Origin of the sequence: Rhizobium sp. AN5 (assembly GCF_900215255.1) — a bacterium.
GTDB classification, from domain to species: Bacteria; Pseudomonadota; Alphaproteobacteria; order Rhizobiales; family Rhizobiaceae; genus Agrobacterium; species Agrobacterium tumefaciens.
Map to the genome: position 1 here is coordinate 575,441 of NZ_OCMJ01000003.1, position 228,650 is coordinate 804,090.

Sequence of the window (228,650 nt, forward strand, 5' to 3'; positions counted from 1 at the left end):
CAACTCGCCCGCCATGTCGTAGCGCTTGTCATGGTCGATCCGCTGCCAGCCGAACATTTCATGCTCGATGGCGCGATGGCCGGTGACGATGTTGATGCCCCATCGTCCCCTGGCGATATGATCCAGCGTCGCGCCATATTTGGCGAGATGAAGCGGATGCAGTGGACCGTAAAGCACATGAATGGTGGAGATCAGAAGAATACTCTTCGTGACCGCCACCATGGCACCGAGTGCGATGAAACTGTCGAGCGAGGATTCGCCGTCATAACCGCCCTTGGGCAGCCATTGCGTGCGGCTGAAGGCGATTTCGAAACCAAGCTCCTCCGCGCGCTTCACCAGCTCCGCATTGTAGTCGAAGGTCCAGCTATTGCTGGTTGGCAGGGTGGAGAAGTTGATGTCCTGCAGATTGAGGAACAGCCCCAGCATCAGTGGCTGTTTCGCTGCGCGGCTGAGCGGGCTGTCTTCGAAATCAGTGGGGCTTTTCAGTTCGGGACCTTCAGGCAGTGAAACAGTCAGCGCCATGTCTTTTCTCCCTCGGAATGATTACCCTGCGGGGTGGTCGCTGCCAGCCGGGCGCGCAAATAGGCCTCCACACTGCGGGGCAGCCGACCGGTAATCTGCTCGATGTTGTCGTTGACGGAGGCCGCGAGGCCCTCGCGGATAAGTTGGCCGAATTCACCAATCGCTTTCTGTTCGAACGCTCCGATATGCGGCGGAAAAACGGAAGCGGAATGATGCGATATCCCCACGGGGCGATGCAGGATACGGGCCGCGATGCGGGCGATTTCCAGCGCCGTCAAGGCTTCACCGCCGGTTAGTACAAAGGCGCCGGAAACAGACGTGCTCGCAGTCAAGGCGTGAACCGCCACATCGGCTATATCGTCGGCATCAATGAAGGAAACGGCCGCATCGCCGAAACGGGCGGGCACATCCTCCCCCTTGCGTAGTGCTGCGACGACGAGTTCCAGCGCCACCTGCATCCAGGCATTCGGCCTTAGCACCGTATGCGCAATGCCGCTCCCGGACAGATGTTTTTCGACCTCGGCATGGGCAGCACCCGAGATGGAGCGTGCGGCATTGGCGATGGTCCAGTCGGAGCCGGATATTTTCGCGATCCGCGATACGCTGGCGGAGAGAGCGGCATCAATGACCGCCTTCTGGTCCGCCGCCAGCGTTTCACCGATTGGGGAAAGCAGGAACACCGTGTCTATTGCGCGTGAGGCCTCTTTCAGGCTGGCCGGATCGGAGAAATTACCCTCCGAAATATCCACCCTGTCGCCCCAGAGCTTGTGCGCGTCCTCACCCCGGCGGGTCAGCACCCTAACCTTCGCCTCTTTTTGCAAAAGGCGGCTGACGACGCGTTGGCCGAGCTTGCCGGTTGCACCCGTTACAAGAATGGTTGCTGTCATGACGCCCTCACTTCGCCGCAGCCGGTTGCAGTAAAGAAGGGGCGCGCGGATCGGCCCAGTCGCTCACATCGAAATCGTCAGGGATGAATTTCCATTCCAGCAGGAAATCCTTGAAGTGGCTGAGCGCATCCAGCTCCGCCGGATCGAGATCGAGCCTCAGGTTTCGGTACACATCCGCTCCGTTGGCGGCGAAAACCGCTTCCTCGCTGACGCCGATCTCGCGGGCGATGAAACGCACCGCTTCCGCCGGATTGTCATTCGCCCAGCCGGCAACCCGCTGTACCGTGGCCACGAGGTCGGCGACGAGATCGGGCCTTTCATCGGCAAAGGTGGCATCCACGGTCAAAGGACGTGGCGTGCCGTTATTGATGCGGATTTTCGGATCGGGGTGAAAGCCGGTCGACACGACGACCTGCGCGCCAATGAGATTGGCGACGGTGACGCCCTCCGCCCCTTTGACAAAAAACGCATCGATCTTTCCGCGATGCAGTGCCGCGATCTCCTCCCCATAGGGCAGCCGTCGGCGCAGGCCATGGAACCTGTCATCAGCCGGACCGAGCAGCACCGGCTCGGTTGCGGTGAGATCGACCAGCTCGACCTCCGCCACGGAAAGGCCGGAAACGGTCAGTGCCGACACGATGCCCTTGAGCGATGTCGCGCGCTGGAAGTCGATGGTTTCGTTCGGTCGTTTCGGCAGCCCGATGCGCCGGCCCTTCAGCTCGCCGCCCTTTGTTATCCCGCTGGCTGGCAGGGCTATGACCGCCTGAAACTCGTCGGTCCTGGTCAACCCGACAAGACGCGTCTGGCGTCCACCAGATTTTGCCCAGATAGGCGGAATATTGCCGCCCTGACGGAAGGACCAGTCCAGACGGTGATCGAAATGGCTCTGGCGAATGGCCGGATCCGCCGCATCGCGAATGGAGGAAACAGTAATGCCGTGGCCGGCGAAACTCTCCTCGATCCAGCCAAGCTGCACCGCGATGGAAAGCGGCGTTGGCGCCGGGCAGCGCGTGTACCAGACGGTTTCAGGGTGGGTTACCTTGCGAAGGGCCGCATCAGCCATGGCGTTCGTCCTCTCAATTGCGATCTCTACGACACGCTACACGCCATAAAATATTTTCTATAGATAAAGTGTACTATTTGAGAGGCCATTGAGGAAATTCGTTTCCATATCAGCATGGCTTCGTGCTTCCGGTAAAATATCTTTTCGGAAACGGCGTCACTCTCGAGCGATACTTCGGCGGAGAGTGGCACTCGATGTGAGCGTCTCCTTAAGAGCGTCGGCCATGGCTCGGAAGTTTTTCTTCTCCTGACAGCAAGGATTTTTAACTCGCGACCGGAACACCGGCTGTTACGCTTCCCCGCAATTGCGCCGGACCCGCAAGCCGGCAATCCAACAGACCTGAAAGAAAAAGTGGCAGCATGAGCACGAACAAACGCCGGCTCAATCTCAATGTCGGCATCAATACCACCGGATACCTCGCCAATGCCTGGAAATACAGGAGCGGAGACCGGCACGATATCAACGATATCGGCTATTACCGGCGACTGACGGAACTGGCTCACAAAGGCCGGTTCGACGCCGTTTTCCTTTCGGATCACCCGGCATTGCTGACCGACCCGACAAGCCGGCCGTTTCACACCATCGATCCGCTCATCCTTTCCACATCGCTTGCCGCACAGGTGCCGGACATCGGGTTCGTGGCGACGGTGTCCTCCACCTATAACTCGCCCTATAATTTTGCGAGACGAACGCAATCCATCGATATCGTCACGGGCGGTCGGTTGATCGTCAACATCGTCTCCTCCTTCAATCCGAACGTCGCCGCCAATTTCGGCAACGACCCGTTGCCGCCGCGCAATGAGCGATACGCCAAGGCCACGGAATTTCTCGATGTCGCGAAAAAGCTCTGGTCGAGCTGGGATCCGCGCCGCGAAGGCGAGGTGCCGGAAGGCCGCTTCTGGGATGCGGCGACGGCCGAGACCATCGATCACGAGGGGCAATATTTCCATGTCAAAGGCCCGCTCAACGTCCCTCGTGGACCGCAGGGGCACCCCGTCATCGCTCAGGCGGGCGCTTCCGAGGGCGGCATCGATCTGGCGGCACGTCATGGCGAGATTATCTATTGCAACATATTGTCCCGTCCCGCCGGCCAGGCCTTTGGCAAAAAGGTCCGTGACCGCGCAGTGTCTTTCGGCCGCGATCCCTCGGGCATCCGCATCGTTCCCGGCCTCGTCGTCATTCTCGGCGAGACGCGCGAGGAAGCGCTGCGCAAACACGAACTCTACAGCGGAACCGGCTCGGAAGACGGTCTTCTGGCACGCTTCGCTAAGGAAAACGGTATCGATCCCCGCGATTTCGATCCCGACGCGAAACTGGATGGCGAGCACTTCATTCCCGACCAGAACCGCCAATGGGCAGTAGGCATGGGGCTTGGCCTTTCCGAACTGCTGACCCATGAAAAGCTCACCGCCCGCGAGGCCGTGCGGCGCTCGGAGGGGCATCACCGGCTGCTGCTCGGCACAGCGGAAGAGGTGGCGGACGGTATCATCGATCTCTGGCAGGACGGAACGGTTGACGGCTACACGTTGCAGCCGCCCCGTGCCCCTGACGATATCGCCGAATTCGTCGAACAAGTCGTGCCGGTGCTGCAAGACCGCGGCGTTTATCCGCGCGAATACGAAGGCACGACCATACGCGAGAGATACGGCCTGCCTCAACCGGACTGACGCTGTTCCTCTCGTTCGCCATTCCCACGCTCGGCGCAGGAATGGCGACGTTGTGAACGCGCTATTGAGCTGTCGCCACTTTCAGAACCGGCCGCCCGCCGGAAAGCTGCGGCACGACGGACGCGAAATCCGTCACGATCTGGCGATAGTCTTCCGGCTGGAATTCATAGGGCAGTTCCAGACGGAATTCCAAGACATGCGGCAGAACGGGATCGCGCAACAGCTTCTCCAGAATTTCATCCGTCGTCCCTACAATATCAGGCAGAAAAAGCGTGCGGCGCGCACCATGCGGCGCATGCGTGCGCTTGTCGCGCTCGGCCGCAAACTCCGCATAACGGCGGCGTGTCGCCGGGCTGGCACTGTCTGTCGGTAAAATCACGCGGCCAAGGGCGACGCGCGGCTGGCGCTCATGCGCCCATTCCTGCCGAAAGCGGCTGACGAGGGCCGCCTGCGCCGTCAGAAAATCATCGGTATTTTCACCGCTGACGATATTGCCGGTCAGCAGATTGAATCCCGCCTTCCCCGCCCAGCGTGCGGAATTCTGCGATCCGCCGCCATACCACAGCCGGTCGGTCAACCCCTTGGCGAAGGGCCGAAGGCGCGGCACCTGCGCGCCCGCTGCATTGCCCGCCTCCGTTTCGCTGGACAGCGGTTCTGATCTCAAGGCCCTGGCGAGCTTCTCGGCACGGGCATGGCTGTAATCCGCATCGGGTGCCGTATCGACATAATCCGAAATCAGATGGGCGAAGGGCGGCGCACCGACGGAAACGCCGACATTCAACCGTCCGTGTGACAGCACATCCACGGTGGCGAGATCTTCCGCCAGCCTGAAAGGGTTTTCATAACCCAGTTGAATGACGGCGGTGCCGAGGCCAATCCGCTTGGTGCGCTGCGACGCCGCCGCGAGAAAGGTAGCGGCCGAGGACACGCCGCGTTCCAGATGGCGCTGGCGGACCCAGGCGCTATCATAACCCAGCGCCTCGCCGGCTTCGAAAAGCTGCAGAGTTTCCTCCAGCCCCTGCGCAGGATCATCATCGTGATAGTTGCCGGGAACCAGAAAAGCAAAATGCGAGATATGGGAAAGAGGCATGGTGTGCATCCGGGAATGTTTGTTGAGGCATGATGAAGCTCAGACAGCGCAGGTGCGGCCATCATCCAGTACCGCGCATACCCAAGCAGAATGCACGATGACCGGCATCGCTGGCGCGGCATGGTCTTTTATAGTCCCGGCGATTTTTGAAAGATCGTTGCGCGATTCAGTAGTCTACTAAAATTATAGATTAATCCTCGAGGGGCGGTCGCTTTATCTCCTCTCCATCCTTGTAAATACGCCGACATATCGAGCGCCGCGCGAATGTCCTTGATTTTCCTTCCCAACATGTAATACAGATTATCATATATGTTGACAAATAACGCATACATGTATGACATTGCAGCCACCACGAACGCTGCGATACCTGCATGAGGGAGGAATTATGATCATCACCGACGTCGAGGTCCGTGTTTTCCGCACGACGACCCGTCGGCACTCGGACAGTGCCGGTCACGCACATCCGGGTCCGGCGCATCAGGTGGAACAGGCCATGCTGACCATCCGCACGGAAGACGGACAGGAAGGCCATTCCTTCACAGCGCCGGAAATCGTTCGCCCGCATGTCATCGAAAAATTCGTCAAGAAGGTGCTGATCGGCGAGGATCATCGCGACCGGGAACGCCTTTGGCAGGACCTTGCTCACTGGCAACGCGGCTCGGCGGCGCAGCTGACGGACCGCACGCTGGCGGTGGTGGACTGCGCGCTCTGGGACCTTGCCGGCCGCAGCCTCGGACAACCTGTATACAAGTTGATCGGCGGTTATCGCGACAAGGTGCTCGCCTATGGCTCGATCATGTGCGGCGACGAGCTGGAAGGCGGCCTTGCAACGCCTGAAGACTATGGCCGGTTCGCCGAAACGCTGGTGAAGCGCGGTTACAAGGGCATCAAGCTTCACACCTGGATGCCGCCCGTCAGCTGGGCGCCGGATGTGAAGATGGACCTCAAAGCCTGCGCGGCCGTGCGCGAGGCGGTCGGGCCCGATATCCGCCTGATGATCGACGCCTTTCACTGGTATTCCCGCACCGATGCGCTGGCATTGGGACGTGGCCTTGAAAAGCTCGGCTTCGACTGGATCGAAGAGCCGATGGATGAGCAGTCGCTCTCCTCCTACAAGTGGCTCGCCGACAATCTCGATATTCCCGTCGTCGGCCCGGAAAGTGCTGCTGGCAAGCACTGGCACCGCGCAGAATGGATCAAGGCCGGCGCCTGCGATATTCTTCGCACCGGCGTCAACGATGTCGGCGGCATCACGCCGGCGCTCAAGACCATGCATCTGGCCGAAGCCTTCGGCATGGAATGCGAGGTGCATGGCAATACGGCCATGAACCTGCATGTGGTCGCCGCCACCAAGAATTGCCGCTGGTACGAGCGCGGCCTCCTGCATCCCTTCCTCGAATATGATGACGGCCACGACTATCTGAAGTCTTTGTCCGACCCGATGGACCGCGATGGCTTCGTTCACGTTCCCGACCGGCCGGGCCTTGGCGAGGATATCGATTTCGATTTCATCGACAACAACCGGGTGAGATAAGGCTATGAAAACCGTGCTCGCCTTTGGAGACAGCCTCACCTGGGGCGCAGACCCGGCAACGGGTCTCCGCCACCGGCCTGAGCATCGTTGGCCGGAGGTGCTGGAGGCCGAGCTTTCCGGAAAGGCGAAGGTTCATGCCGAAGGACTTGGCGGACGCACCACCTGTTATGACGACCATGCCGGCCCGGCCTGCCGCAATGGCGCGCGGGCGCTTGAAGTCGCGCTTTCGTGCCACATGCCGCTTGATCTCGTCATCGTCATGCTCGGCACCAACGACATCAAGCCGGTGCATGGCGGTCGCGCGGAAGCCGCTGTTTCGGGCATGCGGCGGCTGGCGCAAATCGTCGAGACCTTCATCTACAAGCCGCGAGATGCAGTGCCTAAGCTTCTGATCGTCGCGCCACCGCCCTGCGTCGCAGGCCCCGCTGGAGAACCGGCGGGCGGCCGCGATATCGGACAATCACTACGGCTTGCGCCGCTCTACCACAAACTCGCCGCCGAACTTGGACATCACTTCTTTGATGCCGGATCGGTCGCCAGCGCCTCGCCAGTGGATGGCGTGCATCTGGAAGCGCCGGCAACGGCCGCAATCGGCCGGGCGCTCGCCGCTCCGGTCAGAGACATTCTTGGCTGATCACACGAAGCCTGTGGAGGAACAGGCGCGCGGATCGAAACGTGGAAGGCCGTATGAACCGGCCGTATGGGAGGAAAAATGAGACATTTTCTTGCAACCGCAGCCCTCGGTGCACTGCTGATCGGCGCCATGCCGCTCAGCGTCTTTGCCGAAACGCCGAAGGACCAGCTCATCGTCGCCACGACCATGAGCAATATCCTGACCCTTGATCCAGCCGCCATTACCGGCCGCGAGACGGTGCAGGTTCTGAATAATATCTACGACACGCTGGTCGTGCTTTCGCCCAAAGATCGCAGCGTCCAGCCCCGCCTTGCCGAACGTTGGGAAATCGGCGAGGACCGGAAATCGATCCGCTTCCACCTGCGCGCCGACGCCAAGTTCGCGTCCGGTAACGCCGTGACGGCAAAGGACGTGGCATGGAGCCTGAAACGTTTGCTCGCCCGCAATCTGGCGCAATCGTCTTTCCTCAAAACGCGCGGTTTCAAGCTGGAGGATGCCGACAAGCTTTTCGTCGCTGAAAACGACCAGACCTTCGTGCTTAATATTCCGAAGCCTGATGATCCCAACCTGCTGCTGATGATCCTTGCACAGAATGGGCCCGGCTCGATCATCGACAGCCAGACGGCGCTTGCCAACGAAAAGGACGGCGATCTCGGTGGCGCGTGGCTGACGCTCAATTCGGCGGGCTCCGGCCCGTTCAAGCTGACCCAGTGGAAATCCAACGAATATATCATCCTCACCCGCAACGACGATTACTGGGGTGAAAAAGCCAAGATGAAGCGCGTCCTGATGCGCCATCTGCCGGAATCGCAATCGCAGCGGCTGATGCTGGAAAAGGGCGATATCGATGTCGCCTATTCCCTGCAGGCGCCGGACCTGAAGTCGCTCGAAGCCGACAAGACCATCGCCATCGAATCCACACCCGGCTCCGGTTTTTATTACCTCAGCGTTTCGATGAAGGACGAGCGCTTCGCGAACAAGAAAGTGCGCGAAGCCCTGCGTTACCTGATCGACTACGACGGTCTCGACAAGGCGGTCATGCCCTATTACGGCAAGCTGCATCAGCGCTCTCTCAGCACCGGTGTGATGGGCGCGCTGCCGGATCAGGGTTACAAGCTCGATATTGCAAAAGCCAAAGCGCTTCTGGCTGAAGCCGGTTATCCAAACGGTTTCAAGACGACGCTGCGCGTGCTTTCGGAAGACCCCTTCATGAAAGCGGCAACGGCCATCCAGAACACGCTGGCCCAGGCCGGCATCCAGGCCGAACTTATCAGCGGTTCCGGCGACCAGATTTACGGCGCCATGCGCGAGCGCAACTTCGAACTGCTTCTCGGCCGCGGCGGCGGCGGCCAGCAGCCGCATCCGGACAATAACCTGCGCTCCATCGCCTATAATCCGAACAATGCGGACGACGCCAAGCTCACCAACTATCAGAGCTGGCGCACGAGCTTCTTCGATGAAAAGCTGAACAAGATGATCGAAGAAGCCCTTGTCGAGCGCGACGTGGCGAAACAGACGAAGCTCTACGAGGACCTTCAGGCCTATATGGACGAGATTGTCATGTCCATTCAGCCATTCTCCGAAGTCGTCGACACCGCCGCTTTCCGCAGCGACATCAAGGGTATGATCGTTAGCCCCTGGCTCTCGCGCTTTGAAGAGGTTAGCAAGGAGCGGTGAGCGGCTGCCATATCTGCGAGTAGGAAAAGGCGCGGCTAACCCCGCGCCTTTTTGCTGGCAACAAGGCCCCATTCACCCAATGTGTTAGGCGCAATGTGAGCAGCCTAGGCGGAGTTGTCCAAAAAAATTGCCCGGCACTGAAGGCCGGGCAAGGAAGGAGGATTTTATTATTCGTGACGCCCCGGAGGAGGACGATCACGCGTTGGGAGGTGTCATGCGCCTTCATATTCCAGCGAGGCGCCGATCAGTTCGCGCGCATAGGGATGTGTCGCGCCATTGCCGGCGATGGCCTCACGCGGCAGGATTTCGGTGATTTCGCCGCGCAGCATCACGGCGAAGCGGTCGCACATGTGGTCGACCACGGCGAGATCGTGCGTCACCATGATATAGGTGAAGCCGCGCTCTTCGCGCAGGCGCTGCAACAGGTTGAGGATTTCGGCCTGCACCGAAACATCGAGCGCGGAGGTCGGCTCGTCGAGCAGAAGCAGCGACGGTTCAAGGATCAGCGCACGCGCAATCGCCACGCGTTGCCGCTGGCCGCCGGAAAGCTGATGCGGGAAGCGGTCCAGGAACGACACGGGAAGACCGACATCCGTAATCACCTTGCGCATGCGCTCTTCACGATCGCCCAGTTTATGGATGGCAAGCGATTCTCCGAGAACGGTGCGCACCGACTGGCGCGGATGCAGCGAACCATAGGGATCCTGAAACACCATCTGCAACGTGCGGCATCGCTCGATCAGCGGCATGTCGCGAACCGACTTTCCATTGATGAGGATTTCGCCGCTCCAGAAATCATTCAGCATCGACACGCAGCGCAACACTGTGGATTTGCCCGAACCGCTTTCACCGACCAGACCGAAACACTCGCCCGGCTCGACGCGAAAGGACACCGAAGGCAGCACTTTCAGCGCCGTGTGGCCGCTGCCGAAGGTGATGGAGAGATCGCGGGTTTCAACGGAAACGGCCATTATACTTTCTCCTCCAGCCATTCGGGGCGGCGATCCAGCACCGCAAGTGGCGCACGCGTGCCGCCGATCCGCGGCTGCGCCGCGAGCAGGCCGCGCGTGTAGGGGTGCTGCGCTTGATCGAGGTCGCGCGCGGCAAGCGTTTCCACCACCCGGCCGGCATACATGATGAGTACCCGGTCGCAGAAATTGCGCACGAGATTGAGGTCGTGGCTGATCATGATGAGACCGATGCCTCTATCCCGAACGAGGCCATCGAGAATATTCAGAACCTGCAGCCGTACCGTCACATCCAGCGCAGAGGTCGGCTCGTCGGCAATGACCAGATGGGGATCGGCAAGCAGCATCATCGCAATCATGACGCGCTGGCCCATGCCACCGGAAATCTCGTGCGGATATTGCTCGTAGACGCGCGCGGCGTCACGGATTTTCACCGCATCGAGCATGGCGAGCGCCTTTTCCCGGGCTTCCGATTTCGACGCCTTGAAATGGCGCAGATAGGTCTCCGTCACCTGATCGCCGACACGGCGGATGGGATTAAGGGAGAATTTTGGATCCTGAAGGATCATCGACATACGCCGTCCGCGAACCTTCAGCATATCCTTCTCACTGAGCGACAGAAGATCGAGACCATCAAAATCAAGCTTGTCGGCCGTTATGGTCGCCGATGGAAGGAGGCGCAGCAAAGCCCGGCCGACAGTGGACTTGCCCGAGCCGCTTTCGCCGACAATGCCGAGACGCTCCCGGCCAAGGGTGAAGGAGATGCCGCGCACGGCCTCGGTGGGCGAACCGCCATAACGGATGCGAAGATTTTCGACGTCGAGGATTGGTTTTTCCATGGCCCTATTTCCGGTTCATCTGCTTCGGATCGAGCGCATCCCGCAGGCCGTCACCCAGAAGGTTGAAGGCGAGGCTGACGGAAAGGATCGCAACGCCGGGGAAAGTGACGAGCCACCAGCTGTCGAGCATGTAACGACGTCCGGTCGCGATCATCGCTCCCCATTCAGGCAGCGGCGGCTGCGCGCCAAGGCCTAGGAAGCCGAGGCCGGCGGCGGTCAGAATGACGGTCGCCATATTCAGCGTCAGACGGATCAGGACCGAAGGCAGGCACATGGGCATGATCGATTTTATGATGATACGCAGCGGCGAAGCACCCTGAAGCCTTGCGGCGGCAATGTAGTCCGCCTTGCGGAATGTCATCGCTTCGGCGCGTGCGAGCCGCGCGATCGGCGGCCATGAGGTGAGCGCGATCGCGATGATCGCATTGTTGAGGCTGGGTCCGAGCGCGGCCACGAAGGCGAGCGACAGGATGAGGCTCGGGAACGACAGGAAAATATCCGTGATGCGCATCATCACCGTATCGAACTTGCCGCCGAGATAACCGGAGGCCGTGCCGACCAGAAGACCGACCGGACCAACGATGATCGACACCAGCGAAATGATGGTGAGAGTGATGCGCGCGCCCCACAGAAGGCGACTGTAAATATCGCGTCCAAGCTCGTCCGTGCCGAAGAAATGGCCGTTACCGGGCGGCTGCAACGTCTTGGCGAGATCCTGCACGTAAGGGTCATGTGTCGCAAGCCAGGGCGCGAAAATCGCCGCGATGACGAGAAGTAGCAATATCACCAGGCCGAAGGCCGATGTCGGGCTTTTCAGCAGGAAGACGATGATGTTCTTCAGCGCGTTCAACGGCACGGGAAGACGGAAGGAAGTTTCTGCACGAGCCGTCATCAGCGGGTCCTCGGATCGAAAAAGCGGTAGAGAATGTCGGACAGGAGATTGAGCCCGATGAAAATGACGCCGACGATGAGCACGCAGGTCATCACGGCATTCATGTCGCCGATGATGAGATTGCTGGTGAGATATTGGCCGAAGCCCGGCCAGGCGAAGACGGTCTCGATAAGGACAGCGCCTTCCAGCAGTGATCCGTAAGCAAGCGCAATGATGGTGACGAGCTGCACACGAATATTGCCGAAAGCATGCAGCCACACCGTCTGGCGTTGCGACAGGCCTTTGACGCGCGCGGTCGTCACATATTCCTGGCCCAGCTGGTCGAGCATGAAGCTTCGCGTCATACGGGTGATATAGGCCGACGACGAATAACCGAGCAGAGCGGCGGGCAGAATGAGGTGATTGATGGCCGACCAGAAGACTTCCATATCGCCCGCCAGCAGGCTGTCGATGAGCAGGAAGCCCGTTCGTTCCTCCACGAGACCGATATAGAACTGGTCCATGCGGCCACCGGCGCCGACAAGCCCGAGATGGGCGTAAAAAACGATCAGGGCAATCATACCGGTCCAGAAAATCGGCATGGAATGGCCGAACAGGCTGAGCACCCGCACCAGATGGTCCTGCCAGCGGTCTTTCTTGACGGCGGCATAGACCCCCATGGGAATCCCGAGGCCGGCACCGATCAGGATCGCGAAGGTCGCAAGCTCCATCGTCGCCGGCATGACGCGTATGATATCCTGGATGACGGGCTGGCCCGTGCGGATCGAGGTTCCGAAATCGCCGGTGAACACATCGCCGAGATAATAGATGAATTGTTGCCAGAGCGGACGGTCGAAACCGAGCGCATGGTAAACCTGCTCATAGGTTTCGCGGGTCGCGTCCTCGCCGACGATGGCCCGCACCGGATCAGCGGGCATCAGGCGGCCGATGAAAAAGGTCAGCAGCAGCAATCCGAGCAGCGTGACCGCAATACTTCCGATCTGGCCGGACAGGCCATACAGCGAAAGGCGTCTTTTTGGCATGGTTCCTCCCTTGCCAGAAGTCGATTGCACAAAATAACATAGGCGCAATCCTGTCTGACAACTATTCGCAAGTTGTCACAGGTGTGGAGAGCTGTCAAGCATATGCCGATAAAATTGGTCTTGCGGCAGGCGTGGAAGATGACTGAAGCAGGCAACAACGCTGCCTTTCAAGACCGAGATTTAATCCTAAATCCAACGGTTCTTTGCTTTGCCGGAAAAGGAATCGCACATATTGCCGCGATGACAAAAGCCTGTATTCTTCGCTTCGAACTGCCTTTGGAGATGCCGGTCCGGCGCCGGCACATCTCCTACTTCAAGGGGGAGGAAGAGATGGCGGAAATGACACTTCTGGCATTTGCGATAGTCGCCTTTATCGGTATTGCCACACCTGGGCCGACGGTTTTGCTCGCGCTTGCGAATGGCTCGCGTTTCGGGGTCCGCCGTGCCTTGACCGGCATGGCCGGCGCGGTCCTCTCCGATTTCGTTCTGATCGGCGCGGTCGCACTGGGATTGGGAGCATTGCTCGCCGCCTCAGAGTTCTGGTTCGGCGTCGTCAAATGGGTCGGCGTTTGTTATCTTGCCTTCCTCGGCGTCGTGCTTTTGCGCTCCAGAGGCTGGCTCGATGGCGCTCTTCAATCGGCAGATACTTCCGGGGCCACTTCCGCCCGCTCGATTTTCCTCAAAAGCTTTTTTGTGGCCGTGACCAACCCCAAGGGATATCTGTTCTTTTCGGCTTTCCTGCCGCAATTCATCGATCCGGCAGCACCGCAGATCCAGCAATATGCGGTGCTTGCGCTGGTTTTTGCCGGCATCGATTTCATCGTCATGTTCGGATATGCCCTGCTGGGCTCGCAGGCCGTCAGACTGTTGCGGAAGTCAGGGGCACTATGGCTCGACCGCATTTGCGGAGGCGCGCTTTTGACGCTTGCCGCCTCTCTGGCCTTCTACCGACGGGCGAGCGCTTAACCTGCTGAGAAAGCTGAAATTTCCGAGTTATTCGGCGGCTGTGCGGGAGCGCAAAAGCACCTTGTAGCGCTCAAGACTGCCGCGCAGATGCGCCGCCATATATTGGCGGGCAGCATCGGCATCGCCTTCGATGATGGCGTCAACGATCTTCGCATGCTCCTCCTGGAGATGAAGATTGTAGTCCTTCGGACGGGAACCGGGCGCCGCCCCCTGTAATTCGCCACGCGGAATGATGCCGGAGCGGATGAGTTGAAGAAACTCGGGGAATCGCCTGTTCTGTGTCGCCTGTGCAATGGCCAGATGGAACTCGAAATCGGCATCCCGCGTCGGCAACCCGGCGGCGAGACAGTCGCCGACGCGCCGATGCGCATCGACAATCGACTCCACCTGCACCGCGGAACGACGCGATGCCGCAAGCCCGGCGGACTCAACTTCGAAGACGGTGCGCAATTCCAGCAGTTCGATTACCGAGGAGATCCGCCCCACGGCGAGATCATTGAAAGGCACTTCCTTGCCCGGCTTCACCTCAATGGCAAAAACGCCCGCTCCCTTGCGGGCCTCAACGAGACCATCCGCGCGCAGAATGGCGATGGCCTCCCGCACCACGGTGCGACTGACGGAATATTCGCGTGTCAGCGCGCTCTCACTCGGGAGCCGGTCGCCGGGACGGAACACGCCTTCAGACAAATCCCGCCGCAATGCGGAGCTGATTTTCGCCGCGAGCGATATTCCCGGCTTCGTGCTGCTCTCAACGTCCATTCCGGCCCACCTGTTTTAAACTTGTCTGGCATGTTAGCAAACACCCGCCACATTGCAAGGGCCGCGCTTCTCGCACCAACCTCGTTGCAAATCGGCAATGTCGCAACAGCGGGATTTGCCCTCAGGCGGCCACCATGGCCGAACCGCTGGAAAAGCGGTTTCTGTACTCGCCCGGCGAGAGGCCGAGAATACGGTGAAAAACGCGACGGAAGGCAGCGGCATCCTCGTATCCCACCGACCAGGCAATCTGGTCTACCGAACGACGGGTGAATTCCAGCAGTTCCCGCGCCTTGCCGACACGAAGATGCTGGACATATTCGATCGGCTTCATACCGGTGGCGGCCTTGAAGCGGCGCAGGAAGGTTCGCTCCTCCAGCCCGGCATGGCCGGCCATATCGGTAACGCTCGTCGCCCGCCCGGCGCGGGCCTGCAGCCAGTGCTGCACCTTCAGGATCGGCTCATCGCCATGCGTCAGCCGCGGTGCGAAACTGCTGTAATGTCGCTGCTCCCGCCCCGAAGGGTCGATCAGCAGGAACTTTCCGGTCTCGATCATCACCGAAGGTCCGAGCAGCCGATCAACGATGCGCAAGCCAAGATCGGTCCATGCCATCAACCCACCAGCCGTGATGATATCGCCGTCCTCAATGACGATCTTGTCTATCTCCAGACGGATATCGGGAAAGCGCTCGCGAAACCGTTCGGCAAACAGCCAGTGGGTAGTGGCCGGGCGGCCGGCCAAAAGACCTGTCGCAGCGATGATGAAGGAACCGCCGCAACTGGCTGCCAGCGTCGCGCCCTGCGCATGCCGGTCCAGCAGCCAGCGGGCATAGGGCCCGGCCTCATCGATTTCGGCTGGCCCGGTCAGCCGGCCGGGTACGACGAAGATATCGGGATGCCCCGGCCTGCCCGGCTCGGTGTCATGACAACGGGAAAACTCACCGCCCTCACCCATGCTCCAGTGGCTGACGCGCAGTTTCGGCCCACCACGATCCTCTGAGAAGACCGAGGCGATGGCAAAAAGATCGGTGATGCCGTGCACCATGGCGACCTGACAGTCCCGGTAAAGAACCAGACCGACTTCCAGCGCACTTCCCGCAACACCCGCCATGCCTCACATCCCCGTTTTGTCAGTTTCGGCTCGTTTTCTGTCAGAAGCGCCAATCCAGCCCCGGCTGTCTCCAGAGTATCTCTATTCTCACAGGACGCAAGCAAACCACCCGCAACAGGAGAGAGAGCCATGACAACGATAGTCACCAGAGACGGAACGCACATCTTCTACAAGGACTGGGGTTCGAAAGACGGCCAGACCATCATCTTTTCCCACGGCTGGCCGCTCAGTGCCGATGCATGGGACGCGCAGATGGTATTCTTTGCCAATAACGGTTTCCGCACCATCGCCCATGATCGCCGCAGCCACGGCCGCTCCGACCAGGTCTGGCACAACAACACCATGGATCAATATGCTGACGATCTGGCCGAGCTGATCGAACAGCTCGATCTTCACGACATCATTCTCGTCGGCCATTCCACCGGCGGCGGCGAGGTGACGCGCTATATCGGCCGTCATGGTACGGCCCGCGTCGCCAGGATCGCCCTCATCGGTGCAGTACCGCCGCTGATGCTGAAGACGGAAAGCAATGCCATCGGCCTGCCGATCGATGTTTTCGACGGCATCCGCAAGCGTACCTACGACAATCGCAGCCAGTTCTTCAGGGATCTGACCATGCCTTTCTACGGCTACAACCGTGAAGGTGCTGCGATTTCTGAAGGTATTCGCGACGAGTTCTGGCGGCAGGGCATGATGGGCGGCCTCAAGGGCCAGCTCGACAGCATCCGCGCCTTTTCGGAAAGCGATTTCCATCAGGACCTGAAGGCTTTCGACAAGCCAACGCTCGTACTGCACGGCGACGACGACCAGATCGTGCCGATCGGCGCTTCGGCGCTCTCCACGGCCAAGATCGTCAAACATGCGACCCTCAAGGTCTATGAGGGCGCCGACCATGGACTGACACAGACCCATCAGGACCGGTTCAACGCCGACCTTCTTGCTTTCATCAACGCCTGAACCATCAGACAAAGGAAACATGGGACATGACACAGAATACGTTTCTCATCACCGGCGCGTCTGATGGCATTGGCGCTGTTTATGCCGAGCGCCTCGCAAAACGCGGCCATGATCTCATCCTCGTGGCGCGACGCGCCGAAAAGCTGAAGGCGCTAGCCGAGCGGTTGGAAAAGGATCACCAGATCGCTGTCGAGGTTCTGGCAGCAGACCTTTCACGGGCGGAAGACCTCGAAAGGGTTGAGGCACGGCTGCGCGAGGACCGGCGGATCACCGGTCTCGTCAACAATGCCGGTATTGCCGGAGACGGCGCTATCACGGAACTGGACCCGGCCCATGTCACGACGATGATCAATCTCAATATCCTTGCCGTCACCCGGCTTGCAGCGGCGATCGCACCGCGTCTTGCAGCAGATGGAAAGGGCACGATCATCAATATCACCTCGGTCACGGCCTTGATGCCGGCGGCATTTACCGCCGTTTATCCGGCGACCAAAGCCTTTGTGCTTGCCTTCACCGAAGCGCTGCACGCGCAGCTTTCCCCTTACGGCGTGCGGGTTCAGGGTGTCCTGCCGGGCATCACCCGCACGGCCATCTGGGCAGAGGAACGTCTCGAAGCCATTCCCGCCGCCATGGTCATGGATGCTCACGAGATGGTGGATGCGGCCCTGGCCGGTCTTGATCTGGGCGAGACGCTGACCATTCCTTCCCTGCCGGATACGGCAGACCTTGAAAATTTCCTTGCGGCGCGCTCTGCATTGAGGCCCAATCTATCGCATGCACATGCCGCCAGCCGGTATGGTGCAACCCAAACTGAATAGAGGGAGACGCATCATGATCCTCGGACTGACCATTCCCCAATTCACGACATTGCACGTTGCCTTGAGCCTCATAGGCATCGTAACCGGATTGATCGCCCTGCCCGCTTATGCGGCAGGGCGATGGATGCCGCGCATGATGGCGCTGTTTCTCGTCACCACGCTCGCCACAACGCTCACCGGCTTCCTGTTTCCAATCGGCAACTTCACACCGGCACTCGGCGTCGGCATCATCTCGACCATCATTCTGGCGGTCGCGCTGGTCGCGCTTTACGGATACGGTCTCAATGGCAGGGCGCGAACTGTTTATTCGATCACCGCCACGATGGGCCTTTATCTGAATATGTTCGTACTGATCGTTCAGTCCTTTCTCAAGGTCGAGGCACTGAACGCACTGGCGCCGAATGGCAACGAACCACCATTCCTTGTCGCTCAACTCGCCCTGCTTGTCGCGGCAATCTGTCTTGGCTGGAAAGCGACGCGCCGCAAGCTTTTCGCCTGAAGCCAGCCCCCGCCCACACTGCCCCCTGCGGGCTTCCCGGAAAAGCACACTTGCTCGATTCCCTTCGGGCAAGTTTGTGATTTCGTCGCGAACACAGGAAATCGCCGCCTCTGAAATTTTCTCTTCCGTCTGTTGCCGCCGAACAATATACATTATATGATAACGTATATTAATTTAGAACAACAGGAGAAACCGATGAGTGCCGTGAGGATCAACGAACGTCTGACGGTCGCAGGCCAGCCGGAGATCTCCGACTTTTCATCGCTTTCCGATCAGGGCTACAAAAGCATCATCAATGCCCGGCCGGATGGCGAAGAGCCCGGCCAGCCGGGCAATGAACATGAAAAAAGCGCCGCCAATGCTGCGGGTCTGGCCTACAGTTTCATTCCGGTCAACGGCCCGACAATCACCGAAGCCGATATTCGTGCCTTTCAGCAGACGATGACCGAGGCAAAAGGCCCCGTATTCGCCCATTGCAAGGGTGGAGCGCGAGCGCTGACCCTCTATGTGCTTGGCGAAGCGCTGGACGGGCGCATGAAACAAAGCGAGATCGCGACTTTCGGCCAACAGCATGGTTTCGATCTTTCCGGCGCCGTCCGCTGGCTGGAGCGGCAGGCTGCGGCAAAGCCGCACGTCAAGGCTTTCTTCGATCCGAGCACATCGAGCGTGCAATATGTCGTTTCCGACCCCGCAACCCGGCGCTGCGCCATCATCGATCCGGTCTACGATTTCGACGAGAAATCCGGGGCGACCGGCACGGTGAATGCCGATGCCATTCTGGCCTATGTCAAGGAGCAAGGCCTGTCGGTGGAATGGGTTCTAGACACGCATCCGCATGCCGACCATTTTTCCGCCGCCCACTATCTCAGCCAAAGAACCGGCGCGAAAACGGCAATCGGCGCCAAGGTCACCGGTGTGCAGCGGCTGTGGCAGGAGAAATATAACTGGCCCGATCTTGAAACAGACGGCTCGCAATGGGACCGGCTGTTTGAAGCGGGAGACCGGTTCAACATCGGCTCGCTGGAAGCTCGCGTGCTGTTTTCACCCGGACATACGCTCGCCTCCGTGACCTACGTGGTGGGCGACGCCGCATTCGTGCATGACACTCTCTTCATGCCCGATTCCGGCACGGCGCGCGCCGATTTTCCAGGCGGCAGCGCCAGAGAACTCTGGGAATCCATTCAGGACATCCTCGCCCTTCCCGACGAAACGCGGCTTTTCACCGGCCATGACTATCAACCCGGTGGCCGCGCGCCCAAATGGGAAAGCACTGTTGGAGAACAGAAACGCGGCAATCCGCATCTGGCTGGCATGACAGAGGAAAGTTTCATCCAGCTGCGCGAGGCGCGGGATCGCACCTTGCCGATGCCGAAGCTAATTCTGCACGCCTTGCAGGTCAATATCCGTGGCGGCCGCCTGCCGGAGCCGGAGGCCAATGGCAAACGTTATCTGAAATTCCCGCTCGACGTGCTGGAGGGCAGCACATGGTGAAGGAAAACATGCGGAAACAGATACCTGATATCACCGAAATCCCGCTTGCCGAAATGGAGGAACGCGCAGTCGAGGTCGCCATACTCTTGAAGACGCTTGCCCATCCCGCGCGGCTGATGCTCGCCTGCACGCTGGCGCAGGGCGAGTTTTCCGTTGGCGAGCTGGAAGCCAAGCTGGATATCCGCCAGCCCACACTTTCCCAGCAACTTGGGGTTTTGCGTGAGGCGGGCGTTGTTGAAACGCGGCGCGAGGCCAAACAGATCTTCTACCGGTTAACCGAGGAAAAAGCGGCGCAGCTGATCGAGGCTCTCTATACCATCTTCTGTGCGCCGGAGGAAAACCCGTGACGGCCTATTGGCCCTCTCTATTCGGCGGTATGCTGCTTGGCCTCGCGAGTATTCTTCTGTTTCTCTTTAACGGCCGCATCGCCGGCATCAGCGGCATCCTGGGCAATGTGCTCGGCAAAGAACGGCGCTTGACGGATGTGGCCTTCGTCGCAGGTTTGCTGACAGGCCCCTATCTTTACGCCACTGCATTCGGCCGCTTTCCCGCGCTCACCATATCTGCACCCTGGCCGCTGATCGTCATTGCTGGCCTGCTGGTGGGGTTTGGTACGCGCATGGGATCCGGCTGCACATCCGGCCATGGCATCATGGGGCTTGCGCGATTTTCCCGGCGCTCCATCACCGCCACTGCCATCTTCCTGATCACCGGTATCCTCGCCGCGACGATAACTGGAGCGCTGTCATGAAAAATCCCGTCATAGCGCGTTTCGTGGTGGCACTTGTGGCCGGGGCACTGTTCGGATTCGGCCTTTCCCTGTCCGGCATGATCGATCCTGCACGCGTTTCAGGTTTTCTCGACGTGGCGAGCGGCCATTGGGACCCGGGCCTGATGTTCGTTCTCGGCGGTGCGGTCTTGGTCGCCGTTCCGGGCGTTCTGTTGTCCCGTTTTCTAGCCAAACCGGTTCTCGGTGCGGAATTTCACCTTCCCGCCAAAACTCGGGTCGACGCGCCGTTGGTTGTGGGCTCGGCTATTTTCGGCGCAGGCTGGGGGTTTGCCGGTTTCTGCCCTGGCCCGGCGATATCGGCACTTGCTCTCGGCCTAATGCCGGTCATTCTCTTCGTTTGTGCCATGATCGCCGGCATGCTCGTTCACGACCGAATCTACGCCAAACGGTAAGCATTTCCGCCTCGCCTGGACATGCGCGAGAGCAGCAGGCTCTCGCGCATCGTCGCTGGATTACAGGTCGATCAGGCTTTTGCCCGTCATTTCCGCAGGCAGCGGCACATTCATCAATTGCAGCAGCGTGGGAGCGACATCGGCAAGGATACCGTCATGCAGCTTCGCGCCTTCAGGTCCGCCGAACAGGATCACCGGCACCGGATTGGTGGTGTGCGCGGTGTGCGGGCCACCGGTTACCGGGTCGACCATGGTTTCGCAATTACCGTGATCCGCAATCACCAGCATGGCGCCGCCAACCTTTTCCAGAGCGGCAACGACTGCGGCGAGCCCCCGGTCCACGGCTTCGCAAGCCTTGATCGCGGCTTGCAGATCGCCGGTATGGCCCACCATGTCGGGATTGGCGTAATTGGTGACGATGAGATCGTAACCCTTGCCGATCGCCTCGACGAATTTCTCCGTCACTTCCGGCGCGCTCATTTCCGGCTGCAAATCGTAGGTCGCAACCTTGGGAGACTTCGGCATGAAGCGGTCTTCGCCCACTTCAGGTTCTTCCTTGCCACCATTCAGGAAGAAGGTGACATGCGGATATTTTTCCGTCTCGGCCAGACGGAACTGCCGCAGACCCTGCTTGGCAACCCAGGAACCCAGCGTATTTTCGATATCACGCTTAGGGTAAGCCGTCGTCATGAAGGTCGCATGTTTGGTCGAATATTCCACCATGCCAAGCAGCGCCGAAAGCACAGGCTTTTCACGGACAAACCCGTCGAAATCGTCCGCACCGATGGCAAGCAAGATTTCACGGGCACGGTCGGCACGGAAATTCAGGCAGAAGAGACCGTCACCGGATTTGAAGCCTTCGTAACCACCGATGACCGTTGGCAGGATGAATTCGTCCGTAACATCATTTTTGTAGCTCGCGGCAACGGCGCTCACCGCATCCGGCGCATGTTCGCCCCGGCCGAGAACCATGGAGTCATAGGCCTTTTCAACACGCTCCCAGCGATTATCGCGGTCCATCGCATAATAACGGCCGATCACCGTGCCAATGCTGGCGCCTTGCGGCAGACTTGCCGCAAATGCGGCGACGAAGCCTTCCGCAGACTGCGGCGCGACATCGCGACCATCGGTGATGGCGTGCACGACGACCTTCAAACCCAGATCGGTCAGCAGCTTCACCGCCGCCCGACCGTGGACGATGTGGCCGTGAACGCCGCCATCGGAGACGACGCACATCACATGCGCCACGCCGCCCGCAGCCTTCACCTTGGCGGCGAAATCGAGCATCGCAGCATTCCTGAAAAAGCTGCCGTCTTCGATAGCCAGATCGATCTGGCCAAGATCCATGGCAACGATGCGACCGGCGCCGATGTTGGTGTGTCCAACTTCCGAATTGCCCATTTGCCCGGTGGGCAGGCCGACATTCGGGCCGAAGGTGGTCAGCCGCGCATTCGGGCAGGTGGCGAAAAGCCGATCCATGGTGGGCGTGTTTGCCAGTACCGGCGCATTGCTGGACGTGTCCTCGCTCAGTCCCCAGCCATCGAGAATAGTCAGGACAACGGGTTTGGGAGTGCTCATGAAAGGACCTTCTTCTTCATTCGGTTGCCGACGAACAGCGAAGCGCTGGGCACCGGAGCGCCCCCGTCCGCCACTATGATCATGATGAGAAAACACGCTTCTCGTTCTTTCTCTTCTATACCCGAAGATCGCGAACGCAAGCCTATACCGACACCGAAACAGTTCCGTGAAGCTGAAGTGCTTCACGGAAGAAAATCCTTTTCAAACGAAGCTCAGCCGTCGATGAAGATCAGCGCCGGCTTTTCCAGGAGCGCCTTGATGGCCTGAATGAAGACGGCGGCATCCCAGCCGTCGACGACCCGGTGATCGAAGCTGGAGGAGAGGTTCATCATCTTGCGCGGCACGAAACCGCTGCCATCCCAGACCGGTCGCGTCACGATCTTGTTCACGCCGATGATCGCCACCTCCGGGTGATTGATGATGGGCGTCGAAACGATACCGCCAAGGGGGCCAAGCGAGCTGATGGTGATGGTGGACCCCGTCAACTCGTCCCGTTGCGCGGCGCCGGTACGCGCCGCCTCGGCCACGCGCACGACTTCAGCAGCACACTCCCAAAGGCCGAGCGCTTCCGTGTGGCGAACGACCGGGACCATCAGCCCCGCAGGTGTCTGCGTGGCTATGCCGATATGCACCGCTTCGTAGTGGCTGACGACCCCTTTTTCGTCATCGAAGGTGGCATTCATGCCGGGATGATCGGCGACCGTTTTCACAAGTGCGCGCATCAGGAACGGCAGGATCGTCAGTTTCGGCTTCCCTGACCGGCGGTTGCCATTCATGGTCGTGCGCAAATCCTCCAGATCGGTCACGTCGATTTCCTCGACATAGGTGATGTGGGGAATGCGGGAGACGGACAGCGTCATTTTCTCGGCGATCTTGCGCCTCAGCCCCGTCACCTTCACCTCTTCGACAGCGCTATCGCGGGAAGCTATCGGCGCAGCGGGCCTCTCAGATTGCGACCGCGCGGTCAGAAATGTATCGAGATCGGCGTGGGTGATATGCCCGTCCGGCCCTGTTCCCCTCACTTGTCCGAGATCGATATCGAGATCGTCGGCGCGCTGGCGAACGGCTGGCGACGCCAGAGGTTTATGGTGTTCCACCTCAGGGGAAGGCGGCGCATCCTGTATTTCGCGGGCGGGCTGGATTTCAGCCGCTGGCGGCTCTTCCGTCATGTCGGATGGCGCTTCCGGCTCAGTCATGTCGGATGGCGCTTCCGGCTCAGTCACATCCGCGGGCGCAGCAGCGGCAGCGGAGGCATTGGTTTCGATGCGCACCAGCGGTGCCTTAACCGCCACAGTGTCCCCCACCTCCGCTGCCAACCATGTGACGACGCCCGCAACCGGCGAGGGGATTTCAACCGTCGCCTTGTCGGTCATCACAGCGGCCAGCACCATATCCTCATGCACGGGATCGCCGGGTTTGACGTTCCATTCCACCAGTTCGGCTTCCGCCACACCTTCGCCGACATCAGGCATAGTGATAACAAATTCCGCCATCTTCAGGCCTCCATGACTTCGACGAGGGCGCGCCCGACGCGGGCCGGCCCCGGAAAATAATCCCACTCCTGCGCGTGGGGATAAGGCGTATCCCAACCAGCCACACGGACGACGGGTGCTTCCAGATGATAAAAGCAGTGTTCCTGCACCAGCGACACGACCTCCGCGCCGAAGCCTGACGTGAGCGTTGCCTCATGCACCATGACGCAGCGGCCGGTCTTGGAGACGGACTTGACGATGGTGTCCAGGTCGAGTGGCAAAAGGCTGCGCAGATCGATGATCTCGGCATCCACGCCCGTTTCTTCCGCTGCGGCGAGCGCCACATGCACCATGGTGCCGTAAGCGATGACAGTGACATCCTGCCCGGCGCGGCGGATTTCGGCCTTGCCGATCGGAATGGTGTAATGCCCTTCCGGCACCTCACCCATCTCGTGCTTCGACCATGGCGTTACCGGCCGGTCGTGATGGCCGTCAAAGGGGCCGTTATAAAGCCGCTTCGGCTCCAGAAACATCACCGGATCCGGGTCTTCGATCGAGGCGATCAGCAACCCCTTGGCGTCGTAAGGGTTGGAGGGAACCACCACCTTCAGCCCGCAGACATGGGTAAAAAGCGCCTCCGGGCTCTGACTATGCGTCTGCCCGCCAAAAATGCCGCCGCCGGTCGGCATGCGCAGGACTATGGGGCAGGTGAAATCGCCATTGGAGCGATAACGAATGCGCGCCGCTTCCTGGGTGATCTGGTCATAGGCCGGATACATGTAATCCGCGAACTGGATTTCCACACAGGGGCGCAGGCCATAAGCGGCCATACCGATGGCCGTGCCGACAATGCCGGATTCGCTGATCGGTGCGTCGAAACAGCGGGTCTTGCCATATTTGCCCTGCAACCCCTGCGTCGCACGAAACACGCCGCCGAAATAGCCAACATCCTCGCCGAACACCACCACATCGCCGCTGCGCTCCATGGACACATCCATGGCGCTGCGGACGGCTTCGACCATCGTCATTCTTGTCATGATGTCACCACCCTGCCTTCTGGCGCTGGCGGGCGAGATGCGGCGGCATCTCGGCGTAAACGCCCTCGAAAATATCCTTCTTTGGCGGCTTGCGGCCCTCATGCAGCGTACCGTGGCTTTCCGCTTCACGCTGCGCCTCAAGCACCTCGTCGGCAATTTCCGCTTCCGCCTGCCTGTGCCGCTCATCCGACCAGACGCCGCGCAGGATGAGATGTTTCTTCAACCGCAGAACCGGGTCACCAAGTGGCCATGCCTCGGACTCGGTCTTCGGGCGATAAGCGCTCGGATCGTCGGAAGTGGAATGCGCGCCGACACGGTAGGTCACATATTCGATTAGCGTCGGCCCGAGATTGCGCCGCGCCCGCTCCACCGCCCAGCGTGCCACGGCATAAACGGCGAGATAGTCGTTGCCGTCGACCCGAAGTGCCGGAATGCCGAAGCCCAGGCCTCTGGCCGCAAAGGTGCCGGAACCGCCGCGCGCGATACCCTGAAAGGTGGAAATGGCCCATTGGTTGTTGACGATGTTGAGGATGACCGGCGCCTTGTAGGTGGAGGCGAAGACCAGCGCCGAGTGGAAATCCGATTCCGCCGTCGAGCCGTCACCAATCCATGCTGCCGCGATCTTCGTATCGCCCTTGATGGCAGATGCCATCGCCCAGCCGACCGCCTGTACATATTGCGTGGCAAGATTGCCGGACACGGTGAAGAAGCCATGCTCCTTCGAGGAGTAAAGAACCGGCAATTGCCGCCCATGCAACGGGTCGAGCTCGTTGGAATAAATCTGGTTCATCATGGTGACGAGCGGGTAATCGTCGGCGATCAGCAGACCCGCCTGCCGGTAGGTCGGGAAATTCATGTCGCCTTTGGAAAGCGCCTTGCGGAAGGCGCAACTGACCGCTTCCTCGCCCAGATGCTGCATGTAAAAGGAGGTCTTACCCTGCCGCTGTGCCATCAGCATGCGGGCATCGAAAGCCCGCAGCCGCATCATGTTCTTTAGGCCGACGAGCAAGTCCTCATCCGAAAGCAGCCCGGCCCACGGGCCGACAGCCTCACCCTGATGATTGAGGACGCGGATGATGGAATAGGCCAGATCGCGCATGTCTTCAGGTGCTGCGCCCACCTCCGGGCGTGGCACGGAGCCGGCCTTGGGTATTTTCACATTGGAGAAATCCGGCTGGTCGCCTGGCCGCACCGCTGGTTCGGGAACATGCAGGCTGAGATGCGTGGTTTCGGTAATATCCATTCTACTCCTCCCATCGCCATCTCCTCCAGACGACGAAACAATTTTCAGAGGTTTCGCGCGATGACCATGCGCTGGACATCGCTGGTTCCCTCGTAAATCTGGCAGATGCGTACATCGCGATAGATCCGCTCCACCGGATAATCCGCCATGTAGCCATAACCGCCGTGAATCTGGATGGCGTCCGAGCAGACACGCTCCGCCATTTCCGAGGCAAAGAGCTTGGCCATCGAGGCCTCCGAAAGGCAGGGCTCACCCGCTTCCTTCAGCGCCGCCGCATGCAGCACCAGTTGCCGCGCCGCCGTTATGCGGGTTGCCATATCCGCAAGCCGGAACGCCACGGCCTGATGCTCGATGATTGCCTGCCCGAAGGTCTTGCGCTCGCGGGCATAATCCCGCGCCGCCTCGAAAGCCGCCTGCGCCATGCCAACCGCCTGTGCGGCAATGCCGATGCGGCCGCCTTCCAGATTGGCGAGCGCGATGCGATACCCCTGCCCCTCTTCACCGAGCCGTAATTCGGCTGGAACCGCCATGTCGGTAAACGCAATCTGGCAGGTATCCGAAGAATGCAGGCCGAGTTTTTCCTCGACCCTGATTACCTCGTAACCGGGCGTATCTGTCGGCACGATGAAGGCAGTTATGCCTTTTTTGCCGGCAGCAGGATCGGTGACGGCAAAAACGATGATGACATCGCCGTTCTTGCCCGATGTGATGAACTGTTTTGCGCCGTCGATGATATAACGGTCGCCATCGCGCCGCGCTTTTGTCTTCAGATTCGAGGCGTCGGAACCGGCCTGCGGTTCGGTCAGCGCAAAACCGCCGATCCATTCGCCGGAGGCGAGCTTGGGGAGGAAACGCTGTTTCTGCTCTTCCGTGCCAAATTTCAGGATCGGCACGCAGCCAACCGAATTGTGGACGCTCATGATGGTGGAACAGGCGCCGTCACCGGCAGCGATTTCCTCCAGCGCCAGGGCGTAGGCGACCGCACCGGTTTCCGACCCGCCATAGTCCTCAGAGACCAGCATGCCGAGAAAGCCGAGTTCACCCATTTCTTTCAGCTCGTCTTTCGGGAACCGGCTTTCCCGGTCGCGCGCGGCAGCGCCGGGGGCGAGCCGCTCGCGGGCGAAATCGCGGGCCATGTCCCTGATCTGTTGCTGGGCTTCGTTCAGGATCATCTCCGCCTCCCTTCAGTGCCGCTCGACCGCAAGCGCAGTCGCCTCGCCGCCGCCGATACAGACGGCGGCCACGCCGCGCTTCAGCCCACGACGCTGCAAAGCGGCCAGCAACGTGACGACGATGCGTGCACCGGAGGCCCCGATGGGATGGCCGAGCGCGCAGGCGCCGCCATGCACATTCACCTTCTCATGTGGCAGATCGAGATCACGCATGGCCGCCATCACCACAACCGCGAAAGCCTCGTTGATTTCGAACAGATCGACATCCTTCGCCGACCAGCCGGTTTTTTCGAACAGCTTTTTCATCACGCCGATGGGAGCCGTTGGATATCTGGCGGGTTCATCCGCATAGGAGGCCTGACCGATAATGGTCGCCAGCGGTGAAAGGCCTCGCCTTTCCGCTTCGGAGCGACGCATGAGAACGAGAGCGGCTGCACCATCCGAGATAGAACTGGAATTCGCCGCCGTCACCGTTCCGTCGTCGCGAAAGGCAGGCTTCAGCTGCGGTATTTTTTCCGGCTTTGCCTTCCCCGGCAACTCGTCCACGCCATCATCGCCAACAGGCGCGATTTCCGCTTCAAACGCACCCTCCGCTATGGCGCGTCGCGCCCGTTCCAGTGAGGCGAGCGCAAAATCATCCTGCATCGCGCGAGTGAATTGATACTCTCGCGCGCAATCTTCAGCAAAAGTCCCCATTAGCCTGCCCTTGTCATAGGCGTCTTCGAGACCGTCGAGAAACATGTGGTCGGTGAGCTTGCCGTGGCCAAGACGATAGCCGTTGCGGGCGCGGTCCAGCAGATAGGGGGCGTTGCTCATGCTCTCCATGCCACCTGCAAGCACGATGGAAGAGCTTCCCGCCGCAAGCTGGTCATGTGCCAGCATGATCGCTTTCATGCCTGAGCCGCACATCTTGTTGATTGTTGTTGCGCCAACCGAGTTGGGAATGCCGGCGGCAATCGCTGCCTGTCTGGCGGGAGCCTGTCCCTGCCCGGCCGAGAGCACGCAGCCCATCAGCACATCGTCAATATCAGCGGAAGAAATTGCGGCCCGTTCGACGGCCACGCGGATCGCCGCCGCCCCTAGATCGGGCGCCGCCACCGATTTGAATTCGCCCTGGAACCCACCCATAGCAGTACGGGCGGCCCCGACGATAACGACAGGGTCATGCACAGCCAAACTCACCTCCCTTGGCCATCCTCCCACCGAGAGAACGACCGTCATCGCAATCTCCTCCGGACCGCGACTGACGTGAACGCTATCACTATCTCGAATTCATTTCAAAGCTATTTTGATTGACAGTTTTTTGATTGGCGATATCTTTGATCCAACAATTAGTCATATCATAGAGCAAATGATCCATGATTGAGCTCGACAGTTTCGACCAGAAGATTCTCCATGTGCTTGGCGATGACGGGCGTGTGAGCTGGCGCGATCTGGCGGCCCGGATCGGGCTTTCCTTCACGCCGACACTGCGCCGCGTGCGCAAGCTGGAAGAAGAAGGCATCATTCGCGGTTATACCGCCGTGTTCGATGAGAACCGGCTGCTCGGCAATATGGGCGTCTTCATTTCCGTCACGCTGGAACGACAGATCAAGGAAGCGCTGACGACGTTCGAGCACCATGTCGCTTCCATTCCGGAAGTGGTGGGCGGCTATCAGACGAGCGGCAGTTCCGACTATCTCATTCATGCCATGGTGCGGGATCTACCGCATTATCAGCAGCTTCTGGATTTCCTGACCACGGTTCCCGGTGTGTCGCGCATCCAGTCCAATTTCGCCATCAAGACATTCGTGCGCCGTTCCGCCGCCTTCACCGGAGGTGACGCGCCGTAAATGAGAGTTGCCAGCACGGAGGAGGTGCTGGCCGCTGACGAGAGGGACGGAGATAAACGGCCGTCCGGAGGAGGAGAAGCGATGAGTTTGAACCTCGCCGCCATTTTCGATGCCGATCTCGGCCCGGAAATCGCAGCATTGCGCGACAGCGCAAGAGCATTCGCCGACGATGAAATAGCGCCGCTTGCCGCAGAAATCGATCGCAACGATCAGTTTCCGCGCCAGCTCTGGCCGCAGATGGGTGAACTCGGTCTGCACGGCATTACCGTTTCGGAGGAATTCGGCGGTGCTGACATGGGCTATCTCGCCCATTGTGTGGCGATGGAGGAGATAAGCCGCGCTTCCGCGTCCATCGGCCTGTCCTATGGCGCCCATTCCAACCTCTGCATCAACCAGATTCATCGCTGGGGAACGGAAGAGCAGAAGCGGCGATATCTGCCGAAGCTGGTGTCAGGCGAGCATGTCGGTTCGCTCGCCATGAGCGAGACGGAGGCCGGATCGGATGTCGTCTCGATGCGGCTGAAGGCGGAACGTAAGGGCGACGTCTATGTGCTGAACGGCACAAAGATGTGGATCACCAACGGCCACGAGGCAGACACGCTGGTTGTATACGCCAAGACGGACATGTCCGCCGGTGCGCGTGGCATCACGGCCTTTCTGATCGAAAAAGGCTTCAAGGGTTTTCGCCCCGCACAAAAACTCGACAAGCTTGGCATGCGCGGCTCACCCACCTCCGAACTGGTGTTTACGGATTGCGAGGTGCCGGAGGAAAACATCCTCGGGCGTTTGAACGACGGCGTGACGGTACTGATGAGCGGGCTTGATTACGAGCGCGCGGTGCTGGCTGCCGGCCCTGTTGGCATCATGCAGGCGGCTATCGATCTGGTGCTGCCCTATGCGCGTGAGCGCAAGCAATTCGGCAAGCCGATCGGCGAATTCCAGCTGGTGCAGGGAAAGCTTGCCGATATCTATTCGGCCATGAACGCCTCCCGCGCCTATGTCTATGCCGTGGCGCGCGCTTGCGACAATGGCCGCATCACAAGGCAGGATGCGGCAGGTGCGATCCTGTTTGCCGCCGAGCGGGCGACGCGAGTTGCACTGGATGCGATCCAGCTTCTCGGCGGTTCCGGCTATGTCAATGAAAGCCCGGCGGGTCGCTTGCTTCGGGACGCCAAGCTTTATGAAATCGGCGCGGGCACCAGCGAAATCCGCCGGATGCTGATCGGCCGCGAACTGGTCAAAGGCAACGGGTGAGGAATGCGATGAAGCTTACATCCAGTCTGAACCGCGACCCCACCTTTTCCGCCAACGTCACCTTCATGTCGGACCTGGTGGATGACCTGCGGCAGCATGTCGAAAAAATCTCGAAGGGCGGCGGCGACAAGGCGCGCGAACGGCATCTGTCACGCGGCAAATTGCTGGCGCGCGACCGGATAGAGGCGCTGCTCGATCCAGGCAGTCCGTTTCTCGAATTCTCGCAATTCGCAGCATACGAGGTCTATGACGAACCCGTTCCCGCCGCCGGCATCGTCACCGGCATCGGTCGGGTCGCAGGCCGTGAATGCGTCATCGTGGCCAATGACGCGACGGTGAAAGGCGGCACCTATTATCCGCTGACGGTCAAGAAACATCTGCGCGCGCAGGAGATCGCTGCCGAAAACCACCTGCCCTGCATATATCTCGTGGATTCAGGCGGTGCGAACCTTCCCAACCAGGACGAGGTTTTTCCCGACCGCGATCACTTCGGCCGCATCTTTTACAATCAGGCCAATATGTCGGCGGCAGGCATCGCCCAGATCGCCGTGGTGATGGGAAGCTGTACGGCTGGCGGGGCCTATGTGCCTGCTATGAGCGACCAGTCCGTGATCGTCAAAAATCAGGGCACGATCTTTCTCGGCGGCCCGCCGCTGGTGAAGGCCGCAACGGGCGAAGTGGTGAGTGCGGAAGAACTGGGCGGCGCCGATGTGCATTCGCGGCAATCCGGCGTGACTGATCACTACGCCCGCGACGACCGTCACGCGCTTTCGCTGACCCGGCGGATCGTCTCCACCCTCAACCGCCGCAAACGGGTGGAGCTGGATATTCGCGAACCCGTAGAGCCGCTTTATTCCTCGGAGGAGCTTTACGGCATTGTGCCCACCGATACACGCAAGCCTTTCGAGGTGCGCGAAATCATCGCGCGTCTGGTGGATGGCTCCGAATTCGACGAGTTCAAGGCGCTTTATGGCACGACGCTGGTCTGCGGTTTCGCCCATATCCACGGTTATCCCGTCGGCATCGTCGCCAATAACGGCATTCTCTTTTCTGAATCGGCGCTGAAGGGCGCGCATTTCATCGAACTCTGCTGCCAGCGCGGCATTCCCCTGGTTTTCCTGCAGAACATCACCGGCTTCATGGTCGGCAAGGCCTATGAGGCTGATGGTATCGCCAAGGATGGCGCCAAGCTCGTTACGGCCGTTGCATCGGCTAAAGTGCCGAAATTCACCGTCATCATCGGCGGCTCCTTCGGTGCCGGCAATTACGGCATGTGCGGGCGCGCCTATTCGCCGCGCTTTTTGTGGATGTGGCCGAATGCACGCATTTCCGTCATGGGCGGCGAGCAGGCGGCATCCGTTCTGGCGCAAATCCGGCGCGACGGTATCGAGACGGATGGCCGCCACTGGTCCAAGGAGGGCGAGGAGGCGTTCAAACAGCCGATCCGGGACAAATACGAGCGGGAAGGTCACCCCTATTATGCCAGTGCAAGGCTGTGGGACGATGGCATCATCGACCCGAAGGACACCCGCCTCGTGCTTGGCCTTGGCCTGTCGGCCGCGCTGAACGCGCCGATTGAACCCACCCGTTTCGGCATATTCAGGATGTGAGGCGACGATGTTCTCAAAAATACTGATCGCCAACCGCGGCGAAATCGCCTGCCGGATCATCCGCACCGCCCGCAAGATGGGCATCCGCACCGTCGCGGTCTATTCGGATGCCGACCGCGACGCCATGCACGTGGCGCTGGCCGACGAGGCCATCGCCATCGGCCCGGCACCCGCTCGTTCGTCGTATCTCGATGCTGAAAAGATCATTGCCGCCGCACAGGCAAGCGGCGCGCAAGCCATTCATCCGGGTTATGGTTTTCTCTCGGAGAATGCCGGTTTCGCCGACGCCTGCGCCTCTGCCGGCATCATTTTCATCGGCCCGACACCCGATGCTATCCGCGCCATGGGCGGAAAAAGCGAGGCGAAGGCGCTCATGGCGCAAGCGGGCGTTCCCGTGGTGCCCGGCTATCACGGCGAGGATCAGGCCGTCAAAAAGCTTGCAGGCGAGGCAGAAGACATCGGCTATCCGGTTTTACTCAAGGCTTCAGCCGGCGGCGGCGGCAAGGGCATGCGCGTTGTCCGTCAAAAACGTGAGTTTTCGGCAGAGCTTGCGGGCGCAAAACGCGAAGCGCTTGCCGCCTTCGGCAATGACCGTATGCTGATCGAGAAATATCTGGAACGACCGCGCCATGTGGAAGTGCAGGTCTTTGCCGATGGCCATGGCAATTGTTTTTCGCTTTTCGAGCGCGACTGTTCGATCCAGCGCCGGCACCAGAAAGTCATAGAGGAGGCCCCTGCCCCCGGCCTGCCCGATACGCTCAGGCAACGCATGTACGACGCGGCGGTCGCCGCCGCCCGCGCCATCGACTATCGCGGTGCGGGAACGGTGGAGTTCCTGCTCGACCCGTCCGGCGAGTTCTATTTCATGGAAATGAACACAAGGCTTCAGGTCGAGCATCCGGTCACGGAATATATTACCGGGCTCGATCTGGTCGAATGGCAGATCCGTGTTGCGAATGGAGAGGCGCTGCCGGACGACTGGGGCAATCTGCGCATCAACGGCCATGCCATCGAGGCACGGATTTACGCCGAAGACCCGGCGCATGATTTTCTGCCGTCAATCGGCACGGTCAGCCACCTCGCCTTTCCGGAAGAAGGACCTCACCTTAGGATAGATAGCGGCATACGCACCGGCGACGCCATCAGCGTGCACTATGATCCGATGATCGCCAAGCTTATCGTCTGGGACTACGACCGTCCGTCTGCCGTGCGGCGTCTGCGGCTTGCACTCGAAAAACTGGCAATTTGCGGCGTCACCAGCAATGCCGCCTTTCTGACACGGCTTGCGGGGCTGGATGCTTTCGCCGCCGCCGAACTCGATACCGGCTTCATAGCCCGTAACGAGGCGGCGCTTTTTGCCCCCGGAGCCACAAGCGAGAACGAAATAGCTTTGGCCACGCTCGGCCTGCTTCTCTCACGCCGGAACGGGGCCAAGCCGCAGGCCGATCCTTATAGCCCTTGGAACAATACGAACTCTTTCCGCCTCAATGCGCCAGCGAGGGAAACCCTGCGTTTCGTCCTGGATCAACAGCCGGTCGATGTCGCCGTTACACATAAGCCAGATGGTTTTTCACTGGAGATCGGCACGCGGGCCATCCGCGCTCATGGCAGCATCTCACAAGACGGCACACTGCGGGCGACCGTCGATGGCAGGCAAAGGCAGTGCCGTTTCTTTGCCTGCGATAACGGCCACGCGCTTTTTCTGGATGGCGAGCACTATCGCATCAGCCAGCCCGACCCCGTCGATGTAGCAGATACCTCCACCCATACCGGCGGTCTGGAAGCCCCGATGCCCGGCGTCATCCGCGCCATTCTAAGCCAGCAGGGCGCAGCGGTTGAGGCCGGTGCCGCGCTTGTGGTGATGGAGGCGATGAAAATGGAGCACACGATCCGTGCGCCAGCGAAAGGTACCGTCACCGCCATCAACTGCGCCGAAGGCAATATGGTCGAAGCCGGCGCGATGCTGGTGGATTTCGAACCGGAGGGCGCATGAGATGGCCTTGCCCAAAACCGTCAAAATCGTCGAGGTCGGCGCACGTGATGGCCTGCAAAACGAAAGTGCTGAGGTTCCCACCGCCATCAAGATCGGGTTGATCGAGCGGCTGGCTGCGGCCGGATTGGCGGCGGTGGAGGCGGGAGCCTTCGTTTCGCCAAAAAAAGTTCCGCAAATGGCAGGGTCGAAGGAGGTGCTTCTAGGCCTCAAACGACATCCCAATACCGCCTATCCGGCGCTCGTTCCCAACATCAAGGGTTTCGAGGCCGCCGTTGAAGCCGGTGTGACGGAGATAGCCGTTTTCGTGTCCGCATCCGAAGGCTTCAGCCAGCACAATATCGCCTGTTCGCGCGCCGAAAGCCTCGAGCGCCTGCGCGATGTTTCGGAGGCAGCGGCCAGCCGGAACATCCGCATGCGCGGCTATGTCTCCTGCATCGCCGGTTGCCCCTATGACGGCGCGGTCGCGCCAGATGATGTGGCGGCGATGGCTGAAGCGCTTGTCGCCATGGGATGCTACGAAATCTCGCTCGGCGATACGATTGGCGTCGGCACGGCTGGGCAAATCCGCAAGCTCATCCAACATGTATCGACCCGCATCCCGTGCGAAAAACTCGCCATGCATTTCCACGACACCTATGGGCAGGGCGTCGCCAATGTGCTGGCTTCGCTTGAGGAAGGTATTTGCGTGTTCGACAGTTCCGTGGCCGGGCTCGGCGGTTGCCCCTTTGCGCCGGGCGCAAGCGGCAATGTCGCCACCGAAGACGTTGTTTATCTGCTGCACGGGCTTGGCATCAAAACCGGCATCGACCTGATGGCGGTGGCGAGAACGGGAGACTGGATAAGTCGCCATCTCGGCAGGGCAAATGCGGCACGCGCCGGTAAGGCACTGCTTGCCGTAAAGATGGAGGATAATGCACATGGTGGATGAGCTGTTGAGCGAGAAGCGCAAGGACGTTCTGTGGCTGACGCTTAACCGGCCGGACGTCCACAACGCCATGAACGCCGCGATGACGGACGCCTTGACGCATGCGATCCGGACGGCCTCCAGCGACGACGACCTGCGTGCCGTGGTGATAACGGCAGCGGGCGACCGTAGCTTCTGCTCAGGGGCCGATCTGAAGGAAAGCGCTGGCGGCATGTTCCTCTCGCGAGACGGAACAAATCCCATCGCCGATGTGATACGCGCCATCGAAATGTGCGAAAAGATCGTCATAGCCCGCGTCAATGGCCGGGTGCTGGCGGGTGGGCTCGGCCTTATCGCGGCCTGCGATCTCGCTTATGCCGCCGATCATGCTGAGTTCGGCCTGCCGGAAGTTTGCGTCGGGCTTTTCCCGGCCATGGTGGCGGCGAAACTTCTGGCCAAAATACCGCTGAGCCGCCTTCACGAAATGGCCTATCTGGGGCAACCGGTCACCGCCGCAGAAGCCGAAGGGATCGGCCTTATCAACCGCACGGCGCCACGTGCCGAACTCGATGGCGTAATCGAGGGGGTACTCGCCCGCTTGCGGCAGAACGCGCCGGGCGCAGTCGCCGCCGGAAAGGCAGCGCTGCTGACGATGCGCAACATGCCGGCCAGTGAACGGCTCGCCTTTGCCGAAAGCGTCATCGCGAAAATAAGCAGCAGCGAGGAGGCACGCGAAGGCAGAGACGCCTTTGCTGGAAAACGCCCGCCGATCTGGGCTGGCGGGTCCTGAACCACCGCTCAAGGTCTTAATCGATATAATGCCCGCAGCCGCGTTGACCCCGTTCGGCAAATCGAGTTCTATCCACCACCTTTCGCCGGAGGGCGATCGGGGAGCCGGAGGAGAACCTATGCGCCTTGTAAAAACCGTCGCTGAATTGCGCGGTCTGACCGCCACGTTTCGCCGCGATGGCAAGACCGTCGGCTTCGTGCCGACCATGGGTTTTTTGCATATCGGCCATCTGACGCTGGTTGCCAAAGCAAAGGCGGAGAACGACGTGACGGTGGTCTCGATCTTCGTCAATCCGCTGCAATTCGGAGCCAATGAGGATCTTGCCCGTTACCCCCGCGATCTCGCCCGCGATAGCGCGCTGCTGGAAGAGGCAGGCGTCGACATTCTTTTCGCACCCGAGGTGACGGAGATGTATCCGCGCCCGATGCAGACCGTGGTGGATGCGCCGGAACTGGGAAGCCAGTTGGAAGGTGCGGTACGGCCGGGGCATTTTGCCGGGGTTACGACTGTTGTCACCAAGCTTTTTAATCTCGTGCAGCCGGATGTCGCCTATTTCGGAGAAAAGGACTACCAGCAGGTAACGCTGATCCGGCGCATGGTGGAAGATCTCGCCCAGCCAGTCCGCGTCGTTCCCGTCGCCACCGTACGTGAGTTGGATGGGCTTGCCTGCTCCTCGCGCAATGTCTATCTGAGCCTTGAAGAGCGTGCCGCCGCCGTGATTGTGCCGCGCGCGCTTGATGAGGCCGAGCGGCTGTATAATGAGGGCTGCGACGACCCGTCCGCGTTCGAAGCAGCAATAGAAAAATTCATCGCCACCGAGAAGCTGGCATTGCCCGAAGTCGTGGCGGTGCGCGATCCGGACACGCTGGCCCCCGTGGCTTCGCTGCAGGCGCGGCCTGTGCTGGTGGCGCTGTTCGTGCGGGTCGGCAGCACCCGCCTTCTCGACAACCGCGTCATCGGGCGTGATAAAACCGGCAAACAGGAGGCTGCACGATGAGCGCGCACGCGAAACAGAAGCGGCTGACGACAGCCTCCATCCGGCAAATGAAGGGCGGTGCGCGCATCGTCTGCCTCACCGCCTATACGACGCCGATTGCCCGCCTGCTCGATCCGCATTGCGACCTGCTGCTGGTTGGCGATTCAGTCGGCATGGTGCTTTATGGCATGGACACGACGGTCGGCGTCACGCTGGATATGATGATCGCCCATGGCCGCGCCGTCATGCGTGGTGTGGAACACGCCTGCGTCATCGTCGATCTCCCCTTCGGGACCTATCAGGAATCAAAGGAACAGGCGTTCCGCAACGCCGTGCGGCTGATGCAGGAGACCGGCTGTGATGGCGTGAAGCTGGAAGGCGGCGAAGAAATGGCCGAAACCATCGCCTTTCTCGTGGCGCGCGGCATTCCGGTGTTTGGCCATGTCGGGCTGATGCCGCAGCTGGTCCACACCGCCGGAGGTTTCCGCTCGCTCGGACATTCGGATGCAGAAACGCAGAAAATCTGGCGCGATGCGATTGCGGTCGATCAGGCCGGTGCTTTCGCCATTGTCGTCGAAGGCACCGTCGAGCCGCTTGCGCGCGAATTGACCGAAAAACTCTCCGTCCCGACTGTCGGCATCGGCGCATCACCGGCCTGCGATGGGCAGGTGCTGGTTTCCGACGACATGTTCGGTCTCTTCACCGATTTCAAACCGAAATTCGTCAAACGTTTCGCCGATCTGGGTGCGACCGTTTCGCAGGCAGCGGCAGGTTATGCCGAAGAGGTGCGCTCCGGTGCGTTTCCGGGGCCGGAGCATACGTTTCAGGTCCGCAGGCAATCGCCTTCGGGGGAGTGAGGAAACGGCGCAGAGGAGGTGGTGAGGTGGTGACGGACACCTTCACCTTCGTCATGCTCGGGCTTGTCCCGAGCATCTGCTACCTATCTATTTTGTGAAATGTCGGCAGATCCTCGGCACAAGGCCGAGGATGACGTCGCGTTTGAGGCAAGGTTTGTAAGCAGGCTCGGCTTCTCCGCCTATCCCCTCACCCCCCCCCTAAACAATCCCGCCGCTGCCACCGACCGAAGCCGGGCGTTCCGCCGCAACCCGTTTGCGATAACCACTCGCCCGGTAGGTGGCGACAGGATCGATCGCGCCGCCCGCCAGTTGCCTTGCCTTGGCGAGAACCGGTTCGACATCGGTGCGATAGGCCCGTTTCAGCGTATCGGAGGCCATCAACGCATCGTTGTCCTGCTGGTAACCGTCGAGAGCCGCGCGATCCACCAGCAGCGCCTGCGCATAGGCGCGACGGATTTCGTTGGCACTGGAAATCAGGCTTTCGATTGGGTCGGTCACATTGTGCGACTGGTCGATCATGTGGGCGGGATCGAAGCCCTTCACGCCACGATGTTCGGCATCTACCAGCTCGTTGAAGACGAGGAACAGGCGGTAAGGCTCGATGGAGCCGGCATCCAGATCGTCATCGCCATATTTCGAATCGTTGAAGTGGAAACCACCGAGCTTGCCGAACTGGATGAGCCGGGAGACGATCATCTCGATATTGGTGTTCGGCGCATGGTGGCCGAGATCGACGAGGCAGAAAGCCTTTTCACCGAGCGTATTGGCGATGAGGTAGTTGGTGCCCCAATCCTGCACGACGGTGGAATAGAAGGCCGGCTCGAACATCTTGTGTTCGGAAAAGATGCGCCAGTCATCCGGCAGCGCCTTGTAGATATCGGCCATGGCGGCGAGATAGCGCTCGAAACTTCTGGTGAAATTGCTCTGGCCGGGGAAGTTGGAACCATCGCCCACCCACACCGTCAGCGCCTTGGAACCAATGGCTTTACCGATCTCGATACATTCGATGTTGTGCTCCACGGCTTGGCCCCGCGTTGCGGCATCGGTGTGGCTGAGCGAACCGTATTTGTAGGAATGGCTCTGATCCGGTGCATCCGAGAAGGTATTGGAATTCATGGCGTCGAAGCCGAGACCCAGCGTGTCGGCATGGTCCTTCAAACGCTTCGGGTCCTGCTTGTCCCACGGAATATGCAGGGAGACATTCGGGGTCGCCCGTGTCAGCTGGTTGATGACGGCGCAATCATCCAACTTGTCAAAAATACCGCGGGGCTCACCTTCGCCAGGAAAGCGCGCGAAACGGGTGCCGCCGGTGCCGACGCCCCAGGATGGAACAGCGACGAAGAATTCCGCGACCTTGGCGGTGACAGCATCGATATCGATGTTGCGGCGCGCAAGCTGGTTGCCCAGCGCGTCATAGTCATCCTTCAGCGCGGCGGCGCGCTTGTCGTTTTCGGCCGCGATCACATCGGCGGCGATTTTGGTGTCGGTCATCTCTTCCTCCCCGGAATCGGTCCAGTGCATGCTCGATCATCGCCACCTCCGTCATTTCGGCCTTAAGCCGGAAGGACGGAGGTGAGACGTGCCGAAATTCCTACCGCGTAAAGCTCTGCGCATTGCCGGCATCGACATTGATGATATTGCCGGTTGATTTGGCCGACGCGTCGGACGCGAGGAAGTAGATCGCTTCGGCGATGTCTTCCGGGAACACGTTGAGCTTCAGCATCGAGCGCTTGCGGTAATGTTCCTCCAGATCGGTGACCTCGATCTTGGACGAGGCCGCGCGCTGCTCGCGCCACTCGCCGTTCCATATCTTCGAACCGCGCAGAACGGCATCGGGATTGACGGTGTTGACGCGAATGCCGGCTTCCGCCCCTTCCAGAGCAAGGCAACGGGCAAGATGGATTTCCGCCGCCTTAGCCGTGCAATAGGCAGAAGCATTGGGCGAAGAGGCAAGACCGTTTTTCGAGGCGACGAACACCACGTTGCCGCCGAGATTCTGCCGCCGCAGCAGCCGGAATGCTTCCCGCGACACGAGGAAATAACCCGTCGCGAGAATATCGATATTCTTGTTCCACATGGCAAGCGTCGTGTCTTCCACCGGTGCAGACGAGGCGATGCCGGCATTGGAGACGAGAATATCCACGCCGCCAAATTCCACGCTCGCTTCCGCAAAGGCGGAAATGACAGCGTCTTCCTGCGTCACATCCAGCTTGACGCTGCGCACCGCATCAGCACTGTAGCGCTTCGCGAAATCGCCCTTGGCCGCTTCCAGCGCCGCCTCGTCAATATCGGCGAGAACAATGCAGGCGCCCTCCGCTGCCAGCCTTTCCGCCGTCGCCCGGCCGATGCCGCCGGCGCCGCCGGTGACAAAGGCTACGCGTCCTGCAAGACTTTTCGGCTTCGGCATGCGCTGGAGCTTTGCCTCTTCCAGCAGCCAATATTCGATGTCGAAGGCTTCTTGTTCGGGAAGACCCTGATATTCGGACACGGTGGAAGCGCCGCGCATGACGTTGATGGCGTTGACGTAAAATTCACCGGCGATACGGGCGGTCGCCTTGTCCTTGGCGAAGGACAGCATGCCGACGCCGGGGATCAGGAAAATTACCGGGTTCGGATCGCGCATATCAGGCGAATTGTTGTGGCGGCACGCTTCATAATATCTGACGTAGTCGGCGCGGTAGGCCTCTAGCGCCTTGTCGAGACCGGCTGTCAGCGCATCCACATCGGGATTTGCCGTATCGAGATCGAGGATCAGCGGGCGGATCTTCGTGCGCAGGAAATGATCCGGGCAGGAGGTGCCGAGATTTCCGAGCGGCTTCAGATCCTTCGAATTGACGAATTCCAGAACCGCGTCCTGATCATCGAAATGGCCGAGTTTGCGCTCCTTGCGGCCGATCCGACCACGGATTTCCGGCATCAACCGCGCAGCAATCGCGCGGCGTTCGGCAAGGGGCAGGCTCCTGGCAACGGCACCGCCGAAAATCGTCTTGCATTCGGTCTTGGCCGCAAACCATTCGATCGCCTTGTTGATGATGGCGAGCGTCAGTTCGTAACATGTCTTGGCGTCGTTATCCCAGGTGAACAGACCGTGGCTTTCCAGCACAACGCCCTTGGCCTCGGGGTTGGCTTTTACGAAAGCCTCGAGATCGAGACCAAGCTGGAAACCGGGACGGCGCCAGGGAAGCCAGCCGATGTCAGCGCCAAAGATCTGCTGCGTCAGTTCTTTCGAATTTTTGGAGGCGGCAATCGCGATGATCGCATCCGGATGCATATGATCGACATGATCAAAAGGCACGAAACCGTGCAGCGGCGTATCGATGGAGGCGGCGCGTGGGTTGAGGTTGAAGGTGCAATGCGGCAGGAAGCCGACCATGCGGTCCTCGTCCTCGACACCCTTGTAAATGCCCTTTAGCGCTTCCAGCTTGTCGAGATAAAGCGTCGCAAAGCCATCGAGCTTGATGGTGCCGACATCGCCGCCGGACCCTTTCACCCACATGACGCGGACTTCCTCGCCCGTCAGCGGATCGGTTTCGAGCACCTTCGCGGATGTGTTTCCGCCGCCGTAATTGGTGATGCGCTTGTCGGCGCCAAGCAGATTGGAGCGATAAAGCAGCTTGCCAGGCTCATCGAGCGTTTTGGCATAGGCATCGTCCCAACGGCTTTCGAGAAGGCGGGATTTTCCCGTCATGTCTTCCTCCCAAGTCAAGTCTGCATTCGCGGTGCCGATATCGGCCCGCCTCCGTTGACGGCAGATATCGCGCATACAAAAGCATAATGTCAATCAAAAACGATCATAAATTTTCATGTTGCAGCGCGATATTGATTAATTTGATCGTTCTTGATTGACAACGTAAAGAGATTGCGAATAATCACAATCAGGAGGACCACATGCACGAACGCGAACGCCATCGCATCATCTTGAGCGCCACACAGGAAAAAGCTGTCGTGACGGTGCAGGATATTGCCGAACTGACGGATGCGTCGGAAGCAACGATCCGCCGGGATATTGCGTCCCTGCATGTTCAGGGAAAGTTGCGGCGCGTGCGTGGCGGTGCCGAAGCGGTGCATCCACCGCAGTTGGGCAATCTGGCCGCGCGGCCGTTCCGCGTGTCCGAATCGGTCAACATCGACAAGAAACGCGCAATTGCGCGCAAAGCGGTCGATCTTTGTAATGATGGTGATGCGATCATCCTGAATGGTGGCACGACCACATTCCAGATGGTGCACTACATGGCGGCGCGACGGTTGCAGGTGATGACCAATTCCTTCGCGATTGCGGAGCATCTGGTCAAACATTCCAAATGCAATGTCAGCGTGCCTGGTGGCGCGATCTATCGCGATCAAAGCCTCATCCTGTCGCCCTTCGAGAACGATGCCATCCGGAATTTTTACGCAAGGCGAATTTTTCTCGGCGCGCAGGGTGTCGGCGCACTCGGCATCATGGAATCGGACGCTTTGGTCATCCAGAGCGAGCAGAAGCTGATGCGGCAGGCGGAAGAGCTGATCGTGATGGTCGATTCCTCGAAATTCAAAAAACGATCCAGCCTGATTTTATGCCCACTCGAAAACGTCTCGACCATCATCACCGATGACGGGATTTCGGATGAGGCGGCGCGGATGGTTGAAAATGCCGGCGTCGAATTGCTGATCACCGGCGCAGCGGGGGATGGCAAGATAGCCAACCCGCCGGATGAGGAGGATTCCTCTTCGGTCGCTTGAGGAAGCACCGAAGGGAGGAACAGGTTCAAAAACGGGAGGAAAAGGAACATGAAACTTACACGCAGAACATTGACGAGCGTCCTGGCACTTAGCGCGGCGCTCTCCGTCGCGGGCCTTGGCGGCGTTGCCCAGGCAGCCGATGTGAAGATCGCGCTGGTGGTCAAATCACTTGGCAACGGCTTTTTCGAAGCCGCCAACAAGGGCGCGCAGGAGGCTGCAAAAGACCTCGGCGGTGTCGAGATCATCTATACGGGCCCGACCAGCACAACGGCGGAAGGCCAGATCGAGGTCATCAATTCGCTGATCGCGCAGGGTGTGGATGCCATCGCCATTTCCGCCAATGACCCGGACGCCGTGGTTCCGGCGCTGAAAAAGGCGGCGCAGCGCGGCATCAAGGTCATCTCCTGGGATTCCGGCGTGGCACCTGAAGGCCGCATTCTGCAGCTCAACCCCTCGTCCAACGCGCTGATCGGCAAGATGTGCCTGCAGCTTGCCGCATCGCACCTGGAAGGCGGCAAGGGCGATTTCGCCATCCTTTCGGCCACCACCACCTCCACGAACCAGAATATCTGGATCGATGAGATGAAGAAGCAGCTGAAGGACTTCCCCGGCCTCAACCTCGTTACCACCGTTTACGGTGACGACCTTGCCGACAAGAGTTACCGCGAAGCACAGGGACTGCTTTCCTCCCATCCTGATGTGAAGGTCATCGTCGCACCGACGACGGTTGGCGTTCTTGCGGCTTCTCAGGCCGTGAAGGATGCGGGCAAGATCGGCAAGGTCTTTGTGACGGGCCTTGGCTTGCCCTCGGAGATGGCTGGCGCCATCAAATCAGGCGCAACCAAGGAATTCGCCATCTGGAACCCGATCGACCTCGGCTATTCCGCCACCCAGATTGCCTACCGCCTTGTGAAGGGCGAAGCCGACGGCAAGCCGGGCTCGGAAATCGAAGCCGGCCGCATGGGCAAGATCAAGGTCGGCGAAAATAGCGAAGCGGCCATGGCCGATCCCTTCATTTACGACGCCAAGAACATCGATCAGTTCTCGAAGATTTTCTGATCTGAATAATTTCCGGCAGTGCGGAGGCTAACACCCCTCTGCCCTGCCGGGCATCTCCCCCACAAGGGGGGAGATCGATATGCCGCACCCGCTCGTTCCATAGGCAGGGTGTTATCCGCTTGCCGATCTCCCCCCTTGTGGGGGAGATGCCCGGCAGGGCAGAGGGGGGTGCCTCTCGCCGCTTCACTCAAAACCAACCGGTAAGACGGAATGATGCGTGCTGAAACCAAAATCTTAGACGTTACCGAGACTTCCAGCGCGACGCCCATTCTGGAAATGCGCGGCATCAGCCAGATATTCCCCGGCGTGAAGGCGCTGGATGGCGTCGATATCGCGCTTTATCCCGGCAAGGTCACGGCGCTGATCGGCGAGAACGGTGCTGGAAAATCCACGCTCGTCAAAATTCTCACCGGCATCTACCGCCCGAATGAAGGGGAAATCCTTCTCGATGGCCGGCCTGTCACCTTTCACGGCGCACAGGATGCCATCGATGCCGGCGTGACAGCCATTCACCAGGAGACCGTGCTTTTCGATGAGCTTTCCGTGGGCGAAAACATCTTCCTCGGTCATGCGCCCAAAGGCCGTTTCGGCCTCATTGACTGGAAGACCATCAATGCGCGCGCCGGGGTCCTGCTTGAACAGCTCGAAAGCACCATCGATCCGTCCATTCGGCTGAAGGACCTTTCCATCGCGCAGCGCCACCTCGTGGCAATCGCCAGAGCGCTTTCCGTCGAGGCACGGATCGTCATCATGGACGAACCGACAGCCGCCCTTTCCCGCAAGGAAATCGATGATCTGTTCCGCATCGTTGAAAACCTGAAGCGGCAGGGCAAGGCCATCCTCTTCATTAGCCACAAGTTCGACGAAGTCTATGAAATCGCTGAAAATTACGCCGTATTCCGGGACGGCAAGATGGTCGGCGCGGGTAATCTTGCGGCTACACCGCAGGACGAGATCGTGCGCCTGATGGTTGGCCGCGACGTCACGAACGCCTTTCCGAAACAGGCGGTCACACTCGGCCCGACGGTTCTGTCAGTCCGCAATTATTCACACCAGACAGAATTTCGCGATATTTCTCTCGATCTGCGCAGAGGCGAAATTCTTGGTCTTTACGGGCTGATCGGTGCCGGGCGGTCGGAACTGTGCCAGTCGCTTTTCGGCATCACCCGCCCGGCCTCAGGACAGATTACGCTCAACGGCGAACCGCTCGTTATCCGTTCGCCGGAGGATGCGATCCGCGCCGGTATCGTTTATGTTCCGGAAGAGCGCGGACGGCATGGGCTGGCGCTGGACATGCCGATCTACCAGAACATGTCGCTGCCCTCTCTTGCCCGCACCTCTCGCAAGGGCTTTCTCGCCGCCGCAAACGAATTTGCTCTGGCGCGCAAATATGCCTCCCGCCTCGACCTGCGCGCCGCCGCCCTGTCCGTGCCTGTCGGCACGCTTTCCGGCGGCAACCAGCAGAAGGTGGTGATCGGCAAATGGCTCGCCACGCAGCCGAAAGTCATTATTCTCGATGAACCCACCAAGGGCATCGATATCGGCTCGAAGGCCGCCGTGCACGGCTTCATCAGCGAGCTTGCAGCCGAAGGTCTCTCCATCATCATGATTTCATCTGAACTTCCCGAAATTCTCGGCATGTCCGACCGCGCCATCGTCATGCGCGAAGGCCTGATGGCAGGTCTGTTCGAACGCGCCGATTTTTCTCCGGAAAAGCTGGTGCGCGCCGCCACCGGCAACGCCTGAGAGGGGCAAAACCATGCAACGTTTTCTCAAAAATCGCGAATGGCTGCTGGCGGGCATCATCGTCATCATGATCGCAGGCTTTGCGCTGCGCGCGCCCGGTTTCGGTAAGCCGGCCAATCTCGTCAATATCTTCAACGATACCTCCATCCTCATCATCCTGGCGCTTGGCCAGATGGCGGTCATTCTGACCAAATCCATCGATCTTTCGGTTGCCGCTAACCTTGCCTTCACCGGCATGGCGGTGGCGATGACCAATGCCGCCTTTCCGGGAATTCCACTGCCGCTTCTCATCGCCATGGCGGTCGGCATCGGCGCGTTTCTGGGATCGATCAACGGCGTGCTGGTCTGGTGGCTCGGCATTCCGCCCATCGTCGTCACGCTCGGCACGCTCACCATCTATCGCGGCATGGCCTTCGTGCTTTCGGGCGGCGGCTGGGTGAATGCGCACCAGCTTTCGCCGACTTTTCTCAACGTGCCGCGCACCATGATCCTCGGCATGCCGGTTTTATCCTGGGTCGCCATCCTTATCATCGCCGGCGCCTGGCTCGTGCTCAGCCGCACCTCTTTCGGCCGCTCCGCCTACGCTTCCGGCGGTAATCCGGGCGCTGCGGTCTATGCCGGCATCGATGTCGGCCGCACACGCTTTCTGGCTTTCGTTCTGTCGGGTGCACTGGCAGGACTTGCGAGCTATCTCTGGGTATCGCGTTATGCCGTCGCCTATGTGGATATCGCCGCCGGTTTCGAACTCGATAGTGTGGCGGCAAATGTGATTGGCGGCATCTCCATTGCCGGCGGCATCGGCTCGGTGGCAGGCGCTGTGCTCGGCGCACTGTTTCTCGGCGTCATCAAGAACGCCCTGCCCGTCATCGGCATTTCTCCCTTCGCGCAAATGGCGATTTCCGGCGTGGTTATCGTGCTCGCCGTCGTCTTCAACGCCCGCGCCGAAGCTCGAAAAGGGCGCATCATCCTGCGCGACCGGGCGGCAAGCGATCAGGCCAAGGAGGCCGCAGCATGAGTACGAATTCTCAACCGGCGCAGAAGCCGCGCATCATTCCAGACAAGCTCGGCACGCCGTTGCGCCGTCTCCTGGCGAGCTGGGAAGTGCTGCTGCTCGGCGTCGCGATCCTCATCTTCATCGCCAATTCGTTTGCCTCGCCCTATTTCCTCAATGCCTGGAACCTGTCCGACGCGACGTTCAACTTCACCGAAAAGGCGATCATCGCCTTTGCGATGGCGCTTCTGATCATCGCTGGCGAGATTGATCTCTCAGTCGCCGCCATCATCGCTCTCGCCTCCACCGCAATGGGTGCGGCGGTGCAGATGGGTGTCGGCACGCCGGGGCTCGTCGCCATCGGCATCGGTACCGGGCTACTCTGCGGGGCGTTCAACGGCTTTCTCGTCGCTGGCCTGAAACTGCCATCCATCGTCGTCACCATCGGAACGATGAGCCTGTTTCGCGGTATTTCCTATATGGTGCTGGGTGATCAGGCCTATGGCAAATATCCGGCGGATTTCGCCTATTTCGGTCAGGGTTACGTGTACTCGGTCATCTCCTTCGAATTCGTACTGTTCCTCGCCATGGCCGTCATCTTCGCCATTCTGCTGCACGCCACAAATTTCGGCCGGCAGGTCTATGTCATCGGCAACAATCCGTTTGCCGCCCGTTTTTCCGGTATTCCCGTCGAACGGGTGAAATTCATCCTCTTCCTTTTGACCGGCCTGATGAGCGGCATCGCCGCCGTCTGCCTCACCTCGCGGCTCGGTTCCACCCGCCCCTCGATTGCTCAAGGCTGGGAGCTTGAAGTCGTGACCATGGTGGTGCTCGGCGGGGTGTCCATTCTCGGCGGCTCCGGCACCATTGCAGGCGTCGTCATCGCTGCCTTCGTCATGGGCCTCGTCACCTTCGGCCTCGGTCTTCTGAACGTGCCTGGCATCGTCATGTCGATCTTCGTCGGCCTGCTTTTGATCATCACCATCGCCATACCCATCGTTGTGCGCCGCCTTCGCGCCATCAGAGGCTAAACCATGCCGGAATTAGAGAAACACGCTTTCAAGATGAAACTCTTCGCCGGCAAGCAAGCCGAATATAGGCGGCGCCATGACGAGATATGGCCGGAACTGGTTGCTCTCCTGCACGAAGCGGGTGTGAGCGACTATTCCATCCACCTCGACCCGGAAACCGACATCCTGTTCGGCGTGCTGACCCGCCCGAAGAACCACGGCATGGCAGCATTGCCCGAGCATCCAGTGATGAAGAAATGGTGGGCGCATATGGCTGACATCATGGAAAGCAATCCCGATAATTCGCCTGTCGCGACTGACCTTGTGACTGTGTTCCACCTGCCATGAATGACATGACAAAGCCACGCCGCGTCGCGGTCATCGATATAGGCAAGACCAATGCCAAGGTCGTTGTCATCGACACCGGAAGTGGCGAAGAGATAACCGGTGACAGACGTTCCAACCCCGTCCTTCGCGACGGCATCTATCCGCATTACGATGTGGAGATGCTCTGGAGCTTCATTCTTACCTCTCTGCGGCGGTTCGCGGAAGAGCCGGGTTTCGACGCTATTTCCATCACGACCCATGGCGCGTCTGCCGCACTTCTTGACGAAAACGGCGATCTTGCCATGCCTGTGCTGGATTACGAGCACAGCTACCCCGCAAGCGTTGCGGAAGCCTATCTCCGCATCAGGCCAGATTTTGCTGAAACCGGCTCGCCCTCGCTTCCAGCCGGATTGAACCTTGGCGCACAAATCCATTTCCAGAAAACCGCCTTTCCGCAGGAATTCGCTGGGGTGCGCAGCATCGTCACCTATGCGCAATATTGGGCGGGGCGGCTGACCGGCGTTCAGGCCACCGAGACGACTTCGCTCGGTTGCCATACGGACTTGTGGAATCCGCGGCTGAAGGCGTTTTCATCGCTGGTCGAGCGCTTGGGCATTGCGCAATTGATGGCGCCGGTGCGCTCCGCCTTCGATGTACTCGGGCCAGTCCGCGAATCGGTGGCGCTGGAAACCGGGCTTTCGGCGGATATATCGGTCTATTGCGGCATCCATGATTCCAACGCCTCGCTCCTGCCGCATCTGCTGCGGCGGCAGGGTGATTTTTCGGTCGTCTCCACCGGCACCTGGGTGGTGAATTTCGCCATCGGCGGTACGGCGGAGGCGCTGGATCCCGCCCGTGATACACTTTTGAATGTCGATGCCCTCGGGCGTCCCGTTCCTTCCTCCCGCTTCATGGGCGGCAGGGAATATGAAATGCTGACGCAACAATTCGGACCTGCTCCGGACGAAGAAACCGAAGCCGCTCTCGGCGGCGTGCTCACCAGAGGCATGATGCTGTTGCCCAGCGTCGTCAGCGGTTCCGGCCCCTTCCCCGGCAAAACAGCGCGCTGGATGGCCGACGATAATGCCACGGTTGCTGAACGGCACGCGGCAGCGGCGCTTTATCTCGCCCTGATGACGGAGTTCAGTCTATCGCTCATCGGGCGGAAAGGCCCGATACTGGTCGAAGGGCCATTCGCCAGCAATGCGCTTTATCTCAAGGCGCTGGCAGGTTTTGCCGAAATTGAGGTCATCGCCGTCAGCGGTTCCACAGGCACCAGTGCCGGGGCAGCACTCCTCACCGGTATCAAACCACTTGCCGGCCGCGAGCGTCATTTCGCTCCCGATGCCATTGCAGGGCTTCCCGCCTATCGCAGCGAATGGCAGGCCCGCCTGGCTTGACGCAAGACGACAAAATGCGGCCGGGTATCCAGCCGCATTCCGTTTTGTAAAAGGATCAAGCCTTGATGAAGGCCAAGAGATCGGCGTTGAGCACATCGGCATTGATGGTCAGCATGCCGTGCGAGAAGCCGGGATAGGTCTTCAGCGTACCGTTTTTCAGGAGCTTCACCGATTTCAGCGCAGAGTCCGCAATCGGCACGATCTGGTCATCTTCACCGTGCAGCACGAGTGTAGGCACGCTGATGGCCTTCAGGTCTTCGGTCTGGTCGGTTTCCGAAAATGCCTTGATGCCATCGTAATGCGCCTTGGCACTGCCCATCATACCCTGCCGCCACCAGTTCTGGATCACGCCTTCCTGAACGGTCGCTCCATCGCGGTTGAAGCCGTAGAACGGGCCGGAGGGCACATCGCGGAAGAACTGCGCGCGGTTTGCGGCAAGTGCTGAACGGAAGCCGTCAAAAACCTCCATCGGCAGGCCCTCGGGGTTGGCCTCGGTCTTGAGCATTAGCGGCGGCACGGCGGAAACCAGAACGGCCTTGGCGACGCGGCCTGCGGGTTCACCGTGTTTGGCAACATAACGTGCCACTTCGCCACCGCCGGTGGAATGGCCGATATGCACGGCATTTTTCAGGTCCAGCGCTTCTGCAACGGCAAAGGCGTCTGCGGCATAATGGTCCATGTCGTGACCTTCGGAAACCTGCGCGGAGCGGCCGTGACCACGGCGATCATGGGCGACGACACGATACCCTTTCGAGAGGAAAAACAGCATCTGTCCATCCCAGTCGTCGGAGCTGAGTGGCCAGCCGTGGTGAAACACGATGGGCTGAGCATCCTTCGGGCCCCAATCCTTGTAGAAGATGTCTGTTCCATCTGTCGTCTTAACAAAGCCCATGATCGTTTCTCCTTCGGTTGCGTTGGCATCTTCCGGTGCGATCTATGTTGTGCGCCGGTTTGATGGAGGGATGATGACGCAGGAAAACAGCCGCAACAATTGCAACAATAATTCTGAATGAATTGCTGATCTGGCAATAATGGCCGTGCCGCCCGCTGTCTTACGCCCCGGTACCGGCGCTAAACGGCACCACGACCGAAAAGTTGCGACAGAAGACGCAAACGGATTGAAATAACCAACCGGATAAGTTGCGTTTTAAATTGTAATCAACGGCGTGAGGGCGCGGCCGCGCCTGCATACCGCCGGAAACGAAACTCGCTAAGTTGCTCGAACTCTCAATCCACGTCGGGATCGTATTCCCTCGGGCTGTCGTCCTTGGAAAACAATACGCAAGGGCCGCGTGAACCGCGCGGATCATACGCGTAACCCTTGGCGGTCAGTGCCTGCATGATGTCGCGAACACCTTCGAGGCCATAAAGGTGATCGTGCAGCTCGACGAATATCCGTTCCACGCCAGCAAGCTCGGCATTGCCGAGCAGATCGCGTTCCGCGCCCTCGATATCCATCACGAGCGCAGTGATGCCCCGGCTGGCGACAAACGCATCGATATTCTCGGACGAGATTTCGATGCGCTTTTCATAAGGACCCTGATTTTCGTCCATGGACGACATCCAGAGATCCTTGCGGACATAGAAGGGATAGGTACGCGGCTCGTCAGCCGTGAGAAGCCCTTGGGAAAACACGACATTGCCACGGCAATTTGCCTTGATCACCCGTTCCGCCAGTGCCGCTGTGGACGGATTGGCCTCGAATGCCCAAACGGAAACATCCTTAATACCGGCAATGATCGAGGTTATGATGCCGATGCCGGACCCCAGTTCCAATACGCGGTCGCCGGGCTTGATGGCTTTCAGGACGCTGCGGGCCTCTTTCGCCTCATAGCTGCCGTCGGTCAGCGCCTGCCATATGACGGGCGATACCTCATCGGAAGAAAGAGGCAGGGCTACTCCATGCACGTCCAGAATTTCCATGTTTTCCAAGCCCTTTCTCAAAACACGGTCTCGTCAACAGAACGATCCCGCATAGACCGCGAATGCTCTACAGTATCGGTGCGACAACCGGTATTGGTTTTCGCTGGCAGCGATGTATCCCCTGAAATTTAACATGGCTTGCCCTGTTCGAAAGCAAACCCGTTCAAACGGAACTCCAGGCCACCAGTTCCTTGGCCGGCAACGGCCTGCTGATCAGATAGCCCTGTACCAGATCGCATCCCAGACGTTTGACCAGCTCATATTGCTCCTCCGTCTCGATGCCTTCGGCGATGGTGGTCATTCGGAGGCTGCGCCCAACGCCGACCACGAATTCGACGATCGCCAGCGCGTCGCGGTCGCTGGTAATATCGCGCAGGAATGACCGGTCGATCTTGATCTTGTCGAACGGCACGCCGCGCAAATTCGCAAGCGAGGAGTAACCGGTGCCGAAATCGTCCATGGCGATCTGGATGCCGACGGCCTTCAGCCGCGTCAGCGTGTTGATCGTCTGGTCGCTCTTGTTCAGCAGGATCGATTCGGTGATCTCAAGCTCGAGCCGGCTCGGCTCCAGCCCGCTTTTATCAAGCGCACCCATCACGTTCTGAATGAGGTTGGTACTGTGGAACTGAACCGGCGAGAGATTGACCGCCACCTTCATGTCCTCATCCCATCGCATCGCCTCGCGGCAGGCGGTCTCCATCACCCATTTTCCGAGCGAATGGATAAGGCCGGTTCTTTCCGCAACGGGGATGAACACGCTGGGCGGAACATCGCCGCGCACCGGATGTTTCCAGCGCAAAAGTGCCTCGAAGCCACAAAGCTTGCGGGTCTGCGTCGCCACCTGCGGCTGGTAATAGACCTCCATCTCGTCGTTCTGCAGCGCCGTCTGCAGATCGGCCTCGAAGGATTTCTTTTCGGTCAGCTGCTTCTGCATGCGGACCTTGAAAACACTCGCCCGGCCAGGGCCGATGGCCTTGGCTTCATAAAGCGCCAGATCCGCGCGCTTGAACAATTCATCCGCATCGACGGTACCATGCGATATGGCAATGCCGATGCAGGTGCCGATTTTCACCTCCTGCTCGCCGAGCTGGTAGGTCCGGCTGATCTGCTCGATAAGCTTGGAGGCGAGTCGGCGCGCCGTGTCCTCATTGAGATCATCGGACACGACAGCGAATTCATCGCCGCCAAGGCGGCAAACCATGTCGTAATCACCGCCGATCCCCGAAAGGCGCTGTGCCACGGCCTGAAGCAGGGCGTCGCCCGAATCGTGGCCAAGCGTGTCGTTGACGTCCTTGAACCCGTCGAGATCAAGTAGAAGAATGGCCGTGGTTCCATTACCGCCGAAGGAGCGGCGCAACCGCTCGATCAGTTCCTGCCGGAACAGCGATCGGTTCGGCAGGCCCGTCAGCGCATCATGATAGGCATCATGCTCCAGCCGGACATTCTTGGCCTGCAATTCAAGCGTGGCGGCGCGCAGGTCGTCCGTCAGCCCGCGCATGCTTTTCTGCGCGCGGTTCAACAGATCGTTCTGGCGAAGCAGCAATATCACCAGCGCGATGCCGCACAGGATCAATCCGCCCGCAAGCGCGGTGTAGACGATATGCAGCTTGCGCACGTCCTCATGGGCCGTATCGATCAGATTGACGTCATAGGCGACCGACGACGAAGCCAGCGTCGTCATCGGCGCATCGAGCGAGCTCATCTCGGAGAGCAGATCCGGAACATCCCTTGGCTCCAGGGTGTTCATCTGCTGTTCCAGGCGGGCCAGAACCGCGTCAAGGCGGGTTACGAGATCCCGCCATTGCTGTTTTTCATTGATGAAAGCGCCGAGGTTACCCTGCTTCAACAGCTCCAGGCGGCTTAGCATGATGTCCATGCGCAGCTGCAATTCGTCCCGGTCTATGACACCGGGACTGAGCGCAAAAACGGCCAATTTGTTCTGAAGGCGGAGATATTCCGCCACGGTCTGACTGACCGCCCACGAATCGTTATAGCGGGCAAATTTCTGCAGAGCGGTCTGACGCTCGGCAATGACGAAAGCGATATAGCCCGTTGCCAGGACGAAGCAACAGATGATCACCGCCACAAGTTTTCGCAAACGGCACCTTTATTCCACTATCAATTTGGCAACTTGCCATGCGGACCGCGAATAATAGGTCTGCTTCTGCAATTCCGGGTCGCTATCATAGGGATAGATGACAAACAGCGGACCCTTTTCGCGGACTGTCATGTAGTTGCCATCCAGCTTGATCGCGAGGATAACGTTAAATTTCTTAAAATCCTCAACCGGTATGGTGCTCACATAATCGTTGAGTGCAACTGCCGTTACGCTGGTGCCTTTTGCGCCGACGAGATCCATCAACTTTGCCAGTGACACGCCGTCAAAACGAACACGGCCATCGTGCCAGGGCGTCGTGGTCTCCACCGTCACCATGCCCAATCCCTCCAGCATGTCGCGGTCGAATACCGCAGCGCCATCGGCATTGGTGTTGGTGATGTTTCCGGAGATGGTCAATATCGGCTTGCCTTGCGGCTTGGCGATCGTCCCGGCCTCGGCACAGGAAAGCCACATGAGCGACAGAAACGCACTGAGAAGTACCCGGGCGAAACTCATACTCTTTCTCCATCTAGCGTTCAGGTCGAGGGGTTTTCGCCAACCTCTGAGGGTCAAGGGAACCGACGCTCGCAATATATATCAGGAATGAATGTTATATCCTTAGTGAGATTTTATCCGTATTTTCTCTAGGTTTTGAGTAAACCATTTGGATAATTTTTCCGTCTTATTGTACTTTTTTACACTTCACGCCCTGTTATGACGCAAGCAACACTACAAGCTATGTCTTCCTATCAATCCGTCTGGTGCGACAAAGGCCGAATTGTGGCATATGCGTACTTGCTCACAAACAGCAACACATGATTCGCGCGCGCCGGACAAGACCAACGCGCGTTCTGCATCCGCCTGCCTGTCAGACAGGAAAGCCGAGAGACAAGTTCCGCATCACAGAAAAATCATGGCGAGTGCCAGAGCGAACGGTTGAAACATACCGTACGCAACTTAATATAAGAGCTGTCATTTCCGTTTCCGGCGTTTCAGCTCCCTCTTGCCGGAAATGCCCAGACGCCCGTTCCGCGCAGCGAAAGCGGCGATACCGGACATAGTCCGGTCAGGAAAATTCTGTTCACGTCTCCGGGCTGGACGGCACCCTGCCGTATCGGCCGCATCATGAAGGTAGTCCCTATGCACACCTATCCCGACATCAAACTTCTCATTGATGGCGAATGGCGAGACGCCGTTTCCGGCAAGACGATCGCCGTATCCGACCCTGCGACCGACGAAATCATCGGCGCGATCGCCCATGCCGAAAAGGCGGACCTCGATCTGGCGCTTGCCGCTGCCGAGCGTGGCTTCAAGGTCTGGCGCGACACCTCGCCTTTCGAGCGTTCCAAGATCATGCGCAGGGCAGCCGACATACTGCGTGAGCGCAAGGACAAGATCGCATATATAATGACCCGCGAGCAGGGCAAGCCGCTGTCGCAATCAGCAACCGAAATCATGGGCGCCGCCGATACCATCGACTGGTTCGCCGAAGAAGCACGTCGCACCTACGGCCAGGTCATTCCGGCGCGTGCAACCGGCGTTTCCCAGCTTGCCATCAAGCTGCCGGTTGGTCCCGTCGCGGCGTTTACGCCATGGAACTTCCCGATCAACCAGATCGTCCGCAAGCTGTCGGCTGCCCTTGCCACGGGCTGCTCCATCATCGTCAAGGCCCCGGAAGAAACACCGGCATCGCCGGCGGAACTGATCCGAGCGTTCGTGGATGCGGGCGTGCCGGCAGGTGTCATCGGTCTCGTTTACGGCGTGCCATCCGAGATTTCGGAATATCTGATCCCGCATCCGGTCATCCGCAAGATTTCCTTCACCGGCTCCACGCCGATCGGCAAACATCTGGCAGCCCTTGCCGGCAAGCACATGAAGCGCGCCACGATGGAACTCGGTGGTCATGCGCCAGTGATGATCTTTGACGATGCCGATATCGAAAAAGCGATCGAGGTGACCTCGCTTGCCAAGTTCCGCAATGCCGGTCAGGTCTGCGTCGCTCCCACCCGCTTCCTCGTGCAGGACGGTGTGGCGGATCGCTTCCTTGAAGGTTTCGTGGAAGCCACGAAGGCGATCAAGGTCGGCAACGGCCTGGAAGAAGGTGTCGTCATGGGGCCGCTCGCCAATGAGCGCCGCATCCCAGCGCTGGAAGGTCTGATCAACGACGCCGTTTCCCATGGCGCGGAACTGAAGACCGGTGGCCGCCGAATCGGCAACAAGGGCAACTTCTTCGAGCCCACGGTGCTCGCCAACGTGCCCGTGACAGCCAAGATCATGAACGACGAACCCTTCGGTCCAGTCGCCATCATCAACCGCTTCTCGACATTCGACGACGCCATCAACGAAGCGAACCGCCTGCCTTTCGGCCTTGCATCCTACGCCTTTACCAGCTCGGTCAAGACTGCGCATGCGCTCGGCCACCAGGTCGAGGCGGGCATGCTGACCATTAACCACAACGGCCTTGCGCTTCCCGAAGTCCCCTTCGGCGGCGTCAAGGATTCCGGTTATGGCACGGAAGGCGGTTCGGAGGCGGTTCAGGCCTATCTGGAAACGAAATTCGTCAGCCAGATGAGCTGAAGCTCTGGATGCAAACTCGGGGCGGGTGACAATATCCGCCCTGAACTTGAATTTGGCGAACCCGGAATCTCCACGCATCGTCACCCCGGACTAGATCCGGGGTCCAGCACGATCAAGTCATTGACCGCAAAAGACTATTCACCGCGCAGGCGCGCAGTGGCCGGATGCCGGATCAAGCCCGGAATGACGGAGTGAAAGGCCTTCGTCAATCTGTGAAGAAGCAAGATTTGCTATGTCTTTTCTTCGGTAGAACCACCTTCCCTTGCCTCCATCCTCATCATGCCCTAAAAGAACAAAAAGTGAACTTTGAGAGGCCATATGAGCGAGACAGCGGCACCTGCGTTGAAGGAAATCTTCAACCACGAAAAACTGCGACACATCGCCGATCAGACTAAAGCCGTTCATGCGCCTTTCGATGTTCCCGCCTTCATGGCGCTTGCCACGACAAATCTCGAAGCGCTGGGCATCATGCAGCGCATGCGGCAGGTGGCGACCAGCCTGCACGCCACGCTTCCCGGCGACTATGCCCGCAACATCGAAATTCTGACAGCCGCAGCACCCGGGATAGGCAACGGTTTCGCATCCATTTCGCTGCCGGAATATGTGGCGCTTTACGGTCTCGACGATTTCGATCTTTCCATGCAGGCGCTGCAATATTTCACCCGTTTCGGCTCCGCGGAATTTGCCATCCGCCATTTCCTGCAAAGGGATCTGGCCCGAACACTTGCCGTGATGGAAACATGGTCGCGACAAGACAACGAGCATGTGCGAAGGCTGGCGAGCGAGGGTTGCCGGCCGCGCCTGCCATGGTCGTTCCAGCTCAAAGCCCTGATCGATGATCCCTCGCCGGTCACAGCAATCCTCGATGCCATGAAAGCCGACGAGGCACTTTACGTGCGCAAATCCGTCGCCAATCATCTGAACGACATCACCAAGGACAATCCCGCTTTCGTGCTGGCGCTCATCGACACATGGCCGAGGGAAAACCCGCATACACGCTGGATCGTGCGGCAGGCCTTGCGCACTCTGGTCAAGAAAGGCGACGCTGCCGCACTCGCCCATTTCGGTGCGCATGAGGAAGCGCAGATTGCGCTTTCGGCGTTTCAGGTTTCTCCTGAAAAGGTCGCTCTTGGTAATCCGGTGCGGATTTCAGCTTCTTTCACCTCGACGGCAGAAAGCCCGCAGAAGCTTGTGATCGATTATGCCGTGCATTACGTGAAAAAAAACAGTGACGCCTCCGCGAAAGTATTCAAGTGGAAAGAAATCGAGTTGCAGCCGGGCGAAACATGCGCGCTCTCGATAAGCCGCGCCATGCGTGATTTCACCACCCGCAAGCACTATGCGGGTGTTCACAAGGTTGACCTGATGGTCAATGGCAGGCTGGCGGCCGAGGCCTCTTTCGAACTGCTGATATGAGGCTGGTGAGAGTGTCCCTCAAGCCGCCGGGAAAATCTTCGCACGGCGGATGATGACGGAACCGCGATCGCCTGCCGCGACATCATTTTCCGGCGGCACGTCGAATTCCAGGAGATCGCCGCCATCGGTACTGGCGATCACCCGCCGCTCGCCTGCCCGGTCGAGAACCCGCGAAACCGAGGCTGGAATGCCCTCGTGCAGATCTTCCCATTCCAGATCGGAGGGACGGGCATAGATCTCGACGGCGCCATCCGCCTGACCGTAGGAGAAGGGCAGTTCGTTGTCACCGACATAGACCTTGCCGCCGCGCGCCACGCCGGACACACGGTTGGCGTCGCCGAGAAAGCGCATGACGAAGGCGCTGTTCGGCTGGCGGCAGACTTCCTTCGGTGTGCCCTGCTGCACGATCTCGCCCTGATTGAGGATGACGACGCGGTCAGCGAGATCAAGTGCCTCTTCCTGATCATGCGTCACGAAAATCGTGGTAATGCCCAGTGCACCGTGAATTTCACGCAGCCAGCGGCGCAGGTCGCGGCGCACATTGGCATCCAGCGCACCGAAGGGCTCATCCAGTAGAAGCACTTTGGGATCGACCGAAAGCGCACGGGCCAGCGCCACACGCTGCCGCTGCCCACCGGAAATCTGCGCCGGGAAACGGTCGCCCAGACCGTCGAGCTTGACCAGGTTCAACAGTTCCTTGACCCGCGCATCGATCGCCGCTTTGTCGCGCTTCACCTTCGACACCTTCATGCCGAACGCGATGTTTTCATGCAGCGTCATATGCGGAAAAAGTGCGTAGTGCTGGAACACGAAACCGACGCCGCGATCGCGCACCGGAATATTGGTGGCGTCTTCGTCTCCAAAAAAGATGCGGCCGCCATCGCTATATTCGAGACCCGCGACCATGCGCAAAATCGTGGTTTTTCCGGAGCCGGAAGGGCCGAGCAGCGCCAGAAGCTCGCCACTTTCAATATCGAGCGAAACATCGCGCACCGCGCGGAACGTGTCGAAGGTCTTCACCACATTTTCGAGGCGGATTTTCATGGGAATCAGGTCTCCGTGGCGATGGCGGCACCGCCGCTGGTCTTCTTGGCCCCGCGCCCCGCACCACGCCCTTCCAGCGCTACCTTGGCGATGATGGTGACGACGGCGAGCAAAGCGAGGATGGAGGCGGACGCGAAGGCGCCGGCCGTCTGGTAATCATGGTAGAGCAGCTCGATATGCAGCGGCAGCGTGTTGGTCTGGCCGCGAATATTGCCTGATACGACCGAAACCGCGCCGAATTCGCCCATGACGCGGGCGTTGCACAGAACGACGCCGTAGAGCAGCGCCCATTTGATATTCGGTAGCGTCACCGAAAAGAAGGTGCGCCAGCCGGATGCGCCAAGCGAGGTCGCTGCCTCCTCGAGATCACGGCCCTGCGCCTGCATCAATGGGATCAGCTCGCGCGCCACAAAGGGTGCCGTGACGAACATCGACGCGATGACGATGCCGGGTAGTGCAAAGAGTATCTTGATATTGTGCGCATCGAGGAACGGCCCAAACAGCCCCTGCAGCCCGTAAACGAAGAGATAGGCGACACCGGCGACGATCGGCGAGATGGAGAAGGGTATCTCGATCAGCACCAGCAGGAAGCGCCGGCCGGGAAAATCGAATTTGGTGATCGCCCATGCGGCCGCGACGCCGAAGGCCGTGTTGATCGGCACGGCAATCAGCGCCGTCAGCACCGTCAGCATGATGGCGTGGCGCGTATCGGGGTGGGTGATGGTGGCTGAGTAAACCTTCCACCCCTGCGAAAAAGCCTCGACCCCGATGATGGTCAGGGGAGCGACAACCAGGAACGCGCCGATGACGAGCACAAAAGCGATCAGGCTGCGGCGAACCCAGGGCGCGTCACCGACGCGCGGTGGCTTGCGATGCGAGGAAATGGCGCTCATGTCTCAGCTCCTCACCGTATAACGAAGCGCACGCGCCTGCAGGTAATTGGTCACCGCCAGCATTACGAAGGCCGCGATGAGCAGCACGGAGGCGATGGCGGCGGCGGCCTGATAATCATATTCCTCCAGCCGGATGAATATCAGCAGTGCCGTAATTTCGGTTGAAAACGGCTGGTTGCCGGCAATGAAGATGATGGCGCCGAACTCACCGAGGCTGCGCGCGAAAGAGAGCGAGAGACCGGCCAGTAGAGCCGGCGTCAGAAGCGGCAGGATGACCTTGCGGAAGATTTCGAGATCGGAACCGCCGAGCGACTGCGCCGCCTCCTCCAATGCCGGATCGAGGTCTTCGAGCACCGGCTGCACGGTGCGCACGATGAATGGTAGACTGGTAAAGGCCATCGCGACCATGATGCCGAGCGGCGTATAGGCAACCTTGATGCCGAATTGCGCAAGCACCGAGCCGAACCAGCCGTTACCCGCAAACAGCGTCGTCAGCGCAATGCCGGCAACGGCGGTGGGAAGCGCAAAAGGGAGATCGACAATTGCATCGACAAGGCGCCAGCCGGGGAAACGGTAACGCGTCAGCACCCAGGCAAGTGCCAGTCCGAAAACGACGTTGAACAAGGTGGCGGCCAGCGCGCAGAGCACCGTGACGCGGTAGCTCGCAACAGCACGCGGCGACGAGATAATAGCCCAGTATTCGGCAGGCCCGAGGCTCGCCGCCTTGAACACCAGCGCCGAGAGCGGCAGAAGCACGATGATGGCGACGTAAGTGAGGGTAACGCCGAGGGACAATTTAAGCCCCGGCAGAACATTCCGCTTCAAACCCCGCCCCCATTTCATCATAAAGCGACCCGGCAGTTTCCCGCCGGGTCTTTTACTTGTTGCATATCGTCGTGATTAACGGCTGCCGTAGAGCGTATCAAGCGTTGCGCCGGACGCAAAATGCTCTTTCTGGATTTTATTCCAGCCGCCGAAGACGTCATTGACGTTGACGAGGCGAATGGCCGGGAACTTGTCCTTGAATTCGCCGACAACCTTTTCGTTGTGAACGCGATGGCCGAATTCGGCAGCAATGCGCTGGCCCTCTTCGGTGTAGAGGAAATCGAGGTAGCTCTTCGCAAGATCGCGCGAGCCGCGCTTGTCGACCACCTTGTCCACCACGGCGACCGGGAATTCGGCGAGCAGGCTGACGGAAGGCACCACGCCTTCAACCTTGTCGGCGCCATATTGCTTGGCAATGCCGCGGGTCTCGGCTTCGAAGGTGATCAGCACGTCGCCGATTTCACGTTCCACGAAGGTGGTGGTGGCGGCGCGGCCTCCGGTGTCGAAAACAGGGGTGTTGTCGAAGATTTTCTTGACGAATTCCTGAACCTTCTTCTCGTCGCCGTTGAACTTCTCCTTGGCGTAGGCCGTGGCGGCGAGATAGGTGTAACGGGCGTTACCCGAGGTCTTCGGATTGGGGAAAACCACCTTCACGTCGTCACGGGCAAGATCGTCCCAGTCCTTGATGTGCTTGGGATTGCCGGCACGCACAAGGAAGGACGGGAAGGAATAGAACGGCGAGGCGTCGTTCGCGAAATCCTTCTGCCAGTCGGCGGAAACGAAACCCTGCTTCACCAGAAAATCGACATCCGTTACCTGGTTGAAGGTGACGACATCAGCTTCCAGACCCTCAACGATGGCACGCGCCTGCTTGGAGGTGCCGGCGTGCGACTGATCAACCGTGATACCCGGATGCAGCTTGATGAAAGCCTCGTTCTCGGCTGCGAAAACCTCACGGGCAACATCGTAGGAGGCGTTGAGAATGGTGGTCGGAGACTGCGCCTGCGCCGCACCTGCAAAAAGAGCGGCAATGGCAGTGCCGATAATGAGAAGACGTTTCATGAATACCCCCGGAAAATCGAATGGTCGTCAACATAACGGGGGGCGACAACGCCCGCGAGCAACAGCCGTGCGTTAAGCCGCAGGAGGTTAGAAATTTCACCCAAGCAACAGCAATTCAAAAGGCGATGATTTCATATATGTCCGCAAGCCGGATTTCTTTTGCGCTGCGCAATCTAAAGGCGGTGCTCCGGAAAGAGATTACCGGAATGTTTGGTAAAATATGGCAGAAGGTCTTCTTCACGCACCTCTTCCAGCTGTGCCGGTCGCCAGCGCGGATTGCGGTCCTTGTCGACCAGGGCCGCACGCACGCCCTCATAAAAATCATGACCCCGCAATATCTCTGTGCCAGCGGCAAATTCCCGTTCAAGGCATTCGATGAGGCTGGCGCTTTCCCGCCCCAGACGCAGCAGTTTCAGGGTTAGTTTGAGACTGGTAGGGGAGCGTTTTTTGAGAATTTCCAGAGTCTCGCGCGAAAACGTATCGTCACGCTCCGAAAGTGCTGCGAAAATCTCCTCGACCGTGTCGAAACGGAATGCCGCGTCGATGATCTCACGGTGTGCAGAGAGGACGCCCTCACCAGCTTCGACGGCATAAGTTCCGATTACCGCCTCGACACCATCAGGATCGAGCGCTTGTGATAGATTCTCCACCAAATCTGTAAGGCGCGCAGAAGGGACGAAACAATCGGCAAAACCGGCATAGATCGCGTCGGCAGCAGTGACCGCATTGCCTGTCAGCCCCAGCCAGGCGCCGCATTCGCCCGGTGCTCTGGGCAAAAGCCAGGAACCGCCGACGTCAGGGAAATAGCCGATACCGGTTTCCGGCATGGCAAGCTTCGTCCGCTCGGTGACGATGCGGTGGCTGCCATGGGCGGAAATGCCGACGCCGCCACCCATGACGATGCCGTCCATCAACACGACGTAAGGTTTACCAAAGCGGGCAATGCGATAATTCAGCGGAAACTCTTCGCGCCAGAAATCCAGCACCTGCGGATCGCCCGCTTTGCCGAGATCGTGGATGATGCGGACATCACCCCCGGCACAGAGCCCCCTGTCGCCTTCTCCTGTCAGCACCACGCAGGAAACGTCAGGGTCATCCTCGAAACGGTGAAGCGCCTGAAGCATGGCACGAACCATCGGCAGCGTCAGGCTGTTGATGGCTTTCGGACGGTTCAGGTGGATGATGCCGGCCCCTCCCCGTCTCTCGATGACGACCTGCGTCTCCGCTTCCGTTGCAACTTCCAAGGTCGCCTCCTCCGCTACCGTTCACCAGCCCATCTTGGCGGCCCGGGCGCGATCACGCAACGTTGATCTTGTGTTTCAGGAACGTCTTTCGCTCAAACCGCTTTCACCCGCGTAAAATGCCTGAAATCCGCTTTCGCAATGCAGCATGTTTGCTTGACGCCCGGAAAATCATGGCATGTAATGGAGTTTGAAATGCCGGCATTGATTCCTGTCGAGCGTGTGCCGGACCAAGCGGAATGTCGCCTTGTCAAAGGCGTTGTCAACAGCAACGGGAGACGAGCATGCAGGTTTCGGAACAAGAGTGGATCAGCAAACGGGCCTATACACTTTGGGAAAAGGAAGGCCATCCCCATGGCCGTGACGCGGACCATTGGGAACAGGCAAAGCATGAATTTTCGCTGCTGAAGACATCGGAAGCGACCAAGCCTGCCCAGCGCAAGAAAGCAGCGCCGAAGACCGCTGCTGCGGAGCCGGAGGCAGAAGCCCCGGCAAAGCCCAAGGCCCGTACACGCAAGGCAGCTACCGCGAAATAAAAGTACTCTCGTGATAATCTGAACCGGCAAATGAAAAGCCCGACGAAATCTCGCCGGGCTTTGTCTGTTTATCGCGGATCGCAACCGGGATCACCGACCCGGCAACCGCCCTGAAAGTTTTCCGAGGCGGGCGCGCGGCGTGGATCATCCCACTGGCGGCGCTCTGGACGACGCTGTCCTTCGTCCTGATTTGGCTGGCGATCGCGATTGCGGTCACGGTTTTCTTCCTCAAACCGCGGACGGTCACCATCTCGACGTGGCCTGTCCTGGTTTCCGTCGCCCCGGTTTCTGTCACCCTGGTTCCAGTCGCCGTAACGGCGCTCCCAGCGGCCGTCATTCGGTCCACCGCCCTGACGCGGATCGCGCCATTCATCCCGGCGGCCATCACGCCATTCGTCGCGTGGACGCGGGCGTTCCCAGTCACCGCGCGGCGGCGGAGGCGCAGCATTCCAGTAACCGCCGGATGGCGGCGGACGACGCCAGCGGTCACGCTCGCGGTAGAAGTCGCGGTCACGATAATAACGGTCCCAGTAACGACCGGCTTCGAAGGTGATCACAGGAACGCCGAGATCGCGGTAATAACGCGGCTCAACGTAGACCCGGTTCTGCCTGAACGTCGTCTGGATGTAACGACCGGCGACCCAACCACGACCGCTGACGAAAGAGACGTCGCACCACGGCGTATCGGACAGGCAGCCATGTACCGTCAATGGTGCGCCGACCGGGATCACGACGACGGCCGGATAGGCTGTGCTCGGACCGGAGCGCATATTCACATTCGCGGTGGCAAAGCCGCGAGTCGCAGCTTCGGCAAGTGCCGGCGCGGCGAGCATGGCCACCAGCGCAATTGCGCCAAACAGTTTTTTCTTCACTTACTTCTCCTCAAGCAAAAGCCCGCTTTGCCCTTGTCGGCGTCCATCGATTTCGATGCACGAGCATGCGTTCCACATACTGCCATGACTGGAAAATACGCCGTGTTCCATGAACGCAGCATGAAACAAATCGCAGCCCGTTTCAGTTCCACCTGCGGCAATGAAGCACCCGGGAATTTGCCGATGGAATGTGCCGCCGGTCTTGACTTCGGGGGTCAATCATCCGACTTCAATGCAACAGCAATATGGAGCAGAACCATGAGCGAAACCGCACAGACGACCGTCGACCAGAGCGAGGTGGATCGCTTCTCCGCGATGGCTGCGGAATGGTGGAGCCCGACGGGCAAGTTCCGGCCGCTGCACAAATTCAACCCGGTGCGGCTTGAATATATCCGCAACCGCATCTGCGATAATTTCGGCCGCGACCCGAAGGCGCACCGCCCGCTTGAAGGGCTGCGTGTGCTGGATATCGGCTGCGGCGGCGGCCTGCTTTCCGAACCCGTGGCGCGCATGGGCGCGGACGTGGTAGGCGCCGACCCTTCAGAAAAGAATATCGGCATTGCCTCCACCCACGCCCGTGAAAGCGGTGTCAGCGTCGACTACCGCGCCCTGACCGCCGAACAGTTGCTGGAGGCGGGCGAAACCTTCGACGTCGTCCTCAACATGGAAGTGGTCGAGCATGTGGCCAATGTCGATCTCTTCGTCACCACCTGCGCGAAAATGGTGCGCCCCGGCGGGTTGATGTTCGCCGCCACCATCAACCGCACGCTGAAAGCCCGCGCGCTCGCGATCTTTGCCGCCGAAAACGTATTGCGCTGGCTGCCGCGCGGCACCCACCAATATGAGAAGCTGGTTCGCCCGGAAGAGCTTGAACGGCCGCTGGTGGCCAGCGGCATGGATATCGTCCACCGTACCGGCGTCTTCTACAACGTATTGCAGGACCGCTGGAACCTCTCGCCGGACATGGAAGTCAACTACATGATGCTGGCGAAAAGACCCGCGTGAAGCCAGCGCACCCAACTCTCCTGTCATGAACGACGGATGACGTCGCCCTAAGTGGTGGACGTCATCAAAATCGTAAGCAAACTCAATTCACATCATCGGGCAGCACCGGCAACGGCGCAATCTCGATGCCCTCGTCAATCAAGGCCTTGACGTCCTGGGCAGAGGCGTGGCCGATGATGCCGCGTTCGTCGGCCTCGCCATAGTGGATCTTGCGGGCTTCTTCGGGAAATTTATCGCCGACATCTTCCGCATTCGCGCGAATATTGGCAACCGCTTCGCGGATTTTTGCGAGCGCCTCTTTTCTGGCCGCGTCCATGGCGAGCGTCTGGCGGTCGTCTTTTTTGCGGGCGGTGGAGACCGAAGGCGCCATCAGAACTTTGGAAACCTGCGGGGAATTGCACATCGGGCAGGACAGGAAGCCGCGCTGCAACTGATTGTCGAAATCGTCGCTCCCGGAAAACCAGCCTTCGAACTCATGGCCCTTTTCACAGGCCAGCGCATAACGGATCACGCCGCCTCACCTCCAGCAGGAATAACCGTGTCCAGTCCGAACTCACGGGCATTGCGCAGATTGGGGATTTTCCCACGCGCTGCAGCCACGAGAGACGTGTCGATCTCTGCGAAAATGATCTCTTCCCCGGCGCCACCGGCCATTGCCAGTACCTTGCCCCAGGGGTCGATGATGATGGAATGGCCGAACGTGACCCGCCCGTCCTCATGCAGGCCGGCCTGTGCGGCGGCAATGACGAAAGCGCCGTTTTCAATGGCGCGGGCACGCAGCAGAATTTCCCAGTGGGCTTCACCCGTCTGACGGGTGAAGGCGGCCGGAACCGTCAGAACCTCGGCGCCGGCGAGTGCCTCCGCCCGGAAAAGCTGCGGGAAGCGCACATCGTAGCAGATCGCAAAGCCGAATTTCCCCAGTGGCAGTTCAGCAACGCAAGCGACAGCGCCGGGTTCATAAGCCGCACTTTCGCGCCAGCTTTCGCCATTGTCTAGATCGACATCGAACATATGGATCTTGTCATAGCTGCAGATGCGCGAACCGTCAGGCGCAAACAGAAAACCGCGATTGGCAATCTTGCCATCCGGGCGGGCAATCGCTGTCGAGCCGACATGGACATGGATGCCGAGTTCGCGTGCCAGCCGGGCGGCAGTCGCAACGATGATATCGCCATCGTCGTCACGCAGCTGGGCGCGAAGCGCCTGCCTGTCCTTCTGGAGAGCGCCGGTCATTTCCGGCGTCTGAACATAGACAGCGCCCGCAGCCGCAGCAACACGTACAAGGCGCTCCATATCGGCGGCGTTTTTCACCGTATCGACACCCGAGCGCATCTGAATGGCGGCAGCCTTGAAAATCATCACGTCCTCCGTATCGAAAATCGAGCCGATTAAGCGGCAAGCATAACGTCGAGTTTGCCAGCACGCTCCAGTGCATGCAGATCGTCGCAACCGCCGATATGCTGGCCGTTGATGAAGATTTGCGGGAAGGTGGTTCCGCCGGATTTCTCGATCATTTCCTGCCGGTATTCCGGCGTCGTCGTCGCGTTATATTCGGCATAATCGACGCCCTTGCTGTCCAGCAACGCCTTGGCGCGCGCGCAATAACCACAAAAATCCCGTGTATAGATCGTTACCGGTGCCATGTATTTCGAAGCCTCGCAAACGTGTGCTGAAACGCACAATATCCTCGTTTCATTCAGGCTTCATATAGGGCCGGAAATGGCCATTGCAAAGGTCAAAACGGTCACATCCGTGGCACCCGCCTTCCGCAAGACGCGACTTGCCGCGCCCACCGTCGCACCAGTGGTATAAACATCATCCACCAGCACCACTCGCTTGCCGTAAACATCGGTTTTTCGGCCGGGCGCTATTGCAAAAGCACCCCGCACATTGTCCTGCCGGGCAAGCGCGGAAAGCCCCACCTGCCGCTCGGTCGGCTTCACGCGCAACAGCGTGCCGGCAAGCAGCGGTTTGCCGGCGGCCTTGGCCAGATGCCGGGCGAGCTCAGCGGACTGGTTGAAACGGCGACGCCAGAAGCGGTGGCGATGCAGCGGAACCGGCACGATACAGTCGCAGCTATCAACCGTTCCGTCGCTTGCCCGCAGCATCCACAGCGCCATGAAACGCGCAAGATCGGTCCGGTCCTGATATTTCAACCGGTGCACGAGTTTACGCGCGGTTCCCTCATGACTGGCAACAGCACGAAGACGGTTGAAAGGCGGTGGGTCGGCGATGGCTTGTGCGCTCACCACGCCGGGGCCGTGATCGCGGGAGAAGGGAATACCCAGAACCTCGCAAAAAGGCCGATCGATAAAGGTCACATCCCGCCAGCAATCCGCACACAGGGCACCCTCGCCGCCGGTCATGCGAGAACAGCCTGCGCAAGTGGGCGGATAGACCATGCGGAAGGCCGAGTGCAACACGCCGCGTGCAGCCATCGACACCGTCGCGGACTTCGACAGCAATCCCGAAAACAGATCTTCACCAGTGCCCATGAGGTTGACTTTAGCGCCGAACGGGTGCCTTTGCGAGAGAGATATGTTTCGGCCTCTGACCGGAAAAACAATGCCCGAAGCGGCATGACAGCAACGATGCGGCCCGCCGATCCCAAAGGCGCTACAAGCCGAGCAGGCACGACGATGGATATTCTCTTTGACCAGGCCCTGATCGAACAAAATCGCCGCCGGGCGTGGAACCGGCGTGACGACAAGGCCCTGTTTCTTCTCGACATGGCCGCCGACGAGTTTGCCGACAGGCTCGCCATCGTCGAGCGCCGTTTCGAAACCGCAATCGAACTGTACGGCGGGACGGGCATCACCGCCCGGCGCTTGACCGAGACGGGCAAGGTGGATGCTATCCGCCGTATCGAGACGGATACCTCCTTTGCGACGGATGGGAATGTGCCGCAGGTGGCCTCCATGGAGCATCTGCCGCTCGAAGAAGCCTCCGCCAACCTCATTGTTTCCCCGCTTGCCCTCCACCTCACCAACGACACCCCCGGTGCGTTGATCCAGATAAGGCGGGCGCTAAAGCCGGACGGGCTGTTTCTCGGAGCCATTCCCGGCAGCGGCACATTGCAGGAACTGCGCGACGTGCTGTTGACGGCAGAAGCGGAGTTGACCGGCGGCGCCAGCCCGCGCGTCATTCCCTTTGCCGATGTGCGCGATGTTGGCGCACTGTTGCAGCGTGCCGGTTTTGCGCTTCCCGTCACCGACGCGGAAACTTATACGGTGCGTTACGACTCGATTTTTCCGCTGATGCGCGATCTGCGCGCCATGGGCATGGCCAATCCGCTGGCAAGCCGCAGCAGAAAACCGCTCAACCGCGCTTTTTTCCTGCGGGCAGCGGAGCTTTACGCCGAACGTTATTCCGATCCGGACGGGCGGATCAGAGCCACATTTTCCATCATCTATGTCTCAGGCTGGGCACCGCACGAGAGCCAGCAGAAACCGCTGAAACCTGGTTCCGCCAAAATGCGCCTTGCCGATGCCTTGAAGACGACCGAAGTCAAGCTTTCCTGATAGGCGTAGCGCAGGCCTCAGATGTTGGCAAAAGTATCGGCGAGGAACTGGAATACTGCATTGATGTTGCTGCCGATGGTGGTTCCGCTACCGATGATGGCGGCGGAAATAATGCCGACGATCAGGCCGTATTCGACTGCGGTCGCGCCGTTTTCGTCTTTAAAGAAACGAATAAAACAATGCAGCACGGGATATTCTCCATCCGCCATCCGGTGCTTACGCTAACCGGCACTATATCTTACTAAAATCGAATTTATACTATGCCACGGGCGTGAGGAATCCGTTACCGATGATGGTAAACGATCAGCAACCGCTCTCGTTGCTATAGCCCGTCACGACACAGGGCATCTCCGGCATCGGCTGGGTTATGCTGCGGCGGATGGAATAGGTCTTGCCAGCATCGGTCTTCTTGATGGAGCCGGTGCTTATCATGTCGTAATTGTCGGAGAACTGCGCGACGCGCGTTGATGATTTTCCGGCAAGCATGGGGGTGACGATCAGGGAAAGGGCAATCACAGCCGTCCCGAAAAGCAACGCGACATTAAGAACGCCGGTGCGACGGGATTTGTTGGAGTAAGACTGACGACCTTCCACCGTCTTCCAGAAATCCTCGTTCATAGCCAACCTCATACGCGCAGTTTACCGCTTCTTTAGCTTAACAATCTGCCAGAGGGTGCTGAACGATCTGTTAACACAGCCTCGTTTTGGCACGGCAAAGGGGAGTTGCGGGATGTTTTCAACAGGCTGCGCGAGGGGATGGAACCCGCCAGGTAGTTCGCTTTAAAGCAAATCCTGAAGGAAGGGGATGAGCGGCTCGTCGGCCGGCGGCATCGGATAATCACGCAGAGCCTGCGGCTTCACCCATTTAATTGCCTGTCCTTCGCGCCCATGGGCCATGCCTTCATAACGACGGCACACATAGAGCGGCATCAGCAGGTGAAAAGTCTCGTAGGTATGGCTGGCGAACGTCAGCGGCGCGAGGCAGGCTATCTTGGTCCTGATACCCAACTCCTCGTCCAGCTCGCGGACAAGGGTCTCCTCCGGTGTTTCGCCTTGTTCCACCTTGCCGCCTGGAAATTCCCACAGGCCGGCAAGCGACTTGCCCTCAGGTCGTTGCGCCAGAAGAATACGGCCGTCCTGATCGAGAAGGGCGCAGGCGGCAACCAGCAGGATTTTTTTGCCCGCTTCGCTCATTCTTCACCAGCCTTGCGCCAGTAGCGATAGGAATAGGCCTCGGTGAAGCCGAATTTTTCATAAAGTGCAATCGCGGGCGCATTTGTGGAAACGACCTGCAACCAAGCACTTTTGGCACCGCTGATGCGGGCCCAGCGCAGTGCTGACGCCAGCAGCTGCGTGCCGAGGCCCTTTTTCCGCTGCGACTTCTCGACATCAAGGGAAAGAATGCCGGCAAGATCGTTATCCTGCACGCAGATAACGGTGGCGAGTGCGCTGCCCCCTGCTTCTTCGTTGATGAACAGGCCAAGGGTCGGCTTGATCGAACTGAGGATTTCAGCGATCGCCGGGCGCAGGGTCGGGTCGCCATCGCTGACCTTGATGCTCGCCTCGACAAAACGGCCAATATCGTGGCTCGGCAGGCTGACCAGCGTTTCCGGCAGTTCCATGCCAGTTAGATCGGCCGTCATGACCTTGACCTCCTCAACCATGGACCAGCCGTCCTTTACCAGAAAATCCTTGAGCTGCGGCGGCATCAGCGTCGTTTCGCGCACCACCAGCGGACGGCCGAAATCCTCGAAGCGCTTGCGCGCCTTTTCCAGCCGCACCGCGCAGTTTCCATAATCGGAAGGATCGAGCGGCACCACGCAATTGATGCGTTTTGATGGATGCGACCCCGTCAGGCGGATTTGCCAGCTACCGTCATAAATCACCGACGAGGCCGGCCAAGCCCGAAAGCTGACTGCTTCCAGACGGCGAACCAGCGGCAGATTGACGATTTTATTGTCCTGCATTCTCTTCGGCTCCAACGGTCAGCTCCGGTAGTCGCCGTTGATCGCAACATATTCCTTGGTCAGGTCGCAGGTCCATACGGTGGCCGTGCCCTCACCGAGACCGATGTCAACCTTCACCGGAATGTCTTCCAGCCGCATCACGGCGGTGGTCTCCGCTTCCGAATAATCCGGATCGCGTTCGCCATTAACGGCAACGCGCACGCCGCCGAACCAGATGGCAAGGCGATCACGGTCGGCCATTTCACCGGATTTGCCCACAGCCATGACGACGCGACCCCAATTGGCATCTTCGCCGGCAACCGCGGTCTTCACCAGCGGTGAGTTGGCAATCGAAAGGGCGATCTTCTTGGCAGCGACATCGTTTTCCGCGCCGGTAACGGTAACTTCGACCATCTTGCGTGCGCCTTCGCCATCGCGAACCACCTGCAGGGCCAGATCTTTCAGGAGATCGTTCAAGGCGGCGCGGAAGGAGGAAAGCCGCTGGTCATCGGCGCGCGTCACCTTGACCTGACCGTCCTCAGCCGCCGCACCCGTCGCGAACAACATCAGCGTATCGGAAGTGGAGGTGTCGCTGTCAACAGTCACGGAATTGAAGGTCGGGCCGACACCGGCGGAAAGCAGCGATTGCAGCGCGGCCGGATCAATATCGGCATCCGTCACCACGAAGGAAAGCATCGTCGCCATATCGGGAGCGATCATGCCGGCACCCTTGGCGATACCGTTGATGGTGACCACGACACCGCCGATTTCGGCCGTGCGGGTCGCGACCTTGGGATAAGTGTCGGTCGTCATGATTGCCTTGGCGGCTTCCTGCCAGAAATCGGCTTCGGCCATGCCCTGCATGTCGCCCAGAACCCCGGCGAACTTGTTGGCATCAAGCGGTTCGCCGATTACGCCGGTCGATGCCAGAAACACTTCGTTTTCAGAGCAGCCGACGGCAGCGGCTGCGGATTTCGCCGTCAACTCGGTCGCTGCCTTGCCTTTGACGCCGGTAAAGGCATTTGCGTTACCGGAATTGACCACCACGGCACGCGCCACGCCGCCGCCGAGATTGGCGCGGCAGAAATCAACGGGGGCCGAGGGGCATTTCGATTTTGTGAAAACGCCGGCCACGCTTGCCGGCTTGTCGAACACCATCAACAGAACATCGGTCCGGTTCTTGTACTTGATGCCGGCCGCAGCCGTCGCCATGCGAACACCACGCAGCGCGGGCATGTCGGGATAGGATTTCGGAGCGAGCGGGGAAACGGCAACGGACATGGGAAAGCGCCTGAGATTCTGGAAACGGGGAAGGTTTGAAAGTGCCTGAGATGAAGCGGGGCGGCCTGTGGCCGCCCCGTAACATGGTTTTATTACTGCTGCGGCTGTGCCTGCTGTTCCTTCGTGGCTTCGTCGTAGCCCTTCTTCAGCGTCTCATCCATGATTTCGATCTTCTGGTCAGCCTTTGCCTTCTCGATGAGGGCAACGTACTTGTCACGCATGACAAGCTGACGAACCTGCGGCTCGACCTGCTCGAAAGCCGGCGGCGGTGCGATGCGCTTGTCTTCCAGCTTGATGACGTGGAAGCCGAACTGCGTCTTGACAGGCGTCTTGGTGTAGGCGCCCTTTTCGAGACCGAAAGCGGCCTCTTCGAATTCCGGAACCATGCGGCCCTTGCCGAACCAGCCGAGATCGCCGCCATCATCCTTGTTGGAGTCGGTCGACTTTTCCTTGGCAAGTGCTGCGAAATCCTTGCCCGCATCAAGCTGCTTGATGACGTCCTTGGCTTCGTCTTCGCTTGCAACCAGAATATGGGCTGCCTTGATTTCTTCTTCCTTCGGCAAGGCTGCGACTTCCTTGTCGTAGCGCGCCTTCACCTCTTCATTGGTGACAGCGTCAACCACATGCTTGCGGAAATAGGCGTTGTGCAGCTCACGGTCCTGAATGAATTCCATGCGCTTCTTGAAGTCTTCGGTCTTTTCCAGACCTTCGGCGCTAGCATTCTTCACGAGGAGCTTGACGTCGATCGCGCCGGAAAGGGCTGCGACCTTTTTCTGCTCGTCGGGAAGCTGCGCGAGCTGCGGATCGAGATTACCCATGGCGAGGTCGAGTTCGGACTGGTGGATTTCCAGATCGCCGACCTTGGCGACAACCTTGTCTTCCTGTGCAAAGGCAGGGAACTGGAGGCCGAGCGTGGCCACAATCACCGCAGCCGCAATTTTATTATAGCGCAACATTTTGAACCTTTCGGGGACAATGCCGGCTCCAGACATGGTTTCCGGCTCTGAAAAAACTTCCAAACACCGGATTGTGGCCATTCTGTAACGGGCAGAACCGTTGACATCATTTGCCCCCCCTCTTATCTGTCACGCAACCTCGCGTCCAGATACGTTGAAGGGCGAAGTCCGTCATTTGTTGCCGAAATCGGCGTGATGGAAAAAACCGCCTGCGAAAACGGAATTTCAGAAAGGGCCAGTAAGATGGTCAGCCTCGGCGGAATAGCCCGCAAATTATTCGGTTCGGCAAATGAACGCCGCGTCCGCTCCTATAAAAGCAAGATCGCAGCCATCAATGCGCTGGAGGAAGCCACCAAGGCTCTTTCCGACGACGCGCTGGCGGCAAAGACGGCGGAGTTCCGCCAGCAGCTTGCGGACGGCAAATCGCTGGACGATCTGCTGATCCCGGCTTTTGCCGTCGCCCGCGAGGCGTCGCGCCGTGTTCTGCACATGCGACCCTTTGATGTGCAGCTGACCGGTGCCATGATCCTGCACCAGGGCGCCATCGCTGAAATGAAGACCGGTGAAGGCAAGACGCTGGTGGCGACCCTTGCGGTCTACCTCAATGCGCTGGCCGGCAAGGGCGTGCATGTCGTTACCGTCAACGACTACCTCGCCCAGCGCGACGCGGCCACGATGAGCAAGCTCTACCGTTTCCTCGGTCTGACGACCGGTGTGATCGTGCACGGGCTCGATGACGACCAGCGCCGCGAGGCCTATGGCTGCGACATCACCTATGCCACGAATAACGAGCTTGGCTTCGATTATCTGCGCGACAACATGAAATATGATCGCGCCCAGATGGTGCAGCGCGGCCACAACTACGCGATCGTCGACGAAGTGGACAGCATTCTGGTCGATGAGGCGCGCACGCCGCTGATCATCTCCGGCCCGCTGGACGACCGCTCCGATCTCTACAACACCATCGACGCCTTCATTCCGCTTCTGTCGCCGGAAGATTACGAAATCGATGAAAAGCAGCGTTCGGCCAACTTCTCCGAAGACGGCACCGAGAAGCTCGAAAACCTGCTGCGGCAGGCGGGTCTGCTCAAGGGCGAATCGCTTTACGACATCGAAAACGTCGCCATCGTTCACCACATCAACAATGCGCTGAAGGCCCACAAGCTCTTCACCCGCGACAAGGACTACATCGTCCGCAACGACGAGATCGTCATCATCGACGAATTCACCGGCCGCATGATGCCGGGCCGTCGTTATTCCGAAGGCCAGCACCAGGCGCTGGAAGCCAAGGAAAAGGTGCAGATCCAGCCGGAAAACCAGACACTGTCTTCCGTCACCTTCCAGAACTACTTCCGCATGTATGCAAAGCTTGCAGGCATGACCGGTACGGCATCGACGGAAGCTGAAGAGTTCGGCAACATCTACGGCCTCGACGTCATCGAGGTGCCGACCAACCTGCCGATCCAGCGCATCGACGAGGACGACGAGGTTTATCGTACCGGCGAAGAGAAGTTCCTCGCCATCATCGCCGAGATCAAGGCGGCGCATGATCGTGGCCAGCCGGTTCTCGTCGGCACGACCTCCATCGAGAAGTCCGAGCTTCTGGCCCACATGCTGCGCCAGTCCGGCTTTACCGATTTCCAGGTTCTGAACGCCCGTTACCACGAGCAGGAAGCCTATATCGTTTCGCAGGCCGGTGTTCCCGGTGCGGTCACCATCGCCACCAACATGGCCGGTCGTGGTACGGACATCCAGCTCGGCGGCAACGTCGAGATGCGTCTGGAGCGCGAGCTGGAAGGCATGGAGCCGGGTCCCGAGCGTGATGCGAAGGAAGCGGCCATCCGCGCCGAGATCAAGGTTCTCAAGGAAAAGGCGCTTGCCGCCGGCGGTCTCTACGTCATCGCGACCGAGCGCCACGAAAGCCGCCGTATCGACAACCAGCTGCGTGGCCGTTCCGGACGCCAGGGCGACCCCGGCCGCTCCAAGTTCTATCTGTCGCTTCAGGACGACCTGATGCGCATCTTCGGTTCCGAGCGCATGGACAGCATGCTGCAGAAGCTCGGCCTGAAGGACGGCGAGGCCATCGTCCATCCGTGGATCAACAAGGCGCTGGAACGCGCCCAGAAGAAGGTCGAAGCTCGTAACTTCGAGACCCGTAAGAACCTGCTGAAATATGACGACGTGCTGAACGATCAGCGCAAGGTCATCTTCGAGCAGCGCCTCGAGCTGATGGAATCCGACAATATCGGTGAAACAGCAGCCGACATGCGCCACGAAGTGATCGAAGCGCTCGTCACCAAGCATATTCCTGAAAATGCCTATGCGGAACAGTGGGATATCGCCGGTCTCAAGGCCGGTATCGCCCAGTTCCTGAACCTCGACCTGCCGGTGGAGGAATGGGCGAAGGAAGAGGGCATCGCCGAGGACGACATTCTTCAGCGCGTTACCGAGGCCGCGGACAAATACGCTGCTGAACGTGCGGAACGTTTCGGCCCGGAGATCATGACCTATGTCGAGCGCTCGGTCGTGCTTCAGACAATCGACCATCTGTGGCGCGAACACATCGTCAACCTCGATCACCTTCGTTCCGTAGTCGGTTTCCGCGGTTACGCCCAGCGCGATCCGTTACAGGAGTACAAGGCGGAAGCCTTCGAGCTGTTCCAGTCGCTGCTTACCAACCTGCGTGAAGCCGTCACTGCCCAGCTGATGCGCGTGGAACTGGTGCAGCAGGAACCGCAGCAGCCGGAGCTGCCGGAAATGACTGCGCATCACCTCGACCCCCTCACCGGCGAAGACGAGATGGCGCAGGGCGTGCCGGTCGCTTTCGTACCGGCTGAGGACCGCGACCCGAACAACCCCGCCACCTGGGGCCGTATCGGCCGCAACGAAATGTGCCCCTGCGGCTCGGGCAAGAAATACAAGCACTGCCACGGCGTTTACGAACAGGCGTAAAAGCCAGGCTTTATGCCAGAAATCGATCGCCCGTAACCTGCGTTACGGGCGATTTTGTTTGTGCAGGATCATTGCTGCTGGTCGGGGTGTTGACTGGTATCGGCACTTTCCATATGGGAGCCGGATCATCTTGCGGAAACTGCTTTCATGGCCCCTCGCGATCTTGCCGCCTATATTTTTCTCGCGATTACGTGGGGCGTGTCTTTCCTGCTGCTTCTACATGTCGTCGCAGCCTTTGGCTGGATTGGCGCAGTCACGCTTCGCTCGCTCATAACCGCTGTAGCCCTCTTTCTCATTGCGCGGGCGGCACGCCGGAAGCTGGCATTCTCCGCAAGCTGGCGCGCTTTCGCAATCGTCGGCGCAACGACGGTCGCCGGGCAACTGATCGGCCTGTCCTATGCGACGCCTCAGATCGGCACTGCGATGGCAGCCATATTGGTGGCGACCATTCCGCTTTTTTCAATGCTCATCTCGCAGATTTGGGGTCTGGAACGCCTGACGCGGCAGGGTATTGCCGGTCTCGTCATCGGCTTTGCCGGCATCGTCCTGCTCGTTGGTTTTCCGGCTGTTCCCGTCACATCCGGCTTTATCATTGGCTGTGCTGCCGCTGTCGCCGCCTGCATCTGTGCCGCCTATGGCAGCAATTTTGCGAGCCTGCATCTCAAAGGGGTTGGATCCTGGGAAATCACCATCGGTTCCTTCCTGACAGGCGGCCTGATGACCCTGCCACTTCTTTTCGCGGTGCCCTTGCCCGGAACGCCCCATCTCGTCGATTACGGTTATCTTCTGATACAGGCGGTCGTCATGAGCGGCCTGACCTACATCACCTATTTCAAGCTGGTCTCCTCGATCGGCGCAACGAAGGCGATCAGCGTGGAATTTGCCGTCACCGTTGTGGCGGTGCTTGTTGGCGCCCTGGTGCTCGACGAACCCCTGTCGCTTCCCCAGCTGTTCGGTGCCGGCATCATCATTCTGGGCTGCGCACTGGTGCTTGATCTCATGCCCAAGAAAAAGGCCCCGCCCACGCCTTCGGGTGCATGAAGGGTTTGTTAGCGTTTTCCACCAATAGTCGTGTCGATCGTTACGGATCAGGCGGGATCGCGTTTGTCACGCGAGGGGAAAATGCAACCGGGCAAGTCAGACTATGAGCATTATTGGGACCCGTTGCGGGCACTCCTCATGCTGCTCGGCATTCCCTATCACGCCTCCCTGCTCTACAGCTACGCTTTGCCCTGGGACATCAAGGATTTCGAGACCAGCCCAGTCCTGACCGCGCTTGGGGCAGCGCTCGTCACCTTCCGCATGCCTTCGTTTTTTCTGGTGGCCGGCTATTTTTCCACCATGGTCATCGGTAGGAAGGGCAAGATGCCATGGCTCAAGCAGCGTTTCCTTCGCCTTGGCGTCCCCTTCATCGTGGCCGTGCTTTTGCTTGGGCCATCGCAGCTTTTCCTGCTGAAACTGGCAGGTATCGCCAAAGGTGATATTCCCGCCGACCGACTGCTCGCGAACCTGCCGGATTTGCTGCTTCCGGGTGAGCAATGGATCATGCATCTATGGTTCCTACCGGCCCTCATCGCCTATTCGGTTCTGCTTGCCGGCCTGCTGTTTCTGGCGGGGCGCCCGCCCCTCACCTATGCAAGAGAATGGTTCGGCAGGATGCGGGGTCAATATCCAGCCGCGTTTTTCGCAACGCTCTGCGCCTTCCCTGTTTTATGGGAGCTGACGGTTTACGGTTCGGGCCTGCTTGCGGGCAAAAATGGGAACAGCCTTCTCGTTCTCTATGAACGGGCCTCCGACCCTTACGCGCGTTACGTACCGTTTTTCCTTATCGGGGCTTTGCTTCATCGCGACCGAGCTCTTTTTCACCGCTTCCGCCAGACGGGCATCCTCACGGGCGTCATCGCGTTTGCCGCGATCGCGGCAGCGGTTACGCTGCGGCTGGAATATCCTTTTTCGAACTCGGCCCTGCTGGTACTCGTCTCCACAATCGCCGCCGTGGCGGCAAGTCGGCTGCTGATCGACATCGCCTGCCGCTTTTTCGACCGGCCAAGCCGGCTTGCCAGGAGAATGACCGACGCTTCCTTCACCATCTACCTGGTTCACCACCCGCTGATTTATGCCTTCGGCACCCTCTTCATCCTGATCTCGCTGCCGCCGATCGTAGAATTCGCCATCATCGTCGTTGCCACCACGATAACGGCCTATCTGCTGCATCAGGCGATACGCAGTAATCCGCTTGCCCTTTTTCTCTTCAACGGGATCCGCAAACCGAGGCCGGTGGCCAATATCGGCACACAGGTGCCTGTCTCCCAAACCCTTCGTTAATGATAAGGTGCTTATAATCCAGTTGCCTACTCAACTGGAAATGATGGCGTGTGGATTATGGCTATCCTCAACACGGCGGAAAAAGCCTTACCCGCAGGCCTGCGCGCTAAACTGGCGCCGCTGGGGGCAAAAATCGCCGTCGTCGTTTCCGGTAGAGACGATGTCTCCCGGGCCCAGCGCATGGCGCTCGTCGCCTTTGCAGTGCGCATCATCAGCGCCGGTATCGCTTTCATCTCACAGATCATCCTTGCCCGCCTGATGGGCGAATTCGAATATGGCCTGTTCGCTTTTGTCTGGGTTCTGGTCATCCTGTTCGGCAACCTCTCCTGTCTCGGCTTTCACACCACCGTCATCCGCTTTTTGCCCGGCTACCGCCTGGAGGATGCCCATGACAAGATCATGGGTCTGACCTCTACGGCGCGCCTCTTCGCCATGCTTTCGGCAAGCACGCTTGCATTTTTCGGTTTCGTCTTCCTGTATTTCTTCGGCGAGCGCATCTCCGCCTACTACCTCATTCCGGTTTCGCTGGCGCTTTTCACCCTGCCGATGGTGGCGCTTGGCGATGTGCTGAACGGAACCGCGCGTGCCAACGGCTGGGCGGTTTCAGCCCTCAGCCCCACCTATATCATCCGCCCGGTGCTGATCCTGCTGTTCATGCTGGTGGCGATCCGTCTCGGCGCGGAAAAAACCGCGACGACAGCGATGCTTGCGGCCCTTTTGGCCACCTATGTCACCACGCTTTTCCACTTCGTGTTCATGAACCGCCGGCTCAACCGGCATTTCCGCAGTGTTGCCCGCAGGGTGCATTTCCGTCCGTGGATACGGTTTGCCTTTCCGATGTTCCTGATCGACGGCATCGGTTTTTTGATGACCAATTCAGATGTGGTAATCGTCGGTCTATATTTGCCGCCGGATCAGGTCGGCATCTATTTTGCCGCGGCAAAAACGATCGTGCTGATGCAATTCGTGTTTTTCTCCGTGCAGGCGGCTGCGGCCCCGCGTTTAGCCGCGCTCATTGCGGCCAATGACAGGCAGGGGCTGGCCGGGTTCGCCAGCCAGGCGGCGCGCTGGGCCTTCTGGCCATCGCTTGCCGTTGGCTGTCTGGTGCTTCTGGCAGGGCCTTTCCTGCTGTCGCTGTTCGGTCCCGGCTTCGTACAGGGTTACGGGCTGATGTTCTTCCTCTTTGCCGGCTTCCTCGCAAAAGCGCTGATCGGCCCGGGAGAAACGCTGCTGAATATGGCCGGCAAACAAAAATTGTGCGTAGCTCTTTATATTATTATCTTCGGTTGTAACATTATGCTCAACATGGTGTTGATTCCGGTCTATGGTCTGACAGGCGCTGCGGCAGCTGTCGCGATAGCAATGTGCATAGAAGCTGTGCTATTGCATATTGCCATTCGCCGCACACTCGGGATCGTCCTTTTTGCCTTCAACGATCCCCGGGCGGGTCAAGACACTGGGAAGGCGGTGTAACGATAAGCATGTCCAGCGACCCAAAGAATCCGGATTTTCAGGACCCGCGCATCGCTGCGCTGATGGCGTCTACGGAGCGTGACCGCCCCGTGGCCGACAGCAGCCGGCGCGTGGGACGCGACGGCCGCGAATTCTGCATCTATCCTGGCCGGCTCGGTTACGACATGCAGGAAGAACTCGACTTCCTGTCTAACCGCGTCATGGAGGCAAATGTCTTCTTCACAGGGCGGCTTCTTGCGCCCGCCATGCCGCGTATCGATGACAAGTCCGTGCGCTTCGCCCTTATTCGCGACGAGAACGGCGCTAGAAGCCGCATGCGCTTTCTGATGCCCTTCACCGTGGAAAAGCCGGGTTTTTCCATCGGTCCCTCCATCATCCGTGGCTGGGCCAACCCCTTCGGCCCTCTCGGCACGCCGCTGGTCGATACCGAAGGTGCCGCAGAGACGCTCGACAATCTTTTCGATGCGCTTTCCGACCGGGAAATGCGCCTGCCGAATGTTCTGGTACTGCCGGATGTACGGCTTGAAGGGCCTTTTGCCCGGATGTTCAAGGCCATAGCAATCAGCCGCAACCTGCCGGTGACGACGACTGGTAACTATCAGCGGCCGATGCTGGAGAGTCTTCTGGACGGCGAAGCCTATCTGCGCAATTCACTTGCGCCGCATCATTTGCGGGAAATGCGCAGGCAGTGGCGACAGCTCGAAAAACTCGGGGCCCTTTCCTACACCGTTACCCGGCAACCGAAGGACATACGCTACCGCATGGAGGAATTCCTGGCGCTGGAAGCAAGTGGCTGGAAAGGCCGCAAACGCAGCGCGCTGGTGAACGACCGCTATCGCGCCGCCTTCGCCCGCGAGGCAATCACAAATCTGGCCGAAGCGGATGCGGTGCGCATTCACACCATCGATCTCAATGGCAGCGCCATCGCCTCCATGATCGTCTTTATGACGGCTGGCGAGGCCTATACGTGGAAGACCGCCTTTGACGAATCCTATTCGCGGTTTTCACCCGGCAAACTTTTGGTGCAGAAACTGACCGACTGGCAGCTGGACGACGCCAATATTCTGCGCAGCGACAGCTGCGCAGTGCCCGATCATCCAATCATGAGCCGCTTCTGGCAGGAACGGCAGGAAATGGGCACTCTTGTCGTCGGGCTTGCGCAGAACAGCGACCGTGACGTGCGACAGGTTTCCACGCAGGTGGACATGTATCGCAACACCCGCAACCTCGCCCGCAGCCTGCGCCAGAAAATCCTCTCCTTCGGGCGCAAGAACAGTTAATCCCGAAGGATGCCGCAGCATCCTTCGGTTTGGTATCGGACTATCCACGGGGCTGACGCTACGTCAGCGCGAGGCCGTCCGGATCATCTTGCACAATTGCGTCAGTGCCGCGTCATATCCGCCACCGAGAATATCGACACAACGACGGGCAAGCTTGATCTGCTCGTTTCGCGACATGTCGTTATAGGCCTGTATGGCATTGCGCATGCCACCGGGCGATACCGGCCCCGTGTTCCCGGGGTTTCCAGGATTGCCCGGATTACCGGGGTTCCCCGGATTGCCTGGCGAGCTGGAGCCGCCGATGCCAAGCCCGACACCAAGGCCAAGACCGCTCGATCCGCCCACATTCGCACCAACATTGGCATTGATGCCGCTGGAGCCGCCAACCGAAGCATTGGCGCCCGCACTGACACCGCTCGAGCCGCCGACGGATGCGTTGACGTCCGCATTGACCCCGCTGCTGCCACCCACCGACGCGTTGACATCCGCGCCCAGTCCGCCACTGCTTCTGCCGCCCACATCAGCGCTGGCATTGACGCCATTGCTGCCACCAACGGAAGCATCGACACCGAGCCCACCGCTGCCATTGCCGCCCACACTGGCATTCACCCCGTTCTCACCACCAATCCCGATATCCAGCGCATGGGCGTTGACCGGTAAAATCAGACAGGCAGACAGTAACAAATTGCGAGAAAGCGCCCTCATAATTTCCTCCTATGAGTTCTGGCTTCTCCCGCCCCGCGTGGAAACTCCACGCAAACATCATAATTCAATTAGCAATTGTGTATATTCTAATTTATTAGTGGTATCTAATATTGCTTTAACGCCACAACCGTCGGTGTACCGATACGGGACGGACAAACATCACTCCCCCCCTTTATTTCCGGCCCGCCCAAAGCTTTGAAATGACGCCTGCAAACGCACGTCATTGGACAGGAAAAATCAGCTTTGGGGTTGCACGCATGGCATTGACCGTGATAGACGCCGTGGCATTACCACCGTTGCCCCAATGGCGGAATTGGTAGACGCGCCGCACTCAAAATGCGGTTCCGCAAGGAGTGCTGGTTCGATCCCGGCTTGGGGTACCATTTCCAAAACCGCATTGATTTTCTTCGTTTTATTCCGGTCTTCCAAAAAGACCGGTCGATTGCGTCACGGCCATCAAGACACTCACGAAACTTTGCTCATTCGCCCCCCGAATATTACCGGGCTTTCATTTGCCAGAAGCAAAGGACTGGATTAGACGAATCCGGGAATACACCGTTGAACCGGCGACTTAATTTCGCCATCACGCCCGCCTTTTTGAAAGCCCGTTCGGGATATCTGCTTCTTCGTGAAGTTTGGGGAAAACATTATGTCCACTGCAACAACCGCCGACAACAGCCGCACGCTCGCCGCTCTTGGCGTAACGGCGGGAATGATCTTTACTGTCGGCTCCGCCCTCGGTTTCCAGCATATTGGCGGTTATACGCCGTGCGCATTGTGCCTTTTGCAGCGCGATCCCTATTATTACGCCATTCCGTTGGGTATTCTGGCCATAGCGACCAGCATCTTCAAGCTGCCGGTTCAGATCACGCGGCTGCTTCTCGCCCTCATTGGCGTGGCGATGCTGATCGGCGCCGGGCTTGGTGTTTATCACGCTGGTGTGGAATGGGGCTTCTGGGCAGGGCCTATCACCTGCGCCACGGGTGCGCCATCCATCACTACCAATGCCGGTGACCTGCTTGGCAATCTGAATGCCATCAAGGCACCCTCCTGCAACGACGCTGCACTTCGGGTGCTCGGCCTTTCGTTCGCCGGTTGGAATGTCATTGCAAGCGTTGCGCTTGCGGCCGTTGCCTTTTTTGGCGCGAGCCGGAAAAGCCGTTAAACGGAAAAGCCGCGTTGCAGTCCTCAAAGCATCAGGGCTGCAGCTCGGTATCCCAGTAAAGATAGTCCATCCAGCTTTCGTGCAGGTAGTTGGGCGGGAACAGCCGCCCGTTATTGTGCAAGTCCTGAACCGTTGGCTGGAAGGGCTTCTGCGCCGGGAACATGCCCGCCTGCTTGGGAAGCTTGCTGCCTTTTCTAAGATTGCAGGGAGAGCACGCCGCCACGACATTGTGCCACGTGGTTTCGCCGCCATGGGCGCGGGGAATCACGTGATCGAAGGTCAGGTCGTCCCGGGTGCCGCAATACTGGCATTCGAACTTGTCCCGAAGGAACACGTTGAAGCGTGTGAAGGCGGGGTTGCGGGTGGGCTGCACATAGGTCTTGAGGCTGACGACGCTCGGCAACCGCATGGAAAAGCTGGGTGACGACACCGCGTGATCATATTCTGCAATGATGTTCACACGGTCTAGAAAGACGGCCTTGATCGCGTCCTGCCAGGACCATAGCGATAAGGGATAATAACTCAGTGGCCTGTAGTCTGCGTTCAGAACGAGCGCCGGCAGGGCCTGTGGTGAAACTGCAATCGTCAAGGGCTTCTCCTGATCGATTCGGCATCTGCACTTGTATATTAGGTCCGTTGTTACAGGATTGTGAAGCCCATAAATGCAGCGGAGAAGAGCTTAATTTTTCAGCTCTAAAAACGTCTTTTTTGCGTTCCGGACAATCGGGCGGCGAGATAGTCGCCTGGCCAATATCTAGTGATGCGCCGCAGCGGCACCGAAGCGATTCGCCTGCCGAAGAACGCTATATTCGTTCTCACCCTCAATGCGAGATCAGTGATATAGTCAACGCGACGAACGATTGGGAAAGCAGAATGCGTATCTGTCGTTCAGTCGAGGGAAGGAAACGGCCATGATCTTGCGCAGGCACCAAACGGCAACGTTATGGAAGGGCCTGGCGGCTGGCGCCTTTGCCGTGCTGATGGGCCTGCCCGCTTCCGCTTCTGCCCAGCAATATCAGAATTTCGAAGTCACGCCGGATGGCCGTGGCGGTGCGCAGGGAACGATCGGCGGGCGCAATTTCGAGGTCTACCGCAATTACGACCGGCCGCCGGCAAGTCGCAGCAACTCAACCGATACGCGGCGTGAGTACCGAAACGCTGTGCCACAGCAGACATGCATCATAGATGCCGAGGGCCGCACCCGCTGCAAGTAAGCGCAAACGCACCCGTTTCCCCGCTGTTCTATCTCGCTTTAATAAAATTCGATTTCGCTAAAAAGCAATCTATCGACTTAAACGGCCCGCAACGAAGGGTCGCTATGTTGCCATGCACAAGAGACAACAACCGGGCAGAGGCAGAGACATGGCGAAGAGACAAATCCGTCTGGCAAAGACTTTGGCAGTTGCCGTCAGCGTGGCGGCAAGCATCGCGACAATGGCATCGGCCGCCCCGCTTGCCGGCCTGGCGCAGAACCCGACCGCATCGCGCCCCGGCCTGTTCATGACGACAAGCCGCCCGACAATTGCACCCATCGCCTTCGCAAAATTTTGCGACGACGCCGCCGACCAATGTGTCCGGATTGGCGATCGCGACAAGGTCGAACTGACCAAGCAGAAGCGCACGGAACTCCAGCGCATCAACGCCGAGATCAACACATCGATAATCTATACAAGCGAAGCGGACGGACAGGACGAATGGAATCTGAACCCCGCAAGCGGTGACTGTGACGACTACGCAGTGACCAAGCGGCAACGCCTTCTGCGCGCCGGCTGGCCCTCGGGCGCTCTGCGCATTGCCACCGCCCGCACCCCCACTGGCATAGGCCACGCCGTTCTGGTCGTCAGCACCAGCCAGGGCGATCTGGTGCTGGACAACCGCACCAACGTCGTCAAACCTTGGAAAGCGGTTGACCTGAAATGGATCAAGATCCAGTCACACGACAACCCGCGTGTCTGGCTGAAACTCTAGGTCTATCGCGCACAGGATAGTCATTTTCGAACACGAAGGGGGCGCTCCGTTCCTCTTCAATTGCCGCGGAACGCCTTGCGAAAATCGATAACGGCTTTCGCCATTCCCTGCTCCGGATAGCTTTGTCCGACAGGGCTTTGGCGGATGCCGCAGCCGTTGCATCGACCCAGGATTTACGGGCCTTGTGGCATTGGCTTTCAACGCTCTTGACCTCGTGCAAGAGAGACAGTATCGGCATCTATGCCTAAAGTGCTCAACTGGATTCGCGGTCGTAAACAGCCAGCCCCCCGCGACGACCGGAGGCGGCGCAGAATAGACCTCGGCGACAAATCTCCGTCTTTTCCGATCTATGCCATTGGCGACGTCCATGGCAGCCTCGATCTGCTTTTGCAGGCGGAACAGAAAATCCTTGCCGATCTCGCAAGCAATCCATCCCCCGCTCTGGTTATTCTTCTGGGCGACTATGTCGATCGTGGCCGGGATTCCTGCGGTGTTCTCCAGCATCTGCTGCAACCCCCGCCAGCGCCCCTGCGCCGCATCTCGCTTTGCGGCAATCACGAGCAGCTCTTCAGCGATTTTCTTGAAAACCCGCAGGACAACATGCATTGGCTGGATTTTGGCGGCCGCCAGACGCTTCTGTCCTACGGGGTCGATATCAGCTACTTCATGGACAACGGCCGTCTGCGGCTTCAGCCGTTCAGGGATGCGCTGATTGGCGCGATCCCGCAGGCCCATCGGCAACTTCTAGTCAGCCTGCCGATCTGCGTCCGCATGGGACCCTATTTTTTCGTTCATGCCGGCCTGAAACCCGGAGTGCCGCTTGAGGCGCAGACCGATGAGGACATGTTGTGGATCAGGGAACCCTTCCTGTCGGAAGGGGCGGGACTGGACCTTCTCATCATCCACGGCCATACGCCGGCGCCGGAACCACAGACAGGTCCGCAACGGATTGGCATCGACACTGGCGCTTTCACGACGGGTAGGCTTACCATTTTAAAGCTCACGGATGCGGGGCCGCGACTTATTGCCTGATGGCTTGCCATCGTTGGATCAGGTTGCACCAGCCAGAAGCATCGCAATCGCGATTTATTTGCCCTTCAGAATATTGCCGAGCACCGTCATTTGCCCGCGGTTCCATTCGACAGCGTCAAGAAACGCATTGTTTCCCAATTCCTGCCGCTGCTCCCGGCTGGAAGAGAGCCGCACAATGGCATTGGCAAAGGCCTGATGATCTCCGTCTTCAACCACAATCACGCCACCGCGATATCGTTCTGAAAGCCCCCTCACACCCGTCTGGGTGCTGATCGTCGGGACACCCGCAGCCAGAGCATCAAGCAGTTTTATATTGATGCCCGTGCCAAGCGTGATGGGATTGATGGAAAGTGGCGCGCGCGTGAACGCATCCTTCAAGTTCTCCACCCGGCCAAGCTTGAGAACCCCCTCCATGTCCTCGACCTTGCCACATATGCTGCCTGCCAGCACCAGGCGGATGTCTGGACGGGCCGCCCTGACCAAAGGCAGGACATTGTGAAGGAAACTATTGAGAGAAATGACGTTTGCGTCGTTCCCTGAACCGAGAAACAGAAAATCATCAGAGGCAAAGTCTTCCACTCTCTGGTCGAGATCCAGAATATGGCTCACCGTTTCAACCACCGGCGGCTCTCCTGCCAGCCGCTGCTTGAACGAACGTTCCTCTTCCTCCTGTATGGCGACAACGACATCGGCGCGGCGGAATGCCTTGCATTCCACATCCGGCGGCACCGAGAACCAGTACCCAAATCTGTTGGCCGTGTTCACGAACGCCTTGTGACGATCGGCGAAGGAATCGTGCGTGTCGAGAATGCGAAGCACATCATCCGGCAGCCCAAGAAAAGCTCTCGAATGAAAAGCATATTCGACGATAACGGCGTTAATCCCGAGTCGACGCTGAAGATCCAGGACCTGCCGGCCTATTTCCGGATAATAGAACTCGTCGAGGTAATTGTAGAAACCGCTGTCGCGGCCAAGGAGCCGTTGAATTTTCCGACGGGTTCGAAATGCGGTCAACCCAATCTCGAACCTGAAGTCGTCGATGAGCCGTGCTGCAAACCCGCATGTTTCCCTGGACACGACGTGCATATGTCCGGCCCCAAACTCGACCTCATGGGCCGCAGGATCGAAATCAGCTATCATCGGAGTATCGACATAGACGAAATGCACTTCATGTCCGAGGCTACGCACGGCGCGTGTCAGCTGGAGAATCCTGTTCCGCGCACCCTCGTTGGCGGGAACGGCAGGGAATACGGAAACAAAAGCGACTCTCATGAAAATGACTCAAGGCTGCTTGGCGAAGGTCTCGAACACCTGAAAATTCCTTTTGGAAAGGTCCAGAATTTCAGGCAGCTTTTTCCCGACTTTTTCGCGAATCTCATCGGCCTGATCCACGAAATTGATCAAGGCATTCTTGATGCCATCATCCGTATGGAACTTGGCGGGCGAAAGCAGTTCGGCCGCGGAGAGACCGAAATGCTGGTACAGCCCTTCGAACTTGCCCTGATACGCAATGCATATGACAGGAACGCCCTTGCCCAGCGCAGCAATCGCAAGATGCATGCGTCCGCTGACGAGACCATCGAGTTTACCGGCAACGCCCTTTAGAACCGGGGCTGGCCATCTACCATCCAGATATCGAACCCTGTCCGTCTGTGAAGATGGGGCAAGCTCGGTAATGGCCTTGAGGCAGGCCTGATCGCCCACGTCTTTCCGGTAGTCATGCGGAATGACCAGCCAGCAGACCGGTCTTGCATCGGCAACGAACTCCAGTGCTTCGGCCCCGCGCCTGATGATCGCCGCGATCTGCGCGCTATCCGCATTCTTGAACAGCATGGGATGTAGGTTGAAGCCCATGACCCTGTATCCCTCGGCGCGCTTTCGCGCGATCCACGAGATCGTATCTTCATCGGGTTCCGATGGGACAAGACTAAATGCAGAATCGGAAACCAGTGCCGCCTTCGCCGTGGCAAAGGCGTTCAGACGCTCGAGGGAAACAACGTCACGCACATTGAGCGACACCCCCGGATGAAGGGAGCTGTAGAACTTCGCCAAAGCGGGGTGCGGCGTTTCATTAAAACTGAAACCGAGGATAACGTTTTTGATCCCGGCGGCGGCGGCCAGATCAGCGCTTGCCAGAAGTTTTGCGCTGACCAGCGGATGATAATAGCCATCCATCACGTCGGCGCCGACAACGACGATGCAATCGTACTTCCGCACCGAAAATTGCTGGGCAAGGGCCTGGATAAAGTCAGGCTTTCCAAAGATATCGACGGTAACAAAGCCTCTCTGCAAAGCAGAGTCGCCAAAATTCGTTCCGTCAACGAGGATGTCTATCTCGACATCGGGATTGCTCGCACGGGCATTCTGCACGGTCGCCGTGATCATCGCGTCATCGCCGGCGGAACCGAACAGGGTGATGGGATCACCAGCCACGATCAAAAGCCGGTTCAGCCGATCTCCGACATTGATAGGCTTGATGCTGCGCTTCAGCTCTTGCAGATCGTTGAAGAGTTGCTGGACCGCATTATCCAGATTGCGCCGCTCGTTATATTGCACCAGCTTCCGACGCAGTGGTGCAGGGAGTATTTTTTTCACGAGCTTGCGCATTTTCTTTCCTTTCGAGAACCGATTTTGCTCATGATGAGGGCGATGGCGGACCGGGCCTCGCTTCTCGCGGTCAGAGCCAAAAGCAACAGATATGCGACGCCGAACATACCACCGAGCAGGATGCCGGATACGAGGTCGCCCGCACCCAGCATTTTAACTTCAGGTCGCATCCACTGAACGAGCAGGAAGCAGAGACCGCTGGAACCGAAGCTTGGCAAAAGCAGGAGGAAAATTCTCCACAGCTTGATGCCGAGTTCCCGGGCGACAAAATAAAATGTGAAAGGCGTCGAAGTGAGCTGCCCGAAGACAAACACGATGACAATTTCCCGAATGTTTTCCGTCGGGACAAGCAATATCAACAGGATGGTAGAGATTGCCTTGACCGTCCCGGCAATCAGCACCTTGTCCGGCCTGCCGCGTGCGGACAGAAACGGGCCGTTTTGAAACTGGACGCATTGCAATGCACCCAGTAGCAGCAGCGGCCGCGCAACCGCGTCGGCACCCTGCCATTGCGCGCCGAACAGGACGTTGCAGATCTCTGGCGCCAACGCAGCCGAGAGCACGAAGATCGGTGTCGAAAAGATCGACGATATGGTGATGGATTGCTTGTAGAGTTCCGCCATGCGCTCCCGTTCGTGCGATATGCGGGACAGCACCGTCAACGAAACATCATATAGCGCCGCCTGAAGCAGTTGCATGAGAAGCTGATATAGCCTGCTGCCGACTGTGTAGAGCCCAAAGAGGGCAACCCCGTAACGCCCCAGGATCATGACGTCGATCAGCCGCGTGGCTCCGAAATCCACGATGCGCAGACCGAGAGCCGACGAGCCGAAGCGAAGCAATTCGAAAAAAGTGTCGGGCTTGAGCGTGGTGCCCGGAAGCCAGTGCGGTTTGCGCCAGAGCCAGATCAGCGTCACAATTGTTGCAACATAAGTCTGAACGACGAGGCTCCAGACGCCCAGGCCCATGATGGCGAAAGCAATCGCAACGCCACCGCCGATAATATTCGAAATGAAGGTTCTTATTGCCAGCGGCTTGAACGCAAGCGCACGCCGATAATTGACTTCCTGAAAAAGCGAGGCGGTGTTCAGCGGCAGCAATATGCAGATTGCCACGATGATCGGTGCCAGCCCTTCCACCTCGAACCAGCTTTCCAGTCTGGGCGACAGCAGACAAACAACGATGACAAACACCGTTGCCAGCGCAACCGACACATAAAATGGCAGATTGACGTCGCTTGGCTCCAGATTGCGCTTCTGCACGATCGCATCTGCGAAACCGAACTCGGACAGCATCTGGATGAGCATCAGAACCAGGCCCGCCGTGGCGACCATGCCGTAGTCGGTGGGGCTGAGGAACCGAGCAAGAACGATGAAAAGAATGGAGGTAAAAAGCTTTCCACCCCAGTTCTGGACGATGGACCAGAAAACGCCTGTTATCGCGGCGCTGCCTATCGAACTTGGCTCCGCCATCAACCTGCCGCCTGCAAAGCCGGTCGTGACAGCCCGACCACCGCAGCGGCCAGAAAACGATCGAAGTCCAGCTTGGGGAAACGGACTTTGCCGATATTGCTTTCTACCATGTGCTCTTTCCTTGGAAGAAACGCTTGCAACGGACCCGGTCCGTTGCCGGTCTAAGATGCGCGTAAGGTTCGGCTTTCCCTGCTTTTCGCCAGCACGTCCTCGTAGAGCTTCACATAGTTCTCACCCACCCGGCGCGAGGTGGATTCCTCGACGATATTTCCGAAATCGGCCTCCGTCGGCAATTGCTCGCGCGAAAGCGTCAACACCCGGCGAATGCGTGCGGCAAGGTCCGTGGCGTTGCCCGGTTCGAACAGCCAGTCGTGGTTGGTCTCGCCGATCAGTTCCGGAATGCCGCCCGAGGCCGCGCCGATGACCGGCACCCCCATCGCGTAGGCCTCGTAGATGGTGCGCGGCGAAGGTTCAGCCCAGAAGGAGGGAACGATGAGCACATCGATCTCTTCGAAGAATTCCTTCGGCTTTGCCCAGCCGACGAACTCGATCGGCAGGTCGCCGGCCTGGGCCTTGAAGCGTTCGATGGAATCGTCCATCGCTTGGCCGGCAACCAGACAGCGCCAGTTACCGTGGCCGATTTCCCTGAAGGCATCGACCATGTTGCCGACACCCTTTTCCGTGTTGATGCGGCCGATATAGCCGAAGGTCATCGGCTTGCCGGTTCGGTCGATCTGCCTGCGTGCGACCGGGTCGCCGTCCGGAACCGTGCAGGAATAAAAGATCACACGGCGCATGCTTTCCGGCAGGTGATGGAAAAGCCCGTGATCGACATGGGTTTTAAGGATTTCCGTGCCAACGCTTGCCACCGCGCCGATGTAGCGCTGCGTGAATTTCTTGGTGATATTCACCACCTGACAGCCGAGATGGATGTGTTCGCAGGGCTTGCCGCCCTTGAACATGGCGGCGTTACCGCACAGAAGATCATATTCGCAGATCGTGTGGACGATTGGAATGTTGCGCTTGTGCGCCGCCCGCCACACCAGCGTCGTCACATCCAGCAGCGAGTGCGTATTGAGAACATCCGGCTTGAAATCGTCAAGAACGGCTTCGAACTGCTTCTCGACGTTGAAATTCCATTGCTGCTTGATCTTCTGCATACGCCTTTGCTGCGGCGTATATTGCGGCCAGTCCTCGAGCCAGAAATCGTTATTGTGGAACATGCGGTAGACGCTGACGCCATTGCGCACCGTTTTGGGTTCGGCCTGCCGCTCTATGCAGGCGGCACCGACCTCATGTCCCATGGAGACGAGTTCCTCGGCAAGATGTTCGACCGAGCGTTCGCACCCGCCAACGATATGCGGCGGATAAAGGCTGCTGAGATGGAGAATTCGCATACGGATACGCTCTATTTCCTTATCGAAAATTTATGACTTCCGCTTGGCCTCGCCCATGTTCCCGGATACTCCGGGACCAATGAGACATGCGCAAAAAGCACAGAAGGCAGAGCAGATTTAACGCTTGAAAATATGAATAACCAAAAATCCACTTTCAAAAAGCACGGGAACTGACGGCATTTCAAGTGCTTTTTTTCGCGGCGCGACAAAAGTCATGCCGTGTTGCGAAAAGAACCTGTCCCGTGTTAGGCTCATTCTCATATGAAAAAACGTACGGGCGGAAGCGGTGAATTCTGTTTCGTCCGCGTATAATATCATTAATTTATATATTTATTTCATTTCAGAAACATGGATTTGATGGCGAATGAAGATGCCAAAAACTTCCAGGACAATCTGACATAATGAGAGGCGCCGCCGATATGATCGCGGCTGCTTTTATATCTCGCCGGAATGACCAGGAGACGCAGATGAACGGAAAACAGCCGATCACCATGGGCCACCTGACACGGCGCGGCTTGCTTTCAGCTGCACCTTTCGCACTGGCTGCCGCCACGGGCCTGCGCCCCGCTTTCGCGCAGACTCAATCCGTTTTTTCCGCCGGAACAGAAGCCTTTGTGGACAGCGTGGGCGTGTGTGGCCATTTCGCCCGCACGAACGGCATTTATCCGGAAAGCTTCGAGCGCATCCTGCCTGAACTGGAAGCCCTTGGTGTGGGCCACCTGCGTGACGAGGGACTGATTACCGCAAGGGACAGCCGCAACAGCCCGGCTTTCCAGCGCCTGCGCAGGATTGTGGCGGCCAACGTTCGCCTCACGATCATCTGTTACGACAATCTCAACCCCTACGTCTCAACGCCACTGAACAGGATTGCCGATTTCTACGACTGGTGCGACGGCGGCATCGAAGTTTTCGAAGGCAGCAATGAACCGACGCTGACGAAAGACCCGGCCAATGCGCCGCGCATTTCGGCAGAGCATCAGGCTGCACTTTTTGCAACGATCCGCTCAACTCCTGCCGTGAGCAACGTGCCGCTTGTCGCGCCAAGCTATATCCAGGCGAATACGGAGCTGGCGCTAAACCTGCAGAACGTATGCGACTTCGGCAATATTCACCCCTACGCTGGAATGGAACATCCCGAAACGACCGGGCCGGGGGCGCTCTCCAAATCCGTCGCCGCCTCGGCGCATATAGCAGCCGGCCGGCCGGTGCTCGCCACCGAGATCGGGTACCACACCTCGCTGCAACCGAAAACCTTCCATTTTCCCGTCACCGAAGGCATCAAGGCGCGCTACATGCCGCGCACACTCCTGTGGTCCTTCATCAACGGCATCCGCCGGGCTTACATCTATGAAATGGTCTCCAGCTTTGCCGAAGACCAGACAAACCCGGAATCGTCCTTCGGCCTGCTGCGCCACGATCTGAGCCGCACCCCTGCTTACGGGGCCGTTCGCGCCCTTCTTGCGCTTTGCAAGGCAAGTCGGCAAACAGGGCCAGCGGAACGCAGCATCGCTTTCCTCAACGATGATTCCGAAAGGCTTTCCCTGCGCCTGACAAGACCAGACGGCGCGCTGCTCGCCCCGGTGTGGCTTGGCATACGCGGCTGGCAATGGCCGGCACGGATCGAAAATCCGCCAGCCGAACGTGCAACGGCCTTTTCGGTAACCGGCCCGCACAGCCAAGTCATCGCGCACCGGTTCGGCGATGACGGTTCCGTAAGCCAGCGGGTGATGGCAAAGGAAGGTGGGCAATACCGGCTTTCCGTCAGCGACCAGCTTACGGTGCTGGAGGTTTTCTGAACGGCGTGCGGGCGAAAATTTCCGGCCGACAAATTTTGTATATCGTGTCAGCCTATTGCGTGATAGCCTTCTGAAATAGACCACTTTTGCTCGCTGCTGCGAGCGCAAAATATTACTGTATAAATTTTTTCTTTTTATAGATGATGACGATGCAAAAAATTGAAAAAGCGCCTGTTTCCGGGGCGCAGCGTCTCGATATTCTTCAAATGATGCGTGCCCTGGCGGCAATCATGATTGTCGCGCTGCATGCGCAGGTGAACTGGGAGTTTTCGCTCGTCAACCTCCATCTCCTGAGGCTGGGTGCGGGCGTCGATCTGTTTTTCGTCATTTCCGGCTTTGTCATCGTTTATGCCTCCCGGCCGTATTTCGCAGCAGAGGGAGGGCGCTCGGCCTTTCTTGTGCGCCGGCTTCTCCGCATCCTTCCTCTTTACTGGTTCGTATTGACCATGCGGCTCGCCATGGCCGCGGTCGCCGTTCTTCTCAGCGCCAAGGCCTTCCCGTCCTTGCAGGCCGTCCTCACCTCCTACCTCTTCATTCCCTATGACAGCATGGGTTATGGTGACGCCTATCCGTTTCCAATCATCGATTTGGGCTGGACGCTGAATTACGAGATGTTTTTTTATGTCGTATTCGCGGTTTTTATCTTCCTGCCGCTGGAACGCGCCGTGCTGACAACAGCGGCTGTGCTGCTCGCCGCAGTGCTCATCGGCTCCAACTTCAATCTCGCCTTGCCGTTTAGTTTCTGGTTTCAGCCCATCATTCTGGAGTTCGTGGCGGGAATGTTGCTTGCCGTGCTTTTCCTGCGCGGCGTGCGCCTGCCGCCCTTGCTGGGGATTGCGGTGGCCCTTTGCGGCGTGGCGATCTGGACGCTTATCGATCTGAAAAGGTTCGAATTCCAATGCAATCCGGGCTGTTATTCCTATACCCGGCTGCTCGTTTTTGGTGGCGGCGCGATTTTCCTGATGGCCGCGGCAACCCTGACAAGGGGCATCTCCCTGCCCCGTTTTGCGCAGCCGCTGGCGAAACTGGGCGATTCCTCCTACGCGCTTTACCTGCTGCACCCGTTCATCTTTCGGGCATTCCTGGTTGCTTCCGGCGGCATCACCTGGCCGCAGGAGTGGAAAAATGTCGTCTATCTCGTCGTCGTCGCCAGCACCATCGCCATCGCCCACGCATTTCACGTCCTTGTCGAAACGCCCGCAAATATCTGGCTTCGTGACCGGCTGATAACACCCCGGCGAAAAGTCGCCGTGTCCTGACGACAAGGGAAAAGTCCTCGTGTCTGCTGTTAAGTATACCCCGAAGTTCCGTTCACAAGTTTATTTTAGCACTTGATCGTTAGCTAGGGCTGTGCGATTTAAAAAGAAAATTTTAGATGTTGGATAACCATATCCAGCATTTCAGCTTACTTAAAATCGTATTTTTTAAAAATTTGGAGAGTTGTGATGTCCCGCCTTCGTAATGGCTCGACGCTCACTGGTGCGGTATTGATCACCAGCCTCGGTCTTTTTTCCGCAGTCGCCAACGCCCAAAACGTGGAACCAGCACCGCCAGCTGCCGGGCAGCAGACGCCGCCGGTACAGACTGCGACAACCGCACCCGTGAAGGCCGCTGACGAAACCAATGCCGCATTTCTGGCCCGCGTTAACAGCGCCAATCCGGACACGGTTGCCCTTGCTGCCGCGGAACTGTTCAAGCAATCTCCGACGCAGGCAACGGTCAAGGATCTGGCCGGCATCGCTTCCAGCACCGATGCGGCAAACGCCGACATGACGGGAAAGGTGACGAACGGCTTTCCGATCATCGCCGTTTCCACCAGCGCGGCGCAGTTCTCCGAACAGGTTTCTGGCCTGATCCTGAGCGACTCCAGCCAGTTGCCCACCATCGTCGCACTGGCCCAGAAGGTCGGCAACAAGGACTTCTCCGAAGTTGTCGGCGAAGGTCTGGCGCTTGCCTATTCCACGGCGATGCAGAGGGGCAACACGATACTTGCCGCCGCAATCCAGTTGCAGACCAAGGGTGCCGGCGTGCCCTCCGATCTTCTGATCGCCTTTAGCGAAAATATTCAGGGAACGGCGGCCGGTCCGGCAGCGCCTGCGGCAGCTGCAGCTGCTGCCTCACCGATCGGTGGCGCCGGCTCTTCACCTGCAAGCGGCAACAGCATCGGCGGTTCGGGAACAGCGGGCTCACCAGCCGGCACGGCACAGGCCGGCGGCGGAGCCGCACCGGTTGGCGGTGGCGGCAGCGGTGGCACCACCGGCAGCGGCGGAACCACCACAACCAACAACTTCTTTGCCGCGCCCCTTTCAACCGGCAGCACCAGCACGCCAGTCAGCACAAGTCCCGTTTGAACCCGGTTTTGCCGCCCTTCCTGCGGGAATGGCGGCCGCCTGTCCTATCATGCAACCGAGACTTGGCGGGTGCCGCGCCCGCCAAAAAAAGCGAGGCTGACAGTTGTTGCAAAGGCACGATCCCCTGACTATGGCCGATATCGACAAAAGCGGATTTACAGCCGACTTTATCGATATAGACGCCGTTCTTGCCACGGTCCGCCGACAGTGGCGCGTCGTCCTCGCCGCAGTAGCCATTGCCGGGACAATCGGTCTCGCTTATGCCGCGACGGCCGTTCCGATCTATTCAGCTTCGGCTACCCTTTTGATCGACCGCAACAACAGCCAGGTCGTCGAGCAGCTTTCGACGATCGGCGGCGTCGTGGAGGACGAGGCTTCGATTCTCAGCCAGGTCGAGGTCCTGCAATCGGAAACCATCGGGATTGCTGTCGTCGAAAGTTTGAACCTGACGGAAAATCAGGAATTCAGGGCAAACCGTGCCTCGCTTCTGAGTTCGATATTCGGCACCATCCGTTCGCTCGTCAACGTTTCGCAGTGGTTCTCGCCGGCAAAAGAGGCCGTCATCGACGACGGCACGCTGAAGCGGGCGCTGTCGGACCGGCTGCTGGACGGTCTCAGCGTCAAGCGTATCGGCCGTACCTACGCGCTGGAACTGACTTACAACTCGACATCACCGGTTCTCGCCGCGCAGATCGTCAACGCCGTGGCGTCGGCCTATCTCGTGGACAAGCTGAACTCCAAATACGAGGCGACGAAGCGGGCCAGTGACTGGCTGTCCGACCGCATTGCCGAGTTGCGCCAGAGGGCACTCGACACCGACCTTGCCGTACAGAAATTTCGCGCCGAACACGGTTTGATCGAGACTGGCAATAACGGCCTGCTTTCCGATCAGCAACTGGCCGAATCCAACAGCGCGCTTATTCTGGCGCAGTCGGAAACAGCCAGGTCGCGAGCGCGGGTACAACGCATCGAACATATCCTTGCCACGGACGATGTCGACGCCGTCGTCACCGACATTCTCGAGAGCTCGGTCGCAAACGATCTGCGCAAGAAATATCTCGAATCCTCGAAGATCGAAACGGAAATCACCCGCAGGCTTGGTAGCAACCATGTTCAGGCGGTGCGTCTGCGCAACGAAATGCAGGAATACCGCCGGCTGATGTTCCAGGAAATCAGCCGTATTGCGCAAAGTTACAAGAGCGATCTGGAGGTTTCGGAAGCAAGAGAGAAATCACTTGCGGAGAGCGTTGCCAAGGCCACCAGCGTCAGCAACTCGGCCAGCCAGACCCAGGTTCAGCTCCGCGAATTGCAGCGTGAGGCGGAAACTTACAAGAACATGTATCAGACCTTCCTGCAGCGTTATCAGGAAGCGATGCAGCAGCAATCGTTCCCCGTAACGGAAGCACGCGTGATTTCGAGGGCAGTTCCGCCCAACATTCCAAGCAAACCGAACAAACCGCTACTTTTGGCGCTGTTCATGATCATGGGCGCCGCGGCTGGCGGCGGCATCGCCATGTTTCGCGAGTTCCGCGACCGTTTCTTCCGCACCGGAGAACAGGTTCGCGACGTTCTCGGGCTGGAATTTCTGGGCAACACCCCGCTTGTCCAGAACAAGCCGGGAACGGATGTGTTGCCAAAGGGACAGGAGGGGCCGCCTACCGCGACACGCCCGTCCAGCGTTGCCCGCTACACTGTCGATCACCCGCTATCGTCCTTCGCCGAAACGCTGCGCAGCACACGGCTTGCGATAGATCTCGGCATTCCCCCGAAAACCGGCGCGCGGGTGGTGGGTGTCGTATCGGCGTTGCCGAGCGAGGGCAAATCGACGATCTCCATCAATCTGGCTCAGCTTCTGGCCGGACAGGGAGCAAGGGTTCTCCTGCTGGATGCGGATATTCGCAACCCGGGCGCCACGCGCGCTTTGGGGCGTCATGCTGCAGAAGGCCTGCTCGAAGTGCTGCTGGAAGGCCGCAATGTGCGCGATGTGCTGCTGCACGACGAAAAGACGCGGCTCGCTTTCCTGCCAACGGTCGTCAAGCAGCGCGTACCGCACTCCTCCGAGCTGCTGACATCGGCGCAAATGTACAAATTGCTGGCCGAAGCGAGTAGCCTCTTCGACTACATCATCGTCGACCTGCCGCCTCTCGGGCCGGTGGTGGATGCCCGCGCGATGGCTGGCCGGATCGACGGTTTCGTCTTCGTCACCGAATGGGGCAAAACCGCCCGCAGGGCGGTACGCAATACGATTGAAAACGAAGTCCAGATCCGCAAGAAGTGTCTCGGTGTCATCCTCAACAAGGTGGACACGGAAAAGCTGAAGCTGTACCGGGCTTACGGTTCAAGCGAATATTATCATGCGCGCTACACGCGATATTACCATGACTAGGCGGGACGGAATGGCGGGCCTGCGTAAATTCTTCGCGGTCGTGCCCGTTCTCATCCTTTCCGTGTTTGTTTTATCCGTCGCCGCACAGGCGTTTTCCGAAACCCGGCGGTTTTCCGATGTCGTTGCCTTGGCAAGAATTGCCGACGACAAAAGCGGCCTGGCGCACGATCTTCTGGTGAAGACGGTCGATGGACTGCACCCCGTCGTTGCGGAGAAAATCTGCCGCTCGGATATCGTCAAGGCCGGGTTACGGCTCGTTCTCGCAGATCTCGATGCAAATGGCCAAGATGCTACGTCGGAGGCCGGTGCGGCGCGTCTCGGCTTTGCCGAGACCTATATTCGTCACGCGCTCTCCTGTTTGCCTGCAAATGGCGATGTGTGGCTGCGTCTTGCCATGGTTCGTTCGCTGCGTAACGCCTCGCCAATGGAAATCGCCGTTCTGATGAATTTTTCCCAACTTTACGGGCCTGCAGACGCCAACCTGATACGCGGGCGCTTCGTGATGTGGCAGCAATTTCCAAAAGACACGCTGCCTCAGGCCGATGCGGCCCGCAATGCGGACACGGCAATCGTCTGCGGCAAGGAGGGGGAAATTCTGCGCTGGACCCTGCGGAAGATCTGTCCGCAGCAGCCGCAGGCCGGCATGAAACGCACCGTGCCGCTTCCGTGACATAGCGACCCATCTCGTCCTTCTACCTTAGACATCGTCGCAGCAACAGTTATTTCAAAGCCGAAAGCCAATGTCGTCCATCGAAGCCCAATCAGAACCGCTATCCTCATCGCCACCGCGACCGGTTGCGTTTCCAGACTATTTCCGGACGGCCGCCATGGTCATCTTCTGGGCTATCTTCCTGCTTGCGCTTCTCAATCGCGGCGCAACTGAAATCGAGAGCCGTATCGTCGTCACCGTTGCAATTTATTTGTTGCTCGTGCCCGCCATCCTGCTGTTTGGGCCGCCCCGGGCTGGTGCAAGCGTGGCGCTTGTGGCGACATGCCTTTTGCTGGGGGCACTCATCATCCAGATGTGGCTGCAATCATCTGTGCCGGGTATTGCTCCACCCAATCCCGCCTGGTCGACCGCCGCCATGTTTATGCAGTTAGCGCCCGACGCCACGGTTTCGCTCACCCCGGCGGATGATCGGGTCGGCCTGTTAAGCGCCGCCGTGCCCTTCGGCGCCTTCATGGCCGGCCTCGTCATTTTCGATACCGACGAGCGCGCGGCAAAAGCGCTGCGATGGTTCGCAATTGCCGGCGGATGGCTGGCACTGTTGTCAATCGTGCAGTTTCTGCTTTTTCCAGAAACACTCGGCTTCATTCAGAAGCGCTTCTATCTCGGCAGCCTGACCGGCCTTTTCGTCAACCGCAATACCGCCGCCACCTTTTTCGGTCTCATCCTCCTGACCCTCGTCGTAATGCTGCACAAACGGCTGACGGCTCCAGATTGGGGAATGGTCAGGGCACTTGTGGCAAATCGACTGACGGTGCCGGTCGGCCAGAAACGCCTTATCCGCAAGGCCGCCTTCATCGGCGTGCTCATTGCCTTTTGCTTCATCGCCTTGATGCTGACCGGATCGCGCGCGGGCATAGCATCGAGCTTTGCGGCACTGAGTTTCCTCATTCTTCTGACCGTCTTCAACTCACCCATCAAAACAGGCCGCAACGCGGCTGCCCTGCGTCGCAAGCGGCGCGGCACGAAGCGCCGGGCGGCGATCGTGCTCGCGGTTACGCTTGGCCTGTTCCTGCTCTTCGCCAATCGCGTGGCGCTTCGCATGGAAACACGGTTGGAAGACGACATGCGCTTCTGCTACATGCCGGGCATCGCGCGTGCCATTTCTGACAGCTGGCCTTGGGGAACCGGCCTTGCAAGTTTTACGGAAACCTATGCGCCCTATCATGCGGCGCAATGTGGGGTGGACGCCATCGTCACCCACGCCCATAATGTCTATGCCGAGGGACTGCTGACGCTCGGCCTCGCATTTCCATTCTATGCGGCTTTTTTCGTGCTCGTCCAACTCGCCATTTTTATTCGCGGGGCGCGCAAACGCAAAAACTACCGTTACGCCTCCCATCTCGGCCTTGCCGGGCTGCTGCTCGTCGCATTGCATTCGACGCTCGATTTTTCGCTGCAGATCCCCGGCTTCGCAATGGCTTACGCCGTATTCCTTGCGCCCGTCGTCACGCTTTGTCTCAACCCACCAGGGGTTGGACGGGACCGGTCGCGGCGGCGCGGACTATCTTCAACCGATCCCGCAATGTCGGCCTAGATCAGTCCGGATGGGCAGCAGCCTTCATTTCGCTGATGCGCAATAGTTGTAACGATTATAACCACACAAAGACGCGAGAATTTGGGCATGCGGATATTGCAAATAACGTCGCTGTTTTCTCCGGACCGGGTCGGCGGCGCGGAGATATTCGTGGAAGACCTGGCGCGCGGGCTGGCGGAGAAGGGACACACGGTAGCTGTGGCGGCCATCTCCCGCAAACAACAGGCCGTGGAGCTGCGCGACGATTTCGCCGTTTACCGCCTCGGACATACCACGCCGTTTTTTATCGGGGACTGGGAACAGCAACCCGGATGGAAGCGAAAATACTACAAGATCGCCGTGCAGCTGGATCCGGGTCTCGTGCGCCGGCTTGCCCGCGTCATTGATGATTTCCGGCCTGATGTCGTCAACACCCATTCGCTGTCGGAGCTGACACCACTGATCTGGCCGATGATCCGCAAGCGCGGCATTCCGCTCGTCCATTCCCTGCACGATTTTACCAGCATGTGCACCAACGGCTCCCTGTTTCACGACGGGCACATCTGCGACGGCACCAGCAAAAAATGCCGCGCCTTCTCCTACCTGCACCGGCGTTGCCAATGCGCCGTCGATGCTGTCGCCGGTGTCGGCCACGATATTGTCGAGCGCCATGTGCAGGCCGGCTTTTTCACCCATGTACCGGAAAACCGCCGCACGGTCATCTGGAACGCCATCGCGCCGCCAGCTTCACAGACACAGCGCATTCCACGCGCGCCTGGGGACCCGCTTGTTTTCGGCTATCTGGGCCGCATCGAGGCGCCCAAGGGCGCAGATCTCCTGATCGAGTCGCTGCCGCTCCTGCCGCCGCAGGGCTGGCGACTGGTCATGGCGGGCCGCGCGCCGGGCGGCATGGAAGCCTACGAGCAAAAAACCGCCAACCTTCCGGTCGAATTTCCCGGCTACGTGGACGCCGATAGTTTCTTCGCCGGTATAGATTGTCTGATCGTTCCACCACTCTGGCCAGAGGCTTTCGGGCGCACGGTCGCTGAAGCTATTTTACGCGGTGTGCCGGTTCTCGGCGCCAATCTCGCCGGTGTCGCCGAACAGATCGGTCGGGACCGGCCGGAACGCCTTTTCACGCCGGGCAACGCCACTGAGCTTGCCGCCCGCATGACTGACGCGATGCGCAACCCCGCCATTCTCGCGGAAACACCGGAAACCAAAGCGCGCATTTCGCAGGGCGTCGCGCCCGAACGGGTAATTGGGGCATACGAAGCTCTCTATTCGGAGCTGCGCAGCGGTATCAGGGCATGAGCCGCAAGATTTCACCCCGGGGACATGACTTCTAGACGTCAGGTCTGTTCATGGAAAACCTGCGCATAGCTTTCCGCCGCCTTCTGCCATGAATACAACTTGCGGTTTTCATAACCTGCCTGGCGAAGATCGCCTGCCAGATCTGGCTCCCGAAAAAGCCGCTCAAGTGCCGCGACAAGGCTGTCAGAGTCCGCGGGATCGAATGTGAGCGCGCCCTTTCCGGCGATCTCCGGCGTTGCAGAACGGTTGGAGCAGACGACCGGACACCCCAGTTGCTGCGCCTCCAGCACCGGCAGGCAGAACCCTTCATATGTGGAAGGCACGCAAAGGCAGGTGGCGTGGCGGTAAAGGTCTGCCAGTTGATGGTCGTCTATGCCGGAAAGCCGGATCAACCGCGCCTTCAGCTCCGGATCATCTAGCACGCTGCCGATTTCCTCGGCATCGTCGCGACCAACATGCACGACGTGCAAATCCGGCCTAACCTTGCCAATCACGGCAAAAGCCTTGCCCAGAAGCGCAAAGTTTTTATTCGACGTCGCGTTTCCGACCGCCAGTATGTAGGGCGCAGCAACCGGCGGCGGGCCGTTCAAACTCGCTGGATCGACATTTAGGGTGCTGTCAGAATGGATAGTCAGACTTTTTCCGGCAGCCGATGGATAAAACTGCGCCAGATCCTTTCGCGTCGCTTCCGATACGCAGGTGATCCGGTTCGAGCCAGCCATCATCAGTCGAAAGATCAAATCCGTCGTCAACGTCGCCCGCCAGCCGATCTGTTCGGGGATGGTCTTGAAATAAAGATCGTGAACCAGTGTGACGCGCCGTTTGCCGCCCCTGGGACTTCCGAAAGGATCTGCATTGAACAGCACATCGATGCCGAGCTTGCGGCAAAGTGCCGGCAACGTCATGGCCTGACGCAGCACATCAAACACCATGATACGCGGCCGCGGCGTCTCAATCAGCTGAAGGCGGCTTTCGCGCAGGTTTTCGGGCAGCTGTGCCCGCGTCCAGGGAGAACGCAGGATGTAGTCGTCCCGCGTCTGATCCAACAGCCGCTCCAGCAGGCTGAAGGTCACGCGGGCGACGCCGGAAGGTTTGCCGCCATACTGGCTCGGCATGTTTACGAGAATACGCATCCTGACCCTTCCGCTTGCCTGCACTTTCTGCCCGAATTGATCGCCAAGAGGCCCCTCACACTGCTTCCGACAGCAAAGCGGAAACGGACCGGCAGGTCTCCTCCAGCGAAAAACGCCGGCTCACATCCTCACGGCCATGCTGCGCCAGCCTTTCCGCCAGAGCCGGCTGCGACAGGATGCAGCCAAGTGCTGCCGCAAGCGCCGATGCGTCGCCCGGCGGCACCAGAAGACCCGTTTCGCCGTCCCGAATGATTTCGGTAACCCCACCACCGCGTGTGGCGACAACCGGCCGCCCGCACATCATGGCCTCGACCACCACCCGCCCGAACGGTTCGGCGACAACAGAGGTGTGAGCAACGGCATCCATCGATGCCATCAGCTCCGGCACATCCGACCGGAAACCGAGGAAGCGGACACGACCATCCAGACCGAGACGGGATGCCTGCTCGCGGATGCGCGTCTCATAGGCGTCCTGCCCGAATAGCGCTCCGCCAACGATGACGGCCTGAACGCCATCCATCGCCGCGATCGCGTCCAGAAAGACGTGCTGCCCCTTCCATTCGCTCAGCCGGCCGAACAATCCGACAAGCGGTTCAGGACCAAGGCCCAATTCCGCACGCAACCGCGCAGCTCTGTCGGGATCGTTCGCCACAGCCTTTGCGGGGTCGAAGCCGTTATAAACGATGCGGACCTTTTCTGCTTGCCCGCCGGCTTCAACGAAAGCCCGGCCGGTTTCCTGCGAATTAACGGCCACCAGCCTTGCGAAAAGGCGTGCGAATGCCAGCGATGCATGGCGATTGGCGGAGCTGAAGGCGGGATCGGTGACTATATCGTGCAAAACCCAGACAAGCGGACGACGGCTGAGTTTCGCGGCAAGCGCACAGACGAACAGCGCCTTCTGCGAATTGGCGCAGATCACGTCGTAATGTCTCGCCTGCTGGCTCAATTGCCAGGCAACGGCGACGACATCGGCCGCGCCACGCAGCATTGCGCCAAACGATGAATCACGGCGGATCGACAGCATTTTTTCGCCAGCTGATAACATGACCGGAGGCCGCCCGGCCGTTGCCAGATCATCAGCAGCACCACCGCCACTGAGAAAACACGCCCGCCAGGAATGCGGTCCGGCCTTGACGAGGTCCGTCAGAAACAGCTCGGCGCCACCCTTCTCTCCTGTGTGACTGACAAACAGAGCGGATGTCATGACATCACCTGTGAAGGACCAGAGCACCCAAGTTGCCGTTGCCCTAAATTGCGGGCATGGACGGACAGCCCGTGAAAATGACAAGTGCACTCGCTAACGGCAGGGATAGCTTGACCGGCAATTTCAGTATAAGAACAACAACGCTTGATTGTGGTTAGAAAAAATAACATTCAAACCTTTATGCGGATAAAAATCCGATATACGTAAATTAAAAGAAAAATATTCTATCTATATATTTTAAAAGAAATCGAAGAAAAATTCGTGACGTATAATTTTACTGCTTTTCGCCGTCCCGTTTCCTGCGTTTTGTCCCCCTGCCTTTCGGCAGAGTTATCCTAGGGCCAGACCAGGAGAACGAACGATGACACCGCTCAAACGTAACATATGCATATATATGACCGGAACGGAAGAGGTGCCGGCATGATCGGCGTATCGCTCGGCATCACCTCCAGAAACATCCCCACCATGGTCCCTTCCCTGAACGCGCTCTCACCCTTGCGCGCGCGTTTGACTGTGGGTCAGAATGCCACGATCTTCGTGAATGGTGACAGCACCGCCTATGCCGATGCGGGACCATTCCAGCAGTTCGCCATGATGCTTGGCGATCTGCACGACACAAGGGTTGTGCTGCACCGCTGGGCAGAATGGCAGACAAACGCCCCCACCGGGCCAAAGGCCTATGCGGATCCGGTTACGCTACGTGCAGGCATGGGGCCAACGCTCACGGTCTATCTTGCGGCACTGCCCGGCGGCATGGCCGGTTACATGCTCGCGGACCAGCGCGCGGCGGCGCTGAAGATTCCACGTCCAGACCTGTGCATCACGCATCATGGGCATAATATGCAGAGTTTCGAGACGCCGGGCGGTATCCTAAGCTCCGGACGAGCCGCCCTGCTCGGACCGCTTGGCATGATCGAATGGCAATGGCCGGGTGCCCCCCAACTCATCACCACCCAGAACCCCTGGCGCGATAGCACCGGTTACGACAAGGTCTATAATGCGATCCTTGACCTTGCCCGAGCGCACCCGGGCCTCACGCTGGTGGATACACACGCGGCATTTGTAGCGAGAGGCAAGGACCATGCGCTTTACCGCGACAACGTCCATCCGAACGATGCCGGATCTCATCTCGTCGCCCGAACCTTGTTCGGTTGTTATCTGGCATCGGCGCCCGATAACGTCTTTCAGACACCTTGTTGGCCGAAACTTCCCGCTGCCAATCTTATCGTCAACGGCGATTTCACCGATTGGACCGGGTCCGCTCCAGCGGGCTGGAGCCCGGCGGCGTCGGGTTCCGCCATAAAAGCCGCAGAAGTCACCTTTTCTCCGGCTTTCGCTCACAGCCTCGGTTTGCGTGCGAATGGCAACCAGTCGGCTGCACTGGTTCGTTATTTTCGCAATACGGAGGCCGCCGCGATGATCGGCAAAACAGTTTCATTTGCAGTGCTTTATAAAAATATCGAGGGGCAGCGTGCGCCCTATGTCACACTGGTTGCAAAAAGCGGCGGCGCAGTCCGGACGATAAGCTGCTCCGCCCTGCAATTCGGTGGTGCGAATGCCCTCGACAATAGCGGCTGGATGTGGGCCACAGCCAACGAGATCGCTATCGACCCGGATATCAGCCCCAGCGGATACGGTTTCTATGTGAGGATCATGCCGGCATTCGGCATGAGCGCGCCGGTTTCCAACGAACCGCTCTACATCCAGCGGGTAATCGCCGTCGAAGGAGCTTTGCCAAAAGGTAATCTGAGCGACTGAAAACCTTAGAAAATTGTCTTGCACGGCAACGTCATCAAGACCACTATTCATCGTCATCACCCTCTCGCCTCATGGTGATGACGCCCTCTCCCACAGGGCCGAACTAGGGTCCGCCAGTGAAGGATACAGGCCGGGAATGACCAGAAGCACAAATATGGCGGCATCGCATCAATCCCCGTTGCCGGGTTTCGTTTTGGCGATGCCTCTTTATCCTTCAAAAACCATACAGGTGCCCGGTCTCTTTCTGGCGATCTTCGTTTTTTCCATTGGCTTTTTCATTCAATGCAATGTGCTGACCAGCAATCTGGGCCTGCGCTTCCTCAACATCACCGACATGCTTGTCCTGATGACGCTACCCGTTATTGCCCTGCTTTACATTCGCTGTCTGACGCCCTCGATCATCCTGCTTTATCTCGTTCCGCTAACCATTTTTTTTGCACTTTCGGCTGTTTTTGCCGACGAACGTGGCGAAGGCGAATTTTACACCACCGCGATGGCATATTTTTACGCGGTCTATTTTCTGTTTTTTGCCTATATGCTGTTTAAGGAGAACCTTCTCGAGCTGTTCTGCTGGGGCATCTTCGCCGGCTTCATCGCTGTGACGATCCTGCTTTTTCTGGATATCGTCATTCACGACCAGCTCGCCTCCCTTGGCCTCTCTTTCATGTTCGATGAAACCGCCGTGCTGGCAGCTGCGGCAAAAGGCGAATTGAGCCCCTTGCTTTTGCGTGTCGAAAAAGCGGGTGGAATCTGGCCGGTGGGCAACACAGCCGGACCTGCCTTTGCGTTGGCGGGTGCGGCAGTCGCTTATCTTGCCGAAAGGCAAAAACGCCCCGCGCTGTTTGCCGTATTTCTGCTGGTCTATCTGGCGAGCTTCACACTCACTCTCAACCGGTCCGGAGTATTTGCGGTTCTTGCCATCGGGGTCTATTTCTACATCAGAAATTTTTCCATCAAAATGCTGCTCAGCACCTATTTTGGTTTTGCCTTGTCCGCCCTTGTCATCGCAGCTTTTTTGCCATTGGGCGCTTTTGATTTTGCGGAACAGATCTTTTCGAAACGGTTTCTCGAGGACAGCAACAGCAGCAACAATGCGCAGGAGCGCTGGGATACGCTCACTGGCGGCTTTCAGGTGATGCTCCATCATCCTTTCGGCATCGGTTTTACCGCCCGATATGAAGAACTGTCGCGAATATCGAGGATCGGAACGCCGCATAGTGGCTTTCTCGCCACGGCCTATGCATCCGGCATAGGATTTGGCCTTCTCAGCGCCTTTGCGCTTGTTTACGCGATCCTCCGGAAACGAAAAGTCGGTTTCTTCGCCTATTCGGCGATCGCAATCGTCATCGTCTATCAATTTGAAGAGCTGAATTTCAATCCCGTTTTCATGGCCTATATGGGGCTCGTACTCGCCTATACTTTCATTGATCTGGATTTCAGGTTCTTTCTGAAAAATACGATGATGCGGATGGCAGGAATGGCAGAAGAGGACGCTTTGGTGACGGCACGGCCGGCCTAAATTACGGCGAGGTTCTCTCGCTCCAAACCGCACATCCTTGCTGCTAAAATTTATTCCGTTTTCAAGTGGGCGCTTTAGGTCACTTCGATGATTTCAATCTCTTTGCCACCCAGGCTGACAACATCACCGGCAGATTTTCCCATCAGCACTCCTGCGACCGGGGAGACATAAGACATCGATCCAGTGGCCGGATCGGCTTCATCCTCGCCTACGATCCGAAAGCGTTGTGTCCTCCCGTCATCACGGCTGAATGTTACCACGCTGCCGAAGGCAACGGTGCCATCTGCAGGCGGGCTTGGCATCAGCTGGGCGGTGCGAACGCGCTCCGCGAAATACCGAATGTCCCGCAGAGGATTGGCCGAAAGCCGACGTCTTTCATTGACGTCTTCGACGGCATTGGCCGTTTCGCAGGCTTCGCGCGCCAATTGCAGCTGCTGCTCCAGCGCTTTCAGCCCAGCCTCCGTCACCAGATTGGGATGAGGCGAAATCACCCGGTCCGGCAGAACCGTTTCGGCTGCGGTTTCGGCACTATCTTCCTTGGTAAAGGCTACACTCAATTCTGGCACTCCATTCCCGTGAGATGCCGCTTTGAGCATCTCCCTTGCCGTCCAATCCTGCCACCGCCCATTGCAATGCTGCAATAGCGTGCACCACAGAAACCGGCCATGTACCCCTCATTTCTGGCTCTAACAGGAGGCTTTTCGCCCTGTTAGGGTATCGCCCAAGAGGAGTGAGAAAGCCAACGCTAACGGACAGGAGACGGTCAATGGCCCGGACAGTATTGAATGCGCTTGGAGAGACACTCTATTACAGCGACACTTCCACCGGATTTTTTTCCGCCACGGGTTCCGGACCGCTGCTGACAGGCACTGCCGGCAATGATTCTATGTGGGGCGACAGTTCCGTCAATGTGACAATGGCGGGCGGCACGGGCGACGATATTTATTACCTCTATTCCAGCATCAACCGCGCCGTCGAAAATGCCGGAGAGGGTATCGACACCATAGACACCTGGATGAGTTATACCCTGCCCGACAATTTCGAAAACCTGCGGGTAACCGGTGACGGCCGTTATGCCTTCGGAAATGAGCTGGACAACATCATAACCGGCGGATCGGGCAGCCAGACCATTGATGGCGGGGCCGGCAACGACGTGCTGATCGGCGGTGGCGGTGCGGATACATTCGTTTTTACGAGCGGCAACGGCACCGATCTCATTATGGATTTCAGCGCCAACGACACGATCCGGCTTAACGGTTACGGCATCACATCCTTCGAGCAACTCGTCAGCAATGCCACCCAACAGGGCGATAATCTCTGGCTGAACTTCGCCAACGGCGAGGCCGTCGTTCTTGCCGGAACGACCATCGACGATCTTCAGGCCGACCAGTTCGAGCTCAGCCTCGACCGGTCGTCCCTCACCCAGACCTTTGCCGACGAATTCGATGCACTTTCACTTCGCAGCGGCGATCAGGGGACCTGGGATGCTAAATATTGGTGGGCACCGGAAAAGGGAAGCTCGCTGACGGCGAATGGCGAGGCGCAATGGTACATCAACCCCGCTTATGCCGGCACATCAGAGGTCAATCCCTTCAGCATCAACAACGGTGTCCTGACTATCACCGCCGCGGAAACCCCGCAATCGATCGCCAACGAGGTTGAGGGCTATGATTATACCTCGGGTATGCTGAACACCTATTCGTCGTTCAGCCAGACCTATGGTTATTTCGAAATGCGCGCCGACATGCCGACCGACCGGGGCGCCTGGCCGGCCTTCTGGCTTTTGCCTGAGGACGGCTCCTGGCCACCGGAACTCGATGTCGTGGAGATGCGTGGGCAAAACCCCAATACGCTGATCATGTCCACCCACTCCAATGCAACGGGAGAACAGACATCAGTCATAAACAATGTCAGCGTGCCGAGCACGGAAGGTTTCCACACATATGGCGTGTTGTGGGATGCGGAATATATTACCTGGTATTTCGACGACGTCGCCGTGGCGCAGACGGATACGCCTGATGACATGCACGACCCCATGTATATGGTCGTCAATCTTGCTGTCGGCGGCATGGCAGGAACGCCGTCGGCGGTTGATTTCAGCGACGGGTCGCAGATGATGATCGATTACATCAAAGCCTATTCGCTTTCCGACTGGGCCGCGTAACGAAAAACGCCGGCAGTTGCGTTCAGAACTGCCGGCGCTTCAAACCTCAGCCTGTCGGCTGGGCCTTGTTCAGTTCAGTCATTCAGCCGCGATCTGCATCCGCTCAGTGTAGAGCGACATGAGATGACGCGCCATTTCAAGGCTCGCGGGCTGTTCGGCACGGTAGCGGCGGCCGATTTCCATCATCAGCACGGTATCCGGCAGGAAGGTCAGCTCCGAGAAGATGCCCTGCCAGTCGATATCGCCCCAGCCGAGCGGCATATGCAGATCGCCGATGCCGAGAGCGGTATTTTCCTGGTCGAAATACGGCTGATAAAAGCCCTGCGGCCGGCCGAAGGAATCGTGGACATGCAGATGGCCGGCGACCGGCGCCATGGCACGAAGCTGTTCGCGAAAATCGAGCCCGCGATAGGTGGATTCGAGATAGGCGTGGCTGAAGTCGATCAGCGCCACGACGTTATCATGGCCGATGGCCTTAACGGTCTGGGCCACCTCGGCAGGCGTCTGGCGATATTGGCCGGGCTCGGTGGAGAAGATATTCTCAAGCGCGACCCGCACGCCATAGGGCTTGCAGAATTCCGCCAGCTCGAAAAGCGCTTCCCGCTCGCGGCTGTCGGCATCGGCCCGCTCGGCGATCTGATCGGCACGCAGGGCGCCACTGTGTTGAACGAGGATGCCCGCGCCGATGCGATCACACAGGACGGCCAGCGCCTTGGCTGCATCTATCTGGTAGCGGCACGTTACCGGGTCCATGAAATTGGACGAAACAAGACCGTGCACCGTATAGCGGAAGTCGAATTCTTTGGCGAGTGCCACGAACCGTTGAGCGCGCTCCTCGATGATGCGTCCGCCTGCGATCAGATCAAGGCTCGTTGCGGCAATTTCAACGGTGTCGCAGCCAATTTCGGCAAGCGCACGCAGATCGCTTTCGAGTGTGGCCAGTTCACCGTCGTCCGAGCTGGCGTTGAAGCCGGTTCCAATAAGATTGCTCATGTCATCATCTCCAGGGGGTAAGAAAGGTCATGCGAGTTCAGGCTGCCGTACGGCGCGGCGCGCCGTATCGAACAGGTCCGGGCGGTCGATATTGACGTAGTCTACCCCGGCCAATGCGATCTCATTATGAAGGTTGGCATCATCGCCGCCATAATAAACCATGATTTCCAGACCCGCCTTGCGGCATGCCGCGACAAGGCCGGGCTTGCGCATCTGCGCAGGTGTGATCTCGATGATCGAGGCATGGTGAACAGCCGCAGCCAGCGAAGGCGACTTGGCGATATCGAGCGTCATCATCTTGCGGAATTCCGGCGCGGCGGCGGCCAGGCCCCGGCGCATTTCTTCGGAGAAAGAGAAAAAGAAGGTATCGCGCACCATGCCGAGGCTCCGTACCAGTGTCGCCACCTTGACGGGATCGCAATATTTCAGCTCGACATAGACGCCGCAGCGGCCGCGCAAATGGCTGAGATAGGCATCGAGCCGCGGTACAGCCGCACCCTTGAAGTTTTCGCCGAACCAGCTGCCGGCATCCAACGCATCGATCTCGCTCGACAGCATGTGGCCGATGGGACCCGTACCATTGGTGGTACGATCCAGCGTTTCGTCGTGAAAGACATAAAGCACGCCGTCCGCGCTCTCGCGCACGTCAAGCTCGACGTAATCCGCTCCCTGCTGCAAGGCGAGGTCGGCGGCGGCGAAGGTGTTTTCGGGCGCAAAATGGTTGGCACCGCGATGGGAGACGATTTTGGGCATGGAAATTCCTGTCAGTTTACTGCTTCCGGTTCACGCGCCGGAATAGTCGAATGGTGTGAGAGATCGGCATGCAGCCCGGCGATGCGGTTGCCGGCGGCGTCGAACACGAGCGTCAGCGCGGATTTGCAGCTGATCCCGACACGATCTCCCGGCGCGTGGCGTATCGTCTCGCCATATTCCAGCGCGTGGATCATGCCTGCGGGCGTATCGATCGTGTAGAATACCTCGCGCCCCATGGGCTCGACGGTGGTAACCTGCCCCGCAAGGCGTGCCTCAGACGATGTGACGAGGGCGATATCTTCCGGGCGCAGGCCAAAGGTGACTTCGCCGTCACAGCGGGCATTGAGGTCGAGCAGGGCATCGCCAATCTGCAACTGCCCGCCCTGCGCCCATCCTTTCAAGAGATTCATTGGCGGCGTGCCGATGAAACCGGCCACGAACAGATTGTCGGGCCGGCGATAAAGATCATCGGGCGTGCCGATCTGGGCAATGGCGCCGTTGTTCATGCAAATGATCCTGTCCGCCATGGTGATCGCCTCGATCTGGTCATGGGTGACGATCAGCGTGGTGATCTTCAGGCGCTTCTGCAGGCTTTTCAGCTCGGCGCGCATGGTGATGCGCAGGGTCGCATCGAGATTGGAAAGCGGCTCGTCCAGAAGCAGGATGTTCGGTTCCTTGACCAGCGCGCGGGCAAGCGCCACACGCTGCTGCTGGCCGCCGGAAAGCTGCGAGGGCCGTCGGTCGAGCAACGCGCTGATCTGCACGAGGCTCGCCGCCTCCTCCACCCGTCGCGTTGCTTCCTCACGCGGAACATTCTTGAAACGCAACGGAAAGGCGATGTTCTGCCGCACCGTCAGGTTGGGATAAAGCGCATAGGACTGGAAGACGATGCCGACATTGCGGTCGCGCGCATCGATGCGATTGACGTTGTGGCCGTCGAAAGAAATCTGACCGGCGGTCGGCGCGTAAAGCCCGGCGAGCAGGAAAAGCGTGGTCGACTTTCCACATCCGGACGGCCCGAGAACGGCGACGAATTCGCCGTCTTCGATGGAGAGGGTCATCGGTTGCAGAACGCGGGTGTCGCCCCAGCTTTTGGTGACATTGTCGAGGGTGATCCTGGCCATGGCGATTATCCTTTGATCCCGCCGAAACTCATCTGGGTGATGTATTTCTGCGTGAAGATGTAAATGATCAGCACAGGCAGCAGATAGATGATGCCTACGGCAGCGATCATGCCGTAATTCACGCCGGCGCTGTCCTGTGCCACGAAGAAGAGATAGAGGCTCATCGTCATCTGGCTTTTTTCGATGAGCAGCGTCTGGACGAAGACATATTCTTCCCAGCCACGCAGAAAGGTGAAGGTGGCAACCGCAATCAGCCCGCTTCTTACCTGCGGCAGAACCACCATGCGAAAGGCTTGGAAGCGGCTCGCGCCATCGGTGACGGCACTCATTTCGATGTCCCAGGGAACGTTGTCGAAAAAGCCCTTGAGAACAAAGATTGCAAACGGCAGCTCAAGCGCACTCATGACCAGCACGACGCCGAAGAGATTGTTGAGCAGGCCCATGTAATGCAGCTGCACGAAGATCGCGACGGTGAGCGCGAGCGCCGGAAAGGCATGCAGCAGCAAAAGCCCGCGCAGCACGTTTTCACGCCCGGCGAAGGTGAAACGCGACAGCGCATAGGCGGCCGGCGTGGCGACCAGCGCGACGATCAGCGTCTGGGAAGCGGCAAACAGCAGTGAACTGCGCATGGCGGTCCAGACGGACGGCATCAGCGCCATGCGCGTGGTGCCGGTCTTTTCGATATCGCGGCTCCAGAGGAAACTGTAGTTGTCGATGGTCAGATGCGGCAGTACCAGTATGAAGACGAGCGCCGCAACCACGGCACCAAATGCCAGCCACAGCAGCGCGGGATTGCGCAGGCGCGTGGAAAGAAACGCAACCGCTATCGTCCCGCCGTAGGCAAAAGCGGCGATTGCGCCGCTGCGCCACAGCACAAGTCGGCTGAGATTGTCGTCGGAAGTCGTGAGCGACCTCACCAGCAGCCACAGGTAGGGCAGGAGAACCGGAACCGAAACCACCGTCAGGAACACAAGAATGACGGGAACGAAACCGGCGCGATGGGCAAGGCTGCGCCTTTCAAGACGCGTCCAGTCCGGCTTCAGATCAAGGGTATGACTGCTGTGGGCAGGCGCATGGGTGTGGGCGAGCGTCATCACAGCACCTCGATTTTGGCGGGAGCAAAAGTCGAGCGCATATTGCTGATGCGCCATTGAATGAGGGTGATGGCAACGCCTATCGCCATAAGGCCGAGCGCAAGTGCGGCACCATAGGCATAGGCGCCGTTTTCGAAGGCGCGACGGTAGATATAAAGCGGATAGGTCGTGGAATCGTAGACAGGCCCACCGCCGGTGATCAGCAGGATATATTCATAGGTCGTCATCAGTGAGAGCGCCTGATAGAGCGTGATGAAACGGATCGGTGCCGAGAGCGCGGGTGCGACGACATGGCGAAGCACACCCCATTCGCTGGCACCATCGACGCGCGCGGCATTGGCCAGATGCGACGGTATGGAGCGGATGGCCGATGTGAGGATGACCATGGCGAAAGACGCGCCGACGACACCGTTCGCCACCACCACCAGAAACAGCGGAAAGTCGTTGCGCAGGTTGAGAGCGGGTGCGCCGAGCGCGCCAAGAAACTGGTTGAGCAGGCCGGAAGACGTCGGATCGGCGATCCATATCCACAGCACGCCATAAAGCACGGCCGGGCTCATGCGCGGCAGCAGCCAGAGGCCGCGAAAGAAGTTGCCTAGCCGGTCCGGTATCGCCGTGGTCGTAACGGCCAGAAGCGCGCCAAGCCCGATATTGAAGATGAACAGCGTTGCGCCGACATAGATCAGCGTCGTCAGCAACACCATCGGCAGGCGCACATCGCGCTGAAACATGCGCTGGAAATTCTCGACCGTGAATTTGCCGACCCTCAGGTTTGCGCCCATGTCGGTGAAGGCGATCACCAGATTGACGACGATCGGGGCAAGAAAGAACAGGCCAAGCAAGGCGAGAGCCGGAGCCAGATAAAAGATCGGCCGGGCCGGGCGGCGCGCCCGAAGCTGAAATTGAGACATTACGATATACCGGTGGGAACGCGGAAAAGCCGCCCGGCAGAACCGGGCGGCATGGTTTCGGGCAAACTCAGTTGCTTGCGGCGTCGCGGATTTCGATCTCCGCGCCAAATTGCAGCTCAAGCTCGTCGGCGATGAAATCGACCGCCTGCGCGGCCGTCATCTTGCCGGTCTCAACCGCTTGCAGACCGCTGAACAGCACTTTGTTGTAGCTGCCGAACTTGGTGTGGTTGGGCACGAACTGCGCGTATTTCATCATCGGCGAAGCAGCGGAGAGTACCCAGTTGTCGCGGTATTTCGGCATGGCCGTCTGGGCGTTGCTGATGGCCGTATGATAGGACGTCACGGCGTGTTCGTTGTTGAAATGGGGCAATGTCGCAAGCGCCACGAGATCGGCGGCGATATCGGCATTGGCGCTCTTCGGATTGAGGGTGTAGAGCAGCGGATGCGACAGGTTGGCCGGTTTGCCACCTTTTTCGGCTGCCGGAGCAGAAATCCAGCCGATCTTGTTGAAATATCCCTTGCCGTCGGTCGGCCAGGTCGCGCCGTTCTTGTCGCCCACCTGCCAGGCAACCGCCCAGACACCCTGATGGAAGATGAAGGCCTTTTCCTGCTTGAAGGCCGTCTGGATCGCCTCCCAGCTCATGGCGGTATTATCGACGGGCGTCACGCCTTCCTTGGCATTGCGCTCATACCAGCCGAGCGCCTTGGCCATTTCGGCCTTGGGGAACATCAGCTTTCCGGTCTTTTCGTCCATGAACTTCACGCCATAGGACTGGAACACCATCAGATAGTCGATACCGACATTCGGGCGGTGCAGCATGCCGTATTGTGCGGCCTTGCCGTCTACCACTTCCTTCGACAGGGCCGTCAGATCGTCGAGCGTGAATTCGCCGGCGTCGACCTTGGCCGGCAGGCCTTCGATGAAGGCTTCGTCCTTGCCGATCTTGCGCAGCATGTCCTTGTTGTAGAAGAACATGCGGATTTCCGCGTCCTGCGGAATGCCGTAAATCTTTCCGTCCGTCGCCTTGGCCGAATTCCACAGAACCGGCAGGATATCGCCATAGACCCAGGGAGCAGCGGCGATCTTGTCTTCCATCGGCATGGCATAGCCGTCCTGCGCGAACTGGCCGATCCATTCATGCGGCAGGATGTAGATATCCGGCCCCTGCCCCACCGAAAACGCCTTCAGCGTATCGAGCGCGAAGGAGTCCCAGCCCTGCACGGCACTGTTGTTGATGTCGATGACAACGCGTTTGTCGACGCCTGCTGCCTTGAACTGCGCGTTCATGATGCCGGCGGCAGCTTCGATGTTGGTGACGCGGCCGGGCGCATTCTTGTCGGCGAGCGTCCAGAGCTTGATGTTGATGTCTTCGGCAAAGGCGACGGCCGGCAAAAGCGCGCCGAGGGCAACCGTGGCCATCAGGGTGAGAGACTTGAACATGTGATCCATTCCCGTTGAAACTGATTATTTAATTAAGTTGCTTAATTAACAGCTTCATGACATTTCCCTAGGTAAAGCGCGGGAGAGTGAAACTTTGACTGAGAGACGGCAGGGCGGGCTGGCAGGCATTGGCGCAACACAGGGCGCGCTTCTGGGATATATCAGGCGCAAGGGGTCGGCCTCGCGGGTCGAACTTGCCGACTATTGCAGCATAACGCCGGCTGCCGTGAGCATGATGACGCGAAATCTGCTTGAGCGCGGTATCATCGAGGAAGGTGCACGCCGACAGGAAGGCCGCGGCGCGCCCCATATCGACCTCACGCTCAAAAAAACCGTCGGTTACGCCCTTGGTGCGCATGCCAACCGTTATTCGGTGATGTTGACGCTGTTGAATTTCGGCGGGGAGATCGTTGGAGAATTGCAGATGCGCGGCTCCTATGACGCGTTTTCCGATGTCCAACGGGCGCTTCAGGACGGATCCGAAGAACTACTGACGAAAAATGCGATCGACAGGAGCCAACTGATCGGCGCGGCCATTGCCATGCCGACCCGCTTTCGCAAGGAAGCCATGTCGCTCGATCTTGCCGAAGAGGTTATTTCGTGGGCCGGGTCTGACCTTTCCGCCATGCTGCGCGAGGCGCTGCGTTGCCCGGTGATCATAGAAAACGATGCCAATGCCGCAGCCATGGGTGAACTGACGCTTGGCAATGCGGACGGACACGAAAATTTCGCTTATCTCTATCTGTCCGAGGGGATCGGCGGCGGCATCATTATCAAAAATGAGCTTTATCGCGGTTATCTCGGCAATGCCGGCGAGATCGGCGCCTTGCGCGGCCGCAGCACTTCGCGACCCTCCTTCGAAGATCTGGCGGCATGGTGCGTGGAGCATGTGGGAGAAAAACCCTCGGGGCGCGCACCCGAGGTCTGGACGGATTACCTCTTGCGCAACTCCGCCGTGTTTGAGGCGTGGCTGGAACGGGCGGGACCCGAGGTTGCGCGCCTCGCCTTCGCTGTCAGCGCCGTTCTGGCGCCCACGGCAATCTTTGTCGGCGGCACTTTACCAAGGATCGTACGACAGCGGCTGGCGGAATGGCTGGATTACGAACGCTCGGACCCGTTCGACGGCGCAAAGGTGATACAGCCGAAAATCCAGCTGCCGGATGTGGTTGCGACAGACCCCGTGGCCTTCGGTGCGGCAGCGATGATTCTGCACGGCGTCGGAGAAGTGCGTTAACGGCCGGAGCGCATGTCCCGGGAGAGGCCTCAGCCGAGATTGGTCACCATGAAATAGATCAGCCAGCAATGCCCGATCACCAGCACGGCCCAGGCCCATTTTGCAAGCCTGATATCGACATCGATGACGGTATTGCTGATTTCCGCCACGCGAAAAGCCTCTTCCTCAACCCGGTTCTCCGGCGGGCGAGATCTCAGCACCTTCCTGGAAACCGGCTCGCCCACGACATAAAGCCTGTCGTTCGCAAATGATGGATGCGGGTCGTCGTTGGCGCTCCCGTCAAGGGAAAGCACGTCGTCACCCGAGGCGCAACTCACCGCTAATAGCTGTGATGACACCCGCCTGTTACGCATGTTACCTCCATTGGGCATCACAAATCTTCCACACAATAAAAATAAAAAAATTCACCTGCTGCTCCCGACAAAGCCTTGGCTTTACCGGGCATATTTACGATGCGCGCAATACGCGCCGCGCCAGTTGAACCCCTTCTCGCCCCACGCTTTTGCGCTCCCCCGGAAACGCATCGGCATCAGCCCTGCCATTAACGTGCCGGGCTTCCCGGCAAATCGTGCCTTCCCGCGTAAGGCTTTACCTCCCGCTGGATCAGGAAGACGGACTTCTCCACCGGCAGCGGTTCGGCTGTCCGGTATCGATGAGACCGCTTGGAATATTCAAACCGGATCAGCCTGTCTTCGAACTTCCCCGCCAGAACGCGATAGCCGTTGACGACCTCGTTCAGTATTTCCAGCTCTTCTCCCCACAGCCAGCCACCGTAAGCAGTGCCCTCGTTGGAGCGCAGCACGATCTCGAAAAAATGCCCGCCGGCCGCAAATGGCATGCGGAAAATAATATCGAGATTGTCCTCATCTTCGTCGTCGCATGCCGACAGTCTGGCGTGAGCAACCTTCGCATGAGCCAGCGCCGAGACCGGATAGAACGGGCGCCCTTTGAACCACATGAACTCACACACCGCATAACCGACGTCGTCGGCACGCTGGTAAGGTTCAGTACGCGGCTCGAACGCCATGTAGCTTCCGTTAAACGCTATCAATTTCGAAAATTCCCGATGCCTGCCTGATGCATGATTGCTGTTTTCCACCCGTCATCCGCGCCTCTATTAACGACAATAGGCAAGCGGCGTCACACCAGCGTCAAATGGAACGCTAATGATGACTTTCAATTTCCCGGACACATTGTTAGATGGTGATTCATGAGGGAACGAAAGTGGCTGGGAACGCTGAACTGATACCGATCCGGCTTTTTGGCACCCCGCGCTGCGATGCGGTGCGGCAAGCGTTTTTCCCGTCCAAGGGCTTTGCCCTCACTGCCGCCCTGATCCTTGCTCCCAACCAGTCCCTTTCCCGCCAGCAGGCCGCATCGCTGTTGTGGGAAAACGTCGAGCAAAAAAGGGCACTCGGCAATTTGCGTCAGCTGATCCTGCGCCTCCAGAAGCTGTCGAGCGATGACGATGCCATCCTTCTGACAGAAGGAAACGACCTGAAGGCCGGAAAGCTGGCGCAGCGGACCGACCTTGCGATCTTTCTTGCCGGCGCGAGAGCACAAGACCCGATGCAGCGGCTGCAGGCCCTGCTCGAATTCGGCGGCGATCTGCTGGAGGGGCTGGAGGCTGGGCAGGACCACCTTTATCTCTGGCTGCTGTCTGAGCGACGCCGTCTCAAGGACCTGTTCTTTTCAAGCTATACACCGCTTCTGGAGGAGTTGACGCGCTTCGGCCGCGCCAGTTCGAACAACATCGCATCGCTTGCCGAATGCGCGTTGAAGATCGAGCCGGAGCGCGAGGAAACCTACCGCGCCGCCATGGCGGCCTATGCGCGGGTGGGAAACACCAGCGCCTGCGAGGGAATTTTCCAGCTCCTGATGGAACAGCTTCGCCAGGAGGACCGCCCTCCGGAGGCCGAGACAGTGGCGCTTCGACGGCGGATACAAAGTCTGGCCTCGACGATAGTAGCCCCCGCCGAACCGGATGAGGGTAGCCGCCGAAAACCGATGGCAAAACCACGCGTCGCCTTTAGCCGTCCGGTGCGGGTGGACGGGCTTGCGGTATCGCCGGTGATGAATGCCTTTGTCGAGGATGTCGCCAATAGTCTCGTTCGATACCGGACCTTCACCGTTCTTTCGACGCACAGCACCTTTGTAGCGACACATGACCGGACCGACGACAGTTATGCCATGTTGCGGGCGAATTACCGCATCATCTCCACGGTTTTCGACGATGCCCGCATGTCGGTAGCGCTGATCGAGGAAGCGACCGGAGAAATCGTATGGTCGCTGGAGGTTGTGCTGACCGCGCGGCATATTCACGCCGCTTTTCGACTGCTGTCCAAACAGGTGGCCGCGGGGCTTGCCCGCGAGATCGAGCGGCTTCAGGTGGAACCAGACCGCAACCACAGCGGCGAGGCCTACCGGCAATTGCTGGAGGGCCAGCAGCTTCTGCGCGGCAAGTGCGACCTGCCGCTTCTTCGAAGAGCCCGCTCGATGTTCCGCAAGGCGGTCGATCTGGATAACAGCATGGCGGTTGCCCGCGCCCGCGTGGCGCAGAGCCTGCAGCTGGAATGGCTGATGCTGGGCGGCAACGACCCCCACCTGCTGCACCGCGCCAAGGCGGAGGCAGACGCCTCCGTCGAAATCGATCCCGCTCTTGGCGTCGGCCACTGGATGTGCGCCGTCGTGGCGCTCTACCAGCGGGATTTCGACATATCCGCCGAAAGGTTCTTCGAAGCCGAGGCGCTTGCGCCCAACTCCGCCGACCTTTTGCTCCAGCATGCCGATGCGCTCGCCCATTTCGGCGATGCCGAAACCGCATGGGAAAAGTTTCAGCAAGCCATCGACCTCAATCCGCTCGCACCCGACATCTACTGGTGGGCGGGCGCCAGCATCGCGTTCAAGCGTGAGGATTACGGCGCGGCAGTAGAACTGTGCGCGCGCATGGAAAATGACGAGCCGGCATTGCGCGTCTTGACCGCGAGCCACGCGCTCCACGGTGATTTGGACGCTGCCCGGGAAACCGGCAGCAGGCTTCAGGAAAACTATCCGGGTATGACGGCGAGGGAGATCAGCAGCCTGTCCCCAGACCGAGACCCGGTAGCGAATGAAAAATTCTATAACGCACTTCGATTAGCTGGGATCAAATAGGAGTTATTATGTCCTCGCACTTCTTTATTGTAGGAAAAAAGGGTTTCGGCGTTCTCTTCATTCGCACGGCGCCGCTCAGGGTTGCGTCCGTCTCGCATGAGACGATTGCCGCCTATGAAGCCAGCCATCCCGGTGTGGACGGTTACGCGCGCGTTGCTGCGGCGGCAAAATCCATGCTTGTTCGTCAGGACGGCCAGCCCGAAAACGAGCTGGATCAGGTCCAGATCCAGGGCATCGAAGCCCTCGTCGCCGGCGGCGCTGTGGTTTCCGAGGCCGATTTCGCCTTTGTCGGCGAAGTGATCGACGCCGGCTGGGATTTCAACCGCATGGTGCAGGCACCGATCGAATCGGCCCTGAAGGCTGTTGGCCCGGCGGGTTCCGTCACCGGCGAGCTGTTCGACGCCATCCTTGCCGACGACACCAACGCGGCGCCTTGATTGCGGCCCCGCAGCCTTGACCGCTGACGGCGTACATATTCCAGCGACAGCGGCTTCAGGGCATGCGGACGCTTCGTTCTTCGATCCCGAACTGCTTCGGCGGTTCGGGATTACACGAGTCGGAGACGTGACCGGTCTCGATATTATCGGCATACCCGTCTGGTTCGCGACGCGGCCCAATTCACGCGGACTGTCGGTCTCCCAGGGAAAGGGGCTTGTCGCGGAGCAGGCACGGCTTTCCGCGATCATGGAAGTGATCGAAGGTGCCGTCGCCGAAGACACCCGCAAACATATCGCCACTTTCGGCTCCATTCGTGAGATGCGGGACAAGGGCGCCCCTCTCGTTCCTTTCGAAACGATCGGCCGGGTCGACCCGGACACTCTTGATCTGCGAAACGAACGCGCCTGGGTGAAGGGAATATCCATACGCCAGCAGCAGGAGGTTTTTGCCCCCTATGAGCTGGTGGGCATGGATTTTCGCGCGGATTTCCCCTGGGACCGGCGGGCCTTCCTCATGAGTTCGCAAGGTCTCGCGGCGGGTTTCGACCATGACCACGCGGTTCTGCACGCCTTGCTCGAACTCATCGAAAACGACGCCTGCTTTCTCGTCGATACATTCGAAACCCGCAATATCGCGCCGGAACCGGTCGTGTTGCCGATGGGTGTTGACACATCCTTCGATGCTCTTGTTCATCACTTATCGCATATCGGACTGCCGCCCCGCTTCTTTGATCTCACCAATACGCTCGGCGTGCCCGTAATAATGGCAAGCCTGCCCCGATCAATCCACGCGCAGGACGGACTTGCCACCCGTAGCGCTGCCGGCGCAGCGTGCCGGTTTGGCACCTATGACGCGGCAATTGCCGCGCTGCTGGAGGCGATCCAGTCGCGACTGACTGACATCAGCGGCGCAAGGGACGATCTCTCTCCTTTGCGCTACCAGCGGGATATGTTTGAGGCGGGACCGGCGGCATCCGAGGTGCGGCCGATGGACCGGACCCCGGTCAATCTCGATTTTGCGGATAGCGATCCGGCTCTACCGCGGTGGCGTCAGCTTGCCGAGCATCTTTTCGCCGCAGGGATCGACGACATCTATGCCTTTGCGCTGGAAACGGGCGTATCCGGTCTGCATGTCGTACGGGTTCTGGCAAGTGGCCTCACGCCCGCCGGCGGCGGTCTGCAACGCATATCGCAGCGGACGCTCGACCGGCTCCTGAACCTCGGAGGCCTTTGATGAAGCCGGTGGTTTTTGCAGGCCCGTCCATCTACGGCATCCCACCCACGCAGATTTCCGGCCTCGATCTTCGCGGCCCGGCTGCCTGCGGCGATATTTTCGACGCGGTAAAGCAGGGTGCCCGGACAATCGGGCTGATCGACGGCCTCTACGGTGACTGCGCCGCCGTGTGGCACAAGGAAATCCTGTTTGCACTGTCAGGCGGCGTCACTGTTCTCGGTGCCGCCAGCATGGGCGCGCTAAGAGCGGCGGAATGCGCGGCCTTCGGCATGATCGGCATCGGCGAAATCTTTGAAGCCTATCGGGACGGGCAACGTTTTTCCGACGCCGATGTGGCAGTCAGCCACGCGCCCGGCGAACTCGACTACCGCCCGCTGACAATCGCGCTTGTCGATGCCGAAGCCACGCTCGAAGCGTGTCGCGCCACTATTGCCCCAGAGGAACACGACGCCTTGCTGAACGCCGCCCGCAAGCTGCATTTTACCCGCAGGACATGGCGTGCGATGGCAACTGAAGCAGACCTCAACCCCGAGACCGCAAATTTTCTGGCCGGAAACGCGGTTTCTGCCAAACGAAACGATGCGGCCCGGCTTTTAGGCCTGCTTGGCAGCGGGGAATTGCCATCACCGCCGCCGCAATCGTGGAAATTGCAGAACACGGTATTTTTCCAGCAATTGGCCATGCGGCAGACGGCGGGAGAAAAAGCGTCTTGACCGCTGCCCCGCCCCTGTCTCTGGTGCCCGATTGCGGTGGGCTGATCCGGACAATAGCGCTTGCCCTGCCCGCAGCGTTTTTTGCGGGTGACAGGACTGACGGGGGCGTCTCTCCGCTCATCCCGATCGGAAACCTGCTTTCGGCTCTGCCGTCCGACGTCACGGCCCTTGTTCTGATCGATGGCCCCTGTCTCGCCGCCGCTCAAAGCTGGCTCAGCAGGCTGGCAGCCACCTGCACCGCAGAACTGTTGCCGCTCGATGCAACCAGCAGCGTTTCGCACCCGTGGATACAGGACGTGTTCCACGTTCGGACTGCTGATGGGATCGCAACCGAACTGCTTTGTGCATCGGAAAGCGCCATCACTGGCGAGCTCGCCAATCGTCTCGGGCTTGCCGCCAACGCTTCGCATGTCACTTTGCCGGGCGGTAACCAGCTGGTCGGGCCGGACTTTCGATTGGTGGGCCATTCCAGCCTGCAGGACGACAGGGGTATGGCAAACAATACGGCAACCGAACGGCCGCAACAATGGCAGCGGGTTCAGGCACTCGACTACAGAACCGTGCGCAGTTTCGGATATCGGCCGGAAGACCTCGGCAATGCCTCGGCCTCAATCGCTCTTACCTCGGCAAACACGTCGCCTCCGGCGATCACCTTCGGAAAAATCCACCAATGCGGTTTCCACGTCGACCAGTTCGTTTCGGTCACAGGTCTAAGACGCGATGGCCACCCGCTATTGCTGGTTGCCGATCCGGTGGCCCATGAATGCAACGCCCGTAATGCGATGGATTTGAAACGTAAACTGGATGCCTCCGTCCTATTGCTGGCACAGCAGGGCTTCGCAATCCTGCGAAATCCCATTCCGGTTTTACCCGCCATCGACACCAACAAATGCCTGCCTCGGCTTTATAACAACGTGCTTGTTGAAAATATCGTGCGCTCCGACCAAGAGAAGCCATTCGTCTGGGTTCCCCATTTCGGTGATGCGGAAACGCTCGACGGTTTCGACCGAGAGAACAGGAAAATTTGGGAAAGACTGGGCTTTCACGCCATCGGCGTGGCCGGCTGGAGCCATTTTGCCAGCCGAAACGGGGCATTGCGATGTGCAACAAAGGTGATAAACCGTCAACCAGCACAGCATACCGACGGAAAACAGCCTTACTTTATCAGTAATACCTCACAATACCCGTGGAAATTGTGTTGAATGTCTACCTTCAACAATATTAATTGATAAATATCCAATTTAAGAACCTCACAACTGGAGGAGTTCATGATGCAGGCCAAACTACCCAGCCCAATCGATGTGCATGTGGGTACACAAATCCGAATGCGCCGCAAATCGCTCGGCATGAGTCAAAGCGCGCTGGCGGGCCGGTTAGGCATTACCTTCCAGCAGGTCCAGAAATACGAAAAGGGTGCCAATCGCGTCGGCGCGTCCCGTTTGCAAGCCATTGCATCGGTTCTCGGCGTCGATGTCAGCTCTTTGTTCGCCAATGCGACGCCGGATGTCGGAAACGCCAATCCCGCCCTTGGCACGATCAACGCCATGCAGTCTTTCGTTGCGTCGAATGAAGGGTTTTCGCTCAATCAGGCCTTTGCCCGGATCAAGAGCGCAACCGTGCGCAAGAGCATTGTTGCCCTCGTGACATCGCTTGCGGCTACCGAAGCGGCGGAAAATAACGGCGCGCCGGAAAACAAGAGCGACGATTGACGCAGGTGTGACGCTCGCGTGACGCTCGATGTGGTCGATAATGAACAACGCGGGATCAACGCGTTTTCATACTGTCGATTGTCGAGAGGGAAGCATGGCGTCTACCACAGCAATACTTGAAGAGGACAATGCGGACGAGATTCTGGCACTCGGAAGGATGGTGTCCTATCTTTGCCAGCGCTCCAAATCCATGGAACTGGGCATGTCGACCTATTTCCTCGAAATGGCATTGTTATCGCTGGCTCAGGACATCAATCTGCAGGGACTGCCACAGGCAGGCGCAGAGATGAATGGCAACGGTTTCGCACACGCCGATCTGCATTAAGCCAAGCGTGTCTGTAATTTATGCAGATCCGCAGGATGGTTCCACTTGTCTGCGCTTCCGGGTGGCTTGAAACCCACCGGGCGCAGATATTGGTATTATTCCCTCCACAAGATTTTATGGAAGCGTTTGTCGAGGCCCGGTTTTCACCGGGCCTCGATTTATTTCAGAGCACCGCCCGCCGAAACCCGGGAGCTGTAGACGAAACCGGCGTCAGGAGACAACCGCGCCCGGACCGGCCACAGCACCTGATGGTACTTTGCCCAGAATAATCATGCCGAGAACCTCGTCCTTCGTCACATCTTCCGTGCGGGCATGGCCGACCACCTTGCCGTTTTTCATGACGAATACCCGGTCGGCGAGATCGAAGACGTCATGGATATCGTGGCTGATGAGGAAGATGCCGATGCCCTGCCGTTTCAGTTCCTTGACGAGATCGCCGACCTGCGCCGTTTCCTGCGGCCCGAGTGCTGCCGTTGGTTCATCCATGATGAGGATGCGGGCATCGAACAAAATGGCGCGGGCGATTGCCACGGACTGCCGCTGGCCACCGGAAAGCGCCTTCACCGGCTCCTTGAACCGCCGGAAATTGGGGTTGAGACGCCCCATGACCTCGCGGGCCGAGGCTTCCATGGCGACATCATCCAATGTTCCCCATTTCGTCTTCAGCTCGCGGCCGAGATAAAGATTGGCCGCCGCATCGACGTTATCCGCTACCGCCAGCGTCTGGTAGATGGTTTCGATACCGTATTTCTTGGCGTCGCGGGGATTGCGGATATCGACATCCTCGCCGTTGATGAGGATATCGCCCCCATCCCGGCGGTATGCACCGGACAATATCTTGATGAGCGTCGATTTGCCGGCACCGTTGTGGCCAAGAAGGGCCACCACCTCACCGGGGAAAAGATCGACAGAGGCGTTTTCCACCGCATGGATACCACCGAAGGAAATGGAAATATTGCGCATTTCCACGAGGGGCGTGACTTGTTCCGTCATTGGGGTTCTCCTCGGTTCTTACTTGGCGCGGGCGCGGTAGATGGTGTCGAGCCAGACGGCGACGACCAGAACCACACCGACGACGATGCGCTGAAAGGGCGTATCGATGCCCACAAGCACCATGCCGGATTGCAGCGATTGCATGACGAGCGCGCCGAGCATCGCGCCCGCTATGGTGCCGACGCCGCCGGCAAGCGACGTGCCGCCGATGACCGCCGCCGCGATCGTATAAAGTTCATCCAGTTCACCCTGGGCATTGGTGGCCGCGTTGAGGCGGGCAGTCGAGATTGCCGCAGCGATAGCGCATAGAACGCCCATCAGCGTGAATATCTTGACCGTGACCCAGCGGGTCTTGATGCCGGCAAGTTCCGCCGCCTCCGGGTTGCCGCCGATGGCGAACACGTAGCGGCCGAAGCGCAGCCGCGTGGCGATGAAGGTCATCACCGCGCCGACGGCAAGCGCCATCAGCACCGGAATGGCAATGCCGTGCGGAATGAACAGACCACCATCCGGCCAGGTAATGCCATTGGCATCGGCATAGTTGCGGGCAATGTTGATCGGCCAGGGATAGCTGTTGACGACAGCCACGAAACCGACGACGACGAAGCAGCCAAGTGCCACCAGGAAATATTCCGCCCAGACGGGCCGCAGCGGAAAACCGAAACGGCGACGCTGGTGGCGGGAATTCAGGATTGCCGCGACAATGGCGACGCAGGCGACAATTGCTGCGATCCAACTCCATGTCGCGCCGATCGAGCCGCTGGTGCCGCCACCCATCAGGCGGAAGGTGGAATCCATCGGCGCCACGGTGCGGCCGCTGGTGACGAACCATGTGCCACCGCGCCAGACCAGCAGACCACCAAGCGTGACGATGAAGGACGGCACGTTCAGGAAGGCGATGATCGAGCCCTGAAGCATGCCGATCGCGCCGCCGACGAGAATGCCGACCAGAAGTGTGACGATCCATGTCGCCCAATGTTCAAAGCCGAGCAGCTGCGGCAGGATTTCCGCCTGCATGACACCCATGATCATGCCGGAAAAACCGAGGATCGACCCGACCGACAGATCGATGTTGCGGGTAACGATGACAAGCACCATGCCTGTCGCCATCACCGCGACCGAAGCGGTCTGGACGGAGAGGTTCCAGAGGTTTCTAGGCGTCAGGAACAGCCCGCCCGAAAGAATATGGAAACCGATCCAGATCAGAAGAAGCGCGCCGACCATGCCGAGCAGGCGGGTATCAAGCTCCGTCGCACTGATGAAACGCGAAATAGAGCCCGCCTTTTCCGTCTTGGGGGACGCTGTGGAATTGGATTGTGTCATGTCGGCCATGGACTGCCGGTCCTCCTTACATCTGAAAGGCGCCGCGCCACATATCAGTGGCGCGGCGCCTAAACATCAACCTAGCGGTCTCAGTTGCAGGCCTTGACGGATCCGGCCTTTACACCCTGGCAGGCCGTTTCCTTCTTGATCCAGCCGGCGTCGATGACGACGTTCAGATTGTCCTTGGTAATGGCGATGGGCTTGAGGAAGACTGACTGCATCGTCACTTTTTTCGGACCGCCATCAAAAGCGGCAACGCCCTTGATTTCCGTCATCTTCTTGCCGCCCGCAAGCTCCAGCGCGATGCCGGCAGCTTCCTTGCCGAGTTCGCGGCTGTCCTTCCAGACGGATACTGTCTGCGTGCCGAGCGCTACGCGGTTGAGCGCGGCGAAGTCCGCATCCTGACCGGATACGGGAACAGAACCCGCAAGGCCCTGCGCGGCAAGAGCAGCAATTGCGCCACCGGCCGTTCCGTCGTTCGAGGCGACGACCGCATCGACCTTGTTGTTATTCTTGGTCAGGAACTGCTCCATGTTCTTCTGGGCATTTTCCGGCTTCCAGCCATCGGTATAGGCTTCGCCGACATTCTTGATCTTGCCCGCGTCGACAGCGGCCTTCAGGACTTCCTGCTGTCCGGCAAAAAGAAAGTCCGCATTCGGATCGGAAGACGAACCCTTGATGAAGACGTAGTTGCCTTCCGGCTTGACCTTGAAGACTTCGGCGGCCTGAAGGCGACCGACTTCCTTGTTGTCGAAGGTGATATAGAAGGCGTTCTTGTTTTCGATCAGGCGGTCGTAACCCACCACCGGAATACCTTCAGCGACGGCCTTTTCAACAGCCGGGCCAATCGCGTCGCTGTCCTGCGCAAGAATGATCAGCGCATTGGCGCCCTGGGAAATCAGCGATTCCACGTCGGTCAGCTGTTTTGCGGCGGACGACTGCGCATCGGCGGAAATATACTTCGCACCGGCCTTGTCGAGAGCTGCCTTGATTGCCGCCTCATCCGTCTTCCAGCGCTCTTCCTGGAAATTCGACCAGGAAACGCCAACGACGAGATCAGCAGCAATGGCTGCGGTGTGCAGGGAAACGAGTACAGCTGTACCCGCCAAAAGCTTGGCAAACGAATTCATGATGTCCTCCCGGTAAGGGCGAAGCCTGCACCTCCATGCAGGGAAAACGCCCGGAAAAAGCTGTCGGGCTCTGTGATTTCACAATTTTCTCGACAGTCGAGAAAATTAATGTCAGAGATTCCCCATGCTGTCAACAACGGCTGCGGGCAGCATCCGGGTGCCTTGATCTTGCTCGTGGCGTGCGCCATCAGAGGAGATAAGTACGACAGGAAAAAAGCCGTTCAGGGAGCATACCCCAGCCCATGTCCGCCATTGCAAGCACGGAACTGGTGCGCCAGAAAAACAGCCTGTCGGTGATGGCAGCGCTGCGCCTTCATGGCAGCCTCTCCCATACGGACATGTCCTCCTTCACCGGGCTTGCCTCCGCCACCGTTTCCGCAATCACCATGGAACTCGAGCGGGCCGGCCTCATCCTGCGCAAAGAGCAACTGGCCGCCGCCGGGCGCGGGCGACCACGCATCCTCTTTGGGCCTGATGGTGCTTTCTGCCACGTCGCCATCGTCATCATTTCGTCCGACAGCGTGCAATATTCGTTGGTCGACTATGCCGGCAAGCTGGTGGACCGCTTCACCGAGCAGAGGATCACGGCTGAAAAAGGCTCATTCGGCGGCTCGATCCTCTCCGGCCTCGCACGGCTTGCGGACCGTTCGCGCATCGACCGGCACGACATTCTTCAGGTGTCGATCAGCAGCAAGGGGCTTGTGGACGCGGCAGCGGCGGTGCTCGTCTGGTCGCCGGTGCTCGGCACCGAAAAGATAGATTTCCAGCAGCTCATTTCTCAGGACGGCCGCATCCGCGTGACGCTGAACAACGAAACGCTGCTGGCCGCAAAAGCCATCTGGATGCAGGAGCAGGCAAAGGACGGCCCGAAACCGGAGGCACTTGTCACCCTGTCGCTCGGCCACAGCATTGGCCTCGGCATTGCCCGCGCCGCGGGTGGCGGGATAGAGGTTAGCGCCCCCAATTTCGGACATATGCTGCATCTGGCCGATGGCGCCCTTTGCCGCTGCGGCACCAGAGGCTGTATCGAGGCCTATTCAGGGTTTTATGCAATCCTGCGTTCGGCTTTCGAGGCCCCGCCGCAGGCGGAGCCGGCCAAATTCGTGCCGATTGCCGAAGTGGACAAGATCGCCGCTTCCGCCCGCGTCGGCGGGCGCATGGCGCGGCTTGCCTTCCGCACAGCCGGGCTTGCACTCGGCAACGGCCTTTCACGCCTGTTCAGCCTGCATGGCCATATGCCGGTCTTCATCACTGGCCCCGGCACACGCTACTTCGATCTTCTGGAAAGCGGGCTTCACGATGGCCTTGCGCAATCGCAGTCGGTACGCTTCGGCGGAATGCCAAAAATCGGCATCGCGCCCAACGAACCGGAACTGGTGTTCGAAGGGCATATGGAACTCGCTCTGTCCGCCGCCGACGACTATATATTGAGCGCAGATGGTCCTGAAAGAGCGGTAAGGAACTCGGGGAACTGACGGGGCAACTCCTAGATGCTCAGGCCTGCTCCGTCACGGCTTCGCCCTTTTCCTTGACGCCAATCAGCGTGGAAACGAATTCATCCAGAGCGGCAGCCTCGTCCCTGCTCAACCGCAGGCCCTGTTTCGTGCGCCGCCATAGAATATCCTCCGCCGCGAAGGCCCATTCGCGCTCCACCAGAAAGCGCACTTCGCATTCATAAAGCGTGCCGCCGAAGTGTCGGCCGAGGCCGGAAACATCGGTGGCGGCTCCGAGAAGTTTCGCCGCCTTGGTGCCGTAGTTTCTGATGAGCCGCTCGGCATGGTGACGGTCGAGGAATGGATAGCTGCGCTGAAGCGACAGTACCTGGGCATCATATTTCTCGACACCGAAGTCGCCGCCCGGCAGATACGAGCCCGCCGTCCAGGGCTTGCCCTTTTCGCCGATGGCTGCGCCGATCTTTTCCAGAGCATGTTCCGCCAGCCGCCGGTAGGTGGTCAACTTGCCGCCGAAGATATTGAGCAGCGGCGCTTCGCCCTCTGCCTCTTCAACCTTGAGTACATAGTCGCGCGTGGCTTCCTGCGCCTTTGAAGCGCCATCATCGAAAAGCGGGCGCACGCCGGAATAAGTCCAGACGATATCATCCGGCTTCACCGGCTCGCTGAAATATTCGCTGGCGGCATTGCAGAGATAGGAAATCTCTTCCTCGGAGATGCGCACCTTGGCCGGATCGCCCTTGTAGTCGCGGTCCGTGGTGCCGATCAGCGTAAAATCTTGCTCATAGGGAATGGCAAAGATGATGCGGTTGTCCGGGTTCTGGAAGAAATAGGCGCGCGGATCGGAAAACTTCCTCCGCACGATGATGTGGCTGCCCTGCACGAGACGAACATTGTGCACATCGTTGCGGCCGAACACGCCGGACAGCACGTTATCCACCCATGGGCCGGCGGCATTCACCAGCATGCGCGCTCTGTGCGTGGCTGAACGGCCGGTCTTTTCGTCCAGCGCCTCGATAAACCACACGCCACCTTCGCGCCGTGCGGAAACAACCCGCGTGCGGTTCATGATCGTCGCACCGCGATCTGCCGCGTCACGCGCATTCAGAACCACGAAACGGGCATCGTCCACCCAGCCGTCGGAATATTCGAAAGCCTTCGCAAAGACCGGCTTCAGAGGTTTGCCTGCCGGGTCTTTCCGAAGATCGACCGTGCGCGTCGGCGGCAAAAGCTTGCGGCCGCCGAGGTTGTCATAAAGAAAGAGGCCAAGCCGGACCATCCATGCCGGACGCACGCCGCCTTTCTGGAGCGGCAGAACGAAGCGCATCGGCCAGATGACGTGCGGGGCCATGCCCCACAGAATTTCACGCTCCATCAAGGCTTCGCGCACCAGACGAAACTCATAATGTTCGAGATAACGCAGGCCGCCATGGATGAGCTTGGTGGCTGCCGAAGACGTACCGGAGGCAAAATCGCCCTTTTCCGCAAGCGCCACGGAATAGCCCCTACCCACGGCATCGCGGGCAATGCCGCAACCATTCACGCCACCGCCGATGACAAAAAGATCGAATATGTTTTCGCCGGACATAGGGCCTCCCAAGACAGCGCCGGGGACCGTTTCCCCCTTACGTTGAAAGATTATCGTCATAAAAACGAAAACAAAACGAATGTCAAAAGAAAACAAACGAAACCCATGTTTCCAGCACAAGCGAACGGCAACTGCCGCCAGTGAATCACTTCGCCAGCTTGTTTCGGGATGTCTGGTACGGGGTCTGTGTTTCAGACGTGTGTCGGCGTGACCTGCTCAAGCTCGTAAAGCACGCCGCCCATATCCTTCGGATGCAGGAAGAGAACGGGATTGCCATGCGCGCCGATCTTCGGCTCGCCATCACCTAAAATGCGGATGCCTTTTTGGACGAGATCGTCTCGCACGGCCAGAATATCCGGCACCTCAAAGCACAGATGATGCGTGCCACCACCCGGATTTCTTTCGAGGAAGGCGGTAATCGGAGAGTTCTCTCCGAGCGGATGAAGAAGTTCGATCTTGGTATTGTCAGCCTGAACGAACACCACTGTCACGCCGTGTTCGGGCAGGGATTGCGGCTCGGAAACGTGAGCGCCAAGCGCCCTGTATTGCGAAACGGCGGCATTAAGATCGGGCACGGCAAGGGCGACGTGGTTCAATCTTCCGAACATGGCGGTATTCCTCTCACGCGTTGCGCCGGATGCCTTCGAGCAGATCGAGAACCTTGTTGGCCGCATCCATGACATTGGTGCCGGGTCCGAAAATCGCCGAAACGCCGTGATCGAGCAGGAACTGGTAATCCTGGCGCGGAATGACGCCGCCGACGACGACGATGATGTCCTGGGCACCCTTCTGCTTGAGCGCCTCTACAAGCTGCGGTGCGAGCGTCTTGTGACCTGCGGCAAGCGACGACATGCCGACCACATGCACCTTGTTCTGAACCGCAAGATCGGCTGCCTCGGCAGGCGTCTGGAACAGTGGCCCGGCCAGCACATCGAAACCGATATCGCCAAAGGCCGATGCGATCACCTTCGCGCCGCGATCATGCCCGTCCTGCCCGAGCTTTGCGACCATGATGCGCGGTTTGACGCCGAGTCGCTCTGCCACGCCGGAAAGCCGCGTGGCGAGCGTGGCAAGCTCCGGCTCGTCCTTGTAGGCCTCGCCGTAAATATCCTCCACCACTTCCGGCACGGCAACGTAGTCGCCGAAGACGGCACGCAGCGCATCGGAAATCTCGCCGACGGTGGCGCGGGCGCGGGCGGCGACGACTGCCGCCTCGAGAATATTACCTTTCCCGCTGTGGGCAATTTCGGACACTGCGGCCAGCGCCTTCGAGACGTCCCCGCCGTCGCGGCGACGTTTGGTGTCCTCAAGGCGGCGGATTTGCGCGGCGCGTACGGCGGCGTTGTCGATATCGAGAACGTCGATATCCTCTTCGGTTTCCAGACGGTAGCGGTTGACGCCGACGATGACTTCCTCGCCCTTGTCCACCGCCGCCTGCCGACGCGTGGCCGCCTCCTCGATCAATCGTTTGGGCAGGCCTTCCGCCACCGCTTTGGTCATGCCACCAAGCGCCTCCACCTCCTCAATCAGCGCCCAGGCTTTTTGCGCCAGTTCATCCGTCAGGCTTTCGACGTAGTAGGAACCGGCCAGCGGATCGACGACCTTGGTGACGCCGGTTTCGTGCTGGAGAATAAGCTGGGTATTGCGGGCGATGCGGGCGGAAAATTCTGTCGGCAGGGCAATGGCTTCATCAAAGGAATTGGTGTGCAGCGATTGTGTGCCGCCCAGCACGGCGGACATGGCCTCGAAAGCGGTGCGGACAATGTTATTGTAAGGGTCCTGCTCCTGAAGAGACACACCGGATGTCTGGCAATGGGTGCGCAGCATGAGCGACGACGCCTTTTGCGGCTTGAACTCTTCCATGATGCGCGACCAGAGGAAGCGTGCGGCGCGCAGCTTTGCGGCCTCCATGAAGAAATTCATGCCGATGGCAAAAAAGAACGACAGGCGGCCGGCGAAATCATCGACATTCAGCCCCTTGGCAAGGGCGGCCCGCACATATTCCCGCCCATCCGCCAGCGTGAAGGCAAGCTCCTGCACCAGCGTGGCACCCGCCTCCTGCATGTGATAGCCGGATATCGAAATGGAGTTGAATTTCGGCATCTCTTTCGCCGTATATTCAATGATATCAGCAATGATACGCATCGAAGGCTCGGGCGGGTAGATATAGGTGTTGCGGACCATGAACTCCTTGAGAATGTCGTTCTGGATGGTGCCGGAAAGCGCGGCACGCGAGACGCCCTGCTCTTCCCCCGCAACGATGAAATTGGCGAGCACCGGAATGACGGCCCCGTTCATGGTCATGGAGACGGAGACCTTTTCGAGCGGTATGCCATCGAACAGGATTTTCATGTCCTCGACGCTGTCGATCGCTACGCCCGCCTTACCGACATCGCCTTCAACGCGCGGGTGGTCGCTGTCATATCCGCGATGGGTGGCAAGATCGAAAGCGACCGAAACACCCTGTTGGCCGGCGGCAAGCGCCTTGCGGTAAAAGGCGTTGGAGGCTTCGGCAGTTGAAAAACCGGCATATTGGCGGATCGTCCATGGCCGCCCGGCATACATGGTGGCGCGCGGGCCGCGCGTGAAGGGGGCAAAGCCCGGCAGGCCGTCGAGATGTGAAACCTTTTTCAGATCATCGGCTGTGTAAAGCGGTTTGACGTCTATGCCTTCGGGCGTGTGCCAGACGAGTGCATCCGGTGAACGCTTCAGCTCCTTTTCGGCAAGCTGCAGCCAATCCCGCACCGTTTTTTCACCCGACATGCATATCTCCCCTTCTGCATTTCATTTTCAGTACTGTGACTGGTGATCGTGACCGAAATCCAGCCTACCCCGTAACCCGCTCCGCCCCTCATCCGTTCCTCAAAAACGGTATCAAGCCCTATTCAAATTCGAGGATGACCTCATCCACGGCGAGGCTGTCGCCCGGCTTTGCCGACACTTTGGCGACCCGGCCGCGTTTTTCCGCACGCAGGATGTTTTCCATCTTCATTGCCTCCACCGTCGCCAGCGCCTGACCGGCTTCCACCTCGTCCCCCTCGCCAACCGAGATCCCGGTGATGACGCCCGGCATCGGGCAGAGCAACAGTTTCGACGTATCGGACGGCAGCTTTTCCGGCATCAGCAGCGCCAGTTCCGCCACGCGCGGGCTGCGCACATGGGCAAGAACATCCATGCCGCGCCAGCGCAGGCGAACCGCCGCACCGGCAAGATCGACCTTGGCGGCGATCACCTCGCCCGCCACCGTGAACAGGCCAAGGCTGCGGCCGGGAAGCCAGCCGGTAGCGACCGTCAGCGCAGCACCATCCTCAAAACGGATCGCCATGCCTTCAGCACCGGTTTCCACGCTGACGCTTCGACGGGATTGACCAAGCGAAACCACCCAGTCCTGACCGACAATGCGACGATGATTGCCAATGGTACCGGAAATTTCGACCGCACGGTTTTGAAGCCGCTGGTGGATAACGGTGGCGATGGCTGCAAGCTTGCGCGCGGAGGCCTCATCCGGCTCGACCCCGGAAAAGCCCTCCGGAAATTCCTCGGCGATAAAACCCGTCGTCAGACGGCCGGCCCGAAAACGCTCGTGCTGCATGACAGCCGAGAGGAACGGCAGATTGTGGCCGATGCCCTCCACTTCGAAACGATCCAGCGCCTGCCCCATGGCATCGATGGCGGTTTCACGATCCTTGGCCCAGCTGCAAAGCTTGGCGATCATCGGATCGTAATACATCGAGATTTCGCCGCCTTCGAAGACGCCGGTATCGTTGCGGATCACGGTGCCGTTTTCCTGCTCGCCCTCTTGCGGCGGGCGATACCGCGTCAACCGGCCGATGGAGGGCAAGAAATTGCGATAGGGGTCCTCGGCATAAAGCCGGCTTTCGATTGCCCAGCCGTTCAACTTTATATCGGCCTGCCCGAAGGACAGCTTTTCGCCTGATGCCACGCGGATCATCTGCTCGACCAGATCAATGCCTGTGACGAGTTCCGTTACCGGATGTTCCACCTGCAGGCGCGTATTCATTTCCAGAAAGTAGAAATTGCGCTCGCCATCGACGATGAATTCCACCGTTCCTGCCGAATGGTAACCGACTGCTTTCGACAGAGCCACGGCCTGCTCGCCCATGGCCTTGCGCGTTGCCTCATCAAGAAAGGGCGATGGCGCTTCCTCGATGACCTTCTGGTTGCGGCGCTGGATCGAGCACTCACGCTCGCCGAGGTAAAGGATATTGCCGTGTTGATCGCCCAGCACCTGAATTTCGATATGGCGCGGCTGGGCGACGAATTTCTCGATGAAGATGCGGTCGTCCCCAAACGAAGATTTCGCCTCGTTTTTTGACGACTGGAAACCCTCGCGCGCCTCCGCATCGTTAAAGGCGATGCGCATGCCCTTTCCGCCGCCGCCGGCCGAGGCCTTGATCATCACGGGATAACCGATCTCGGAGGCGATCCTCACCGCCTCATCTGCATCCCCAATCAGCCCCATATGGCCGGGCACGGTGGAAACGCCGGCTTCCGCCGCTAGCTTCTTGGAGGTGATCTTGTCGCCCATGGCCTGGATAGCGCCGACCGGCGGGCCGATGAAGATGACACCCGCCTTCTCCAGCGCCTCGGCAAAGGCAGCGTTCTCCGACAGGAAGCCATAGCCGGGATGCACCGCATCCGCCCCGGTCTTCTCGATCGCCGCAAGGATTTTATCGATGACGATATAGGACTGCGACGAGGGCGCCGGACCGATATGAACGGCCTCATCCGCCATCTTCACATGCAATGCATTGGCATCAGCATCCGAATAGACGGCAACCGTCGCAATGCCCATCTTCTTTGCCGTCTTGATGACCCGGCAGGCGATCTCGCCGCGATTGGCGATGAGGATTTTCTTGATCACGCGGTTACTCTCCCCTCTTCCCCTCACGACAAATGCCGTATGCCGTCCTCAAACCTCGAAAAAATTCTCAAACGATTCCGGGAAATTCTGCCGGGCGACGCGCTCGTCGATGACAAGCATCGCCTGGTAGGAAAGCGGATCGAAATTCTTTTCCGCCGGCAAGACCTCGCGGCCGAACAGCAGGCTGAGGCGGGCAGCGTCGAGATTACCGCGCTCGAACGGCTCGGGACCAAAATGGTGCCAGAGCGAGTGCAGGAAGGCCGCATCGATGCGGTGTTCCTTGGAATCGTCCCGCGCCCTTCGAGGTATCATCTTGATGGGCGTTACCCCTTTTGGGTTGGCGCGGCGGATGGTGAACTGGATGCCCGTGCTCGGCATGCCGGAGGGAAATCCCTTGTGTTTCGTCATTTCGGGCAGGTTCGCCATCTTTTGTCCTTCCAGAAGCATTTCCATTAAAAGCGGGTCCGCTTTTACGTCCGGATATGCGTAAATTCAAATAATTAGAGCGCTTTCATGGTCCCATTAGAACCAGAAGCGCTCTAGTCTTTTCGTTATGCCTTGCCGATTTTGTCCTGCGTCTTCTGCTCGAAGTCGGAGGCATCGTGGCGTTCATGCAATTGTTCGGACGGATCGCCCGAGGTTTTGTTGACGATCACGCCGCGCTTGACCGCAGGGCGTTCGCCGATTTCAAGCGTCCAGCGCATAAGATTCTTATAACCGGCGGCTTCAAGGAAAGCACCGGCATCGCCATAAGCCTGGCCGAGCGCGATCTTGCCGTACCAGGGCCAGACGGCCATGTCGGCAATCGTATATTCCGAGCCCGCCAGATAACGGTTATCGGCCAGATGACGGTCAAGCACGTCAAGCTGGCGTTTCACTTCCATGGCGTAACGGTCGATAGCATATTTGATCTTGATCGGGGCATAGGCGTAGAAATGGCCGAAACCGCCGCCGAGGAAGGGGGCGGAGCCCATCTGCCAGAACAGCCAGTTCAGCGCCTGCGTGCGGGCATTGCCCTCTTTCGGCAGGAAAGCGCCGAATTTCTCCGCGAGGTAAACGAGGATCGAGCCGCTCTCGAAAACCCGGGTCGGCTCGGGCGTCGAATGATCCATCAGCGCCGGGATCTTGGAGTTCGGATTGACGCCGACAAAACCGGAGCCGAACTGGTCGCCTTCGCCGATCTTGATCAGCCAGGCATCATATTCGGCGCCCTTGTGGCCAGCGGCCAGCAATTCTTCCAGCATGATCGAGACCTTCTGACCATTCGGCGTCGCCAGCGAATAAAGCTGCAACGGATGTTTGCCGACCGGCAATTCCTTGTCATGGGTGGGACCGGCGATCGGGCGATTGATATTGGCGAACTGGCCGCCATTGCCCTTGTCCCAGGTCCAGACCTTGGGCACTTCATATCCGGCGGGAAAATTATCTGCGGAGGAGTTCTCGGCCATAAAAATCAGTCCTTGTGCGTTTCGGGAGGGCACCGAAGGTCGGGCGCCTGAACATCATTATAGTAAGGTGGCCAAAGTATTTTTCCAGCCCCAGAGCAGGTCAGAGCGGAATAGTATCGTGCTTTTTCCAGCGGGTTTCGACGTTCTTGCCCCGCAGCGAGGCAAAGGCACGGGCGATGCGGCGGCGCGAGGAATGCGGCATGATGACCTCATCGATGAAACCACGCTCTGCCGCCACAAAGGGATTGGCGAAACGCTCCTCATATTCCCTTGTGCGCGCGGCGATCTTGTCCGGATCGGAAAGCTCCGAGCGATAGAGGATTTCCGCTGCCCCTTTTGCGCCCATGACAGCGATTTCCGCAGTGGGCCATGCATAGTTCACATCAGCGCCGATATGTTTCGAGGCCATCACGTCATAAGCGCCACCATAGGCCTTGCGGGTAATCAGCGTCACCATCGGAACCGTCGCCTCGGAATAGGCAAACAGCAGTTTCGCGCCGTGCTTGATGACGCCGCCATATTCCTGCGCCGTTCCGGGCAGGAAACCGGGCACATCCACCAGTGTCAGCAGGGGAATGTTGAAGGCATCGCAGAAGCGCACGAAGCGGGCGGCCTTGCGTGAGCTGTCAATATCCAGACACCCGGCCAGCACCATCGGCTGGTTTGCGACGACGCCTACCGTCTGGCCTTCCAGACGCATGAAACCGGTGATGATGTTTCTGGCAAACGCCTCCTGCAACTCGAAGAAATCGCCCTCGTCGGCGAGCGCATGGATCAGTTCCTTCATATCGTATGGCTTGTTGGAACTGTCGGGGATCAGCGTATCGAGGCGCGCTTCCAGCCGTGCGGGATCGTCATGAAAAGGCCGGACCGGCGGTTTTTCCCGATTATTCAGCGGCAGGAAATCGAACAGCAGGCGCACATGCTCAAGTGTCTCGATGTCGTTTTCATAGGCGCCATCGGCAACGGAGGATTTTTTGGTGTGTGTGGAGGCGCCGCCCAGCTCTTCCGCCGTGACGATCTCGTTGGTCACGGTCTTCACCACATCCGGCCCGGTTACGAACATGTAGGAGGTGTCGCGCACCATGAAGATGAAGTCGGTCATGGCAGGCGAATAAACGGCACCACCGGCACACGGCCCCATGATGACAGAGATCTGCGGCACGACACCGGAGGCGATGACATTGCGCTTGAAAACGTCGGCATAACCTCCGAGCGAAGCAACGCCTTCCTGAATGCGCGCGCCGCCACTGTCGTTGAGGCCAATCACGGGCGCGCCGTTGCGCACGGCCATATCCATGATCTTGCAGATTTTCTGGGCATGGGTTTCCGACAGCGAACCGCCGAGCACGGTAAAATCCTGGGAAAACACATAGACCTGCCGGCCGTTGATGGTGCCCCAGCCGGTAACGACGCCATCGCCCGCCACCTTCTGTTCGGCCATGCCGAAATCCACCGCCCGGTGGGTAACGTACATGTCGTACTCTTCGAAAGAACCTTCATCCAGCAACACATCGATGCGCTCGCGCGCCGTCAGCTTGCCCTTGGCATGCTGCGCCTCAATGCGCTTGACGCCGCCCCCGAGCCGCGCTTCGTCGCGGCGCGTCTGCAATTGCTCCAGAATGCTGGGCATGTTTCCTCCATGCGTTTCCTCAAAATCAATAGCTTAGAAAACATTCGCCTAGAAGCCTTGATCGTGCGCGTATGCGTGCCATAAATATTTGCAATATTTAATTTTGCAAAGTTGCAACATGGCGACGGAAAAGCTCTTCATCGGCCGCAAGGTCCGCGGCCTTCGCGAAAACGCCCGCGCCACGCAGGCGCAGTTTGCCGAACGGCTCGGCATTTCGGCCAGTTATCTGAACCAGATCGAAAACAATCAGCGACCCGTTTCCGCCAGCGTTCTGGTGACGCTGGTGGAAAAATTCCAGCTCGACGTGACGGAACTGGCAACCGGCGAAAACGACCGGCTGGTTTCCGCTGTGCGCGAGGCCCTGAAAGACCCGCTGTTCCTGAATTACGAGCCCGGGCTGCAGGAGCTGAAGCTGATTGCGCAGAACGCACCGGGTTTTGCGCATGCGCTTTTGCGCGCCCACCAGGCCTACCGGCAAAACAGCGAGCAGCTGGTGCAGCTGGATGACAGGCTGGGGCGGGGAACCGCACAGGTGGAGAGAACACCTTACGAAGAGGTCCGCGATTTCTTCCACTTCGTCGACAATTACGTTGCCGAGATCGATCTTCTGGCGGAAGAACTTGCATACGAACTGGAGATAGAGGGCGGCGAGACCTATGGCGTTCTCGCGGCCCATCTACGCAGCCGCTTCGGTGTCCATATCACCAGAACGGAGGCGGCGGGCGGATTGATCCGGCATTTCGATCCGGCCGGCAAAACGCTGGCGCTCAGTTCCTACATGGCAGCACCGACCCGCTGTTTTCAGCTTGCGCTTCAGATCGCCCAGCTTCATGCGGGAGCAACGGTGGACAGAGTGCTGGCCGGCGCCGGTTTCCGCAGCGCCGAAGCCGCGGAAATCTGTCGCATCGGCCTTCACAACTATTTCGCCGCCGCGCTGATCCTGCCATATGGGCAATTTCACCGGGCCGCGCAGGAATTGCGCCACGATCTGGAACTTCTGGCCGTGCGCTTCGGCGCGAGCCTTGAACAGGTGGCCCACAGGCTCAGCACCTTGCAACGCCCTGGTCAGAAAGGCGTGCCGATCTTTTTCGCGAAGATCGACCGTGCCGGTAACATCACCAAACGCCACAGCGCCACAAGGCTGCAATTTGCCCGTTTCGGCGCGGCCTGTCCGCTCTGGAACATCCATCAGGCCTTCGAAAGCTCCGACAGGATCGTACGCCAGCTGGCGGAAACACCTGACGGCGTGCGCTATCTTTCCATCGCCACGCAGATCGAAAAAGCCGGCGCCGGTTTCAACACGGACAGGCCACGTTATGCCATCGCGCTCGGCTGCGAAATTTCCCATGCGCAGAATTTCGTCTATGCCGATACGCTCGATCTCACCAATACCTCGTCTTTCAAGCCCATCGGCGTTTCCTGCCGGGTCTGCGAAAGGGTGGAGTGCGTTCAGCGCGCCGTACCGCCGCTAAAACGCAAACTACATGTCGATCATCTGTCACGCGGGGCGTTGCCCTACCGGATCGCAGACTTCTAGCGCCGCGCGATCATATCAGGGCAGCGGCACCATCGCGCGCCGCATGACGGCGGCGTAATAGGCCCAGAACAACCGGGCGGCGACAGAGCGCCAGGGCGTCCAGAGTTCCGCCCGCGCCGCCAGCCATTTCGCATCCGGCCGTGCCTCGAGCGAAAGCGCGTGGCCCACCGCAGCCCGCAGCGCCACGTCGCCAACCGGAAAAATATCGGGGTGCCCGCCGCAGAACATCAGATAGACTTCCGCCGTCCACGGGCCGATGCCGCGAAGCGCCACCAGCTCCGAAAGGGCTACGCCTGCTTCCTTGCGACTGACGGCATCAAGATCGATGCGGCCATCCGCAACCGCGTGCGCCAACCCTTCCAGCGTTGTTGCCTTGGCCCGGGAAAGGCCGAAAGTGGCGCGCAATTCTTCCGGCACCGCCAGATAGTTTTCCGCCGTCACCGCCCCGCCTGTGCCGGCAAGGATACGCACCCATATGGCGTTGGCGCTGGCGCGCGACACCATCTGCGACACGACGATATGGGCAAGGCCCGCAAAGCCGGGCTCGTGAATACGCAACTCCAGCGGACCGGCTTTTTCGATAATAAGGCTAAGAGCCGGATCGAGGCGGGCAAGATGCGCCAGACCTTCGCTGATATCGTCGAGGCCCCTGATGATTTTCATGTCTGCACAGCCCATATTCACGTTGGCCCGGCACCGGGTGGCGAGGCGCTTCAAAACATGGCAGAAGAAACCATGCCTTCGCCCGTCCGTCAAAAACCGGTTTATCGTTTTGCGCCAAGCCCCAATGGCGCCCTGCATCTGGGCCATGCGCTTTCCGCTTTTCTGAACCACGACATGGCGCGGGAAAACGGTGGCCATTTTCTGCTGCGCATCGAAGATATCGACCAGACGCGGTGCACTCCGGAGCTGGAGCAGGCGATCTATGATGATCTTGGCTGGCTGGGACTGGAATGGGAAAAGCCGGTGCGGCGGCAATCGGAGCACTTCGATGAGTATCGCACAGCACTCGACAGGCTGGTCGAGGCCGACCTCGCCTATCCCGCCTTCTTAAGCCGGGGTGAGACGAAAGCCATTGTCAGGGCCTTTGAGGCCGAGGGAAGGCTCTGGCCGCGCGATCCCGACGGCGCGCCGCTTTACCCGGCAACAGATCGGCAAAGGCCGCAGGCGGAACGGGCCGAACTTCTGGCATCGGGTAGGCAACATGCCTGGCGGCTCGACATGGAGAAGGCGGTCCGCACCTTGCGCAGCAAGCTGTTCTGGCGCGAGAGCGGCGACGGGCAGACCAGGGAAATCGAAGCTTTGCCGGCGCTCTGGGGCGATGTGGTGCTGTCGCGTTCCGACGCCCCCTCCAGCTATCATCTTTCCGTGGTGTTGGATGACGCGCTGCAAGGCATCACCCATGTGGTGCGCGGCATGGATCTGTTTAACGCAACCGCCATTCACCGGCTGCTGCAACAATTGCTGGACCTGCCGCCACCCGCCTATCACCACCACCGGCTGATTTTGGGTGCTGATGGGCGCAAGCTTTCGAAAAGCGAAGGCAGCACCGGCCTTTCCGCGCTTCGGGCGGAAGGAAAAACGTCGTCAGATATCCGCCGGCTTGTCGGGCTCCTCTAGCACCTGCTCGCGGCGCGCACTGTTGCCGCCGATATTGCGGCGGATGATCTGCCGGACCTTGTATTTCATCAGAGCGGCATTCACCTCCGCACCCAGCATGAAGATGACACCCACCATGTAAAGAAACACCAGAACCACCATCACCGAGGCCAGACCGGCATATGTGGCGGCATAATTAGCGAAGGTGGAGAGGTAATAGGCAAAGATCGCCGCGCCGATGACCCAGAAGATCATTGTCAGCAGAATGCCGGGCCAGACATCCCAGATGCGGCGTTTGCCGGCCGGAAGCCACAGATGCGCCGCCACCAGCCCGACCGTCAGCACGACGATGGTGCCGTAAAGACCGAGGCTGGAAACCGTGTTCAGCGCATCCGTCAGCCAGGGAAACCGCTGCTCGGCAAAGGACGTTGCGACCGGCACCGCAACAAGCACGATGCTGATGCCGGTAAAGACCACCACTGCGATCAACACATAAAGCAGACTGAGAAGACGGGTGATGTACCACCAGCGCGTTTCCGTGACGCGATAGGCGCGGTTGAGCGAGATTCTGAGCGCCTCGACGCCGTTGGAGGCAAAATATGCCGCCGCCAGCACCGAAATCGTCAGCAGTCCGCCGCGCGGAATGGTCAGGACCTGCTGCACCTGCGCGGCAAGCGGACCTGCGATCGCTTCCGGCCAGGTGTCAAAAATCAGATGCACCGCCGTCTCGGAAAACTGGTCAGCCCCCAGAAAACCGGCCAAAGCCGTGCCGAAAATCAGGAACGGGAACAGCGCCAGCAGGATGGAAAGCGCCATGTGGCTCGCCATCGCCCAGCCGTCATCCTCGGCAAAATGAGAATAGGCATCGAAGGCAACCTTGCCTGCCAGGCGCACTGCGGCAACCATGTCGCCTCCATTCATCGGCATTTCATTTGTAACTTCGCCCCGAATATGGGAAGTCAGCTCTACTTTGTACAGCGCACAAGCCCGCCTTTCGGTTCCCGCAGGCATACAGATTTTGCGCAATACAATTTTCACAGGCCGGACCATCGGGCCAGCGCAACATTCGGCTTTCCGGAGCGGCATAGATGCCTGAAAAACCCGTCATCATAATTACCGGATGTTCCTCGGGCATCGGAGCCCATTGTGCCGGCGCGCTTCACCGCGACGGCTGGCGGGTGTTTGCCACCGTGCGCCGCATCGTCGATATGGCCGCGCTCGAAAATCAGGGCATAGAAACCCTGATCATGGATTATACCAAGCCCGAAACCATCGCGGCTCTCGTGGATACGGTTGCGGCCAGAACCGGAGGCCGCATCGATGCACTGTTCAACAATGGCGCCTATGGCCAGCCGGGCGCGGTGGAGGATTTGCCGGTGGAAGCACTGCGGCAGCAATTCGAAACCAACGTCTTCGGCTGGCACGATCTGACGCGACGGGTCATTCCCTTCATGCGCAAGCGTGGTTCCGGACGCATCGTGCATTGCTCCTCCATTCTCGGCCTAATCCCCTATCGGTATCGCGGCGCCTATACCGCATCGAAGTTCGCCATCGAGGGCCTTGGCGTCACGCTGCGCATGGAACTTCAGGGCAGCGGCATCCATGTGAGCCTGATCGAACCGGGACCGATCACGTCGAAATTCACCACGACGGCCCTTGCCCACGTCAGGGACAAGATCGATCTGGAAAACTCGGCCCATGCGGTGGAATACAAGCGTCAGCTGGCGCGGATGGATGGGTCCGGCCCGGTCAACCGCCACAAGCTTGGCCCCGAAGCCGTTTATGCCGTGCTGAAACACGCCCTGACCGCCGCAAAGCCAAAACCGCATTATCCCGTCACCGTTCCCGCCAAACAGGGGCTGTTGCTGAAACGGCTCTTGCCTCCCGGACTGTTCTATCGTCTGCTGCGCAGATTCGATTGAGGAGGAGTACCCCCTAAATGTCCGGCTTCACCACCGTTCTGGCCCTTATCGTCATGGGCCTCGTTGTCATCGTGCTGATACGAGGCCTTTTCAACATGCTGAAGGGCCAGGACGCCAACCGTTCCAACAAGTTGATGCAGCTTCGCCTTCTGTTGCAGGCCATCGCCATCGTGCTCATCATGCTGACCCTGTGGCTCACCGGCGGCGGACGCTGACATGGTGAAGCTGAACAAGATCTACACCCGCACCGGCGACAAGGGCACGACGGCGCTGGTGTCCGGTCCCCGCCGCCTGAAGCACGATCTTCGCGTCGAGGCCTATGGCACGGTGGACGAAACGAATTCGGCGATCGGCGTGGCGCGGCTGCATACCGCCAATACTGATATTGCCAGCATGGAAAAGCTGGATGCCATGCTGTTCCGCATCCAGAACGACATGTTCGACCTGGGCGCCGATCTCGCGACCCCGGAAACCGACGAGCCGCCGGCCTACGAGCCGCTGCGCATTGTCGAGAGCCAGGTCACGCGGCTGGAAAACGAAATCGACGACCTCAACTCCTCACTTGAACCGCTGACCTCCTTCGTGCTGCCGGGCGGCAATGCGGCGGCGGCCAATCTGCATCTGGCGCGCACGATCTGCCGACGGGCGGAACGGCTCATGGTGGAGCTCTCGGTTGCTGAAAGCGAGATCGTCAGCCCGGAAGCGCTAAAATATGTCAACCGCCTGTCCGACTTCCTGTTCGTAGCCGCCCGTTTTGCCAATGATATGGGCAAGGCTGACATATTGTGGGTTCCCGGCAAGAACCGCTAAGATCGCGAGACAATCGCGCAACAGAAGGGCATTCGATGTTCATACCGCTGCACGATGCGAATTCCCTCAAACACATCCGGCTGCAATATGTCACGATCGGCCTGATCGTGGTCAATGTGCTGGTCTGGCTGTTCACCGGCGTGTTCGCCAGCGATGTGCAGGCCAATGCCGCAGCGCTCGGCCTCGGCTTCATTCCGGCGGTGGTGTTCGATTACGCCTATCTGGAACCCGCCTTGCAGGTGGTGCCGGATGATCTGACCGTCGTCACCTATGCGTTCCTGCATCTGGATTTCTGGCACATGGCAGGCAACATGCTGTTTCTGTGGGTCTTCGGCGACAACGTCGAGGACGCGCTCGGCCATTTCCGTTTCCTGATATTTTACATCGCCTGCGCCATAGCCGGCGCGCTGTTGCACGGCTTCGTCGCACCCATGTCGGAAGGGCCGCTTATCGGTGCATCAGGCGCTGTTTCCGGCGTCGTCGCGGCCTATTTTCTCCTGCATCCCAAGGTGCGCGTCTGGGTTCTGGTGTTCATGCGCATTCCGTTGCCCTTGCCTGCCTTCATTCCGCTGGCGCTATGGATCGGCCAGCAATTTCTGATGCTGGCACTTGGCCTTGAAGAAAATGTGTCCTGGGGGGCACATGTGGGCGGCATATTGGCCGGGGCTGTGATGGTAATTTTCATGCGCAGGCCGGACGTTCCCCTGTTCGACCGCACGATTGTTCCGCCAAGGGCGGCGCAGTTCAAGAATCCGTCGCAAACGGCGGGGTTGTCGCAAATCGAACGGGGCTATGACGGGAGCAGATGAGCCGTTGACGAAGAGATAAATTATTTACGTTAACGTCAACGTAAGGTATGCCTTGCGTGCATGTGATAATGAACATTGCTCCGTTGTATTTGCGGGAAAAATGCTTATCCATGTCGCCAACCTGTTTTTGGAGGTCCGCGCGGTCTTGTCGCCTCGCGGACAGGAGTTTGAGGAAAACCGCCGATGAAGATCCTTGTCCCTGTCAAACGAGTTGTTGATTACAACGTCAAGATCCGCGTGAAGTCGGATGGTTCGGGCGTTGAACTCGCGAATGTGAAGATGTCGATGAACCCGTTCGACGAAATCTCGGTGGAAGAAGCGCTGCGGCTGAAAGAAGCCGGCAAGGCCGAAGAAGTCGTGGTCGTGTCGATCGGCCCGGCCAAGGCGGAAGAAACGCTGCGCACGGCGCTCGCCATGGGTGCCGACCGCGCCATCCTGATCGAGACAGATGAAACGGTCGAACCGCTGGCAGTCGCCAAGCTGCTGAAGGGCGTGGCGGAAGCCGAGCAGCCCGGCCTCGTCATCGTCGGCAAGCAGGCTATCGACGACGACAGTAACCAGACCGGTCAGATGCTGGCCGCCCTTCTCGGCTGGGGCCAAGGCACCTTCGCCTCCAAGGTCGTACCGTCTGACGGCAAGGTCGCTGTGACGCGTGAAGTCGATGGCGGCCTGCAGACGGTCGAACTGAAACTTCCCGCTGTCGTCACCACCGATCTTCGTCTGAACGAGCCGCGTTACGCCTCGCTGCCGAACATCATGAAGGCAAAGAAGAAGCCGCTCGACAAGAAGACCCCGGCCGATTTCGGCGTCGATGTCACGCCGCGTCTGAAGGTGTTGAAGACCGAGGAGCCCACAGGCCGCAAGGCCGGCATCAAGGTCGGCTCGGTGGCTGAGCTGGTCGAAAAGCTCAAAGCCGACGGCGTCCTCTAAGGTTTCGGAAAAGGGAGATTACAACATGGCCATTCTTCTTCTGGCAGAACACGACAACGCAACCCTTTCCGACCTGACGGCGAAGACGCTGACGGCGGCAACGCAGATTGGCGGCGACGTCCACGTGCTCGTTGCCGGCTCCGGTGCGAAGGGTGCCGCCGATGCGGCAGCGAAACTGTCCGGCGTTGCCAAGGTTCTGCTTGCCGACGACGCATCCTATGCCAACGCGCTCGCCGAGCCGCTGGCGGCGCTGATCGTCTCGCTCAGCCCTTCCTATGACGTCATCATCGCACCGGCGACCGCTTCGGCCAAGAATGTCGCCCCGCGCGTCGCAGCCCTTCTCGATGTGGCCCAGGTCTCGGAAATCATCGAGGTCGTCAGCCCGGATACCTTCAAACGTCCGATCTATGCCGGCAACGCCATCCAGACGGTGCAGGCAAGCGACGCAAAGAAGGTCATCACCGTGCGCCCCACCGCGTTTGCGGCAGCCGCTGAAGGCGGTTCGGCACCGGTGGAAACCATCGGCGCTGCCGAGAACCCCGGCGTTTCTGTCTTTGTGTCCGACGCGCTAGCCTCTTCCGATCGTCCGGAACTGACCTCTGCGAAGATCATCATCTCGGGCGGTCGCGCACTCGGCTCCTCGGAAAAGTTCCGCGAAGTGATCCTGCCGGTTGCCGACAAGCTCGGTGCAGCCGTCGGCGCATCGCGCGCAGCCGTCGATGCGGGTTACGCACCGAACGACTGGCAGGTCGGTCAGACCGGCAAGGTCGTGGCACCGCAGCTTTACATCGCTGCCGGCATTTCGGGCGCCATCCAGCATCTGGCCGGCATGAAGGACTCTAAGGTCATCGTTGCCATCAACAAGGACGAGGAAGCGCCGATCTTCCAGGTTGCCGATTACGGCCTCGTTGCAGACCTGTTCGAGGCTCTACCGGAACTCCAGAAGGCTCTGTGATTTTAAGCCTTTAGCCAAAGGCGGCGCGTTTTTTGAACGCGCCGCCTTCTCTTTTTCGGCGATATGCGTAACATCGCCGCAAATGACGCAGATGAAATCCCATGAGGAGACCAGCATATGACCGCCCCCTTTAAAAACATCGGTATCATCGGAGCCGGTCAAATGGGTTGCGGCATCGCGCATGTTTCCGCCTTGGCCGGTTACAAGGTTCACATTTACGATCTTTCCAAGGACGGCATCGAAGCCGGCCTTGCCACGATCAACGGCAATCTTGCCCGTCAGGTCACCAACGGCAAGCTCTCCGACGACGCCCGCAAAGAAGCGCTCGCGCTCATCAGCGGTTCGACTGACGTCAACGATCTGGCGCCGATGGATCTGGTCATCGAAGCTGCTACCGAAAACGAGGAAATCAAACGCAAGATCTATGCGCAGATCTGCCCGGTGCTGAAGCCCGAAGCGCTTTTGGCCACCAACACGTCTTCGCTCTCCATCACCCGCCTTGCTTCCGCGACCGATCGTCCCGAACAGTTCATGGGCATCCACTTCATGAACCCGGTGCCGGTGATGAAACTGGTGGAGCTGGTGCGCGGCATCGCCACCAACGAAAAGACCTTCGACGCGGCAAAGGACTACGTGCGGACGCTGGAAAAAGCGATCACAGTTGCCGAGGATTTCCCCGCCTTCATCGTCAACCGCATCCTGCTGCCGATGATCAATGAGGCGATCTACACGCTTTACGAGGGCGTCGGCTCGGTGGAAGCCATCGATACTGCCATGCGACTTGGTGCCAACCACCCAATGGGGCCGTTGCAGCTTGCCGACTTCATCGGTCTCGACACCTGTTTGTCGATCATGCAGGTGCTGCATGACGGGCTGGCCGACAGCAAATACCGCCCCTGCCCGCTGCTGGTGAAATATGTCGAGGCCGGCTGGCTCGGCCGCAAATCCGGCCGCGGCTTTTACGACTATCGCGGCGAGACACCTGTTCCGACGCGCTAAGGCGCAAGAGATATTCCTCTGATATCATGCGAGATGACGGGAGGGAAATCCCTCCCGCACTGGACAATTATTTAGCCTTCACTGCCGATACCAACGCCTTGGCATCTTCGCTGTCCCAGGCTGCCGGACCGTTCATGGCGGCAAGCAGGCAGCCTTTTTCGTCCAGAAGAAGCGTCGCGGGAAGGCCGAAAGCCAGCCCTTCCTTTTTCAGAACATTGAAGACGCCCATGGAGCTGTCGCGGTAAAGTTTCAGCGCGTCGATCTTGTATTCGTCCATGAAGGCTTTCGGTTTTTCGTCCGCGCCGGTGTCGATATTGACCGCAACAACCTCAAAGCCATCGCTGCCCTTTTCCTTCTCGAGTGCGTTCAGCGCAGGCATTTCCTCCCGGCATGGCACGCACCAGGTGGCCCACAGATTAAGGAGAACCGCCTTGCCCTTGAGATCGGCAAGCGACATGTCCGACCCTTGCGGACCCTTGAAGGACAGCGGGATGACGCGCGGCGTATCCGTGGCCGACATGGCCGCCACCTGGCCCTTCAGGAGGGGTTTCAGCGAGGCGATGCGCTTTGCCGCACCTTCACATAAACCGGCCTCGGCAACCGCTGCCCCTTGAACCGGGCTCTCAGACCCAATATGCCTGAACCAGACCGCACCCGCGCCGAACACGACACCGGCAACGGCAGCAATTGCAACCAATCTGGCGGAAGGAAGCCTGAACGGCCTTTTTTCTGTCATCGAATACTCCAGGGCACGCAGAACATGGCTGACGGCACAGATCAGAAATCCTCCAACCAGATGTGGGGCGGACGTTTCGCTTCCGGGCCATCAGCCATCATGGAAGAGATAAATGCCTCCATCGGCTTCGACAAGAAGCTTTATGCCCAGGACATCCGCGGCTCTATAGCGCATGCCACCATGCTGGCGGAAAAAGGCATTATTTCGCAGGAAGATAAAGACAAGATCGTTCACGGCCTGAACACGATCCTGTCAGAAATCGAGGCCGGCAGCTTCGAATTCTCGCGCAAGCTCGAAGACATTCACATGAACATCGAGGCGCGACTTGCCACCCTCATCGGCACGGCGGCAGGGCGTCTGCACACCGCCCGCTCGCGCAACGACCAGGTGGCGCTCGATTTCCGCCTCTGGGTCAAGGAAGAGCTGCAGAAGACGGAAGGCATGCTGACCGCGCTCATCGCCGCCTTCCTCGACCGCGCCGAGGAAAATGCCGATACGGTCATGCCCGGCTTCACCCATCTGCAGACGGCCCAGCCCGTCACCTTCGGCCATCATTGCATGGCCTATGTGGAAATGTTCGGCCGTGACCGCGCCCGCGTGCGTCACGCGATCGAACATCTGGATGAAAGCCCGATCGGTGCAGCCGCCCTGGCCGGCACCGGTTATCCTATCGACCGCCACATGACGGCAAAGGCGCTCGGCTTCCGCGAGCCGACCCGCAACTCCATCGACACCGTTTCCGACCGCGATTTCGCGCTGGAGTTCCTGTCGATCGCCTCAATCTGCGCCACGCACCTGTCGCGCCTCGCCGAAGAAATCGTTATCTGGTCGACGCCGCAATTCGGCTTCATCCGCCTGTCCGATGCCTTTTCCACCGGCTCGTCGATCATGCCGCAGAAGAAGAACCCCGACGCCGCCGAACTGGTGCGCGCCAAGACCGGCCGCATCAACGGCTCGCTGGTGGCGCTTCTGACTGTGATGAAGGGCCTGCCACTCGCCTATTCCAAGGACATGCAGGAAGACAAGGAACAGGTTTTCGATGCCGCCGAAAGCCTGGAACTGGCCATTGCCGCCATGACCGGCATGATCCGCGACCTTGAGGTGCGCAAGGACCGCATGCGTGCGGCCGCCGGTTCGGGCTATTCCACCGCCACCGATCTTGCCGACTGGCTGGTGCGCGAGGCAGGCCTGCCCTTCCGCGATGCCCACCATGTGACCGGCAATGCGGTTGCACTGGCGGAAAAGAAGGGCTGCGATCTGGCCGATCTTTCGCTGGAAGACCTGCAGGCGATCCATCCGGCCATTACGAGCGGCGTTTTCGACGTTCTTTCCGTCGAGGCATCGGTTGCCAGCCGCACCAGTTTTGGTGGCACGGCTCCTTCCGAGGTCAAGAAGCAGATCGCCTGGTGGCGTGGACGCAACTGATAAAATCGCGTTACGCTGCGATCACAAGAAACAGGGTGCACAAGCGCCCTGTTTTTCGTTATCAGAGAAGCACATATTTCCTTTGGACAGGCTCATGCTTTCAAAAACCGCGCGCAATCTCATCGTTCCCATCGGCATGACGCTCGCCGTCAGTCTTGCTCTCAGTGCCTGCGGGCGAAAAGGCGATATTGACCCGCCGAGCACGCCGGTCGAAATGCGCAACAAGCGCAATGCCGACGGAACGGAGACGAAGCCGGCAACGGCGGAGCGGCCGTTCATCCTCGACAAGCTTCTCTGACGGGAAAAAGCCTGTGAACCATTTTGGCTATATCGACGGCGTGCTTCACGCCGAAAACGTGCCCGTGCCTGAGATCGCCAAGGCGGTCGGCACGCCGTTCTATGTCTATTCGACCGCGACGCTTGAGCGCCACTACAAGGTGTTTTCCGGCGCTTTCGCCGATGTGGACGCCATGGTCTGTTACGCCATGAAGGCCAATTCCAACCAGGCCGTTCTGAAGACACTGGCAAAGCTCGGCGCGGGTATCGATGTGGTATCCGGCGGCGAATTGCGCCGCGCGCTCGGCGCCGGCGTACCGGCAAGTCGCATCATGTTTTCCGGCGTCGGCAAGACGGTGGCGGAAATGGATTACGCGCTGGAAGCCGGCATCTACTGCTTCAACATAGAATCCGAGCCGGAGCTTGAGGTTCTCAACCTGCGCGCCGTCAAGGCCGGAAAAAGGGCGCATGTGTCCTTCCGCATCAATCCGGATGTGGATGCGCGCACCCATGCCAAGATTTCCACCGGCAAAAAAGAGAACAAGTTCGGCATTTCCTATGAGCGGGCGCGTGCGGTCTATGCCCATGCCGCCACCCTGCCCGGCATCGAAGTCACCGGCATCGACATGCATATCGGCAGCCAGATCACCGAATTGCAGCCCTTCGAGGATGCGTTCCGCTTGCTGCGCGAACTGGTGGAATCCCTGCGCACTGACGGGCACACGATCAGCCACGTCGATATCGGAGGCGGTCTCGGCATTCCCTACCGCGAGGACAATAATCCGCCGCCGCTGCCGGATGCCTATGCGCATATCGTCAAGAACGAGCTGAAGAGTCTCAACTGCAAGATCATCACCGAACCGGGACGCCTGATCGTCGGCAATGCCGGCATTCTGGTGACGGAAGTGATCTATGTGAAGGATGGCGGCGAAAAGAACTTCGTGATTGTCGATGGCGCGATGAACGACCTCATCCGCCCGACGCTTTACGAGGCCTATCACGGCATCCGCCCGGTCGTACAGCCTGCGGTGGACGCCCCTCGCATCAAGGCCGATATCGTCGGCCCTGTCTGCGAAACGGGTGACTATCTGGCGCTGGACCGTGAGATGGCCGCACCGCAGCCAGGTGATCTGATTGCCGTCAGTTCAGCAGGTGCTTACGGCGCCGTGCAGGCAGGCACCTATAATTCGCGCCTGCTGGTGCCGGAAGTGCTGGTAAGGGGTGACAAGTTCCACGTCATCCGCCCGCGCGGAACCTATGAAGAGCTGATCGCTCTCGATTCCGTACCTGCCTGGCTCGATTGATCCGCCATTCATCCGGCTTGGTCGATCACAATTGAGCGAAGCTGCCTAAAAAATGGGGGTGAGCATCCGCTTGCCCTCGTCTTCGCCACAAAGAATGTTATCCTTGTTTCTCATAATACAAGCAGCTCGCCGTTCCGGGAATGGCGTTTGACGTGGCCAGAACCGGGAGAACGGATTGATGACCACAGCCGGAGAGGACAGGACAGGCAGAAAGCGCCCAACCGGCGCATTCGCGCAGCGGCCGGATCTTGCCCGCCGGGTTGCGGCTAAACGCTTCTTCGCAAAAATCGTGCTGTTTTCGGAAAGAGTAGCACCGAAGACGCTGTGGCCGCTTTCCATCGCCGCCGCGTTTCTGGCGCTCGCATGGTTCGGCCTCTACCGGCAGATGCCTGATTTCGTGCGGCTGGGCATCGTTTTCCTGCTGGTTTTCGGTTTCATCAGCACCATCCTGCCAATCGTCCGGCTGAAATGGCCGACAGACAACGACGCGTCCCGCCTTTTGGAAGAACGCAATGGTCTCGCTCACCAGCCAGTCGGCGTGCAGGAAGACGAACCGGCGTTGGACACCCCCATTTCCCGCGCCTTGTGGAAAGAACACCAGATTCGTATGGCGGAGCGCATCGCCGCGCTGAATGCCGGCCTGCCGAAACCAGATATTGCCAGTTACGACCGCTCGGCACTACGCGCCATTCCCGCCCTTTTTCTGGTTGTCGCCTTCGGTTTTTCCTATTCCAATGGTGCAGGCACGATTGCAGATGCCTTCCGCAGCCGGCCGGCCGTCGGTCCGCTCAATCCCGATATCCGTCTCGACGCCTGGGTCACGCCGCCCGCCTATACCGGCCGCGCCCCGATTTTTCTGACAGGGCGCGATGCGACGGGCCACGACGCGGTGTCCGTGCCGCAATCCTCCAAACTGACGATCCGCATGACCGGTGGCGATGGCGGCGAAGAAGTGACCTTCGAGCCTGAGACCGCCGGCGCTCTGCAGAAGCTTGCCCCCGAAGCGGCGCGCGCCGACAGCGCAAGTGGCGATGTGGCGGCACAGACAGAAAAACGCGCGCCGGATCAACCTGTCACGCCGCGCACCTTTGCCATGGATGTGACCGAAAGCGGCATGATCACCGCCAATGGCGAACAATGGGTGTTCAACGTCATTCCTGACCAGCCACCGAGCATCGGCTTCGACAACATGCCGCGCCGCGCCGTCAATGGTGCGCTGGAGGTGGGTTTCACCGCCAAGGACGACTATGGCATCAAGGAAGCCCACGCCATCATCGAGCCGCTTGGCGTTGCGGAGGGTGCAACGGCACTTTACCCGCCGCCGGAATTCAAGCTCGACCTGCCGCGGCAGAACAACCGCGAGATCAAGGGGCTGACCAGCCGCAACCTGACCGAACATCCCATGGCAGGTAAGCGCGTGCGCATCACGCTGGTGGCAACAGATGGTGCCGGGCAGACCGGCCGCAGCCCCGCGCATGAAATGGTACTGCCGGGCCGCAACTTCTCTGAGCCGCTGGCGGCTTCGGTGGCCGAACAGCGGCAGATATTCTCGCTCGACACGCGCCAGATGCCAAAGGCGATCGCCTATAACGAGGCGGTTGGTCTGCGTCCGGAAGAAACCATTCCCAACACCACGCACTATCTCCTGCTGCAATCGGCGCAGACCCGCATGCGGCTCGCCTATAATGAGGAGATGCTGAAGAACACCGCCGATTATCTCTGGGAGATCGCGCTTGGCATCGAGGATGGTGATCTTTCGCAGGCGGAAAAACGCCTGCGTGATGCGCAGACAGCGCTTTCCGAGGCCCTTCAGCGCAATGCCTCCGATGAGGAAGTCGCCAAGCTGATGCAGGAACTGCGCGAGGCGATGCAGCAGTTCATGAGCGAGCTTGCACAGCGCATGCAGAATGCGCCGCAAGCCAACATGAACCAGCAGGCACAAAACGTCTTGCGGCAGCGCGATCTGGAAAACATGATGAACCAGATCGAAAACCTCGCGCGCTCCGGCAACCGTGACGCAGCACAGGAAATGCTCTCGCAGCTGCAACGCATGATGAACAACCTGCAGGCCGGACGGCCGCAACGTCAGGGCCAGCAGGGGCAGCAGCAAAGCAGCAAGATGCGCCAGCAGATCGACAAGCTGGGTGAAATTCTGCAACAGCAGCAGAAGCTGATGGACGAGACCTTCAAGCTCGATCAGGCGCTGCGTGACCGCATGCAGCGCGGCGACCCGCAGGATGGCGGCGAAGGCCAGGACCCGCAGACGGGTGAAAACGGTGAACCACCGCAACAGGGCCAGCAGGGCGAGAACGGCCAGCAAGGCGGACAGCCGAGCGAGCAGATGACCGCCGAGCAATTGCGCGAGGCGCTGAAAAATCTGAGGGCGCAACAGGACGCGCTGGGCAAGCAGCTGGGCGAATTGCAGCAGGGCCTTCGTGATCTCGGCATGGAGCCGGGCGAAAACTTCGGCAAGGCGCAGCAGGAAATGGAAGGCGCCGGCGAAGCGCTCGGCAAAAGCCAGGGCGAACAGGCGGTCGAAGGTCAGGGCAATGCGCTGAACGCGCTGCGACAGGGCGCGCAGGATATGATGGGCCAGATCATGCAGGCCATGCGCCAGCAGGGACAGCAGCCCGGACAGGGGCAGGAAGGCATGGCGGGCCAAGGCGGACAGAACGGCCGCGATCCACTCGGCCGTCCGCGCAGCACAACCGGCCCCGATTTCGGCGACCAGGTGAAGGTGCCTGATGAGATCGACGTGCAGCGCGCCCGCGAAATTCTCGAGGCTATCCGCGAAAAGCTCGGCAACAACCCGCCGGGTGAAATCGAGCGGCGTTATCTGGAGCGGTTGCTGGATATACGGTGAGAGCTATGCACCGGGTTTTAGTGCGCTTCGGTACATCCTGTTTCAGAGGCTAAAGTCTCTCCGTCATGCCGGACCTGAGCGGCATACAGCAGACGCGCGTCTGCGCGGTGAAGATTTTTTCAACCCAAGGACTTGGGCTGGCTGGATTCCGGCTCAAGGCCTGAATTACGGAAGTGGGCCCCAGAAAAAATAAATCTGCCAACAAAAAAGGCGGCTCGAAAGCCGCCATTTAAATCTCTTCAATCTCGCCGCTCAGGCCGCAAGCGCTCGCGCAACAGCCTTGCGGATATCCGGAAGCGCGAAAGGTTTTGAAACCACGTCCACGATCTTTTCCGCCAGATCGTCAGCACGTTCGCGCTGTTCGGCATAACCCGTCATCAACAGAATGCGCATGGCCGGGAAGCATTCGGCGGCGCGGTGCGCCAGCTCGATGCCATCCATGACCGGCATGCGGATATCCGAAAGAAGGAGATCGAAATTGGTTTCCTGAAGCTTCTCCAGCCCCTGCTCGCCGTCTGCCGCCTCATGGGTCTCGTGACCGTCGAGACGCAGCGCACGGGCAACGAAAGCCCGCAATGCATCCTCATCTTCGGTAATCAGAATCTTTGCCATTAATCATTGCTCCTGGGCATCATTTCCAGCCGTGAGCAACATCGCAGGCTCCTCTTTTCAAGAGGTAAACACCCAGGGTTTCGCTGGGTGAATGGTTAATGAGGCGTCTCCGGCATGTCCCATCCCGGCACGGCATAAATCGTCAGGCGTCGCCCGTGACGACGCCTACGAAGGGTAGTTCGCGGAAGGCGTAAGCCACATCCATGCCGTAACCCACAACGAAATAATCGGGACATTCGAAACCGACATAGTCGGCCTCCAGATCTTCCTTGCGCTTGACCTTCTTGTCGAGCAGCACGGCGATGGTGACGTGACGGGCGCCGCGTTCGTAAAGCAGTTCCTTGGCGAAACGCAGCGTGCGGCCGGATTCGAGAATATCGTCGATCAGAAGAACATCGCGGTCCTTCACGTCGCTGTCGATATCCTTGACGATCTTCACCCCTTGCGAAACGGTGCCGGCACCGTAGCTCGAAAGCGTGATGAATTCGACTTCGGGGGCAAGGCCGCTGTCATGCAGCGCGCGGATGAGATCGGCCGCGAAAATGAACGATCCCTTGAGCACGGCGATGACCAGCAAATCCTTGGTCGGGCCGCTTGCTATATGTTTGGCCATGTCGCGATTGCGCTCGGCAATCTGCTCGGCGGTGTAAAGCGGCTCAATGTTTTTTCCACGGACGACGGGCATTCTTTCTCCTGTGCTGCGCCTTGCCGATTTTACCTTTCAGTAAAAATACGAAGACCACGCGTTAGCACAGTCAACGTTCGGAAGCACCCGCTTCGACGAAGGAAAGCTTGATGTCAGGCGTTTTTCCACCGGGATGGCGCAACTTTGCCGAAAATCCGTGGCTGAAACCGGGCTGCATCTGCCTGACCGGCGGTTCGATGACCATGCTGGCGACCAGTTGCCCCTTGGCAACGAAGAGGTCGGCGCGAAGTGCCGGCACCTCTTCCAGAGCGGTACCGTTGTTTTCCACAATACCGTTGATGAGCAGGACATCCATGCCGCCAGCCTCCTGCGGCGTGATGGTGACATGAGAAATGGCAAGCGGGTTTGCGGCCGCCACGACCGGCTTTTCCGGCACCACCACCGAGAGACCGCCTGAGCAGATGAAAACAAAAATGACGAGCGCCGCAACCAGCGCCGAATAGGCATCCACCGACAGGCGCGACAATTTGCGGTCCACCCAGCCGATGAACGCGTAGCCAAGAGCGCTGGCGGTAACGGGCGGTTTTTCCATCTGCCGGCGCATCGCGCCGCGATTATCGTTTCCGGGCTGACGGACACGGTTTTCCTTGATGGTGACAAATTCCGCGTCTACCACATCGGGGCCGGTGTGGGCTGCCCGCGCCGTACGGCGCACTGGCGCTTCCGGCATCAGGAGGTCGAAATCGAATGCCGCTTGCCGGCGAGATGAACGGAACATAGCCATAGAATTCCTTGGGTGAGGTTTTCCGGCCCGCAAAACTGGGCATTGCAACGAATCCTGCCAAGTTTTAAATTTAATTGGTTAATGCTTCGCAAAAACGGCTCGCATAGGCCACCGGAACCGGGTTAAACGGCGCATCCGGGCCTCACGCGCCAGCGGTTTGCGAACCACCACGAAACGAAGAGACTGGAAGTCCGTTGATCCATTTCGAAAATGTCGGGTTGCGTTACGGCATGGGCCCCGAAATCCTGAGGGACATGACCTTCGATATTCCCAAGGGTTCGTTCCAGTTTCTGACCGGCCCTTCCGGCGCCGGCAAAACCACGTTCCTGCGCCTGCTGCTGATGTCGCTGCAGCCCACACGCGGCAATATCCGCATGTTCAACCGCGATGTGTCGCGCATTCCGCGCAGCGAGTTGCCCATGCTGCGCCGCCGCGTCGGGATCGTCTTTCAGGATTTCCGGCTGCTCGATCATCTGACGACCTATGAGAATGTCGCCCTGCCGCTGCGTGTGCGCGGCAAGGAAGAAAGCGCCTACCGCAACGACGTCATCGAGCTTCTGAAATGGGTCGGGCTTGGCGAGCGCATCAATGTGCTTCCGGCCATCCTCTCCGGTGGGGAAAAGCAACGCGCCGCCATTGCCCGCGCATTGATGGACCAGCCGGAAATCTTGCTGGCCGACGAGCCGACCGGCAACGTCGACCCGCCGATGGCCAAGCGCCTTCTCAACCTCTTTCTGGAGCTCAACCGGCTAGGTACCGCTGTGGTCATCGCCACCCATGATTTCGGCCTGATGGACCAGATCGACGCACGCCGGATGATCCTCACCGAAGGGCGGCTCGACATCTATGAATGAGATCAACCGCAAACAGCTAAGACCAGAGGCGACCGCACCGAAGCGGCCGCCGATGCGTATCCGCCCGATGGCACCCATTCTGCCGCCCTCCAACATTCAGGGCAATGCGCTGATGGTGGTGATCGCTATCATGGCCTTTCTCGCCTGCCTGACGCTTGGTGCCGTTTCCATGGTGCGTGCCACCGCCGCCACGTGGCAGAGCCAGATTTCCCGGGAAATCACCATCCAGATCAAACCCGAGGACGGGCTGGACATGAATGCGGCGCTCACCAAGGCGCGCACTCTGGCGCTCACCTTCGTCGGCACGCGGGATGGCACGATCCTCGATGACGCCGCCACCGCGCGTCTTCTGGAGCCGTGGCTCGGCAGTGGCCTCGATCTTTCCGAACTGCCAGTGCCGCGCCTCGTCGTGATTACCATCGATGAAAACCACCCGCCCGATTTTCAGGCCATGCGCGATATGCTGAAAGCTGAAATTCCACAGGCGTTTCTGGATGACCACCGTACATGGGTCGACAGGCTCGTCTCCATGGCCAGGACCACTGTCATGATCGGCGTCGGGGTCCTGATCCTCGTCTTCACCGCCATGGTGCTGACGGTGGTGTTTGCAACGCGCGGCGCGCTTTCCGGCAACCGGCACATCGTCGAGGTGCTGCATTTCGTGGGCGCCGAAAGCAGCTTCGTGGCGCGGGAATTCCAGAAGCACTTCCTGAAGATCAGCCTGAAAGGTGCGGCAGCGGGCAGCGCCCTTGCCGCGGCGGTTTTCCTTGCCGCCGGTTTCTGGCAATCGAGCACGGTCGCAACGCCGCAAAGCGATCAGGCAAGTGCCCTGTTCGGCTCCTTTTCCGTTGGCCTCAGTGGTTATATCGGCATCGCCACGACGATGATCATCATCGCGCTGCTCACCACCATCACCGCGCGTGTGACCGTCATCCGCACGATCGACGATATCGACCGCGTCCGTTCCGATCCGTCGAAAAGCGACGGTGTCGCATCGTGACGCCGTCTCCCGGATCTCGCGAGGAAACTGCACCCTTCACACGCCGGATGTAACCTGCGGACGGTGGACAAAAATGCCTGTTCCTTGCCTTAATCGGCGAGTATTCAGGAGGAATGTTTGTGAGTCGGACGGACCATGATCAGGAGCAGACGACCACGCGACAGGCAAAAAAGGGCCTGTTGTCGCGGCGAAGTCGCCTGCGCCGTTTTATTCGCGGTCTCATCCTGCTTTGCGTCATTACTCTGGGGGCTTTTTCCGGCGGTTTTTTGTGGTTCGCAGATTCGGTCGCCTCCATGCGCCCACCCGAAGGCGCCAAGGGCGACGCGATCATCGTTCTGACCGGCGGTTATCAGCGCATCGAACAGGCGGTCGGCCTGCTGCGGGACGGCGTTGGCAAGCGCCTTCTGATTTCCGGCGTCAACCCGGCCACCACCCGCACGCAAATCCGCAAGATGACGCAAGGCTCTTCGGACATGTTTTCCTGCTGCGTGGACATGGGCTACAAGGCCATAGACACCATCGGCAACGCCAATGAGGCGGCAAGCTGGATACGCGACCACGGTTATTCCTCCATCGTCGTCGTTACCAACAATTACCATATGCATCGCAGCCTTCATGAATTGCACAATGCCAGCCCGCAAACCCAATTCATCGCCTATCCCGTCATCAGCGCCGACCTTGCCCGCACCAACTGGTTCGCGGAGCCGGATGTGGTGCGAACCATGCTCTACGAATACATGAAATTCGTGATTGCGGCGGGACGCGACCTGACCGGGCTTGGCAAGGGCGACGGTCTGCGCAAGGCGGGCGCCGATCACCCCACGATCAAGGCGGCAACCTCCTCCCCGTGAATGGAAAGAACGGAGAGAACACGCTTGCTGCGGAGCCTTGTTTTCGTGTAGGCGTCTGGCATCGGCATCCGGCATCGAGGCGCGCCTGAGCTTCGGAACGGCTGCAACCCGGGAAGTCTGTCGATGCTCAAGCTGCGCTCTTTTCTTTTCAATACGCTGTTTTATCTCAATCTGATTGTCCGCATGATCGTGCTCACGCCGATCTATTTCATCCTGCCGCGCAGAATAGCCTATGAAATCCCCAAGAACTGGGCGCGATCCAACCATTGGCTGATGAAGACCATTGTCGGCACCACCTTCGAGATCGAGGGGCTGGAAAACATTCCCGAAACCGGCTGTATCTTCGCCCCCAAACACCAGTCCTTCTGGGACACATATGCGCTGCTGCCCAACCTTCCCGATCCGGTCTATATTCTGAAGCGCGAGCTTTTGTGGATCCCGCTGTTCGGCTGGTATGCGATGAAGCAGCGCATGATCCCGGTCAATCGCGCCGCGCGCGGCAAGGTGATGCTGAAGGTCATGGAGCGGGCGAGAGAGGAGATGGCGGCTGGCCGCGAACTCATAATTTATCCCGAAGGCACACGCCGGCCACCGGGCGCTGAGCCCGAATATCGTTATGGCATCGCACGTCTTTACCGCGACCTCAAAGTCCCCGTCATTCCGGTCGCCATGCATCCCGGCCTCTTCTGGCCACGCCGCTCGACAATGCGTTATCCCGGCCATTTCAAGGTGCGGATCTTGCCGGCCATCGAGCCGGGGCTGGACCCGGACGTGTTTTTCAAGACATTGATCGAGGTGACGGAAAAGGCGAGCGACGAGTTACTGCTGGAGACCGCGCGCAACAATCCGCACCTGCCGCTGCCACCGACCGCCGTGAAGCGTATCGCAGAACTTCAGGGGCAAGACACTCCAGCCGGCTAAACCGCGACCGTGCCGACACTGGCGGCAATGCTTTCCAGCAGCGTGTCGCGAATACCCATATCCTGCAGATGCTGCACGGTATTGAAGACGTAATCGGTATTCGGGCCGGACCGGCCCGATGCGGCAGCCACGATCGTGGCCGCTTCTGCGACACCCAGACCACCAATATACTGCTCGTGGGCGGGATCGGCCACATAGGTCACGGCACTGCCACGCGTGCCATCGGCGAGCGCAATGGCAACGACGCGTTCCTTGTAGACATTCGTTACCAGCTCGCGCTCGCGCAGATAGGCCATGACCGGACCATGGTCCGCTCCCCGCACTCGAAAGGCAACGCCGAGGCAGGAGCCGCCGCGCTCCAGACCGAGCACAAGGCCGGGCCTCTCCTCAGTGCCGCGGTACACATTTGAACTGATGCAGAGGGAGCGTCGATAACCGTGCAGCCGCGCCTGCTGCCTTTCCTCAAAGGCAAAGCCCGGGTTCCACATCAACGAACCGTAGCCAAAGACCCAAAAATCGTCCATATCCCAAGCCAAATCGAATTTATCTGAAGTCTGTTCATCGGAGATCAATATGGCATCGTCAAGCCAATCCGGCACGGTCAAAAAATTCCTCTGGCTTGGTATCGCCGTCGTGCTGGTTATCGGACTTTACACGGCCGGGTGGTTTTATGCCGCCGACAAGCTGAAGCAGACAGTTCTGAACGTCATCTCGCCTTCGCAGGCCAGAAACGTCAGCGGCGAATGCGGCGACATTGCCTTCAAGGGTTATCCTTTCCGCATCGGCCTTTTCTGCTCCAAGGTAACGGTGGACGACAAGCAGAATGGCGTTTCAGCCTCGTTCGGAGAATTGCGTTCCGCAGCACAGGTCTACAATCCCGGCCACATTGTCTGGGAACTGGATGCACCAGCTGAAATCCGCACCGCGCATGGCCTGACGGTTTCGGCCGTCTGGCAGAACATGCAGTCGAGCATCGTCACCAAGCTTAGGGGTATCGACCGCACCTCGCTTGTCATCGACGGCCTGAAGGCTCAGGCGGTTTCCACGGTTACCGGCCAGACGATCGATTTCGATGCCGCGAAGACGGAAATGCATCTGCGCCAGAACGGTGCCGATCTAGACGGCGCGATAACGTTGACCGACTCGTCAACCGTCATTAAGGACTGGCCGCAACTTCTGCCGCGCCTCAACGCCATCGCTGATGTCACCCTTGCCGGCAAGGCGGGTATGGTAGACGGCAGCGATACGGCCGGGCTTTACGGCGCGAGCGGCGAGCTTCGCCGGCTGGTCGCCGATATCGGTGAAGGCCGCACCATGCGTATCAGCGGCCCCTTCTCATTCGATAATGAGGGATATCTCTCCGGCCAGTTCAAGCTGGAGATCGAAAAGCTCGACGCCTGGTCGGACAATGCCAAGCAGGCGTTTCCGCAGCTGCAATCTACCATCGATACCGCCCGCAAAATGCTCCGTGCACTCGCCGGCGGCGGCGACAGGGCGTCCGTCGATCTCGTTGTAGACCGCGGCCGCGCCACCGTCAGCGGTTTCATTCCGCTGGGGAAGATCCCGCCTATCTAAGGGATTGCCCCCATACTCAACGTCATCCTCGGGCTCGTCCGGGGATGACGAAGGAAAAACTTGGCAATTTGCCAGCGGATCCTATGGCCGGATCAAATCCGGCCATGACTGTTCGCCAGCGGCGATTTACTTCTTCTGATCCAGCGCGTGACGCCCAAAGTCAGGCGTATCGACGTCCTGACCGGCCTCGATGATGGAGCGGCGGATGGAGCGTGTGCGGGAAAACAGTTCGAACAGCTTGTCGCCCTCCCCCCAGCGGATCGCCCTTTGCAGCGAGGCGAGGTCTTCCGAGAACCGTGCGAGCATTTCAAGGATGGCATCCTTGTTGTGCAGGCAGACGTCGCGCCACATGGTGGGGTCGGAGGCGGCCAGACGCGTGAAATCGCGGAAGCCGGAGGCGGAATATTTGATGACTTCCGATTGGGTCACCGTCTCCAGATCGTCCGCGGTGCCGACGATATTATAGGCGATGATATGCGGCAGATGCGAGACGATCGCCAGAACCTTGTCATGGTGTTCGGCATCCATTTCGTCCACACGCGAGCCAAGCGCCCGCCAGAAATCCTTGAGCCTTTCCAGCGCCTCCGCATCCGTGCCCGGCAGCGGCGTGAAGATGCACCAGCGCTCGCGGAAGAGGCCAGAAAAACCGGCATCCGGACCGGATTTTTCCGTTCCCGCCAGCGGATGGCCGGGAATGAAATGCACATTGTCAGGCATATGCGGCGCCATCTGCGCGATGACAGAGGCCTTGGTAGAGCCGACATCGGTGACAATGGCGCCGGGCTTCAGATGCGGCGCGATCTGCTCGGCAACCGCCCCGGATGAACCGACCGGCACTGAAACGATGACAAGATCGGCATCCCTGACGGCCTGCGCGGCGGATGTCGTATACTCGCTTCCAAGCGCCAGTTCCTCTGCCCGCTTCAGCGTTTCCGCGCTGCGGGTGGAAATCGTGACATGCCGGGCAAGACCCAGTTCCTTGATGTCGCGCGCAATAGACGAGCCGATCAGGCCGATGCCAACAAGCGCGATGCGCTCAAACATGATCTCGCCCATTACGCCTGCCCCATGAACTCGGTGAGCGCGGCGATGACGCCAAGATTGGCTTCTTCCGAACCAACCGTCATACGCAAGGCATTGGGGAAACCGTAACCGCGCACGGCACGCAGGATATAACCGCGGCGGCTCAGGAACTCGTCCGCATCTGGTGCAAGCTTGCCATCCTGGTCCGGGAAATGGATGAGGACGAAGTTGGTGACTGATGGCGTGACCTTGAGGCCGAGACCGGTGAAGACCGTCGTGAGTTTCTCCAGCCAGAGCGTGTTGTGATAGATCGCCTTTTCCAGGAATGCCTGATCGCGGATGGCCGCGGCACCAGCTGCGATCGCCGGCGCGCTCATGTTGAACGGACCACGCACCCGGTTCAGCGCATCGATGATGGCGGCCGGACCATACATCCAGCCGACGCGCAGTGCAGCCAGACCGTAAACCTTGGAGAAGGTGCGCGTCATCACCACGTTGCGGTTGCCAGACACCAGCTCGAGACCGGCCTCGTAGTCGTTCTTGCGCACATATTCGGCATAAGCCGCATCAAGCACGAGCACGACATGTTTCGGCAGACCAGCCTGAAGGCGGCGGATTTCCGCGACCGGAACATAGGTGCCGGTGGGATTGCCGGGATTGGCGATGAAAACCATCTTCGTCCTTGGGGTGACGGCGGCGAGAATGGCGTCCACATCGACGGCGCAATCCTTTTCCTTCACCGTCACCGGCGTTGCGCCCGCACCCATGATCTGGATCTTGTAGACGAGGAAACCGTGTTCGGTGATGATCGCCTCATCGCCCGTACCCAGATAGACGTGGCAGAGCAGGCCAAGAAGCTCATCCGAGCCGTTACCGCACATGATATTCGCTATGTTGAGGCCATGCACGTCTGCAATCGCCTGACGCAGCGCAATCGCCTGTCCGTCGGGATAGATTTCCAGATGGCTGGCGGTAGCGGCGAATGCCTCGATCGCCTTCGGGCTTGGCCCGAGCGGCGTTTCGTTGGAGGAGAGCTTATAAACCTTCGCGACGCCGTCCACGTGTTCCTTGCCGGGAACATAAGCGGCGATATCCAGAATACCCGGACGCGGAAGAGGTTGGCTAAGCTCTGCACTCATTTGATCGACCTTCGGAAATGCGCCGGTGGAACCCGGCAAAAGCAATGCCGGAGGCATTAGACCGGAATGGGCCTATTGTCGAGGGTCAGCGCGGCTTTCCATGCCTGACGGCCGTGCCGTTCAGCGCTATACGCTCGAGCATGATTGCTCATCACGCCTGCCCAATGAACTCGGTTAAGGCCGCGATGACACCAAGATTTGCCTCTTCCGAACCGACAGTCATTCTCAGGGCATTGGGGAAACCGTAACCATGCACCGCACGCAAGATATAACCGCGATGGCTTAGGAATTCGTCCGCATCTGCCGCACGCTTGCCGTCCTGATCGAGGAAATGGATCAGCAAGAAATTGGCGACTGACGGCGTGACGGTCAGGCCGAGCGCAGTAAACGCATAAGTCAGCTTCTCGCGCCAGAGCAGATTGTGCTCGACGGTCGTTTCGACAAAAGCCTGATCGCGCAAGGCAGCCGCGCCGGCGGCAATCGCAGGCGCATTCAGGTTGAACGGGCCGCGCACACGGTTCAGCGCATCAACGATATCCACCGAGCCGTACATCCAGCCGATGCGTAGCGCGGCAAGGCCGTAAGCTTTGGAAAGCGTGCGGGTCATAACGACATTGGGGTTTCCAGACACGAGCTCGATGCCGGTTTCGTAGTCGTTGCGGCGCACATATTCGGCATAGGCCGCATCGATCACCAGAAGAACATGCTTCGGCAGGTTGGCTTGCAAATGACGGATTTCTGAGACCGGAACATAGGTGCCGGTAGGGTTGCCCGGATTGGTGACGAACACCATCCTTGTCTTCGGCGTCACCGCCGATAAAATAGCGTCTACGTCGACGGTGCAACTCTTTTCCTTGACCGTAACCGGGGTCGCGCCCGCTGCGATGATCTGGATTTTGTATAGGAGAAAGGCGTGCTCGGTAACGATCGCCTCGTCACCCACACCAAGATAGGCCCTGCAAAGCAGTTCCAGCAGCTCGCCGGAACCATTGCCGCAGATAATATTCGCACCGTTGAGGCCATGAACCTCGGCGATTGCACAGCGCAGCGCGGCCGCCCGACCGTCCGGATAGAGTTCCAGATTGGCCGAAGCCGTGCCGAAAGCCTGTATAGCCTTGGGACTCGGCCCAAACGGCGTTTCGTTGGCGGAAAGCTTATAAACCTTCGCGACGCCGTCCACATGTTCTTTTCCGGGAACATAAGCGGAAATATCCAGAATACCAGGACGCGGAACGGGTTGGCTAAGCTCTGCGCTCATTTTTATCGACCTTTGAAAAGACGTCGGAGAACCCGGCAAAAAAACAATGCCAAAGGCGTAGGACGGAATGGCCCCTTTGTCGAGGGTCAGCGCGGCTTTCCGTGCTTTGCGGCGGTGCGGGTGGTGGGCACACCCTGAGGCGCCAGGACCGGCACGAAAACCCGGCGTGAGGCGCGCTGGGTAACGGGCAATCCCTGATAGAGACGTTTCTGCGCCTCAACCACGATAACGCCGGAAAACAGCGGCCAGAGCCTGCGGCCGGTAAGCTCAAGGTATCGGCGGAATTTCAGTACCGGGCGGCTGGTGGTGGGCGGAAAGAAAAGCGCTTCGGCGCTTGCCCCCGGCGTAAAATTGGTCTCGCGCAGAAGCGCCGTCAACTGCCCGCGCGAATAGGGCCGGCCCGAGCCGAAAGGTGTGTGTTCCATGCGTGCCCAGACCCCACGCCTGTTCGGCACCACGATCACCAGACGCCCGCCGGGCGCCAGCACCCGCCAGAGTTCTTTCAGGGTTTCGCGCGGATTTTCGGCAAATTCCAGAGCATGCACCATCAACACCCGGTCTATCGACGAATCGGGTAGCGGCAGCTCCTCGTCAAACACCAGCGCCGTGGAGGAAAGCTCGCCTGCCGGCCAGTTCACCGCTCCCTGCCCCGCCGGCATGAAGGCAAAGGTGCGCTCCGTGTCATGACGGAACCGCTCCAGAAACGGCACGGCGTAACCGAGGCCGACCAGCCTTTCCTCCGGCAAAGGCGGCCAGAGCGATGACAGCGCCATGGTGATCGCCTGCTCGGCCGAGCGGCCAAGCGGGGAATGATAGAATTCGCGCAGATCGACGATATCGGTGTTCATGGGCGAGAATGTAGCATCAGGCGGTTGGACTTCAAGGCGTCTGCGCCTACATTGAAATTCAGGCGGACAAATGCGCCGGCCACGGCCGGCAAATGGAGAGGACCACGATGAAACCTTTGGAAATAGACGTCTTTCTTTGCCGCAGTGATAATTTTGGCGTTCTGCTGCACGATCCAGAAAGCGGTGCGACCGCCGCAATCGATGCGCCGGAGGAAGGCCCCATCCTGCAGGCTCTTCATGGGCATGGCTGGAAGCTCACGCATATCTTCACCACCCATCACCATCAGGACCATGTGGAAGCCAATCTGGCGCTGAAGGACAAATTCCAGTGCGAAATACACGGCCCACATGATGAGGCGATTGCGATCCCCGGTCTCGACCGGTCCCAGGCCGATGGCGACGAGTTCGAATTTGCCGGACGGCGCGTTCAGGTCATTGCCACACCCGGTCATACGGCGGGGCATATCTGCTACTACCTTCCCGATGACGGCCTGCTGTTTGCCGCCGATACGCTGTTCGCCATGGGCTGCGGTCGCCTGTTCGAACGTACGGCAACAGATATGTGGCATTCTTTCCAGAAGTTGATGGCGCTGCCGGATGACACGAAAGTCTATTTCGGCCACGAATATACACTTTCGAATGCCCGTTTCGCGCTCACCGTCGATCCTGATAACGCGGTTCTAATCGAGCGCGCCGAAAGCGTCGAAAAGGCGCGGCAGGCGAATGAATTCACCATTCCCACCACCATCGGGCTGGAAAAACAGACCAACCCTTATATGCGGGTAGCCGACGCCGGCATCCGCAGTCATCTTGGCCTTGAAGGCGCAACCGATGCCGAAGTCTTTGCCGAAATCCGCACACGCAAGGACAATTTCTGATGGGCGCCGATCTTTCTGCGGCAGCGATCATTCGCGAACTGGAACTGGAGCCGCACCCCGAGGGCGGCTTTTACCACCAGACATTTCGCGACAAGGCAGGTGGTGAGCGCGGCCATTCGACGGCGATCTATTATCTTCTGGAAAAGGGGACGCGCTCGCACTGGCATCGCGTCACCGATGCAGTGGAGGTCTGGCACTATTATGCCGGCGCTCCGATCACACTGCATCTTTCCGAAGATGGCAGGGAGGTACAGACCTTTACCCTCGGCCCCGACATTCTGGAAGGCGAGCGCCCGCAGGTGATCGTGCCTGCCAATTGCTGGCAATCGGCCGAAAGCCTCGGCGACTTCACCCTCGTCGGCTGCACAGTCTCGCCGGGTTTCGCCTTTTCAAGCTTCGCGATGGCCGAACCCGGCTGGTCGCCGGGTGATACGCTGTAACTGCATCAACCGCCATATTTGGTGGCGGTGATGTAGACTTGGCCTACCCGCGTCGGAATGACGGCGTAGACCGGGGCATAGACATCCATATTGTCGGATTTGGCGAACCAGATCTCCATGGAAATGGATTTCAGGTATTCGATATCCTTGCGCCCCTGGCGATAACCCGACTTCGGCACGTAACGCGCCTTGCAGACCACGGCATCGCCGCTGAAGCCATTGGTCTTGAATGGCTTGGTGCCGCTGGGGCTCAAAACCAGATCCAGCCGCGATTCGCCGTCATAGATCGGCAGGCGCGACGGGCAGATGCGGCCGCCGGCGGGAATGATGAGGCCGGAGATTGGATCGAGGACGGAGCGTAGGTCGCCGTCCTTCACATTCACCCAATTGTCCGGCCGCGCCTTCGGCTCCGGTTTCACCGTCGTCGATGTGACGTTGCCGTTGCGATACACCACATCATAGGTCCGTACCCGCTTGCCGTCCTTGTAAACAAGCGAATATGTGTTCGCCTGCAGCCGATGGCCGCGTTTGGCACCCGAAATCGTCGTCTTGCCGGAAATATCCGCCAGAATGCTTGCAAGCCCTGCTGAGCTGAAGGAACCGGAAATCGAATAGTTCGGGCCGTTCATGCGAGTCGAAAAACTCGCCTTGGCAATTGGCAGAATACCGAGATTGATGCTGTATTCGCTTGTATGGCGGGCTTCGGCGGCGAGCGAGGGAGATACGCCTGCAAACGCCATTGTCACAGCCATGAAAATGCTTTTTCCTCTGGCAATCATTTGGATATCACCTTAAAAGAGGCGCGGAAGCGGCCTTATGGGGCGATCATATACGCCGACTTGTGGCAATAAAAAAGCGGATGCCGGTTGAAAACGCCGGAATTTCCTTTCATTTGCTCGCGAGCGGCTTGACTGTTAAGTCCCGTCTGACTATAGAACCGCAACTTTCCAATCATGGCCAGTTGGATTGCCACCACGGTTTTGCCGGTGGCGAGCCAGTGGTGAAACAGACAAACGAAATAGGTGTACCCATGTCCCGTGTATGCGAATTGACCGGCAAGGGCGTCCAGACGGGCAACAACGTCAGCCACGCCAACAACAAGACCAAGCGCCGGTTCCTTCCGAACCTCTGCCAGGTTACGTTGATCTCCGATGCTCTCGGCCAGCGTTTCCGCCTGCGTGTTTCCGCAGCAGCTCTGCGCTCCGTTGAACATCGTGGCGGCCTCGATGCCTTCCTTCTGAAGTCCGGCGAAAACGAACTGAGCATGCGCGCTCGTCTCCTGCGCCGCCAGATCGCCAAGAAGACGGCCGAAGCTGCTTAATTAGCGGTTTCGACATCACTGATATTCAGAAGGCTTGAATGGCTTTTGCCGCTCAAGCCTTTTGCTTGTTTTAATTCGGCTCCAACTGGTGGCATCACCCAGGATAAAAAAATGCCCTACCTGCGCTACACGCTCATTTACGTTCTGCTGATGACACTGGTGGTCGTCGCGTCCAATATTCTGGTGCAATACCCGCTTTCCGGATCGCTGTTCGGCGTCAATCTCGGCGATCTTTTGACCTGGGGTGCCTTTACCTATCCGGTCGCCTTCCTCGTCACAGACCTTACAAACCGTCAGTTTGGCCCCTCGGTCGCGCGCCGCGTCGTACTTGCCGGTTTTGTTGTTGGTGTCACACTGTCCTTCTGGACCTCGATCCCGCGTATCGCCGTTGCCTCCGGCACCGCCTATCTGATTGGCCAGTTGCTCGATATTTCCGTATTCAACCGCCTGCGCCGCCAGCGCTGGTGGCACGCACCGCTTGCCGGCTCCATGCTGGGTTCGGTGCTGGATACCGCGCTGTTCTTCTCCATCGCCTTTGCTGCGAGTTTCTCCTTCGTCGGTCCCAACGATGCCTTCGCCATTGAAAATGCCCCCGTGCTCGGCATCTTCGCTCTGGAGGCACCGCGCTGGATTTCCTGGGCGCTCGGCGACCTCTCGGTGAAGATCTTCGTCGGCCTCGTGATGCTCTTGCCCTACGGCGCACTGATGAACACGCTGAAGCCGATGCCAAAGGTCGCCAAATCGGGCTGACACCATTGTCATCCAGGTTTAAGGCTGGGGTGGGAGCGTGGATCGAATCGCGCTTGCAAACCAGCCGACTGCGTTGCAGTCTGCGGTCCGTGGCACAGCTCAGAGGCAGGCAGATATGCAGATCAATGACGTTATCGATATTGTGGAGGCCGCCAGCGCCACGCTTTCAGGCTCCACCTTCAACGACGTCAATCTTTCGGGCACAGTGTTCAACGACGTCAATCTCGCCGGCACCAGCTTCAACCAGATCAACTTTTCCGGCGCGTCGTTTACTGACAGCAACATGTCCGGCTGGTCGATCGACGACGTCAATCTTTCCGGTCTGAAACTGAGCAACGCCAACCTGTCCGGCGCGCAGATAACAGGATGCCGAATGACCGGGATGAAGATCGACGGCATTCCCGTCGAGGATCTGATGGCTGCCTACAAGGCGGCGCAGCAGGTCTGAACCTTCACTCCACCAGCTTGAATTCCAGCATCAGGTTACGCTGGAGAAACGAGTGATTGTCATCGGAAACGATGATGAGGCGCGTGGAACCATCAGGCCCCTTCAGCACATCCATGCCTTCCATATTATCGATCTGGTAGACCATGCCTGCTTCCAGCAGGATTTCGCCATCCACCACCGCGCCCGGCCTGATATCGGCAGCCTTGATGCGACGGATGCGCATCCCCACCCCTTCAGCGAAATTGAAGCGGCGCTCCAGAAGCAGCAGGTCGCCATTGGGCAGGAAAGCGCCATCAGTCACGTCGAATGAGGGGTGATGGGTGACCGCGAATGTGCCCTTCAACGGGCCTTCCAGTATGGCGGCGAGAAGATTGCCGTCGGCATCGATGCTTTTTTCAGCCACCACGACAAGGGCACCGGCAAGCGGCGAATCGGCCGGCGAGACCGCAAGGGCCTCCATGCCGCCATTGTGGCGCAGTTCGCTGTTGGGAATGAGATGAGGCAGGCGGCTGAGCGGCTTTGAGGTCTCGAACCCCGGATCGGGATAGGCATCGATCCTGTGCCGCTGCTCGTAGCTGACGAATACCTTGCCATCCCGCAGCGCCAGACCTTCCGCATCCATTTCCATCTTGCGGGAAGGTTCACGGCCGCTGGCATCCAGCATGGCAGTGATACGCACGTCACCCAACCCGGACAGAGCGCCTGAAGGGCCGCGTGCGATCTTGCCCGTGAGCCAGTGGCCGGTATCCAGCACAGCAACAAATTCCTGCCCGTTTGGGCGGAAGCGGATGGAGGATATGGCGCCGAATAGTTTTTCCGGCGTGCTCATCACCATGCCGCCGATAAATTCCAGCTTTCCGAAACGCCTGGCGCTGGTGCCCACCTCGAAGCCTGACAACAGACGAACGCCAACCGGAACATCGATGGTCGATGCGCCGATAGGCACCGGAACAAGCGCTGCGACCGCAAGAACTGCAGCCATCGCCAGCGATTTACAGGAAAGAAAAGCCCGACCCCGCTTATCCCGCACGGCGAACCTTGCGGGACGAGCTGACGGTATTGGTATCCTCGAAGAGAGCAGCAAGCTGTTCGGTCATCGCGCCAGCTAGTTCGTCCGCATCCACGATCGTCACGGCGCGACGGTAATAACGCGTCACATCATGGCCGATACCGATCGCCAGAAGCTCCACCGGCGAACGTGTTTCGATCTGCTCGATCACGGCGCGCAGGTGCCGTTCCAGATAGTTGCCCGCATTGACCGAGAGCGTCGAATCGTCCACCGGCGCACCGTCCGAAATCATCATCATGATCTTGCGCTGCTCGGGGCGGCCGATCAGGCGGTTATGCGCCCACATCAGCGCTTCGCCGTCGATGTTTTCCTTCAGCAGGCCTTCACGCATCATCAGGCCAAGATTGCGCCGTGCACGCCGCCAGGGTGCATCCGCCGACTTGTAGATGATATGGCGCAAATCATTGAGCCGACCCGGCGAGCCGGGTTTGCCGCTGGCCAGCCATTGCTCGCGCGACTGACCGCCCTTCCACGCCTTGGTGGTGAAGCCGAGAATCTCCACCTTCACACCCGACCGTTCCAGCGTACGCGCAAGAATATCGGCGCAGGTGGCAGCAACCGTGATCGGGCGACCACGCATCGAACCGGAATTGTCGATGACGAGCGAAACCACCGTATCGCGGAACTTGGTGTCGCGCTCCTTCTTGAAGGAGAGCGGCTGCATGGGATCGATGATAAGCCGCACGAGGCGAGCCGGATCGAGATAACCCTCTTCCAGATCGAAATCCCACGAACGGTTCTGCTGCGCCATCAGGCGGCGCTGCAGCCGGTTCGCCAGACGTCCAACGGCGCCCTGAAGATGGGCGAGCTGTTTGTCGAGAAACGCGCGCAGGCGGTCGAGCTCCGACTCGTCGCACAGTTCCTCGGCGTGGATTTCCTCGTCGAATTCCTGGGTGAAGATGCGATAGTCGACCTTCTCGTTGAAATCGTCGAAGGGGCTGTTGGGGCGGCGGGTCTCGCCGGGCGTCTCGGAATCCTCATCGAGATCGTCGGACATTTCCTCGTCCGACATCTCGGCGCCGTCCATCTCGCCTTCTTCCATCTCCTCCTGCGAGGCCTCGCTTTCATCAGCGGGCGTCGCATCGGAACCGGCCTCTTCCTCGACCTGTTCTTCCTCGGTCTCGTTGGTGCGCGGCTGCTCCTCGTCGGATTCTGCCTCCTGACTTTCCGGCTCGTTATCGTCGTCGCCGAATTCCTCCGCCATCTGCATGGAGGTCAGCATCTTGCGCACCAGCCGCGAAAACGCCTTCTGGTCGCCAATCACCTTGGAAAGGTCGCTCAGGTCGCCGGCGGCCTTGTCCTCGATGAAGTCGCGCCACAGGTCGAGAACCTTGCCGGCACTGGCCGGTGGTTTTTCGCCGGTCAGCTTTTCGCGCACCAAAAGGGCGACGGCTTCGGCAAGCGGTGCATCGTCCTTCGTGTTGATGCCAGAAAAATTCGCCTTGGCATATTTTTCCGTGTTCATGGCCTGAATGTTGGAGGCCATGCCCGGCATGCGCAGCGCACCGATGGATTCCACCCGCGCCTGCTCAACAGCGTCGAAGATCAACCGCGCCTCGGCACCCTGCGGCGACATCACCGCATGGGTGTCAGCGTCATGGCAGGCAAGGCGAAGCGCCATGGAATCGCCAAGGCCACGGGTGACGGCGATTTCCTGCGCGGTGGGTTTCTTGGAAATTTCCGGCAGGCGCATGCGCTCTCCGGCAAGGCCGGGCCGCTCATTGGCGAAAACGACCTCAACCTCGGCATCGCCGGCAACCGATCGCACGCATCCGGCAATCGCCTGACGCAACGGTTCGGTATCGACCGCCGTACCCGGTTTTGCTCTGGAATTGTCGCCGCGCGCTGCCATTGTCTTTCCTGTCAGTTGTCGACGCTTCGGAGCCGCCCATCCAAGGATGCGCGGCCCGCCGGCGTCTTCAAGTCATCGGTGATGTTCTCCGGACAAGCCGGGGAAGATCAGGCGCTGAGAACGATGTTCGCAGCACTTTCCTTCAGCTCGACGCCGAAAGCCCGCTGATATTGTTCGGCAACCAGCGTGCGCTCCAGTTCGTCGCACTTGTTGAGGAAGGTCACACGGAACGCAAAGGCGAGATCGCCAAAGATTTCCGCATTTTCCGCCCAGGTAATGACGGTACGCGGGCTCATGACCGTGGAAAGGTCACCGTTGACGAAGGCCGAACGGGTAAGATCGGCCACACGCACCATCTTGGAGACGGTTTCGCGACCCTTCGGATTGTTGAGGCTCTTTACCTTGGCGGCAATGATGTTCACTTCCTGCTCATGCGGCAGGTAGTTGAGCGTGGTGACGATGGACCAGCGGTCCATCTGCGCCTGGTTGATCTGCTGCGTGCCGTGGTAAAGGCCCGTCGTATCGCCGAGGCCGACCGTGTTGGCGGTCGCAAAAATGCGGAAGGCGGGGTGAGGACGGATGACGCGGCTCTGGTCGAGCAGCGTCAGGCGGCCCGAGGATTCCAGCACGCGCTGGATGACGAACATCACGTCCGGGCGACCGGCATCGTATTCGTCGAAGACCAGCGCGACATTGTGCTGGTAAGCCCAGGGCAGGATGCCGTCCTTGAATTCGGTGACCTGCTTGCCGTCTTTAAGGACGATTGCGTCCTTGCCGACGAGGTCGATACGGCTGACGTGGCTGTCAAGATTGACGCGCACGCAGGGCCAGTTCAGGCGGGCAGCTACCTGCTCAATGTGGGTGGACTTGCCCGTGCCGTGAAAGCCGGAAACCATGACGCGTCGGTTGTGAGCAAAACCGGCAAGAATAGCGAGCGTCGTATCGCGGTCGAAAAGATAGTCGGGATCAAGGTCGGGCACGTAGGCGTCGCCCTGCGAATAGGCGGGAACCCGCAGATCCGTATCAATGCCGAAAACCTCCCGCACGGACACCGTCGTGTCGGGCAGGTTGGAAATATCAAGGTCGATTTTGCTCATCACGTCTCCAAGGCGGGCGGCGGCCACCCGGCCACATCATCAATCAGGCGGTAAACACGAACGTTGGCTTAGCAGAAACCTGACTGCTTTAACAATTGATATGCTTGAACAACAGCCCGAAAACGTTCTTCCGAGCCGCGATCGCCACCATTAGCATCAGGATGGTGCTTTTTGACAAGCTCCTTATAGCGCCTTTTTATCTCTTCCTGCTTTGCACCCGCAGAAAGGCCGAGCGTATCGAAGGCTTTCGCCTCCAGCGTCTTCAACTTGCGGTCCTGCTGCAGACGCTGGCCGCCGGCCTTTGCGCCGTTTGCAAAACCATTCGTGAAGCCAAAAGGATCGCGGATGCGGGCATTGGCCGCGCCCGCCGCGCCGGAACGCAGCGTAGAGTGCAGCGGGCTGTCGCGCGCAGTCTTGTTCACGCCAACCGTCCAGGTGGGACGATGGCCGGTGATCGCTTCCTTCTGGTAACGGGCGATCTCGGTGTCAGACAGGCCGGAGAAATAATTATAGCCCTTATTATATTCCTTCACATGCTCGAAACAGAACAGGAAGAATTGCCCCTCGGCATTGCGGCCGACAGGTGCACGGTGAGCGCCCGGCTTGTCGCATCCGTCCCACTGGCAGCTCGGGGCTTGAACCTCAGGTTCCTTGTCCCTTTTTCTGCGTGTACGGATGCGGTCGAAATATTTCGAATCCAGTTTCATGATGCCCTGATTATGGGGTGCGAAAAGGCGCACAACAAGAATTGACAAAGCGGAATGTTGCAGGCTTTTAGGTAGCCCCTTTCAAAGACCAGCCAACAGGATTGGAGCCCATCGCATGTCCCTGCGAGAACGCATAGAAACAAAGCTTCGGCAGAGCTTTTCGCCGGAACGCCTGGTGGTGATCGATGAAAGCCAGATGCATGCCGGCCATCAGCCGGACATAACCGGCACGGGCGAGACGCATATGCGTGTTCAGATAGTGTCTGAAAGCTTCGCAGGCAAGTCACGCATTGAGCGCCACCGGGCGATCAACGCACTTTTGAAACCGGAACTCGACGCCGGGCTGCACGCCCTCGCCATCGAGGCGGCGGCACCGGGGGAGCCGACGCGGTTCTAGGCAACGCGCGCCTTAAGCCTCAGCCGGGATGCTTCTCCGACAGGAAGGACTGCACCTCGGACGTCGCGACATCGTCGGCCACGAAGGACTGGCCGATGCCGTGAGTGAGGATGAAGGTGAGCTTGCCGCCCTTGACCTTCTTGTCCTGCGCAATTGCCGCCATCAGCATCTCGACCGGCGGCAGTTCACCTGGAATATCCTTCATCGACACTGGCAGACCAACCGCCTTGAGATGCGCCTCGACGCGCGCGGCATCATCAGGGCTTGCAAGGTTGAGGTGGGCGGAAAACTGGTGCGCCAGCACCATGCCGATGGCGACACCTTCGCCGTGCACCAGCCGCTTGCTGTCATAATTCGTTGCTGCCTCCAGCGCGTGGCCGAATGTGTGGCCGAGGTTCAGAAGGGCGCGTACGCCGTTTTCCTTCTCGTCGGCCACCACCACATCGGCCTTCGCCTGGCAGCTTGTGGCAATCGCCTGGATGCGGGCGGGACCGCCGGTGCGGATTTCATCCCAGTTCTTTTCCAGCCAGAAGAAGAAGTCCGGCTTGTCGATCAAGCCATATTTCACCACCTCGGCGTAACCGGCGCGGAATTCGCGCTCGCTCAGCGTATCGAGCACCGCCGTATCGGCCAGCACCAGATCGGGCTGATGGAAAACGCCGACAAGGTTCTTGCCTTGGCGGGTATTGATGCCCGTCTTGCCGCCGACGGAGGAATCCACCTGCGACAGAAGCGAGGTCGGTATCTGCACGAAACGCACGCCGCGACGCACGATGCCCGCCGCAAAACCGGCGAGATCGCCGATAACACCGCCGCCAAGCGCAATCACCGCATCGTTGCGCTCCACCCGTGCGGAGAGAACGGCATCGCACACAGTGACCAGATGTTCGAAGCTCTTGGTCTTCTCGCCCGCAGGCAAGGTCAGCGAAACGGCCTCGATGCCATCCGTCTGCAGGCCGTCCATCAGGCCTTCGAGGTAAAGCGGTGCAACATGCTCGTCAGTGATGATAGCGGCACGCCTGCCCTTCAGCCGCGACGAAATCTCGCCGCCCGCCCTGCCGATCAAGCCCGGTCCGATCAGAATGTCGTAAGCGCGCTCACCGAGCGGCACATGGACAAGACGTTCGTCGGTGTGGATTTCGGAAGGCGTCATGATACTCAGTCTTTCTGTTCGAGGCCGGCGATGGCGGCCAGCACTTCGGTCACGATGATCTCCTTGCGGACATCGCGGGATTCGATGGTCAGATCCGCTTCCGCATAGATCGGATAACGTTTCTCCATCAGAGCCGCCAGCGTGGCCTTGGGGTTTTCGGTCTTGAGAAGCGGGCGATGATCGCGCTTGTTGACCCTTTCCCACAAAACCTCGATATCGGCCTTCAGCCACAGCGACACACTGCCGCGCGTGATGTGCCGGCGGGTATTGTCGTTGATGAAGGCGCCGCCGCCGGTAGAAATGACCTTGGGGCCACCGCGCAGCAGCCGCTTTACGACCCGCGTTTCCAGCGCCCGGAACTCCTCCTCGCCATAGGTGGCGAAAAGTTCGGCTATCGTCATGCGGGAAACACGCTCGATTTCGACATCCGTGTCGATGAAGGAGACCTTGAGCTGCTGGGCGACCATGCGACCGATCGCGGACTTTCCAGCCCCCATCAGTCCGACAAAGACGACGTTGCGCCCGGCGAGCTTGGCCCGCGCTTGCTCCCCGAGTGTGACCGGGACAGATAAATTCTTTTCATTCATAAAATTGAAAGCCCGTTTGGCATGGATATCTGCAAATGTTTACGAAGCGTCAAGCCAAATTGCTGACTGAATTGCGTTGAATCACAATCATCGCCGTATGCGGCAGCGGCGGACTACCGCTTTTTGATCTTGTCGCCGCTTTCGCTGCACCGCATATACATTCAGACTTCCACCCTCACGGAGCCGCCATGCCAACCCTCTTCCGCTTCACGATGATACTGGCAACCATCGCGGGGCTGATCTATGGCGGCATGGTGCTGCTGGTCATGTTCGTCAAGCCGAATGATCGCGAGGTGACGGTGCGCATTCCTTCCGAGCGGCTGAACCCGCCGTCGGCGGAGCCGGCAAGGCGCACCCCATGAGTAGCAAAGAGATGAGCGGGCGGGACGGCGCGCGGCTCGAAAGTTTTCTGGAAATGATGAGCGCCGAACGGGGTGCCGCCGCCAATACGCTCTCTTCTTACGAACGCGACCTTTCCGATCTGCGTGACTTTCTCGGTGGCCGAGGCCAGTCCTTGATGGAAGCCGCCACGGCCGACCTGTCCGCCTATCTGACCCATCTTTCCACTCAGGGCTTCGCAGCCACGTCGCAGGCAAGACGCCTGTCCTCCATGCGGCAGTTCTACCGGTTCCTCTATTCTGAAGGACTTCGCGGCGACGACCCGACCGGTACCATCGATGCGCCCAAGAAGGGCCTCACTCTGCCCAAGACGATGAGCGTCGCGGACGTGACAAAACTTCTTGGCATCGCTGCTGAAGAGGCCGCCTTAACCGGCCCCGGCCAGCTTGCCCGCATCCGCATGCATCTGCTGCTCGAACTTCTCTACGCGACCGGCATGCGCGTCAGCGAACTCGTCTCGCTGCCGCTCAAGGTTTTGCGCCAGGAAGGACGCTTCCTGATGATCCGCGGCAAGGGCAACAAGGACCGCATGGTGCTGCTGTCTCGCGCGGCCATCGAGGCGATGGAAAAATACGACGCGGCCAGAAAGTCGCTCGTACCTGAGAAAAGCAGGACGCCCGCGTCCCCCAAAAAGGCTGACAGTCCGGAAAGTCCGTGGCTGTTTCCTTCAAACAGCAAGGAAGGGCATCTGCCGCGACAGGTTTTTGCCCGCGACCTGAAGGACATTGCCATTCGCACGGGCCTCAATCCCTCGGCGGTGTCACCGCATGTCCTGCGCCACGCCTTTGCCAGCCACCTTCTGCAGAACGGCGCCGACCTGCGCGCCGTGCAGGAACTGCTCGGCCATTCCGACATTTCCACGACACAAATCTATACACATGTGCTGGAAGAACGCCTGCAAGAGCTGGTACAAACACATCACCCCCTTGCCAAACAGGGCAAAAACCTTGATTAGAGCGACCGGAACCGCCGGATAATCCGGCTCAAACCTTGCGCAAAACGATCGGAAACGGATCTCATGCACAATTATCTCGACTTCGAAAAACCTATCTCGGACCTTGAAGGCAAGATCATCGAGCTGAAGAAGCTTGCCGATGAAGACGAGAGCATAGACACCTCGGAGGAGATCAATCGCCTAGAATCGCGCGTCAATGACGCGATGCAGGACATCTATTCCAAGCTGAACGCCTGGCAGAAAACGCAGGTCGCGCGCCATCCGCAGCGCCCGCATTTCGTCGATTACGCCAAGGCGCTCTTCACGGAATTCACGCCACTTGCAGGCGACCGCAAATTTTCCGAAGACGCTGCCATTCAGGCAGGCCTTGCCCGCTTTAATGGCCAGCCCGTCGCCATTATCGGCCAGGAAAAGGGCAATGACACCAAAAGCCGCCTGAAGCACAATTTCGGCAGCCCGCGCCCGGAAGGTTACCGCAAGGCGATCCGCGTGCTGGAACTGGCTGACCGCTTCTCGCTGCCGGTCGTGACCCTCATCGATACCGCTGGTGCCTATCCCGGTGTCGGCGCAGAAGAGCGCGGCCAGGCAGAAGCCATCGCCCGCTCGACGGAAATGTGCCTCAACGTCAAGGTGCCGATCGTCTCCGTCGTCATCGGCGAAGGCGGCTCGGGCGGCGCAATCGCGATCGCCACGGGCAACCGCGTCTACATGCTCGAACATGCGATCTATTCAGTGATTTCACCTGAAGGTGCCGCTTCCATTCTCTGGCGCGATTCAACCCGTGCCAAGGAAGCCGCGACCAACATGAAAATCACCTCGGAAGATCTGAAGTCGCTTGGCGTCATCGACGGCATCATTCCCGAGCCGATGGGCGGCGCGCATCGTGATCCGGCGGCCGTGATTGGTGCCACGGGCGACGTTATCGCCAAGGCGCTCGCCGATCTTTCGCAACGCTCGGGCACGCAGCTGCGCGCCGAACGCCGCCAGAAATTCCTGGATATCGGCAGAAACCTTTAGAGCGTTTCCAGTAAAAGTGCACAGCGGTTTTACGTGCGGAAAATGCGCAAAAAGAGGGAGTTAGATTTTTTTGGCGGATCGAACAAAAGCCAAAACAATCTAGCTCCAGCCTTATTTTCCTTGAATCTCGCCCCAACTCGGCCATAGTCCGGTCACATCAACAGATGTATCGGCGACCGCAGGGGCGGGTCCGATTTGAGTTAAGAAGATGTAAACGGTTAATACCGTATTTAAAATACACGCGGGACGGTGTAGAACTCCGTCGCCCGTGCCATCGTCTTTCGGATCAGATCATGCGTTTGACACATTTTGCACTTTTCGCCTGCACCGCGCTCATTCTCAGCGGCTGCAACGATACGCTCGAAACCGTCGAACGCGACGTCTCCCACGTTAAAAACAAGGTTGATTACCCGCTTTCTCCGTCCATTCTTGCCGAGATCGACAAGAAGAACATGGATCGCACCTCGCCGATCATGATCCGCATCTTCAAGGAAGAAGGCGCGTTGGAAATCTGGAAGGCCAAGCGCGACAACCGCTTCGACAAGATTGCCGAATACCAGATTTGCGCCTGGTCCGGCAAACTCGGCCCCAAGGTGAAGGAGGGCGACCGGCAGGCGCCGGAAGGTTTCTACAACCTGACGCCCGCGCACCTCAATCCCAACTCTAAATATTACCTCGCCATCAACACCGGCTTTCCGAACCGCTACGATGCCGCCAACGGCCGCAACGGCACCAACCTGATGATCCATGGCGCCTGTTCGTCCTCCGGCTGCTATTCGATGACGGACGCGCAGATCCTTGAAATCTACGGTTTCGCCCGCGACGCCTTCAAGGGTGGCCAGAAGACCGTTCAGCTGCAGGCCTTTCCCTTCCGCATGACCGCGGAAAACATGGCCCGCCACCGCCAGAGCGAACATCTCGATTTCTGGAAGATGCTGAAGGTCGGTTACGACAATTTCGAAGTCACAAAACGCCCGCCGGAAGTGAATGTCTGCGAGAAGAAATATGTCTTCAACCAGCAGACCGAAGGCGGCGCGTTCAACGCATCTGCGCAATGCCCGGCCATGAGCACGCCGCCGGCACTGGTGAGCGCACTTTCGAGCTACGAAAAGACCTATGATCTCGCCTATGAAAAGGCGATGAAGAAATATGACGGCATGGCCTGGTACGACCCGAGCGAGGCGGAGCGCAAGGCGCTGGTTGCCGAAAAGCGCAAGGGCCGCGAACCCGCTTATGCTCCGACCGGCTCGGCGCTGAAGGCCGGCAAGCTGATGAAGGAAACGGAATATGCCGCGCTGATGGAGAAGAAGGCGCAGCAGGTGACCTCGTCTTCGCCGGCGACCACCGCAACCGCGTCTTCTCTGCGGACTCCGCATCCTTCGGCGACCCAGCCCGCAGCTCCGCAATCGAACCCTGCCCCGGCGGCCCCGACAATGGTTGCCGCTGTTACGCCTGCGGCTTCGGGGCCTGGTCAGAACGGAACTGCCGCCCAGGTCCCTGTGCCGGCCATGAACCCGCTCGCTTTTTCCGCAGCACCGCCAGCGGAAGCGCCGGAAAAGAAGCCGTTCTGGAAGTTCTGGGCCAAGGAATGACCGACACGGCTGACATAATTTTCGACTTGAGGGGGCTTAAATGCCCCCTTCCGGTTTTAAGAAGCCGTAAGAAACTCTCTGGCCTGCAGGCGGGCGATGTTCTTGTTGTAGAGACGACCGACCCGCTGGCGGTTATCGATATTGCCCATATGTGCAATCAGGATGGGCATAGCCTGGTTGAAACTACGACGTTGACCAAAGGACACCGATTCAGGATCGTGAAGGGAGCGTAATTACCCTCGCTGCCGAGAATACTCCACTCGATCTCCCCCTTGAGGGTGAGATACCCGACAAGGTAAAGGGGTGCCCTGCCCGCGGGTTTCAACCGCCGTTTTGCTACCTAAAACCTCAACCCCGAAACCGCCAGCGGATTGTCCGTCATCGCCTGCCTGTCAGGACGGTCGATGCCCGGCGTGCCGGTGAAAGCAGCAAACAGGTCCTGCACGAACGCCTCCGGCAAATCCTTGGTAATCAGCACCATGCGCGTGCGCTGGTCAGACGGGTCCGGCCATGCCGCGAGGCGCTCGGGTGTGTGGAAAATGTTCTGTACCCCGTGCAGCACAAGGGGCCGGTCCGGATTGTCTGACAGTTTGACGACGGCCTTCATCCGCAACAGCTTTTCCCCATGCGCCGAACGCAGCAAGTCCACGAACATGTCGATCGCCATCGGGGCTATCGGCTGATCGTGAATGATCGAGAAGGAACGGATCGACGCATCGTGCCGGTTCACATCGTGGTGGTGGTGGCCATCGTGGTCGCCATGATGGTGGTGGTCATGGTCGTGGTCGTGGTGATCGTGTTGCGCCTCTTCCCCCAGCCAACGACCGACATCGGCATTTTTGCTGCCGGGATCGTAAAGACCGTTATCCAGCAGTGCGGCAGCACTCCAGTCGGGCCGGTCACCATCATCGATCGTCGCGCGCGGGTTGAGCGCCTGTAGGCGAGCCGTCAGCGTGGAAATTGTGGAAGCATCGGCAAGCGTGCGCTTCGTCATCACCAGCCGGTCGGCCACCGCCGCCTGCTTCACGGCTTCCTCGTGATTATCGAGCGTGGACAGGCCGTTCACGGCATCCACAACCGTAATGATGCCGTTCAGAACGAAATTCTGCGCAATCACCGGGTTGCCCATGACAGATTGCATGACGGGAGCGGGATCAGCAAGACCGGTGGTTTCGATCACGACCCGCTTCACCGGCTTCAGCTTGCCGGTCTGTATGCCGTCCATCAGTTCCGCCAGCGTATCCACCAGTTCGCCGCGAACGGTGCAGCAAAGGCAGCCTTCCGCCAGTTCGATGATGCCCTCGCCTGCACTTTCAACCAGCATATGGTCGATGCTGACATCGCCGAATTCATTGATGATGATCGCGGCGTCGCTCATATCGGGGTCTTTGAGAAGCCGGTTGAGCAGCGTCGATTTTCCGGCGCCGAGAAATCCGGTGATGATGGAAACCGGTATGCGATCGCGAGACATGTCTTGCCTGTATGTTGATGGCCGCTCCGGCAGATCGTTGGACGATATTAGATCCGGAACCGCGCAATAATCACAAAAAATCGCCCGGGGCCTGAAGGCCACGAGCGACACTGTAATATCATAACAAACCGAAGCTGCGAATACACATTCCGCGCAGCGTTCAGGCTTCGCGCGCACCCTCATCCATAAAGAGTGCGGTTAGGCGAAATCAGAATGTCGGACGCGGGATCGGAATCGGCACGTTGGCCACTTGTCCTTTGGTGCTCGCACCCTTGGCGGTGTTGACCGCCACCGTCTCACTGCCGGGAACGAGACCCGCGAAAGAATATTCCGGCGGACGGGTCATTTCCGTAACGTAGGGCGAATGGATGACCATGCGGCCGGTCTCGTCGCGGCTTTCGCTGCGCACCTTGGCTGCCTTCGGATTGCAGATTTCGGCACTGACGTCGTTTACCTCGGCGGTATCGCCATAGGGTGCCAGCGAGGCGAGTGAAACGCCTTGGCCCGAGGGCGCCGTCAGTCCCATCTGCAGCAGATCAGCGGACTGGTCGGTTCGCCCGGCAAGGCTATCTGCCCCCAGCACCACAGTTATGACCGAACGGCCGTTGCGCACGGCGGAGGACACCTGGTTGAAACCGGATGCGCAGATAAAGCCGGTCTTCATGCCATCTGCGCCATCAAAGCGGCCAACAAGCATATTGAAGTTGGCGTAGTCCTTCTTGCCGGTGGTGACACCTTCCAGCGAGAAATAATGGGCATATTCCGGGAATTCCCGCTTGATGATCAGCGCCAGAAGCGCAAGGTCACGCGCCGTCGTATATTGGCCCTTGCCGGGCAGGCCGTTGGCGTTGATGTAACGGGTGGAGCTCATGCCCAGCCGCTGCGCCTGCGCATTCATCTGCGCCACGAAATTATCGCTGGTGCCGCCTATGGTTTCGGCAATCGCCACGGCGATATCATTGGCGGATTTGATGAGCAGCAGCTTCAGTGCGCTGTCCATCGTCAGCTTCTGACCGGGCTTGAAATACATTTTCGAGGCCGGCTGGTCCGCGGCCTTCTTGCTCATCACCACTTCCGTCTGCGGGCTGAGCTTGCCGGCCTTCATCTGCGAAAAGGCGATATAGGCGGTCATCAGCTTGGTCAGCGAGGCCGGATACCACTTGCGGAACGCTTCCTGGTGGGAAATCACCTTGCCGGTTTTGACATCGACCACCATTTTCGGATTGGCATTCGCCACAGGTGCAGCGGCAACAAGGCCGGCGGTCATGATGGCAATGGCTGCGGAGAGCCGCCGGGCGGCGTTTGGCGATTTAAGATTCTGTGGCAAGGCTTATCCTCGAATTCCCGTCTTCAGTCAGGGAATGGCAATATTCACCATATATGTCCTAGCAATGGCAAAGTACATTGATTACGTCAATTATGCGGCGCACTATCCACCGCGGAGGATAGGCTTTTACGCCATGCCGCACCGATGAACCCAGGAATGAACGAATGCCGATTTTGAACAGAGCCGCCGAACTTCAGCAGGAAGTCAGCGAATGGCGGCGTCACCTGCATGAAAATCCCGAGATTTTGTATGATGTCGACAACACCGCAGCTTTCGTTGCGGACAAGCTGAAATCTTTCGGCGTTGACGAAATCGTGACCGGTCTTGGCCGCACGGGCGTGGTCGGCATCATCAGAGGCAATATTCCGGGCAATCGCACCATCGGCTTTCGGGCGGATATGGATGCTCTTCCCATTCTTGAGGAAACCGCCAAACCCTGGGCTTCCAAAACCGCAGGCGCCATGCATGCCTGCGGCCACGACGGCCACACCGCCATGCTGCTTGGCGCCGCCAAATATCTCGCGGAAACCCGCAATTTCACCGGGTCCATCGCGGTCATCTTCCAGCCCGCCGAAGAAGGCGGCGCCGGTGCGCTCGCCATGGTCGAGGACGGCCTGATGGAGCGGTTCGGCATCGATGAGGTCTACGGCATGCACAATATGCCGGGTATTCCGCTCGGCTCGTTCGCCATCCGCAAGGGCGGTATCATGGCGGCACCGGACAAGTTCTCGATCACTGTCAAAGGTCGTGGCGGCCATGCGGCCCAGCCGCACCGCACGATCGACCCGATCACCATCGGTGCACAGATCGTCGGCAATCTGCAGATGATCGCCTCGCGCAATGCCGATCCGATCCGATCCGTGGTCGTGTCCGTCACCCGCTTTCACGCCGGCTCCAGCCACAACATCATTCCCAACGACGCGTTGATTGCCGGCACGGTGCGTAGTCTGGACGAGACGGTGCGTGATCTCGCGCAGGATCGCATCAAGCAGATGGCGGAAGGCATAGCGCTTGCAAATGGAGCGGAAGCCGAGGTCGTCTATGAGCGTTATTGCCCGGTGACCTTCAACCATGCGGACGAGACCGACCACGCCATCCACGTCGCCCGCGATGTAGCTGGCGAAAAAAACGTCGACCCCGATGTCGACCCTTCCATGGCGGGCGAGGATTTTTCCTTCATGCTGAAGGAAAGGCCGGGTGCCTTCATCTTCATCGGCAACGGCGATTCGGCCGGCCTTCACAACCCTGGATACGATTTCAACGACGACGCCATCGCCTACGGCATTTCCTATTGGGTGAAACTTGCAGAGCAACGCCTGACGAACTGATTGCCGGGTAAGGCAAAGAAAGCAGAGGAACAGATCGACCGCGATAAAGAACGCGGTTGATCCGCCGGCGACGGCAGGTTAAAGAGCAATTCAGTGTCCACGTAGCTCAGCAGGATAGAGCACAGGATTCCTAAGACAAATTGGGGGTTGCGCCCGGAAACGACGCAATCGATCTGCTCAAAGTCGGGGAAAGCTTCGCTGGTCTTCCAGCATGCCAATCCCGAGCCAAGCTCCGGAGAAATCCGGTGAAGGTGTAGAGACTGGATGGGCAGCACCTAAAAGCCGAAAGGCTCACGGTGAAGGGACAGTCCAGACCACGAACGTCCTATCCAATGGAGATGGGCGGCGGCTAAAGCCGAAGTGGTATGAATCCTGGGGTCGGAGGTTCGAATCCTCTCGTGGACACCATTTTCCTGTAAATTCAGTTTAAAACAATAATATAAAAAAGAGCGGAATGTCGTGACCCGCTTCACTGCTCGCCATGCGGCTCTAGTCCTAGACAAACATAATAGCTGTCCCGTTTCGCTCAGCGTGCACACCGGCATGTTCGAACGGCGAAGCATCGATTGGTCACGTTCGTTTTACCAATTAGCTCCGGTCTTTTGCGCGTTTCATCGCAAACACATCTCGTGCATCCACAAACAGCACCTATCTAAGATGCTCACACCCGATGAAGGAGACAGAATGATCAACGAATATGGCCCATACGTACAGATGGGAACGCTTGCAGAGCAGATGGCCACCCGATACCGGATGGACCCAAATCTCGCACTGGGACCGCACCTGTTGCACTATATGGAAGAGGTCGAGGTAAATATCGCCGCCGACAGCTTCGATCATGTTGGGTTCATGGACAAGATCCGCAGCCGGCTGGAAATGACACTGGCGAAGACCGTCGACCCTCGATGCCGAGAATTCCTGCATGCGGTTGTGGTCGCACTTCAGGAGCGTATCGATCGTCATTCACTCGACGTTGCGTGATCGCCGTTCCTCCTTCCACGTTGCATCAGGTCTCTGCAAATGAACTTCTATGACGCGGGCAAGAAGCTGCCTGCGACGCGGCGTTCAGCCGCGTGGTGCGCAAGCCGTCAAAAATTCACTCGATGAAAACGCGCACGCTCGAAGCGCGGCCATCCGCGTCTATCACGGTCAGCGTTGAAAACCCCTGCCCTTCCGGTCGCCATTCGCTGTTGCGGCGGAGCGAAGCATCCGGGAGAGGCCTGCCGTTGGCGAGCCAGCGGAAGGGCGCGCGGCCGCCTTGCAGCTTCAGCACTAGCGGCGAAATGCCTGACTGGCTGGAGAGCTCCACCCTAGCCCCTTCCGGTGGATAGACGATGCGCGGCGCGCTTTCGCGCCTTGAGGCCGAAAGCAGGCCGCTTGCGGTCAATGTGAAACGCCGCTGGTTGGCGGGAAGGTCGCTCACGGCCACCCGCGCGACGCCAGAGGGTGCAGCAGGCATTGGCGTGATCGCCACGCCGGATTTCTCGAAAGCCTCGAAGAGGATCGGGGCTGCCGTCGCATAACCGGCAATGCCCGGGACGGCGCCGTTATCGGCACGACCGACCCACACGCCGATGACATGCCGCCCGTCATAACCTACCGACCAGGCATCACGGTAACCGTAGCTAGTGCCGGTCTTGTAGGCGATGCCGCGCTGCTTCATGCCGAGTGGCGGCAGCACACCGGACAGGATGTCGGAGACGTTCCAGATCGCAGCGTCGGCAAACAGCCGATCTCCGGCAAGCCGTTGCGGCGCGGAGCGCACACCGTCCCCCAGCCGCACAGGGTCGCCGCCGCCGGCAAGGCCCGCATAAAGCTGCACCAGATCAACCAGCGAAATACCAGCACCTCCCAGCGCAATGGCAAGCCCCGGCGCCTCGGTGGTGGGAAGCACGAGCTTCACGCCCGCGCGGCGAAAACGCACCATCAGCGCAGACGGGCTGACAGCATCCAGAAGCTTTACGGCGGGCACATTGAGCGACAGTTGCAGTGCCTGCCTGATGCTGACATCACCCTGATAATGCATATCGAAATTACGCGGGCGGTAACCGGAAAAATCCGCCGGGCGATCCTCGATGATAGTTTCCTGCCCGATGAGACCATTTTCAAAGGCAAGGCCATAGATGAACGGCTTGAGGGTGGAGCCCGGCGAGCGCACGGCGCGGCTCATCTCCACGAAACCGCGCCTTGCAGTATCGAGATAATCAGCGGAACCAACTTCAGCCACAATATCACCGGTCTGGGCGTCGGCCATGACGATGGCGACGGAGACCTTTTCTGTCAGCTTTTCCGCTGCATGGCGGGCAACGGCTTCCAGTTCCCGCTGGATCGGCAATCTGAGCGTCGAGTGCGCCTCGGTGGCATTGGGAAACTTCACGCGTGCGGCAGCCGCCATATGCGGTGCATAGGCCGGCAGATCACGCCGGTTGGCGGGAACGGCTGCAAGGGTCGCCCGCTCTGCTTCCCCTTCACCCACCACGCGTTCTACGGCAAGGCGCTGCAAAACCCTCTCCCGCGCCTGCCTTGCCGCATCCGGAAAGCGGTCCGGTCGGCGTTTCTCCGGCAATTGCGGCAGCGCAACCAGAAGAGCCGCCTCCGCCGTGTCCAGCCGGGCGGGCTCCTTGCCAAACCAGGCGAGGCTTGCGGCACGAACACCCTCAAGATTGCCGCCATAAGGCGCGATATTCAGATAAAGATCGAGGATTTCCGCCTTGTCGAGCCGTCTTTCGATCTGGAGCGCGCGCAATCCCTGCAGAAACTTCGCCGAAAACGACCGGTCGGTGCGCGGTTCGATCAGCCGCGCCACCTGCATGGAAAGCGTCGAGGCGCCGGATACGATCCGGCCGTTGCTTGCTAATTGCCAGGCGGAGCGCAGCAGCGCCCACGGGTCAATGCCGTGATGGTCGTAAAAACGCTGGTCCTCATAAGCGATCAGCATGCGCAGGAACTGCGGATCGACTTCTGCAGCGCTGGTTTTCAGCCGCCAGCGGCCATCAGGTGTCGCAAATGCGCGCAGCAACCGCCCGTCTCTATCCAGCACCTCGAAGGACCGCTGCTGCGCAGCCTCCAGCGGTGGTGGATAGGCCTTGTCCAGCGCATCGAGACCGAAGGCCGCACCGCCGACAAGCAGAGCGGCCGACACGATGCCGACGATGATCGCCTTTTTTCGCCTCATGGGGTTGCCGAACGCACCTCCATGCGGCCCGTTGCCGTGCGGGCGGAAAATTGCGGCCGGTACATATCCTCGACCGAGGCCGCCGGATGATCATAAGTGCCTGGGGTGACGGCCCGGACCACATAGGCCAGCGTGATTTCCGAACTGTCGCCAGCCGTGCGGTCGAAGGCCGCAACGAACCGGTCGTAGCGGAATTCGGTATGCGCAGCTTCGGTTTCCGGCAACCAGTCGAAATTCGAAAGGGCGGCAGAATTGACGAGGCTCGGATTGTCGATCTCGAAACCGGAAGGCAGAAGGTCAGTCACGAGAATGCGTGCCTGCCAGTCATTTTTAGGCGTGACATTCAGCACCGCCACATAACGCTCGTTCTGCACCACCTCGCTCGGGTTCACCTCCTCGCCATCCATGGAATAATAGGTACGGGTGATGGTGAAGCCCTCACCACCGGCGGCAAGCGGTTGTGCCGGGGGCGCGACCGTGGTGACCACCGCCGTGACCGGATCAGCCGACGCATTGGCGATCTTCAAGGGTGCCGCCAGCAATTCGTCGCCGCTCATCCGCTTGCCGAAACCGCCGGTCTGCAGATCGCCGTTCACATCAAGACGGATATCCTTGTCCTCACCTTTGACGGCGCGGGCGGCAAGCAGCATCCATGCCTGTTCCTGGGTGCTGGTATAGGGTTTCTTTTCCCATTCCTTCGCCACGGCACCGGCAAGTTGCGGCACGACGGCAGGAACAGGGCGGCTTTCCGCCGCAAGCGCCAGCGTCGCTGCGCCATCACGCAGGGCGGAACCGTAATCCGCCCTTGCGAAGCTAACCTTGGTGGCACGGCTCGCCATATCGAGTGAGGCACCGAACACAGTCTTCGCGCGCGCCTGATCGCCATAAAGCGAAAGGGCTGCGGCAACCTGCGCCTTGGCAAGCGGTGTGGGGAAATCGGCAAGCGCCGTATCCGCATAATATCTGAGATCGTTGATCGCCGCCTTGCGGTTGCGCGCCAGAACGTAAAGCGAATAGGCGATCTCGTTGCCGCGATCCTTGACGTTGCTATCGTAGGAAAGACCGTTTTGCAGGTTGCTCAAAGCCTGCACCATGGCCTGTTCGGGAACATCGTAGCCCTGCTCGCGCGCACGGGTCAGGAAGTCGCTGATATAGGCATCCAGCCACAGATCTCCGTAACCGGGAGACCAGAGGCCGAAACTGCCGGAACTCGACTGGAAGGACAGCACCCGGTAGATCGCCTCCTGCACGCGGCGGCGGGTATCCGGGTCCTCGGCGATGCCGCTATCCTTGGTCATTTCCGAGAGATAAAGCAGCGGCAAAGCGCGGCTCGTCGTCTGCTCGGCGCAGCCGTAAGGATATTTGTCGAGCATCATCACCAGCGCCGGAATATCGAAGGCTGGCGAGCGTGTGACGTTGACGGCGACGGACGAACCGAGAAGCATGCTATCGGCCAGAAGGTCGCCATTGATCGTCAGGCTGCTATTCGGCGCGATCTTGATTTCACGCCGCGTCGTGACCGGCAGAACGGCTGGACGCACGGGAACGTTCAATACCTGCTCCAGCGAAAGGCCGGCGGCATTGGAGACCTTGATGGTGATTGCGCCATTGCCCGGCTGTTCGCCTGTCAACGGCACGGTCAGCGACGACTTGCCGCCCTTTTGCAGTGCCAGGGTCTGCGACATCTCACCCTGATCGACCGTAAGTGCCGTGTTGCTGGTCACATCCAGCCGGTAGTCGCCGGCCTCGCCATCGGTATTGGCGATATCGAGCCGCAATTGCGAGACATCGCCGGGCGCGAGGAACTTCGGTGCACTGGCCGTCACCACCACGGGATCTCGAATGACGGCATCGGAGACCGCATGTCCCACGCCCGTCTTCGTCCAGGCGACGGCCATGATGCGGGCCGTGCCGTTGAACTGAGGAATATCGAAGCTCACCGTCGCCTTGCCGTCAGCGTCAAGTTCGACAGGTCCCGAGAAGAAGGCCACGAGCTTTTCGGTGGGCGGGCTGCCCTGCAGTGCTGCGCCCCCGCCATCACCGCCCGTTCTCAGGCGACCTGTGGCGCCAAGCGAACCGTCGATCAGGCGGCCATAGAGGTCGCGGATTTCCAGCCCCAGCCGTCGCTGGCCGAAATACCATTCATCCGGCTTCGGCGGTTCATAGCGGGTGAGGTTCAATATGCCGACATCCACAGCCGCGACGATGACATAGGCCTTTTCGCCCACGCCCGCGCCGGCGACGCTGATCGGAATTTCAAGCGGCTGACGCGGCAGCGTCTTCTGCGGCGCGCCTAGCGTTACAGCAAGCTTGCGCTCGGCGGGATCGACGGCAAGCCACTTGATGCCTATGGCGCGCATCGGCATGCGGCTTTCCTGCGCATCGCCCGGACGGAACAGCGTGGCCGTCACATACGCCCCCGCGCCCCATTCCTCGGTAACGGGAATGTCGATCTCGCCGCCATCCTCACCGATCTCAGCATTCTGCACGGAAATCAGCTTTTCCGAACCTGACGTGACCATCAGCTGACCGGCAAAACGCGACGATACCTTGAGTTTTGCGGTATCACCGATCTTGTAGTTTTGTTTGTCCAGCGCGATTTCCAGCGCATCCGGCGTCTCTGTCGAGCTTGCTTCGACGTAGAAACCAGCATCGAATTCGACGCTCGAAACCGCTGCGCCATTGCCGGCACCTTCCACTTCCAGCCTGTAGCGGCCCCAGGTGACAGGCACGGAAATCTCACCGCCATTAGCATCGACGGAAACCGTGCCGGTTTCGGTCTGTTTGGTATATTCCACCGGTTCGTACCGCCAGGAGTTACCCTGACGATACCATTGATAGTTTCGCTCTACCTTGATGAGCTTCCAGTTAAGGCCACTCATCGCCTGTTTTGCGCCATCGGCTGTCACGCCGATAATGTGGAAACGGCCAACGGAATTCTGGGCGAGATCACCCGAAAACTGCGGTTTGATGCCGATGACTGGTGCTTGCGCCTTCACCGGCAGCGTCAGAGATCGTTCGACGGCGCGGCCACCGGCCTCGCGCATCCGAACGGTGATGTTGGCGGAAAGCAGCTGCGTGGTGGATGGCAAATCCGTCAGATCGACGTTGAAGCTTGCCTTGCCTTCTTCGTCCAGCGCCGGCAGATCGGCAAGCGCGGTGCGATTTTCCTCTTCGCTTTCCTCATCGGCCAGACCGAAGAAATAACCCTCGAAGTCGGTACTCGTGCGGGTCGGCTTGACGGCGACCTCACCTTCCAGCGTCAGGCCGGCTGCGGGCGCGCCGTAGAGATAACGGCCATCGACGTCGATTGCCGTTTCCGCGCCCGGCTCGATCTGTTTCACCTTGCTGGAAAGATCAAATTCGGTGCGATCAGGCACGAAATCATCGACCAGAAAGCTCTTTTCGCTGATCGCAGCCGTTTTCGGATCGGTATGAATGCGCAGCGTCCAGGTGCCGCGCATGGCATTCGCCTGCAAGGGCAGATGGACCGCATGGCCACCGAGCGCCTTGCCGTCGCTCACGAAACGCCGGTCCTCGACGCCATCAGGGCGCGAGAAGATGAAGGTCAGCGGCAGATCCTCGATCGCCTTGCCGTCAACATCACGGGCCAGCGCTGCCGCGTGCACGGTCTCGCCGGCGCGGTAGATGCCGCGCTCTGTCCAGCTGAACACGTCGATGGCGCCGGGTGCCGCGCGGCCAGTCACGCCACGGTCGGAAAGATCGAAACCGGCGCGCGTCATGTCCAGAAAGACGTAGTCCTTGTCGCCATTGCGCGCCGTGAGGATAGCGGGCGCCTGCGCCGCTGTGCCACGCATCAAGCCTGCCGAAAATACTGCCCTGCCGTCTGCATCCGTCTTTGCCGTGCCGAGCACTTCGTTGTTCTTGGCGAGCAATTGCAAGTCCACCCCGCCAAGCGGTGCGGCGCTGCCGAGTGAGCGCACGAATACGTTCAGGCCATCGGTGCCGGCATAGGTGGTGATGCCCGTATCGGAAACGAGGAACCACTGCGTGGCGCGCGAATCCCATGTCTCCGGTGCGGTGCCGGGCGGTACGGCGGTCAGCACATAGATGCCGGGCTTCCGCTCCGGCAAGGCTTCGTCCACCGGAAAGCTCGTCACTACATCCTTGTTGAGGTCCGGCTGAATGTCTATCGAACCCTGCCAGACCAGCTCGCCGAGCTCGTTTTCAATCCGGTCGGCGTTGTAACCGTCCATCTGCGTCAAAAACTGCGAGTTTGCCAAGACCGACGTGATGTTACGGTCGCCAATACGGTAAAGCTTCAGATCGGCCTTTTCGGCATTGACCGAAACGATGGGAATGCCGCGCCGCGCCGTGCCCGGCAGCACGAAGTTCTCGCCGGTGAAGCGGACGCTCGCTGCACGGTCACGCACGTAGATATCGAGGTCGACCTGCTTTTCCAGCGGTTCTTCCACGGAGGACGGCAGGCCGGCGCGGAACGCAATCTTGTAACGCTGACCATGGGTCAGCCCCTCGACGCAAATCTCACTGCCCTTCGCCTCGATCGCCTTAGGTGCAGCACCATCCAATGTGACGAAAGAGGAATAGTCGACACCGTTCTTCACCAGCGGTTCGGAAAACTGCACGCATGCGCGCGGGCTGACACTATCCGTATCAATCGTGTTGTTGATGACACGGAATCCCTGGCGCGTGCGCAGATCGGCATAGGCCGCCTTCGTCTGCGCATTATCGGAAAGTGTCAGGCTCTCCTTATAGGCATTAAGCGCCGCGCGATAATTCTGGGTCTTTTCGAAAGCCTGGGCCAGCCGGTTCAACGCCTCGGTGCGGGCACTGACCGTGCGGCTCAACTGATAGGCATTGATGGCAGCGGAAGCGGCCTGGCCCGCAATCGCGTAATTGTCGGTAACCTGCGCCGCCCTTTGCGAAAATTCGGCCCAGAGAGCACCGTCATCGGGCGAAATCGCAAGCGCCGCCTTGTAGGTTTCGATCGCGTCCGCTGCCGCCTGCTGCCTTGCCGTTTGCAGCAGGCTCTCCAGTCCCTGGCTCTCCTGCTCCGCGCTTGCCGCAAGGCCCGATTTCAGCCGGCGCGCTTCCTGCTGCAGGCTATCAGCCACGAAAGAAAGACGCTGCGGTGCACCGATATCGGCTTCAGCGATAACCTGCACGATCTTGCCGGCAACTGCACCCGGGAAGGCATTGAGCTGATTGAAATCCGATTTAAGGAAACACCATTGCACCTTGGGATTGTAGGTGAAGGCCTTGCAGGCGGTATCGCCGACGCAAATCTCGCCGCACTGCTCAAGCGAGACATTCTGCTCGGTTCTGAGATCGAACCCGAAATAATCGCCATTTTTGGTGGTGACCACCTTGCGGGAAGGTTCCGCCGCCACAGCTGGAAGAAAAGTAATGGCGGTTGAGACCGCAATCAACGAGATCCGGACGAGCGCGCGCAACGACATCAGTTTTCTCCCCGCAACAGACATGTCGGGCGGGACTCTGGTCAAATCCACGCACGGTTGTCAACGCATCATCGTCAATTTGCGACGCGACACTGTGGAGAGAGCGGCAGGCAGGGTTAACGCTAGTCTTCTAATTTGCGCGCTTCGGAAATCAGCATGATCGGCACCCCGTCGCGGATCGGGTAGGCGAGCCCTGCGCTTTCGGACACCAGCTCGTTGCGGGCGCGATCGTAGGAAAGACGTCCCTTCGTCAAGGGGCAGACCAGCAGCTCAAGCAGCTTGGGATCGGCATTGCTCATCCTGTCGTCCATGGCGGCGATCCTACTGCAGCACAGTACCGGCCTCGCCCGAGCCCTGGGCAAGAACGATCTCGGTGATGGCGATCAATGTTTCGGCCCGCGTCCTCAGGTCAGGCGCTTCCAGCAGCGCCTGCTTTTCGGCGGGACCAAAGGGAGACATCATGGAAAGCGAATTGACGAGGACACGATTGCCTGCGCGCTCCACGCTTTCCCAATCCGCTTCCAGCTGGTTCGCATCCAGAAACGCGCGGAACACCCGCAGCAGATTTTCGCGGTCCACAGCGTCCTCATCATACTCGCCGGAAAGATCGGCGATGAAGGGCGCGTGCCGGAAACTGCGATAGGGCTTGCCCACATCCACCTCTTCCAGCAGGCGGAAGCGGCAGATGCCGGTGAGCGAAATGACATAACGCCCATCCCCGGTTTCCGAAAAAGAAGTGATGCGACCAAGACATCCGACAGCACTCAAAGGACCACCATCATGCCCCCCCTCAATCACGTGAAGGGCCGGCTGCACCATGCCGATGACCCGGTGGCCGGCCAGTGCCATATCGATCATGGCGAGGTATCTAGGCTCGAAGACATTGAGCGGCAGGTGGCCTTCCGGCAAAAGCAGCGCGCCCGACAATGGAAATACCGGCACAGTTTCCGGCAAATCGTTGTTCTTCACATATCTCGCATTTCCGACATGCATGGGATCAAGCCCCCTGTTCACCGCTGCCCGGCCGGCGGATCAACCGCCATGGCCGGGATATGCCCGCATTACGAAAACAAGATCGCCGAAAGCTTCCGGCGCCCGGCCACACTTGCCGGATCCTTGAAGCCCCAGGCCTCGAAAAACTCCAGAAGCTGGCGGCGTGCGCCGTCATCATCGAAGGTTCTGTCCTTGCGCATGACATAGAGCAGATGGTCCGCTGCCTCATCCCGCCGCCCCTGGGCGTTGAGGACCTTGGCAAGCTTCACACGCGCCTCGTAATTATCGGGATCGAGCGCGAGATCACGTTCCAGCGCCACCGGGTCGCCAATCTTGCGGGCTTCTTCATATTGCGCGATCTTTTTCGAGACGAGCTGAATGCCTGCATCTGCGGCCACTTCCGCCGGCAGGGACGAGAGAAGTTCGCTTGCCCGTTCATATTGTCCAACGGCAATCATGCATTCGGCAATACCAGCGATTGCGGCGGCGTTTTCGGGATCGGCCTGCATAACCGCGCCGAACAATTGTGCCGCGCCATTATGATCGCCATCCGCCAGAAGCTGCTTTGCCTCTGCCAGAACCGCTTCGATCTCAGCCTTCGGATCACCCGCATCAGGTCCGGCGATCTTGTCGATGAACTGCTTGATCTGGCTTTCCGGTACCGCGCCCATGAAGCCGTCCACCGGCCTGCCATCCAGGAAAGCAACGATGGCGGGAATGGACTGGATGCCGAGTTGGCCTGGAATAGACGGGTGATCGTCGATATTCAGTTTCACAAGCTTCACGCGGCCATTCGCCTCGTTTACTGCCTTTTCGAGAACCGGCGTCAGCTGCTTGCACGGGCCGCACCACGGTGCCCAGAAATCCACCAGAACCGGCTGGTGGCGCGATTCCTCGAGAACATCCTTGGAGAAGGCCGCCGTTGTGGTGTCCTTGATGTGACCGGAAGACGCGCCGTTCAGCTCCCCGCTATATTGTGCGTTGCCGGACATCTGCCCGCCATAGGAACTGCCGTAAGGATTGTTCGTGCCGCTCATGCCGGTCTCCCGTAATCTCTGTCGTATTGTCTTGGTTGAAGCAAAGATCGTATCTCACTCGCTGACTTTCAAGACAAGCGGCGTGTGGCCGGTCGCCTCCAGAAAGCGAATGAGGTCCTTGTTTCCTATCGTCGTCGTCTGGTCGTTGGAAAGCGGGTGACCGTTGATCAGCTCATTTTCCAGAAGATCGCTGTCGAGTACGAAGGTAACCTGCCCACCGGTGTCGTTGATGGCGCCGAAAACCGTGACAGATCCCGGCACGACACCCAGATATTCAAGCATTTTTTCCGGCCTGCCGAAGGATACGCGGCTTGCCGCGCCAATCGTCTTGTGAACGCTTTTCAGATCGACGACCGCGTTCTCCTCAACGGTCAGAACGAAATATTGATCCTTCTTGTCCTTCACAAAAAGGTTCTTCGTGTGGCCGCCCGGGATTAGATCACGCAACGACTGGGATTCGGCAACGGTATAGACAGGCTCATGCTGTTTTGTCTTATGCTCGATGCCGAGCCCGTCCAGAAACGCGAACAAGTCCGCTGCCGTCTTCGGAGAATTTTCCGCCATATCCTGCCGCCTGCCTTTGCCGATTCCGATATCCTCTCCGTCATGATTAAGGGGGCAACCGCGGCTTGGCAACGCGTGAAAAAGCGACGGCGCGAAAATTCCCAATCATTTCCGCCGCTTGTCGCATTTCTCAAAGAAATTTTCGCGTTTTTGTCATTTCCCTGTTGCATTCCAAAATCGATTGAGCGATATAGCGCCCGTCGCCGCATTGCGGTGGCCCACGGTTCAGCGTACTACCCCGGACCGATGGATTTGAGCGGGTGTAGCTCAGGGGTAGAGCACAACCTTGCCAAGGTTGGGGTCGAGGGTTCAAATCCCTTCGCCCGCTCCAAAATTTCCCAGGACACAGTTATTTGCGTTATTTCGATTGCTTATGAAGACGCCGCTCCTGCTCTGTCGGCTTGGCGTGGATGATTTTTATCGGGCGACGTGTAATCAGGCGGAACTTATGGCGAGGATATCCGTTTTGGACCCGAGGCTCCTAACCTCAGTTCCCCTCTGAATTGCCCGCCGCGAGCGGGCATTTTTTTGTCGCCCCGTCAAAATACCATTTCGCCTAGGGAACAGCTTCCGGGTGCATCGCGTTTTCCTGCGTTGTTCAACGCGAGGGGATAGCTCATGTCCTTAGATCTCAGACGAACTTGTGTGATTGCGGTATTTGCCGTCCTGTCCATTCCGGCCGCGTCTTTCGCCGCCGACATGATCACTTATGGCAGGGAACCGGCTCCGAAATACAAAGTACACCATCATCCGCGTGCCGTTGCAAATGTCTATGCTGCTGGCGCGCCCTTACGCTGCAACGAGAACATCGTGTCTTACCGCTCCCCCTACGAGCGGCATACGGAAGTGGTTACTCTCTGCCATCCGCCGCTAAACTGGCAAACAGAGTCTTCTACTGCAACAATATGGTCGCCTTGATCTTGTCATAATTCATTTGATGTGCTTTTGTTCGCTCGCCCTTGTGGGAGGGGGTAAAGGTTGAGACCCGCTGGCTGTTTCGATACGGCAAGCGGGTTTCCCTTTTTTTGGCGTCCGGCCAGCCGCAGGCAGTGCGAGGAATGCCGCAAATTCTCAACGTCCGTCCAGAAGAAGACGCGAACTTTGCTTTTCTCATTGAAGATGAATGGTAGCGGGAGAGGGACTTGAACCCCCGACACGCGGATTATGATTCCGCTGCTCTAACCACCTGAGCTACCCCGCCACAGGGAAAACGTGACGGCCATGTGACCGTCCGCTCCATCAGGATGAGCGGCTTATAAGGTGCCGCTCCCCAAAGTGTCAAGCGCATGACGCGCAAAAAATTCGCTTTCCACACGGCGGTGAAAACCGAATTGTTTCAGGCAGCAACCGGCTTTTCCAAAAGCGCCTTCAGCGAAGCCTCGGCGTCCACCGAGCGTTCCGAACGTTCGATGAAACCGCCACCGTAAACGCGGGCATCAGCGCCCGGTGCAGAATAGAGCACGCAGGCCTGACCGGGAGCAACACCCGCCTCGCCGGTCATCAGATCCACGTAGATGCCGTTTTCATCGGCATGTAACATCGCTTCGGTTGGCGGGCGGGTGGAGCGCACCTTGGCGAAGCAGGCAAAGCCCTGCCCGGCCTCGTCCGCAAGCGCGCCATCGCCAAGCCAGTTCATGTCGCGCAGATAGACACGGCGGGTCTCCAGCGCCTCCCGCGGACCGACGATGACCCTGCGGCCACGCGCATCGAGATGCACGACGTACAGCGGCTCTCCAGTCGCGACACCGATACCCCGGCGCTGGCCGATGGTATAATGCACGATACCGTCATGGCGGCCGAGTACGCGCCCGTCCAGATGGACGATATCGCCCGCCAACGCCGCATTCGGCTTCAGCTTGTTGATGATATCGGTATATTTGCCCTGCGGCACGAAACAGATGTCCTGGCTGTCGGCCTTCTTGGCCACGACGAGACCCATATCTTCCGCCAGCGCGCGTGTTTCAGCCTTGGAGAGACCGCCGAGCGGAAACCGCAGATAGTCGATCTGCTCCTGCGTCGTTGCAAACAGGAACCAGCTCTGGTCACGATCGCTATCGATCGGGCGATAGAGCGCGCGGCGTCCCGGCTGGCTTGCCAGGGGATTGGGACGCGAGCGGATGTAGTGGCCGGTCGCCAGCGCATCTGCGCCGAGTTCCTGAGCGGTGGCGAGCAGATCGGCGAATTTTACCGTCTGGTTGCAGGCAACGCAGGGGATCGGCGTTTCACCCATCGCATAGGCTTCGGCAAAGGGATTGATGACGGTTTCGCGGAACCGCGCTTCATAATCCAGCACATAGTGGGGAATGCCGAGCGTTTCGCAGACCCTGCGCGCATCGTCAATATCCTGCCCCGCACAGCAGGAGCCGGCGCGGTGCACAGCCGCACCGTGGTCGTAAAGCTGGAGAGTTATGCCGAGGACGTCATAGCCCTCGCGCTTGAGGATACCGGCCACAACCGAAGAATCGACGCCACCGGACATGGCGACAACGATCCGGGTGTCTTCCGGCCTCTTGTCAAAATCGAGCGTATTCACGTTTTTTCCCATCGTCAGTCATAACGGGGGTAAAGGCCCCGCCGCCTGTCGGTCATCCGCTGCGGGAGCCTCAGTCGAAAAAAGACTGTCCTGCCTCGCCAGCATACGGATTTAAGGGCTGCATATAGAAAGGAATGGCCGCGCACGCAAGTACGGGGCGGAAAACCGCCCCGTAAAGCCATCAGAGTGAGGTGGTGACCGGCTGCTAAGCGCCCGCCGTCTTCTGGCCGCTGCTGCCAATCCACTTGTCGCGCTCCCTCCACAGGGCCGGCAAAGCCAGCAAGCCTATTGCGGTAAGGGCGATCAGCGTCTTGCTGACCTGCGAAAGTTCGGCCGTACGGCCATCCAGATAATAGACGCCATAGACGATGGCCACATGCCAGACATAGACCTGAAGCGAATGGCGGCCGAGCAGCTGCAGGAATTTCAGCGAGAGCACCCAGATCACGCCCTCCGCAATCGAGCGGACGATCGGGCGGTGATGCTTCGGACCGGCAATCACCAGCCAGGTAAGACCCACACCAACAGCAAGGAAATTGATGAGGTAGACCGGACCGAAATCGGCGCGGATTTCCATGGTGGAGAACTTGCCCATCACGAATTCCGGCATCAGGCCCCAGGCGGTTGCAATACGAAGCGGCATGAAAAACAGGCAGATGAGAAGTGCCGCCTTCGGAAGCCATGTTTGCTGCGGTGAGAAGATCGCCTTCCACGGAATGCGGTTCTGCGCCGTCATCGCGCCCAGCACCAGCGCTGAGTAGAACACAAGCTGCCAGCCGAGAAGGTTGAAGCTGACACGGATACCCTGCTCGTCGGCACCCTTGACGAGTTCATTGAGCGGCGTCGTCACAATCTGCTGAAGACCGAGCTGGCCGGCCATCCAGACCAGCAGCGAGCCTGCCATGACATAAGCCCATTTGCCGTCGAGGCAGAGTTTAACGAGGATGGGTGCGAACAGCATGTAAACGATGTACTGCGGCAGAATATCCATGAATGTCGGCTGGAAGAGGAATGTCGCAATCGCCGCCAGACGCAGCGGATCGTCGAACGATGTCATGCCCAGCCAGTTGTACCAGATATAGGGCGCATGCGGGATGACCATGCGGAAGAACAGCACGGCGATGACCAGACCCATCGCATAGCGATAGAGCTCCATCGCCCGGTTCCAGATCATCTGTTTGCCGGCATCATAGCCATACTTCATCATCTTGCGGGCATAGACCATGCCGATCAGCAGACCGGACAGAAAGACGAAGCCCTGCGCGTCTTCCACGAAGGCAAACTGGCGGTGATTGATTTCCACCAGCCAGAAACCGCCTGCAAACACCAGATGGTTGATCAGCATGAAGACGAGGAAGTAACCACGCATCCCGTCGATCAGGTCAAAGCGTTTCATCTCGATAGCTCTCCGTTCTCGCGGGCCGTGCATTGCCCGGCCACCCAGCCCGGCTTGCGGGAGGCGGGCCGGGAATTGGATTGTCAACGCTGTTTTGCGCCTGTGGTTCCCTTCCCAAAGCGGTTTAGAACCGGCGCGAAAAGTAACATTGACGTGTACGCATGCTGGTTAGGATGCGCGGACTGAACACCGGATGAATGAAAAACGGCAATTCCGTGGAGCAAAAAAGCTATGCGCCAGCGCCACACCTCGACAAAGAGGGCGCAAACACCTGCATGGCAGGGAAAACGCGGGCAGCCACTCGCGGGGCGATACAGATATCACCCGTTAGATTTATCAGTCATTTTTTTGGAGAGTTGCGATCTGCCACCGCGATCACTGAAGTATCGACGAAAGACGATGTCGCGGCATCACGCATCGCGACACGCAAAAGCCCGGAGGTTGGTAAAACCTCCGGGCTTTTTCATTCAGATAAGACTACGCGTCGTCTCAGGCAGCGGCCTGAATGGCGGCGACCTGCCAGTTGTCGTTACCGCCACGGCGCACGAAGGTCCACATTTCCACCGCTTCGGACGGATGCTGCTCGTCCCCTTCGATCACCTTGCCGGAGGTGCGGTCGCGCATAATGTCGATGGCGGAGTAGCGCATGGCTACCGTCGCATAGTCCTGGCCCTCTTCGTGCCAGGCTTCGGCAACATCGCCCTGCAGCAGCGTTACATCGCGCACGTCGTTTTTCACGCCGCTCGTCGCGTTGTCGCTCAGTTCCTCAGCAAGATAGGACATGGCTTCCGGCGTCGTCAGCTTGCGCAACGTGCCGTAATCTTCAGCCCCATAGGCAGCCTGAACATCCTGCAGCATTTTCTGGAAGACTTCGAGATCGCTCTGGGTAATGCCAATTTCGTCACCTTCGGACATTGCATTGGCATGTGCCACCGGCTTTGCGGTTGCCGCAGTAGCCGCAGCTGCGCCGCCCGCAGCACCGGCAAGCGCGCCGATCTTCGGAATCTTGAACGAGGATGCGGAAGGACCTGCCTGCGGGCCGCCATTAAAGGAGGAGCCGGAATGATCCGTGCGCTGCGATCCGCCTGCGCCACCGAAAGCCGGCTGGCCCTGACGGCGCGACGCGAAGAAACGCATGGCGAACATGACCAGAAGGCCAATCAGCGCCACCTGCAGCAACATACCGAAGAAACCGGCCATGCCGCCGAAACCGCCGCCCATGAGCATGCCGAACAGGCCACCCATCAGCAGTCCGCCCATCAAGCCACCCATCATGCCGCCAAACAGGCCACGGCTCTGCTGCGGTGCCTGCGCACCGGGACGCGCCGGCTGTGCAGCACCGGGCGCCGCCTGGTTCTGCTGGGTGTTCGGCGTCATGCTACGGTTGATCGGCGCGGTCTGGCCGGGGGCGGTGCTGGTCGACGGCGGCGCGGAAAACGTCCTTGTGCCGCGGCTACCGAAACCGCCGCTCGCACGGCGGGCTTCCGCCATATCGACGGCTACGAAAGATACCGCGATACCAAGCGCGGCGACTGCGAACAAACCTTTGAAGCGCCGAAAGGCAGCAAACATCACTATCTCCTGTTGGCCACCCTCCCATGAGCGGCGTATCAGCACGCGATATAGCAACTCATGATCATCATTTTTAGTATGCTCACCTTAAATTTTTCGTGATATGCAACCAAAGAGAGAAACACGCACATATTTCGGTGAAACCGGCGGTTCAGAAATAAAAAAACCGGCACAGGGTTTCCCCTGCACCGGCCCTTATTGTCCCCTTGGGAGGAACGATAGGTATCATTCGATGTTGAATGTCAGCGGCCTGACCTGGCGGATTGCCGGGTTGGCGCGCAGCTTGTCCAGCACGTCTTCGGAAACCGGACCATCGACATAAAGAAGCGCGATGGCGTCGCCGCCTTCCTTTTCACGACCGAGCTGGAAGTTAGCAATGTTGACGCCGGCCTCACCAAGCGTGGTGCCCATGAAGCCGATCATACCGGGAACGTCGGTGTTGGTGATGTAGATCATGTGCGATCCAACATCCGCATCCATGTTGATGTTCTTGATCTGGATGAAGCGCGGCTTGCCATCCGAGAACACCGTACCAGCAACCGAGCGAACCTGGTTTTCAGTCTTGACCGTCAACTTGATGTAACCGTCGTAAACGCCGGTCTTGTCACGCTTGACCTCGGACAGGATAACTCCCTTTTCCTTGATCATAACAGGCGCGGAAACCATGTTCACATCCGCAACCTGGCTGCGGATAAGGCCTGCCAGCAACGCGCTGGTCAGCGCCTTGGTGTTCATGTTGGCGGTTGCGCCATCATAAAGGATTTCGATTTCCTTGGTGGCGCTTTCCTGCACCTGACCGACGAAGGAGCCGAGAACATCCGCCAGACGGATGAAGGGCTTCAGGCGCGGTGCTTCTTCCGCCGTGATCGATGGCATGTTGATGGCGTTGGAGACGGCACCCTTGACCAGATAATCCGACATCTGCTCGGCAACCTGAAGCGCAACGTTTTCCTGTGCTTCCGTGGTCGAAGCGCCGAGATGCGGCGTGCAGACGACATTGGGAAGACCAAAAAGCGGGCTTTCGGTGGCAGGCTCGACTTCGAAAACGTCAAAGCCTGCACCGGCAACATGGCCGGACTTGATGGCGTCGGCAAGAGCCGCCTCATCCACCAGACCGCCACGGGCGCAATTGACGATGCGTACGCCCTTCTTGGTCTTGGCAAGGTTTTCGGCATTGAGGATGCCGCGTGTCTTGTCGGTCATCGGCACATGCAGGGTGATGAAATCGGCCTGCGCCAACAGCTCGTCCAGCTCAACCTTCGTTACGCCCATTTCCTGCGCGCGTTCCGGCGACAGGAAGGGATCGTAGGCCAGAACGTGCATTTTCAGGCCAAGTGCGCGCGAGCAGACGATGGAGCCGATGTTGCCGGCACCGATGACGCCGAGCGTCTTGCCGGTGATTTCGACACCCATGAATTTCGACTTTTCCCACTTACCCGCCTGCGTGGAGCTATCGGCAGCCGGAAGCTGACGCGCGACGGCGAACATCAGCGCAATCGCATGTTCGGCAGTGGTGATAGAGTTGCCGAACGGCGTGTTCATGACGATGATACCGCGGCGCGAGGCGGCCGGGATATCGACGTTATCGACGCCGATGCCGGCGCGGCCGATGACCTTGAGATTGGTCGCCGCTTCGATCAGCTTTTCGGTCGCCTTTGTGGCGGAACGAATGGCAAGACCATCGTAATTGCCGATGATTTCAGCCAGCTTGTCCTTGTCCTTGCCGAGTTTCGGCTGGAAATCGACTTCGACGCCACGATCACGGAAAATCTGGACGGCGGTTTCCGACAGTTCGTCGGATACGAGTACGCGAGGTGCCATGGTTCAGGGGCTCCTTGAAAAACGGTGCAGTTTTAAAAGCGGGGAAATCGGCGGCCCTGCATCAACGCAGGGCCGTTATCAAAATCAGGCGGCAGCCTTGGAAAGTGTTGCCTTCTGCGTCTGGTAGGCCCAGGCGAGCCAGGGCATGACGGCTTCCATATCGGCCGTCTCGATGGTTGCGCCGGCCCAGATGCGCAGACCGGACGGTGCGTCACGATAAGCGCCGATATCGAGGGCGACATTTTCCTTTTCGAGCAGGGCAACGATGCCCTTGGCGAAATCCGCCTGCGCAGCAGCATCCAGCGCCTGTACGTCGGGATCGACTATCTTCAGGCAGACGGAGGTGTTGGAGCGGGTTTCCGGCTTGACGGCCAGGTTGGCGATCCAGTCGTTCTTCTCGATGAAGTCGTAGATGACCTTGGCATTGGCATCGGCACGGCCAATCAGCGCCTTCAGGCCACCAAGGTTCTTCGCCCACAGCAGCGCGTCGATATAATCCTCAACGCAGAGCATGGACGGTGTGTTGATGGTTTCGCCAGTGAATATGCCTTCGATGAGCTTGCCGCCGGAGACCATGCGGAAGATTTTCGGCAGCGGCCAAGCCGGCGCGTAGCTCAGGAGACGCTCGACAGCGCGCGGCGAAAGGATGATGACGCCGTGGCCACCCTCGCCGCCCAGAACCTTCTGCCAGGAGAAGGTTACGACGTCGAGCTTTGCAAAGTCCATATCCTGCGCGAAGGCCGCCGAGGTGGCATCGCAGATCGTCAGACCCTTGCGGTCAGCAGGAATGAAATCGGCATTGGGAACGCGGACACCGGAGGTGGTGCCGTTCCAGGTGAAAACCACATCGCGGTCGAAATCGACTTCTGCCAGGTTCGGCAGCAGGCCGTAATCGGCCTCCAACTTGCGTACGTCCTTCAGCTTCAGCTGCTTGACGACATCGGTAACCCAGCCGGCACCGAAGCTTTCCCAGGCAAGCATATCCACGCCGCGTTCACCGAGCAGCGACCAAAGGGCCATTTCAACGGCACCGGTGTCGGACGCGGGAACGATACCGATGCGATAATCGGCGGGAACATTGAGAATTTCACGGGTGAGATCGATGGCCTGCTTCAGCTTGGCTTTGCCAACCTTGGCGCGATGCGAGCGACCGAGCGGTGCATCGGAGAGAGCATCTAGCGACCAACCGGGACGCTTCGAGCAGGGACCAGAAGAAAAATGCGCATTGCCCGGACGGAGGTCCGGCTTCACTATATCTGTCATTTGACTACCCTTTCAGATAGGCGCCTCTCGTTAGGGAGAGGTGTCCTGACGCCGTTGCTATTCCTCTCACCGGCCTCCGTCAAGCGGAATATGTCGCTACGCATGAGAATTTTAGTCCATATGCGTCATGCGACCAATTGGATACCGCTGAAAACAAAAACCGCCCGCACCCGAGGAGGATGCGAACGGCCTGAAGCTAACAGTCCGGCGTGACGTTTATTTATAAACGGCAGGCTGCAGCGGAATATCGGCAGGCGGCATGTATTGTGCGGTGTCGCAACCGTTGAAGACATAACGGCCGCCGACGCGCACTTCATGCGAATAGAGACCCTTGTCGCGGCCAGGACCGCCACCATTCGCAAAATCGAACATGTCGCCCTTGTTGATCTGGCGGAAGCGGTAACCGACATCTGCCTTCAGATTACAGGTAACATCGATCGACGCACCGGCCATCAGGGCATAGGCGAAGCGCCACTTGCCTCTGCCGCCATGTTCGGTGGTCGGGTCGCAGCCAAGGCCATTGGTGCTGCACGAGGTATTGCGCAGCTTATCCCATTTGACGTAGGAGCCGCCGATACCGCCGCCAACGTAAGGCGTGATGCGGCCATAGGTACCAAGATCGACATAGGCGTTTGCCATCAGCGTGTATGCTCTAAGCGAGCTGAGATCCGCTGAAACGCAGGGACCGGGCACGGAACCACAGCCGCCGATGGTAGACCCTCGGAAATCCGATTTACCCATGTAATCGAAGGTTACGTCGCTGCGGAAATAGTTGTTGAACTGATAACCGACACCGGCGCCAACGACGTAGCTATCCTTGACATTAGCCGTATCGAAATCGGCGAGATAACCACCCGGTCCACCCTGATAATAGTTGGCGCCGCGAAGCTTGTTAAAGGAATAACCGACGTCGCCGCGCAAATACCAGCCGCTCGCCTGCGTTATCTGCACCTCGGGTGCCTCCACATAGGCAGGTGCAGGTTCAGCTTGATAAAGATCGGCAGCGAAGGCGCTCGTGCCGGTCATCAGAACGGCCAGAATGCCGGCCAAAGCGTTTTTCATGACTTCCACTCCAGAAGAGGCACCTGCCGTTGCGGCAGCAAATGCCAGTGAACTGTTCAGTCACGGAGATTGGCGTAAAATGGTTAAGTCCCGATTAACCACGATCATTCACTATATTTATTAGGCAATACTCAAAGAAAAAGCCGACTCGAGAGCCGGCTTTTTCTTTTCACTTGGTAGCGCAATTTATGCAGCCGAGCGGGCATTGGTGATGACGCCGACGAGATCGTTGACGATCTGCTCCACCTTCGCACTATCGTCGCCCTCCGCCATGACGCGGATCAAAGGCTCAGTACCGGAAGGGCGGATGACGAGGCGGCCATTATTGGCCAATGCGCTTTCCGCATCGGCGATCGCCTGCTGCACGATCGGATTTTCCAATGGCTTGCCGCCGGAAATACGGACGTTCTTCAAAAGCTGCGGCACCGGCTCGAACTTGCGGCAAACCTCGCTGACGGTAAGGCCCGAACGTTTGACCTTGGCGAGAACCTGCAAAGCTGCCACCAGCCCATCGCCAGTCGTGCCGTAATCCGACAATACGATGTGGCCGGACTGCTCACCGCCGACGTTGAAATTGTGGTTGCGCATATGTTCGACAACATAACGGTCGCCCACCTTGGTGCGGGCAAGGGTGAGACCCTTGTCGCCAAGGAAACGCTCAAGACCGAGATTGGACATCACGGTTGCGACAATGCCGCCACCACGCAGCGTATTGTCGGAAGCCCAGCTATCGGCAATCACCGCCATGAGTTGATCGCCATCGACGATCTCGCCGCGTTCGTCGACGATGATGACACGGTCCGCATCGCCATCGAGCGCGATACCGATATCGGCCCGCACCTCATGCACCTTTTTCTGCAGGGCTTCCGGGTGGGTGGAGCCGCATTCGAGATTGATATTGATGCCGTTCGGCTCGTTGCCGATGGTAACGACTTCGGCGCCCAGTTCCCAGAGTGCTGCGGGAGCCACCTTGTAGGCAGCGCCATTGGCACAGTCGATGGCGATCCTGAGCCCGCTCAGCGTCACATCACGCGGCAGGGTACGTTTGACGAATTCGATATAGCGGTAGATATCGCCATCCACGCGCTTGGCGCGTCCGATCTCGCTCGGCTTGGCGAGCTGGGCATAGAGATCCTTGTCGAGAAGATCTTCGATTTCCAGCTCAAGCTCGTCGGAAAGCTTGTATCCGTCGGGTCCGAAAAGCTTGATTCCATTATCGGAAAATGGGTTGTGCGACGCCGAGATCATTACGCCGATATCGGCACGCAGCGAGCGGGTCAGCATGGCAACGGCGGGGGTTGGAATGGGCCCGAGCAGGAAGACATCAAGGCCGGCCGCGGTGAAACCTGCGACCAGCGCGTTTTCCAGCATGTAGCCGGAAAGCCGGGTATCCTTGCCGATCACGACACGATGGCGATGATGGCCCCGGCGGAAGATCGTTCCGACCGCAATGCCCACACGCATCGCCAGATCCGGCGTCATGGGGAAGACGTTCGATTGTCCGCGGATACCATCGGTTCCGAAATAACGGCGTGCCATTTGAACTCCAAATCTTTCGGGCATTCCGGCATAGCATAAAACTGCCGGAAGCGTTTTTGGCTAAATGCCACAAACCACGATAAACAGCACGTAAATTACCGCAAAAATGGCTTATATCTTGTTACCAAAACTGAAAAGGCCACCCGGAAAACCGGATGGCCTTTTTCAATAGTCTTCTTGGTCACGCAATCAGTGCGGCTGGGGCTCCATGCCGCCTTCAGCCTCGCCGTCGCCCTTGGCTTCGCCGTCACCCTTGACTTCGCTTGGGCCGTCCTTCTTGGTGCCTGCTTTCGGAACAGCCGAACCACGGCTGCCAGGAGAATCGTCACCCAGATCGCGGGCGGGCTTCTCGCCCCTCAGCAAAGCCTTGATCTCGTCGCCCGTGAGGGTTTCGTATTCCAGAAGACCCTCGGCAATAGCAACGAACCCGTCGTGATTGTCCGTCAGGATACGACGTGCCTCTGTATAGGCCTCGTCGATCAGACGGCGGACTTCGGTGTCGATCGTCTGAGCCGTTGCCTCGGAGACATTCTTGGACTGCGAGACGGAATGGCCAAGGAAGACTTCCTGCTGGTTTTCACCATAAGCGACCTGTCCGAGAGCGTCGGAGAAACCCCATTGCGTTACCATGGCGCGGGCAAGCTTGGTGGCCTGCTCGATATCCGAAGATGCGCCGGAGGTGATGTTTTCCTTGCCGAAGGTCAACTCCTCCGCAACGCGGCCACCCATCATGATCACCAGACGCGATACCATCCATTTGTAACTCATGGAGTAGCGGTCACCCTCAGGCAACTGCATGACCATGCCGAGCGCACGGCCGCGCGGAATAATCGTCGCCTTGTGAAGCGGATCAGCCAAAGCAACCTTCAGCGCGGTAATCGCATGCCCCGCCTCGTGGTAAGCGGTCAGTTTCTTTTCCGCTTCGGTCATGGCGGAGGAGCGGCGTTCCGCACCCATCATGATCTTGTCCTTGGCGTCCTCGAACTCCTGCATGGTAACCACGCGCTTGTTACGGCGGGCGGCCATCAGGGCGGCTTCGTTGACGAGGTTCATCAGGTCAGCGCCCGAGAAACCGGGGGTGCCACGGGCCAGAACCTTGAGATCGACATTCGGGGCCAGCGGCACGTTGCGAACGTGAACCTTGAGGATGCGCTCACGGCCGACGATATCCGGGTTCGGCACAACGACCTGACGGTCGAAACGGCCGGGACGCAGAAGTGCGGGATCGAGAACGTCCGGACGGTTGGTGGCGGCGATGAGGATAATGCCTTCATTTGCCTCGAAGCCGTCCATCTCGACCAGCAGCTGGTTCAGCGTCTGTTCGCGTTCGTCATTGCCGCCGCCGAGACCGGCGCCGCGATGACGACCCACGGCGTCGATTTCGTCGATGAAGATGATGCACGGCGCATTCTTTTTGGCCTGCTCGAACATGTCACGCACGCGGCTTGCGCCGACGCCGACGAACATTTCCACGAAGTCAGAACCGGAAATGGTGAAGAACGGCACATTAGCTTCACCCGCGACGGAGCGCGCCAGTAGCGTCTTACCGGTACCTGGAGGGCCGACCAGCAGCACGCCGCGCGGAATCTTGCCGCCGAGGCGCTGGAACTTCTGCGGATCGCGCAGGAATTCCACGATTTCCTCAAGGTCCTGCTTGGCTTCATCCACACCTGCGACGTCGTCAAACGTCACGCGGCCGTGCGCTTCCGTCAAAAGCTTGGCCTTTGACTTGCCAAAGCCCATCGCGCCGCGCGAACCACCCTGCATCTGCCGCATGAAGAACAGCCAGACACCGAGGATGAGGAACATCGGCAAAAGCGTGCCGAGATAGCTCAAAAAACCGGAAGAACCGTCGCTCTCGGGACGCGCGACGATGGTGACGTTCTTGCTCTGCAAGCGCTCCATCAAGCTGTCGTCGATCACGGGGGAATAGGTCTGAAAGGCCGTGCCGTTTTCGGTATAGGTTCCGAGAACCCGGTTACCGGTGACGGTCACGTCGCGAACTCGCCCGGAATCCACATCGCGAAGAAACTGGGAATACGGAATTTCCCGCGAACCCGTTTGCGTCGGCGAAGTCTGGAACATGCTGAACAAAGCGATCAGCAAGAGGGCAATCACGGCCCACAAGGCGAAATTTCTGAAATTTGGGTTCATCGAACTCCCCGAACTCACACGGACATGTTTGCTGCCCGCTATTACTCGCCCCTAACATAAGGACGACATATGCCGTTGCCAAGGCAAAGGGCGTTATCTGATGCGTTTTGGTGTAAAAACTATTCCAAGGCAATTCACGAAAAAGAGGCCGGATTTAAACCGGCGGCTGTGGATAGGCCACACGGCCGAATAAAACCGCGATGGCATTCGCCAACTCAAGGTCGAAGCGCGGCAGAAAAAGATCGAAGGGGGCAAGCCTCGGCACGATACTGATGGCGCCCTCTGGAGAGGCCCGACCGGGAACCAACGCGGCGATTTGCGGCAAGATCGCCATCGCCTGTTTTGCAATCCCTGGCGGCACCGCTGGAAAAAGTGCTGCCGCATCCGCAACGCCACCCGTCCTGCCCGCCGCAATATTGACTGGAAAAGCCGATGTGTTTTTCACAAGGAAACGATCGTCCCAAAGGCCCTGCCCACCAGCCTCGACTTGCAGCTCCGGCACATTCCGGTGCTCGCGGAAAAGATAAAGCCCGTCCTTTCGGCGATCGAGAAGAACGCGGCCAACCGTTATCCGTCCGTTCTCGCCAGTTTTGAGAAACTGCAAAACCCGATCCATGCTGCTGGCCGCTGGAAAATAAGCTCTTCCACCGAGATTAGCGATGAGCACCGCTAGCCCGTGCCGAAATTCGGGAAGATCGGGCATCAGGCCTTCAACCGACAATCTGGCGAGCGTGGCGTGAAAGACTTCTACGTTTTGTTGGAGGAAAAAGGCGGTTTTCTCTGAATATGCCTGCCGTTTGACAGCGGCCTGCGCATCCAACGGCGGCGGAGAGTCGGAAAGCGACTGCCGCACACGAACCCGCTCGTAGCGCGCGTTGTCATTGCTCGGGTCGTCAAACCAGCCACGCGAGCGAGATGATACGAAATCGCGGATTTCCTGTCTTTCACAGATCAGGAACGGCCGCATGATCCAGAGGCGTCCATCGTATAGGACAGCGTCTGCCATGCCGGCGAGGCCGAGATTTTCGCTGCTGCCGCTTCTTGCGGCACGCATCGCCACGGTTTCCCGCTGGTCGCCAAGAGTATGCCCCGTCACGACGACATCGGCTCCAATGTCGCGCGCAACGTCGGCAATCAGACTATATCGGGCAAGACGGGAGGCTTCGGAAATGCCGGAAGCGGGTTTGGGGCCATTCCATTTGCGCACGGCATGCGGGATACCGAGTTCCGCGCAGAGCAAGGAGACCTTGTGAGCCTCATCAGCGGATTCCGCCCTTAGGGCATGGTCGACCGTGACGGCGGAAAGCTGCACCCGGTCGGGGCCTGCCTCCGCCCTCGCCTCATGCAATGCAAGCAACAGACCGGTGGAATCGCTACCGCCGGAGATTGCGATGAGAATATGGACGGGTTTGCGAAGATTTTCGACGAAGGACCTTGCCGCAGCGAGCGGCGCAACCGTCTTTTCGTTCAAAATGCGGACATCAACCGGCATGGAAAGACCGCCGCCATGGCAGGAGAAAGATCAGCAGCTCAGCCGCTTCTGTTCGCTGGCAACCTTGTTCAGCACAGTCTTTGAAGCACTGGGATAACGCTTCGGCACTTCGCGCAGCGTGGCGCAGGCGGTCTCGGTGTTGTCCAGAGCTGCAAGCGACATGCCGAGCTTCATCAGCATTTCCGGCGCTTTCGGAGACTTGCCATAGGTCTGATGGCCGTTCAGGAAGGTTTTTGCGGCCTCGTTGAACTTGCCCTGCGAATATTGTGCCTCGCCCAGCCAGAAGCTGGCATCAGCGGCCTTGGTGCCCTTGGGGTAACCCTGGAGATATTGCTGGAACCCCTGCTCCGCCAGCTTATAATCGCCGGAAAGAACATGGCCGTAAGCAGCCTGATAGATATCGCCCTCGCTGGTGAGTGCTGCGGTGTTGACCGGATCGGTCTTGCGCGAACCGTTGCCGGTGGTAACGCCCGGAAGACTGCCGGAAGAATTGTTGGCACCCTGGTTCAATGAGCCGCCGATCGGCATGCCCTTGGAATCAAGCTCGATGGAGCCAAGCGTCGTCTCTCCCGGTGCACTCGTCGGCGCGTTGGCGGAAGCGGACGGCGAAACGGAAGCGCCACCCTGAGGTGGCGTTTCGATGATCGTTGCAACGTCGTCGCTCGGCGGAGCGGCCGGAGTGGCCTCCGCCTTCTTTTTCGGCGCGGTGGTACTCGCGCCTTTGCCACCTTCCAGTTCCTGGAAGCGGAATTCATTGTCTTCCTGCGCCTTGCGGATCGTTTCCTGCATCTGCAAAAGCTGGAAGCTCATTTCTTCGATACGGCCGTTGAGCTGCCGGATCTGTTCTTCAAGCTGCTGAACCTTATAGGCTTCATTGGCCTGAACCCGCACAATTGGGACCTGCTGAGAGTTGACCGTGCCGAAGCTACCCCCCGCACCAAACAGCGGACCTGAAACGGCTGTGCCGCTCAAGCCGGTGCAGGCTGCAAGCCCCAGCATTCCCGCCACGACAAGTTTCTTCATCTCATTTGCCCTGCCTTAACTGATTTGCACCGGAATGGCGCAAGCCGGATTTTTTCCATATCAACCGAAAAAGCAACTTAACTTCGGCCAAACTATGAAAAAAACGAAAGGCGGCCCATAGACCGCCTTCCATTCGAGATCACAAAAGCGTCAGGCGATTACATGCCTGCGCCACCGAGAACCGTCACAGCGCGGCGGTTCTGCGACCAGCAGGAAATGTCGTCGCAAACGGCGACCGGCTTTTCCTTGCCGTAGGAGATCGTTTTCATGCGGCTTGCCGGAACGCCCTGGGAGGCCAGGAAGTCACGGGTTGCAGCGGCACGACGGGCGCCGAGCGCCAGGTTGTATTCACGCGTACCGCGCTCGTCGGCATGGCCTTCGACGGTGATGGCGTATTTCGGGTAACGGGCAAGCCACTGTGCCTGGCGCTGCAGCGTCTGCTGCGCGTCTGCACGGATGGAAGTCGAGTCCGTATCAAAGAAGATGCGGTCGCCAACATTGACCGTGAAGTCCTGCTGGGAGCCGGGCGTCGCAGAGCCCGCACCGCCGAGACCGAGTTCACCGGCGCTGTTCGGCATGTTCTTCTTGTTCGCGCAGCCTGCGAGAGCAAGAGCGAGCGTCATGGCGATAACAGCCGGATTACGGGCCAGTTTCTGCATCGGGCTGAGTGCCGAAGTGTGTGTACGGCTCATCGCCGGTCTCTCCTTGGGATTGCAATAACGTTGCCAGACACTAACGGATCGAGGTTAATAGCCGACAAACGCATATGGTTAACAGAAAGGAAACGTCCCACTTTTTTGCTCCCTCACAACACTTTGCGGCAAGAAAGAGGCAGTTTCCCATACGGCATGTGTAAAAACATAACGGCGCCGGTTGGGCCGGCGCCGTCATGGCAGTCAATATCAGTCCAGAAGCGGCGACCAGGCCGGGTCCGAAGCGAAGGTGGGAGTCTTGATCAGTTGTTCGTTGTAGCCGGTCAAGTCGATCGAATAGAGCTGCGGACCGCCGGCACCAGCGTTCTGGCGGAAGAACATCAGCACACGGCCGTTCGGCGCCCATGTTGGGCCTTCATTATGAAAGCCGCTAGTCAGAATGCGCTCACCCGAACCGTCGGTTTTCATCACGCCAATCGAGAACTTGCCGCCCGATTGTTTGGTGAAGGCGATCAGATCGCCGCGTGGCGACCAGACCGGCGTGGAATACGACCCGTCGCCGAACGAAATACGCTGCTGTCCTGAACCGTCGGCATTCATCACGTAAATTTGCTGACGGCCGCCACGGTCGCTTTCAAAGGCAACACGTTGCCCATCCGGGGAGAATGACGGTGCAGTATCGATCGCGGACGTGTTCGTCAGGCGCGTCGTGGTTCGTGAGCGCAGGTCCATGGTGTAGATATTGGCGTTACCATCCTGCTGAAGGCTCATGATGACCTTCTGGCCATCCGGCGAGAAGCGCGGCGAGAATGTCATGCCGGGGAAATTACCGACCACTTCGCGCTGTCCGGTTTCCAGCTGCAGCAGGTAAACGCGCGGCTGCTGGCCTTCGAAGGACATGTAGGTGACTTCCTGACGGTTCGGCGAAAAACGCGGCGTCAGGACGATGTCGTTCGAATTGGTCAGGTTGCGGACGTTGAAGCCGTCCTGGTCCATGATCGACAGCTGACGCTTGCGGGCCGTCTTGGGGCCGCTTTCGGAGACGAAAACGACGCGGGTATCGAAGTAACCCTTTTCACCGGTGACGCGCTCATAAATGGCGTCCGCGATGATGTGGGCGACACGGCGCCAGTTTTCCGGCTGCGTGAAGAACTGCTGCCCGGTCATCTGCTGTCCTGCGAAAGTATCCCAAAGGCGGAACTCGGCACGCAGACGGCCATCGCTTTCACGCGTCACGCGGCCCGTTACGAGTGCCTGCGCGTTGATAACCTTCCAGTCCTCAAAACGCGGCTGCTGATCCGGGTTGGCGATTTTTTCGATGAAGGCACTCTTGTTGACTGGCGCGAACAGGCCGGAACGCTGCAGATCGGCAGCAATTACGGCCGACACCTGCGCGCCGATGCCGTCACCCGAGATGAAGTCGGTTATGGCGATGGGCAAGGGTTCGACGTTACCCTTGTTGATGTTGATTTCCACCCGCGCAAAAGCCGGTGCGGAGAAAACCGACATAAGGGCCGCGACAGCGAGCACCAGCCGGATCGGCGAAAATATCTTCATGTTGCCAGGCCTTTCAGCATTCATAGCAATTCACTGGGATCGAAATTCACTACGACTTCGTTCCATGCATCATATTTGTCGGCAGGAAGGTTCGTGAACGGAGCAGAGCGCATGATGGCGCGATAGGCACCACCGGAAAGGGCGCGACGCGTTCCCTCGGAACCGCCAGTTGCCTCGATCTCGGGCCGGCCGATGATGGATCCATCACGGTCAAGCTTCATGGTGACCCGAACGCGAACGTCCGAGGCATCCGCCATGCCGGGAATGATCTGCCAGTTTTTCTGGATTGCGCCACGCAGCGCATCCATTTCCGTCTGGCTGAGCGTCGAACCGCCCGTCGTCTTTTTGCCGCCAAGCGACGCAGTCTCCGTCGAGCGCTTTGCACCACCACCGGAGGGCGCCTGCTTGTTCAAAAGCGCGGCAACATCGTCAGCGTTAAAATCGCTTTCCTTCGACGAGGCGGATTTCGCCGTTTCCTGCTTTTTCTCACCCGGCTTCTTGTCGGAAGGCTTGTCCGTGGACTTTGCCTGATCGGGCTTGGTCTCTGCAGGCTTCTCAGCGGGCTTCTGCTCGGCAGGTTTGGTCTCAGCCTGTTTCGGTACCTCAGGCTTCGGCGGCTCCGGGCGGGAATTCGGGCGCGGCACGTTCGGCGGCACGGGAATTTCGGCCGGTTCCTGCTGCACCGGCGGCGGCTCTTCCGCTTTCGTTTCCTGCGGCGGCGGCTCCGTCTTCGGTTGCGGCGCGATCTCGGGCTTGGTCTGCGGCAAGGCGGCCATTTCCTGCGGCTTCGGAGCCGAGGTCTCTTCCTTGACGATTTCCTTCACCTCGTTCGCCTTGGTGTCGACGACCGGCTGCGGCTTTTCCTGCTTTGGCGGAGCGGCCGCACTGATATTGTCGTTCGGCTTTGTAGTAGGCGTCGGCGGCGCTTCTATATCGGCCACGTTGTTGCCGACATTCTGGGCGTTCGGGACGATATCCGGACGCGTAGTCGGAACCGGGGCCGACTTTTCCGCTTTCGGCGCGTTCTTGTCGCCTTGCTGGATCTGGCTCAATTCCTCGATTGGCACCAGCTCCACAGGCAGGGCCTCAGCCTGCGACACGTCAAGAGGCTCCGGCGAGCCCAGGGAAACGAGGGCGAAAGCCAGAAGCGATGCGTGCACGATCGCGGATGTGGTAAGGCTGCCCTTCATCGCTGACGTCAATTGTCCTGTTTCTGCTGGGTCACAAGGCCGATATTCTTGAAGCCCGCGGCCTGGATACGCGCCATCACGTCCGCGACGACGCCGTAGGCGGCAACGGAATCCGCGCGCACGAAGATGCGTTCGTTATAACCTGTCGTGGCGATTGCCTGCAGCTTGTCGGCCACCTCGGCCGCCTGGATTTCCGTTTCCTGCAAATGGATCTGGCCATTGGCATTGACGGAAATCGTGATCGGCTGCGTGTCCGAATTCAGCGCGTTGGCAGATGTCTGCGGCAGGTCGATCGGAACGCCGACCGTCATCATCGGTGCGGCCACCATGAAGATGATGAGCAGCACGAGCATGACGTCAACCAGTGGCGTCACGTTGATTTCGCTGATCGCGCCGCCCCTGCGACGTCCGCCGCGCCCACGGCGTCCACCGGAACCGCCGCTGCTGCCACCTGCTGACATACCCATAACATCTACTCCATTTTGCCTTGCGGCAAATTACTGCGCGGCGCGCTTATTGGGCTGCCTGCCGCGTCTGAAGTTTTTCATCGATCTGGCGCGACAGGATCGCGGAGAACTCGTCGGCGAAACCTTCCATGCGAGCGGAAAGCTTGTGCGCGTCAGCCGTGAACTTGTTGTAGGCGATAACCGCCGGAATAGCCGCGACAAGGCCGATGGCCGTTGCCAGAAGCGCTTCGGCGATACCCGGCGCCACGACCGCGAGGTTGGTGGACTTCGAACCGGCAATCGCCTGAAACGAGGTCATGATACCAACGACCGTACCGAAGAGGCCGATGAACGGACCGGCAGAACCGATCGTCGCCAACGAACCGAGGCGAGCCTCGTATTGTTCGCCTTCACGAGCAATCGTCACGTCCATTGCCCGGTCGATACGCATTTGCAGACCGATGGGTGAACGGGCGCCGCGTTCAAATGATTTCTTCCACTCCCGCATGGCGGAAACGAAAATTGCAGCGAGACCGACATTCTGGCGTTCTGCCAAAGTGCGGTAAAGCTCCTCGAGCGACTGGCCAGACCAGAAGACCTGTTCGAACTGGTCGAACTGGCGCTTTGCCTTGCCGAAGCTTACGTATTTGTCGAAGACGATCGCCCACGTCCAGACCGAGGCGGCGATAAGTCCAATCATCACGAACTTCACGATGAGGCCCGCCTGCATAAACAGCGCCCAGAGACTTACATCGTGCGTCGCCGCTGCCAAACCTGCCTGTTCCATAAATATCCAATCCCCGAATCCAAACGCCCGGTACGGGACCGGGCGATTCAAACGCGTGTTAACGCTCGAAGCTATGCAGCAACAGCCGCAAACCCCTTTGCCATACCCCGATACTTGCCAGTAAGCCTTACTTGCCAATAAATTTGGTGAAAGGAAGGCGTGCGCCGCACAAATGCCAGTTGCTAAAGTAAGACACCATTATGGTTAAAGGAGTGTTACAACCGCGCCACGTCTGATGGATTTACTGGACCAGCCCCGAACTTACTTCAGGAATTTTTCGGCCACCGTCTCCGGAAGGCGCCTTGGCCGGCCATTGGCATTGATGACGGCGATGATGACCTTGGCGGCAACAAGCAGCGTTTCGCCGCGCCGGATTTCCTGATTGAGCACCATTTTTGCGCCCCCGGCCTTTTCGGTAAGGGTGGTGATCGTCAACACATCATCCATCCGGGCCGGGCTCTTGAAATCGATCTCCATACGATGGACGACGAAAACGAGACCCTCCTCGTCGGCGGTCAGGAGTGCGCTTTGCTCGCAGCCGAGGCAACGCAGGTAGTCGGTTCGACCGCGCTCGAGAAAATGCAGATAGCGCGCGTGATAAACGAGGCCGGAAAAATCCGTGTCCTCATAATAGACCCGCTGGGTCAGGCGGTGCCCATGTTCGATGAGTTCGCCGGAAAGCGAAACCACAAGCTCGCTCATGATATCTCCTTGGAAAGTTCGGCCGCACCTGAACGACCTTCGCGGACGATAAGATGCTCGTGGCGCTGAGGCAGCATCTCGATGCGCTCAGCAATGAAACGGGGTCTGAGATCGTGTTCCAGCAGCGCGGAAGGCTGCGCGGGCAGCCAGCGGAACTCCACCTCGACGCCATCCAGCACGCGATGCACTATATCGCTTTCATGGAACGGCAAAGGCTGGCGCAGCGAAACCAGATAATAAAATGCCAGTTCATGCGCGGCATAATCATCATAGGCGAAAAAATTCTCCGCCGACCAGAGAAGACGCTCGACGGCGCAATCCCGGTCAAGCTCCTCGCCGATCTCGCGGATGATGGTCTGCTCGGAGCTTTCACCGATTTCCGCCCGCCCGCCCGGCAGGGCCCAATAGCTATCCTTGGCGCCACGCTGGACGAGAAGATAGTTGTCGTGGAAAATCAACGCCGCCACACGCATGCTGAACAGCTGCGGCTTGCGGTCCAGCCGGATCATATGGCGCTCAGGGGCAGAAGTCATTTGGCGTCCAGGTCGCCGTCATACCAGACAAGGTGTCTTGTGGTCTCAGGCAGGCGTTCTATTTCATCCGCGATGAAATAGGGCGGAATATCGAGTTCGGTCAATGCCTCACGGGTCGCGGCGACCCAGCGAAACTCGAGCTCGTTATCGCCATCCTGAACGCGATGAATGATATCCGTCGGGTGAAAGGCAAGGGTCTCCGGCAAATCCATCAGGTAATAGAAACCGAGTTCGTGCCAGTCCTTACCCTCATAGTGGAAAAAATTCTCGACCGCCCATAAAAGCCGCCCGATCTTCGCTTCGACGCCAAGTTCCTCTACCATTTCGCGCGCCAGCGTTTCTTGGGAGCGCTCGCCCATTTCGGCGCGGCCACCCGGAAAGGTCCAGAATTTCTCATGGGACGCGCGGTGCACCAACACGTGGCCATCACGAAACGCCAGCCCCGCAACGCGCATCTGGAAAATGCGCTTTGGCTTGAATTTCATGCGAATGCGGGTGTCCTGCGTTTTCGTATCTTCTGTCATTAACTGAACCTGTCGGCTGGAAACATCAAATCGGTTTCCGTCCACCCTAACGCATCAATCTCGGCTTTTCTTGCCTTTGCATCGTCTCCCACAATGAATTCATCCAGTTGTGGCGGCTTGATCATGGTGCCGGACAACATGGCATGCACCTGCCCGCGATGATGCGTCTGGTGCTGGAAGAGATGGGACAACACATCGTCGCATCGATCCTGCTGGATGCGTGTTCCACGATAAATATTGACGTTGGCAGCGAGGCCGTCTTCATCCAGCATGTCGACAAAATCGATCAGTTCTTCGTCCAGTTTCGCTTGGGCAGCATGCAGCTCCGCCATGGTGTCGAAAGGTTCTTCCTCGTCAAAAGCGGCAAGGCCGAGCGTCCCACCTTTGACAGCGTCGATATAAAACAGGTCAACGGTGTAGATGTGGTTCATGGTCGCCCGAAGGGTTGGAAAGAAGCTGACGCGAGCGGCAACAAATTCCTCCTGCAACAGCTGAAGACAAGCCTGATGCAGCCTTAAATTAGCCAGCCGGTTGTTGCGCGCGAGTTTGCGGAAAACCCGCATCGGATCGTAGGCCATCGACGTCCCCTCTCATGGCGCCTGATAACGGCGCTTTTCAATCGACGTGTTCAAGCTCGGACTTGCTCTTCAGAACCTTCGCGCCATCTTCCTGCTCGATAAGATAAGCGGGTTCGTCCTTGCTGGCCTTGCGCTTTATCGTGGAACCGGAAATCGTTTTTTCGACATCATCAGTAAACGTCTCGACGATTTTTCCTTCGCCGGTTCCGTTGCCCCATTTCCAGCGAACCTTCGTACCCTTGCGATATCCGGACATCATCATTTCCTGACCAAAGAAAATCAAATGCGAAGGCGCCGGGCTTGTTCCCTCAATCCTCTTCCAGCGTCAGCCGGAATTGCGCCGCCTCGAGATCTTTAGGAGGCTGCATGCCCAGATGTTTCCAGGCAGTGCCGGTCAGAACGCGGCCGCGCGGCGTGCGCTGGATGAAACCCTGCTGGATCATATAGGGTTCTATGATGTCTTCGATCGCATCACGCGGCTCCGACAAGCCAGCGGCGATGGTCTCGATACCAACAGGGCCGCCGCCGAAATTGACCGCGATCATGGTCAGATAACGCATGTCCAGCTGATCGAGACCCATTTTGTCGACAAGCAACCGCGTCAGCGCTTCGTCGGCAATCTCACGGGTGACGGCTTCCGCCCGTGCCACCTCAGCGAAATCGCGAACCCGGCGCAAGAGCCGTCCGGCAATGCGCGGTGTGCCGCGTGCACGCCTTGCTATCTCGCGTGCGCCATCGTCGGTCATGTTCAGACCCATCAGCCGCGCGCCGCGCCGAACAATCAGTTCCAGCTCATCGACAGTGTAGAAGGCCAGACGGACAGGAATGCCGAAGCGGTCGCGCAGCGGCGTTGTCAGCAAACCGAGACGCGTGGTCGCGGCAACGAGGGTGAATTTGGAAAGATCGATCTTTACCGAGCGGGCCGCAGGCCCCTCACCGATGATAAGGTCGAGCTGGAAATCCTCCATCGCCGGATAGAGAATTTCCTCGACTGCCGGGTTGAGACGGTGGATTTCATCGATGAAGAGCACATCGCGCTCCTCGAGATTGGTCAAAAGTGCGGCAAGGTCGCCAGCCTTGGCGATCACTGGTCCGGAGGTGGACTTGAAGTTGACGCCAAGCTCCTTGGCCATGATCTGCGCCAGCGTGGTTTTGCCGAGACCGGGAGGCCCGACGAACAACACATGGTCCAGCGCCTCGCCACGGTTCTTTGCGGCCTCGATAAACACCTTGAGATTGGCGCGAGCCTCGGCCTGGCCGGTAAAATCGTCCAGCGACTGCGGGCGCATGGTGGTGTCGATATCTTCACCGCGCTTGTCCGCCGAAATCAGTCTGTCCGCATCGCTCATAGAGGGCATTCCATTGTTCTAAACCAATTCAAGAGATGGTCTTCGCCGCTATATCACGACTGTCGCATGAAGGCGCTTCACGAAATTCAGCATCGCACCCGGCTTCGTTCGCTTGCTGCGCGCAGCTTAGCGTGAAAGTTCGCGCAGGCCGAGCCGGATGAGTTTGGCACTGTCGCCGCCCTCCCCGCCGTTCTTCAGCGCGGCCGCAACGGCATTTGCGGCCTGATCGCGTGAATAGCCGAGATTGGTGAGCGCCGAGACGGCATCCGCCACCGGCGCGGAGGCGACACCCTCGCCAAGTTCCTGCTTGAGCCCGATGGAAGCCGAAGCTTCTCCTGCAAAGGCAGGCGCCTTGTTGCGAAGCTCGGTAACGAGGCGCACCGCCACCTTCGGCCCTACGCCCGGCGCACGCGAAATCATCACCTTGTCCTGCAGCGCTATCGCATTGGCGAGTTCAGAAGGCGACAGGGTAGACAAGACGGCCAGCGCCACTTTCGAACCGACCCCCTGCACGCTCTGCAGCAGATTGAACCATTCCCGCTCAAGTGCCGACAAAAAGCCGAACAGCCTCAGCTGGTCTTCGCGCACATAGGTTTCGATGAAGAGGACGACCGCTTCACCAGCGGAACCTATTTTTGAGAGTGTGCGCGCCGAGCAATAGGCGACGTAACAAACGCCGTGCACATCCACCAGCACGTAATCCGTGCCGATTTCCTCGATGGTGCCTTTAAGTTTTCCGATCATGATGCCGCCCGCTGCAATGAGACTTCAATATTCAACCGGCCGCCAACAGCCGCGCCATCCTGTCGCCGCCGCGATTATGGGCGTGGCAGATTGCGATCGCCAAGGCGTCCGCCGCATCGTTACCCTTGAATTCTGCTTTCGGCATCAGGATTTTCAGCATCATGTGGATTTGCTGCTTTTCGCCGTGCCCAACACCAATGACGGCTTTTTTGACCGCGTTCGGCGCATATTCGAAAACAGGCAACCCTGCCCGCGCCGGGACAAGCATGGCAATGCCGCGCGCCTGACCGAGCTTCAGCGTGGCGACAGCGTCCTTGTTCACGAAAGTCTGCTCCACCGCCGCCTCATCGGGCTGATAGCTGTGAACGGTATCCGCCAGCCCATCATGCAGCTGGCACAGGCGGGAGGCGAGATCCATATCACCATCCGATGTCACCGTGCCGGACGCGACAAACCGAAGGCTGTTGCCGAAGGTTTCGATGACACCCCATCCGGTGCGCCGCAACCCGGGGTCGATACCGATGATTCGAATCGTCTTTTGCATAAGCCACCCTATCTTTTCGGCTGCGACCCTGCCAGCGATAAGTGAACAAAACGACAACATTGATCAAATTTGCAGTGCTGCATTTACCTCTGCTTAAACCGCGTACCGCATTGTTCCCGCACAAAATCAAAAAAGGGGAGTTGCGGACATGATGATCCGCAGCGCAATATTTTCGCCATATCAGCCATCCGGTGGCGCCATCAATGCATGGTGCGGGAAGCGATACGGCATTGAGGGCTGCATCGGCCATGCTGAACCGTTTTCATTCCATATCCACCAAAGTGCTCGTGATTTTCCTTGCGCTGATGACGATCTCGACCGGGGCTCTCACGCTTCTCGGCTATCAAAGCAGCAGCGGTGTTCTCGAGGAACAGGCGTCGAAATCCATGGAGAGCATTCTCGTCTTCAGGGGCGATATGCTGCAGGAACGCCTTGAGCAGCTTGAAACGCAGGCGGATTCCATCGCCAAGATCGAATCCCTGCAAATGGCGGTAGTTTCCATGCGCAGCGGCTGGGGCACCGTGCAGAAGAGTTCCGGCGACGCAAAAGCGGAACTGCAACGCGTCTTCGTCAAGGAAAACCCCTACGGCGAAAAAGAAAAGCTCATCAAGCCCGAGAATCCGAGCGGCTTTTATTATTCCACCCATGAAAAAACCCAGACGGATATCGGCGGCTACCTCAAGGGAACCCCATTCAGCGATGTTCTCTTCATCGATCCGGCCGGCACGGTTTATTACTCCTATCTGAAGGGACCGGCTTTCGGGGAAACCGTCACGGGTGGCGCCTGGGCGGATAGCGGCCTTGGGGCTGCTTTTGCGCGCGGAGCCACCAACGCAGGAAAAGCCTTGAACGACGTGGCGCAGACGAGTTTCTCCGGCCTGCGCATCGACGCCGCAACCAAAGAGGCCGGCATCTATTTCGGCATTCCGGTAGTCAAATTCGGTGCGTTCAAGGGCATCGTTCTTTTCCGCGTCAAACAAGAGGTTTTCAGCCAGATCCTCGCGAAAGGCATCTCCGCCGGCAGCTCCGAACAATCCGCGATCGTTTCCGCCGATGGCAAGGTTCTGGGCGTGAACGGCAACGGGCTCGTCAGCCTTGATCCGGCAATCTATGGCTTCCATGCACAAGCCCTGAACTCGACCGGTATGACGATTGCCAAGATCGACCGTCCGGACGGCGAAGCCAATGCCTATGCCCGCGCCTTCTCGTTTGCCGGTGAAAAATACCTCGCGGTGGAAAGCATGTTGCGCAGCGAGTTGAACGCTGGCTCCATTTCGATTGCCGGCACGCTAGCCGTCATCGGCCTTTGCGTTCTGGCAGCCATGTGCGCGGCAACCGCTTTTTTTGCACGGCGCCTGTTCGCACCGCTGGAGAAGCTGGCTGGTCTGACCGGCGAAGTGGCGGCAGGCCGTCTCGATGCCGAGATCGGCAATCAGGACCGTAAGGACGAGATCGGCCGCATGGCGCGCGCGCTTGGCAGTTTCCGCGAAAAACTCATTTTGCAGCGGGAAATGGAAGCGACCACGTCCCGCACGCGCGAGGAAGCCGAAACGGCACGCCGCGCACATCTTGCGGAACGGGAGGCCGAGGCCGGCACGCTGCAAATGGTCGTGCGTTCTCTTGACGAAGGGCTGGATCGACTGGCAAACGGCAATCTCGCCTATCGCATTGAGACCGTCTTCCCAGACGATCTTGAAAGCCTGCGCCACAACTTCAATACGGCGCTTGCAAGGCTCAGCGAGACCATGCAGGCTATCGGCGGCAATTCCGCCGCCGTTCGCGGCGGCTCGGAGGAAATGCGGGTAGGTGCAGACCAGCTCGCTGAGCGCACCGAACGGCAGGCCGCCTCCATTACCGAGACGGCAAGCGCCATCAAGGCAATCACCGAAGCCGTCCGCGACCAGATCGAACGCGCCGAACAGGCAACACGGATCGCCCGCGACGCCAGTACGCAAGCCACTGCGTCCAGCCACGTCATGGAGCAGACCATCGCCGCCATGGAAGCGATCCAGACCTCGTCGCGCCAGATCAACCAGATCATCGGCGTTATCGATGAAATCGCCTTCCAGACCAACCTTCTCGCCCTGAACGCAGGTGTGGAAGCCGCGCGCGCGGGCGAGGCCGGCAAGGGTTTTGCCGTTGTGGCGCAGGAGGTGCGCGAGCTGGCACAACGCTCGGCCGCCGCCGCAAAAGAAATCACCAGCCTGCTGAAGCGCTCCACCGACGAGGTTTCCACCGGCGTAGCACTGGTCGAAAAGGCGGGCGCCTCGCTGACCGGCATCGGCAAGCACGTGCAGACCATCAGTTCCCGCATCGAAGAGATCATGGAATCCACCCGCGAGGAGGCGCATACGCTTGCGGAAATCAACAGCACCGTCACCAGTCTCGACACCATGACCCAACAGAACGCCGCCATGGTGGAAGAGACGACGGCAGCCATTCACAATCTCGCTTCCGAGGCGGGAGAAATGGACGGCAGGCTCGGACAATTCGTGCTCGCTCCCGACCGAGAACAAACGGGATATCGCGAAACCCGGCAATTTCGTCGAGCGGGATGAAAAAATGAAAAAGGGGCTTCTTTCGAGGCCCCAATTTTTTTGAACCATCCTTCAATTCTGCACGACTTCTATGGTAAATCGGGACACGCGCCTTACATCCGCATCAAAGACAGAATTTGTGTAGGAGCGTTGGATGATCCCCTTTTCCATTCTCGACCTTTCGCCAATCGGCGAAGGCGAGAGCGTCAGCCAGGCGCTTGAAAATTCTCGCCGCATGGCGATCAAGGCTGAAGACCACGGTTACAACCGCATCTGGCTTGCGGAACACCATGGCATGCCGGGTATTGCGAGCGCAGCCACATCGCTCGTCATCGCCCATGTTGGTGCCGCCACGAAACATATTCGCGTCGGCTCAGGCGGCATCATGCTGCCTAACCACTCCCCGCTCGTCATCGCTGAACAATTCGGCACGCTGGCGGCGCTGTTGCCTGGCCGGGTCGATCTCGGGCTTGGCCGCGCGCCGGGAACCGATATGCGGACGGCAAGGGCGCTGCGCCGCAATCTTGATGCCGGTGCAGAGAACTTCCCGCACGACATAATCGAGCTCCAGCAATACCTTGGCCAGCCCCAGCAGGATCAGGCGATCCTTGCCGTGCCCGGCATGAATTCGAACGTGCCCCTCTGGTTGCTTGGCTCAAGCACCTATAGCGCGCATCTGGCGGCGGCACTCGGCCTGCCCTATTCATTCGCATCGCATTTTGCGCCGGATATGCTGATGGAATCGATCCATATCTATCGCGAGCGCTTCCAGCCATCCGCGACGCTGGACAAACCCTATGTAATGGTGGGGGTGATGGGTGTGGGTGCCGAAACGGACGAGGAGGCACAATATCTCTTTACCTCGTCGCAGCAGCAATTCGTCAACCTGCGTCGCAATGTACGCGTCCCGTTCCCCAAACCGGTCGACAGCATGGACGACTACTGGAACGAAATGGAGCGTTTCTCGGTGGAACATACGTTGCGTTTCGCGGCCGTCGGTTCGCCAGAAACGATCGGACGCCATCTCGACGGCTTTCTTGCTGAAACTCAAGCCGACGAACTGATCGTCTCGATGCCCATCCACAATATCGAAAAACGGCTGCGATCCGTGGAGATCTTCGCCGATGTGCGGACCTCCATCAGGAAGGCCGCCTAAACAAAAAGCCCCGGAGCGATAACGCTGTCGGGGCTTTTTTTTAAATCTGAACCGTCAGGCGGAAAGCTTGGCGAGAATTTCTTCGGAAACTTCGAAGTTGGAATAGACGCTCTGCACGTCGTCATCGTCTTCGAGATTGTCGATGAGCTTCATCAGCGACTGCGCCTTTTCCTCATCCACCGGCACCGTGTTCTGCGGCTTCCAGATGGCCTTGACGCTTTCAGCTTCGCCGAGCACGCCTTCCAGCGCCTTGGAAACCTCGTTCATCGCCTCGAAACCGCAGATGATGGTGTGACCGTCCTCAGAAGATTCGACATCGTCGGCACCAGCTTCGATAGCCGCTTCCATGACCTTGTCGGCATCGCCGACTTCGGCCTTGTAAGTGATCTCACCGACGCGGTCGAAGGAGAAGGAAACCGATCCGGTTTCGCCGAGTGCGCCACCAGCCTTGGTGAAGATGGAGCGGACGTTGGAGGCGGTGCGGTTGCGGTTGTCGGTCAAGGCCTCGACGACGACGGCGACGCCACCCGGGCCGTAACCCTCGTAACGGACCTCATCGTAGTTTTCGCTGTCTGCACCGGAAGCTTTCTTGATCGCGCGCTCGATATTGTCCTTCGGCATGGACTGGGCCTTGGCGTTCTGGATGGCCAGACGCAGGCGCGCGTTCATGTTCGGGTCGGGCATGCCCGCCTTTGCCGCAACGGTGATTTCACGCGCAAGCTTGGAAAACATTTTGGACCGAACGGAGTCCTGCTTGCCCTTGCGGTGCATGATGTTCTTGAACTGTGAATGACCAGCCATGGAAAACCTGATTGTCTTAATTTGGAGATTGCGGGCCTTATAAGTGCGATATGCCCGCCGTTCAAGCCCGCAAGCGCTTTCTCTTAGCCGCAAGAATATAAGGAACTGATTTATCCGCTTTTCGTTTTGACAATGAAAGCGGAAGAGCGGGACATTTTTCACCCTCCCGGTCGCCGCAGCAAACCCAACGGAGGAAACACATGGTCAGCCTGACTGAAGCAAGAGAAAACCCTGCCCGCCAGCTCTGGGATGAGGTCAATTCGGTCCATGCCGGCATGCTTGGCCTCGAGGGTCTGCACAATCATATGCAGCCGATGGCACCGCACGCCGACCCGAAGACCAACACGATCTGGTTTTTCTCCAAGAAAGACACCGATCTCGTCAAAACGCTGAAGCCGGGTTCGCGGGCGCATTTTTGTGTCGTCGGCAAGGACCATGATTATCACGCCTGCCTCTCGGGTGTGCTCGAGGCGCGCGACGACAAGACAAAGATCGAAGAATACTGGAACTCCGTCACCGCAGCCTGGTACGAGCACGGTAAGAGCGATCCGCAACTGACGATGCTTGCGCTTCATGTTGACGACGCGGAAATCTGGGCCTCAACTGACAGCACGTTGAAATTCGGCTGGGAAATCGCCAAGGCCAATATGTCCGACGATAAAATGCCTGATGTCGGCGTTCGCCAGCACCTAGCCTTCGCCTGAGATACTGACTCCCCCGACTTTCCTCGCCGGTCGCTGTACTACATGCCTTTTGGCACCAGTATCTGCGGCTGGCGGGGAAGGTTTCTCATTGAGACCCGGATGATCGCATCTTTTGCGTAGGCAATCTGGAAGCTTTCCCCAAACATCGTCAGAAACTGCTCCAACGGCGGCCCGGTGCGGTGCATGGGCAAGATCAGTGCGGAGCGCAGGCGCTTGACCACGCGGCTCATGCTGTCGGCCCCCATCGTCAAACCGCCATCCACTGGAACCATCAGCACATCCAGACGGCCGATTTCGGCATAATGCTTGTCCGTCAGTTCGTGATGCAGATGACCAAGATGGCCGATACACAGCCCCGCAACCTCGAAGATGAAAATGGAATTGCCGTTTTCCTGAAAGGATTCGTAATCGCCCCAGCGGTTGCGAATGTCGGTCGCGACGTTGCGGATATAGACATCACCGACCAGAAGCTTGTGCTCGGCCTTGTCCCCGGGCGTATCGCTCCAACCGTGCAGCACATGTTGAATGGCCGGATCCGGACTGAGAGTGAAATGCGTCATATGCGCCCGGTTCATCGTCACCACTGTCGGCATGACCGGTGGGCGATAGACGCCATTATAATCTGTGGCGATCGTCACGCCGCCAGGACTTTCGATGAGATAGGTGGAATGGCCGATGAAGCTGATCTTCACCTCTTCCTTAGCCGTGGCCTGCGCCAGCTGGGCACCTGCCGGTTTGAAGCTGGCGAACAAGACGCCGGGAATGTTGCGGGCGATTGCCTGGCACTGGCTGACGGGAGGGCGGCTTCCAGCCTGGGAAAAGGCCGCTCCCGCACACGCAACCAGTCCGGCCATTGCAAGCATTAGCACGCGCAGCATCATGCCACTCCCTCGAACTTGCGAAGAAAGGAGGATGAGGCAGGTTTTGCAGGGCGTCCAGCGCCAACAGCGGCGGAACGCTCACGATCTCGTCATTGTGAACGGGTGATGAGCGCGAGAAGCCGAAAGCTCACGCCCAGAAGGACGGGAGGGTTTCGGAGAGCCTCGGGCCAATTCGCAGCGGTGCGATCTTTTCCGCAAGGCCGGTCCGGTCGGAAATCTCGACGCCGACGCCGCAGATCGTCGCAGGTCCACTGGCGGCTTCGAAACGGCCCTTCGGCATTTTGGAAATGAAGCGGTTGATCGGCTCTTCCTTTTCCATGCCAAGCGAGCTGTCGTAGTCACCGCACATGCCGGCATCCGACATATAGGCCGTGCCACCGTTCAAGATCTGGGCGTCAGCAGTCGGAACATGGGTGTGGGTGCCGACGACGAAGCTTGCGCGTCCATCAACGAAATGACCGAAACACTGTTTTTCGCTCGTCGCTTCCGCGTGGAAATCGAAGATGATGGCGTCGGCCTGCTCCTTCAGCGGGCAGGCAGCGAGAATGTTCTCCGCCGATTTGAAGGGATCGTCCAGTTCCGGATGCATGAAGACCCGGCCCATGATGTTGGCGACAAGCACACGCGCGCCGTTGCGGGCGTAAAAAATGCCCGAGCCCTTGCCCGGCGTACCATCGGGATAATTGGCTGGCCGCAGGAACTGGTCATGGCGCTCGCAGAAGGAAACGGCCTCCTTCTGGTCCCAGACATGGTTGCCGGTCGTCACCACATCCGCACCGGCATTGATGGTTTCGAGATAGATATCCTCGGTGATGCCGAAACCACCGGCGGCGTTTTCGCCATTAACGATGACGAAATCGAGCTTCAGATCGGAAACAAGCCCGGGCAACCTGTCCCAGACAGCCGTGCGTCCGGTCTTGCCAACCATATCTCCGAGAAAAAGAAGCCTCATTCACCCGCCCCGATCTTGCGCATGTTCCTAAATTCCGTCCCCTCTAACGGGTAATCCATCTTTTAAAAAGTGCTAAAGCGCCTTTTTCCCACCGGTCATCAACGGCGACGCCGAAAACCAGCGCAGGCCACTCTCCGTCAGAACCGCCTGAAGCGGCACGTCATGCGGCTCCGCCGGCACAGATGGCACTTCCTGACAATCAAATGCGACGCCGATGAGAACGGGTGCTCGGCCTTTGCCGTGCAATCTCGCAATCGCGCGGTCATAATGACCTGCGCCGTAACCGATACGCTGACCCTGCCCGTCAAAGACGGAAAGCGGGACGAGCAGAATATCCGGATCGAGAACCTCCGCGTCCTCTGCCGGACCGGTCGTGCCGAAGCCCGTCTTCACCAGCGGTGCATCCGCATCAAAGGCGCGGAAAACGATGGTCTCCCGGTTCAGCACAACGGGAAGGGCGAGGCGCCCGCCTCTTGTCCGCAGTGCCTCCATCAACGGTCGAATATCGGCCTCTGAGCGGATGGGCATGAAACCGGAAATAACGGCACCTGGGGAGAACGGAATGGCAGATGCACCATATGCCGTCATCGCCTCGCTTTTTTGCTGACGCTCGGCTTGTGTCAACGCATCACGCGCGGCAAGCCTTTCGCCGCGCAGCCTTGCTTTTTCGGCGATGTCGCCGGACATCAGGCAGCCCGGCTCACGAGCACCTTGTCGATACGGTGTCCATCGAGGTCTATGACCTCAAAACGCCAGCCGTTGCGGGTAATGTGTTCGCCCAGTTCCGGCAGGCGACGGAACTCGTCAAGCACCAGACCGGCAACGGTCTCGAACTCGGCGTCTTCGTCGATCTGGAAGCCCATGCGGTAAGCGAACTCATCGGCGGGCATCCAGCCGGCAACGAGGAACGAACCGTCCTCGCGCTC

Annotated in this window: 215 protein-coding genes and 3 tRNA genes (2 of these 218 running past the window's edge); 97 read left to right on the forward strand and 121 right to left on the reverse strand. The window is 59.1% G+C overall.

Translation table 11 applies throughout. The features are described 5' to 3' along the window. The 3 genes in view from CRP02_RS06015 to CRP02_RS06025 are tightly spaced (at most 7 nt apart) and all read right to left on the reverse strand, a layout consistent with a single transcriptional unit that may run on beyond the window. Window positions 1–522, reverse strand: partial view of an LLM class flavin-dependent oxidoreductase gene (locus CRP02_RS06015; protein WP_097170551.1) — the 5' portion only. It extends 648 nt beyond the left edge of the window; 522 of the gene's 1,170 nt are visible here — the first part of the coding sequence; the start codon lies at window positions 520–522; its stop codon lies beyond the left edge, outside the window. Continuing rightward, window positions 513–1,409 carry an NmrA family NAD(P)-binding protein gene (locus tag CRP02_RS06020; protein WP_097170552.1) on the reverse strand — a complete coding sequence of 299 codons (897 nt, stop codon included), beginning with the start codon at window positions 1,407–1,409 and terminating at the stop codon, window positions 513–515. Before CRP02_RS06020 ends, CRP02_RS06015 begins: the two co-directional genes overlap by 10 nt. Window positions 1,410–1,416: 7 nt before the next feature. After that, window positions 1,417–2,472, reverse strand: coding sequence for an ABC transporter substrate-binding protein (locus CRP02_RS06025; protein ID WP_097170553.1), 1,056 nt, complete (start codon window positions 2,470–2,472; stop codon window positions 1,417–1,419). Between the two features lie 359 nt (window positions 2,473–2,831). Between CRP02_RS06025 and CRP02_RS06030 the strand changes: the two genes are divergently transcribed. After that, on the forward strand, window positions 2,832–4,139 hold the full coding sequence (locus CRP02_RS06030) for an NtaA/DmoA family FMN-dependent monooxygenase (RefSeq protein WP_097100041.1): 1,308 nt from the start codon (window positions 2,832–2,834) through the stop codon (window positions 4,137–4,139). Window positions 4,140–4,200: 61 nt separating this feature from the next. On the opposite strand, the gene CRP02_RS06035 is transcribed toward CRP02_RS06030, so the two are convergent. Next, a complete protein-coding gene (locus CRP02_RS06035; protein WP_097171263.1) occupies window positions 4,201–5,229 on the reverse strand; it encodes an LLM class flavin-dependent oxidoreductase in 1,029 nt (342 codons plus the stop codon). A gap of 385 nt (window positions 5,230–5,614) precedes the next feature. Between CRP02_RS06035 and CRP02_RS06040 the strand changes: the two genes are divergently transcribed. From CRP02_RS06040 to CRP02_RS06050, 3 genes are all read left to right on the forward strand, one after another. Then, complete coding sequence (locus tag CRP02_RS06040) at window positions 5,615–6,763, forward strand: mandelate racemase family protein (RefSeq protein WP_080801404.1); 1,149 nt, start codon at window positions 5,615–5,617, stop codon at window positions 6,761–6,763. 4 nt (window positions 6,764–6,767) lie between these two features. Further along, on the forward strand, window positions 6,768–7,397 hold the full coding sequence (locus CRP02_RS06045; RefSeq protein ID WP_097170554.1) for an SGNH/GDSL hydrolase family protein: 630 nt from the start codon (window positions 6,768–6,770) through the stop codon (window positions 7,395–7,397). A 78-nt stretch (window positions 7,398–7,475) separates the two neighbouring features. After that, complete coding sequence (locus CRP02_RS06050; RefSeq protein ID WP_097170555.1) at window positions 7,476–9,074, forward strand: ABC transporter substrate-binding protein; 1,599 nt, start codon at window positions 7,476–7,478, stop codon at window positions 9,072–9,074. Between the two features lie 212 nt (window positions 9,075–9,286). On the opposite strand, the gene CRP02_RS06055 is transcribed toward CRP02_RS06050, so the two are convergent. From CRP02_RS06055 to CRP02_RS06070, 4 genes are read right to left on the reverse strand one after another with little or no spacing between them, the layout of a single operon-like run. Continuing rightward, the gene (locus tag CRP02_RS06055) at window positions 9,287–10,045 is read right to left on the reverse strand and encodes an ABC transporter ATP-binding protein (RefSeq protein ID WP_003511153.1); all 759 of its coding nucleotides are present in this window, start codon (window positions 10,043–10,045) and stop codon (window positions 9,287–9,289) included. After that, window positions 10,045–10,881 (reverse strand): ABC transporter ATP-binding protein, encoded by an 837-nt coding sequence (locus CRP02_RS06060; protein ID WP_097170556.1) that lies wholly within the window; start codon window positions 10,879–10,881, stop codon window positions 10,045–10,047. Before CRP02_RS06060 ends, CRP02_RS06055 begins: the two co-directional genes overlap by 1 nt. Before the next feature lie 4 nt (window positions 10,882–10,885). Continuing rightward, the gene (locus CRP02_RS06065; protein WP_097100039.1) at window positions 10,886–11,773 is read right to left on the reverse strand and encodes an ABC transporter permease; all 888 of its coding nucleotides are present in this window, start codon (window positions 11,771–11,773) and stop codon (window positions 10,886–10,888) included. After that, a complete protein-coding gene (locus CRP02_RS06070) occupies window positions 11,773–12,795 on the reverse strand; it encodes an ABC transporter permease (protein ID WP_097170557.1) in 1,023 nt (340 codons plus the stop codon). The genes CRP02_RS06065 and CRP02_RS06070 overlap by 1 nt, the downstream gene beginning before the upstream one ends. Window positions 12,796–13,125: 330 nt before the next feature. On the opposite strand from CRP02_RS06070, the gene CRP02_RS06075 reads away from it, so the two are divergent. Next, window positions 13,126–13,761 (forward strand): LysE family translocator, encoded by a 636-nt coding sequence (locus CRP02_RS06075; RefSeq protein ID WP_097171264.1) that lies wholly within the window; start codon window positions 13,126–13,128, stop codon window positions 13,759–13,761. 27 nt (window positions 13,762–13,788) lie between these two features. On the opposite strand, the gene CRP02_RS06080 is transcribed toward CRP02_RS06075, so the two are convergent. Then, entirely contained in the window at window positions 13,789–14,520 is a 732-nt protein-coding gene (locus CRP02_RS06080; protein WP_097170558.1) for a FadR/GntR family transcriptional regulator, read from the reverse strand. 121 nt (window positions 14,521–14,641) lie between these two features. After that, window positions 14,642–15,628 (reverse strand): GlxA family transcriptional regulator, encoded by a 987-nt coding sequence (locus tag CRP02_RS06085; protein ID WP_097170559.1) that lies wholly within the window; start codon window positions 15,626–15,628, stop codon window positions 14,642–14,644. 129 nt (window positions 15,629–15,757) lie between these two features. On the opposite strand from CRP02_RS06085, the gene CRP02_RS06090 reads away from it, so the two are divergent. From CRP02_RS06090 to CRP02_RS06120, 7 genes are all read left to right on the forward strand, one after another. Continuing rightward, window positions 15,758–16,585 carry an alpha/beta fold hydrolase gene (locus CRP02_RS06090; RefSeq protein ID WP_097170560.1) on the forward strand — a complete coding sequence of 276 codons (828 nt, stop codon included), beginning with the start codon at window positions 15,758–15,760 and terminating at the stop codon, window positions 16,583–16,585. Between the two features lie 26 nt (window positions 16,586–16,611). Then, window positions 16,612–17,403 (forward strand): SDR family NAD(P)-dependent oxidoreductase, encoded by a 792-nt coding sequence (locus tag CRP02_RS06095; protein ID WP_097170561.1) that lies wholly within the window; start codon window positions 16,612–16,614, stop codon window positions 17,401–17,403. Window positions 17,404–17,416: 13 nt separating this feature from the next. Further along, complete coding sequence (locus tag CRP02_RS06100) at window positions 17,417–17,902, forward strand: hypothetical protein (protein WP_097100036.1); 486 nt, start codon at window positions 17,417–17,419, stop codon at window positions 17,900–17,902. Window positions 17,903–18,097: 195 nt separating this feature from the next. Then, window positions 18,098–19,393, forward strand: coding sequence for a bifunctional sulfur transferase/dioxygenase Blh (gene blh, locus CRP02_RS06105; RefSeq protein ID WP_097170562.1), 1,296 nt, complete (start codon window positions 18,098–18,100; stop codon window positions 19,391–19,393). Beyond that, complete coding sequence (gene bigR, locus CRP02_RS06110) at window positions 19,387–19,740, forward strand: sulfite-sensing transcriptional repressor BigR (protein ID WP_003511171.1); 354 nt, start codon at window positions 19,387–19,389, stop codon at window positions 19,738–19,740. The genes blh and bigR overlap by 7 nt, the downstream gene beginning before the upstream one ends. After that, a complete protein-coding gene (locus CRP02_RS06115) occupies window positions 19,737–20,144 on the forward strand; it encodes a YeeE/YedE family protein (RefSeq protein ID WP_097170563.1) in 408 nt (135 codons plus the stop codon). Before bigR ends, CRP02_RS06115 begins: the two co-directional genes overlap by 4 nt. Next, on the forward strand, window positions 20,141–20,575 hold the full coding sequence (locus CRP02_RS06120; protein WP_097170564.1) for a YeeE/YedE family protein: 435 nt from the start codon (window positions 20,141–20,143) through the stop codon (window positions 20,573–20,575). The genes CRP02_RS06115 and CRP02_RS06120 overlap by 4 nt, the downstream gene beginning before the upstream one ends. A 60-nt stretch (window positions 20,576–20,635) precedes the next feature. On the opposite strand, the gene gpmI is transcribed toward CRP02_RS06120, so the two are convergent. From gpmI to CRP02_RS06155, 6 genes are all read right to left on the reverse strand, one after another. Then, complete coding sequence (gene gpmI, locus CRP02_RS06125; protein ID WP_097170565.1) at window positions 20,636–22,153, reverse strand: 2,3-bisphosphoglycerate-independent phosphoglycerate mutase; 1,518 nt, start codon at window positions 22,151–22,153, stop codon at window positions 20,636–20,638. A gap of 212 nt (window positions 22,154–22,365) precedes the next feature. Beyond that, complete coding sequence (locus CRP02_RS06135; protein ID WP_097170566.1) at window positions 22,366–23,646, reverse strand: dihydrolipoamide acetyltransferase family protein; 1,281 nt, start codon at window positions 23,644–23,646, stop codon at window positions 22,366–22,368. A 2-nt stretch (window positions 23,647–23,648) separates the two neighbouring features. Continuing rightward, window positions 23,649–24,662, reverse strand: coding sequence for an alpha-ketoacid dehydrogenase subunit beta (locus CRP02_RS06140; RefSeq protein ID WP_097170567.1), 1,014 nt, complete (start codon window positions 24,660–24,662; stop codon window positions 23,649–23,651). 4 nt (window positions 24,663–24,666) lie between these two features. Next, entirely contained in the window at window positions 24,667–25,905 is a 1,239-nt protein-coding gene (locus CRP02_RS06145; RefSeq protein WP_097100029.1) for a 3-methyl-2-oxobutanoate dehydrogenase (2-methylpropanoyl-transferring) subunit alpha, read from the reverse strand. 44 nt (window positions 25,906–25,949) lie between these two features. Next, the gene (locus CRP02_RS06150; RefSeq protein WP_097170568.1) at window positions 25,950–27,077 is read right to left on the reverse strand and encodes an acyl-CoA dehydrogenase family protein; all 1,128 of its coding nucleotides are present in this window, start codon (window positions 27,075–27,077) and stop codon (window positions 25,950–25,952) included. A 12-nt stretch (window positions 27,078–27,089) separates the two neighbouring features. Beyond that, a complete protein-coding gene (locus tag CRP02_RS06155) occupies window positions 27,090–28,298 on the reverse strand; it encodes an acetyl-CoA C-acyltransferase (protein WP_102026098.1) in 1,209 nt (402 codons plus the stop codon). 137 nt (window positions 28,299–28,435) lie between these two features. On the opposite strand from CRP02_RS06155, the gene CRP02_RS06160 reads away from it, so the two are divergent. The 8 genes from CRP02_RS06160 (at window position 28,436) to panB (ending at window position 37,293) form a co-directional block, all read left to right on the forward strand. After that, entirely contained in the window at window positions 28,436–28,909 is a 474-nt protein-coding gene (locus CRP02_RS06160) for an Lrp/AsnC family transcriptional regulator (protein WP_003500312.1), read from the forward strand. An 81-nt stretch (window positions 28,910–28,990) separates the two neighbouring features. After that, window positions 28,991–30,163 (forward strand): isovaleryl-CoA dehydrogenase, encoded by a 1,173-nt coding sequence (locus tag CRP02_RS06165; protein ID WP_097100027.1) that lies wholly within the window; start codon window positions 28,991–28,993, stop codon window positions 30,161–30,163. A gap of 8 nt (window positions 30,164–30,171) precedes the next feature. After that, entirely contained in the window at window positions 30,172–31,773 is a 1,602-nt protein-coding gene (locus tag CRP02_RS06170; protein ID WP_097170570.1) for a carboxyl transferase domain-containing protein, read from the forward strand. A 7-nt stretch (window positions 31,774–31,780) separates the two neighbouring features. Next, window positions 31,781–33,766, forward strand: coding sequence for an acetyl/propionyl/methylcrotonyl-CoA carboxylase subunit alpha (locus tag CRP02_RS06175; protein WP_097170571.1), 1,986 nt, complete (start codon window positions 31,781–31,783; stop codon window positions 33,764–33,766). Window position 33,767: 1 nt separating this feature from the next. After that, window positions 33,768–34,694 carry a hydroxymethylglutaryl-CoA lyase gene (locus CRP02_RS06180; protein WP_097170572.1) on the forward strand — a complete coding sequence of 309 codons (927 nt, stop codon included), beginning with the start codon at window positions 33,768–33,770 and terminating at the stop codon, window positions 34,692–34,694. Continuing rightward, on the forward strand, window positions 34,684–35,460 hold the full coding sequence (locus tag CRP02_RS06185) for an enoyl-CoA hydratase-related protein (RefSeq protein ID WP_097170573.1): 777 nt from the start codon (window positions 34,684–34,686) through the stop codon (window positions 35,458–35,460). The genes CRP02_RS06180 and CRP02_RS06185 overlap by 11 nt, the downstream gene beginning before the upstream one ends. 118 nt (window positions 35,461–35,578) lie before the next feature. Further along, entirely contained in the window at window positions 35,579–36,457 is an 879-nt protein-coding gene (gene panC / locus CRP02_RS06190; protein ID WP_097170574.1) for a pantoate--beta-alanine ligase, read from the forward strand. Beyond that, window positions 36,454–37,293 carry a 3-methyl-2-oxobutanoate hydroxymethyltransferase gene (gene panB, locus CRP02_RS06195; RefSeq protein ID WP_097170575.1) on the forward strand — a complete coding sequence of 280 codons (840 nt, stop codon included), beginning with the start codon at window positions 36,454–36,456 and terminating at the stop codon, window positions 37,291–37,293. Before panC ends, panB begins: the two co-directional genes overlap by 4 nt. Before the next feature lie 198 nt (window positions 37,294–37,491). On the opposite strand, the gene rhaI is transcribed toward panB, so the two are convergent. Both rhaI and CRP02_RS06205 read right to left on the reverse strand, forming a co-directional pair. After that, window positions 37,492–38,784 (reverse strand): L-rhamnose catabolism isomerase, encoded by a 1,293-nt coding sequence (gene rhaI, locus CRP02_RS06200; RefSeq protein ID WP_097170576.1) that lies wholly within the window; start codon window positions 38,782–38,784, stop codon window positions 37,492–37,494. A 100-nt stretch (window positions 38,785–38,884) separates the two neighbouring features. After that, window positions 38,885–40,981, reverse strand: a complete 2,097-nt coding sequence (locus tag CRP02_RS06205; RefSeq protein ID WP_097170577.1) for a bifunctional rhamnulose-1-phosphate aldolase/short-chain dehydrogenase — start codon at window positions 40,979–40,981, stop codon at window positions 38,885–38,887. Window positions 40,982–41,181: 200 nt separating this feature from the next. Between CRP02_RS06205 and CRP02_RS06210 the strand changes: the two genes are divergently transcribed. The 7 genes from CRP02_RS06210 (at window position 41,182) to CRP02_RS06240 (ending at window position 48,545) form a co-directional block, all read left to right on the forward strand. Further along, complete coding sequence (locus CRP02_RS06210; RefSeq protein ID WP_097170578.1) at window positions 41,182–42,012, forward strand: DeoR/GlpR family DNA-binding transcription regulator; 831 nt, start codon at window positions 41,182–41,184, stop codon at window positions 42,010–42,012. 48 nt (window positions 42,013–42,060) lie between these two features. Next, window positions 42,061–43,071, forward strand: a complete 1,011-nt coding sequence (gene rhaS / locus CRP02_RS06215; protein ID WP_003511200.1) for a rhamnose ABC transporter substrate-binding protein — start codon at window positions 42,061–42,063, stop codon at window positions 43,069–43,071. Between the two features lie 210 nt (window positions 43,072–43,281). Continuing rightward, window positions 43,282–44,817, forward strand: a complete 1,536-nt coding sequence (locus tag CRP02_RS06220) for a sugar ABC transporter ATP-binding protein (RefSeq protein ID WP_179783953.1) — start codon at window positions 43,282–43,284, stop codon at window positions 44,815–44,817. A 13-nt stretch (window positions 44,818–44,830) separates the two neighbouring features. Next, complete coding sequence (locus tag CRP02_RS06225) at window positions 44,831–45,832, forward strand: ABC transporter permease (RefSeq protein ID WP_097170579.1); 1,002 nt, start codon at window positions 44,831–44,833, stop codon at window positions 45,830–45,832. Next, window positions 45,829–46,839, forward strand: a complete 1,011-nt coding sequence (locus tag CRP02_RS06230; protein WP_003511205.1) for an ABC transporter permease — start codon at window positions 45,829–45,831, stop codon at window positions 46,837–46,839. The genes CRP02_RS06225 and CRP02_RS06230 overlap by 4 nt, the downstream gene beginning before the upstream one ends. Window positions 46,840–46,842: 3 nt before the next feature. Further along, window positions 46,843–47,166 (forward strand): L-rhamnose mutarotase, encoded by a 324-nt coding sequence (gene rhaM / locus CRP02_RS06235; protein WP_003511206.1) that lies wholly within the window; start codon window positions 46,843–46,845, stop codon window positions 47,164–47,166. Next, window positions 47,163–48,545 carry an FGGY-family carbohydrate kinase gene (locus CRP02_RS06240; RefSeq protein ID WP_097170580.1) on the forward strand — a complete coding sequence of 461 codons (1,383 nt, stop codon included), beginning with the start codon at window positions 47,163–47,165 and terminating at the stop codon, window positions 48,543–48,545. Before rhaM ends, CRP02_RS06240 begins: the two co-directional genes overlap by 4 nt. Before the next feature lie 55 nt (window positions 48,546–48,600). Here the strand turns inward: CRP02_RS06240 and CRP02_RS06245 are convergent, their stop codons facing one another. The 4 genes from CRP02_RS06245 to CRP02_RS06260 all read right to left on the reverse strand — a co-directional run bounded on the left by CRP02_RS06245 (window position 48,601) and on the right by CRP02_RS06260 (window position 53,082). Then, complete coding sequence (locus CRP02_RS06245) at window positions 48,601–49,437, reverse strand: alpha/beta fold hydrolase (RefSeq protein WP_097170581.1); 837 nt, start codon at window positions 49,435–49,437, stop codon at window positions 48,601–48,603. A 335-nt stretch (window positions 49,438–49,772) separates the two neighbouring features. Next, complete coding sequence (locus tag CRP02_RS06250; RefSeq protein ID WP_097171265.1) at window positions 49,773–50,468, reverse strand: FkbM family methyltransferase; 696 nt, start codon at window positions 50,466–50,468, stop codon at window positions 49,773–49,775. A 163-nt stretch (window positions 50,469–50,631) separates the two neighbouring features. Continuing rightward, window positions 50,632–52,554, reverse strand: coding sequence for a putative bifunctional diguanylate cyclase/phosphodiesterase (locus CRP02_RS06255; RefSeq protein ID WP_236742517.1), 1,923 nt, complete (start codon window positions 52,552–52,554; stop codon window positions 50,632–50,634). Window positions 52,555–52,575: 21 nt separating this feature from the next. After that, window positions 52,576–53,082 carry a molybdopterin-dependent oxidoreductase gene (locus CRP02_RS06260; RefSeq protein ID WP_003511212.1) on the reverse strand — a complete coding sequence of 169 codons (507 nt, stop codon included), beginning with the start codon at window positions 53,080–53,082 and terminating at the stop codon, window positions 52,576–52,578. A 624-nt stretch (window positions 53,083–53,706) separates the two neighbouring features. On the opposite strand from CRP02_RS06260, the gene CRP02_RS06265 reads away from it, so the two are divergent. Continuing rightward, window positions 53,707–55,143 (forward strand): NAD-dependent succinate-semialdehyde dehydrogenase, encoded by a 1,437-nt coding sequence (locus CRP02_RS06265; protein WP_003511213.1) that lies wholly within the window; start codon window positions 53,707–53,709, stop codon window positions 55,141–55,143. 318 nt (window positions 55,144–55,461) lie between these two features. After that, on the forward strand, window positions 55,462–56,559 hold the full coding sequence (locus tag CRP02_RS06270) for a DNA alkylation repair protein (RefSeq protein ID WP_097170582.1): 1,098 nt from the start codon (window positions 55,462–55,464) through the stop codon (window positions 56,557–56,559). An 18-nt stretch (window positions 56,560–56,577) separates the two neighbouring features. Here the strand turns inward: CRP02_RS06270 and CRP02_RS06275 are convergent, their stop codons facing one another. From CRP02_RS06275 to CRP02_RS06295, 5 genes are all read right to left on the reverse strand, one after another. Continuing rightward, window positions 56,578–57,603, reverse strand: a complete 1,026-nt coding sequence (locus tag CRP02_RS06275; RefSeq protein WP_097170583.1) for a sulfate/molybdate ABC transporter ATP-binding protein — start codon at window positions 57,601–57,603, stop codon at window positions 56,578–56,580. A 5-nt stretch (window positions 57,604–57,608) separates the two neighbouring features. Further along, window positions 57,609–58,496 (reverse strand): sulfate ABC transporter permease subunit CysW, encoded by an 888-nt coding sequence (gene cysW / locus CRP02_RS06280; protein ID WP_003511217.1) that lies wholly within the window; start codon window positions 58,494–58,496, stop codon window positions 57,609–57,611. A 3-nt stretch (window positions 58,497–58,499) separates the two neighbouring features. After that, the gene (gene cysT / locus CRP02_RS06285) at window positions 58,500–59,342 is read right to left on the reverse strand and encodes a sulfate ABC transporter permease subunit CysT (protein WP_013761717.1); all 843 of its coding nucleotides are present in this window, start codon (window positions 59,340–59,342) and stop codon (window positions 58,500–58,502) included. Window positions 59,343–59,396: 54 nt separating this feature from the next. After that, window positions 59,397–60,383: a thiosulfate ABC transporter substrate-binding protein CysP gene (gene cysP, locus CRP02_RS06290; protein ID WP_065659633.1), complete on the reverse strand. Its 987-nt coding sequence runs from the start codon at window positions 60,381–60,383 to the stop codon at window positions 59,397–59,399. 173 nt (window positions 60,384–60,556) lie between these two features. Next, the gene (locus CRP02_RS06295) at window positions 60,557–61,627 is read right to left on the reverse strand and encodes an enoyl-CoA hydratase/isomerase family protein (protein ID WP_097170584.1); all 1,071 of its coding nucleotides are present in this window, start codon (window positions 61,625–61,627) and stop codon (window positions 60,557–60,559) included. A 281-nt stretch (window positions 61,628–61,908) separates the two neighbouring features. Here CRP02_RS06295 and CRP02_RS06300 point away from each other — a divergent pair, with 281 nt between their 5' ends. Continuing rightward, entirely contained in the window at window positions 61,909–62,160 is a 252-nt protein-coding gene (locus CRP02_RS06300) for a DUF2934 domain-containing protein (protein WP_097170585.1), read from the forward strand. Window positions 62,161–62,228: 68 nt separating this feature from the next. On the opposite strand, the gene CRP02_RS06305 is transcribed toward CRP02_RS06300, so the two are convergent. Next, window positions 62,229–63,032, reverse strand: coding sequence for an SH3 domain-containing protein (locus tag CRP02_RS06305; protein ID WP_003511225.1), 804 nt, complete (start codon window positions 63,030–63,032; stop codon window positions 62,229–62,231). Continuing rightward, a complete protein-coding gene (locus CRP02_RS27710; protein ID WP_210200296.1) occupies window positions 63,033–63,251 on the reverse strand; it encodes a hypothetical protein in 219 nt (72 codons plus the stop codon). Window positions 63,252–63,290: 39 nt separating this feature from the next. Here CRP02_RS27710 and ubiG point away from each other — a divergent pair, with 39 nt between their 5' ends. Further along, window positions 63,291–64,037, forward strand: a complete 747-nt coding sequence (gene ubiG, locus CRP02_RS06310) for a bifunctional 2-polyprenyl-6-hydroxyphenol methylase/3-demethylubiquinol 3-O-methyltransferase UbiG (protein ID WP_097171266.1) — start codon at window positions 63,291–63,293, stop codon at window positions 64,035–64,037. Between the two features lie 82 nt (window positions 64,038–64,119). On the opposite strand, the gene CRP02_RS06315 is transcribed toward ubiG, so the two are convergent. From CRP02_RS06315 to CRP02_RS06330, 4 genes are read right to left on the reverse strand one after another with little or no spacing between them, the layout of a single operon-like run. Beyond that, complete coding sequence (locus CRP02_RS06315) at window positions 64,120–64,548, reverse strand: DUF1178 family protein (protein WP_097170586.1); 429 nt, start codon at window positions 64,546–64,548, stop codon at window positions 64,120–64,122. Continuing rightward, window positions 64,545–65,396 carry a carbon-nitrogen hydrolase family protein gene (locus CRP02_RS06320; protein WP_097170587.1) on the reverse strand — a complete coding sequence of 284 codons (852 nt, stop codon included), beginning with the start codon at window positions 65,394–65,396 and terminating at the stop codon, window positions 64,545–64,547. Before CRP02_RS06320 ends, CRP02_RS06315 begins: the two co-directional genes overlap by 4 nt. Before the next feature lie 29 nt (window positions 65,397–65,425). Then, window positions 65,426–65,680 carry a glutaredoxin 3 gene (grxC, locus tag CRP02_RS06325; RefSeq protein WP_003511229.1) on the reverse strand — a complete coding sequence of 85 codons (255 nt, stop codon included), beginning with the start codon at window positions 65,678–65,680 and terminating at the stop codon, window positions 65,426–65,428. A 60-nt stretch (window positions 65,681–65,740) separates the two neighbouring features. Next, window positions 65,741–66,532 carry a ComF family protein gene (locus tag CRP02_RS06330; RefSeq protein WP_097170588.1) on the reverse strand — a complete coding sequence of 264 codons (792 nt, stop codon included), beginning with the start codon at window positions 66,530–66,532 and terminating at the stop codon, window positions 65,741–65,743. Window positions 66,533–66,676: 144 nt separating this feature from the next. On the opposite strand from CRP02_RS06330, the gene CRP02_RS06335 reads away from it, so the two are divergent. Then, complete coding sequence (locus CRP02_RS06335) at window positions 66,677–67,558, forward strand: methyltransferase domain-containing protein (protein ID WP_097171267.1); 882 nt, start codon at window positions 66,677–66,679, stop codon at window positions 67,556–67,558. Window positions 67,559–67,575: 17 nt separating this feature from the next. Here the strand turns inward: CRP02_RS06335 and CRP02_RS06340 are convergent, their stop codons facing one another. From CRP02_RS06340 to CRP02_RS06365, 6 genes are all read right to left on the reverse strand, one after another. Then, window positions 67,576–67,767 (reverse strand): Flp family type IVb pilin, encoded by a 192-nt coding sequence (locus tag CRP02_RS06340; RefSeq protein WP_174003230.1) that lies wholly within the window; start codon window positions 67,765–67,767, stop codon window positions 67,576–67,578. A 94-nt stretch (window positions 67,768–67,861) separates the two neighbouring features. Further along, the gene (locus tag CRP02_RS06345) at window positions 67,862–68,176 is read right to left on the reverse strand and encodes a hypothetical protein (RefSeq protein WP_097170590.1); all 315 of its coding nucleotides are present in this window, start codon (window positions 68,174–68,176) and stop codon (window positions 67,862–67,864) included. A 162-nt stretch (window positions 68,177–68,338) separates the two neighbouring features. Beyond that, complete coding sequence (gene mutT / locus CRP02_RS06350; RefSeq protein ID WP_097170591.1) at window positions 68,339–68,752, reverse strand: 8-oxo-dGTP diphosphatase MutT; 414 nt, start codon at window positions 68,750–68,752, stop codon at window positions 68,339–68,341. After that, window positions 68,749–69,525, reverse strand: coding sequence for a GNAT family N-acetyltransferase (locus tag CRP02_RS06355; protein WP_097170592.1), 777 nt, complete (start codon window positions 69,523–69,525; stop codon window positions 68,749–68,751). Before CRP02_RS06355 ends, mutT begins: the two co-directional genes overlap by 4 nt. An 18-nt stretch (window positions 69,526–69,543) precedes the next feature. Further along, a complete protein-coding gene (gene argJ / locus CRP02_RS06360) occupies window positions 69,544–70,785 on the reverse strand; it encodes a bifunctional glutamate N-acetyltransferase/amino-acid acetyltransferase ArgJ (protein ID WP_097170593.1) in 1,242 nt (413 codons plus the stop codon). A gap of 92 nt (window positions 70,786–70,877) precedes the next feature. Further along, window positions 70,878–71,741: a peptidylprolyl isomerase gene (locus tag CRP02_RS06365; RefSeq protein WP_013761725.1), complete on the reverse strand. Its 864-nt coding sequence runs from the start codon at window positions 71,739–71,741 to the stop codon at window positions 70,878–70,880. A gap of 243 nt (window positions 71,742–71,984) precedes the next feature. On the opposite strand from CRP02_RS06365, the gene secA reads away from it, so the two are divergent. The 5 genes from secA (at window position 71,985) to CRP02_RS06390 (ending at window position 79,771) form a co-directional block, all read left to right on the forward strand. After that, window positions 71,985–74,693, forward strand: coding sequence for a preprotein translocase subunit SecA (gene secA, locus CRP02_RS06370; RefSeq protein ID WP_097171268.1), 2,709 nt, complete (start codon window positions 71,985–71,987; stop codon window positions 74,691–74,693). A 147-nt stretch (window positions 74,694–74,840) separates the two neighbouring features. Further along, complete coding sequence (locus tag CRP02_RS06375; protein ID WP_097170594.1) at window positions 74,841–75,734, forward strand: DMT family transporter; 894 nt, start codon at window positions 74,841–74,843, stop codon at window positions 75,732–75,734. A gap of 81 nt (window positions 75,735–75,815) precedes the next feature. Beyond that, window positions 75,816–77,018 (forward strand): acyltransferase family protein, encoded by a 1,203-nt coding sequence (locus CRP02_RS06380; protein ID WP_097170595.1) that lies wholly within the window; start codon window positions 75,816–75,818, stop codon window positions 77,016–77,018. Window positions 77,019–77,075: 57 nt separating this feature from the next. Continuing rightward, window positions 77,076–78,491, forward strand: a complete 1,416-nt coding sequence (uppV, locus tag CRP02_RS06385) for a Wzx-type polysaccharide biosynthesis protein UppV (protein ID WP_097170596.1) — start codon at window positions 77,076–77,078, stop codon at window positions 78,489–78,491. An 8-nt stretch (window positions 78,492–78,499) separates the two neighbouring features. Beyond that, the gene (locus CRP02_RS06390) at window positions 78,500–79,771 is read left to right on the forward strand and encodes a GNAT family N-acetyltransferase (RefSeq protein WP_003511245.1); all 1,272 of its coding nucleotides are present in this window, start codon (window positions 78,500–78,502) and stop codon (window positions 79,769–79,771) included. 63 nt (window positions 79,772–79,834) lie between these two features. Here CRP02_RS06390 and uppQ read toward each other — a convergent pair whose 3' ends face one another. Next, complete coding sequence (gene uppQ / locus CRP02_RS06395; protein ID WP_003511246.1) at window positions 79,835–80,476, reverse strand: polysaccharide biosynthesis GNAT family N-acetyltransferase UppQ; 642 nt, start codon at window positions 80,474–80,476, stop codon at window positions 79,835–79,837. Between the two features lie 298 nt (window positions 80,477–80,774). Between uppQ and CRP02_RS06400 the strand changes: the two genes are divergently transcribed. Next, window positions 80,775–80,859: transfer RNA gene (locus CRP02_RS06400), tRNA-Leu, on the forward strand. A gap of 266 nt (window positions 80,860–81,125) precedes the next feature. Next, on the forward strand, window positions 81,126–81,641 hold the full coding sequence (locus CRP02_RS06405; RefSeq protein ID WP_097099999.1) for a disulfide bond formation protein B: 516 nt from the start codon (window positions 81,126–81,128) through the stop codon (window positions 81,639–81,641). A 31-nt stretch (window positions 81,642–81,672) separates the two neighbouring features. Here CRP02_RS06405 and CRP02_RS06410 read toward each other — a convergent pair whose 3' ends face one another. Then, on the reverse strand, window positions 81,673–82,230 hold the full coding sequence (locus tag CRP02_RS06410; protein ID WP_003511248.1) for an HNH endonuclease: 558 nt from the start codon (window positions 82,228–82,230) through the stop codon (window positions 81,673–81,675). A 322-nt stretch (window positions 82,231–82,552) separates the two neighbouring features. Between CRP02_RS06410 and CRP02_RS06415 the strand changes: the two genes are divergently transcribed. From CRP02_RS06415 to CRP02_RS06425, 3 genes are all read left to right on the forward strand, one after another. Then, window positions 82,553–82,855, forward strand: a complete 303-nt coding sequence (locus CRP02_RS06415) for a hypothetical protein (RefSeq protein WP_097099998.1) — start codon at window positions 82,553–82,555, stop codon at window positions 82,853–82,855. Between the two features lie 148 nt (window positions 82,856–83,003). Continuing rightward, window positions 83,004–83,609, forward strand: a complete 606-nt coding sequence (locus tag CRP02_RS06420; protein ID WP_097099997.1) for a transglutaminase-like cysteine peptidase — start codon at window positions 83,004–83,006, stop codon at window positions 83,607–83,609. A gap of 240 nt (window positions 83,610–83,849) precedes the next feature. Then, window positions 83,850–84,641 (forward strand): metallophosphoesterase family protein, encoded by a 792-nt coding sequence (locus CRP02_RS06425; protein ID WP_097170597.1) that lies wholly within the window; start codon window positions 83,850–83,852, stop codon window positions 84,639–84,641. A 54-nt stretch (window positions 84,642–84,695) separates the two neighbouring features. On the opposite strand, the gene CRP02_RS06430 is transcribed toward CRP02_RS06425, so the two are convergent. The 4 genes from CRP02_RS06430 to CRP02_RS06445 all read right to left on the reverse strand — a co-directional run bounded on the left by CRP02_RS06430 (window position 84,696) and on the right by CRP02_RS06445 (window position 90,117). Next, window positions 84,696–85,913, reverse strand: a complete 1,218-nt coding sequence (locus CRP02_RS06430; protein ID WP_097170598.1) for a glycosyltransferase family 4 protein — start codon at window positions 85,911–85,913, stop codon at window positions 84,696–84,698. Between the two features lie 9 nt (window positions 85,914–85,922). Continuing rightward, window positions 85,923–87,248, reverse strand: a complete 1,326-nt coding sequence (locus CRP02_RS06435; RefSeq protein WP_097099994.1) for a polysaccharide pyruvyl transferase family protein — start codon at window positions 87,246–87,248, stop codon at window positions 85,923–85,925. Further along, window positions 87,233–88,720, reverse strand: a complete 1,488-nt coding sequence (locus CRP02_RS06440; protein WP_097170599.1) for a lipopolysaccharide biosynthesis protein — start codon at window positions 88,718–88,720, stop codon at window positions 87,233–87,235. The genes CRP02_RS06435 and CRP02_RS06440 overlap by 16 nt, the downstream gene beginning before the upstream one ends. 161 nt (window positions 88,721–88,881) lie before the next feature. Then, window positions 88,882–90,117, reverse strand: a complete 1,236-nt coding sequence (locus CRP02_RS06445; RefSeq protein WP_097170600.1) for a glycosyltransferase family 4 protein — start codon at window positions 90,115–90,117, stop codon at window positions 88,882–88,884. Window positions 90,118–90,584: 467 nt separating this feature from the next. Here CRP02_RS06445 and CRP02_RS06455 point away from each other — a divergent pair, with 467 nt between their 5' ends. The 7 genes from CRP02_RS06455 (at window position 90,585) to CRP02_RS06485 (ending at window position 100,207) form a co-directional block, all read left to right on the forward strand. Continuing rightward, complete coding sequence (locus CRP02_RS06455) at window positions 90,585–91,913, forward strand: hypothetical protein (RefSeq protein ID WP_097171269.1); 1,329 nt, start codon at window positions 90,585–90,587, stop codon at window positions 91,911–91,913. 140 nt (window positions 91,914–92,053) lie between these two features. Further along, complete coding sequence (locus tag CRP02_RS06460; protein ID WP_097170601.1) at window positions 92,054–93,172, forward strand: acyltransferase family protein; 1,119 nt, start codon at window positions 92,054–92,056, stop codon at window positions 93,170–93,172. 186 nt (window positions 93,173–93,358) lie between these two features. Next, on the forward strand, window positions 93,359–94,264 hold the full coding sequence (locus tag CRP02_RS06465) for a hypothetical protein (protein ID WP_097170602.1): 906 nt from the start codon (window positions 93,359–93,361) through the stop codon (window positions 94,262–94,264). 130 nt (window positions 94,265–94,394) lie between these two features. Further along, window positions 94,395–96,650 (forward strand): polysaccharide biosynthesis tyrosine autokinase, encoded by a 2,256-nt coding sequence (locus tag CRP02_RS06470; protein WP_097170603.1) that lies wholly within the window; start codon window positions 94,395–94,397, stop codon window positions 96,648–96,650. A gap of 10 nt (window positions 96,651–96,660) precedes the next feature. Beyond that, window positions 96,661–97,320, forward strand: a complete 660-nt coding sequence (locus CRP02_RS06475) for a hypothetical protein (RefSeq protein WP_097170604.1) — start codon at window positions 96,661–96,663, stop codon at window positions 97,318–97,320. Window positions 97,321–97,390: 70 nt separating this feature from the next. Next, window positions 97,391–98,914 carry an O-antigen ligase family protein gene (locus CRP02_RS06480; protein WP_097170605.1) on the forward strand — a complete coding sequence of 508 codons (1,524 nt, stop codon included), beginning with the start codon at window positions 97,391–97,393 and terminating at the stop codon, window positions 98,912–98,914. A gap of 87 nt (window positions 98,915–99,001) precedes the next feature. Beyond that, a complete protein-coding gene (locus CRP02_RS06485; RefSeq protein ID WP_097170606.1) occupies window positions 99,002–100,207 on the forward strand; it encodes a glycosyltransferase family 4 protein in 1,206 nt (401 codons plus the stop codon). A 38-nt stretch (window positions 100,208–100,245) separates the two neighbouring features. On the opposite strand, the gene CRP02_RS06490 is transcribed toward CRP02_RS06485, so the two are convergent. Together CRP02_RS06490 and CRP02_RS06495 are read right to left on the reverse strand one after the other, a co-directional pair. Next, entirely contained in the window at window positions 100,246–101,340 is a 1,095-nt protein-coding gene (locus CRP02_RS06490) for a glycosyltransferase family 4 protein (protein WP_097170607.1), read from the reverse strand. A gap of 55 nt (window positions 101,341–101,395) precedes the next feature. Next, window positions 101,396–102,544, reverse strand: a complete 1,149-nt coding sequence (locus CRP02_RS06495; RefSeq protein WP_097171270.1) for a glycosyltransferase family 4 protein — start codon at window positions 102,542–102,544, stop codon at window positions 101,396–101,398. A gap of 420 nt (window positions 102,545–102,964) precedes the next feature. Between CRP02_RS06495 and CRP02_RS06500 the strand changes: the two genes are divergently transcribed. Together CRP02_RS06500 and CRP02_RS27475 are read left to right on the forward strand one after the other, a co-directional pair. Next, on the forward strand, window positions 102,965–104,302 hold the full coding sequence (locus CRP02_RS06500; RefSeq protein ID WP_097171271.1) for an SGNH/GDSL hydrolase family protein: 1,338 nt from the start codon (window positions 102,965–102,967) through the stop codon (window positions 104,300–104,302). A gap of 136 nt (window positions 104,303–104,438) precedes the next feature. Continuing rightward, entirely contained in the window at window positions 104,439–105,821 is a 1,383-nt protein-coding gene (locus CRP02_RS27475; RefSeq protein WP_179783954.1) for an O-antigen ligase family protein, read from the forward strand. A gap of 74 nt (window positions 105,822–105,895) precedes the next feature. Here the strand turns inward: CRP02_RS27475 and greA are convergent, their stop codons facing one another. Beyond that, window positions 105,896–106,378, reverse strand: a complete 483-nt coding sequence (gene greA / locus CRP02_RS06510) for a transcription elongation factor GreA (RefSeq protein WP_019564836.1) — start codon at window positions 106,376–106,378, stop codon at window positions 105,896–105,898. A gap of 209 nt (window positions 106,379–106,587) precedes the next feature. Between greA and CRP02_RS06515 the strand changes: the two genes are divergently transcribed. Then, the gene (locus CRP02_RS06515) at window positions 106,588–107,985 is read left to right on the forward strand and encodes a family 16 glycosylhydrolase (RefSeq protein WP_097170608.1); all 1,398 of its coding nucleotides are present in this window, start codon (window positions 106,588–106,590) and stop codon (window positions 107,983–107,985) included. A gap of 78 nt (window positions 107,986–108,063) precedes the next feature. Here the strand turns inward: CRP02_RS06515 and CRP02_RS06520 are convergent, their stop codons facing one another. From CRP02_RS06520 to CRP02_RS06545, 6 genes are all read right to left on the reverse strand, one after another. Then, window positions 108,064–108,978, reverse strand: coding sequence for a TIM barrel protein (locus tag CRP02_RS06520; protein WP_097170609.1), 915 nt, complete (start codon window positions 108,976–108,978; stop codon window positions 108,064–108,066). 27 nt (window positions 108,979–109,005) lie between these two features. After that, window positions 109,006–109,731, reverse strand: coding sequence for a glycerophosphodiester phosphodiesterase family protein (locus tag CRP02_RS06525; RefSeq protein ID WP_097170610.1), 726 nt, complete (start codon window positions 109,729–109,731; stop codon window positions 109,006–109,008). Window positions 109,732–109,742: 11 nt separating this feature from the next. Further along, a complete protein-coding gene (locus CRP02_RS06530; protein ID WP_097170611.1) occupies window positions 109,743–110,855 on the reverse strand; it encodes an ABC transporter ATP-binding protein in 1,113 nt (370 codons plus the stop codon). 5 nt (window positions 110,856–110,860) lie between these two features. Beyond that, window positions 110,861–111,949: a carbohydrate ABC transporter permease gene (locus CRP02_RS06535; protein WP_097170612.1), complete on the reverse strand. Its 1,089-nt coding sequence runs from the start codon at window positions 111,947–111,949 to the stop codon at window positions 110,861–110,863. After that, entirely contained in the window at window positions 111,949–112,860 is a 912-nt protein-coding gene (locus CRP02_RS06540; protein WP_019564841.1) for a carbohydrate ABC transporter permease, read from the reverse strand. The genes CRP02_RS06535 and CRP02_RS06540 overlap by 1 nt, the downstream gene beginning before the upstream one ends. Window positions 112,861–112,927: 67 nt before the next feature. Beyond that, window positions 112,928–114,301 (reverse strand): ABC transporter substrate-binding protein, encoded by a 1,374-nt coding sequence (locus tag CRP02_RS06545; protein WP_097171273.1) that lies wholly within the window; start codon window positions 114,299–114,301, stop codon window positions 112,928–112,930. 94 nt (window positions 114,302–114,395) lie between these two features. Here CRP02_RS06545 and CRP02_RS06550 point away from each other — a divergent pair, with 94 nt between their 5' ends. Further along, window positions 114,396–115,535 carry an ROK family transcriptional regulator gene (locus CRP02_RS06550; protein ID WP_097170613.1) on the forward strand — a complete coding sequence of 380 codons (1,140 nt, stop codon included), beginning with the start codon at window positions 114,396–114,398 and terminating at the stop codon, window positions 115,533–115,535. Between the two features lie 29 nt (window positions 115,536–115,564). Here CRP02_RS06550 and CRP02_RS06555 read toward each other — a convergent pair whose 3' ends face one another. Both CRP02_RS06555 and CRP02_RS06560 read right to left on the reverse strand, forming a co-directional pair. Further along, the gene (locus CRP02_RS06555) at window positions 115,565–115,888 is read right to left on the reverse strand and encodes a hypothetical protein (protein WP_236765579.1); all 324 of its coding nucleotides are present in this window, start codon (window positions 115,886–115,888) and stop codon (window positions 115,565–115,567) included. A gap of 188 nt (window positions 115,889–116,076) precedes the next feature. Beyond that, window positions 116,077–116,562, reverse strand: coding sequence for a hypothetical protein (locus tag CRP02_RS06560; RefSeq protein WP_035199599.1), 486 nt, complete (start codon window positions 116,560–116,562; stop codon window positions 116,077–116,079). Between the two features lie 173 nt (window positions 116,563–116,735). On the opposite strand from CRP02_RS06560, the gene CRP02_RS06565 reads away from it, so the two are divergent. The 7 genes from CRP02_RS06565 to CRP02_RS06595 all read left to right on the forward strand — a co-directional run bounded on the left by CRP02_RS06565 (window position 116,736) and on the right by CRP02_RS06595 (window position 123,106). Beyond that, complete coding sequence (locus tag CRP02_RS06565; protein ID WP_179783955.1) at window positions 116,736–118,688, forward strand: BTAD domain-containing putative transcriptional regulator; 1,953 nt, start codon at window positions 116,736–116,738, stop codon at window positions 118,686–118,688. An 8-nt stretch (window positions 118,689–118,696) separates the two neighbouring features. Next, window positions 118,697–119,125 (forward strand): hypothetical protein, encoded by a 429-nt coding sequence (locus tag CRP02_RS06570; RefSeq protein WP_003511290.1) that lies wholly within the window; start codon window positions 118,697–118,699, stop codon window positions 119,123–119,125. A 127-nt stretch (window positions 119,126–119,252) separates the two neighbouring features. Then, window positions 119,253–120,359, forward strand: a complete 1,107-nt coding sequence (locus tag CRP02_RS06575; protein WP_414896231.1) for a YcaO-like family protein — start codon at window positions 119,253–119,255, stop codon at window positions 120,357–120,359. Then, complete coding sequence (locus CRP02_RS06580) at window positions 120,359–121,072, forward strand: TfuA-like protein (protein ID WP_097170614.1); 714 nt, start codon at window positions 120,359–120,361, stop codon at window positions 121,070–121,072. Before CRP02_RS06575 ends, CRP02_RS06580 begins: the two co-directional genes overlap by 1 nt. Beyond that, a complete protein-coding gene (locus CRP02_RS06585) occupies window positions 121,069–122,274 on the forward strand; it encodes a hypothetical protein (protein WP_097170615.1) in 1,206 nt (401 codons plus the stop codon). The genes CRP02_RS06580 and CRP02_RS06585 overlap by 4 nt, the downstream gene beginning before the upstream one ends. Window positions 122,275–122,343: 69 nt before the next feature. Further along, window positions 122,344–122,781 carry a helix-turn-helix domain-containing protein gene (locus CRP02_RS06590; RefSeq protein ID WP_025595440.1) on the forward strand — a complete coding sequence of 146 codons (438 nt, stop codon included), beginning with the start codon at window positions 122,344–122,346 and terminating at the stop codon, window positions 122,779–122,781. 94 nt (window positions 122,782–122,875) lie between these two features. Further along, the gene (locus tag CRP02_RS06595) at window positions 122,876–123,106 is read left to right on the forward strand and encodes a hypothetical protein (RefSeq protein WP_174003311.1); all 231 of its coding nucleotides are present in this window, start codon (window positions 122,876–122,878) and stop codon (window positions 123,104–123,106) included. A gap of 210 nt (window positions 123,107–123,316) precedes the next feature. Here the strand turns inward: CRP02_RS06595 and CRP02_RS06600 are convergent, their stop codons facing one another. From CRP02_RS06600 to xylF, 3 genes are all read right to left on the reverse strand, one after another. Further along, window positions 123,317–124,099: an ATP-binding cassette domain-containing protein gene (locus CRP02_RS06600; protein WP_097099972.1), complete on the reverse strand. Its 783-nt coding sequence runs from the start codon at window positions 124,097–124,099 to the stop codon at window positions 123,317–123,319. 18 nt (window positions 124,100–124,117) lie between these two features. After that, window positions 124,118–125,431 (reverse strand): sugar ABC transporter permease, encoded by a 1,314-nt coding sequence (locus CRP02_RS06605; protein ID WP_097170616.1) that lies wholly within the window; start codon window positions 125,429–125,431, stop codon window positions 124,118–124,120. Between the two features lie 80 nt (window positions 125,432–125,511). Then, entirely contained in the window at window positions 125,512–126,552 is a 1,041-nt protein-coding gene (gene xylF / locus CRP02_RS06610) for a D-xylose ABC transporter substrate-binding protein (protein ID WP_003511300.1), read from the reverse strand. A gap of 242 nt (window positions 126,553–126,794) precedes the next feature. Here xylF and CRP02_RS06615 point away from each other — a divergent pair, with 242 nt between their 5' ends. Next, window positions 126,795–128,027 carry an ROK family transcriptional regulator gene (locus tag CRP02_RS06615; RefSeq protein WP_179783956.1) on the forward strand — a complete coding sequence of 411 codons (1,233 nt, stop codon included), beginning with the start codon at window positions 126,795–126,797 and terminating at the stop codon, window positions 128,025–128,027. A gap of 19 nt (window positions 128,028–128,046) precedes the next feature. On the opposite strand, the gene CRP02_RS06620 is transcribed toward CRP02_RS06615, so the two are convergent. From CRP02_RS06620 to CRP02_RS06650, 7 genes are all read right to left on the reverse strand, one after another. Then, a complete protein-coding gene (locus CRP02_RS06620) occupies window positions 128,047–129,591 on the reverse strand; it encodes a glycerol-3-phosphate dehydrogenase (RefSeq protein ID WP_097170618.1) in 1,545 nt (514 codons plus the stop codon). A gap of 191 nt (window positions 129,592–129,782) precedes the next feature. Continuing rightward, window positions 129,783–130,199: a methylmalonyl-CoA epimerase gene (mce, locus tag CRP02_RS06625; RefSeq protein WP_097170619.1), complete on the reverse strand. Its 417-nt coding sequence runs from the start codon at window positions 130,197–130,199 to the stop codon at window positions 129,783–129,785. 13 nt (window positions 130,200–130,212) lie between these two features. Continuing rightward, complete coding sequence (scpA, locus tag CRP02_RS06630) at window positions 130,213–132,354, reverse strand: methylmalonyl-CoA mutase (protein WP_097170620.1); 2,142 nt, start codon at window positions 132,352–132,354, stop codon at window positions 130,213–130,215. Between the two features lie 118 nt (window positions 132,355–132,472). Then, window positions 132,473–134,476 carry an acetyl/propionyl/methylcrotonyl-CoA carboxylase subunit alpha gene (locus tag CRP02_RS06635; RefSeq protein WP_097170621.1) on the reverse strand — a complete coding sequence of 668 codons (2,004 nt, stop codon included), beginning with the start codon at window positions 134,474–134,476 and terminating at the stop codon, window positions 132,473–132,475. A gap of 48 nt (window positions 134,477–134,524) precedes the next feature. After that, entirely contained in the window at window positions 134,525–134,902 is a 378-nt protein-coding gene (locus CRP02_RS06640; protein WP_097171276.1) for a hypothetical protein, read from the reverse strand. A gap of 125 nt (window positions 134,903–135,027) precedes the next feature. Further along, the gene (gene yghU, locus CRP02_RS06645) at window positions 135,028–135,924 is read right to left on the reverse strand and encodes a glutathione-dependent disulfide-bond oxidoreductase (protein ID WP_003511310.1); all 897 of its coding nucleotides are present in this window, start codon (window positions 135,922–135,924) and stop codon (window positions 135,028–135,030) included. Window positions 135,925–136,024: 100 nt separating this feature from the next. Beyond that, window positions 136,025–137,557, reverse strand: coding sequence for an acyl-CoA carboxylase subunit beta (locus CRP02_RS06650; protein ID WP_035199610.1), 1,533 nt, complete (start codon window positions 137,555–137,557; stop codon window positions 136,025–136,027). Window positions 137,558–137,675: 118 nt separating this feature from the next. Here CRP02_RS06650 and CRP02_RS06655 point away from each other — a divergent pair, with 118 nt between their 5' ends. Beyond that, the gene (locus CRP02_RS06655) at window positions 137,676–139,094 is read left to right on the forward strand and encodes a helix-turn-helix domain-containing protein (protein WP_097170622.1); all 1,419 of its coding nucleotides are present in this window, start codon (window positions 137,676–137,678) and stop codon (window positions 139,092–139,094) included. Between the two features lie 15 nt (window positions 139,095–139,109). Here the strand turns inward: CRP02_RS06655 and CRP02_RS06660 are convergent, their stop codons facing one another. Further along, window positions 139,110–139,757 (reverse strand): DNA-3-methyladenine glycosylase family protein, encoded by a 648-nt coding sequence (locus tag CRP02_RS06660; protein WP_097170623.1) that lies wholly within the window; start codon window positions 139,755–139,757, stop codon window positions 139,110–139,112. 72 nt (window positions 139,758–139,829) lie between these two features. Between CRP02_RS06660 and gluQRS the strand changes: the two genes are divergently transcribed. Next, entirely contained in the window at window positions 139,830–140,714 is an 885-nt protein-coding gene (gene gluQRS, locus CRP02_RS06665; protein WP_179783995.1) for a tRNA glutamyl-Q(34) synthetase GluQRS, read from the forward strand. On the opposite strand, the gene CRP02_RS06670 is transcribed toward gluQRS, so the two are convergent. Continuing rightward, the gene (locus CRP02_RS06670; RefSeq protein WP_097100445.1) at window positions 140,682–141,599 is read right to left on the reverse strand and encodes a YihY/virulence factor BrkB family protein; all 918 of its coding nucleotides are present in this window, start codon (window positions 141,597–141,599) and stop codon (window positions 140,682–140,684) included. The genes gluQRS and CRP02_RS06670 overlap by 33 nt on opposite strands. A gap of 182 nt (window positions 141,600–141,781) precedes the next feature. Between CRP02_RS06670 and CRP02_RS06675 the strand changes: the two genes are divergently transcribed. The 7 genes from CRP02_RS06675 (at window position 141,782) to CRP02_RS06705 (ending at window position 147,118) form a co-directional block, all read left to right on the forward strand. Further along, complete coding sequence (locus CRP02_RS06675; protein WP_097170624.1) at window positions 141,782–142,615, forward strand: SDR family oxidoreductase; 834 nt, start codon at window positions 141,782–141,784, stop codon at window positions 142,613–142,615. A gap of 17 nt (window positions 142,616–142,632) precedes the next feature. After that, window positions 142,633–142,830 carry a twin transmembrane helix small protein gene (locus CRP02_RS06680; RefSeq protein ID WP_003497428.1) on the forward strand — a complete coding sequence of 66 codons (198 nt, stop codon included), beginning with the start codon at window positions 142,633–142,635 and terminating at the stop codon, window positions 142,828–142,830. 1 nt (window position 142,831) lies between these two features. Further along, on the forward strand, window positions 142,832–143,425 hold the full coding sequence (locus CRP02_RS06685) for a cob(I)yrinic acid a,c-diamide adenosyltransferase (protein WP_097170625.1): 594 nt from the start codon (window positions 142,832–142,834) through the stop codon (window positions 143,423–143,425). A gap of 35 nt (window positions 143,426–143,460) precedes the next feature. Continuing rightward, window positions 143,461–144,234, forward strand: coding sequence for a rhomboid family intramembrane serine protease (locus CRP02_RS06690; protein WP_097099958.1), 774 nt, complete (start codon window positions 143,461–143,463; stop codon window positions 144,232–144,234). Between the two features lie 183 nt (window positions 144,235–144,417). Then, window positions 144,418–145,164 (forward strand): electron transfer flavoprotein subunit beta/FixA family protein, encoded by a 747-nt coding sequence (locus CRP02_RS06695; RefSeq protein WP_097099957.1) that lies wholly within the window; start codon window positions 144,418–144,420, stop codon window positions 145,162–145,164. 25 nt (window positions 145,165–145,189) lie between these two features. Further along, window positions 145,190–146,119, forward strand: a complete 930-nt coding sequence (locus CRP02_RS06700) for an electron transfer flavoprotein subunit alpha/FixB family protein (RefSeq protein ID WP_003511321.1) — start codon at window positions 145,190–145,192, stop codon at window positions 146,117–146,119. A 117-nt stretch (window positions 146,120–146,236) separates the two neighbouring features. Then, window positions 146,237–147,118: a 3-hydroxybutyryl-CoA dehydrogenase gene (locus CRP02_RS06705; RefSeq protein ID WP_097099956.1), complete on the forward strand. Its 882-nt coding sequence runs from the start codon at window positions 146,237–146,239 to the stop codon at window positions 147,116–147,118. 67 nt (window positions 147,119–147,185) lie between these two features. Here CRP02_RS06705 and tlpA read toward each other — a convergent pair whose 3' ends face one another. Further along, window positions 147,186–147,854, reverse strand: coding sequence for a thiol:disulfide interchange protein TlpA (gene tlpA, locus CRP02_RS06710; RefSeq protein WP_097170626.1), 669 nt, complete (start codon window positions 147,852–147,854; stop codon window positions 147,186–147,188). 24 nt (window positions 147,855–147,878) lie between these two features. Here tlpA and argH point away from each other — a divergent pair, with 24 nt between their 5' ends. From argH to CRP02_RS06730, 4 genes are all read left to right on the forward strand, one after another. Beyond that, window positions 147,879–149,279: an argininosuccinate lyase gene (gene argH, locus CRP02_RS06715; RefSeq protein WP_025595424.1), complete on the forward strand. Its 1,401-nt coding sequence runs from the start codon at window positions 147,879–147,881 to the stop codon at window positions 149,277–149,279. Window positions 149,280–149,373: 94 nt separating this feature from the next. Then, on the forward strand, window positions 149,374–149,577 hold the full coding sequence (gene lptM, locus CRP02_RS06720; RefSeq protein WP_003511326.1) for an LPS translocon maturation chaperone LptM: 204 nt from the start codon (window positions 149,374–149,376) through the stop codon (window positions 149,575–149,577). Window positions 149,578–149,590: 13 nt separating this feature from the next. Next, window positions 149,591–150,859 carry a diaminopimelate decarboxylase gene (gene lysA, locus CRP02_RS06725; protein WP_097170628.1) on the forward strand — a complete coding sequence of 423 codons (1,269 nt, stop codon included), beginning with the start codon at window positions 149,591–149,593 and terminating at the stop codon, window positions 150,857–150,859. A gap of 178 nt (window positions 150,860–151,037) precedes the next feature. Next, window positions 151,038–153,722: a TIGR02302 family protein gene (locus tag CRP02_RS06730; RefSeq protein WP_097170629.1), complete on the forward strand. Its 2,685-nt coding sequence runs from the start codon at window positions 151,038–151,040 to the stop codon at window positions 153,720–153,722. Window positions 153,723–153,974: 252 nt separating this feature from the next. Here the strand turns inward: CRP02_RS06730 and CRP02_RS06735 are convergent, their stop codons facing one another. From CRP02_RS06735 to CRP02_RS06745, 3 genes are all read right to left on the reverse strand, one after another. Continuing rightward, window positions 153,975–154,334 (reverse strand): response regulator, encoded by a 360-nt coding sequence (locus CRP02_RS06735; RefSeq protein WP_097170630.1) that lies wholly within the window; start codon window positions 154,332–154,334, stop codon window positions 153,975–153,977. Window positions 154,335–154,476: 142 nt separating this feature from the next. Further along, window positions 154,477–155,019: a hypoxanthine phosphoribosyltransferase gene (gene hpt, locus CRP02_RS06740; RefSeq protein ID WP_003511330.1), complete on the reverse strand. Its 543-nt coding sequence runs from the start codon at window positions 155,017–155,019 to the stop codon at window positions 154,477–154,479. A 70-nt stretch (window positions 155,020–155,089) separates the two neighbouring features. Then, window positions 155,090–155,758 (reverse strand): hypothetical protein, encoded by a 669-nt coding sequence (locus CRP02_RS06745; RefSeq protein WP_097170631.1) that lies wholly within the window; start codon window positions 155,756–155,758, stop codon window positions 155,090–155,092. Between the two features lie 200 nt (window positions 155,759–155,958). Here CRP02_RS06745 and ftsE point away from each other — a divergent pair, with 200 nt between their 5' ends. From ftsE to CRP02_RS06765, 4 genes are all read left to right on the forward strand, one after another. Then, window positions 155,959–156,618, forward strand: a complete 660-nt coding sequence (gene ftsE / locus CRP02_RS06750) for a cell division ATP-binding protein FtsE (RefSeq protein WP_003511334.1) — start codon at window positions 155,959–155,961, stop codon at window positions 156,616–156,618. Further along, window positions 156,611–157,618 carry a cell division protein FtsX gene (locus CRP02_RS06755; RefSeq protein WP_003511335.1) on the forward strand — a complete coding sequence of 336 codons (1,008 nt, stop codon included), beginning with the start codon at window positions 156,611–156,613 and terminating at the stop codon, window positions 157,616–157,618. Before ftsE ends, CRP02_RS06755 begins: the two co-directional genes overlap by 8 nt. A 113-nt stretch (window positions 157,619–157,731) precedes the next feature. Beyond that, window positions 157,732–158,469: a YdcF family protein gene (locus CRP02_RS06760; protein ID WP_003511336.1), complete on the forward strand. Its 738-nt coding sequence runs from the start codon at window positions 157,732–157,734 to the stop codon at window positions 158,467–158,469. Between the two features lie 123 nt (window positions 158,470–158,592). Continuing rightward, on the forward strand, window positions 158,593–159,390 hold the full coding sequence (locus tag CRP02_RS06765; RefSeq protein ID WP_025595414.1) for a lysophospholipid acyltransferase family protein: 798 nt from the start codon (window positions 158,593–158,595) through the stop codon (window positions 159,388–159,390). Here the strand turns inward: CRP02_RS06765 and CRP02_RS06770 are convergent. Then, a complete protein-coding gene (locus CRP02_RS06770) occupies window positions 159,387–159,914 on the reverse strand; it encodes a gamma-glutamylcyclotransferase (protein ID WP_097171277.1) in 528 nt (175 codons plus the stop codon). The two genes, CRP02_RS06765 and CRP02_RS06770, sit on opposite strands and share 4 nt — an antisense overlap. Before the next feature lie 49 nt (window positions 159,915–159,963). On the opposite strand from CRP02_RS06770, the gene CRP02_RS06775 reads away from it, so the two are divergent. Next, complete coding sequence (locus tag CRP02_RS06775) at window positions 159,964–160,965, forward strand: DUF2125 domain-containing protein (RefSeq protein ID WP_035199628.1); 1,002 nt, start codon at window positions 159,964–159,966, stop codon at window positions 160,963–160,965. A 126-nt stretch (window positions 160,966–161,091) separates the two neighbouring features. On the opposite strand, the gene CRP02_RS06780 is transcribed toward CRP02_RS06775, so the two are convergent. The 4 genes from CRP02_RS06780 to CRP02_RS06795 form a co-directional block, all read right to left on the reverse strand. Further along, entirely contained in the window at window positions 161,092–162,021 is a 930-nt protein-coding gene (locus CRP02_RS06780; RefSeq protein ID WP_097170632.1) for a prephenate/arogenate dehydrogenase family protein, read from the reverse strand. Further along, window positions 162,021–163,127 (reverse strand): histidinol-phosphate transaminase, encoded by a 1,107-nt coding sequence (gene hisC, locus CRP02_RS06785; protein WP_097171278.1) that lies wholly within the window; start codon window positions 163,125–163,127, stop codon window positions 162,021–162,023. Before hisC (CRP02_RS06785) ends, CRP02_RS06780 begins: the two co-directional genes overlap by 1 nt. A 151-nt stretch (window positions 163,128–163,278) precedes the next feature. After that, window positions 163,279–164,385, reverse strand: coding sequence for a histidinol-phosphate transaminase (gene hisC, locus CRP02_RS06790; protein ID WP_097170633.1), 1,107 nt, complete (start codon window positions 164,383–164,385; stop codon window positions 163,279–163,281). An 86-nt stretch (window positions 164,386–164,471) separates the two neighbouring features. After that, a complete protein-coding gene (locus tag CRP02_RS06795; protein WP_003511344.1) occupies window positions 164,472–165,233 on the reverse strand; it encodes a class I SAM-dependent methyltransferase in 762 nt (253 codons plus the stop codon). A gap of 107 nt (window positions 165,234–165,340) precedes the next feature. Between CRP02_RS06795 and gloB the strand changes: the two genes are divergently transcribed. Together gloB and CRP02_RS06805 are read left to right on the forward strand one after the other, a co-directional pair. Continuing rightward, on the forward strand, window positions 165,341–166,111 hold the full coding sequence (gene gloB, locus CRP02_RS06800; RefSeq protein WP_097099944.1) for a hydroxyacylglutathione hydrolase: 771 nt from the start codon (window positions 165,341–165,343) through the stop codon (window positions 166,109–166,111). Continuing rightward, a complete protein-coding gene (locus CRP02_RS06805) occupies window positions 166,111–166,551 on the forward strand; it encodes a cupin domain-containing protein (protein WP_097170634.1) in 441 nt (146 codons plus the stop codon). The genes gloB and CRP02_RS06805 overlap by 1 nt, the downstream gene beginning before the upstream one ends. Window positions 166,552–166,556: 5 nt before the next feature. Here CRP02_RS06805 and CRP02_RS06810 read toward each other — a convergent pair whose 3' ends face one another. Then, on the reverse strand, window positions 166,557–167,330 hold the full coding sequence (locus CRP02_RS06810) for a DUF3108 domain-containing protein (RefSeq protein ID WP_097099942.1): 774 nt from the start codon (window positions 167,328–167,330) through the stop codon (window positions 166,557–166,559). Between the two features lie 251 nt (window positions 167,331–167,581). Here CRP02_RS06810 and rpmB point away from each other — a divergent pair, with 251 nt between their 5' ends. The 3 genes from rpmB to CRP02_RS06825 all read left to right on the forward strand — a co-directional run bounded on the left by rpmB (window position 167,582) and on the right by CRP02_RS06825 (window position 169,070). Then, entirely contained in the window at window positions 167,582–167,872 is a 291-nt protein-coding gene (rpmB, locus tag CRP02_RS06815) for a 50S ribosomal protein L28 (protein ID WP_003509888.1), read from the forward strand. 111 nt (window positions 167,873–167,983) lie between these two features. Next, entirely contained in the window at window positions 167,984–168,622 is a 639-nt protein-coding gene (locus CRP02_RS06820) for a queuosine precursor transporter (protein WP_097170635.1), read from the forward strand. Between the two features lie 115 nt (window positions 168,623–168,737). Beyond that, window positions 168,738–169,070: a pentapeptide repeat-containing protein gene (locus CRP02_RS06825; protein ID WP_025595408.1), complete on the forward strand. Its 333-nt coding sequence runs from the start codon at window positions 168,738–168,740 to the stop codon at window positions 169,068–169,070. A gap of 4 nt (window positions 169,071–169,074) precedes the next feature. On the opposite strand, the gene CRP02_RS06830 is transcribed toward CRP02_RS06825, so the two are convergent. The 4 genes from CRP02_RS06830 to CRP02_RS06845 form a co-directional block, all read right to left on the reverse strand. Further along, window positions 169,075–170,052: an esterase-like activity of phytase family protein gene (locus CRP02_RS06830; RefSeq protein ID WP_179783957.1), complete on the reverse strand. Its 978-nt coding sequence runs from the start codon at window positions 170,050–170,052 to the stop codon at window positions 169,075–169,077. A gap of 37 nt (window positions 170,053–170,089) precedes the next feature. Beyond that, window positions 170,090–171,991 (reverse strand): cobaltochelatase subunit CobT, encoded by a 1,902-nt coding sequence (gene cobT / locus CRP02_RS06835; protein ID WP_097099939.1) that lies wholly within the window; start codon window positions 171,989–171,991, stop codon window positions 170,090–170,092. Window positions 171,992–172,098: 107 nt separating this feature from the next. After that, window positions 172,099–173,088, reverse strand: a complete 990-nt coding sequence (gene cobS, locus CRP02_RS06840; RefSeq protein WP_003511352.1) for a cobaltochelatase subunit CobS — start codon at window positions 173,086–173,088, stop codon at window positions 172,099–172,101. Between the two features lie 68 nt (window positions 173,089–173,156). Beyond that, the gene (locus CRP02_RS06845; RefSeq protein ID WP_097171279.1) at window positions 173,157–173,795 is read right to left on the reverse strand and encodes a J domain-containing protein; all 639 of its coding nucleotides are present in this window, start codon (window positions 173,793–173,795) and stop codon (window positions 173,157–173,159) included. A 115-nt stretch (window positions 173,796–173,910) separates the two neighbouring features. Here CRP02_RS06845 and CRP02_RS06850 point away from each other — a divergent pair, with 115 nt between their 5' ends. Next, the gene (locus CRP02_RS06850) at window positions 173,911–174,192 is read left to right on the forward strand and encodes a BolA family protein (protein WP_019564879.1); all 282 of its coding nucleotides are present in this window, start codon (window positions 173,911–173,913) and stop codon (window positions 174,190–174,192) included. 19 nt (window positions 174,193–174,211) lie between these two features. Here the strand turns inward: CRP02_RS06850 and aroB are convergent, their stop codons facing one another. Continuing rightward, window positions 174,212–175,345 carry a 3-dehydroquinate synthase gene (aroB, locus tag CRP02_RS06855; protein WP_097170637.1) on the reverse strand — a complete coding sequence of 378 codons (1,134 nt, stop codon included), beginning with the start codon at window positions 175,343–175,345 and terminating at the stop codon, window positions 174,212–174,214. 5 nt (window positions 175,346–175,350) lie between these two features. Continuing rightward, window positions 175,351–175,932 carry a shikimate kinase gene (locus CRP02_RS06860; RefSeq protein WP_003511357.1) on the reverse strand — a complete coding sequence of 194 codons (582 nt, stop codon included), beginning with the start codon at window positions 175,930–175,932 and terminating at the stop codon, window positions 175,351–175,353. A gap of 188 nt (window positions 175,933–176,120) precedes the next feature. On the opposite strand from CRP02_RS06860, the gene CRP02_RS06865 reads away from it, so the two are divergent. The 5 genes from CRP02_RS06865 (at window position 176,121) to CRP02_RS06885 (ending at window position 180,128) form a co-directional block, all read left to right on the forward strand. Beyond that, window positions 176,121–176,294 carry a hypothetical protein gene (locus CRP02_RS06865; RefSeq protein WP_003511358.1) on the forward strand — a complete coding sequence of 58 codons (174 nt, stop codon included), beginning with the start codon at window positions 176,121–176,123 and terminating at the stop codon, window positions 176,292–176,294. Window positions 176,295–176,305: 11 nt separating this feature from the next. After that, window positions 176,306–177,286 carry a site-specific tyrosine recombinase XerD gene (locus tag CRP02_RS06870; protein WP_414896232.1) on the forward strand — a complete coding sequence of 327 codons (981 nt, stop codon included), beginning with the start codon at window positions 176,306–176,308 and terminating at the stop codon, window positions 177,284–177,286. Window positions 177,287–177,349: 63 nt separating this feature from the next. Next, window positions 177,350–178,303, forward strand: a complete 954-nt coding sequence (locus CRP02_RS06875) for an acetyl-CoA carboxylase carboxyltransferase subunit alpha (protein WP_097099935.1) — start codon at window positions 177,350–177,352, stop codon at window positions 178,301–178,303. A 293-nt stretch (window positions 178,304–178,596) separates the two neighbouring features. After that, window positions 178,597–179,895, forward strand: a complete 1,299-nt coding sequence (locus CRP02_RS06880) for a L,D-transpeptidase family protein (RefSeq protein WP_097170639.1) — start codon at window positions 178,597–178,599, stop codon at window positions 179,893–179,895. Further along, window positions 179,892–180,128 carry a sulfurtransferase TusA family protein gene (locus CRP02_RS06885; RefSeq protein ID WP_097170640.1) on the forward strand — a complete coding sequence of 79 codons (237 nt, stop codon included), beginning with the start codon at window positions 179,892–179,894 and terminating at the stop codon, window positions 180,126–180,128. Before CRP02_RS06880 ends, CRP02_RS06885 begins: the two co-directional genes overlap by 4 nt. Before the next feature lie 107 nt (window positions 180,129–180,235). On the opposite strand, the gene CRP02_RS06890 is transcribed toward CRP02_RS06885, so the two are convergent. Both CRP02_RS06890 and CRP02_RS06895 read right to left on the reverse strand, forming a co-directional pair. Further along, window positions 180,236–181,366, reverse strand: coding sequence for a CobW family GTP-binding protein (locus tag CRP02_RS06890; protein WP_097170641.1), 1,131 nt, complete (start codon window positions 181,364–181,366; stop codon window positions 180,236–180,238). A gap of 208 nt (window positions 181,367–181,574) precedes the next feature. Continuing rightward, window positions 181,575–182,633 carry a D-alanyl-D-alanine carboxypeptidase family protein gene (locus CRP02_RS06895; RefSeq protein ID WP_097171280.1) on the reverse strand — a complete coding sequence of 353 codons (1,059 nt, stop codon included), beginning with the start codon at window positions 182,631–182,633 and terminating at the stop codon, window positions 181,575–181,577. A 224-nt stretch (window positions 182,634–182,857) separates the two neighbouring features. On the opposite strand from CRP02_RS06895, the gene CRP02_RS06900 reads away from it, so the two are divergent. Next, window positions 182,858–184,021 (forward strand): M20 aminoacylase family protein, encoded by a 1,164-nt coding sequence (locus CRP02_RS06900; RefSeq protein ID WP_097170642.1) that lies wholly within the window; start codon window positions 182,858–182,860, stop codon window positions 184,019–184,021. 684 nt (window positions 184,022–184,705) lie between these two features. Beyond that, window positions 184,706–185,002 (forward strand): hypothetical protein, encoded by a 297-nt coding sequence (locus tag CRP02_RS06905; RefSeq protein ID WP_097170643.1) that lies wholly within the window; start codon window positions 184,706–184,708, stop codon window positions 185,000–185,002. A 115-nt stretch (window positions 185,003–185,117) separates the two neighbouring features. Here the strand turns inward: CRP02_RS06905 and pbpC are convergent, their stop codons facing one another. The 6 genes from pbpC to CRP02_RS06935 form a co-directional block, all read right to left on the reverse strand. Continuing rightward, window positions 185,118–187,196: a penicillin-binding protein 1C gene (gene pbpC, locus CRP02_RS06910; RefSeq protein ID WP_179783958.1), complete on the reverse strand. Its 2,079-nt coding sequence runs from the start codon at window positions 187,194–187,196 to the stop codon at window positions 185,118–185,120. Beyond that, entirely contained in the window at window positions 187,193–192,637 is a 5,445-nt protein-coding gene (locus CRP02_RS06915) for an alpha-2-macroglobulin family protein (RefSeq protein ID WP_097170644.1), read from the reverse strand. The genes pbpC and CRP02_RS06915 overlap by 4 nt, the downstream gene beginning before the upstream one ends. A gap of 122 nt (window positions 192,638–192,759) precedes the next feature. Next, window positions 192,760–192,948 carry a Trm112 family protein gene (locus CRP02_RS06920; RefSeq protein ID WP_003511371.1) on the reverse strand — a complete coding sequence of 63 codons (189 nt, stop codon included), beginning with the start codon at window positions 192,946–192,948 and terminating at the stop codon, window positions 192,760–192,762. 10 nt (window positions 192,949–192,958) lie between these two features. Continuing rightward, complete coding sequence (locus CRP02_RS06925) at window positions 192,959–193,630, reverse strand: LON peptidase substrate-binding domain-containing protein (RefSeq protein WP_003511372.1); 672 nt, start codon at window positions 193,628–193,630, stop codon at window positions 192,959–192,961. Window positions 193,631–193,698: 68 nt separating this feature from the next. After that, a complete protein-coding gene (trxA, locus tag CRP02_RS06930) occupies window positions 193,699–194,667 on the reverse strand; it encodes a thioredoxin (RefSeq protein WP_003511373.1) in 969 nt (322 codons plus the stop codon). A 54-nt stretch (window positions 194,668–194,721) separates the two neighbouring features. Next, complete coding sequence (locus CRP02_RS06935) at window positions 194,722–195,231, reverse strand: prolyl-tRNA synthetase associated domain-containing protein (RefSeq protein WP_013761810.1); 510 nt, start codon at window positions 195,229–195,231, stop codon at window positions 194,722–194,724. Between the two features lie 256 nt (window positions 195,232–195,487). Between CRP02_RS06935 and CRP02_RS06940 the strand changes: the two genes are divergently transcribed. Both CRP02_RS06940 and CRP02_RS27715 read left to right on the forward strand, forming a co-directional pair. Further along, window positions 195,488–195,562 (forward strand) — tRNA-Gly (locus CRP02_RS06940). A 287-nt stretch (window positions 195,563–195,849) separates the two neighbouring features. Further along, window positions 195,850–196,149 carry a hypothetical protein gene (locus CRP02_RS27715; RefSeq protein WP_143539310.1) on the forward strand — a complete coding sequence of 100 codons (300 nt, stop codon included), beginning with the start codon at window positions 195,850–195,852 and terminating at the stop codon, window positions 196,147–196,149. 206 nt (window positions 196,150–196,355) lie between these two features. On the opposite strand, the gene CRP02_RS06945 is transcribed toward CRP02_RS27715, so the two are convergent. From CRP02_RS06945 to ruvC, 24 genes are all read right to left on the reverse strand, one after another. After that, a tRNA-Met gene (locus CRP02_RS06945) sits at window positions 196,356–196,432 on the reverse strand. A gap of 135 nt (window positions 196,433–196,567) precedes the next feature. Beyond that, complete coding sequence (gene mnmA, locus CRP02_RS06950) at window positions 196,568–197,764, reverse strand: tRNA 2-thiouridine(34) synthase MnmA (protein ID WP_097170645.1); 1,197 nt, start codon at window positions 197,762–197,764, stop codon at window positions 196,568–196,570. A 205-nt stretch (window positions 197,765–197,969) separates the two neighbouring features. Further along, complete coding sequence (locus tag CRP02_RS06955; protein WP_097170646.1) at window positions 197,970–199,160, reverse strand: OpgC family protein; 1,191 nt, start codon at window positions 199,158–199,160, stop codon at window positions 197,970–197,972. Between the two features lie 489 nt (window positions 199,161–199,649). Next, window positions 199,650–200,732, reverse strand: coding sequence for a Tim44 domain-containing protein (locus CRP02_RS06960; protein ID WP_097170647.1), 1,083 nt, complete (start codon window positions 200,730–200,732; stop codon window positions 199,650–199,652). A 225-nt stretch (window positions 200,733–200,957) separates the two neighbouring features. After that, complete coding sequence (serA, locus tag CRP02_RS06965; protein ID WP_097170648.1) at window positions 200,958–202,553, reverse strand: phosphoglycerate dehydrogenase; 1,596 nt, start codon at window positions 202,551–202,553, stop codon at window positions 200,958–200,960. A gap of 84 nt (window positions 202,554–202,637) precedes the next feature. Beyond that, a complete protein-coding gene (locus tag CRP02_RS06970; RefSeq protein WP_097170649.1) occupies window positions 202,638–203,816 on the reverse strand; it encodes a phosphoserine transaminase in 1,179 nt (392 codons plus the stop codon). A gap of 216 nt (window positions 203,817–204,032) precedes the next feature. Next, window positions 204,033–204,878 carry an outer membrane protein gene (locus CRP02_RS06975; RefSeq protein ID WP_097170650.1) on the reverse strand — a complete coding sequence of 282 codons (846 nt, stop codon included), beginning with the start codon at window positions 204,876–204,878 and terminating at the stop codon, window positions 204,033–204,035. A 186-nt stretch (window positions 204,879–205,064) separates the two neighbouring features. Continuing rightward, complete coding sequence (glmM, locus tag CRP02_RS06980) at window positions 205,065–206,417, reverse strand: phosphoglucosamine mutase (protein WP_003511381.1); 1,353 nt, start codon at window positions 206,415–206,417, stop codon at window positions 205,065–205,067. A 189-nt stretch (window positions 206,418–206,606) separates the two neighbouring features. Then, complete coding sequence (ftsH, locus tag CRP02_RS06985) at window positions 206,607–208,571, reverse strand: ATP-dependent zinc metalloprotease FtsH (protein ID WP_013761814.1); 1,965 nt, start codon at window positions 208,569–208,571, stop codon at window positions 206,607–206,609. Between the two features lie 154 nt (window positions 208,572–208,725). Beyond that, on the reverse strand, window positions 208,726–210,063 hold the full coding sequence (gene tilS / locus CRP02_RS06990) for a tRNA lysidine(34) synthetase TilS (protein ID WP_097170651.1): 1,338 nt from the start codon (window positions 210,061–210,063) through the stop codon (window positions 208,726–208,728). 30 nt (window positions 210,064–210,093) lie between these two features. Beyond that, a complete protein-coding gene (gene ybgF / locus CRP02_RS06995; protein WP_154963538.1) occupies window positions 210,094–211,086 on the reverse strand; it encodes a tol-pal system protein YbgF in 993 nt (330 codons plus the stop codon). Between the two features lie 158 nt (window positions 211,087–211,244). Next, entirely contained in the window at window positions 211,245–211,778 is a 534-nt protein-coding gene (gene pal, locus CRP02_RS07000; RefSeq protein WP_003511386.1) for a peptidoglycan-associated lipoprotein Pal, read from the reverse strand. Window positions 211,779–211,988: 210 nt separating this feature from the next. Then, on the reverse strand, window positions 211,989–213,296 hold the full coding sequence (gene tolB / locus CRP02_RS07005) for a Tol-Pal system beta propeller repeat protein TolB (RefSeq protein WP_003511387.1): 1,308 nt from the start codon (window positions 213,294–213,296) through the stop codon (window positions 211,989–211,991). Between the two features lie 20 nt (window positions 213,297–213,316). Then, a complete protein-coding gene (locus CRP02_RS07010; protein ID WP_097099924.1) occupies window positions 213,317–214,486 on the reverse strand; it encodes a hypothetical protein in 1,170 nt (389 codons plus the stop codon). A gap of 8 nt (window positions 214,487–214,494) precedes the next feature. Continuing rightward, window positions 214,495–214,953: a protein TolR gene (gene tolR / locus CRP02_RS07015; protein WP_003511389.1), complete on the reverse strand. Its 459-nt coding sequence runs from the start codon at window positions 214,951–214,953 to the stop codon at window positions 214,495–214,497. A gap of 46 nt (window positions 214,954–214,999) precedes the next feature. Beyond that, window positions 215,000–215,719 carry a protein TolQ gene (gene tolQ / locus CRP02_RS07020; RefSeq protein ID WP_003511390.1) on the reverse strand — a complete coding sequence of 240 codons (720 nt, stop codon included), beginning with the start codon at window positions 215,717–215,719 and terminating at the stop codon, window positions 215,000–215,002. Between the two features lie 261 nt (window positions 215,720–215,980). Next, window positions 215,981–216,421 (reverse strand): tol-pal system-associated acyl-CoA thioesterase, encoded by a 441-nt coding sequence (gene ybgC / locus CRP02_RS07025; protein WP_003511391.1) that lies wholly within the window; start codon window positions 216,419–216,421, stop codon window positions 215,981–215,983. Next, window positions 216,418–216,954, reverse strand: coding sequence for an NUDIX hydrolase (locus CRP02_RS07030; protein ID WP_076845448.1), 537 nt, complete (start codon window positions 216,952–216,954; stop codon window positions 216,418–216,420). Before CRP02_RS07030 ends, ybgC begins: the two co-directional genes overlap by 4 nt. After that, complete coding sequence (locus CRP02_RS07035; protein WP_097170652.1) at window positions 216,951–217,478, reverse strand: NUDIX hydrolase; 528 nt, start codon at window positions 217,476–217,478, stop codon at window positions 216,951–216,953. Before CRP02_RS07035 ends, CRP02_RS07030 begins: the two co-directional genes overlap by 4 nt. Beyond that, window positions 217,478–218,056 (reverse strand): DinB family protein, encoded by a 579-nt coding sequence (locus CRP02_RS07040; RefSeq protein ID WP_097170653.1) that lies wholly within the window; start codon window positions 218,054–218,056, stop codon window positions 217,478–217,480. Before CRP02_RS07040 ends, CRP02_RS07035 begins: the two co-directional genes overlap by 1 nt. A 37-nt stretch (window positions 218,057–218,093) precedes the next feature. Further along, a complete protein-coding gene (locus tag CRP02_RS07045) occupies window positions 218,094–218,312 on the reverse strand; it encodes a DUF2945 domain-containing protein (RefSeq protein ID WP_075807662.1) in 219 nt (72 codons plus the stop codon). Window positions 218,313–218,364: 52 nt separating this feature from the next. Continuing rightward, entirely contained in the window at window positions 218,365–219,405 is a 1,041-nt protein-coding gene (gene ruvB, locus CRP02_RS07050; RefSeq protein ID WP_003511396.1) for a Holliday junction branch migration DNA helicase RuvB, read from the reverse strand. A 126-nt stretch (window positions 219,406–219,531) separates the two neighbouring features. After that, on the reverse strand, window positions 219,532–220,149 hold the full coding sequence (ruvA, locus tag CRP02_RS07055; RefSeq protein ID WP_003511397.1) for a Holliday junction branch migration protein RuvA: 618 nt from the start codon (window positions 220,147–220,149) through the stop codon (window positions 219,532–219,534). A 31-nt stretch (window positions 220,150–220,180) separates the two neighbouring features. Then, on the reverse strand, window positions 220,181–220,693 hold the full coding sequence (gene ruvC, locus CRP02_RS07060) for a crossover junction endodeoxyribonuclease RuvC (protein ID WP_003511398.1): 513 nt from the start codon (window positions 220,691–220,693) through the stop codon (window positions 220,181–220,183). A gap of 248 nt (window positions 220,694–220,941) precedes the next feature. Between ruvC and CRP02_RS07065 the strand changes: the two genes are divergently transcribed. Both CRP02_RS07065 and CRP02_RS07070 read left to right on the forward strand, forming a co-directional pair. Next, window positions 220,942–223,251, forward strand: a complete 2,310-nt coding sequence (locus CRP02_RS07065) for a methyl-accepting chemotaxis protein (protein ID WP_097170654.1) — start codon at window positions 220,942–220,944, stop codon at window positions 223,249–223,251. Window positions 223,252–223,384: 133 nt separating this feature from the next. Continuing rightward, window positions 223,385–224,386 (forward strand): LLM class flavin-dependent oxidoreductase, encoded by a 1,002-nt coding sequence (locus tag CRP02_RS07070; protein ID WP_097170655.1) that lies wholly within the window; start codon window positions 223,385–223,387, stop codon window positions 224,384–224,386. Between the two features lie 54 nt (window positions 224,387–224,440). Here the strand turns inward: CRP02_RS07070 and CRP02_RS07075 are convergent, their stop codons facing one another. Then, entirely contained in the window at window positions 224,441–225,187 is a 747-nt protein-coding gene (locus tag CRP02_RS07075) for a YebC/PmpR family DNA-binding transcriptional regulator (RefSeq protein ID WP_003497595.1), read from the reverse strand. Window positions 225,188–225,387: 200 nt separating this feature from the next. On the opposite strand from CRP02_RS07075, the gene CRP02_RS07080 reads away from it, so the two are divergent. Continuing rightward, window positions 225,388–225,891, forward strand: coding sequence for a pyridoxamine 5'-phosphate oxidase family protein (locus tag CRP02_RS07080; RefSeq protein ID WP_097170656.1), 504 nt, complete (start codon window positions 225,388–225,390; stop codon window positions 225,889–225,891). Window positions 225,892–225,929: 38 nt separating this feature from the next. Here CRP02_RS07080 and CRP02_RS07085 read toward each other — a convergent pair whose 3' ends face one another. The 4 genes from CRP02_RS07085 to CRP02_RS07100 all read right to left on the reverse strand — a co-directional run. Further along, entirely contained in the window at window positions 225,930–226,772 is an 843-nt protein-coding gene (locus CRP02_RS07085) for an MBL fold metallo-hydrolase (protein WP_097170657.1), read from the reverse strand. Between the two features lie 127 nt (window positions 226,773–226,899). Next, the gene (locus CRP02_RS07090; RefSeq protein WP_013761826.1) at window positions 226,900–227,724 is read right to left on the reverse strand and encodes a TIGR00282 family metallophosphoesterase; all 825 of its coding nucleotides are present in this window, start codon (window positions 227,722–227,724) and stop codon (window positions 226,900–226,902) included. 72 nt (window positions 227,725–227,796) lie between these two features. Then, window positions 227,797–228,411: a 5-formyltetrahydrofolate cyclo-ligase gene (locus tag CRP02_RS07095; protein ID WP_097170658.1), complete on the reverse strand. Its 615-nt coding sequence runs from the start codon at window positions 228,409–228,411 to the stop codon at window positions 227,797–227,799. Then, a protein-coding gene (locus tag CRP02_RS07100) for a hemolysin family protein (protein WP_179783996.1) crosses the window boundary here: on the reverse strand, window positions 228,411–228,650 show its end. Its footprint extends 1,023 nt past the window's final position; the window shows 240 of its 1,263 coding nt (coding positions 1,024–1,263); the start codon falls outside the window, past its right edge — the gene reads right to left on this strand; its stop codon occupies window positions 228,411–228,413. Before CRP02_RS07100 ends, CRP02_RS07095 begins: the two co-directional genes overlap by 1 nt.

Bases quoted from the DNA above. Each gene is read 5' to 3' on its own strand.
- CRP02_RS06300 (WP_097170585.1), top strand. From the start codon at position 61,909: ATGCAGGTTTCGGAACAAGAGTGGATCAGCAAACGGGCCTATACACTT.
- argH (WP_025595424.1), top strand. From the start codon at position 147,879: ATGGCTGACGGCACAGATCAGAAATCCTCCAACCAGATGTGGGGCGGA.
- CRP02_RS06780 (WP_097170632.1), bottom strand. From the start codon at position 162,021: ATGGGCGAGATCATGTTTGAGCGCATCGCGCTTGTTGGCATCGGCCTG.
- CRP02_RS06420 (WP_097099997.1), top strand. From the start codon at position 83,004: ATGGCGAAGAGACAAATCCGTCTGGCAAAGACTTTGGCAGTTGCCGTC.
- pbpC (WP_179783958.1), bottom strand. From the start codon at position 187,196: ATGAGGCGAAAAAAGGCGATCATCGTCGGCATCGTGTCGGCCGCTCTG.
- ubiG (WP_097171266.1), top strand. From the start codon at position 63,291: ATGAGCGAAACCGCACAGACGACCGTCGACCAGAGCGAGGTGGATCGC.
- rpmB (WP_003509888.1), top strand. From the start codon at position 167,582: ATGTCCCGTGTATGCGAATTGACCGGCAAGGGCGTCCAGACGGGCAAC.
- CRP02_RS06225 (WP_097170579.1), top strand. From the start codon at position 44,831: ATGCAACGTTTTCTCAAAAATCGCGAATGGCTGCTGGCGGGCATCATC.
- CRP02_RS06865 (WP_003511358.1), top strand. From the start codon at position 176,121: ATGCCAACCCTCTTCCGCTTCACGATGATACTGGCAACCATCGCGGGG.
- ybgC (WP_003511391.1), bottom strand. From the start codon at position 216,421: ATGAGCGAGCTTGTGGTTTCGCTTTCCGGCGAACTCATCGAACATGGG.
- CRP02_RS06580 (WP_097170614.1), top strand. From the start codon at position 120,359: ATGAAGCCGGTGGTTTTTGCAGGCCCGTCCATCTACGGCATCCCACCC.
- CRP02_RS06515 (WP_097170608.1), top strand. From the start codon at position 106,588: ATGGCCCGGACAGTATTGAATGCGCTTGGAGAGACACTCTATTACAGC.
- CRP02_RS06205 (WP_097170577.1), bottom strand. From the start codon at position 40,981: ATGACGGGAAAATCCCGCCTTCTCGAAAGCCGTTGGGACGATGCCTAT.
- CRP02_RS06050 (WP_097170555.1), top strand. From the start codon at position 7,476: ATGAGACATTTTCTTGCAACCGCAGCCCTCGGTGCACTGCTGATCGGC.
- CRP02_RS07075 (WP_003497595.1), bottom strand. From the start codon at position 225,187: ATGGCTGGTCATTCACAGTTCAAGAACATCATGCACCGCAAGGGCAAG.
- CRP02_RS06570 (WP_003511290.1), top strand. From the start codon at position 118,697: ATGTCCTCGCACTTCTTTATTGTAGGAAAAAAGGGTTTCGGCGTTCTC.
- CRP02_RS06020 (WP_097170552.1), bottom strand. From the start codon at position 1,409: ATGACAGCAACCATTCTTGTAACGGGTGCAACCGGCAAGCTCGGCCAA.
- tilS (WP_097170651.1), bottom strand. From the start codon at position 210,063: ATGCCGGTTGATGTCCGCATTTTGAACGAAAAGACGGTTGCGCCGCTC.
- CRP02_RS06960 (WP_097170647.1), bottom strand. From the start codon at position 200,732: ATGTTTGCTGCCTTTCGGCGCTTCAAAGGTTTGTTCGCAGTCGCCGCG.
- CRP02_RS06885 (WP_097170640.1), top strand. From the start codon at position 179,892: ATGACCGACACGGCTGACATAATTTTCGACTTGAGGGGGCTTAAATGC.
- hisC (WP_097171278.1), bottom strand. From the start codon at position 163,127: ATGAGTGCAGAGCTTAGCCAACCTCTTCCGCGTCCGGGTATTCTGGAT.
- scpA (WP_097170620.1), bottom strand. From the start codon at position 132,354: ATGTCGGGTGAAAAAACGGTGCGGGATTGGCTGCAGCTTGCCGAAAAG.
- CRP02_RS06820 (WP_097170635.1), top strand. From the start codon at position 167,984: ATGCCCTACCTGCGCTACACGCTCATTTACGTTCTGCTGATGACACTG.
- CRP02_RS06650 (WP_035199610.1), bottom strand. From the start codon at position 137,557: ATGCCCAGCATTCTGGAGCAATTGCAGACGCGCCGCGACGAAGCGCGG.
- CRP02_RS06850 (WP_019564879.1), top strand. From the start codon at position 173,911: ATGTCCCTGCGAGAACGCATAGAAACAAAGCTTCGGCAGAGCTTTTCG.
- CRP02_RS07085 (WP_097170657.1), bottom strand. From the start codon at position 226,772: ATGATGCTGCGCGTGCTAATGCTTGCAATGGCCGGACTGGTTGCGTGT.
- CRP02_RS27475 (WP_179783954.1), top strand. From the start codon at position 104,439: ATGACCAGAAGCACAAATATGGCGGCATCGCATCAATCCCCGTTGCCG.
- tolB (WP_003511387.1), bottom strand. From the start codon at position 213,296: ATGAAGATATTTTCGCCGATCCGGCTGGTGCTCGCTGTCGCGGCCCTT.
- CRP02_RS06735 (WP_097170630.1), bottom strand. From the start codon at position 154,334: ATGGCAAAGATTCTGATTACCGAAGATGAGGATGCATTGCGGGCTTTC.
- CRP02_RS06485 (WP_097170606.1), top strand. From the start codon at position 99,002: ATGCGGATATTGCAAATAACGTCGCTGTTTTCTCCGGACCGGGTCGGC.
- CRP02_RS06690 (WP_097099958.1), top strand. From the start codon at position 143,461: ATGTTCATACCGCTGCACGATGCGAATTCCCTCAAACACATCCGGCTG.
- CRP02_RS06210 (WP_097170578.1), top strand. From the start codon at position 41,182: ATGCACGAACGCGAACGCCATCGCATCATCTTGAGCGCCACACAGGAA.
- CRP02_RS06525 (WP_097170610.1), bottom strand. From the start codon at position 109,731: ATGCCCAAAATCGTCTCCCATCGCGGTGCCAACCATTTTGCGCCCGAA.
- cobS (WP_003511352.1), bottom strand. From the start codon at position 173,088: ATGAGCAAAATCGACCTTGATATTTCCAACCTGCCCGACACGACGGTG.
- CRP02_RS06250 (WP_097171265.1), bottom strand. From the start codon at position 50,468: ATGGAAATTCTGGACGTGCATGGAGTAGCCCTGCCTCTTTCTTCCGAT.
- rhaM (WP_003511206.1), top strand. From the start codon at position 46,843: ATGCCGGAATTAGAGAAACACGCTTTCAAGATGAAACTCTTCGCCGGC.
- CRP02_RS06540 (WP_019564841.1), bottom strand. From the start codon at position 112,860: ATGTCTCAATTTCAGCTTCGGGCGCGCCGCCCGGCCCGGCCGATCTTT.
- CRP02_RS06135 (WP_097170566.1), bottom strand. From the start codon at position 23,646: ATGGCGGAATTTGTTATCACTATGCCTGATGTCGGCGAAGGTGTGGCG.
- CRP02_RS06040 (WP_080801404.1), top strand. From the start codon at position 5,615: ATGATCATCACCGACGTCGAGGTCCGTGTTTTCCGCACGACGACCCGT.
- CRP02_RS07040 (WP_097170653.1), bottom strand. From the start codon at position 218,056: ATGGCCTACGATCCGATGCGGGTTTTCCGCAAACTCGCGCGCAACAAC.
- CRP02_RS07080 (WP_097170656.1), top strand. From the start codon at position 225,388: ATGGTCAGCCTGACTGAAGCAAGAGAAAACCCTGCCCGCCAGCTCTGG.
- CRP02_RS06380 (WP_097170595.1), top strand. From the start codon at position 75,816: ATGCAACCGGGCAAGTCAGACTATGAGCATTATTGGGACCCGTTGCGG.
- ftsH (WP_013761814.1), bottom strand. From the start codon at position 208,571: ATGAACCCAAATTTCAGAAATTTCGCCTTGTGGGCCGTGATTGCCCTC.
- CRP02_RS06470 (WP_097170603.1), top strand. From the start codon at position 94,395: ATGGCCGATATCGACAAAAGCGGATTTACAGCCGACTTTATCGATATA.
- hpt (WP_003511330.1), bottom strand. From the start codon at position 155,019: ATGCCCGTCGTCCGTGGAAAAAACATTGAGCCGCTTTACACCGCCGAG.
- cysT (WP_013761717.1), bottom strand. From the start codon at position 59,342: ATGATGAAATGGGGGCGGGGTTTGAAGCGGAATGTTCTGCCGGGGCTT.
- CRP02_RS06035 (WP_097171263.1), bottom strand. From the start codon at position 5,229: ATGCCTCTTTCCCATATCTCGCATTTTGCTTTTCTGGTTCCCGGCAAC.
- CRP02_RS06975 (WP_097170650.1), bottom strand. From the start codon at position 204,878: ATGAAAAACGCTTTGGCCGGCATTCTGGCCGTTCTGATGACCGGCACG.
- CRP02_RS06895 (WP_097171280.1), bottom strand. From the start codon at position 182,633: ATGACCGCCGGCCTTGTTGCCGCTGCACCTGTGGCGAATGCCAATCCG.
- CRP02_RS06320 (WP_097170587.1), bottom strand. From the start codon at position 65,396: ATGATTTTCAAGGCTGCCGCCATTCAGATGCGCTCGGGTGTCGATACG.
- CRP02_RS06590 (WP_025595440.1), top strand. From the start codon at position 122,344: ATGCAGGCCAAACTACCCAGCCCAATCGATGTGCATGTGGGTACACAA.
- tolR (WP_003511389.1), bottom strand. From the start codon at position 214,953: ATGGGTATGTCAGCAGGTGGCAGCAGCGGCGGTTCCGGTGGACGCCGT.
- CRP02_RS06045 (WP_097170554.1), top strand. From the start codon at position 6,768: ATGAAAACCGTGCTCGCCTTTGGAGACAGCCTCACCTGGGGCGCAGAC.
- CRP02_RS06455 (WP_097171269.1), top strand. From the start codon at position 90,585: ATGAACGGAAAACAGCCGATCACCATGGGCCACCTGACACGGCGCGGC.
- glmM (WP_003511381.1), bottom strand. From the start codon at position 206,417: ATGGCACGCCGTTATTTCGGAACCGATGGTATCCGCGGACAATCGAAC.
- CRP02_RS06055 (WP_003511153.1), bottom strand. From the start codon at position 10,045: ATGGCCGTTTCCGTTGAAACCCGCGATCTCTCCATCACCTTCGGCAGC.
- CRP02_RS06060 (WP_097170556.1), bottom strand. From the start codon at position 10,881: ATGGAAAAACCAATCCTCGACGTCGAAAATCTTCGCATCCGTTATGGC.
- cobT (WP_097099939.1), bottom strand. From the start codon at position 171,991: ATGGCAGCGCGCGGCGACAATTCCAGAGCAAAACCGGGTACGGCGGTC.
- CRP02_RS06770 (WP_097171277.1), bottom strand. From the start codon at position 159,914: ATGGACGATTTTTGGGTCTTTGGCTACGGTTCGTTGATGTGGAACCCG.
- CRP02_RS06080 (WP_097170558.1), bottom strand. From the start codon at position 14,520: ATGGACGTTGAGAGCAGCACGAAGCCGGGAATATCGCTCGCGGCGAAA.
- CRP02_RS06870 (WP_414896232.1), top strand. From the start codon at position 176,306: ATGAGCGGGCGGGACGGCGCGCGGCTCGAAAGTTTTCTGGAAATGATG.
- CRP02_RS06065 (WP_097100039.1), bottom strand. From the start codon at position 11,773: ATGACGGCTCGTGCAGAAACTTCCTTCCGTCTTCCCGTGCCGTTGAAC.
- CRP02_RS06240 (WP_097170580.1), top strand. From the start codon at position 47,163: ATGAATGACATGACAAAGCCACGCCGCGTCGCGGTCATCGATATAGGC.
- CRP02_RS06085 (WP_097170559.1), bottom strand. From the start codon at position 15,628: ATGGCGGGTGTTGCGGGAAGTGCGCTGGAAGTCGGTCTGGTTCTTTAC.
- ruvC (WP_003511398.1), bottom strand. From the start codon at position 220,693: ATGCAAAAGACGATTCGAATCATCGGTATCGACCCCGGGTTGCGGCGC.
- CRP02_RS06695 (WP_097099957.1), top strand. From the start codon at position 144,418: ATGAAGATCCTTGTCCCTGTCAAACGAGTTGTTGATTACAACGTCAAG.
- CRP02_RS06430 (WP_097170598.1), bottom strand. From the start codon at position 85,913: ATGAGAGTCGCTTTTGTTTCCGTATTCCCTGCCGTTCCCGCCAACGAG.
- CRP02_RS06600 (WP_097099972.1), bottom strand. From the start codon at position 124,099: ATGACGGAACAAGTCACGCCCCTCGTGGAAATGCGCAATATTTCCATT.
- CRP02_RS06805 (WP_097170634.1), top strand. From the start codon at position 166,111: ATGGGCGCCGATCTTTCTGCGGCAGCGATCATTCGCGAACTGGAACTG.
- CRP02_RS06185 (WP_097170573.1), top strand. From the start codon at position 34,684: ATGGTGGATGAGCTGTTGAGCGAGAAGCGCAAGGACGTTCTGTGGCTG.
- CRP02_RS06270 (WP_097170582.1), top strand. From the start codon at position 55,462: ATGAGCGAGACAGCGGCACCTGCGTTGAAGGAAATCTTCAACCACGAA.
- uppV (WP_097170596.1), top strand. From the start codon at position 77,076: ATGGCTATCCTCAACACGGCGGAAAAAGCCTTACCCGCAGGCCTGCGC.
- CRP02_RS06230 (WP_003511205.1), top strand. From the start codon at position 45,829: ATGAGTACGAATTCTCAACCGGCGCAGAAGCCGCGCATCATTCCAGAC.
- CRP02_RS06970 (WP_097170649.1), bottom strand. From the start codon at position 203,816: ATGACAGATATAGTGAAGCCGGACCTCCGTCCGGGCAATGCGCATTTT.
- CRP02_RS06900 (WP_097170642.1), top strand. From the start codon at position 182,858: ATGCCGATTTTGAACAGAGCCGCCGAACTTCAGCAGGAAGTCAGCGAA.
- CRP02_RS07010 (WP_097099924.1), bottom strand. From the start codon at position 214,486: ATGAAGGGCAGCCTTACCACATCCGCGATCGTGCACGCATCGCTTCTG.
- xylF (WP_003511300.1), bottom strand. From the start codon at position 126,552: ATGAATTCGTTTGCCAAGCTTTTGGCGGGTACAGCTGTACTCGTTTCC.
- aroB (WP_097170637.1), bottom strand. From the start codon at position 175,345: ATGACGCCTTCCGAAATCCACACCGACGAACGTCTTGTCCATGTGCCG.
- CRP02_RS06830 (WP_179783957.1), bottom strand. From the start codon at position 170,052: ATGGCTGCAGTTCTTGCGGTCGCAGCGCTTGTTCCGGTGCCTATCGGC.
- CRP02_RS06260 (WP_003511212.1), bottom strand. From the start codon at position 53,082: ATGAGTTTCGCCCGGGTACTTCTCAGTGCGTTTCTGTCGCTCATGTGG.
- CRP02_RS07035 (WP_097170652.1), bottom strand. From the start codon at position 217,478: ATGACAGAAGATACGAAAACGCAGGACACCCGCATTCGCATGAAATTC.
- CRP02_RS06275 (WP_097170583.1), bottom strand. From the start codon at position 57,603: ATGAAAATCCGCCTCGAAAATGTGGTGAAGACCTTCGACACGTTCCGC.
- CRP02_RS06475 (WP_097170604.1), top strand. From the start codon at position 96,661: ATGGCGGGCCTGCGTAAATTCTTCGCGGTCGTGCCCGTTCTCATCCTT.
- CRP02_RS06760 (WP_003511336.1), top strand. From the start codon at position 157,732: ATGTTTGTGAGTCGGACGGACCATGATCAGGAGCAGACGACCACGCGA.
- CRP02_RS07065 (WP_097170654.1), top strand. From the start codon at position 220,942: ATGCTGAACCGTTTTCATTCCATATCCACCAAAGTGCTCGTGATTTTC.
- CRP02_RS06675 (WP_097170624.1), top strand. From the start codon at position 141,782: ATGCCTGAAAAACCCGTCATCATAATTACCGGATGTTCCTCGGGCATC.
- CRP02_RS06875 (WP_097099935.1), top strand. From the start codon at position 177,350: ATGCACAATTATCTCGACTTCGAAAAACCTATCTCGGACCTTGAAGGC.
- CRP02_RS06660 (WP_097170623.1), bottom strand. From the start codon at position 139,757: ATGAAAATCATCAGGGGCCTCGACGATATCAGCGAAGGTCTGGCGCAT.
- CRP02_RS06330 (WP_097170588.1), bottom strand. From the start codon at position 66,532: ATGGGCACTGGTGAAGATCTGTTTTCGGGATTGCTGTCGAAGTCCGCG.
- CRP02_RS06655 (WP_097170622.1), top strand. From the start codon at position 137,676: ATGGCGACGGAAAAGCTCTTCATCGGCCGCAAGGTCCGCGGCCTTCGC.
- CRP02_RS06825 (WP_025595408.1), top strand. From the start codon at position 168,738: ATGCAGATCAATGACGTTATCGATATTGTGGAGGCCGCCAGCGCCACG.
- CRP02_RS06810 (WP_097099942.1), bottom strand. From the start codon at position 167,330: ATGATTGCCAGAGGAAAAAGCATTTTCATGGCTGTGACAATGGCGTTT.
- CRP02_RS07045 (WP_075807662.1), bottom strand. From the start codon at position 218,312: ATGTCCGGATATCGCAAGGGTACGAAGGTTCGCTGGAAATGGGGCAAC.
- CRP02_RS06890 (WP_097170641.1), bottom strand. From the start codon at position 181,366: ATGTCTCGCGATCGCATACCGGTTTCCATCATCACCGGATTTCTCGGC.
- rhaI (WP_097170576.1), bottom strand. From the start codon at position 38,784: ATGACCGACACCAAAATCGCCGCCGATGTGATCGCGGCCGAAAACGAC.
- CRP02_RS06925 (WP_003511372.1), bottom strand. From the start codon at position 193,630: ATGCATGTCGGAAATGCGAGATATGTGAAGAACAACGATTTGCCGGAA.
- CRP02_RS06025 (WP_097170553.1), bottom strand. From the start codon at position 2,472: ATGGCTGATGCGGCCCTTCGCAAGGTAACCCACCCTGAAACCGTCTGG.
- CRP02_RS06175 (WP_097170571.1), top strand. From the start codon at position 31,781: ATGTTCTCAAAAATACTGATCGCCAACCGCGGCGAAATCGCCTGCCGG.
- CRP02_RS06425 (WP_097170597.1), top strand. From the start codon at position 83,850: ATGCCTAAAGTGCTCAACTGGATTCGCGGTCGTAAACAGCCAGCCCCC.
- CRP02_RS06880 (WP_097170639.1), top strand. From the start codon at position 178,597: ATGCGTTTGACACATTTTGCACTTTTCGCCTGCACCGCGCTCATTCTC.
- CRP02_RS06160 (WP_003500312.1), top strand. From the start codon at position 28,436: ATGATTGAGCTCGACAGTTTCGACCAGAAGATTCTCCATGTGCTTGGC.
- trxA (WP_003511373.1), bottom strand. From the start codon at position 194,667: ATGAGCGGCACGAACAATCCTTACGGCAGTTCCTATGGCGGGCAGATG.
- CRP02_RS06180 (WP_097170572.1), top strand. From the start codon at position 33,768: ATGGCCTTGCCCAAAACCGTCAAAATCGTCGAGGTCGGCGCACGTGAT.
- CRP02_RS06100 (WP_097100036.1), top strand. From the start codon at position 17,417: ATGATCCTCGGACTGACCATTCCCCAATTCACGACATTGCACGTTGCC.
- CRP02_RS06165 (WP_097100027.1), top strand. From the start codon at position 28,991: ATGAGTTTGAACCTCGCCGCCATTTTCGATGCCGATCTCGGCCCGGAA.
- tlpA (WP_097170626.1), bottom strand. From the start codon at position 147,854: ATGACAGAAAAAAGGCCGTTCAGGCTTCCTTCCGCCAGATTGGTTGCA.
- panB (WP_097170575.1), top strand. From the start codon at position 36,454: ATGAGCGCGCACGCGAAACAGAAGCGGCTGACGACAGCCTCCATCCGG.
- CRP02_RS06640 (WP_097171276.1), bottom strand. From the start codon at position 134,902: ATGGCGAACCTGCCCGAAATGACGAAACACAAGGGATTTCCCTCCGGC.
- cysW (WP_003511217.1), bottom strand. From the start codon at position 58,496: ATGAGCGCCATTTCCTCGCATCGCAAGCCACCGCGCGTCGGTGACGCG.
- CRP02_RS06920 (WP_003511371.1), bottom strand. From the start codon at position 192,948: ATGGACGACAGGATGAGCAATGCCGATCCCAAGCTGCTTGAGCTGCTG.
- CRP02_RS06670 (WP_097100445.1), bottom strand. From the start codon at position 141,599: ATGGTTGCCGCAGTGCGCCTGGCAGGCAAGGTTGCCTTCGATGCCTAT.
- CRP02_RS06415 (WP_097099998.1), top strand. From the start codon at position 82,553: ATGATCTTGCGCAGGCACCAAACGGCAACGTTATGGAAGGGCCTGGCG.
- CRP02_RS06245 (WP_097170581.1), bottom strand. From the start codon at position 49,437: ATGGGCTTTGTTAAGACGACAGATGGAACAGACATCTTCTACAAGGAT.
- grxC (WP_003511229.1), bottom strand. From the start codon at position 65,680: ATGGCACCGGTAACGATCTATACACGGGATTTTTGTGGTTATTGCGCG.
- CRP02_RS06070 (WP_097170557.1), bottom strand. From the start codon at position 12,795: ATGCCAAAAAGACGCCTTTCGCTGTATGGCCTGTCCGGCCAGATCGGA.
- CRP02_RS06095 (WP_097170561.1), top strand. From the start codon at position 16,612: ATGACACAGAATACGTTTCTCATCACCGGCGCGTCTGATGGCATTGGC.
- CRP02_RS06460 (WP_097170601.1), top strand. From the start codon at position 92,054: ATGATGACGATGCAAAAAATTGAAAAAGCGCCTGTTTCCGGGGCGCAG.
- CRP02_RS06545 (WP_097171273.1), bottom strand. From the start codon at position 114,301: ATGTTCAAGTCTCTCACCCTGATGGCCACGGTTGCCCTCGGCGCGCTT.
- CRP02_RS06030 (WP_097100041.1), top strand. From the start codon at position 2,832: ATGAGCACGAACAAACGCCGGCTCAATCTCAATGTCGGCATCAATACC.
- CRP02_RS06700 (WP_003511321.1), top strand. From the start codon at position 145,190: ATGGCCATTCTTCTTCTGGCAGAACACGACAACGCAACCCTTTCCGAC.
- CRP02_RS06730 (WP_097170629.1), top strand. From the start codon at position 151,038: ATGACCACAGCCGGAGAGGACAGGACAGGCAGAAAGCGCCCAACCGGC.
- CRP02_RS06845 (WP_097171279.1), bottom strand. From the start codon at position 173,795: ATGAAACTGGATTCGAAATATTTCGACCGCATCCGTACACGCAGAAAA.
- CRP02_RS06265 (WP_003511213.1), top strand. From the start codon at position 53,707: ATGCACACCTATCCCGACATCAAACTTCTCATTGATGGCGAATGGCGA.
- CRP02_RS06685 (WP_097170625.1), top strand. From the start codon at position 142,832: ATGGTGAAGCTGAACAAGATCTACACCCGCACCGGCGACAAGGGCACG.
- CRP02_RS06375 (WP_097170594.1), top strand. From the start codon at position 74,841: ATGGCCCCTCGCGATCTTGCCGCCTATATTTTTCTCGCGATTACGTGG.
- mutT (WP_097170591.1), bottom strand. From the start codon at position 68,752: ATGAGCGAAGCGGGCAAAAAAATCCTGCTGGTTGCCGCCTGCGCCCTT.
- CRP02_RS06530 (WP_097170611.1), bottom strand. From the start codon at position 110,855: ATGGCCAGGATCACCCTCGACAATGTCACCAAAAGCTGGGGCGACACC.
- CRP02_RS06905 (WP_097170643.1), top strand. From the start codon at position 184,706: ATGATCAACGAATATGGCCCATACGTACAGATGGGAACGCTTGCAGAG.
- yghU (WP_003511310.1), bottom strand. From the start codon at position 135,924: ATGGCCGAGAACTCCTCCGCAGATAATTTTCCCGCCGGATATGAAGTG.
- CRP02_RS06560 (WP_035199599.1), bottom strand. From the start codon at position 116,562: ATGGCGTTCGAGCCGCGTACTGAACCTTACCAGCGTGCCGACGACGTC.
- ybgF (WP_154963538.1), bottom strand. From the start codon at position 211,086: ATGAAGAAACTTGTCGTGGCGGGAATGCTGGGGCTTGCAGCCTGCACC.
- CRP02_RS27715 (WP_143539310.1), top strand. From the start codon at position 195,850: ATGTCCTTAGATCTCAGACGAACTTGTGTGATTGCGGTATTTGCCGTC.
- CRP02_RS06345 (WP_097170590.1), bottom strand. From the start codon at position 68,176: ATGAACGAGGATTTCTGGAAGACGGTGGAAGGTCGTCAGTCTTACTCC.
- CRP02_RS06150 (WP_097170568.1), bottom strand. From the start codon at position 27,077: ATGATCCTGAACGAAGCCCAGCAACAGATCAGGGACATGGCCCGCGAT.
- CRP02_RS06605 (WP_097170616.1), bottom strand. From the start codon at position 125,431: ATGGCCGACATGACACAATCCAATTCCACAGCGTCCCCCAAGACGGAA.
- serA (WP_097170648.1), bottom strand. From the start codon at position 202,553: ATGGCACCTCGCGTACTCGTATCCGACGAACTGTCGGAAACCGCCGTC.
- CRP02_RS06495 (WP_097171270.1), bottom strand. From the start codon at position 102,544: ATGACATCCGCTCTGTTTGTCAGTCACACAGGAGAGAAGGGTGGCGCC.
- mce (WP_097170619.1), bottom strand. From the start codon at position 130,199: ATGTTCGGAAGATTGAACCACGTCGCCCTTGCCGTGCCCGATCTTAAT.
- CRP02_RS07070 (WP_097170655.1), top strand. From the start codon at position 223,385: ATGATCCCCTTTTCCATTCTCGACCTTTCGCCAATCGGCGAAGGCGAG.
- CRP02_RS07090 (WP_013761826.1), bottom strand. From the start codon at position 227,724: ATGAGGCTTCTTTTTCTCGGAGATATGGTTGGCAAGACCGGACGCACG.
- secA (WP_097171268.1), top strand. From the start codon at position 71,985: ATGGTCAGCCTCGGCGGAATAGCCCGCAAATTATTCGGTTCGGCAAAT.
- ruvB (WP_003511396.1), bottom strand. From the start codon at position 219,405: ATGAGCGATGCGGACAGACTGATTTCGGCGGACAAGCGCGGTGAAGAT.
- CRP02_RS06140 (WP_097170567.1), bottom strand. From the start codon at position 24,662: ATGACAAGAATGACGATGGTCGAAGCCGTCCGCAGCGCCATGGATGTG.
- CRP02_RS06335 (WP_097171267.1), top strand. From the start codon at position 66,677: ATGGATATTCTCTTTGACCAGGCCCTGATCGAACAAAATCGCCGCCGG.
- CRP02_RS06340 (WP_174003230.1), bottom strand. From the start codon at position 67,767: ATGGCGGATGGAGAATATCCCGTGCTGCATTGTTTTATTCGTTTCTTT.
- CRP02_RS06480 (WP_097170605.1), top strand. From the start codon at position 97,391: ATGTCGTCCATCGAAGCCCAATCAGAACCGCTATCCTCATCGCCACCG.
- CRP02_RS06935 (WP_013761810.1), bottom strand. From the start codon at position 195,231: ATGGCGGAAAATTCTCCGAAGACGGCAGCGGACTTGTTCGCGTTTCTG.
- gpmI (WP_097170565.1), bottom strand. From the start codon at position 22,153: ATGAGCACTCCCAAACCCGTTGTCCTGACTATTCTCGATGGCTGGGGA.
- CRP02_RS06705 (WP_097099956.1), top strand. From the start codon at position 146,237: ATGACCGCCCCCTTTAAAAACATCGGTATCATCGGAGCCGGTCAAATG.
- hisC (WP_097170633.1), bottom strand. From the start codon at position 164,385: ATGAGCGCAGAGCTTAGCCAACCCGTTCCGCGTCCTGGTATTCTGGAT.
- CRP02_RS06145 (WP_097100029.1), bottom strand. From the start codon at position 25,905: ATGGATATTACCGAAACCACGCATCTCAGCCTGCATGTTCCCGAACCA.
- CRP02_RS06090 (WP_097170560.1), top strand. From the start codon at position 15,758: ATGACAACGATAGTCACCAGAGACGGAACGCACATCTTCTACAAGGAC.
- lptM (WP_003511326.1), top strand. From the start codon at position 149,374: ATGCTTTCAAAAACCGCGCGCAATCTCATCGTTCCCATCGGCATGACG.
- CRP02_RS06620 (WP_097170618.1), bottom strand. From the start codon at position 129,591: ATGTCCGGCGAAAACATATTCGATCTTTTTGTCATCGGCGGTGGCGTG.
- CRP02_RS06595 (WP_174003311.1), top strand. From the start codon at position 122,876: ATGGCGTCTACCACAGCAATACTTGAAGAGGACAATGCGGACGAGATT.
- CRP02_RS06680 (WP_003497428.1), top strand. From the start codon at position 142,633: ATGTCCGGCTTCACCACCGTTCTGGCCCTTATCGTCATGGGCCTCGTT.
- CRP02_RS06615 (WP_179783956.1), top strand. From the start codon at position 126,795: ATGTCCGCCATTGCAAGCACGGAACTGGTGCGCCAGAAAAACAGCCTG.
- CRP02_RS06440 (WP_097170599.1), bottom strand. From the start codon at position 88,720: ATGGCGGAGCCAAGTTCGATAGGCAGCGCCGCGATAACAGGCGTTTTC.
- tolQ (WP_003511390.1), bottom strand. From the start codon at position 215,719: ATGGAACAGGCAGGTTTGGCAGCGGCGACGCACGATGTAAGTCTCTGG.
- CRP02_RS06465 (WP_097170602.1), top strand. From the start codon at position 93,359: ATGTCCCGCCTTCGTAATGGCTCGACGCTCACTGGTGCGGTATTGATC.
- CRP02_RS06860 (WP_003511357.1), bottom strand. From the start codon at position 175,932: ATGAATGAAAAGAATTTATCTGTCCCGGTCACACTCGGGGAGCAAGCG.
- gloB (WP_097099944.1), top strand. From the start codon at position 165,341: ATGAAACCTTTGGAAATAGACGTCTTTCTTTGCCGCAGTGATAATTTT.
- CRP02_RS06500 (WP_097171271.1), top strand. From the start codon at position 102,965: ATGATCGGCGTATCGCTCGGCATCACCTCCAGAAACATCCCCACCATG.
- panC (WP_097170574.1), top strand. From the start codon at position 35,579: ATGCGCCTTGTAAAAACCGTCGCTGAATTGCGCGGTCTGACCGCCACG.
- CRP02_RS06555 (WP_236765579.1), bottom strand. From the start codon at position 115,888: ATGCGTAACAGGCGGGTGTCATCACAGCTATTAGCGGTGAGTTGCGCC.
- cysP (WP_065659633.1), bottom strand. From the start codon at position 60,383: ATGAAACGTCTTCTCATTATCGGCACTGCCATTGCCGCTCTTTTTGCA.
- CRP02_RS06565 (WP_179783955.1), top strand. From the start codon at position 116,736: ATGGTGATTCATGAGGGAACGAAAGTGGCTGGGAACGCTGAACTGATA.
- CRP02_RS06745 (WP_097170631.1), bottom strand. From the start codon at position 155,758: ATGTTCCGTTCATCTCGCCGGCAAGCGGCATTCGATTTCGACCTCCTG.
- CRP02_RS06490 (WP_097170607.1), bottom strand. From the start codon at position 101,340: ATGCGTATTCTCGTAAACATGCCGAGCCAGTATGGCGGCAAACCTTCC.
- CRP02_RS06390 (WP_003511245.1), top strand. From the start codon at position 78,500: ATGTCCAGCGACCCAAAGAATCCGGATTTTCAGGACCCGCGCATCGCT.
- CRP02_RS06170 (WP_097170570.1), top strand. From the start codon at position 30,172: ATGAAGCTTACATCCAGTCTGAACCGCGACCCCACCTTTTCCGCCAAC.
- CRP02_RS06220 (WP_179783953.1), top strand. From the start codon at position 43,282: ATGATGCGTGCTGAAACCAAAATCTTAGACGTTACCGAGACTTCCAGC.
- bigR (WP_003511171.1), top strand. From the start codon at position 19,387: ATGGTGAAGGAAAACATGCGGAAACAGATACCTGATATCACCGAAATC.
- CRP02_RS07095 (WP_097170658.1), bottom strand. From the start codon at position 228,411: ATGTCCGGCGACATCGCCGAAAAAGCAAGGCTGCGCGGCGAAAGGCTT.
- blh (WP_097170562.1), top strand. From the start codon at position 18,098: ATGAGTGCCGTGAGGATCAACGAACGTCTGACGGTCGCAGGCCAGCCG.
- CRP02_RS06405 (WP_097099999.1), top strand. From the start codon at position 81,126: ATGTCCACTGCAACAACCGCCGACAACAGCCGCACGCTCGCCGCTCTT.
- CRP02_RS06520 (WP_097170609.1), bottom strand. From the start codon at position 108,978: ATGAGCAATCTTATTGGAACCGGCTTCAACGCCAGCTCGGACGACGGT.
- CRP02_RS06755 (WP_003511335.1), top strand. From the start codon at position 156,611: ATGAATGAGATCAACCGCAAACAGCTAAGACCAGAGGCGACCGCACCG.
- CRP02_RS06355 (WP_097170592.1), bottom strand. From the start codon at position 69,525: ATGCAGGACAATAAAATCGTCAATCTGCCGCTGGTTCGCCGTCTGGAA.
- CRP02_RS06955 (WP_097170646.1), bottom strand. From the start codon at position 199,160: ATGAAACGCTTTGACCTGATCGACGGGATGCGTGGTTACTTCCTCGTC.
- argJ (WP_097170593.1), bottom strand. From the start codon at position 70,785: ATGTCCGTTGCCGTTTCCCCGCTCGCTCCGAAATCCTATCCCGACATG.
- CRP02_RS06120 (WP_097170564.1), top strand. From the start codon at position 20,141: ATGAAAAATCCCGTCATAGCGCGTTTCGTGGTGGCACTTGTGGCCGGG.
- CRP02_RS06365 (WP_013761725.1), bottom strand. From the start codon at position 71,741: ATGTTGCGCTATAATAAAATTGCGGCTGCGGTGATTGTGGCCACGCTC.
- gluQRS (WP_179783995.1), top strand. From the start codon at position 139,830: ATGCCTTCGCCCGTCCGTCAAAAACCGGTTTATCGTTTTGCGCCAAGC.
- pal (WP_003511386.1), bottom strand. From the start codon at position 211,778: ATGAGCCGTACACACACTTCGGCACTCAGCCCGATGCAGAAACTGGCC.
- CRP02_RS06445 (WP_097170600.1), bottom strand. From the start codon at position 90,117: ATGCGAATTCTCCATCTCAGCAGCCTTTATCCGCCGCATATCGTTGGC.
- CRP02_RS07030 (WP_076845448.1), bottom strand. From the start codon at position 216,954: ATGACTTCTGCCCCTGAGCGCCATATGATCCGGCTGGACCGCAAGCCG.
- uppQ (WP_003511246.1), bottom strand. From the start codon at position 80,476: ATGAGGGCGCTTTCTCGCAATTTGTTACTGTCTGCCTGTCTGATTTTA.
- CRP02_RS06075 (WP_097171264.1), top strand. From the start codon at position 13,126: ATGGCGGAAATGACACTTCTGGCATTTGCGATAGTCGCCTTTATCGGT.
- CRP02_RS06435 (WP_097099994.1), bottom strand. From the start codon at position 87,248: ATGCGCAAGCTCGTGAAAAAAATACTCCCTGCACCACTGCGTCGGAAG.
- CRP02_RS06155 (WP_102026098.1), bottom strand. From the start codon at position 28,298: ATGACGGTCGTTCTCTCGGTGGGAGGATGGCCAAGGGAGGTGAGTTTG.
- ruvA (WP_003511397.1), bottom strand. From the start codon at position 220,149: ATGATCGGAAAACTTAAAGGCACCATCGAGGAAATCGGCACGGATTAC.
- CRP02_RS06795 (WP_003511344.1), bottom strand. From the start codon at position 165,233: ATGAACACCGATATCGTCGATCTGCGCGAATTCTATCATTCCCCGCTT.
- CRP02_RS06775 (WP_035199628.1), top strand. From the start codon at position 159,964: ATGGCATCGTCAAGCCAATCCGGCACGGTCAAAAAATTCCTCTGGCTT.
- rhaS (WP_003511200.1), top strand. From the start codon at position 42,061: ATGAAACTTACACGCAGAACATTGACGAGCGTCCTGGCACTTAGCGCG.
- CRP02_RS06535 (WP_097170612.1), bottom strand. From the start codon at position 111,949: ATGACGCTCGCCCACACCCATGCGCCTGCCCACAGCAGTCATACCCTT.
- CRP02_RS06915 (WP_097170644.1), bottom strand. From the start codon at position 192,637: ATGTCGTTGCGCGCGCTCGTCCGGATCTCGTTGATTGCGGTCTCAACC.
- CRP02_RS06765 (WP_025595414.1), top strand. From the start codon at position 158,593: ATGCTCAAGCTGCGCTCTTTTCTTTTCAATACGCTGTTTTATCTCAAT.